The following is a 193,381-nucleotide window of genomic DNA, read 5'->3' on the forward strand; positions in this document are numbered from 1 at the left end:
AATAAGGCTCGGTAGCTCAGTCGGTAGAGCAGAGGACTGAAAATCCTCGTGTCGGCGGTTCGATTCCGTCCCGAGCCACCATTTTAATAAAATATGCCGGCTTAGCTCAATTGGTAGAGCAACTGACTTGTAATCAGTAGGTTGGGGGTTCAAGTCCTCTAGCCGGCACCATGTAAGTTTCGGAGGGGTAGCGAAGTGGCTAAACGCGGCGGACTGTAAATCCGCTCCTTTGGGTTCGGCAGTTCGAATCTGCCCCCCTCCACCATTTACACAGGGGCATAGTTTAAAGGTAGAACTGAGGTCTCCAAAACCTCCAGTGTGGGTTCAATTCCTACTGCCCCTGCCAAATATATAAACACAACATGGCGGTTGTGGCGAAGTGGTTAACGCACCGGATTGTGGCTCCGGCATTCGTGGGTTCAATTCCCATCAGTCGCCCCATTTTATTTTTTAAAATTACAAATAAATTAATGGATACTTACATATAATTAAGTAAAACTTCGGTGGGCTATAGCCAAGCGGTAAGGCAACGGACTTTGACTCCGTCATGCGCTGGTTCGAATCCAGCTAGCCCAGCCATTTTTGCGGAAGTAGTTCAGTGGTAGAATACAACCTTGCCAAGGTTGGGGTCGCGGGTTCGAATCCCGTCTTCCGCTCCATTTTAAATTCATATGGCGGCATAGCCAAGTGGTAAGGCAGAGGTCTGCAAAACCTTTACCACCGGTTCAAATCCGGTTGCCGCCTTTATTTTATGCCGATGTGGCGGAATTGGCAGACGCGCACGACTCAAAATCGTGTTCCTTCGGGAGTGTCGGTTCGACCCCGACCATCGGTATCGGTGAATTAAAAAAGACCCTAACAGAAATGTTAGGGTCTTTTTTGTTAAATTATGCTATGTGATTCTAAAATTCGTAATAAACTTAGGAATTCATGTATAATATAACTTGTCGAAAGAACAAAATGATAGTGATTTATATTATGTCTGTAATATGAATCAAAAATGAACTTTTTATATTTCTTTTAAAAATGTGTTGAATACACATTATATTTCATATTAATATTTTTATGTAGATTTAAAATGGGAAAGAGAGTGGAAAGTATGGGTCGTAAATGGAACAATATTAAAGAAAAAAAAGCATCAAAAGATGCAAATACAAGCCGTATATACGCGAAATTTGGACGTGAAATTTATGTGGCAGCAAAACAAGGCGAGCCAGATCCAGAATCAAACCAAACGTTAAGAGTTGTATTAGAACGTGCGAAAACATACAACGTGCCAAGAACAATTATTGACCGTGCGATTGAAAAGGCAAAAGGCGGTTCAGAAGAAAACTATGACGAGCTTCGTTATGAAGGCTTTGGACCAAACGGATCTATGGTAATTGTAGATACACTGACAAATAACGTAAACCGTACTGCAGCAGATGTACGAGCTGCATTTAGCAAAAACAGTGGTAACATGGGTGTAAACGGTTCTGTGGCTTACATGTTTGATGCGACAGCTGTTATCGGTCTTGAAGGTAAAACATCAGATGAAGTTCTTGAAATTTTAATGGAAGCAGATGTAGATGCACGTGACATTCTAGAAGAAGAAGATTCTGTTATCGTTTATGCTGAACCTGATCAGTTCCATTCAGTACAATCTGCACTTAAAGGTGCTGGTGTTGAAGAATTTACAGTTGCAGAATTAACAATGCTTGCACAAAGTGATGTAGAACTTCCTGAAGATGCTCAAGTACAATTTGAAAAAATGGTTGATGCATTAGAAGATTTAGAAGATGTACAGCAAGTTTACCACAACGTAGACTTAGGGGAATAATAAGGTGAAACTTTAATCAGTGGGGGGGTGTTCATCCCCCACTGATTATTACCCCTCACCAATCGGGCGTTTACTGCCCACAAATAGCGGGATATAAGACAGAAGACCCTTTCGTTTAACGAACTGGGTCTTTTTTTATTGAAATAGTTAAGGTGATAAAGTTTTAAAGGGGTTTTGTTGTAGTTATGGAATATGGTTATAGATAGTATTTTAAATAATCGTATTTCTAGGAGGTATTTCTGTGGAGCATAAAACACCAAAGCATATTGTTGCTGTAGCAGGTTACTTAACAAATGAAAAGAATGAGGTGCTTTTAACGAAAGTGCACTGGCGAGCTGATACGTGGGAAATGCCTGGAGGACAGGTAGAAGAAGGGGAAGCGCTCGATCAAGCTGTTTGCAGAGAAATAATGGAGGAAACAGGATTAACTGTGAAGCCTATCGGAGTTACAGGGATTTATTATAATGCTTCTATGCATATTGTAGCTGTTGTTTTTAAAGTAGCATATGTTAGTGGTGAAATAAAAATTCAACCTGAAGAAATACAAGAGGCTAAATTTGTTGCTTTAAACGAAGAGAACATTGATGAGTATATAACGCGTCCTCATATGAAATCAAGGACACTTGATGCGATGAAAGCAATGCATTTCATTCCATACGAAACATGGGAAGTTCAGCCATATAATCTTATAGGAAGATTGTAAAGTTTTGGTTAGTTATTTGAGGACAACTCAAATTGCTAACCTTTTCTTTATGTATACTGTTTCAAAAAAAGGTCACAATAATAAAGTGTAGGCTAATAATTAGTGGGAGAAGCAAGACTACCACCTAACTCCTTTGCTTTAGCCAAGTTTTATGGGAGAAGTCTTACTGCCCGCAAATAGCGAGATAATGCGAAAGCTAGTCTTGATTTTAAGAACGTTTGTTCTGTATAATAGTGATATATCGTATATAATTAGATTGCTAGATGTTTAAAAGTATAAAAGCATAAACTGATATAATAAAAGAATAAAGTGAAATGAAGGAGAGTCCTACTTCCTATAAATAGTATGATAAACAAATGTATATTCAATATTTCATATGAATAGTAGATAAAAAAGGACTGTGATACAATACATTTTTACACCTTACAATGTTGTAAGGTAGGTGTAAGAGAAATCGATGGGATATTCTTTTACAACAAGGTATTCTTAAATTAAGAGTTATATATGCTGTGTGGAAAAGAGGTGTTCGAGATGAAAGAACGAGTATTATCTAGAGTGAATTATCATCAAAAAGTTGCATTAAATCCATTAACTAAATTTCTTTATAAAGCCATTATATTATTATTATTGTTAAGTTTTGCATTATTATTCGTTGGAAATGTAATGATTGAGCGAAGTGATATTAGTAAATTACATGTACCCGCTAAGTTAGAGGTGCCAGAATCATTAACACACGCATTTATTGCGACGGAAGATAAAAGGTTTTATCATCATAACGGTTTAGACTATATAGCAATTATTCGAGCTTCTATTGAAAATATAAAAGCTGGTGGTGTTGTGCAAGGAGGAAGCACAATTACACAGCAGCTATCTAAAAATGCTTTTTTATCTAATGAACGTACATTTTCTCGTAAGTGGAAAGAAATTTTTTATACGAAAAAAATTGAACGTACATTCACAAAGGATGAGATTTTAAAATTATATGTGAGTAATATTTACTACGGAGAAGGAGCATGGGGAATTGAAAAAGCAGCAAACCTTTACTTCGGTAAAAAGGTGGATCAATTAACATTGGCAGAGAGTGCAATGATGGCTGCTGTAGTAAAAGCACCAGCTTATTACTCACCTGCACAAAATTATGATAAAGCAGTTGAGAGACGGAATGTAGTTTTAAGGCTAATGGAGAAAGAAGGGTATATAAATCATGATGAATATGTGCAAGCAGTTAGTGAGAAATTAGTAATTCGTCATGATATAAAAACAGAGCAATCCATGTTAAAAAATGCCCGTGAAAAAGCAGTAAGTTAAGAGAAGTTCCTATATAGGGACTTCTTTTTTTGAATAAATTGTGACAAATCGTGACACAATATCGTCACAAATGTTGTATTTTTGTAATTTATGTGAGCGTGTTCATTGCGTGACCTATGTAAGTATTGATATTATGTGTATTGTGTACAATGCTGTATACAGAATATGAATTTAAAGAGGAATGTATATGAAATCATCGAACAAACTCATGGTTCTTGGTGTAGTTTTTTCTATCGCAGTATTGATTGTAATCGGGACGATTGTGTATAGCATCATAAATGACAAGAAAGATAAAGGGAATGAGATGTTTGCTTATTCTACGCAACAATCTTTAGGGAAAGATGATGCTCCAGTTAAGGTAGTTGAATTTGGAGACTTTAAATGTCCTGCTTGTCGTACTTGGGATGTAACGGTATTACCACGATTAAAAGAAGAGTATATTGATAAAGGTAAAGTGCAGTTATATTTTATTAACTTCCCGTTTATCGGAAAAGACTCTGATTTAGGTGCAGCTGCCGGTGAAGCAATTTATAAACAAGATCAAGATTCATTCTGGATTTTCTATGATGAGATTTATCAAAATCAAAAGAAAGATACGGAAGAATGGATTACAGAAGAATTACTTCTTAATATTGTGAAAGAAAAGCTTCCGAAAATTAATGTAGAACAGTTTAAAAAAGATTTACACAGTAAAGAAATGAAAGACAAAGTACGTAAAGATTCAGATCGTGCTCAAAAATTAAAAGTTCAAGGTGCTCCTTCAGTATATATAAATGGGAATCTTGCAAACCCTGATTTCGATAGTATGAAGAAGGCGATTGATAAAGAATTGAAAAAGTGATGAGGTATCTCATCACTTTTTCGACTTTTTTCGATAAATTTCTTGCTTCGATTTTTTTTACATGCTATACTACTTTACATAAGTTATTTCAATATCTTATATTTATTCATATTTGCGGGTGTAGTTTAGTGGTAAAACAAGAGCCTTCCAAGCTCTGGTCGAGAGTTCGATTCTCTTCACCCGCTCCAAATTTTATTTAATGTTTTTCTGATAAATTGTGATCAACGCAGTGTTTCGTTTCTAAGATAAACGAAGCATTGCGTTTTTTTAATGTTTGAAAATCATAATTATATGCGAAAATAGAAGTAAAGAATATTATTCCAAAAGTGAATTGCTAACCAATATAGTCGTTACATAAGGGATGGATTCATCGGAGGAGGCGATAAAGAATGGATTTTGAACAATTAAAGCAAGATGTAATTGCGTATAGTAAAACGATTGGTATAGATAAAATAGGTTTTGCCAGTGCTTCACCATTTGAGGAGTTAAAGCAGCGTCTAATCGAGCAACAACAATTGAATTATCAGTCTGGATTCGAAGAACCTGATATAGAGAAGAGAACGAATCCACAGCTATTGTTACCTGGTGCGAAATCAATTATTGCGATTGCTTTAGCGTACCCTTCAAAATTAAAAAATGCACCATTAAGTAAGCGTGGGGAACGTCGCGGGATTTTTTGTCGTGCTTCTTGGGGCCAAGATTATCACCTTGTTTTACGAGATCGTTTGCAAAAGTTAGAGGCGTATTTAATCGAAAAGCTTCCGGATATAGAAGTGAAATCAATGGTTGATACAGGGGAGCTAAGTGATCGAGCTGTTTCAGAACGTGCCGGTATTGGATGGAGTGGTAAGAACTGCGCTATTATTACGCCGGAATTTGGTTCGTATGTATACTTAGGAGAAATGATTACGAATGTTCCATTCCCTCCTGATCGGCCAATAGAAGATCAATGTGGAAGTTGTACGAAATGTATTGATATTTGTCCTACAGGTGCTTTAGTACAAGGCGGCCAGTTGGACTCGAAGAAATGTATTGCATTTTTAACACAGACAAAAGGATTTCTGCCTGAAGAATATCGCGATAAAATAGGAAATCGTATATATGGATGTGATACGTGTCAGACTGTTTGTCCGAAAAATAAAGGAATGGATTTTCATAACCATCCTGAAATGGAGCCTGATCCTGAATTAGTTAAACCATTATTAACACCACTTTTAACAATTAGTAATCGTGATTTCAAGGAAAAATATGGGGTTATGTCTGGTTCATGGAGAGGTAAAAAGCCATTGCAACGAAATGCTATTTTAGCACTTGCACATTTTAAAGAAACAGCAGCAATTCCTGATTTAATCGGTGTTATGAAAGATGATCCAAGACCAGTACTTCGGGGAACAGCAGCATGGGCACTTGGGAAAATTGGTGGAGATGGAGTAGGAGAAGACATTGAGAAAGCGATGGAACGTGAGAAAGATGAAGAGGTTCTTCATGAAATGAATCGTGGACTTGAATTGTTAGCACAGAAAAAAGAGTAGATAATATCTCCCTTTTTCATATTGTAATATGGGAGGGAGACGAAATGGTTGTAAAAGCGAATATTGAAAAGCAAGTGCAACAGTTTTTAGCATATATAACAGAGAAACGAACAGATGTAGATGGTATTGCAATAGATTTGTTACAAATGGTACAGAGAAAGAAACAATTGTTTCAAAAGCGTAGTGCACATATAGTGAAAGCAACTGCAGATATTTCTTTCATTAGACAATTAAATAATAATGAGCATCAAGAAATTGATTATCAAATACACTTGAAATATTTAATTAAGCATAAAGAATTATTTTATATCGAAGAGGAACAATTAAAACGACGAGTTTGTTTGAGAAATAGTCGTATAATAGATGATTATGCTCTTGAAGTGTCAGAAGAAATAGAAATAGGTGAAACGTTAGAACGGGAAGTCACGAAAGAAAAATACGGTTCATATCAATATAATCGTTTAGAGGCAGTGAAATATGCAGAGCGTTGGTGGGATGATCGCAATCCTGCATACCGTAATTTTCCTGATAATTGTACAAATTTCATTTCACAATGTCTGCACACTGGAGAAGTGCCAATGAATGGACATCCTAATATTCGTAAAGGGTGGTGGCAAAGGGGAAACCAGTGGAGTTGGAGCTGGGCTGTAGCACACTCTTTTTATTGGTATTTGTCAGGTGCTACAGCTGGTCTTCGAGCAGAAGCAGTAGAAAAGCCAGAAGACCTTATTCTTGGCGATGTAATTGCGTATGATTTTGAGGATGATGGTAGGTGGAATCATACGACAATTGTAGTAGCAAAAGACGCAGATGGTATGCCGCTTGTAAATGCACATTCAGCGAATAGCCGCAGGCGTTATTGGAACTATGAAGACTCTAGTAAATATACACCACAAATGAAATATAAATTCTTTCATATTATTAATGGGTAGAGATTTTTCGTTCAAGTGGTATAATACGTAGTAGACAAAAAATAGAGGTGAATATCGCGTGGGAGTACATGTTGTTTTATATCAACCAGAAATTCCAGCAAATACAGGGAATATTGCACGTACTTGTGCAGCAACTGGAACAGAGTTACATTTGATTAGACCGCTTGGATTTTCAACGGATGACAAAATGTTAAAGCGTGCAGGACTAGATTATTGGCAGCACGTAAAAGTTACGTATTATGATTCAATCGAAGAATTTTATGAGAAAAATAAAGATGGTGAATTCTTCTATTTAACAAAGTATGGCGAGAAAGCTCATACAGCATTTGATTATAGCAAGCGTGAGAAGGATTACTATTTCGTATTTGGAAGAGAAACAAATGGATTACCAGCTAATGTAATTGAAGAAAACTTCGATCATTGTTTACGTATTCCAATGACGGATAAAGTACGTTCATTAAATTTATCTAATACAGCAGCAATTTTAATTTATGAAGCGTTCCGTCAACAAAATTATCCAGGATTAGATTTAGAAATCGTTTATTAAAAGTCGCCATTTGGCGACTTTTTTATTTTTTTAAAAAATATGTAATCATACATTTTAAAAAAGGTACATATTCATATAGAATGAGATATATGAATAAAAATAGATAAGACGGGTTGAGATAAATATGAAGGAACAATATAATAATCAAAATACCTTTTTAAGTATGATAGATATGGATTTAGTAAGACAGGGACTGTTACATGCTATTCAAGATTTAGTGTTTATTGTGAAAGTTATTGACGATGAAACTTTTAAATATATTTATGTGAATAAAATAGGAATGGATCACGCCAGGCTAGGGAAAGAATGTTATGGAAAAACTTTTGCAGAAGTATTACCAGAAGATACGGCAAGGTTATTGCAAGGACAATATGAAAAAGTAATGAGAGAAGCGAGAGCAAATACGTTTTGTGATGTAATTAGTTTGCCAACTGGTGATATACATTATGAATCTTCACTTAATCCAGTATGCGATGTAAATGGAACATGTCAGTTTATTATTTGTATTACTAGAGATATTACAGCACAGGTTAAGAAAAAAGCGGAAATAGAAGAAAAACAAATGTTATTTAAGTCATTACTAGAATATAATAATGATTCCATTGTATCTGTAGATTCTATTGGAAGAATTACATATGCAAATCCAGCAACTTATGAAATTTTTGGGTATCGATATGAAGAGTTAAAGGACCAATTTATTTTTCAGTTTATAAATAAAGAATATGAAAAAACTGTTCAAACTATATTTAAGAATGCTTTACAGGGAAAAGCAAAACAAATTGTTGCAAAGAAATATGTTCATAAAGAAGGATATGAACTTTATATTTCTGTGAGGACTATCCCCATTATTGTGAATAGTGAAATCGTCGGGGTGTACATTGTTACGAGGGATGTTACGAGGCAAGTATTAAATGAGATGAAAACAGAGTATTTGGCTTACTTCGATCAGTTAACGGGGTTAATGAATAGAATATCATGTACAAATAAACTAAATGAATTTTTAGATGATAATAAAGAATTTGCATTGGTTTTTATAGATTTGGATGAATTTCACCTTATTAATGATACATTTGGTCATAAAGAAGGGGATCAAGTATTAAAAAAAGTTACTGAATGCCTACGAGAACTAAAAATAGAAGATATGCATTTATTTAGAGAACATGATGATCAATTTGTTATGTTAATAGAAAATATAACGAAAGAATGCGTAGAGGAAGTGGCACAAACAATATTAAAAAGAATTAGTGAGCATTTTGTAATAGAAGAAGAGGATGTTTATTTGAGTGCATCAATTGGGATTGTAATGGCTCCAAAAGATGGAATGGATGAAAAAATGCTTTTCCAAAGAGTCGACACAGCTTTGGAAAAAGCAAAGGAAAAGGGAAAAGGATATTATTATTTTTATTGTAGTGGATTAGATTGTGAACGTGAACAAAGGTTTATAATAGAGAATCAGTTACATCGTGCTATAGAGAAAAATGAATTTTTCCTATATTATCAACCTCAAATTAATATTGAAACGGGAAAGATAGCCAGTATGGAAGCATTAATAAGGTGGGAGAATAAGGAGCTAGGATTTGTCTCGCCAAATCAATTTATCCCACTTGCTGAAAGAACAGGATTTATTATTAAACTTGATGAATGGGTAGTACATCAAGTTTGTGAACAGATACGTGAATGGTTAAATAAAGGGTATGAAGTTGTACCAATTGCAGTTAATATTTCAGCTAGACATTTTCGTTCTATTACACTAATAGAGATGATTACACGTGCTTTAAATAAGTACAACGTCCCCCCTCATTTATTAGCAATAGAAGTTACAGAAGGGGCTCTTATACATAAAGATTTATCGAAAAGAGTGTTAATGCAGTTAAAAGAACAAAATTTAAAGATTCATTTAGATGACTTTGGAACGGGATATTCATCTTTAAGTTATTTAAAAACATATCCGATTGATACGTTAAAAATTGATCGTTCTTTTATGGAAGGTATATATAGAGATGAAAGAGATACGAATATTACAGCTGCAATTATTCATTTAGCACATACTCTAGGGTTAAATGTAATTGCAGAAGGAGTAGAAAAAGCGGAACAAATACAATTTTTAAAGGAAAAGAATGTGAAACTCGTACAAGGTTATTTTTATAATCGTCCTTTATCGATATACGATGTGGAAAATATTTATTTTAAATAGTGTATAAAAAACAAGAAAAAAAGTGATGTGCTTTTCAGCACATCACTTTTTATGTGTACCTGGTTTATCGTTATAACCAGATGTGAAAATAGCTGTAAGAAATGTGAGTGATACACCTAAAATTAATAATAACTTCATCCTAATTTCCTCCTTACTTTTTCGGTTTACGAATCCTATTTGTGAATCGAAATGTATGTAAGGTTCCTAGAAGAAAAGAATTTATTTACAATGAATAGCAGCGTAAAAACTTTAATACCTTTATTATACAGAATTTTCTTTGAATTTTGGAGAGAATTTTATAGCGCTATTATATATTTCGTTTTGATTTAAAGAATGTTTAAGGACATCCTAGCATACCTTTTATAATAATCCGATTGAACAAGGAGATGGGGGAGGAGCTATAATGGATATTCTAAAGAAAATTGAACAATATCGGGAAGCAGAAGAACGTTTACAATGGGAAGGTACGTTTGCGGAGTATTTGGAGCTTGTGAAAGAAAGACCATGGGTGGCTCAAACAGCACACTCTCGCATTTACAATATGATAAAAGATGCTGGAATTGAAGAAGTTGATGGTAGAAGAAAATATAACTTCTTTAGTAATCAGCTATTTGGATTAGAGGATGCTTTAGAACGCCTTGTGGAAGAATATTTTCATCCATCTGCAAAACGATTAGATGTTAGAAAACGTATTTTGTTATTAATGGGGCCTGTTAGTGGGGGGAAATCAACATTAGTTACGATGTTGAAACGAGGATTAGAAACATATTCACGAACAGATCGTGGAGCGATTTTTGCATTAAAAGGCTGCCCAATGCATGAAGATCCACTTCATTTAATTCCGCAGCATTTACGGAATGATTTCTTTGATGAGTATGGAGTAAGAATTGAAGGGAATTTATCACCATTAAATGTTATGCGTCTAGAGCAAGAATACGGGTCAAGAATTGAGGATGTAGTTGTAGAGCGTATTTTCTTCTCTGAAGATCGCCGTACAGGAATTGGTACATTTAGTCCTTCTGATCCAAAATCACAAGATATTGCCGATTTAACAGGTAGTCTAGATTTTTCTACAATTGCAGAATACGGTTCGGAATCAGATCCTCGTGCATATCGATTTGATGGAGAATTAAATAAGGCGAACCGTGGAATGATGGAATTCCAAGAGATGCTAAAATGTGATGAGAAATTTTTATGGCATTTATTATCGCTTACACAAGAAGGAAATTTCAAGGCAGGCAGATTTGCGCTTATTTCAGCAGATGAATTAATTGTAGCGCATACAAATGAAACAGAGTATCGTTCCTTCATAGCAAATAAGAAAAATGAAGCATTGCATTCACGAATTATTGTAATGCCGGTTCCATATAATTTACGGGTTAGTGAAGAAGAACATATTTATGAAAAAATGATTCGTGAAAGTGATGTGTCCAATGTTCATATTGCACCGCATACACTTCGCGTTGCAGCAATGTTCACTATTTTAACTCGTCTAAAAGATCCGAAGCGTCCGGATATTGATTCAATTAAAAAGATGCGTTTATATGATGGAGAAACGGTAGAAGGGTATAATGCGATTGATGTAGAAGAATTGCAACGCGAATATCAAGATGAAGGTATGAAGGGGATTGATCCTCGTTATGTCATTAACCGAATTTCTTCTACAATTATTCGAAAAGAGGTACCATCTATTAATGCACTAGATGTACTGAGATCGTTAAAAGACGGATTGGATCAGCACCCGTCAATTAGTAGTGAAGACCGAGAGCGCTATATGAATTTCATCTCATTAGCGAGAAAAGAATACGATGAAATTGCTAAGAAAGAAGTACAAAAAGCGTTTGTTTATTCATACGAAGAATCAGCTAAGACACTTATGGATAATTACTTAGATAACGTCGAAGCGTACTGCAATAAATCAAAATTACGTGATCCTTTAACAGGTGAAGAAATGAGCCCAGATGAAAAACTTATGCGTTCGATTGAAGAGCAAATTGGAATTTCAGAAAATGCTAAAAAGGCATTCCGTGAAGAAATTTTAATTCGCATTTCTGCTTATGCACGTAAAGGGAAGCGCTTTGATTATAATTCACACGAACGTCTTCGTGAAGCGATTCAGAAAAAACTATTTGCTGATTTAAAAGATATAGTGAAAATTACAACATCAACGAAAACACCAGACGAAAATCAGCTTAAGAAAATCAATGATGTTGTTGCACGCTTAATTGATGAGCATGGCTATAATTCTTCATCCGCGAATGAATTGTTACGATATGTAGGTAGTTTGTTAAATCGATAGTTTGATAACAAAACGCTGTCTCTTATTCTTGGGACGGCGTTTTGTTATCTATTGATATTTGTAAAAAATGTCATAGCTTGTCCGAATATAATAAATTAAGATGCGATTTTATGAATTTATTGTCAATTATTTTTACAATATGCATATGATAGAGTAACCAACCATTCATACAAAAAAGCCAACACAATACAATATGTTGCAAAACGAAAATGTGTGCAACAATGCATTGTGTTTCTTTCTTATCAACGGCTGAATGTTTCTTTCTATTATGTGAGTGGCAAAATTTTGTTTAAGATGCTCGGAGTATTGTATGAAAAACGCTATATATGTTTATGGGATGATTTTCGATGAACAGTTATTTTTCAAATATTATAGTTACGCACACTAGAAAACAAAATTATAGATTGCTGTTCATAAGAGAAAACAAATACAGTAAGGGGGGAAAGGCATGGGCGAAGAAAATCAACCAAACTATACAATTTCACAGGAAAACTGGTCCCTCCATCGCAAAGGATATGACGACCAACAACGCCATCAAGAAAAAGTACAAGAGGCAATTAAAAATAATTTACCAGATCTTGTAACGGAAGAAAATATTGTTATGTCTAATGGTAGGGATGTTGTGAAAATACCGATTCGTTCTTTAGATGAATATAAGATTAGATACAATTATGATAAAAATAAACATGTTGGGCAAGGGAACGGTGACAGCAAAGTTGGCGATGTCGTTGCGAGAGATGGATCAGGTGGTCAAAAGCAGAAAGGACCAGGAAAAGGGCAAGGGGCAGGAGATGCAGCTGGAGAAGATTATTATGAAGCAGAAGTCTCAATTTTAGAATTGGAGCAAGCGTTTTTCAAAGAGTTAGAGTTGCCTAATTTAAAGAGAAAAGAACTGGATGAAAACCGGATTGAACACATTGAATTTAATGATATTAGAAAAACAGGATTATGGGGAAATATCGATAAGAAGCGAACGATGATATCTGCATATAAACGAAATGCAATGCGTGGTAAAGCATCTTTCCATCCAATTCACCAAGAAGATTTAAAGTTCCGTACTTGGAATGAAGTGTTAAAGCCAGATTCAAAAGCTGTTGTATTAGCGATGATGGATACGAGTGGATCGATGGGGATATGGGAGAAGTATATGGCACGTAGCTTCTTTTTCTGGATGACAAGATTTTTACGCACAAAGTATGAAACCGTAGACATTGAGTTTATTGCCCATCATACGGAAGCGAAGGTCGTTACAGAAGAAGAATTTTTCTCAAAAGGAGAAAGTGGTGGAACGATCTGTTCTTCCGTATACAAAAAAGCACTTGAGTTAATCGATAATAAATATTCACCAGACCGTTATAATATTTATCCATTCCATTTTTCAGACGGTGATAATTTAACTTCGGATAATGCTAGATGTGTAAAGCTTGTTGAAGAGTTGATGAAGAAGTGTAATATGTTTGGGTATGGGGAAGTGAATCAGTACAACCGCCATAGTACGCTCATGTCAGCCTATAAAAATATTAAAGATGAGAACTTCAGATATTATATTTTAAAACAAAAAGCAGATGTATTTCATGCGATGAAGAGCTTTTTTAAAGAAGAATCAGGAGAGAAAATGGCATAACCCCTTTTGAAGGGGTTTATTTTTTTGTAAACTTTTTATTTTTTTAGTTGACAATGATAATGAAAATCATTATCATTTATTCGAGGATGATTACATTTTGATTTATATATTTCGGAGGAGATGTAAAGTTGAAAAAAAACAAAAGAAAACATATAAATGCAATGTTAATAGCGGCGACGTTATCGTTACCGTTTGCTGTATATTCGACACCTGCTTTAGCGGCAGTAGCAATTGAGGCAAATAAAACTGGATATGCTTTAGAAAATGGTACATATGATGCTGTTATTAAAGCGTATAAAGATAAAACAAATGAAGAGTCCATGGCAGCTGTTTATATAAAGGATCCGAAATTAACAATCGAGAATGGAAAGAAAATCGTAACGGCAACGTTAAGTGATAGTGATTTCTTTCAATACTTGAAAACAGAGGATATTCATACTCCTGGTGTGTTTCATGATGTGAAAGTAATATCTGAGGATAAAAAGAAAAATGGGACGAAGGTTATTCAATTTGAAGTTGGAGAACTAGGAAAAAGGTATAATATGCAAATGCATATTTATATTCCAACAATGGGATATAATAATAAATATCAAGTACAGTTTGAAGTAAATACTTTAAATTTAGAAAATGATGTTCCAGAAAAGCAAAAGGAAAATAAAGAGGATAAAGTGGAAAAACAAGAAAAAGTTGCGAATGTAGTAGTTGATAAGAAATTACAACAGCATATTAATAAGTACAATTTAGATAGAAAAAATATAAATGAACCTATAACGAAGGAAGATTTATTAAAGATTAAAACATTAACCATATATTCAGGTGAAGGAATAAATGAAATAGCTGGTTTAGAATATATGACAAACTTAGAGAAGTTGACATTAAGAGAGTCTAATGTAACAGACATATCTGCTATCTCGGAATTGAGATATTTAAAGTTTTTAGATTTATCCTCTAATCCAATTGAAAGCATTCAACCCGTTTCTAAGCTAGAGAATCTTGACATGCTCTTTTTAAGAGATAACAAAATTGCGGATCTTACACCATTAAGTCAAATGAAAAAGATTAAAACATTAGATTTAATCGGTAATAATATAAAAGATCTTACACCATTATTTACAGTGTCATCTTTAAAAGAAGTATACTTAGCAAATAATCAAATTAGTAATCTTTCGGGTATTGAGAAGTTAAAGAATGTGAAACTACTATGGATAGGAAATAATAAAATTAGTGATGTTGAGCCTATTAGTAAAATGAGTAATCTTATTGAACTAGAAATTGCTGATAGTGAAATAAAAGATATATCACCATTATCTAAATTAGGAAAATTACAAGTACTGAATTTAGAAGAGAATTATATTTCTGATATATCAGCACTTGGCGAGCTAACAAATTTACACGAAGTAAATCTTGCAGCGAATGAGATTTTTGATATAAGGCCTGTTCAAGAACTAGGTAAGCGAATTTGGATTGACATTCAGAGACAAAAAATCTTTTTAGATGAAGCAAGCGTAGATGAAGCAATAAAAATTCCAATATATAATCTTAAAGGAGAACCACTTCAAAATATTAATTTAAAAAGTGAGGGAGCTACTCTGAATAACGGATTTATAAAATGGAATAGCCCTGGAGAAAAAATATATGAATTTAGATTAGATACGAATTCTGCTGAAAGTAAAATAAGGTTTAATGGGATGGTTATACAGAATATAGTTGAAAAACAAAAAGAAAGTGAAAATGTAATTCTTGATAAAACTTTACAACAACATATTAATAAAGAGAATTTAGGTAGAGAGAATCTCAATGCCCCTATAACAAAAGAGGATTTATTACAGATTAAAACATTAGAGATACTTAAAGAAAAAGGAAAAGAGATAAAGGATGTAACTGGTTTAGAGTCCATGGTGAATTTAGAAAACTTAACTTTAGAAGGAGTGGGCTTGAAAAATATTGAGTTCATCTCGAACTTGAAACAATTGAACGCTATGAATGTATCTCATAATCAAATTGAAGATATAACATCGTTATCTTCATTGAAAAATCTACAGTGGTTAAATCTTGCAGACAATCGTGTTAAAGATGTATCGGTTCTTGGCTCGATGTTAGACTTAATTAGTCTAAAATTAGCTGGAAATGAGATTCGTGATGTAAGGCCGTTAATACAGTTAGGCCAGTGGTTTACAATTGATGTCGGAAGACAAAAAATCGTTTTAAATGATGCAAAAGTAAATGAAGAAATTCAAGTTCCTGTATATGATTTAGAAGGAGAAACTATTGAGAATATTAAATTGACAAGTGAGGCGGGAACGCTTAATAACGGAGTAATAAAATGGAGTACTCCAGGCGAAAAGGTATATAAATTCGAGTTAGATTCTGATGAAATTAGTATAAGATTTAACGGAACAGTGATTCAAAATATAGTTGAAAAAGAAGAAGTAAAAGAGCCGGTAAAAGAAGTTGAAGAAACAAAAGGAGAAGTAAAAGAGCCGGTAAAAGAAGTTGAAGGTATAAAAGAAGAAGTGAAAGAACCAGCAAAAGAAGTTGAAGAAACAAAAGAAGAAGTAAAAGAAGTTGAAGGTACAAAAGAAGAGGTAAAAGAAGCGACAACTAGATTGGATCAAGAGCCAAAAGGGGATAATCAAGTTGGGTCAGTGAAAGTGGTAGAACAAGAGAGTACGAAAGAAAAAGATTCAAATAAACAACATGCTAAGAAGCAAGAGGAAAATCAGAAATCTTTAGCAGCAACTGGTGGTCAAGCTAACACATCGAGTTTACTTTCTGGATTAGCACTTGTTCTTTCAGCATTAAGTATGTTTGTATTTAGAAAGAGATTATTTAAGGAATAAATAACGTTTTATCTTATTATTACAAATAATATATTTTTTTTTGAGAAGACCTTATCATAGCAATTTCATGTTGAAATATGCTTATGATAAGGTCTTTTTGAATAGGGGAAGGATATTAATACGAGGATGTTTTGATCACTTAAATAATGGAGAAACTGTAGCGGAAATTGTGAGTACTTTTCGTTCACGATACGTTCAAAAGGTATGAAGAAATAATATGAAATATTGCATTTTATATCATTTTATCCAGATAATATGTTAATTTCGTGAATGGAATATATAAATAGGGGGCAATGATATGAACAAGAAATTAAAGATTAATAAAGTGATGCTTAGTATTAGTACAATGGCGCTATCGTTAGGAGCAATTCAAACGAATGTATTAGCAGAAGAAAAGGTCCCATATAATGTATTGCATTCGAAACCAGTTGGAATTGAAAAACCAGTAGATGAGATCGGACACGCTTCTAAAGCTGAGGAAACATTATCATTTCAAGAACGTTTAAAAGTAGGAGACTTTTCACAGCGACCAGCATCTATTATGAAGAGTTCAAAAGTAAAGCAGGTTAAAGAAAGTTATTCAATGGCGGATTTAAACAAAATGAGTCATCAAGAATTGATTGAAACGTTAGGAAGTATTAAGTGGAATCAAATTACAGACTTATTCCAGTTTAATGAAGATGCAAAAGTCTTTTATAAAGATAACGGAAAAATGCAAGTGATTATAGACGAATTAGCTCATAGAGGTAGTACATTTACGAAAGATGATTCAAAAGGAATTCAAACGTTTACTGAAGTGTTACGTTCGGCTTTTTATCTTGCATTTTATAATAATGAATTAAGCGCCTTAAATGAAAGAAGCTTCCAGGATAAATGTTTACCTGCTTTAAAAGCAATCGCAAAAAATCCAAACTTTAAGCTTGGAACAAATGAGCAAGATACAGTAGTATCTGCATACGGTAAATTAATTAGTAATGCATCAAGTGATGTTGAAACGGTGCAATACGCATCGAATATTTTAAAACAATATAATGATAATTTTAATGCATATGTAGACGATCGTATGAAAGGACAAGCTGTGTACGATATGATGCAAGGCATTGACTATGATATACAGTCTTACTTAATTGAGGCTCGTAAAGAAGCGAATGAAACGATGTGGTATGGAAAAGTAGATGGGTTTATTAATGAAATAAATCGTATTGCTCTTCTAAATGAAGTAACGCCAGAAAATAAATGGCTCGTTAATAATGGAATTTATTTTGCTAGCCGTTTAGGAAAGTTTCATAGCAATCCAAATAAAGGATTAGAGGTTGTTACACAAGCAATGCATATGTATCCACGTTTAAGTGAACCGTATTTTGTTGCGGTAGAACAAATTACAACAAACTATAACGGGAAAGATTATAGCGGGAATACGATAAATTTAGAAAAGATACGTGAAGAAGGGAAAGAGCAGTACTTACCAAAAACGTATACATTTGATGATGGATCTATTGTATTTAAAACTGGGGATAAAGTGTCAGAAGAAAAAATTAAGAGATTATATTGGGCCGCGAAGGAAGTAAAAGCGCAATATCACCGCGTAATTGGAAATGACAAAGCTTTAGAACAAGGCAATGCAGACGATGTATTAACGATAGTAATTTATAATACTCCGGATGAATATCAGTTAAATAGACAACTGTACGGATATGAGACGAATAACGGTGGAATTTATATTGAAGAGACAGGTACATTCTTTACATATGAGCGTACGCCAGAGCAAAGTATTTATAGTTTAGAAGAGCTATTCCGTCATGAGTTTACTCATTATCTTCAAGGGAGATATGAAGTTCCTGGTTTATTTGGAAGAGGAGATATGTATCAAAATGAAAGATTAACTTGGTTCCAAGAAGGGAATGCAGAATTTTTCGCAGGATCTACTCGTACAAATAATGTAGTACCGAGAAAGAGCATCATTAGCGGATTATCATCTGATCCTGCAAGCCGTTATACAGCAGAGCGTACACTATTTGCTAAATATGGTTCTTGGGATTTCTATAACTACTCGTTCGCATTGCAGTCGTACTTATATACTCATCAATTTGAAACGTTTGATAAAATTCAAGATTTAATTCGTGCGAATGACGTGAAAAATTATGATACATATCGTGAAACTTTAAGTAAAGATCCGAAGTTAAATAAAGAGTACCAAGCTTATATGCAGCAGTTAATTGATAATCAAGATAAGTATAATGTGCCGGAAGTAGCAGATGATTATTTAACTGAACATGCACCAAAATCGTTAACAGAAGTGAAGAAAGAAATTAGTGAGACGTTGTCTATGAAAGATACAAAAATGACAAAATATGAGTCTCAATTCTTTAATACATTTACATTAGAAGGTACGTTTACAGGTAGTGTAACAAAAGGTGAATCAGAAGACTGGAACGCAATGAGTAAAAGAGTAAATGAAGCTTTAGAACAATTACCGCAAAAAGAATGGAGCGGCTACAAAACGGTTACAGCATATTTCGTCAATTATCGTGTGAATAGTTCCAATCAATTTGAATATGATGTAGTCTTTCATGGTATCGCAAAAGATGACGGAGAAAATAAAGCTCCGACAGTTAATATAAACGGTCCTTATAATGGGCTTGTAAAAGAAGGAATTCAATTCAAAAGTGATGGATCAAACGACGAAGATGGAAAAATCGTTTCTTATTCATGGGAGTTTGGAGACGGAAGAACAAGTACAGAAGTTAATCCAGTACATGCATATGAAAGAGAAGGAACTTATAAAGTAGCGTTAAGAGTAAAAGATGATAAAGGAAAAGAGAGTAGAAGCGAAACAAATGTTACGATTAAAGATGGACGTTTAACAGAATCTGAACCAAATAATCGTCCAGAGGAAGCAAATCGTATCGGGCTAAACACTACTATAAAAGGTAGCCTTATCGGCGGGGATCACACCGATGTTTATACATTTAATGTAGCATCAGCGAAAGATATCGATATTTCTGTTTTAAATGAGCATGGAATCGGGATGACATGGGTACTTCACCATGAATCAAATATGCAAAATTATGCAGCTTACGGTCAAGCTAATGGAAATCATATAGAAGCAAAATTTAATGCAAAACCAGGTAAGTACTACTTGTATGTATATAAATATGATAATGGCGATGGAACATACGCATTATCAGTAAAATAAGTGCTTTTCCAATGTATGTTTAACTTTACTTTTTGTGGAAAATAGTATATTATATAGATATACAATATATCGGTTATTTACTAGGAGGAGCCTGTCACAATAGGTTTCTCCTGTTCTTTTTTAGAGGCCTGTCTTACAGGTTTTTCTTTAAAAGATAAATAACTGAAAATTAAGAACGATAATCTTTGAAAGAGGTGATTCATACAAATAAAAAGGGGGTTGTTTAAGAAAGGGGGATAAGAAATGGTCTTGTTTGGTTATCCACTTGAAACAATTTATTTATACGGATTTATAATTGCAACTATACTTACTATTATTTATATCTTTTTTGGAGATATTTTTGAATCAATATTTAGTTTTGGAGGCGGATCTGTATCCGTTGTAACGTTGCTACTTAGTTTTTTCGCAATGTTATGTGGACTTAGTTATATAGGAGAGTATTTATATTCCTATAATAGTCTCGTTATTTTCGGGGGCTCATTTGCTATATCTTTCATCGGTGTTTTCATAATGAAAATATTAATTTTAAAACCAATTGCAGAAGCAGAACAAAACACGGTGCAACGTATGGATGAATTCATTGGTTGCAAGGGAGAAGTCATTACGACAATTCCTACAGAAGGATTTGGTGAAGTATTAATCTCCTCTAAATTTGGAAGTAATGCAATCCCAGCTAAAACAATTGGAAAGAAAGATATTTCACAAGGAACTGAAGTTATTATCGAGGGAGTTCAAGATGGTGTTTTGCTTGTACAGAACATCGCTTATTCTTTAAAAAAACCAAAATTATAAGGGGGAATTTACATGACGATTCCATTAATTATCGGTGGAGTTTTACTCGCAATTTTAATTCTACTCATTTTAGTATTCATTACGAAGTATCGTACAGTTGGTCCAGATGAAGCATTAATTGTAACAGGGAACTGGCTTGGTGGTGGAAAGAATGTTGTTACCACTGATGATGGAAAGAAGATTAAGATTATCCGCGGTGGTGGTACTTTCGTTGTGCCAATTATGCAACGAGCAGAACTTCTTAGCTTATTAAACTACAAATTAGAAGTTGGAACACGTGATACGTATACGAAACAAGGTGTACCGATTACAGTAAACGGTGTTTCTATTATTAAAGTAGGATCGACAATTGAAGAAGTTTCTACAGCAGCTGAACAATATTTAGGAAAAGAAACGGAAGAGTTAAAAGTAGAAGCAAAAGAAGTTTTAGAAGGGCATCTACGTGCTATTTTATCTTCTATGACAGTAGAAGATGCTTATAGTAATAGAGAGCAATTCGCACAAAAGGTGCATGAAGTAGCTTCGACTGATTTGAAGAAGATGGGACTTCGCATCGTTTCCTTTACAATTAAAGAAATAATGGATAAAAACGGTTACTTAGATGCACTTGGTCAGCCGCAAATTGCAATGGTTAAGCGTGATGCAACAGTTGCAAATGCAGAGCGTGAAAAAGAGGCGAGAATTGAAAAAGCTCGTGCTGAGAAAGAAGCAAAAGAAGCAGAATATCAACGTGATGCGCAAATCGCTGAAGCTGAAAAACATAAAGAATTAAAAGTACAATCTTATAAGAGAGACCAAGAACAAGCTCGCGCAGATGCAGATCTTTCTTATGAATTACAACAAGCGAAAGCACAACAAGGTGTTACAGAAGAGCAAATGCGAGTTAAAATCATTGAGCGTGAAAAGCAAATTGAGTTAGAAGAAAAAGAGATTGCGCGTCGTGAAAAGCAATACGATGCAGAAGTAAAGAAAAAGGCAGATGCAGATCGCTATGCTGTTGAACAATCAGCTGAAGCGGAAAAAGTAAAACAAATGAAAAAAGCAGATGCGGATCAATATAAAATTGAAGCAGAAGCAAGAGCACGTGCAGAAGAAGTTCGTGTAGAAGGTTTAGCAAAAGCAGAAATTGAAAAAGCACAAGGTCAGGCAAAGGCAGAAGTACAAAAGGCACAAGGTACAGCGGAAGCAGATGTTATTAGGTTAAAAGGTTTAGCAGAAGCAGAAGCGAAACAAAAAATTGCAGAAGCATTTGAATTATATGGGCAAGCCGCGATTATGGATATGGTTCTTAAAATGCTTCCAAGTTATGCGAAAGAAATTGCGAGTCCACTTAGCAATATTGATAAAATTACAGTTGTCGATACAGGCGGCGGTGGAAAGAATAGCGGCGCCGGAAAAGTTGCAGGGTATGCGACTGATTTAATGGCAACAATGCAAGAAACGCTAAAAGCTTCTTCTGGTATTGATTTAAAAGAATTACTAGAAGGATTTGCTGGAAAAGGTGCAGTACAGCAACTATCAAACGATAAACCTGTCGTATCTGTAGTAGAAGATGAGAAAAAAGAAGTAGAGAAAGATAAGGAATAGTAAGGTGAAAAGCCCCTCTAGTAAATAGATACTAGAGGGGCTTTTGTGTGTTTATAGGACTCTCTGCTAACACTAAGGCAGAGTAGTGAATAATGATATAAAAGTAAAGAAATAAATGTGGTATGATTAAGTTGAAAAATCTGTATATTCTTTGAATTCTATCTTCAGTAATGTTAGGGGAATGATTTTGAAATTGAAGAAATTGAAACTACAACCGAGAATTACATTAACTATTAGTACACTTATTCTTGTTGTACTGCTGTTAACGAGTTATTTATTTTACTATATATTATCTGAAACAGTAGAAGAGCAAATTGGAAAAAGGGCGTTGCATGTTGCGAAAACAGTTGCTGCTATACCGGAAATCGGGGAAGCTTTTCAAAAAGAAAATCCAGCTTCTATTATTCAGTCAATTGCAGAAAAAATTCGAATCGAAACAGATGCGGACTTTATTGTAGTTGGAAATAAAGATGGTATTCGTTATGCACATCCTAAGCGAGAGAAAATAGGAGAAGCTATGGTGGGCGGAGATAATAAAGGGGTCCTATTAGAAGGGAAAGCTTACGTTTCGGAAGCAACAGGATCATTAGGACCTTCATTACGCGGAAAAGTCCCAATTCGTAATCAGGATAATGAAATTATTGGTGTAGTATCTGTTGGTTTTTCAATGGATGATATTCATGGAGCGATAGACGTGTATGGAAAGCGTGTGTTTTGGATTACAATAACAGGTCTGTTAATTGGGATAATTGGCTCTGTATATTTAGCAAAAAGTATTAAGCGGATGATGTTTGGAATGGAGCCAGAAGAAATTTCATCTTTATACGAGGAGCATAGTACAGTTATTCAATCTGTACGTGAAGGGATTGTAGTAATCGATAAAAATGGAATGGTTAGTTTAGTAAATCAAGCGGCATACGATATCCTTTCTTTAGATAAACAACAAAATATAATGGGAGAATTTATTTTAGATGTTATTCCTAATTCATCGATACTGGATGTACTTCAAACCGGAGAAGAACAATTTGATCGCCAATTAAATATAAAGGGACAGGATGTTATTGCCAATCGTCTACCTATTAAAGTTAATCATAAAGTAACTGGTGTAGTATCCAGCTTACGCCTGAAATCTGAAATGGATCAATTAATAGCAGAATTGTCTCAAACGCGGCAATATACAGAGGCATTGCGGGCACAAACGCATGAATATAATAATTTATTATATACGCTTTCAGGTCTTATCCAATTAGAGTCGTATGAAGATGCTTTAGAGCTTATTCATAAGGAAACAGCAGTATATCAAGAATTCGTTCAATTTATTATGAAACGAATTCAAAATCCGTGGTTAGGCGGGATTTTAATTGGATTTTATAATAGGGCGCGAGAGTTGAAGATTGATTTTATGTTAGATCGGGAAAGTAGTTTAGAAAAGTTAAGTCCGCATATTGAGAGTAATTACGTTGTTTCTATTTTAGGGAATTTGATCACGAATGCATTTGAAGCAATTGAAAGAAATCACGAGCATGATAAGAAAGTAAGAATGTTTGTAACAGACATTGGAGAAGAAATATTAATTGAAGTGGAAGATTCAGGACAAGGTGTTCATGATGAAATAATTACAAGCATATTCTATAAAGGGTTTTCGACGAAAGCGGGCGAAAAACGTGGATATGGGTTAGCAAAAGTGAAAGAGTTAGTGGAAGATTTAAATGGAAGTATTGCGATTGAAAAAGGGGATTTAGGTGGTGCTTTATTTATCATTGCATTACCGAAAGAGAGAGGCGAATTGTAATGAATGAGGGGATTGAAGTATTGATTGTAGAAGATGATATTCGGATTGCGGAAATTCATCGTCGTTTTACTGAAAAAATTGAGGGGTTTAAAGTAATTGGAACAGCAACGACTGGGGAACAGGCGAAAGAATGGTTAGAGTTTGTAAAGCCACAACTCGTTTTATTAGATGTATATTTACCTGACATGCAAGGGACTGAGCTCGTCACATATATTAGGCATAATTTGCATGATACAGATATTATTATGATTACAGCCGCATCAGAGACGGATGTAGTGCGGCATGCTTTACGAGGTGGAGTAACAGATTATATCGTAAAGCCACTTACATTTGATCGGTTTAAAACAAGTTTAGAAAGTTATCAAAAGAAGATTACGAAGTTAAAGAAAAATGCGCAATTATCTTCAGAACAGATTGAACATCTATGGTCCCAAAGAGGGGTGCAGGCAAATCCAATAGAATATGCGCCAAAAGGAATCGATCCTTTAACGTTAGCAAAAATAAAAAAGCATATGTTAACTGTTAATGAGGAGGGAATTACTGCAGAGATGCTAAGTTCAATGGTAGGTGTAAGCCGATCAACTGCGAGGCGCTATTTAGAGTATTTGATCTCTGGAAAGAAAGTGCATGCGGAGCTTATATATGGAAGTGTGGGGAGGCCAGAAAGAAGGTATTTCCGCGTTTCTTCATAGGGGACTCCCGCAACAATAAAAACAGTAGAGGATTACATTTCCTCTACTGTTTTTATTGTTTCATCTTATATTGGAATAATTCCAATTGCAATTCCAGTAATCAACATAACCATTGTCGTTCCAACAGCCCAAAGTAAAGTAAATCGTTGGTGTTCACCAAAATCAACCTTTGCCATACCGACTAATAAATAAGTGGAAGCAACGAGGGGACTCAGTAAGTGAACAGGTTGACCGAGTAACGAAGCACGTCCCATTTCTGCTGCACTAATTCCGTAAGCTGCAGCAGCTTTCGTTAAAATAGGTAATACACCGAAGTAAAAAGCATCATTAGACATGAAAAATGTGAACGGCATACTTAGTAAAGCTGTAATAATTGGAAGCTGGGGGCCAAGTGCATCTGGTATAAGAGTAACAACACTTTGAGCCATCGCATCTACCATTTTTGTTCCAGATAGAATACCTGTGAAAATTCCAGCAGCAAAGACGAGAGAAACAACCGCTAATACGTTTCCAGCGTGAGACGCAATACGCTCTTTTTGTTGTTCTAAGTTAGGGTAGTTAATCATAACAGCAATAGCAAAAGCGACTGTAAATAAAACAGGTAACGGCATAACTTCTAGTATGAGACAAACGAGGAGGGAAGCAGTTAATAAAAAGTTAATCCATAGCAGTTTCGGGCGTTTATGTATTTCAGCTTCAACTGTCGCAGCTTGCTCATCCATTGTTTGCATGTGTTTTAAGTATTGCACATCCATAATTCCTAAACGTTTTCTTTCTTTTTTTCCAAGATAGTAGGCAACGAAAACTACCCAAATTGCACCAGCAATCATTCCTGGTATAAGTGGTGTGAAGAGTTCTGATGCATCAAGTCCAAGAGCACTCATAACCCGAGCTGTTGGTCCACCCCAAGGTGTAAGATTTGTCACACCTGCTCCTAACATAACAACCCCAGCTAATATAAGTGGATTCATCCCAAGACGTTTATATAGTGGATACATTGCGGAAACTGTAATCATATATGTTGTTGTTCCGTCCCCATCTAATGAAACGATAATAGTAAGGATAGCCGTACCAACAACAATTTTTAAAGGATCACCTTTTACAAATTTCAAAATTTTACTAATGACAGGATCAAATAAACCGCTATCAATCATAATCCCAAAATATAAAATGGCGAACATAAGCATAATACCAGTAGGTGCTAACTTTTTAATACCGTCTAACATCATAGGACCCATATTTGCATAAAATCCACCAATTAATGCGAAAATAATTGGAATTAATATTAATGCTACTAATGCTGACATACGTTTAGTCATAATCAAAAACATAAAGACAAATACCATTGCAAATCCAAGTAATGCTACCATGTAATCTCCCCCTCAAAAAAATGATTGCGCTTTCAATATAAAACGAAAATTCAGATAAAAGGTTTTTTATTTATAATAAAAGGTTCAATTCGAATGGTAAATAATTAAAGAAATAACATCATTAGAAACATAATCTTTATTTTGATCATTTTGTTCACGAGGTAATTTTGAATTTTTAAAAAGATAAATACCTGTATGCAAGAATGGTAGAATAAGGTGAAAAAGAGAAGCGCGTGAAGTAGGGAGTAGATTTTGAATGGAAACAAGAATAGAAGAAATTTATAGTTCATGTACAGGAATAGTAGAAGAGATTTTTATTAATGAAACCTCTTACGTATATGAATGGGAGAAATTAATGATGATCCGAAAAAATGACGGCGAGATTGAAAAAATCGCAGTAGGGATCAGTGGAAATATAAGATTAGTAAATGTAGAAGTTGGACAGGAAATTAGTGCGGATACATTATTAGTTAAGATAGAAGATGATTTGTTAATTACTGGTTGTGAATGATGAGAGATGTGTAGAAATAACTGCACATCTCTTTTTTGTTCCATATATTACAAAAAGAACAATGTTTTTTCACAAATCTCACACAACTTTTTGATATTCTCCTAGTTGAGTACAATGAATAAATTTTTAGGAGTAATGTATTGTCATTAATGGGGAGGAAATAGGGATGAGAGTAAAGTATGCTGTGCTTGTTATATGTTTATGCTTCGTATTTACAATAGTAGGATGTGGGAAAAAGGACATAGAAGCTATTGCGGTTGATGAAAAAAATGATAAGTGTGATATTTGTCAAATAGGGGTAATGGATAATCAATTCGCAACAGAAATTATTTTAGATAATGGAAAAGCCTTAAAGTTTGATGATATTGGCTGTATGTATAAATGGATGGATAACAATAAAAATGAGAAGACGAAAGAAAAGTTTGTACGAGACTATAATACGAAAGATTGGGTTCCATTACAGGACGCAACTTACGTATATGATAAAACAATAACAACACCTATGGCTTATAACGTGATTTCGTTTAAAGATAAAAAAGATGCGGAAAGTTTTGTATCTAAATATAAGGGGAAGGTCCTTTCCGACAAAGAATTATCAGAGCATAAGTGGGAAATGAATAAAGAGATGATGGGGAAACCGAAAAATGGGAATAGCGGAGGACATTCTCATTAATACGAAAAAGTAGCTAGAGTAAGGACAACCACCCCAAGGTTGTCTTTTTCTATTGTTAGTGAGATGCAAATAGAAAGATAAAAGGTGTAAAATGGTTAGAAGAACAGTTACAATATAAAATAGTGACATCTTTAGGGGAATTAAGGGTAACAAAGATGTACAAGTATCGCTGAAACATGCTAAACTAATTGCTCCATAATATTAATGATGGAGCTGGGTGGCATATCATTCCAAACATGAATTATATGTTGAGAAAACATGAGCATAAGTATACTATGACAATTGAAGAAGGAATATAAGGTACTTATGGATAAATCTATTGAAGAAGAGTTATTGCATGTGATGGAGGAATGGTTAAGAAAACATTATCTTTCATAGGAGCTGTAGTTGTGAGAAAACAAAAAATTTTATTATGTACATTATTAGGACTTTTAATGATGGTAGTGGCTTGTGATAAGCAAGAAGAACCTGAATCGAAACCGGTTCACGTGAAAAACGAAAAAAAGCAAGAAAAGCATAAAGAAAAGGAAAAAGATAAAGAAGAGACTGGTATAAATTTAATGGATAAGCAATTATTGCTTTCTGCGACCCTAGGTGATACAGAAACGACTATGAAATTAATAAAGGACGGGGCAAATATAAACGTAGAGGGCGATAATGGAGAAACACCTATCTTGGCAGCGGTGTATCAAAATCATATAGAGACAGTTAAAGCGTTAATTGATGCAGGAGCCGATATTGAAATCCAAGATGAAAAACAAAGCAATCCATTTCTTTATGCTAGCAGAGAGGGCTATACAGACATCGTAAAACTACTAATTAATGCAGGTGCTAATACGAAAGAAACTACTAGGTCGGGTGGAACAGCATTAATTTCTGCATCAGAGCGTGGTCATGTAGAGGTCGTAAAAGAATTATTAGAACATACGGATATTGATGTGAATTATAAAAATAACCGTGGTGGGACAGCATTATTAGAAACGATTGTGTTAGGAAATGGTAGTGACAGCCATAAAAGGGTAATTCAAATGCTTATTGAGCATGGAGCGGATGTAAATATGGCTAACAATGAAGGGAATACGCCATTGCAACATGCTGAAAAAAGAGGTTTTAAAGATATTGCGAATATGTTGAGGGTAGCTGGAGCGAATGAAGTTATGCAACAGCAACCTATAGGGTAACTGTAAGTAAATGAGTATTAGATAAAGCAACAAATAGAGCGAGTAGTATTTCAGCTCGTACGAGTCAAAAATAAAAGAAAGCCGTATCCATAAGAGGGATGCGGCTTTCTTTTATTAAGGCAAAGTTAAGAAATGGACTTTATAATAAATCTTCAAAAGTATATCCAATCTAAACTATTAGATGTAAATAATTAAAAAAGCCAATGTATAATGTGACTGCTTTCTGTCGCTATTATGAGAAGTGATGTAATAATAAGAGAAAAAGAGAATTGAAATATATTGTGGAAGGTGAGAAAGGCCGATGCGCTTACTTGTAGTAGAAGATAATGCTTCTTTATTGGAGTCCATAGTACAAATTTTACGTGATGAATTTGAAGTGGATACGGCAATGAATGGGGAAGATGGTTTATTTTTAGCATTACAAAATATATATGATGCGATATTACTTGATGTCATGATGCCAGAAATGGATGGATTTGAAGTTATCCAAAAAATACGAGATGAAAAGATTGAAACGCCAGTTTTATTTTTAACAGCGAAAGATTCTTTGGAGGATCGAGTTAAAGGCTTAGATTTTGGCGGGGATGATTATCTCGTTAAGCCGTTTCAAGCACCGGAACTAAAAGCGAGAATTCGTGCTCTATTAAGACGAAGTGGTAGTTTAACAACAAAGCAGACAATTCGTTATAAAGGAATCGAATTGTTTGGGAAAGACAAAGGCGCGCAAGTCGATGGGCAAGCAATTAAGTTGACCTTAAAACAGTATGAACTTCTAGAGTACCTCATTCAAAATAGCGGTAAAATTTTAATGCGTGAACAAATTTTTGATCGTGTTTGGGGATTTGATTCAGATACAACAGTAGCTATCGTAGAAGTGTATGTTCATCACTTACGTAAAAAATTAGAGCCATTCGGTTATCAGAAAGATATTCAAACTGTTCGTGGTATTGGATATATATTAAAAGAACAATGAAAAAGGGAAGTATGTTTCAAAAAACACGTATTCGTCTGACTATAGTAAACTCATTAGTATTTATCCTATTAATAGGAGTATTAGGGAGTATTATTTATTCATACACATATAAGCGCATTTATAATGAAGTAGATACATCCATAGAAAAAATGGTTCAGCATAGAGAGATTTCAGATGATAAAAAACTACCTAAAAAAATAAGGGGATATTTCCCAATTGGGGATCCAAGGATAGTAGAGTTAACTTGGAGTGGAAACAGAGTGGAGATAGGTGGCGAAAACGGCAAACGTCGTTTTATCTTCGAAGACAATTTGGAAAAGTTTTCTCCAAAAAAATTAGGATCTTTGCAAGATATTGAAGTGCAAGGGCTATATTTTAGAACGTTCGCGTTTCAAAAAGATGGAAAAATAGTTCAAATCGTACGCGATATAACAGCTGAAGAAGAAATGCTAAATACTTTATTTTTAATTCTTGTTATAGGTTGTAGTGTAGGGAGTGTATGTGCAATAGGAATCGGCTTTTTCTTAGCTGGGAGGGCACTTGTACCCATTCAAAATTCATGGGAGAAACAGCAGCAGTTCGTTTCTGATGCATCACATGAATTAAGGACACCACTTGCGGTTATTCAATCAAAAACAGATATATTATTCCAGTCACCATCTGCGACGATAGAAGAAAAAGCGATGGATATTTCTACGATTTCAAAGGAGTGTAGACGGTTATCGAAGCTCGTAGCTAATTTATTATTGTTAGCACGTTCGGATTCTAATCAAATCGAGATGGATAAGAAAACATTTGAGATGGGTAAATTGTTAGAAGAAATAGTAGATCCATATAAAGAAATTGCTTCTTATCAAGAAAAAGCGATGATATTAAAAGTAGAACGTGACATATCGTTTATTGGCGATAGAGAGAGAATCCATCAATTGATGGTCATATTGCTAGATAATGCGATGAAGTATACGAATGCAGGTGGACATATTCAAATTAATTGTATGCAAACGAGTAGTTCAATTCGCATACAAGTGAAAGATAACGGGATAGGAGTTAAAGAAGGGGATATTCCAAAGTTATTTGATCGTTTTTATCAAGGAGATAAAGCGAGAAGTCCATCAGAAGGAGCGGGATTAGGTCTTTCAATCGCTAATTGGATTGTAGAAAAGCATTATGGGAAAATATCGGTAGAGAGCAAATGGGGAGAAGGAACTTGTTTTGAAGTGATTTTTCCAAAAAATCAAAGATTATAAGTGAGAAGACGACCTTGTTTTTACAAGGTCGTCTTTTTTAAGGGAAAGTTAAGGAATAACTTGTAGCATGTATTACATAATGGAAACTTGTGATAGAAAGAAAAGCTGTAAGGTTTTTTGAATGAACTGGATAAATCAAAAGGTTATTTCTAACAGAGAGGAAGTTTATGTATAGTATAAAAAAAATTATGGGAAAGCTGGAAAAAGAAAGCGTGCGAGGGAGGAAGAAGTCTTGAAAAAGAAAATGATGACGGTATTTACTATTGGAGTAATGAGTTTAAGTATATTAGGGGGTGCCTCTCCTTCTGGAATGACAAAAGGAAAGACAGATTACACGCAGCGTAGTAAAGAACAATTAAATGATGGAAAAATACATGCAATGCATACGGAAGAAAAAGCGGAAAAGTTAGGCATTGAAACGGATGGGAAAGAACAAATTACGTTAGAAAAAGAAATTCATGAGACGGAAGTAGGAAGAGAAGCTGATCAATTAGGTATCTCGGCAGAAGGAAAAGATGTTGGAATTCTTTCAGAAGAAATTTATGAAACAAAAGTGAGGCAAGAAGCGTTGAAACTAGGAATATCTATAGAGAATACGTCGATTGTAAGTTTAATTGATCAAATTAATAAGATTAAAATTAATAATGAAGCAGAAAAGCTTGGTGTTTCAACTGAAGGAAAAGAAATAGAAGAAATTGAGGAAGAAATCTACGGCACGAAAGTTAGAGAAGAAGCAGAAAAGCTAGGTATTGCTCAACAAGGAAAAGAGATGGAAGGGTTAGCGCAAGAAGTGTACGAACAAAAAGTACAGGAAGAAGCAAAAAAATATCATATTGATTTATATGGCAAAGATATATATCAAGTATTAAGAGAAATAAATGAGCAAAAGGTAATAGAGATAGCAGAGGAGCTTAATATGGATAGAACGAATATGGGCATTCAAGAGCTAGCGGAAAAAATAAAACGAGAACAACCTGAAAAAGGAAACGAACTAAAATTTATACCAATGATTCAAACAGATGCAGATGCGTTTTATTCGTATTTAACGAATTAAAAAGGGCGTGAGAGTGATACGAAAATGGAAGTGGTATATATGTATTACCGTACTATGTATAGGAATATGGTGGGCATATACAAATGGGATTACAACGTATGTGGAGAAAGTAAAGGGGTTACTATTATCAAGTATACAAAGTCAAAAACGAATAGAGTTTAGTAATAACGATGAAAAGGTCATCTTATCAAATGTGCCTTTAATTCAGCAATTACCAGAGCTAGATAGAGGCTGTGAAGTGACAAGCTTAGCGATGATATTACAATACGCAGGCGTTTCAGTAGATAAGATGAAATTAGCAAATGAAATAAAAAAAGTTGATTTTATGGCCGATGGTGTACGTGGGAATCCGAATGAAGGATTTGTAGGGAATATTTATACCTTTTCTGAATCCGGATACGGTGTATATCACGGACCACTTTTTCAGTTAGCGAAAAAATATTTACCTAATAAAGCTGTGGATTTAACAGGAAAGAGTATAGAGGAAATGTATAAGAGTGTAAAAGCAGGGCAACCGGTAGTCATGATTACGAATGCAACATATGCTCCTTTAGATGAAGATGAATTTACTACATGGGAAACAAATAGTGGGGATGTTTCTATTACTTATAATGAACATTGTGTCGTACTTGTTGGATACGATGAAGAATTTGTATATATTCGAGATCCTCTCGAGGATAGCTTAGATGTAAAAGTGCCAAGAGGAAACTTTGAACAGGCATGGGTGCAGATGGGGAGTCAGGCAATTAGCTATATAAATAACTCCAAATAAATTAGGAAGGAGAGCATGAACTATATAACTATAAGGTGAAGGATAAAGATTTAAGGAATTGTAAGAGAAGTTTTGCAGGTTTTTTTGAAGAGAAGCTGTTAAGAAATAAGAGAACTTTAGCTTATTATATATGCTAAAGTTCTCTTATTTTTTATGATTAAAATGTTTAGGAGAAGTGGATATGTAAAAATGCATAATTGAAGAAAAAAATACATGTTATCATTATATATTGTTTTATACATGTTGATTGTATAAAATTACACAAGTGTTCTATTACATAAAGGAGGCTTATTATGCAAAATATATTCAATTGGGTTAAAAGTATGAGTATCAAGAAAAAATTAATCATTTCATTTTTTATTATTTTAACTATACCGGGACTTATTATCGGTGGTGTTTCATATCAAACTGCCAAAACAAATTTTGAACAACAAATTACAGGTAAAGCCAAGGAAAACATTTCAGTTTTAAATACTGTTATTTCTCAAAATATAGAAGAGAAATTTGTTGATGCGACGTACTTTGCAGACATCTTAACAGAGGATACATATCCAAATGGACAAGAAGAGCTAGTAAGAACGAAGTTAGCGCAATATATAAAGCTTCATCCAGAAGTAGAAGGTATTTATATTGGAACGCAGACGGGAAAGTTTATAAGAGAACCATTTATTCAAATGTCTGATGGGTATAATCCAACAGATAGATCGTGGTATAAAGAAGCGCATGAAAATAAAGGAAAAGTAATTGTTACTGCACCGTATCAATCAGCATCTACAAAAAATATGGTAGTGACAATTGCTAAAGAAGTAAAAGATGGTAAAGGTGTTATAGGCATTAACTTGAATTTGGATAACATCCTAAAGGTTTCAAAAATGATTAACATTGGTGAAAAAGGCTATGCGGTTATTTTAGATCAAAATAAGCAAATTGTTAGTCATCCATCTAGAAAACCAGGTTCAAAGGTTACTGAGCCTTGGATTAAACCAATTTATGAAGACAAACAAGGAAATGTATCTTATACAGAACATGATGATAAAAAGAATTTAATCTTTGCAACAAATGAGAAAACGGGATGGAAAGTAGTTGGAGTTATGTTTGACGAAGAAATTATTCAAGCTGCGAATCCAGTTTTTTATAAGACTTTGGTTGTCATAGCCATCGCTATTGTATTTGGTAGTGTATTAATTTATTTCATTATAAATTCTATTACAAGACCATTACGAAAAATAGCTGACTCGGCATATAAGATTAGTAAGGGGGATTTAACAGAAAAAATTACTATTTATTCCAAGGATGACATAGGAAAATTAGGGAATTCATTTAATGAAATGTCTGCTTCTTTACAAGACGTGATTACCCAAATTAGCTTTTCAGCAGAACATGTCGCAGCATCGGCAGAAGAGTTAACAGCGAGCGTACAGCAAGCGAATGATGCGACAGATCAAATTACAATTGCAATGGAACAAGTATCAGGTGGGGCTGAATCACAAAGCCAAGGTGTTGAAGAAGGTGCGGCTACATTACAACAAGTAAATACAGCAATTCAAGATGTAACTGGAAGTGCGGAGGAAATTTCCATCTCCTCACTACATGCGAGAGGAAGAGCTGTAGAGGGAGAAGAATTGGTTGAACAAACCGCAAAACAAATGCAGTCTATTTCTAGGTCGGTATCCCAGTCAGACGCTATTATTAAACTTCTTGATGAGAAATCAAAGCAAGTAGGGGCTATTTCTGAAGCAATTCAAAACATTGCTACTCAAACGAACTTATTAGCTTTAAATGCAGCTATTGAAGCAGCAAGAGCAGGTGAACAGGGACGAGGATTTGCTATTGTAGCAGATGAAGTTAGAAAATTAGCAGAGCAATCAGGAGAATCATCTGGAGAGATTGCAAATTTAATTGCAGAAATTAAGGCTGATATTGAACATACTGTTAAGGCGATGGATAATGTGAGTGTGGAAGTTCAACAGGGCTTAGAAGTTGTAACCAAAACGAAAGTAAGTTTTGCAGAAATTTCAAGTTCTACTACTCATATTGTTTCTCAAGTTAATCAAATGGTAGAAACAACGAAGAAAATCGCTGGAGATGCAAATGAAGTGACAAATGCTATTGATGAAATTGCAGCGGCGGCAGAAGAAAATACAGCTAGTATGCAAAGTGTTGCGGCTTCAACAGAAGAACAAGTGAATTCGATGGAAGAAATTAGTTCGGCTTCGCAAAACTTAGCTGAGATGGCAGAAGAACTACAAGCAATGACTAGTAAATTTAAAGTATAATAACAGCAAATAAGTAAGGTGAAAATGATATCACCTTACTTATTTTTCTATTCAGCAATTAGGGGAGTCATTAACGGGATGAAAAAAAGAAAAAGACTATGGAATTTATGGAAAACGATTACATTATTAGTGTGTACTGTTGTCATTTTTTCTTTACTTGTGACAGATATTTTAATCAGCCATAATGTTGAACGAACGACAGAAGAAAGCCAAGCAGAGAAGGCAAAAACGATTGCACATATTGTAGCGAATGATTCGGTGGTAATCGATGGTTTAATTGGGAAAGCAGATACTTCCGCCATCCAAACGTATACAAATAGGATATTAAAAAATACAGGTGTTCAATTTATTGTCGTTATGGACATGGATGGAATAAGAAAATCTCATCCAAATCCCCAAAAAATAGGTCATCATTTCGTTGGAGGGGATGAAGGAACGGTATTGAAGGGAAAGGAACACGTATCTTTAGCAGAAGGAACTTTAGGGATTTCAATGCGAGTATTCGTTCCTGTTTTTGCTGACACAGGTGAACAGCTTGGTGCGGTTGCTGTTGGTATTTCAGCTGATAATGTAAAAGAGAGAGTTAAGGAAAGTAGACATATTATTTATATAGGTGTCGGAGTTGGATTGTTAATTGGCATTATAGGAGCGATATTGCTAGCTAGACATATAAAGAAGAGTCTGTTTGGTCTGGAACCGCATAGGATAGCGAAAATTCTTGAAGAAAGAAATACGATGTTGCTTTCGGTGAAGGAAGGTATTATTGCTGTAGATAAAGAAGCGAACGTAACTTTAATCAATAATGAGGCAAAACGGTTATTTAAGAAAAGTGGACTTGAAGAGGATTTTATTGGTAAAGACGTTGAATTGTATATGCCGAATTCACGTATAAAAGAAGTGTTACAAACTGGAGAGGTACAATTAAATGAAGAACAAAATATTTATGGAATTACGATTGTTACGAATCGTGTTCCTTTATATGTAAAAGGTGAAATAGTTGGTGCGATTGCAACATTTCGTGATAAAACAGAAATCAGAAAATTGGCAGAAGAACTAACTGGTATTAGGCTATATGCGGAAGCATTACGGGCTCAATCTCATGAATTTATGAATAAAATGCATGTCGTATTAGGGCTAACACATATGAAACAGTATGAAGAATTGCAGAAATATGTAAGTAGTATGGTATCAGAGCATCAATATGAAATTGGGGGGATTATGAAAAAAATTCAAAGCCCATTATTTGCTGGGTTTTTACTAGGTAAACTTAGTTATGCTAGAGAGAAAAATATAAAGTTAATTATAAAAGAAGATTCTTACTTACCAGAAATATATGATGAACGTATCATTCATGAACTGATCACCATTGTCGGAAATTTAATTAATAATGCATTAGACGCGGTGACGAATTGTGAGAAGAAGCAGGTTGAAGTTGGAATACAATATGGGGATACATTAATCATTACAGTACAAGATACGGGGAAAGGCATAAAAGAAGATGAAATTGATGCATTATTTATAAAAGGTTATTCCACAAAGGGTGATAATCGGGGGTATGGTTTGCATCTTGTAAAGGAAAGCATACAGCGAATAAATGGGAGAATTTATGTTCATTCATTGTTAGGAACGGGAACGACAATAACGATTGAAATACCTAAAAGTAGGGATGAGAGATAAGATGATCAAAGTTTTGATTGTAGAAGATGATCCGATGGTTGCGATGTTAAATACGCATTATTTAGAGCAAGTTGGAGGGTTTGAACTGGTCCATGCAGTTAACTCAGTTAAATCGGCGATAGAAGTGTTAGAGAAGTCACGAGTAGACTTCATATTACTTGATATTTTTATGCCTGAGGAGACTGGATTTGAGCTTTTAATGTATATTCGAAATCAAGAAAAAGAAATTGATATTATGATGATTTCAGCTGTACATGATATGGGAAGTATAAAAAAAGCATTACAATATGGAGTTGTAGACTATCTAATTAAACCATTTACATTTGAACGCTTTAAGGAAGCATTAACTGTGTATCGAGAAAAATTTACTTTCATGAAAGAACAACAAAAAATTAGTCAATCGGAATTAGATTCGCTAATTTTACAAAAAGAAAAAAGAGAGTCCTTTGACTATAAAGAGCTTCCGAAAGGATTAACAAAGCAAACATTGCAACTAATTTGGCAGCAAATCAAATCGCTTCACGGACAAGCATTTACAACAGATGAAATGGCGAAATTAGTAGGGGTTTCAAGAGTTTCTATTCGAAAGTATGTAATGTTTTTGACTGAAATTGGAGTTTTAGAGAATGAAATGGTGTATCAACATGTGGGAAGGCCGGTAAGTAAATTAAGGTGTATTGACCAAAAAAAAATAGACTTTTACGTATAAGCGACTTATTATAGGTCGCTTATACTTTTTTTAATTACAAAAGTAGTTACAAAACTTACAAAAACTATTTTTACTATTGAAAGCGTTTTAATATTGTTATTAAGAAAACAAGGGGGTGCCATATGGGAATTCAAAAGAATGTGGAAGCGGTATCATTTTCTGAGGGAAATGAGGTACAAAGAGAATCGTTCGCTTCTAAAATTATGAATGTAAAAATCGGTGTAATACCTTTACCGTTATATGTAGTATTGGCTGCTATTATTTATGGGGCATCTGTATATAATAAATTACCAGCAGACATGATTGGTGGATTTGCAGTTATTATGATTATGGGTATTTTCTTAGGTGACATTGGGATGAGAATTCCAATTCTAAAAAACATCGGTGGTCCAGCAATTCTTTCATTATTTATTCCATCGTTACTTGTATTTTTCAACTGGATGAATCCAGCTTCAATGGAAGCTGCGACTATGTTAATGAAAAAATCGAACTTTTTATATTTATATATTTCTTGTTTAGTAGTAGGAAGTATTTTGGGAATGAATCGTAAAGTGTTAGTACAAGGTTTCGTTCGCATGTTTATTCCTTTAGTAGTAGGAACGTTAGCTTCTATAGCAGTAGGCTTATTAGTAGGTTCACTATTTGGATTTGAAATGAAGCAGACATTCTTCTTTATCATCGTACCAATTGTGAGTGGTGGTATTGGGGAAGGGATTTTACCGCTATCACTAGCTTACGGTGATATTTTAAATGAATCATCAGCAACATTTGTATCACAGCTTATTCCAGCAGCTATTATCGGAAATATGTTTGCAATTGTGAGCGCAGGCTATATGAAGCGTTTAGGTGAGAAGAGACCTGAGCTTAGTGGGAATGGTGTATTAGTAAAAACAGATAATCAAGCAGAGTTATTAAAAGAGCAAAATACAGAAAAACCAATTGATTTCTCATTAATGGGAGCAGGGTTATTGATTGCATGTACATTCTTTATTTTCGGAGGATTCGCTTCTAAGTTTATCGGTATTCCTGGGGCAATCATTATGATTTTCTCAGCAGCACTTGTGAAATACTTTAAATTAATGCCAGCAAAAATGGAGCAAGGAGCATTCCATTTATATAAATTTATTTCAAAGAATTTAACTTGGCCGTTAATGGTCGGTTTAGGATTGCTATACATTCCGTTAAAAGACGTAGCAGCAGTTCTTTCTGTAGGATATGTTGTTGTTTGTGCATCAGTTGTTCTTACAATGGTAGCATCAGGTTTTCTTGTAGGGAAAGTGATGAAAATGTATCCAGTTGAATCAGCAATTGTAACTGGATGTCATAGTGGTTTAGGTGGAACTGGAGATGTTGCTATTCTATCAGCTTCAAATCGTATGGAATTAATGCCGTTTGCGCAAATTTCAACGCGTTTAGGCGGGGCTGCAGTGGTCGTAACAGCAACAATTTTATTGAAAATGTTTTCATGATCAAAACAAGCTAGCTATATTCGTATAGCTAGCTTGTCAAATTAAGGGGAGATTATAAGTATGTTAGAAAATCAAATTAATGAAAGATCATTGTTATTGCATAAAGAGTTAGTAGGTAAAATTGAAATTACAAGTAAAGTAGAAGTGAATACAGCGGACGATTTAAGTTTGACTTATACACCGGGGGTAGCAGAGTCTTGTAAAGCAATTGCAGCAGATGAGGAAACAGCGTATGACTATACAGCAAGAGGGAATATGGTTGCAGTTGTTTCAGATGGAACAGCAGTACTTGGTTTAGGGAATATTGGACCGAAAGCGGCTATGCCTGTTATGGAAGGGAAAAGTATTTTATTTAAGAAATTCGCGAATGTAGATGCTTTCCCGCTATGTTTAGGGACGACTGATGTGGATGAAATCGTTACCCTTGTGAAAAATCTAGAGCCTACATTTGCAGGTATTAATTTAGAGGATATTGCAGCACCACGCTGTTTTGAAATTGAAAAACGATTAAAAGAAGAAACGAATATTCCTGTATTTCATGATGATCAGCATGGGACGGCTATTGTCGTTTTAGCAGCTGTTATTAATGCATTAAAAGTTGTAAGTAAACAAATGGATGATGTGAAAATTGTTATTAACGGTGCGGGTTCGGCAGGAATTGCAATTGGAAAATTATTATTAAAAGCTGGCGCAAAACACATTACGTTAGTTAGTTTAGAAGGTATTGTTTGTGAAGGTGAAACATGGATGAACGAAGCGCAAATCGAAGTTTCACAGAAGACAAATCGAGAATATGTACGTGGAACATTAAAGGAAGCGATTCATCAAGCTGATATTTTCATCGGTGTATCTGCTCCAAACGTATTAACGAAAGAACTTATACAGACGATGAACGAGAAACCAATTGTGTTTGCAATGGCGAATCCAATTCCAGAAATATTCCCAGAGGACGCGTTAGAAGCTGGGGCAGCTGTAGTAGGAACTGGGCGTTCTGATTATTCGAATCAAGTAAATAATGTATTGGCGTTCCCTGGGATATTCCGCGGTGCGTTAGATGTACGTGCGACTGATATTACAGAAGAGATGAAATTAGCGGCAGCATATGGGATCGCTAACATAATTACAGACGAAGAGCGTAATGCGAATTATGTAATTCCAAATCCATTAGATAAAAGAGTTGTTCCAAGTGTTGCAGAAGTAGTAGCGAAAGCAGCCATTGATTCAGGGGTGGCGCAAATTACGAAAATGCCAAGTTATAGATAGTCAAAAGCAGTGCCTTAAAAAGGCACTGCTTTTTTTGAGATAAGAAATCAAAATAATGAAGAAGGGTAGAATTATTTATGTCCCTTCATTATTTATTTAATTCCATTGCAACTTGTTTACCATTTACTAAAACCTCAGTTACTGCTACGATCACTTCTATCATTTTTTTCATCTCTCATCTCTCCTCGCTTCATTTCTTACTTTAAGTATAAGAGAAGAGAGAGAATCCAACTATTGAAGTACGTGACGTAGAAATTACATTGTTGTAAGGAAGTGTTCCAGTTTGGTCACTTTATTCGGCAGTGATTACAAATTGATCATAATATCTTTCATTCACATATATGTTTAATACCCATAATCCAGATGAAGGTAGTGACATTACGAGAGGGAGTTCTTTTATTGTAGTATCGATTGTATTTGAAGTAGTCCAATTTGGTTCGGAAGTTTCCTTTGGAACGATTATTGGTGTTGGAAGGATAGAGCCTTGTTTTAAAGCAATAATAGATAGTTTTCCAGTTGGCATTTCAGGATCTAGGAAGAACCACATTATTTCATTTTGTTCATTTGCGATAATAGAGCTATCAGCCATGGCGATTTTTCCTTCGATGCCTTTTAACGGTATTTTTCCTTCTACGAATGATGGAGCTTCTTCCCAATTTACATCTTTTAAAACACTAAGATGAAAAAAAGAAGGTGCGTTAATTTGAGAAGATGACGTTTCTAGTACTTCTTTTTTAGGTACATTTGAATCTGGCTGCACTTGCGCGCAGCCAGTAATGAGGAAGGAGAAAAGTAGCATAGTTCCGATTTTTTTCATGGTGCCACACTCCTAATTTTTATTGTTAGTGTAATTGTATTTGCTAGCAGGCGGGACAATTCCTTTAAATCATAAAAAGAGGTCGTAAGTTTTGTACGACCTCTTTTGACATTTTCTATCCCGCATTAACGGGCAGTAAGACTCCCACCTCGAAATTCGGCGAATGCGAGGAAGTTAGGTGGGAGATCAACTGCCCGTAAAAGCCCGATTGGTTCAACTAATAATCAGTGGGGGATGGAACCTCCCCACTGATTAAAGTTTCACTTTATATTTGTTCAGTTGAAAAGGTTGGTTCTCTCTTTTTTTGAGGCATTGTTAAGAGAATAACAGAAAGAACGATACATACTCCGCCTAATAATTGATATGCTCCAAAGGATTCATTAAGCCAAGCGATTGAAACGATGGCAGCTACAAGTGGTTCAATGCTAGATAAAATACTTGTTTCTGTTGCTGCTAAATATTTAAGACTCCCGATATAAAGAAGGAAAGAAAGAGTGCCACTTATAATGATAAGAATAAGCATAGAAAAAGTTTGAAATGTGAAAGTTTGCGAAATCTGATTCCATCCAAAAGAACGATTACAAATAAGCAGTGCAATCCCTCCAATTAACATCCCCCAGCCAATTACTATAGTTGTTCCGCATTCTTTAATAAGAGAAGCCGGATGAAGGGTATAAAACGCAAAACCAATCGCTGTTAATAGGCCGAAAGTAATAGCTGCTTTAGATAAAACAATATTTTCAATTGAACCGTTTGTAATAATAAAGTATGTCCCTGTTAGAGCAGTTATAATTGCGAGTATTTGCATAGAAGCAGGGAATTTCTTTTGCTCAAACGCAACGTAAATGGTAATAAGAACAGGACCTAGAAATTGAAATAGTGTTGCCGTTACGGCATTACTAATATGAACTGTTTCGATAAAAGCGTACTGCGCACCAAGCATGCCAAGAATAGAGAAAATTATAAGTTGTATAAAGTGTTTAGGATGTTTCCAAATGTGAAATATGTTTTGTTTTTTAATAAGCAAGAAAGCCAAAATGAATATTCCTGCGAGTAACAGGCGAATTGTTAAAAAATCAATTGATGATACGTTCGTATGTTGAAATAGCCACTGAATCATGGGACCAGATAATCCCCATAGGGTAGCTCCTGTAATAATCATCATAAGTCCGATGCGTCTACCATTGTTCATTATCATGCATCTCCTCTCTAGTATTTGATTATTAATGTGTTACATGATAAAAGGAATTATATAGAATTTCTGGTACTGTAAAAAGTATCAGTTATGTATTTTTGGGAGGGGTCAGATGTTGTGTTAGAACTAACGCCTAATTTGAGTGCAAATAGTAAGACAGCATTGTATGTACAATTGTATGAGTATATAAAAAAAGAGATTAAAGATGGAACGATTCCGGCCTTTACGAAATTACCGGCTAAGAGGAAGCTGGCGACATATTTACAAGTGAGTAAAAATACAGTTGAAGCTGCTTATGAGCAACTTCTTGCCGAAGGATATATTGAGTCGATTTCTAGAAAAGGTTATTTTGTATGTGAAATCGAGCAAATGATTCATGTGGAAGGCAGCGAAGAGGTAATAGGAGAAGCGCCTTTTCAAGATAAGGAGTATAAATTTGATTTCACTCAAACGGGTGTGGATACTAATACTTTTCCGTTTCATGTATATCGAAAAATTACGAATGAGGTATGGCAATTTGAAAATAAAGATTTACTTTTTATTGGACATCCGCAAGGGGAGGTAAGTTTACGAGAAGCAATCGCGAGCTATTTGTATGAATCTAGAGGTGTACGATGCGTAGCTAGTCAAATTGTAATAGGAGCGGGTACGCAAATATTAGTAAAAACGTTATTTCAGTTGTTAAAGGGAAGTCGTTATGCGGTTGAGAACCCTGGGTACCATCGGAAAATGGTCGTTTTCGAGCAAGGGGAACAAAATGTACAAATGTTATCTTTAGATAGAGATGGAATTCGTATGTCACAGTTAGCGGATAGCCATGCAAATGTTGTATTTGTTACACCTTCGCATCAGTTTCCTTGCGGGATGATTATGCCAATTACGAGAAGAATACAGCTTTTACAATGGGCGAAAAAAGAAGAAGGAAGATATATTATTGAAGATGATTATGATAGTGAATTCCGCTATTCAGGAAAGCCAATTCCAGCGCTGCAAGGGTTAGATAGAGATGGGAAAGTAATTTATATGGGGACGCTGTCTAAAGCGCTATTGCCATCATTACGGATGAGTTATATGGTGTTGCCAAAACCCCTCATTAAGCAGTATCAGGAGCAATATTTATTTTACACACAAAGCGTTTCAAGAATGGATCAAGAGATCATTAGGAAATTTTTAAATGACGGGCATTGGGAAAAGCATATTCATAAAATGCGTGTTGTGTACCGAAAGAAGAGAGACCGTCTTGTTTCGGTAATAGAAAAATATTTTTCTAATCGCATTGAAGTAATAGGGGAAGATTCTGGCCTACATATTTTATTAAAAGTGCATAACGGGATGGAAGAGAAAGAATTAATGGAATCTGCAGCCGAAAGGAGTATTAAAGTGTATCCTGTTTCGATGTATTATAAGGAAGGGACTTCTCCCAAAAGTACAGTATTACTTGGATTTGCGACTTTATTAGAGGAAGAAATTGAAGAGGCCATTCAATTATTATATACAGCATGGTTTACAAGAAAGTAAAAAACATCCTCATAAATGGAGGATGTTTTTTTATTATTTTTCTTCATCTAGGAAAAGAACCATATGCTCTTCATCCCAATATTGTCCGTTATATTTTAATGAGCGTTCTTGCACACCAAATGTTTTAAATCCTAATGACTCATAAAGTTTTTTTGCACCATCGTTTCCGACAACAACATCAAGCATAACTTGCTCTACTTCTAAAGATTTAGCAAGCTCAAGACATTCTTTAATAAGTGCTTTTCCCGCTCCAAGTCCGCGTGCTTTTGGAGACACGTATACTGAACCAATTTTCGCTTTATGTTCTTGTTTTACATATGGTTTCGTTTCCAGTGTTGCAACTCCGATTAATTCTCCATCTTTAAATGCACCTAGTGTATAGTTTTCATCTTGTGCTAATTTTTGGGCTTTATATTCAATAGCACACTCTTTATTAATAATATCTTCATAAGAAGAGCTGAAAGCTTCCGGGTTTTGTTTTAACCCTTCTACTCGAAGTTCTAAGTAAATTTCTGCTTCGTCTTTTGTTAATACATGGATATCCAATTATATCACCCTCCAAATCTTTGACAGTTGTACCTATATTTTATATTGAAATAAGAATAATTTCAAAAGCTTAGCTTATATGAGCTGGTTTTATAAATAAAATAGCACCAGTAGTGTTGACTACTACTGGTGATTTCACACATATATTATTCAAATGGTAATTCAATTATAAATTCTGTTCCGACTTCTAATTCGCTTTTAACTTCGATAGAACCATCATGAAGTTCTACAATTTCCTTTGCAACAGCTAGTCCGATACCTTTTCCTCCCGTAGCTCGTGTTCTAGATTTATCGACACGGTAAAAGCGATCGAAAATGTGTGGGATATCTTCTTTTGGAATACCTTCACCTTCATCTTGTATACTTATTGTAAAGGTATTTGCACTGGTTAGTACACGTATTGTTATAGAAGTGTTTTCTGGCGAATGTTGATAAGCATTATGCAATAAATTTAACATCACTTGTTCCATACGCCTTTCATCTATACAAACTTCTAAATCATTTTTACAGTATACATGAATTTCTATTTGTTTGTTGGTTAATGTTGTTTTTGTTTTTTCAACCATGCGTTCTAAAAATGGTCTCAGGAGCATTTTTTGTTTTTTAATAACGAATTGATGTTGCTCTAATTGTACGAGCATAAATAAATCTTGTACGAGATCAGTTACACTATCGGTTTCATCCTCGATGATTTGTAAATACTCTTCACGTTCTTCCTTCGTTAAAGAATTCCTCTTTGCCACTTTCGCATAACCTTTCATATAAGTTAGTGGAGTTAGTAACTCGTGCGCTACACTGGCAAGAAATTCGTTTCGCTCTTTTTTCATATACGTCAGTTCACTAGACAGTTCCTCAATGGTTGTGGCTAAACTTCCAAGTTCGTCATTTCGTTTAATCCCTAATTGAATTGGTTTGTTTAATTTTGACATTTTTTCTGTTGCTCTCTTCATCTTTATAAGAGGATCTGTAATAACTCGAGAAAAAACAAAGACAGAAATAGTTGTTAAAATAAGTGTCAAAATACTCACGATAATGAATTGATTCATGAGTCTAAGTAGCATATCTTCTAAGAAGGATGTTTTTAAGAACATGTGTAATTTACCTTGAAAGTCTTTTGTGTCAATTGGTGTTACTGTTGAGATGAATTTTGATTCTTTCCAATTCTTTTCTACTATTAATCCCCCCTTTTTAACTGGGGGGATTTTACAATGAAGTTGTTTTTGCATATCTTTTGTTACTGTTTCTGAGGCCGAAGTGATTTTTCCATTACTGTCAGTTATAACAATGGCTATATCAGAATTAGTAAGTGCTTCTGTTTCCATTAAGTCTTCAGCGGCATCTTCAATAGAGAAGCCAGAAGAGGCAGGGCGGTTGAGATGTTCAGCATGTTTTTTTTGCTCAGCGTATTTGCCGTATTTGCTCCATTTTGCACGCCGTTCAATCGTATCACGATAGCGGTTTCCCTTCTCTAAAAGAGCAATGGTTTCCTCTTCAACACGCATTTTTGAAAGACTTTTATAAAAAGATACGAAAGCGATTGTCTCAATACATAAAGCTAATATTAAAAAGTATGTCCCAACTTTAAGGGAAAGTCTGCTCATTTTCTCACCATACCTTATTTCATATAAAGGGTCAGTGGTCTACTATTGTCCACTGATCAAATTAATTATTCGCTTTTCCATTTATATCCAACTTTATAGACAGTTTCTAAGTAATCTTCAACTGGAAATCCTTTTTTGCGTAACTTATCCCGTATATTACGAATATGTGAATCGATAGTTCTGTATTCGATATCTGTTTGATAGCCCCAAATCTTCTCGATTAAATCGTCTCGGCTGTAGGCACGGTTTGTATTTTGTAAAAATAGTCCGAGTAACGAAAATTCAATAGGAGTTAGTGAGATTTTTTCATTATAAACTGTAACAGTATGTTTCGTTTTATCCCACTCAATACCATTGAAGCTAACAAAGCTATCTTTCTTTGTACGACGTAATATAGCCTCGATTCGCGCGACTAATACATGTTCATCGAATGGTTTTGTAATATAGTCATCTGCTCCCATGGTCAGGCCTTTGACCATATCATAATTTTGGTTGCGAGCTGTTAGCATAATAATTGGAACGTTGGAAATTTGACGGATTTGATAGCAAGTATCCCACCCATCCATATTTGGCATCATAACATCTAATAAAATAATATCGAAGTCCTTTTGTTCGATTAATTCTAGCGCTTCAAGGCCAGAGGTAGCTTTCATACAAAAATAGCCACGAGGGCTTAAGAACAGATCTAATAATCGTAACATACGTTCTTCATCGTCTACTAATAAAATTTTCACCATAATCTTGTGCACCCCAAACTCTTCATTCTACTTGTATAGTTTACATGAAAATAATAAAAAACTCTTTTTATGTGATTGAATGGATGGCTGATTTTTTCAATCAGGGCAATTGACATAAAAAATGCACTAGTTTTGCACAACTATTTTTTATAATAGAAAACGTAGCGACACAAATACCCTATGTTGCGACATAACGTCATGTCATTTTATTTATAAAATGACAATTCCATTCTATTGTGTATGTGAGATAGAGAGGGTTTTCGTATTCACCTCGCATCGGATAAGAAAAATTTCCTATCTCACACTTTTTTTAATATAAAGGGGATTGTACACATGAGTAAAAAAGTAGAACATTTACAAAAAGAAAAGCAAGATCGTAATGCGATTGTAATGTGTGTTGCGGTATCTATGCTTATTATGATAAGTTGTGTAAATAAATTTTTCGGGATTTTATAATAGAAAAAAAGCTTATTGCTTCTTAAGAAGCAATAAGCTTTTTTAATGTTTTCTATATAATAAACCAAGGTAGAATTGCCAGTCCAGAAGTTACAATTGCTGTAGCAAATATTAAAAAGATAGCTTGTTTGTTTTGTTTCATGTTACATTCTCCTCTACATATCAATTGCATGCTATACGTTCATGAAATACTCAGCGGAAGATGGATCATCCCCACTGAGTAAAGTCACACTTTATATTTTTAGTATAACGAATGGAAAGGATTGGAACGATTGATAAAGGTGACATGAAGATTACATTGTTGTAATGAAAAAAGCATCTTAATTAATAAGAAGATGCTTTTGAAAAATTATATTAAAATGTTAATTATTTAAGAATAAAACCATATGCTCTTCGTCCCAATATTGGCCATTATGTTTTAAGGACCGTTCTTGCACACCGTAAGTTTGGAAGCCGAGGGACTCATATAATTTTTTTGCAGCAGTGTTATCAGCAACAACATCAAGCATGAGCTGTTCTACATGTAATTTATCGGCATTTTCAATAATCGCTTTAATTAAAGCTCGTCCTGCACCGAGACCACGCGCTTTTGGAGAAACAAAAACGGAGCCGATTTTTGCTTTATGCTCTTGCTTAATAAATGGCTTTGTTTCTAGAGTAGCAATACCGACTAAATCATTATCTTTGAAGACACCTGGAGTATACTTATCCGGATTGCTTAATCGCTTTGCCATAGCAGCGACAGGGTTTTCATGTTTAAGAACATCTTCATAAGAAGAGCTAAAAGCCTCAGGGTTTTTCGTTAAACCTTCCATACAAACTTTCAAATAAATTTCTGCGTCCTCTGTTGTTAATAAGCGAATTTCCATAGTTGTAACCTCCTAGATTGATTCAAATTTAATTCATTAACTTTGTAAGATTAAGTTTAGTTAAATGTATTCTGTGACTATTCTTTCTTAATTTGTAAAAGAATGAAGAGATTATGCTACTATGTTTTTATTTTATTTATGTAATGAAATTATATATTAACTTCATTAACTATTCAAGGATTTAATATATTACATTTTTATAACTAAAATTCCCGCTTTGTAAAGGAGTCATTTTTATCCCACTATTCGTGGGAGTCGGGTTGCCCGTAAAAGCCCGATTGGTTTGGGCTAATAATCAGTGGGAAGGGAAAAACCCTCCACTGATTAAATTTTCACTTTCTTTTACATAGTCAATCGTTTATTTTGTAGCCATCGATTCGTTCTGGATGTGTATAAATATTGCAAGATCCATTTCGAATAAATCCTACTACGGTAATACCTAAATCATGGGCGAGTTGCAGAGCTAGTTTAGTTGGAGCTGATTTAGATAGAACAATTTCGCAACCTATTTTTGAAACCTTTAACAAAATTTCAGATGAGATGCGTCCGCTAAATGCAATGATTTTCCCTTGAACGGATATATTGTTTCGTAAACAATGACCGTATATTTTATCTAGCGCATTATGTCTTCCGATATCCATTCGTGCTAAAAGAATGTTTTTTCGATCACATAGAGCGGTATTATGCACACCACCCGTTTGGCGAAATGTAGTTGAAGATTGTTGTAAGGAAGTCATTAGGTGAAAACATTCTTCCGGAGTAATAGTTATATGTATATCATGTAACTTCTTTGCTTTTGCTGCATCGTTGATGAAAACAAAACCTTGTCTACTTTTTCCGCAACAAGAAGTTACGTACCGTTTATTATATAAAGTTTGATAGAGCGGATTAATTTTTGATGATTTTACATGGACAATTCCGTTTTCTTTTTGGATCCATAATTCTTCAATATCTTTATAAGAAGAAATAATCCCTTCAGAAATTAAAAAACCGATTACCATATCTTCAATGTAATTAGGAGTGCATACAACCGTTACGTATTCTTCGCTATTTAATTTAATTGTAATAGGAGATTCTGTAACAACCTCATCGGTTTGTTTTGAAAATGTACCAGATTGATAGCGTACAATGGTATATGTTTCTTGAGTAGGCCCCATATTAAATTCCCCTTTATATATATTTTTCTCCATATTTATCATAAAACATCGAAAAAACAAAAGCATCTACTAGTAAGAAGATGGCAGATTATTTTGGTTATTATTGTATATGTACGATATAATAGATTTGTAGAATAGCGACATTTTCAAGCTTTCGTAGTTATACCTTATAACATCTAGAATCGACTTCAAAGGAAAGTATTTCAACAGGGCGTTTCAAAAATATGTACAGCAACGCATTTTTGAAAACGGATTCATAATTGTGTTGTACAGTTAGTTGTAAGGAGAGGGGAAACTATGACAGAACAGACAGTCCGTGTAACCGTTGATGGTAAAGAATTTTTTGCATCAGGTGAAAAGACGATACTCCAATTATTTAACGAAAGTAATTTAGAACATCCTCAAATTTGTGATGTACCAGAGGTAGATCCTATTCAAACTTGTGATACATGTATTGTAGAAGTAGATGGAAAGTTAATGCGTGCTTGTTCAACAAAGTTGGAAGATGGCATGCATATTGAGAGGCAATCGGAACGTGCGAAGGAAGCACAAACTGAAGCGATGGATCGAATATTAGAGAATCATTTATTGTACTGTACGGTATGTGATAATAATAATGGTAACTGTAAAGTCCACAATACAGTAGATATGATGGGAATTGAAGAACAGAAATATCCATATGAACCGAAAGTAAGTGCATGCGAAGTGGATACGTCGCATCCATTCTATCGATACGACCCAAATCAATGTATTGCTTGTGGGCAGTGTGTAGAAGTATGCCAAAATTTACAAGTGAATGAAACTTTATCGATTGATTGGAGTTTAGACCGCCCACGTGTTATTTGGGACAATGGTGTGAATATAAATGACTCGTCTTGTGTTAGCTGTGGGCAATGTGTAACAGTTTGTCCTTGTAATGCATTAATGGAAAAAACGATGCTAGGAGAAGCTGGATTTATGACTGGTTTAAAACCAGATGTGCTAAATCCAATGATTGATTTTGTAAAAGATGTAGAGCCTGGATATAGCAGTATTTTAGCAGTTTCAGAAGTAGAGTCCGCGATGCGTAAGACGAAAATTAATAAGACAAAAACAGTGTGTACATTTTGTGGTGTAGGTTGTTCATTTGAAGTCTGGACGAAAGATCGTCAAATTTTAAAAGTGCAACCTGTTTCAGATGCACCGGTTAATGGTATTTCCACATGTGTAAAAGGCAAATTCGGATGGGACTTTGTGAACAGTGAAGAGCGTATTACAAAGCCGTTAATTCGCCAAGGAGATATGTTTGTTGAGGCTTCATGGGAAGAGGCTCTTGAAGTTGTTGCATCTAATATGCAACATATTAAATCAGAATATGGTAGCGATGCGTTTGGGTTTATTTCTTCTTCGAAAGTAACAAATGAAGAAAACTATCTTATGCAAAAACTAGCTCGTCAAATATATGGAACAAATAATGTAGATAACTGTTCCCGTTATTGCCAATCTCCAGCAACAGACGGTTTATTTAAAACTGTCGGTATGGGCGGAGATGCTGGAACAGTGAAAGATATTGCTGAGGCAGGTCTTGTTATTATTGTTGGTGCAAATCCAACAGAAGGACATCCTGTACTTGCAACTAGAGTGAAACGTGCTCATAAATTACATGAACAAAAACTAATTGTCGCAGACCTTCGTAAACATGAAATGGCGGAGCGTGCTGATATATTTGTTCACCCGAGTCAAGGGACGGATTATGTATGGCTTGCTGGGATAACGAAATACATTATCGATCAAGATTGGCACGATAAAAAGTTCATAGCTGAAAATGTAAAGAATTTTGATGAATATAGCAAAATGCTAGAGAAATATACGCTTGATTATACTGAGAAAATTACAGGGATTTCTAAAGCTCAGTTAAAAGAAATGGCTCGTATGGTATATGAAGCAGATGGTACTTGTATACTTTGGGGAATGGGTGTAACTCAAAATACAGGAGGAAGTACAACGTCGGCAGCAATTTCAAATTTACTTCTCGTTACAGGTAACTACCGTCGTCCTGGTGCCGGTGCGTATCCGTTACGCGGGCATAATAACGTACAAGGTGCTTGTGATATGGCGACATTACCGAACTGGCTTCCGGGTTACCAAGCGGTTTCAGATGATGTGCATCGCGCGAAATTTGAAAAAGCATACGGTACTACCATTCCGAAAGAACCGGGATTAAATAATATCGCAATGTTACTTGCGGCCGAAGAAGGAAAACTGCGTGGTATGTATGTTATGGGAGAAGAAATGGCTTTAGTAGATTCAAATGCCAACCATGTACAACATATTTTAGCGAATTTAGACTTCCTTGTTGTTCAAGATATGTTCTTATCGAAAACAGCTCGTTTTGCCGATGTTATTTTACCGGCAGCACCAAGCTTAGAAAAGGAAGGAACATTTACAAATACAGAGCGCCGTATTCAAAGATTGTATGAAGTATTGAAGCCACTTGGTGATTCTAAGCCAGATTGGTGGATTTTACAAAAAGTAGCTCGTGCACTGGGCGGAGACTGGAATTATGGAAGTCCAAGTGAAATTATGGATGAAATTGCATCGCTTGCCCCGTTATACTCACAAGCAACGTATGACCGTTTAGAAGGCTGGAATAGTTTATGTTGGGGTAGCCATGATGGTAGTGACACACCATTATTATATGTAGATGGATTTAACTTCCCAGACAAACTAGCACGATTATCACTAGATGAATGGATTCCGCCAGTTGTAGCACCAGATGAGTACGATTTACTATTAAATAATGGCCGTATGCTAGAGCATTTCCATGAAGGGAATATGACGAATAAGTCGGCTGGTATTTTATCTAAAGTGTCTGAAGTATTTGTTGAAATTTCACCTGAACTTGCTAAAGAACGCAATGTGAAAGATGGTGGTCTTGTAGAGTTAGCATCACCATTTGGAAAGATCAAAGTACAAGCGCTTGTTACAGATCGTGTAACTGGAAATGAGTTATATTTGCCGATGCATGCGACAGTAAATGAAGAGGCAATCAATATTTTAACAGGAACAGCAACAGACATTTATACGTGTACACCAGCTTATAAACAAACAATGGTGAAACTGCGCGTATTACGTGAAAAAGGAAATCGTCCGTTACCATCTTCAAACCCGAGAGATAAAAAACGTCATCCGCAAAATGGTGTTGAAATCGAGAATAAGTGGCAAAGAAAACAATACGTATCACTTGTGGACCAGAATTAGGGGGCGGAGATCATGGCAAAAGAGATTACTTTAATTAAAAAGAAGATTGTAACAGAAGAAGAAAAAAAACAGCAAGTAACAGATGAACTGTTAAATGATCTAGCTGAAAATAGAGCAGCAGTAGAAGAGACGATGCAGCTATTAGCGCAGTTGCAAAAAGCTGGAATTTTAGATGCAGCAATTAGTTTACTTGCTGCAAAAGAAGATGTTTCCAAAATAGCTGTTGAACAATTGAATCGTGAACCAGTAAAAAACGCATTAAACAATATGATGGGGGCAGGAGAGGCATTATCTTCAGTGGACCCAGAAATAACGAAACAAATAACATCTAGTTTAGTCACTGGATTACAATTTGCAACGGATGAGCTGAAAAATGGAAAGAAAACAAAAGTGATGGATTTCTTTAAGGTATTAAAAGATCCAGATATCAACAGGGCGATTACATTCGGTTTTAGTTTCTTAAAAGCATTTGGACAAGGACTAGAGAAAAAATAGAGTGAGTGAAAAAAGTGATGGGATTAGCCATCACTTTTTTCATTATATGTATAAGAGTGTTCATGTTAAGCGGAATATATTATTATTAAAAAGATGGATTGGAACTGGAAATGTGGAATCCATCTCAAATACCGTTTTAGAATTTGGAGGAATATATGCAACACCGTAAAAAACTATCTATACCAGGAGTAATGGGACATTCCTTTCAAACAGTTAGATTTGCTTTTTGGAATGTATTAACCTTTCAACTTGTTTATAAATTATTAGCAGCGATTGTATTTGTCCCGCTATTTGGGATCATTTTTAATAAGTTATTGTATTTTGGTGGTTATGCAAATGCAACGAACGATGAATTATTAGCGTTTTTAAAGACACCATACGGCATCTTGGCAATCGTAATTTTGTCATTGTTAGCACTGTTTCTTATTTTTACGGAATTTGCGGTACTTATTATTATTTCGTATTTTGCTCATAAAAGACAAAAGGTGAAATTACGTCCGATTTTATATAAAACGGTAACGTATTTACCTACTCTTTTCACATATTGCTTACCAGGATTTATTTTATATGCTGTCGTATTATTACCTCTTTTAAATATGGGATATGAAACGGCATTAATTCCGCAAATTCAAATTCCTAACTTTATTACAGGAGAACTCTTAAAGACAACGATGGGACAAGTTGGTTATTACACGTTCTTTGCTGTAGTCGCGTATTTGAACCTTCGCTGGATTTTTGTTCTACCTATTGTCGTTTTAGAGCAAAAAACATTTCGCGTGGCAGCACGCAAAAGTGCAGCTTTAGTAAAAGAAAGCTTTTTTAAAGTACTATTCTTTTTAGTAGGTTTTTTCATTTCAATAGGGATTGTGTATATTGTATTTTGGGGAATATATTTATTGTGCCTATGGGGTGTGTATGAATTTACAAACCCTAAAGGAACATTCGCATTGTTAGCTGAATCAACAATGTCTGTATTCCTAACAAGTACATTGTATTTATTTAGCTTTATCGTGACACCATTTTATATTATGGCGATTACGCGATTGTATTTGCAAAAGGTTCCGGTTGAAGATGTTTTACTAGAAGAAGGATTAGACTATTCAAAATCGAAAGCAGATAAATGTTTCTTCCAAAAACATCGTTGGAAATTTATTGGTGTATATATTGTGGGAATTATTACTGCTGGAATGGTCGTTGCCTTCATTGTGACCTTTATTTCAAACACATATAAAGAACCAATTATTATGGCGCACCGTGGATATATATCAAAAGGTGTAGAGAATACGAAAGAAGCAGTGCAAGGTGCCATTGATGCAAAAGCAGACTATGCTGAAATAGATGTCTTGCAAACAAAAGATGGCGAACTAGCAGTCATACATGATTTGAAGTTGAAACGTCTTGCGAATGCGAATGTGCATGTATCAGATTTGACGATGGATGAGCTAAGGGAGCTTACTCTTAGTCAAGATGGGCTCACAGGAGAAATTAGTACATTAGATGAGATTATTAAGCTTTCAAAAAATAAAATAAAACTCAATATAGAAGTGAAGCTTCACGGTAATGAGAAGGACTTCGTAAATAAAGTATTAAAAGCAATTAAAGATAATGACTTTGAGAAACAATGCGTTATTCAAACATTACATTATCCCCTTATTAAAGAGTTTAAGCGTGCAAATCCAGATATAAAAGTAGGATATATACTGTATGCAAGTAGAGCTAACTTAAAGAATGTGAAGGCTGATTTTTATGTAGCAGAAGAATACATGTTAAATAAAAAATTAGTAAAAGAAGCAAGGAAGTTAAATAAGCCAATTTACGTATGGACAGTAAATGATATGGAAAGTTTAAAGGCATATTATAAGTTAAACGTAGATGGTATCATTACCGATTATCCTGAAGACGCACGTGAAACAATTAAGATGTTAAAAGAACAAGAAGCTGAAGAAAGCGATATATTTGATAAAATTACAGAAACGACAGAAGACTTGTTTTCAAAATTATTTATAAGTTACCCAGCTGCTGGCTAAATGCTAGTAGCTGTTTTTTTATGAAAAGAATATATTTCTAAAGTATTGTACAAAGTAATAAGTGTATATGTATACGTAATTACTTAGTTTTTTTACATTGTTACGTTATTGTCAAATAATAAATAATAACTATGCATTTTGAATGGATATAATAGAAATAGAGTGATAGATGATGAAGTGGTACGCAGAACTCAATAGAATCAATGTTTTATATATTTACACTATTCTAAATATATAAACTTTAAAAAAATAGTATGTTAGCGTTTTCATAACTTTTAAGTTATGCTAGAATAAGGACATAAGTTATTAATTATTTAAAAAAGAAAAAAGAATTCCTTTTTTCTGTTAATTATAAGGGGGCATTTCATTATGCGTATTGGGGTACCAGCAGAAATTAAAAACAACGAAAACCGTGTGGCAATGACACCAGCAGGTGTTGTACATTTAGTTCGTAACAATCACGAAGTATTCATTCAAAAGGATGCAGGTGTAGGATCTGGTTTCACAGATGCTCAGTATGTTGAAGCGGGAGCAAAAATTGTTGATACAGCTGAAGAAGCTTGGAACATGGAAATGGTTATGAAAGTTAAGGAACCAGTTGAAAGCGAATACAAACACTTCAGTGAAGGTTTAATCTTATTCACATACTTACACTTAGCTCCAGAACCAGAATTAACAAAAGCGTTAATTGAAAAGAAAGTTGTTGCTATCGCATATGAAACAGTACAATTAGAAAACCGTTCATTACCATTACTTGCACCTATGAGTGAAGTAGCTGGTCGTATGGCTGCACAAATCGGTGCGCAATTCCTTGAGAAAAACAAAGGCGGTAAAGGTATCTTACTTGCAGGTGTTCCAGGAGTTAAACGCGGTAAAGTAACAATTATCGGTGGTGGACAAGCTGGTACAAATGCTGCTAAAATTGCAGTTGGACTAGGTGCGGATGTAACAATCATCGACTTAAGTGCAGAACGTCTTCGTCAATTAGATGACATTTTCGGAAACCAAGTAAAAACTTTAATGTCTAATCCTTACAATATTGCAGAAGCTGTAAAAGAATCTGATCTTGTAATCGGTGCAGTATTAATCCCAGGTGCAAAAGCGCCAAAACTTGTAACAGAAGAAATGATTAAATCAATGGAACAAGGTTCTGTTGTTGTAGATATCGCGATTGACCAAGGTGGTATTTTCGAAACAACTGACCGTATTACAACTCATGATAACCCAACTTATGAAAAACACGGCGTTGTTCACTATGCAGTTGCAAATATGCCAGGTGCAGTTCCACGTACATCAACTCTTGCATTAACAAACGTAACAGTACCATATGCAGTACAAATTGCTAACAAAGGCTACAAAGAAGCTTGCCTAGGCAACTCTGCATTATTAAAAGGTATTAACACATTAGAAGGCTACGTAACATTCGAAGCAGTTGCAGAAGCTCACGGTGTAGAGTACAAAGGTGCTAAAGAATTATTAGAAGCAGAAACAGTATCTTGCTAATAGAAGCATTATACAAAACAAAATCGAACAATATATAAAACAACATGATAAGAGCTAAGAGATAATACCTCTTAGCTCTTCTTGGTAAAAGGGGGCATTCATCGTGGCCAACCTATTCAAAAAGAAATCCGTTACGCAATTGTTAGGGGAAAGTAAAAGTAAAACTTTGACGAAAACGCTAGGGGCATTTGACCTAACAATGCTAGGGATTGGTGCGATAATTGGTACAGGAGTTCTAGTATTAACGGGATTAGTAGCAGCAAGAGATGCTGGTCCAGCAGTTATTTTTTCATTCATGATTGCAGCAATTGTTTGTGGATTTGCAGCTTTATGTTATGCAGAGGTTGCATCTGCACTTCCTGTTTCAGGTAGTGTGTACACATATTCATATGCAACAATTGGTGAGTTTGTTGCCCATTTAATGGGGTGGACATTGCTATCCGTATATGTCGTAACGACTGCCGCAGTAGCTGGTGGATGGACGGGTTATTTCAATAACTTAGTGAGTGGATTAGGAATTGAAATTCCAAAAGCATTGTTAACGATTCCATCGCAAGGTGGTATGGTGAACTTACCAGCAGTTATCGTTACGTTGGTGATAACTTGGTTATTATCACGAGGTACAAAAGAAAGTAAGCGTGTGAATAACATAATGGTATTAATTAAAATTGGTATTGTTGTTTTATTCATTGCAGTTGGTGTATTCTACGTGAAACCAGAAAACTGGATACCATTTGCACCGTACGGCTTAAGTGGAGTCTTCGCCGGAGGAGCAGCAGTATTCTTCGCTTTCTTAGGATTTGATGCATTAGCAACTTCTGCTGAAGAAGTGAAAAATCCACAACGTGATTTGCCGATTGGTATTATTGCTTCATTAGTCATTTGTACAATCATTTATGTTGTAGTTTGTCTCGTTATGACAGGTATGGTTTCTTATAAGGAATTAGATGTACCTGAAGCGATGGCATATGTATTAGAAGTTGTAGGACAAGATAAAGTGGCTGGTGTAATTGCTATTGGAGCTGTAATTGGTATTATGGCTGTAATTTTCGCATACATCTACGCTACGACACGTGTATTCTTCGCGATGAGCCGTGACGGTTTATTGCCAAAATCTTTCGCGAAAATTAACAAGAAGACAGAAGCACCAACATTTTCAGTTTGGTTAACAGGAATTGGTAGTGCTTTAATTGCCGGATTTATCGATTTAAAAGAATTGTCGAATTTAGCGAATATTGGAGCGTTATTAACATTTGCGATGGTTGGTGTAACTGTCATCATTCTTCGTAAAACGCATCCGAAATTACAACGTGGATTTATGGTACCACTTGTACCAATCTTACCGATTATTTCAGTTGCAAGCTGTCTATTCTTAATGGTAAATCTACCGTTAAAAACATGGATATACTTCGGTGTTTGGTTAGCAATCGGAGTGGTTGTATACTTTGTTTATTCGAAAAAACATAGTCATTTAAAAGACGATGGAAGTTCGCAAGATAGTTTAGAAAAAGCTAATTAAAGGGATATAAAGTTAGTAAGCCTTGTGCGTCTAGGGAGCGCGCAAGGCTTTTTCTTTTGGGGAAATAAAGGAGACCAATGTTATGTTGTCGAATTTTTATGTCGGAATATAAGAAGGGGTGGAAAGATGGAGACGAAAGTTGTCGTTGGAGCAGAGGGATATAATAATAACCCAGGTTGGTTACATACGAATGAAGAAGAATTAAATTTATTAAAAAGAGAAACGTGGCTTAATAAATTTCAGCCTAATTCTTTATCAGTAATTTTGGCTGAACACGTATGGGAGCATTTATCGTATGAAGAAGGTATAGAAGCAGCTAAAATATGCTATGAATTTTTACAAGATGATGGTTACATTCGTTGTGCGGTACCAGATGCATTTTTTCCAAATGAAGAATATCAGCAAGGTGTGCAAGTAGGAGGGCCAGGTCCATTAGATCATCCGGCTGCAAGTCATAAAATTGTACATAACTATAAAACGATTGTATCTATGTTTGAAGTAGCGGGTTTTCAAGTAAAATTGCTAGAGTATTGCGATGAAAATGGAGAATTTCAGTATAATGATTGGAATGAGCAAGGAGGTTTTATTTATCGATCGAAACGTTTTGATTATAGAAATCAGGATGGTAAATTAGGATTCGCTTCGTTAATTGTGGATGCAGTGAAAGTTAATAAATAAGAAAAGGATGTGCGATAGCTTTCGTGCATCCTTTTTGTATGAAGAGCATGATAGATGCGGAGAATATTTATGGGTTTATTTTGAAATGTGAACGAAATTGTCAAAAAAATCTTACGGATTTTATTGACACATATGAATAGACGCTCATATAATAAAAGTATAAGATATATGAACGATTGTTCATATGTTCAATTAAAGAGGTGAGCTATAATGGCTGGAAATAAAATAGAAACGCAACAGGAAGCATGTTCTCAAACGGTAATTCACGAGGAAATCGTGGATCAAGTAAAACAAACAATTCCGACTGATGAAAGTTTAAGTAAAGTAGCAGAATTATTTAAAGTATTAGGTGACCGTACACGTACGAGAATATTACATGCATTATTTGAAGCTGAAATGTGTGTTTGTGATTTAGCTTATTTATTAGGAATGACGCAATCTTCAATCTCACATCAGCTTCGTGTATTAAAGCAAGCAAAGCTTGTAAAGAACCGTAAAGAAGGAAAGGTAGTTTATTATTCATTAGCTGATCAACACGTAATTCATATCTTCGAGCAAGCGTTTGAACACGTAAACGAGGAAGAATAAAAACGCGAGGAGGGAGAACGATGGCAGAAGCATTAGTGAAAAAGAAACTTATGCTAGAAGGTTTAGATTGTGCAAATTGTGCAATGAAAATTGAAAAAGGTGTTGGGAATATAGAAGGAGTAACGTCTTGTTCCGTAAACTTCGCAACAAAAACGATGCTTTTAGAAACACCGCAAAATAAAGAAAATCAAGTTGTTACGGAAGCGAAGCAACTTGTTACAAAATTAGAGCCGCATATTAAAGTGCAAGAAGAGCAAAAAACAAAATTAATAAAAGAAGTGTTTGTATTAGAAGGTTTAGACTGTGCAAATTGTGCAATGAAGATTGAAAATAAGGTAAAGGAAATGCCAACAGTTTCAGAAGCGACTGTTGATTTCGTATCAAAGAAATTACGAGTAGAAGTTACGAATAAAAGAGAACTTGAATCGACTGTGCAAAATATAAAAAATGTTGTTCAAAAGTTAGAGCCAGATGTAAAAGTTGTTCGTGAAGAGGAAAAGGGACACGACCACGGTCATAATCATGGTGATGGAAATGTGAAAAAGATGATAGGACGATTAGTATTCGGTGGAATTTTGACAGGAATTGCTGCATTAGCCGGATTACCGCAAATGATAACAATTCCATTATTCGTCCTTGCGTATTTATTAATAGGTGGAGATATCGTTTGGAGAGCGGTAAGAAACATAACTCGCGGCCAAGTGTTCGATGAAAACTTTTTAATGGCAATTGCAACTTTAGGAGCTTTCGCGATTCAACAATATCCAGAAGCGGTAGCAGTTATGCTATTTTATCAAGTAGGGGAACTGTTCCAAAGTATTGCAGTAAATCGTTCTCGAAAATCAATTACGTCATTAATGGATATTCGTCCTGACTATGCGAATGTGAAAGTTGGAAACGAAACGAAACAAGTATCACCAGAAGATGTGCAAATTGGTGAGTATATTATCGTAAAACCAGGTGAAAAAGTACCGTTAGACGGGAAAGTAATTGAGGGAACATCAATGATGGATACTTCAGCGTTAACAGGTGAGTCTGTACCGCGAGAAGTGGAAGTTGGTAATGACGTATTAAGTGGTTTTGTAAACCAAAATGGTGTATTAACTGTTGAAGTTACAAAAGAGTTCGGTGAATCGACTGTATCGAAAATTTTAGACTTAGTACAAAATGCAAGTAGCAAAAAAGCGCCAACAGAAAACTTTATTACGAAGTTTGCACGTTATTATACTCCTGTTGTAGTTATAACAGCGGCAATAATGGCATTTATTCCACCACTTATTTTAGAGGGTGCTACATTCTCCGATTGGATTTACAGAGCTTTAGTGTTCTTAGTAATCTCTTGTCCATGTGCGCTCGTTGTATCGATTCCTCTTGGATTCTTTGGCGGTATTGGTGGGGCATCTAAAAGTGGTATTTTAGTAAAAGGAAGTAACTATTTAGAAGCATTGAATGATGTGAAATATATCGTTTTTGATAAAACAGGAACATTAACAAAAGGTGTCTTTAAAGTTACGAAGATGGATCCTAGTGAAGGTACTACAGCTGAAGAACTATTAGAATATGCAGCATTTGCAGAAGTATATTCAAATCATCCAATTGCACAATCTATTCGAAAAGCATATGGAAAATCAATCGATGAAAATGCTATTGAAGACTATAGTGAAATTTCTGGTCATGGTACGGTTGTAAAAGTACAAGGAAAAGAAATTTTCGCAGGTAATGCAAAGTTAATGAAGAAAGAAAATATTACATTTAAGCAGCCAGAAACAGTAGGTACACTCGTTCATGTTGCTGTAGATGGTAAATATGCGGGTTACATCGTTATCTCTGATGAGGTAAAAGAGGATTCAAAACAAGCAATTCAAAAGTTAAAAGAACTAGGTATTAAGAAGACAGTCATGTTAACTGGTGATGCAAAATCAGTTGGTGCAGCTGTTGGTAAAGAATTAGGTTTAGATGAAGTTCATGCCGAATTATTACCACACCAAAAAGTAGAAGAAATCGAAAAAATTGATGCAGCAAAACGCGGTAAAGAAAAGATTGCATTTGTTGGTGATGGTATTAATGATACACCAGTATTAGCACGAGCAGACGTTGGTATTGCGATGGGCGGTTTAGGGTCAGATGCAGCAATTGAAGCTGCTGACATCGTTATTATGACTGATGAGCCTTCAAAAATTGTGACAGCAGTAAAAATTGCAAAACGTACACGTAGCATCGTATGGCAAAATATTATATTTGCATTAGGGGTAAAAGGGTTAGTGTTATTACTCGGCGCCTTTGGTATTGCAACAATGTGGGAAGCAGTCTTCTCAGATGTTGGTGTGACGCTACTTGCAGTTTTAAATGCAATGCGTGTACTGAGAGTGAAAGATTTATAAAAATAAGAGAGGGCGCGATTACGCCCTCTCTTATTTTTATTATTTTACTGTGTTATTGAGGATGACTGTTGGTAACGTAATATTGAAAAAAACAGAGAAGGAGAAACTTCTCTGTTTATTTTTGTATATTTTTCGCAACCTTTTCTCGAACAGTTTGAATATAATTCATTTTATGATCCCAACATTCTTGGCTTAAATCGACAGGGTACTCTTCAGGGTTTAAAGTTCGCATATACTCTTCCCAAAATAGTGAGAGGCTGCGTTCGTTATATTTTTGGATATCTAATATATTGGGTAATTCATACGTTCTTTTACCGTTAACGAAAATATCTTGATGCAGTTCGCGTGCTTCAAAGTTTGTTACGAATTTACTTATATATGTGTGAACAGGATGGAACATTTTTAAACGTTCTTCTTTTCCAGGTTCTTCTGACTCTAACGCAATATAATCGCCTTCTGCATGATCGTTAACACGGTTAATAATACGATAAATTCGTTTAAGTCCTGGAGTGGTAATTTTTTCAGGGTTAGATGAAATTTTAATTGTATCATTTAATTTTCCGTCAGTATCTTCAATAGCGACTAGTTTGTAAACAGCCCCTAATGCTGGTTGCTCAAAGGCTGTAATCAGCTTTGTGCCAACACCCCATACATCAATCTTTGCCCCTTGAGATTTCAAATGCATAATCGTATATTCATCTAAGTCGCTAGAAGCGATAATTTTTGTGTTTGTAAATCCAGCTTCATCAAGTTGTTTTCTTGCTTCCTTTGATAAATATGCCATATCACCACTGTCCAAGCGAATGCCATAAAAATTGATACGATCCCCGAATTCTTTTGCGACACGAATCGCATTTGGAACACCAGATTTCAAAGTGTCGTATGTATCGACGAGAAATACGCATTTTTTATGTGTTTCAGCATATTTTTTAAACGCAACATATTCATCACGATATGCTTGAACGAAAGAGTGGGCATGTGTGCCGGCTACAGGGATGCCAAAGCGTTTCCCTGCCCGAACGTTACTTGTAGAAGAGAAACCGCCAATGAAAGCAGCTCGTGTTCCCCAAAGGGCAGCATCAAACTCATGAGCACGTCTTGTACCGAACTCTAAAAGCTCATCGTTATTTGCAGCGTGCTTCATACGTGCAGCTTTTGTAGCAATTAATGTTTGGTAATTTACAATATTTAAGAGGGCGGTTTCAATTATTTGTGCCTCGCCAAGTGGTGCATCGACACGTAATAAAGGCTCATTATTAAAAACAACTTCGCCTTCTTGCATACTACGAATTATTCCAGTGAACTTCATATTTTGTAAATAATGAAGGAAGTCTTCTTCAAATTGCAGCTCGGCTAAATAAGCGAGATCACTTTCGGTAAAGCTGAAATTTTCTATGTACTCTACAATTTTTTCAAGCCCAGCAAAAACAGCATAGCCGTTTTCAAACGGAAGCTTTCGAAAGTATAGATCAAAAACAGAACGGCGAGTATGAATACCATCTTTCCAATATGTATAAGCCATGTTGATTTGATATAAATCTGTATGTAAGGCGTAACTATCGTCTTTATAATGATTCATTGCGAAAACACCTCCGTAATTTGGTTATAGTATACCAATTTTTCCCCTTTCGTAGCAAAGAAGTAATAGGGGATTGAAGTCAAGAGAGAAAAAAATGAAATAATGCATATTTTTTAGAAAATTTACATTTATCAATTTATATTTCTTTAGATTTTATGTATTATTAGAGTAATGGGGGTAATGAGAATGGAGGAGGACAATGCAACAAACATTAGAAAAAATAGGCAAGCAAGTCTTTTATAAACGGCTACAGCAAAAAATGACACAAGAAGAATTATGTCAGGGCATTTGTTCTGTCTCATACTTAAGTAAGATCGAAAATGGAAAGATTGAAGCATCAGAAGAAATTCTACAATTGCTCTGCACAAGACTAGAAATTGCTGTGACAGATTTGAGAGATGTAGAAGAAGATGTGAAGGTGAAGTTGGACGAGTGGTTGAATGCACTAATTCATTTGGACAAGCAACAGGTAGAACGCATATATGAAGAGTTACAAGGTGAAATAAAACATGTTGTAGATTTTGAAATTATAAATTATTATAAACTGCTTTATACACGTTATTTAATTATGAAAAGGGATTTTCCTGCTGTTGAAGAAGAGTTAGAGAGCTTAAAGAAGATGTACAAAAAGTATTCACCATTCCAGAAATTATTATATACGTATAGCAAAGGGTTATATTATTTTTTACAACATAAATATAAGAGGGCTTTGGAGTACTTGGCTCGAACAGAAGTAATGGCAAAGGAACAAGGTTATCACGAAAATGGAATATATTTTAATTTAGCTCTTGTTTATAATGAATTAGAAGTTGAACATATGACTTTACATTTTGCTAATGTAGCGATGGAAGGATTTAAGAATGAATATAAGTTCCGTTATGTGATAAATTGCCAATTACTTATTGCGCTGAGTTATATACAAAAAAAACAATATAATGAAGCGCTATCTATTTATAACAATATTTTGAGAGAAGCAAATTCTTTCGCTGATAAAGAAAGCATAACAGCTATTGCTTTAAATAACTTAGGATTCTTGTACTATAACTTAAAAGATTATGCAAAAGCTAAAGATTATTATTTGCAATGCTTACAGTATAAGAAGGAAGAGGATTTAAATTATATTGATGCAGTATATGAGATTGCTTTACAATGTATTGAATTAAAAGAATTTGAAGAAGCGAAAGATTGGATCGGTAAAGGGATAGATGTCGCGAAGAGGGATGAAAAGTATAAAAGTATGCTATATATACTTTTAATGCTTAAGTATAAATACTTTGAAACTAAAGATGTTTATAAAAAATTTTTAGAAGTTGAGGCAATCCCATTTTTTAGAGGTGAAGAGAATAAAAAGGAATTAAAAATGGTTTATTTAGAACTAGCAGGGTATCATGAAGAATTATTAGAGTTTCGAGAAAGTAATAACTATTATAAATTAGCAATTAATTTATTAGAAGAAAAGGGAGGAAAATAATATGAAGAAAATAATTATTAGTGCTTTGGCTTTGGTAGCTGTATTAGTGGTATTGGAACCGCAATATGCTTGGACATCGGATATCTATGGTCAAGGAGAGAAAGTAGTTGAAGTGATAAACTCTTAATAAAAACCCCTTTCCAAACGGAAAGGGGTTTCTCATTATTTGTTCCCTAAAATTCTACAAAACTTGAGAAAAAAGTTATTTGAATTTTTAGTATATTAATAGTGGAAACATAATGCTAATATGAAATTACTCTTTTTCAAAAATTTTTTATTAGGGGGAAGGTTATATGAAAAGGAAGAGTTTAGCATTAGTGTTAGCAACAGGAATGGCAGTTACAACGTTTGGAGGGACAGGCTCTGCGTTTGCGGATTCTAAAAATGTGCTCTCTACGAAGAAGTACAATGAGACAGTACAGTCACCTGAGTTTATTTCTGGTGATCTAACTGGAGCGACTGGCAAGAAAGCGGAATCAGTTGTGTTTGATTACTTAAACGCGGCAAAAGGTGATTATAAGTTAGGAGAAAAGAGTGCGCAAGATTCTTTCAAAGTGAAACAAGTGAAAAAAGACTATGTCACTGATTCAACAGTAGTACGTATGCAACAAGTTTACGAGGGAGTACCTGTATGGGGGTCTACTCAAGTAGCTCACGTAAGTAAAGATGGTTCTTTAAAAGTACTGTCTGGAACAGTTGCGCCTGATTTAGACAAGAAGGAAAAGTTGAAAAACAAAAATAAGATTGAAGGCGCAAAAGCAATTGAAATCGCGCAGCAAGATTTAGGGGTAACACCTAAATATGAGGTGGATCCAAAAGCGGACTTATATGTATATCAAAACGGTGAAGAAACAACATATGCATATGTTGTGAATTTAAACTTCTTAGAGCCAAATCCAGGAAACTATTACTATTTCATTGAAGCAGAAAGCGGTAAAGTGTTAAATAAATATAATAAACTTGATCATGTAACGAATGATGATAAGTCACCAGTTAAGCAAGATGCTCCTAAACAGGAAGCGAAAGCGGTTGTAAAGCCTGTAACAGGAACGAATAAAGTGGGAACTGGTAAAGGTGTATTAGGAGATACGAAATCGCTTAATACAACGTTATCTGGATCATCTTACTACTTGCAAGATAATACGCGCGGAGCAACAATTTTCACATATGATGCGAAAAACCGCTCAACATTACCAGGAACATTATGGGCAGATGCAGATAATGTTTTCAATGCAGCGTATGATGCAGCGGCAGTAGATGCTCATTACTATGCAGGTAAAACATATGATTACTATAAAGCTACATTTAACAGAAACTCTATTAATGATGCGGGAGCGCCATTAAAATCAACAGTTCATTACGGAAGTAAGTATAATAATGCATTCTGGAACGGCTCACAAATGGTCTACGGAGATGGTGATGGTGTAACATTTACTTCGTTATCTGGTGGCATTGATGTAATTGGCCATGAATTAACACATGCTGTTACGGAAAACAGTTCAGATTTAATTTATCAAAATGAATCAGGAGCGTTAAATGAAGCAGTTTCTGATATTTTTGGTACGTTAGTAGAGTATTATGATAACCGTAACCCAGATTGGGAGATTGGTGAAGATATTTATACACCTGGTAAAGCGGGAGATGCACTTCGTTCTATGAGTGATCCTGCAAAGTATGGTGACCCAGACCATTATTCTAAGCGTTACACTGGTTCAAGTGATAACGGTGGAGTTCATACAAACAGTGGAATTATTAACAAACAAGCTTATTTATTAGCAAATGGCGGTACGCATTCTGGTGTAACTGTAAATGGTATCGGCAAAGATAAATTAGGTGCAATTTACTACCGTGCAAATACACAGTATTTCACGCAATCTACTACATTTAGCCAAGCGCGTGCTGGCTTAGTGCAAGCAGCAGCTGATTTATATGGTGCTAGCTCTGCAGAAGTAGCAGCAGTTAAGCAATCATTTAGTGCTGTTGGTGTAAACTAAGATATTTCTATTCGTAAGATATATATTAATAGAATATACTTCAAAAAATAAAGAAGGAGCCTATGCTCCTTCTTTATTTTTTTCTCCATTTTTTCCACAAATAAAATAATCCAACACAACCTGCGATTGTAATAATCCATTTCGCTTCATTTGTTCCGTTAATGACATGATATGCAGAATATACTTCAATCAATAAGGCTGGTACTTTCCCTATTGTACTGGCAATACTGAAAGAGAGTAATGACATTTTGCCGAGAGCTGCAAATAAAGTAACGATACTGGACGGAATGAAAGGAATAAAACGAAAAGATAGGACGAGTAGAAATGCCTCTCTGCCTTCTACGTAAAGAAGACGTTCTACCTTTGGATACTTATTTACTTTATCGTGAGTGAACTTTTGAAGGCCTATGCGATAAATATAAAACGAGATAATAGCCCCTAATGCCTCACCTGAGATCGAAATGATTGTGCCATTTGTTACACCGAAGAGCTGTATATTAATGGCGGTCAAAAAAATACTAGGGATAAAACCTAAAAGACTGATGATGATGTTTATTAAGATACTAAGTGGAATTGCGATTGAATAATAGTCTGTTAAGAAGTTTTGAATTGTTTCAGCCATTTTATAAAATCCTTTATCTTTTTTTGCATTACACCATATTTCCATTGTATAGGCAAGTGCAAATTTACATAATGTAGAAAATAGTTGATAGAAAGGGGTTTGTATACCTTATATAGGTATTGGGTATACAAAAGTAGGGGTATATTTATTATATTTAAAAAACACTCCATAAACCCTATATTTAAAGGGTTTATGGAGTGTTGTGATTGGTATTTTTATCTGGGAAATAATAAGAAAAACATGGGGGTATATTTTAAGGAGGACGAAAAACAGTGATTTGATGAAAGGGGGGTGGAAAATATAGTGAAATGAATGAGTGATTTTAAAATTGTATATACTTTTCTTTGTGAAATTGACTTTTAGTGGAGTTACGATAATAATCATGGAAGAGGTGATACGATGAAACGACTAAGTAGTCTTTTCCTAAGTAGTTTATTAGCACTAATGCTGATTTTAAGTGGATGTGCAGGAAAAGAACAAAAAACAGAAAAACCAAAAGAGGATCATTCTACATCAGTAGAAAAAATTAGTGATAATATTTTAGATGAAATGGAAGGGCCACCTAAAAATGGTCATACGATTGAAAGGCATGTAGGAAAATCAGAAGAGGATTTGAAGAATCGTTTGAAGACAGATAAAGTTTCAGCGGCAAGTACATACTATGATAAGGAAACAGCGACAAAGGCTGTGAAAGATAGTTTAAAACAACATGATAAAGAAATTCAGGATTGGTTGAAAAACTCTAAAGAGGCTCGCCTTGTATTGAATACAACTCATTCATTCCCAGTTGGAAAAACAGTAATAAAGAAAAATATGAATGTAAAAGACAAACTAGTAAAGACTGTCACTGTTTTAGCGAGAGATAAATCAGGAGATCTAGGATTTAAGATTATTACTTCTTATCCATCAGATAAATAAAGGGGGGAGTATATATGTATCCAACATTACAATACTTTCTTAAATCGTACTGTACGTTAAGTATTCATGAGGATGAAATAGTAAGCGTGATGGAAGAGTTCATAGAGCAAGAAGACGAAGAAATTGTTTTGAAATTACGCGATGAATTAGTAAATATGAAGAAAAAGAACGCGTGGGAAGAAGCGTGCGTATTAGCTGCGAAGCAAGGGAATCGTATGTGGTCTTTAGAAGAAACGAAAGACCATCTTGAAACTTTTTTACTATTATTGCAAAAGAAAAAGGCGTGAGTAGATCACGCCTTTTTCTTTTGCTTTTTGAAATTTGTCCGTTTGATATTATCTTATTGTTTTGGGGCACTTTTATATACGCTTTTTGAAATTTGTCCATTTGATATTACTTCACCGTTTTGTGTTACTTTTTTGTACGTAACCGCTGTTATTTTATCACCAGTATTACTAATTACTTGAGAAGAAACTTCAACATTTTTACCAGTATTTGTACCGAAAATACGTGTAGTAATACTGCCGCCATTTGAAAATGCTTGAATGTAAATATGCTTACCTGTATTGTTTTTAAATTTTAAATCCGGACCATAATCTGCCACTGCTGCATCTTGCCCAAGTGGTAAATAATTTACGGGCATAGAATGATTGCTTCGAGAAACAATTCCTAAATCTGCCCTTAAAGCTGCACTATATAAAGTACTACTTACTTGGCAAACACCTCCGCCTGCACTTTGTATAACTTTACCTTGTGAATATACTGCTGCGGATTTATAGCCATTTGCAGCATCAGTTACGCCAACACGGCCATTAAAACTAAACGTGTCATCAGGTGCAACAATAACTCCACTTAAAGTATTAGCTGACTTGTTTACGTTATAGGACTGATTTCCATTACGGCCAGCCATTGGGGTAGAGTATTCAGCAATCACTTCTTTAATCCCCATCTGTTGTATATCTTCTGTAGAACGTTCAGGTTTTATTAGAGTAACTGGTAATGCAACATCGGATGTGCCAGAAGTAATAGCTGCGCTTGTTAAATCGGTTAATTTTCCTTTATTAATTTTTTCCCCATTTTGACTTTGGCTAATATTTACTGTAGAGCCTTCAACACTTAATTCGGCGTTGACAGGATTTTTTAATGTTTCATTATATTTATCCTTTATAAAGGTTTCATAAGTTGTTGTATTTAATTGTGGTGTTAATTTATAGTCACGTTTTACTTCACCGTTTTCAGCTTGCTTACGCATGTTGTAACGATTCATTACGTTCCCTTCTTGCTCTTTAAAGATATTGTCGACAATATCCTTCTCTTTATAATCTACTCCTAAATCTTTCCATGTGTAATTTTGTTTATCATTTTGGAATACGTAGTTAAGAGATTTTTGATTTAATTCATTCACCTTTTGATTAACAATAGCTTGAATATCTGCTTTATTTTTTCCATCAAGAGAAATACCTTCAAATGTAGTGTTTGGTAGTGCAGTTGTATTTAGTTGAGTATTTAATTTGGATACATATTGATATCCACCAACACCACCAACACAAAGTAATATGCCACCAGCAATAGCGGAACCAATCAGTATTTTGCTTAGCTTCATTTATTTCCCCCCAGAAAAATTTGTATAAATATATGTATTACATTTTTTGTATAAAAATGATGAAAATAACATTATGTACGTACTAGTATACTATTATTTTCACTATGTGTGTAATGTTTTCATAAAAAACGTTACACTGCTGTAATAATTGTCTCTTTTTGTCACAATATGCATGAGAAATATGTTGAAAATTATAATAAAAAGGCTGCTTAGAAAGATCTAGCAGCCTTTTTATTATAATTTTTTATGCTCATTTTTATTCGTAACACCGAGATGTTCTTGAAGTGTTGTCGATATATTATTAACACTCTTTTCGTTTGGAACGTAATAATAAATACCACCTATATATTTATCAGTACCTTCCACTTGCAATTTATCCATTTTTAAATTTGAACCCATTGAATTTTTTGCAATAGTCATCATATCATCAAAAGTTAAATTTGTTTTTAAGTCTGTATCGACAGCATCTAATAGGCTTCCGATTTTATTAATGGAATTGAGAGATAGGGCTTTTTCAGCAATAGCCTCTAAAACAAGTTGTTGTCGTTGACCGCGCATATAATCACTATCAATATGACGAGTTCTAGCTAGTGCAAGTGCTTCTTCTCCATTTAAATGTTGACGCCCTTTTTTTAGGTGAATTGCATCTGCTTCGTCGCTACTGTTTTGTTCTGTGAACTCAACTGGAACGTCGACAGTTATACCACCTAGAGAATCAACGATCTTGATAAAGGATTTGAAATTAAATTTTACATAGTAATCAACTGGGACATCTAAAAAATTTTCTACTGTATCAATTGTGCTGTCTACACCACCAAATACGTGTGCATGTGTAATTTTATCATATTTATCACGTGATTTAATGTAGACGCGTGAATCACGTGGAATGCTGACTAATTTAACCGATTTATCATTTTTATTAATTGTTGCAAGTAATAATGCATCTGTACGAGTCGCTTTTCCGTAACCTTTTTCCCTGATATCACTTTCATCAACACCCATAATCAGGACAGAAATATTGTCAGTCATAGGTTTAACTGCTTTTTCACGTTTGCTGGATTTATCTCCTCGGCCGAGTTCAGAATAGGCGTTGCTTAAGACGGATTTTGCTTTACTGTATATATGGAAGGAATAGCCTCCTGCTCCCATTGCTACAATAAGTAAGGGAATAAGAAGGAACCAAAGTAGGCGCTTTTTCTTGGAACGTCCTTTTTTGGCTCGAGTTTCGTTGTTAATGTCGGATTTCATCATTTTTTCTCCTTTAAAACAATCAAAGTGTATACATCTAGAAGCGTATTAAAACACATAAAAAATATTGTACGCTAAATAAAAGGTATTGTACATGTATAAAAAATAGATGTCTTGATTATTTATCCCGCATTAACGGGCAGTAAAACTCCCACCTCAAAGTCCAGCGAATGCAAGGAAGTTAGGTGGGAGATAACTGCCCGATTGGTTCAACTAATAATCAGTGGGGGATAGCCCCCTCTGATTAAAGTTTCACTTTATAAGACATCTATTCGTTATTGTATACAAAAGACAGGGATAAGAAAATGATAAAATTTTACCTAATTAAAGCATAATACTTACAATAATCGCAGATAAAATACTAACAAGAGTAGCGCCGTATAGTAATTTTAGGCCGAAGCGGGCAACAACATTTCCTTGTTCTTCGTTTAACCCTTTTACCGCACCGGAAATAATTCCAATGGAAGAAAAGTTGGCAAAAGAAACGAGGAAGACAGAAATAATACCAACTGTACGGATAGAGAGAGTGCTGGAAATTTTACTAAGATCCATCATTGCTACAAATTCATTTGTTACAAGCTTTGTTGCCATAATGCTACCCGCTGTGACAATTTCAGAACTTGGTACGCCAATAAGAAATGCAATAGGGGCGAATACATAGCCTATTAGTTGTTGGAAAGTAATGCCGAATATAATGAGGAATAGGTCATTAATGCAACTCATTAATGCGACGAATCCAATGAGCATAGCGCCGACGACAATAGCTACGCGAAAACCATCAAGAATGTATTCTCCAAGCATTTCAAAGAAACTTTGTTTTTCCCCTTTTATTACCAAAATGTCTTCCTCATCGTTAACGTCGTAAGGGTTAATAATGAGTACGATAATAAAACCACTAAATAAATTGAGAACGAGTGCGGTTACTACATATTTTGGTTCAATCATTGTCATATAGGCACCGACAATGGACATAGATACTGTTGACATAGCAGAGGCGCAAAGTGTATATAGTCGATGTTTTGGAATTTGGGCTAATTGTTTTTTAACCGTAATAAAAACTTCTGATTGGCCGACAATAGCGGAAGCGATGGCGTTGTAAGATTCTAATTTCCCAAGACCGTTTATTTTACTAAGAAAGAAACCAATCCAATGAATAAAGAATGGTAGTATTTTGAAATGTTGTAATATACCAATTAAGACGGAGATAAAGACAATCGGTAATAATACGTTAAGGAAAAATGGCATTTCCCCTTTATTTGCAAGGCCACCAAATACAAAGTTTATACCACTGGCAGCATACTCAAGTAGCCTCGTAAACAGGCTGGAAATTATCGTAATAAGTATGAGACCAATTTCTGTATTTAATAATAAATAGGTTAAAATTACCTGTATAATAAGCATGATGAAAATTGGTTTAAATTTAATATGCTTTTTATTGTTGCTAGCAATGTAGGCAAGGAAAAAAACAACGATAAGTCCAACGAAAAAAGTGATAAATTTCATAATAAGCCCCCTAAAAGAGATATTCTGATATATATGTTTTTCATTTAAAGTGAGAATATGCATGTTTGGTAAAGAGAGGAATAGAGGAATCATGAATATATGTAGAGTACATCACGTTGCAATTATTTGTTCAAATTATGAAGTGTCAAAGGATTTTTATACACGAATATTAGGTTTCAAAGTGAAGAATGAAGTATATAGAAAGGAACGAAATTCGTATAAGTTAGATTTATGTGTAGGAGGAGAGTATCAAATTGAATTATTTTCATTTCCAAGTCCGCCTGACCGCGCAAGCTTTCCAGAGGCTGTTGGACTTAGACATTTAGCTTTTGCGGTTACTGATATAGAAGATGCTGTTAAACATTTAAACCGATGCGATGTTGAGACGGAATTGATACGTGTTGATGAGATAACGAGAAAAAAATTCGTCTTTTTCCAAGATCCTGACGGTTTGCCATTAGAATTGTATGAAGGCTGAAAATTGGTGAATTTTATATAGGGTTGCTTTCAAGTAAATGAAGAAACTAAAGTGAAACTTCTTTATTTAAAGGAGGTGTAACTTTAGCTAAGAAAAGCTAAAGGACATATGTGGATATTTTAAAATTATTGATGGTAGCTGTTCTTATTGCGCTGACAGGTTTCTTTGTAGCTGTAGAGTTTGCAATTATAAAGGTGCGTAGCAGTCGTATCGATCAACTCGTTAGTGAAAAAAGACGAGGCGCATTGGCAGCTAAAAAAGTAACTTCAAATTTAGATGAGTATTTATCGGCATGTCAGTTAGGAATTACGATTACTGCTTTAGGGCTCGGGTGGTTAGGAGAACCGACGATTAAACATTTACTCGAACCGCTGTTTTTAAAATTGGATTTATCTCCTGCAATTGCAAGTACAGTTTCATTTATTATTGCATTTGCAGTTATTACGTTTTTACATGTTGTAATTGGTGAACTTGCTCCAAAGACTTTTGCAATCCAAAAAGCAGAGCAAGTTAGCTTATTATTATCAAAGCCCATTATTTATTTTTACCGAGTTATGTATCCATTTATTTGGGCTTTAAATGGCTCTGCGCGATTTGTGACAGGCTTATTTGGTTTACATCCGGCTTCTGAACATGAAGTTGCGCATTCTGAGGAGGAACTAAGATTAATCTTGTCTGAGAGTTATGAAAGTGGCGAGATTAATCAAACTGAATTTAAATATGTAAATAACATCTTTGAATTTGATAACAGGGTAGCAAAGGAAATCATGGTACCTCGTACTGAAGTTGTTGGTTTATATGAAGATGAGCCTTTTGAGACACATATTAAAGTAATCGCACAAGAAAAATATACGAGATATCCAGTATTTGGTGAAGATAAAGATGAAATTATTGGGATGGTTAATGTAAAGGACTTATTTATTCGTTATATGGATGGTAATCGAGATGAAGAGTGTTCGATTACACCATATACACGTCCAGTTATTGAAGTGTTAGAAAATATCCCAATCCATGATTTATTATTGCAAATGCAAAGAAGGCGCATTCCATTAGCTGTATTATATGATGAATATGGTGGCACAGCAGGGATTGTTACATTGGAAGATATTTTAGAAGAAATTGTTGGAGAAATCCGAGATGAATACGATGAAGATGAGCATCCACCTATAGAACATATAAGTGAAGTGTGTAAAATTGTAGAGGGGAAAGTGCTTATTAGCGAAGTAAATGATTTATTTGGCATACATTTGGTCGCTGATGATGTTGATACAATTGGTGGTTGGATTATGGTACAAAAGCAAATCGTTGCTGAGGGGGATATTATTGAGAAACACGGCTTTTCTTTTAAAGTTCTTGAAAAGGATATGCATCAAATTAAGCGAGTTGAAATAAAGAAAGTAGAAGAATGAATGGATTTTCTATTATATAAACTTTAATAAAAAGTATATATAGAAAAATAAATGTTTGCGCTTTCAAAAAGGGTGCTATATAGTGAAGGTGGATACTGAAGAATTCTTTTAATGATACTCGTATTTTATAGGGCGAATTCTTTAGATAAGGATTTAGAATGAAAAGTATAGGTGATGAAAAATGATAGCAACGAAGGATATACGTATAGAAAAAGATTTTTTAGGTGAAAAGGAAGTACCGAGTTTAGCTTATTATGGTGTACAAACATTACGTGCCGTAGAAAACTTTCCTATTACAGGATACCGCATTCATCCGTCACTCATTACGGCAATGGCAATTGTAAAGAAAGCGGCAGCGCTTGCGAATATAGATACAGGTTACTTAGCTAAAGATATCGGGCAAGAAATTGCAGAAGCTGCACAAGAGATTATGGATGGAAAATTCCATGATCAATTTATTGTAGACCCAATTCAGGGCGGAGCAGGTACTTCAATTAATATGAATACTAATGAAGTAATTGCTAATAGAGCGTTAGAACGTATGGGATACGAAAAAGGTGAATATGCGAAAATTAGCCCAAATACTCATGTGAACATGGCCCAATCAACAAATGATGCGTTCCCAACTGGGATTCATATTGCAACTCTTATGATGCTAGAAGAACTTCTTGTTACAATGGAAGAACTTCACTCTGCTTTTCATGATAAAGCAAAAGAGTTTGATCACGTCATTAAAATGGGGCGTACACATTTGCAAGATGCAGTTCCAATTCGCCTTGGGCAAGAATTCGAAGCATATAGCAGAGTGCTAGAGCGTGATATAAAAAGAATTAAACAGTCTCGTCAACATTTATACGAAGTTAATATGGGTGCGACAGCTGTCGGTACGGGATTAAATGCAAACCCTACTTATATAGAACAAGTTGTGAAGCATTTACGAACTTTTAGTGGTTTCCCTCTTGTTGGTGCAGAGCACTTAGTTGATGCGACGCAAAACACAGATGCGTATACAGAAGTATCTGCATCACTAAAAGTATGTATGATGAATATGTCTAAAATTGCAAATGACCTTCGTATTATGGCGTCTGGTCCACGTGTTGGATTGGCGGAAATTCAATTACCAGCTCGTCAACCAGGTTCATCTATTATGCCGGGTAAAGTAAATCCAGTTATGGCAGAAGTAATTAACCAAGTTGCTTTCCAAGTAATTGGAAATGACCATACCATTTGCTTAGCGTCAGAAGCTGGACAATTAGAGTTAAATGTAATGGAGCCGGTATTAGTATTTAATTTAATTCAATCCATCAGTATTATGAACAATGGATTCCGTGTATTCCGTGAATATTGTATTAAAGGAATTACAGCGAATGAAGAGTTGCTTAAGCAATATGTTGAAAAAAGTGTTGGAGTTATTACAGCAGTGAACCCTCATATTGGTTATGAAGCAGCTTCTCGCATTGCACGTGAAGCAATTGCGACAGGAAAATCTGTTAGGGAGCTATGTTTAGAACATGGTGTACTTACAGCAGAAGAGCTTGATATTATTTTGGATCCATACGAAATGACGCATCCTGAAATTGCTGGTGCTTCTTTATTAAAGAATAAAAAAATGTAATGTAAAAAGCACCGATCCATTTGGATCGGTGCTTTTTTTTAGAAGATATTAAATACAGCGTTTAATTGAAGTAAGCTAATAACAGCTAAGAAGATTAAACTGTATTTCATTGCTGTTTTAAATAAGGCAGATTCTTGACCAACTAGTCCAACTGCTGCACAAGCAACTGCTACAGATTGTGGTGAAACCATTTTTGCCATTGTACCACCTACTACGTTTAATGCAACGAGTGTAGAAGGAACGATGTTTAATTGATCTGCAGTTACTGCTTGAAGTGGTGCGAATAATGAACCACTTGATACTACTGATCCTGTAATGAATACGCCAATCCATCCTAAGATTGGAGAAAGAACTGGGAATGCATTACCAGTAGAAGAGAATGCAAGTCCAAGTGTAGATGACATACCAGAGTAGTTCTCTACGTAAGCTAAAGCGATAACGCTACAAATTGTATATACTGGAGCTTTTAGTTCTTTCATTGTTTCAATCATTAGTTCTTTAACCATTTTACCTTTTACGCGGTAAACGATAAGTGAAACGATAATTGCTAGTACGATCGCAGTAGTTGTAGAAGAGAATACATCGAATTTGAAAATCGCTGCGAAAGGTGTATCAGCTTTTGTAATTGGTGCAGTTTTCATAACCGCATTATGAAGACCAGGGAACTGAATGTTAAATACTAAGTTTGCCAATGGACCATCCGGAGCAAATAAAGCTTTAATCGGTTTTAAATTAAAGATTGTTACGAATGCAGTTAAGAATACGAATGGAGACCAAGCATATAAAATTTGATTGAATGTATGAGATTCTTTTTCTTCTTGTTTTTCTTCTTTAGCGGAAGATTTTGGCTGCCAAACACGTAAGAATAATGCAAGAGAGACCATACTTACAACGGCTGCGAAAATATTAGTAAGTTCTGCACCTAAGAAGTAAGTTACAAGGAACTGAGTAATGGCGAAAGAGACACCACTTACAAGAATACCTTGCCAAGTTTCTTTAATACCTTTAATTCCATCGACCATTGAAACAAGTAAGAAAGGTAAAATAATGCTAATGAATGGTAAAATATGAACAGTTTGACGACCTATAGTTAATGCGTCTAATTGAGTTAATTGTGCAGGTACTGTAACTGGGATACCCATGGCACCCATAGCACCACCAGCGATGTTAGCTACTAAACAAATACCGGCTGCTTTTAATGGATTAAAGCCCATACCTACAAGTAATGCAGCTGTAATAGCAACTGGAACCCCTAGACCAGCTGCGCCTTCTAAGAAAGCACCGAAAGAATAAGCGATTAATAATACTTGTAAACGTTGATCATTTGTAATGCTTGAAATACTATCGCGAATTATGTTGAATTGCTCTGTTTTAACAGTTAATTTGTAAAGGAAAATGGCTGCGATAACGATAGTACAAATTGGATAAAATCCAGATAAAACACCGAATCCGGCAGATGCTAGAGCTACAGTTGCGGGCATTTTATAAACAAATATAGCAAGAATAATAGCGACGATCACACTATAAAGCCCAGCGATGTAACTTTTCATTTTGAGTCCCATTAAACAAATGATGAAACAGAAGATTGGAAGTGCTGCGATTAGTGCAGATAACCAAATATTGTTTAATGGGTCATAAATTTGTGTCCAAGTACTCATAATAATGACAACTCCTATCTATTATATGTGAAGAAATTCACATTATTTGTGAAACTATTCACAATCAACTTACATGCTTAGTATATTCTCCTTCAACACTATTGTCAACGTGAAAAAGTATAATTATTCCATAATAGTGTTAAAAGTAACATTTTGTTCATAAAGTGGACAAAAAGCGTAATCAAATTGATTTGAATACGCTTCTATAAATTATTTACATATTCTTTCATTTTTTCATATGTCATTGGTCCTACATGCTTATATTGAATGACACCGTTTGTATCGATGACAAAAGATGTTGGAATGCTGATGATTTGATATGCGGCACTTGCCTGTCCTTTCTGATCTAATAGGACGGGGAAGGTATATTTGTTTTCTTCAAGAAATTGTTTTACATTGTTCGGGTCTTTTTCAGTAGCTGTCGCATTTACAGCGACAATTTCAATCCCCATATCTTTAGTATCATGATAAAACTTTTCCATATCAGGCATTTCTATTTTGCATGGACCACACCAGCTTGCCCAAAAATTCAATATTACTTTTTTTCCTTTATAGTCTGTAAGGCGAACTTCTTGACCAGTGGTTGTTTCCAGAAGGAAATTGAGGGCAACATTGCCAACTTCAGTTCCAACTGGGGTGTTTGATTTTGAAGCTATATCTTCTTTGTTGTCTAATAGGAAGTGATCGATAATAGTCCAGCTAACCGCAATGCTAATTAACGCAATAATAAACCATTTTTTAATATTACATCATCCTCCTTACTTAAATTTCCTTTTTATCGTAACAAAGTGGTTAAATATGGTCAAATTACTTTACGATAGGTTATCAATTATAGACGATATTTTACAATATCATTACTGTACATTTCAGTGAGGTGAAAATATAACAAAAAGCCTGATAAAACAACGTTTGTAAGCAAAGTATTGCGATCCCTTTGTTTTGCTTTTTTATTGTATCATATAGTATAATATTCAAAATCAGGTGGGATTTTTTCTTGAACTGTGTGCTGATAAAAGTCGGAAAATTTTCTCAGCATTATAGGTTGATAAAGTTATGTCGTAACAGGAAATATAAGAACAGATATATAAATAAATAATAAAGAAAATAAAAAACGAAAATGAGGGGAATTTTATGAACCAAAACCAATTTGACTGTCGTATTTCAGAAGAAGACGTACAGATGTTAAGAGCATTAGCTCATCCATTGCGTCTACGTTTAGTAATGGAACTAATGCAGCGTGGAACATGTAATGTAACACAATTACAAGAGGTATTAGAAATTCCGCAATCAACTGTTTCGCAGCATTTAACGAAATTAAAACAAAATAAAGTAGTACGCTTTGAGAGACGCGGGTTAGAAGTGTACTATCAAATTCATAACGATAAAGTAAGTGAAGTAGTAAAAACATTATTTTCTTAATTTTTGAATATTATGGAAAAAAGACGTGTGAAATATACGTCTTTTTTTATTTGGAAAGGATGTAATAATAGGAAGATTTGAGAGCGTATATATTAGCGCGTGAGAAACAAACAAACTATCGGTTGAAGTACTAAATTGACGGAATATATTCTGAAGGGATATGAAAAGATAGAAAGGAGTGTTGTAAGCCAAAGGAGGAACAATATAATGGATGTAAAACGTGTGAAACAGATATTATCTTCTTCAAGTAGAATTGATGTTACATATGAGGGAGTCCCCGTATGGATTGAGAGCTGTGATGAGCAGAAGGGGAGTGCTCAAGTGTATGACGTATCCAATCCAGGAGAGAGCGTTCACGTGGATGTGACGGCTTTAGAAGAGATGTAATAGAAAAGACGCTTCTAATTGTAGAAGCGTCTTTTCTATTTGCTATTCCATCATATGTGCAATTTTCTTAGAGAACATAAGAAGTACTAATCCTAGCACGATTACGATAACACCGATGCTTGCGAATACTTCTAAATATCCTAAAGATTGAGTGAAAGCAGCTAATTGTCCTGCTAATAAGTTTGCGCAGCCAGTACCAGCTAACCATACACCCATTAATAAAGATGCTAATTTAAGAGGAGCGATGGCACTTACCATAGATAATCCGATTGGTGATAAGAATAATTCACCAATTGTATGGAACATGTAAGTGAACACAATGAACAGTAAGTTTGCTTTCATTGTAATGTTACCTTCATCGCTACCAGTTTTTAAAACAGCTAAAGTTAGAACTAAATATCCAACTCCTAGTAAAATCATACCTAATGCCATTTTTGTTGGGATTTTTAAATCACCATTTTTTGTTTTTGAAAGTTTAATCCATAATGCAGAAACAGGTAATGCCAATAAGATAATGAACAATGGGTTTACAGATTGGAACCAAGGTGTTGGAATTGTAAATCCACCAATTGTACGATCCACGAATTTATCTGTATAAAGTGTTAAAGAACTACCAGCTTGTTCAAATCCTGCCCAGAAGAATACAACGAAACAAGTTAAAATTAAAATTGCAGCTGTACGTTTTTTCTCTTGTGCTGTTAAAGGTTTTTTCTCACTTACTTTTGCATTGTTTTCTTTAGATTTTTTGCCGACAACAGTTGTTCCAATAGATCCTAAGTAACGAGGTGCTAATGAATTAAATGCAATCTGACCAATGATCATACCGATACAAGCTGTTAAGAATCCGTATTTATAATCTGTGAAATAACCGCAAATGAATGGAGCGATAAAAGCTCCTAAGTTAATCCCCATGTAGAAGATAGTGAAGGCACTATCACGACGAGAATCATTTGCGCTATATAATTGACCTAATAAAGTCGAAATATTTGGTTTGAAGAATCCATTACCAATAACTAATAATCCTAATCCTAAGAAAAGTCCAGTTTTAGTGTTCATTGAAAATAGTACAAAGTTACCAAGTGCCATAATGATACCGCCGATGGTAATGGCGTGTCGTTTCGTAATGAAATGGTCAGTTAACCAACCACCAATAATCGGTGTGAAATATACAAACATTGTGAAAAGACCGTAAATCTGTACAGCAACTGCTTTATCAAAGCCTAAACCGCCGCTTACTAAGCTCGTTGTTAAATAAAGAACTAATAAGCCACGCATTCCGTAATAACTAAATCTTTCCCATGCCTCTGTAAAGAACAACAAATATAATCCTGGTGGATGTTTTTTTGGTGATTGTTGCTCTCCAGCTTTTTCTAATTTTAAAGCTGCATCCATGTTTGTTTCCCCCTAATCCTATATAACGGATATTTATGTAATTATTTTAATTCACAAAATATTTAGAAGTCAATAGAATTATATGGAAATAGAAAGAAAATTTCTAAAAAAATCTATTTTTCTTCAACCGTTACTGTATTTTTCCCTGAAAACTAGATAATAAGCGTTTTCAAATGTAATAATTGAATTCTAAAAGAAAATAAAATAGTGATTAATCAGAAAATTTAGATTAAAATATTTATTCTGATATAGAGAAAAGATATTCTATTTACTTTTATAATATAACATATTGGGAATAAAAATACAAAATGAAATAATGTGAAATTTAAATAAAATGAAAAATAACCAGCTCCATAAAAGGGGAGCTGGTTAGACAAATATTATTTAACAAAGCGTTTTTCGATATCATCTAATAGTAGGTTAGCAGCCATTACACCACCAGCTGTATTCCAAATAACGTCGTCAACTTTGTATGCTTTACCATTCTTCACTGCATTTAAATTTTTAAATAGAGGATCATTTATATATTCTTTTTCTAGTTCAGAGCCTTTTTTCTCGTTACCCTTATCGAATGTGAAGTAGAATAATACATCGCCATCCATTGCAGAAATACGTTCTTTAGATACGTTACGTTCTGCGAAATCATTTTTATTTTGATCACCAGGACGCTTAAATCCAAGTTCTTTTAAAATAACACCAGAGAATGTATCACCGTGATAAATACGAACATCACCAGGCATAAAACGTACCATAGAAATTTCTTGATTTACTTTATCGCCAAGTTTGCCTTTTAAATCTTTCATACGTGATTCGTAATCAGCTAAAACCTTTTGACCTTCTTTTTCTTTATTTAATGCTTTCGCATAAAATTTGAAGTTATCTTTCCATTCACCGCGTAATGTTTCAGAGAACACAGTAGGTGCGATTGCTTTTAGTTGCTCATATACTTTTTCGTGACGCATTTTGTTACCGATAATTAAATCTGGTTTTAAAGAAGCAATTGTTTCAACGTTAACTTGTCCTTCGTCGCCAACAACTTTTACATCTTCCATTTTATCCTTAATATGTGGATACCATGGGTCACCTGTCCAAGACTTTACAGCCCCAACTGGTTTTACACCTAATTCAAGTAAAGCTTCAGTTCCTTCATTAGTTAAAATAACTACACGTTTTGGATTGGCAGGAACTTCTGTTTTACCCATTGCGTGCTCAACTGTAATCATTTCTTTTTTATTATCTTCTTTTGTTGATTCTTCTTTGTTATTTGATTTTCCACAAGCACTTAAAAGAAGTGAAAAAGCTAGTAGAAATACAAATGCTGTAAACGATTTCTTTTGCATGAAATTCATTATGTACCCCCTACATGTTGAGAATATTTTTCAATAGCAAGCATGATATTAAAACTTTTTGGTTCGATTGTCAATGAAAATAATTCTCATTATCGTTGACAATGCGAATTAAGTTGAAATAAACTAACAACGTATCATTATACATTGAAGGGGAAACGCTGCATGTTATTAAAAACAAATCAAGCAAAATGGATTGGATTATTTGTTGGGATCATTGCAGTCGTTATTTGTATTTGGGGAAGTATTATTTTCGGATATACAAATACGAGTTGGAAATTAGCTTTAGATGCTTTTTTCCATTTTAATGGTTCAAATGAACATATTATTATTCAAAATGTGCGTCTACCAAGGGCGTTAATTGCAGCAAGTGTTGGTGCTAGTTTAGCCATTGCCGGTTGTTTGATGCAAACTTTAACAAAGAATCCGCTTGCTTCTCCAGATTTTATTGGATTAAATTCAGGCGCTGCGTTCTTCATAGTTGTAGCAATTGTGATTTTTTCCGTTACATCATTATCAGCTTTCACTTGGATTGCCTTTTTAGGAACGGCAGTTGCAGCAGTACTAGTATTCGCTTCTAGTTCTTTAGGAAAAGAAGGGACAACCCCGCTCAAGTTAACATTAGCGGGTGTAGCGATAAGTGCTTTGTTTTCATCATTAACACAAGGGTTACTTGTATTAAATGAAAAGGCGCTTGAAGAAGTTTTATTTTGGCTTGCTGGATCTGTACAAGGGAGAAAGTTAGAAATTTTACAATCTGTATTCCCGTATTTATTAGTAGGTTGGATTGCATCTCTTATGATGGCAGGGAAAGTAAATACATTGATGATGGGAGAAGACGTCGCGAAAGGACTTGGACAACGAACAATTTTAATGAAATCATTCGTACTACTTATTATTGTACTGTTGTCTGGTGGTTCAGTTGCGGTTGCTGGCCCAATAGGATTTATTGGAATTGTTACTCCGCATTTTGCTAGATCTCTTGTTGGAGTTGATCACAGATGGAGAGTACCCTATAGCGGCTTGTTAGGTGCAATACTACTAATCTTGGCTGATATAGCAGCAAGATATGTCATTATGCCACAAGAAGTACCAGTAGGGGTTATGACAGCATTTATCGGAGCCCCATTCTTTATTTATATTGCACGTAAGAGAGGGCTTAGCAAATGAAGAAGTATATTCCGTTTCGTATAGGAAAAGATGGGTTCTCGTTTTTAATGTATAAACGAGCTATTCTAGTCTTATTAAGTTTACTAGCTATTTTAATAGGATTATTTTTTGCCAGTGCAGGGATGGGCGATATGAAAATTGCTCCTTATGATGTATGGCAAGCGATTACCGGAAATGGCGATGCGATGTCAAATATGGTTGTAAATAAATTTCGTATGCCGCGTATTTTAATTGCTATTCTCGTAGGAATCGCACTTGCTGTAGCAGGATGTATTTTACAAGGGCTCGTTCGAAATCCACTTGCTTCTCCTGATATCATTGGAATCACAGGTGGTGCAAGTGTTGCAGTTGTACTCTTTTTAGCGATATTTAGTGATAAAAATAATGCGCTAACAGTAAGCATTCATTATATGCCGCTCGCAGCTTTTGCTGGTGCGACGATTGTTGCGTTTTTTGTATATTTATTTGCATGGAGAAATGATGGATTATCACCGATTAGTCTCGTTTTAATTGGTGTTGGATTTTGGGCATTAACGAAAGCAGCAACAACTTTATTTATGTTGTTAGCACCAATTTATCAAGCAAGTCAAGCGAATGTATGGATCACAGGTACTGTTTACGGTTCTTCATGGCAAAATGTTATGGTACTTGCGCCGTGGGTTCTCATTTTAACGACAATATCATTTATCGCTGCGAGACATTTAAATGCACAAGAGCTAGGGGATGATATAGCAGTGGGACTTGGTGTTCCTTTAACGAAGTCGCGTGTATTTATGTTGTTACTTAGTACAGCTTTAATTGGCGGGGCAGTTGCCTTTGCAGGAGGAATTGGATTTGTTGGTTTAATGGCACCTCATATTTCACGAAGGTTAGTTGGCTCTTTCTACGGTGCATTGCTCCCAGTTGCGGCGATTATCGGTGCAATTTTAGTACTTGCTGCAGATTTAATTGGGCGTACAGTTTTCACACCACTTGAAATTCCAGCAGGGGTATTTACATCAGCAATTGGTGCACCTTATTTTATTTATTTACTTTATAAAAGTCGGAATTCATAAAGGGAGATGAATATGCAAAAAGCATTGGAGACGAAACGCTTGACGCTGTCGTATGGTGAAACAATTATTATTGATGAGCTGAATTTAGAAATTCCAAAAGGGGAAATTACAATCTTCATCGGTTCTAACGGTTGTGGGAAATCAACTTTATTACGTTCACTAGCTAGATTATTAAAGCCAACAACCGGTGACATTTTGTTAGATAATCAAGCAATTCAAAGTATGCAAACGAAGCAAATTGCTCGTCAAATGGCGATTTTACCGCAAGGTCCACAAGCGCCAGAAGGACTTACAGTATTGCAACTTGTTAAGCAAGGACGTTATCCATATCAAACATGGCTGAAGCAGTGGTCAGAAAAAGATGAGGAAATGGTACAAAAAGCGCTTGCGGCAACGGGTATGACAGAATTTGCTGAGCGTGATGTTCATGCTCTTTCAGGTGGACAACGTCAACGTGCTTGGATTGCAATGACCCTTGCACAAGATACCGATATTATTTTACTGGATGAGCCAACTACATATTTAGATATGACTCACCAAATTGAAGTGTTAGATTTATTATTCGAATTAAATGAAACAGAGAAAAGAACGATTGTTATGGTATTGCATGATTTGAACTTGGCATGCCGTTATGCAGACAATATTGTAGCTATTCAGGATAAACAAATATATGCGCAAGGTAAACCAGAAGAAGTTGTTGATCAAAAGTTAGTTCGTGATGTATTCCGTATGGAGTGTCAAATAAGCGCTGATCCGTTATTTGGAACACCGCTCTGTATTCCACATGGAAGAGGAAGAAGTGTACGTAAAGAAGCTGTTCAGGCGATGAGATAATAAAAAAAACGATGAATAATTCATCGTTTTTTTTATTTTTTGCAAGAAAATAGTAGGAAAAGGGGAATACGTAAGCGACGTTCATATTCTTCTTTACCCTGAAAATATTTTTGATTTGGTGTGGCTTCTTTTAAGTTTGTAATGGTAAATCCGGCTTGTTGTAATAATGTAAAATATTCTTCCGTTGTCCGATGATATTTAATAACCTCTTGATCAATCCACGGCTCAACTCGTTTTCCTGTTTTGAAATAATCATCGACGAGCCAGCTAGTTCTTTTAACACTTGTTTGTAAGCTTTCAAACGAAGAGGTAATAACGGGATGTTGAGCGCTAAAGGTAAAGGTCCCGTTTGTTTTTAAAGTTTGAAACACATTTTGAAAAATGATATCAAGATGTTCAATATAATGTAAGGCGAGTCTAGATGTTACTAAATCAAAAGTAGAAGGAGGTTAGGTATAGTCTTTGAGGTTTATAAAATGAACAGATCCATTTTTATTTTCTAGGTGCTTACTAGCTTTTTCATACATAAGCTCGGAGCCTTCAATGCCAGTGTAAGAGAGGCATCCATTTTCTAATAATTCTTCGCCGAATTTAGCATCACCACAGCCTAAATCGAGAATTTGTTTTCCTTGTACATTACCAATGAGCTGAAAGAATGCTGGTTTTTCAAGTACTTCGTTTGGGCTATTTTCTCGATATCTTCGCTTCATATATTGTTCTAAAAACGATTCGTTATTATATATATCAGATTCAGTAAATGCCATGTTTGAAGCCTCCTTAAATATTTTTTTAATTCTATCAAATTCGAAAAGTAAATAATAGATTTCTTTTACTCAATAATATATAATCTAAAACTGTAAGCGTTTTCTTTAAACTATTTTTCTATAACAAATTTCGAAAACGTGTTAAGCTAGTAGAGGGATTATTGGAATTATTGAGATATTAATCCGCTTACATGAACGATGGGAGGCTTCACGATGTCTAGTAAAACACTTGCAAACTTTTTAGAAGAAAATTTAGAGGATTTAAAATCAAAGGGGCTTTATAACGTAATTGATCCGCTTGAAAGTCCAAATGGACCGATTATTACAATTAGTGGAAAAGAATATATTAACTTATCTTCAAACAACTATCTTGGATTAGCAACTGATAATCGCTTACAAGAAGCAGCAATTGGTGCAATTCATAAGTACGGCGTTGGAGCAGGAGCTGTTCGTACAATTAATGGTACTTTAGATTTGCATATCAAATTAGAAGAAACAATTGCAAAATTTAAGCATACAGAAGCAGCAATTGCTTATCAATCAGGATTTAACTGTAATATGGCAGCGATTTCAGCTGTTATGGATAAAAATGATGCGATTCTTTCAGATGAATTAAACCATGCATCTATTATTGATGGTAGTCGTCTATCAAGAGCGAAAATCATCGTTTATAAGCATTCTGATATGGAAGATTTACGCAAAAAAGCAATCGAGGCAAAAGAATCAGGTCTTTATAATAAATTAATGGTTATTACAGACGGTGTTTTCTCAATGGATGGAGATATTGCAAAATTACCAGAGATTGTTGAAATTGCAGAAGAGCTGGATTTAATGACATATGTAGATGATGCACACGGTTCAGGTGTACTTGGCAAAGGTGCAGGTACTGTAAAACATTTCGGTCTTTCTGATAAAGTTGATTTCCAAATTGGTACATTATCAAAAGCAATTGGGGTAATTGGTGGATATGTAGCTGGAAAACAAAACTTAATCGATTGGTTAAAAGTGCGTTCACGTCCATTCTTATTCTCAACAGCTTTAACACCAGCTGATGCAGCTGCTTGTATGAGATCAATTGAAATTTTAATGGAAAGCACAGAGTTACACGATCGTTTATGGGAAAATGGTCGCTATTTAAAACAAGGGTTAAAAGAACTTGGCTTTAACATTGGAGAAAGTGAAACACCAATTACACCTTGTATTATTGGTGATGAAGTATTAACACAAGAATTTAGTAAACGTCTAAATGAAGAAGGTGTATACGCAAAATCTATCGTATTCCCAACCGTAGCAAAAGGAATGGGACGCGTTCGAAATATGCCTACAGCAGCTCATACGAAAGAAATGTTAGATGAAGCAATTCGTAAGTATGAAAAAGTAGGGAAAGAAATGGGTATCATTTAATTAACGACATCTTGTGAATAGCTTGCAAATGAGGAGTGGGAAAAATGAAAAAAATTCTAGTAACCGGTTCTTTAGGGCAAATTGGTTCTGAACTAGTAATGAAACTTCGTGATGTATACGGCGCATCAAATGTTATTGCAACAGATATTCGTGAAACAGATAGTGAAGTGGTAACGTCTGGTCCATTTGAAACGTTAGATGTAACAGATGGACAAAAATTACATGATATTGCAAAGCGTAATGAAGTAGATACAATTATTCATTTAGCGGCTTTACTTTCAGCAACTGCAGAAAAAAATCCGTTATTTGCTTGGAATTTAAATATGGGCGGACTTGTAAATGCATTAGAAGCAGCACGTGAATTAAACTGTAAGTTTTTCACGCCAAGTTCTATCGGTGCATTTGGTCCATCAACGCCAAAAGATAATACACCACAAGATACAATTCAACGTCCTACTACAATGTATGGGGTAAACAAAGTAGCAGGAGAATTACTATGTGATTATTATCATCAAAAGTTCGGCGTTGATACGCGCGGCGTACGTTTCCCAGGCTTAATTTCTTACGTAGCTCCTCCAGGAGGCGGAACAACTGATTATGCAGTTGAAATTTATTATGAGGCGATTAAAAAAGGTACATACACCTCATACATTGCAGAAGGAACATACATGGACATGATGTATATGCCAGATGCTTTACAAGCGATCATTTCATTAATGGAAGCTGATCCAAGTAAACTCGTGCATAGAAATGCATTTAACATTACAGCAATGAGCTTTGAGCCGGAGCAAATCGCAGCGTCAATTCGTAAACACATTCCGAACTTTACAATGGATTATGCTGTAGATCCAGCTCGTCAAACAATCGCTGATAGCTGGCCGAACTCTATTGATGCAACAGCAGCAATGAAAGAGTGGGGCTTTAAAGCAGAATATGATTTAGACAAAATGACAACTGACATGCTTGCTAAGTTAAAAAAAAAGCTTGCAGATGAGTTAGTGATGAATTAATAGGAAGAGCTGATTCTTAGGAATCGGCTCTTTTATTTGTATTTTTATGAATATACAAATAATTACAAACGTGATAAAATGAGTTAATTTGTGCATAAAGTGAAACTTTAATCAGTGGGGGTTTTGTTCATTCCCCACTGATTATTAGTTGAACCAATCGGGCGTTTACGGGCAGTTAATCTCTCACCTAACTTCTTTGCTCCGCTGAATTTTGAGGTGGGAGTTTTACTAGCCCGGCGAATAGCGGGATAAAGGGGAGAGATTAAATGGAGAAATGGGAGTTAGCAAAGGAGATTTATAATACGTCGCGTTTAACGGGCACATTTAAGCTTCGATCAGGACAAGTATCAAATCAATACTTTGATAAGTACTTATTTGAATCTAATCCAGTACTGTTATTAGAAATTGCCAAACAATTGAAAGAGCTCATTCCTCCTGAAACAGAAGTACTAGCAGGTTTAGAAATGGGAGGTATTCCAGTAGCAACAGCATTGTCTTTACAAACAGGGATTCCAGTTGTATTTGTAAGAAAAGAAGCGAAGAAATATGGAACATGTAAGTTAGCAGAGGGTATTGATATTGTTGGGAAAAATGTTTGTGTCGTAGAAGATGTCATTACGACAGGCGGTCAAATATTATTAAGCACGAAAGATTTGAGAGAATTAGGTGCGAATGTGAACCATGTGCTAGGTGTTATTGAGCGTACAAAAGAAGGAAGAGATAACTTATTAGAAGATGGATTGCAGTTACATTCCTTATTTACAATGGCCGAGTTAATTGAAGGAGAAAAGCAACATGCAAAGAGTTGATGTTGTATATGCACTAATACATGATAGCAAAAAAGATAAAATATTAATGGTACATAATGTAGAACAAAACGTTTGGTCACTGCCGGGCGGGGCTGTTGAAAAAGGTGAAACGTTAGAGGAAGCTTTAGTAAGGGAAGTAAAAGAGGAGACAGGCTTAACTACCGTAACAGGTGGACTTGTCGCAATAAATGAGAAGTTTTTTGAGAAGCAAGGCAATCATGCGCTATTGTTTACATTCCAAGCAAATGTAGTAACAGGTGAACTTAGTGCAGAAGATGAAGGAGAAATTTCCGCAATCGAGTGGGTAGATAGGAAAATTGCAAATGAGCGATTCCCATTCTATGACGGAGGATTCGAATCATTGTTAGAAGTATCCATTCCATACAAGTTTCAACCAGAAACAAAGTAAGTTAACGAAGAAAAACAGGAGCCTCGTGGCTCCTGTTTTTCTATTCAATCGTCTTCAGTAATAGTTTCTTCAACAATGGTTTAATCTTCAGACGTAAATCTTCAGCGTGATTTGCAACTAAGAAGTGATGGTTATAAATGTTCTTCATTAATTGATAAGTTGCTTCTTTCGCTTCGCCTTCTTCGATGAAGATTCCGATTACTTCCATACCACTCTTACGAGCGAGCTTGACAGCTTCATGCGTATCTAAAATACCGTCTTGTTGATAGTCTAGCGCAGAAGGTTCACCGTCTGTAAAGACAAGTAAGAATTTATGTTTTTCTGGTCTTTTCGCAAGCTTTTCAGAAACGATGCGAATAATATACCCGTCGCGGTTATCTTCTTCTTCGCGAAGTTGCATAATTTCTGGACCGACATTTGGTAACGTTGAGTTTTTATACGTAACAACTTCATGAATAACATTCGGTTTATCTTCAGGTTTAGCACTAGAAGCATCTTCCCAAAATCCGCTAATAGCGTGCGGGATTTTTAAAGATTTTAAAGCTTCATGGAATAGGACCACACTCTTCTTCGTTTCTTCCATTTTGTTATACATAGAACCAGAGCAGTCCACTAATAGTTGGAATGCAACGTCGAGCTCTTGTGATTCTTGGCCTTTTTTATAAAACATCCGCGGCTGCTTTTCTGTATAAATACGAAGGAATTTTTTACGAAGTCTTCCGTAATATTTATCACTATTTGCATTCGTTTTGTTTTCAATTGTTTTTTCGATGATTTTCTTTAATTCTTTTACATCTTTATTAACGACTGATTTGATAGCTTGGTAATCTTTTTTCTCATCAGGATTTGATTTGCGAGCTTCTTTAAATGTATGAGAAGCTCCCACATTATACTTGCCGTATGCACCGTCGTTTTGGCTAGAAGCATGAGACGCTCTTGCTTCCTCTGTATCAGCACCATCAAAGTTAGATTGTGTACTTTTTTGGGAAGTACCTTGTACAGAACCAAGTGCTTGGTCACCATCTTCTGATTCACGAGCAGTATCACCCATCATATTTGTTTTTGTTCCGCTTTCTAATTCAAAGCGTAAAAAGTTCTCGTTTTCATTGTTTTTATTTTCACGGTGCCATGTCGAGAAGCTTTCATCCATTTTGTTTTTGTTATCATCGTCATCTAAGAGTTGCGTATCATCATTTGCTAATTTTTCAGCGCGACTGTCTTTCTCATCTGCAATAACAGATAAATAAAGCGGGGCATGTCCGAAATAATTATTAAGCATATCACTTTCAAGAAGTCCTTCTAAGCGATAGCGAATTTTCTCAACGATATACATAATATCTTCCGTATTACGAGCTTGGAATGTTTCATGCAAAATTGATTCAATTTGCTCGAAATATTCATTATTAAACATTTCATATTTATCACTCGTTAATGAAAGATAGCATAGACAAAATAGACGGTCACCGTGATAGTTACGAACACGATTTATTTCATTTTGTGAGCCAAAGTAATTGCGATACATTTCTTTTCGGCGTTTAAAAATGTGTTTTGTGCCAGGACGTAAATTTTTGACGATTTCCTCAACACGTAAATCTTCTAATAGAACAAATAATTGTGTTAAAAACTTTTTTAGAGGCGATTCTTGTAATTCAATCGCATAAGAACGAATTAAAGTCATGTCCGAGTAATGTTTATTACCAAGTGCCTTTAAGAACACTTCGCTTTTTAATCCGATTACTGTATCCTCTTCTTTTCGATCATCCCAAAAATGACTAATGACAACCTTTTTTTCAATTTCGTCGTAGTATGCTTTATAGCCATACTCAAGATAGGCATCGTCTTCTTTTAGAAGAGCATACATTAAGTTTTCCATTTGTAGAAACAGCGACGCATCAATTTTTTTGTCACTAAAAATTTGTCTCATGAATTATTCCTCAAAGAAATAACTTTCTGCTAATTCACGGACAGTCATTTGTTCTGTTTCATCGTTTAATTTTGCGATAATACTACGTTCAATTGCACGCATAACAGGAATATATACACCTAAATCACATGCATCGATAATGCCACGAATACTAGCTGCTTCTTCACTTACGCGTCCATCACGAGCTAAAGGCATAAGATCGCTTGCGAATGCAACGAACTTTTCAATTGTTGCAACATCATTTAATTTTGATTCAGATAGTAATAGTTCTTTTAATGTATCACCTTGAATGTAAGGAACTTCAATAATAACGAAACGGTTTTTTAACGCTTCGTTTAGTTCACTTGTCCCAACATAACCTTCGTTAATCGCAGCGATTACGCGATATTCGTCATCACCGTATACAACTTCTTGTGTAAATGGGTTTGTAATCATTTTACGATAATCTAACGCACCATGAAGAAGTGGTAATGTTTCAGGTTTTGCCATATTGATTTCATCAATATATAAGAAATGACCGTTCTTCATTGCCTTCATAAGAGGACCATTAACGAATGTAACTTCAGATGCACCCTCTTTTGTTTGTAATGTGTTGTATCCTAAAATACCTTCTACATCTAAGTCGACAGAACAGTTAATGCTATGCATTGGTTTTTGGAATAAAGAAGAAAGAGTTTCCGCTAGTACTGTTTTACCACTACCAGTTGGTCCTTTTAATAGAATGTTTTTACCAAGTAAAAGTGCTGTAATGGCATCTTCAATAATGCTGTTATCAGATGCTTTATATATTTTCTTTCCAATTAAATGTGCATTTTCGCCAGCTTCTTGTTTGTTTTTTTCGTGAAGGGCTGAGAGCTGTTGTTTTAAATCAGCGTGTATATGAAATTGTTCTAACATGTATTTCCCACCTAACATTATTTTCATAAAGTAATACATCTTATGATAACTTGTTTTAATATGGTATGCAAAGAAAAGGAGAGAGGGGAAATGTAAAAGAAAAAGCAATCAATATTATATTGATTGCTTATAGCAAAGGAGAAATGAGTCGCATGAAAGACTCTAATATTCGTTTTTTGATACTTCTTTTTTGGAACGAGTTCCATTTAATTTCAGTGGAATGCTTAAAGTCTTCTTCAAAATCATGTTTAATATCATGAACGGTTGCTGATTCATAAAGTACACTAATAATTTCATAATTTAACTCAAAGCTACGTACATCCATATTTGCTGTTCCAATTGTTGCGATCTTATCATCGACGAGTACAATTTTCGCATGCATAAAACCATCTTTATAACTGTAAATGGAAGCACCAGCTTTTAAAAGTGGAGTGAAATAGGATTGAGATGCTTGATCACTAATAATACTATCACTTTTACCTGGATATAAAATGCGTACATCTATGCCAGATATTGCACTTAAGCGTAATAATGTTAAAGTTTCTTGATCGGGAATAAAGTATGGTGTAGCAATCCAAATAGATTTTTTGGCAGAGCCCATAACAGCTAGTAATGTATTACGAATACTTTTATCATCTGAGCTTGGTCCACTTGCTACAATTTGAACAGCACCTTCTGCATTCGAAATTTCTTTACCAGGGAAGTATTGTACATTCATAAATTGATCCCAAGAATAGTTACTTAAACCACTAGAGGCATAGAGCCAATCTTCTAGAAAGATTGCTTGTAATTTATATAATGCTTTTCCTTCTATTTTTAAATGACTATCACGCCAAACGGGAAATTTCTTTGAACGGCCGAGATATTCGTCACCGACGTTGAGTCCTCCAGTAAATCCAATTTCTCCATCTACAATAACAATTTTACGATGGTTACGATAATTGACTGTCTCAAGTAACCAAGCTGAAAAAATAGGATCAAATTCTACAATTTCAATACCAGCTTCTTTCATAGGATGTAAAAACCGTCTTCTTAACGTGTTACTTCCGAGTCCATCATAAAGGAAGCGTACAATAACCCCGGATTTTGCCTTCTTTATTAAAGCATCCCGAACTTTTGTACCAATCTCATCGGCTTTATAAATATAGTATTGAATATGTATATGGTGTTTTGCATGCTCAATAGCGTGCAGAATTTCTGAAAATGTTTGATCTCCGTTTGTTAAAAGTTTTGTAGTCGTTCTATCTGCGGCAGGACCGCCTCCGAATTTTTGTACTACTTCTGTTAAATGTATAGAACGCTCATGTAATGGAACTGTAAGAGAAAGTTCTAGTCGTCTTCCTTCTAATATTTCACGGAATAATTTTCTTTGTTCTTCTGAACGATGAAGATGTTTTTTTCTTCTCCAACGGCTACGACCGAAGAGGGAGTATAAAAGCACACCTACAACAGGAAGAAGTGCTAATACTAAAAACCACGCTAAGGTACTTTGAGGAGACCTGTTTTCGATAAAAATAACGAATGAAATTCCTACGATTGTGATGGACCATAGAGCACCAACAAACGTATATAACGAAATAACCGATGTATTTAATAGGAAAAGAACGATAGATACGATTGTAAATATTAATAATAATTGAACGATAGGCTTCTTCATTTCTATAAAATTCCTCTAATCTTTCTTAAATATAGACTTCTTATATAAAAGGTGTAATCTGACATTCTTATTATAAAGTGTTTTGTTTTTTTTACAAAATATAGACATTTTCCCCATGCTTTCCGCATTTGTCCTACATACAGTATATTATTACATTTTTATATAGAAAAGGGGATGAATAAAATGTATGGTCGTCCAGTTGGAGGGTTCGGACATGGCGGATTTCATGGGAGTTTTGGACATTCTCCATTTTTGGGCGGAGGATTCTTTCCTGGATTTGTAGCAGGGGCTTTACTTAGTCCTGCGTTTGGTTATGGCGGATATGGTTATCCATATTATTCAGATACTCCATACTATACGGATTATGAACAGTATCCTTACTATTCATACAACACATATTAAAGTAGGGAAATTGAAAAGGAGAGGAAGAGAAATGAACTATATACTAAATCACGGAGGATATTATCGTAATCATCATGGTGGGGGAGGACATCATCACCATGGTGGACACAATCATTATGATCATCATCACCACCATCACGGCGGCGGCTGGGGTGGCGGCTCGTGGGGCGGAGGATTCTTTCCAGGAAGTTTTGCTGGTGGAGTATTAGGAGGACTTACAGCTGGAGCGTTAACAGGTGCAGCTAGTGGTGGGGGATATTACCCAGCGCCGTATCCAGTAACTTACCCAATGCCATATCCAGCATCATACCCAGGTTATCAGCAAATACCGTATCCAAATTATTAAACTAAAAAAGAGGATATCCTCTTTTTTTAGTTTAATAATTTATTTATAAAATACTTCCAAAATTAAGGTGAAAATATGTTAATATTTTGTTATTGTAATTCAGTATATTAAATGCAAATTTTGATTTTATCCTGCTATTTGTGGGCAGTAAAACTCCCACCTCAAAATTCAGGTGGAACAAAGAAGTTAGGTGGAAGCCCTGCTACCTGTAAACCCCCACTGATTAAAGTTTCACTTTATATTATTATTCGTGAATCGTTGCATTTTGTATTTTAATCTCTATTTCATTATGTATCGGCAGTTAGATTTATATCTTAACATTTCATGAAATAAAAGAGATTAGGTGTGAGGCCACATTAGTAGGGAGCAGAGGCTAATAGTGATGAAATTGTCACTTAAAAAATTCAAAGAGTGTAAGAGAATACTGTATAATAAGCTTAGATAAGCAGAGAGATGAGAAGCTTCTACTATAATTAAAACAGCACTATATTGCTTTTTTTTATAAATGATATTATGTTATTTTAATCTGCCTATTTAGAAAAAATTTGTGATTTATCCCGCATTAACGGGCAGTAAGACTCCCACCTCAAAATTCGGTGAATACGAGGAAGTTAGGTGGGAGATAACTGCCCGTAAAAGCCCGATTGGTGAAGGCTAATAATCAGTGGGGGATGGACAAAACCCCCACTGATTAAAGTTTCACTTTATGTAAAGGCATATTGTTAGAAAATGAAATATCTCTATTTCTATGAAGAGAAACGAATTGTGTTTTAGTCAGATAGGAAGCAAGGAGAGGTGCGCATGCTAGAACAAAGAGGTCATGCATTATATGACTCTTCATTGCAAGATTTAAAATTAGCATTAGATGAGTCTTCAATTGTTGCTATTACAGACCGAAATGGTCTTATTACATATGTGAATGATAAATTTTGTAAAATCTCAAAATATAAAAGAGAAGAGTTAATAGGAAAAGATCACCGTATTTTAAATTCCAGATATCATCCGAAAGCATTTTTTCAAATCCTATGGAAGCGTATTTTGAGTGGAAAAGTCTGGACGGGAGAAATTCGAAATCAAGCAAAAGATGGTACGTATTATTGGGTTAAAACAACAATTGTTCCATTTTTAAATGAAAAGGGAGAACCCTATCAATTTATTGCAATTCGAAATGATATAAGTAGTAGGAAAGAAGCAGAGCAAAGATTACGATTAAGCGAAAGTCGTTATAGGGAACTTGCTTATCATGATGCGTTAACAAGTTTACCAAACCGTTTACAGTTAATTACGACTGTAAATAAGATGATCGCAGAGAAAATAGAGTTTGGCATGATTTACTTTGATTTAGATCGCTTTAAATTAGTGAATGATACGTTAGGTCATATGATAGGAGATTTACTTTTAAGTGAAGTCGCTTCCCGATTGCATTATGTACTAGGAGATAAAGATGTTCTGGCTAGGCTTGGTGGAGATGAATTTGTACTATTAACAAAAAAACATACACAAGATGAGATGAGGCAGTTAGCGACATCTGTGTTGTCATGCTTTCAAGCCCCATTTATGCTGGAAGGTCATGAAGTATATATTTCAGCCAGTCTAGGACTTTGTTCCTATCCGCAAGATGGAAAAGACGTTGAAACATTATTGAAAAATTCAGATTTAGCCATGTATAGTGTGAAAGAGCAAGGAAGAAATGGGGCGTGCTTCTTTACAGATGAATTACGTGCGAAAATAAATCGTAGAATGAAAATAGAGTTTGCTTTGCAAAAAGCAATTCATGACGAAGAATTAAAAGTGGCATTACAGCCCATTATTGATTTAAAAACAAAGAAATGTACTGGTATTGAGGCTTTAGTACGCTGTAAGACAGAAGAAGGTCCTATTTCACCAAGTGAATTTATACCTGTAGCTGAAGAGTGTGGACTTATTATAAAACTAGGAGACTGGGTACTAGAAAAGTCATGTCGATTGTTTAAAACTTTGCCAGAGTATCAAGAGGGACTGAAGTTATCTGTTAATTTATCAATACAACAATTGATGCAAAAACGATTTATTTTATCTGTTCGTAGTATATTGAAGCGAACAGGATTTCCACCAAATCGTTTAATATTAGAAATAACAGAAAGTATAGCTGTACGTCATTTTGATTATATTATTGCTACATTACAAGAATTAAGAAGTATGGGGATTTTAATCGCTTTAGACGATTTCGGAACAGGATATTCCTCATTATATTATTTGAAAAAACTACCACTTGATATTGTGAAAATTGATCGTAATTTTATTCGTGAGTTTCATTATGATCACGCACAGCCAGAGCGAACGATTGTAAAATCAGTTATTGAAATTGCCCATAGTTTAAATTTATTAGTGGTTGCTGAAGGGGTAGAAACGGTAGAACAAGAAAGTTTATTAAAATCAATGGGTTGCGACTTTGTACAAGGTTTTTATTATGCGAGACCGTTAGATGTAGGTGAACTAAAAGAAAAGTTATTAACTGACTTTTAATAAAAAAAAGAGAAGCGGAAAGCTTCTCTTTTTTATTATTTTTTTTGTGAATTTTTCATTAAAATTGGATAAAGAATAAGGCCTAATACAAACAACCCAATTCCTAAGAAGAACGTTTTTAAATCAGCAGTTCCTGTTTTAATAACCCAAATGGAATATAAAAATGCTAGTGCAGTAATGATCCCATCTTTTATTCGAGATCCAGGCATTATATCATACGTTTCTCCCGTAATAACTAATTTTAACTGGTACAAGGTAGAAACAAGGTACGGGATTAAATATGCTAATGTCGCTACAACAATAGCGAAATTATATGCTTCGGAAACAGTACCAGAAATCGTTGAAAATAAGAAAATTTGTGTCATCACATTTGTAATAAATAATGATTTTGAAGGACTTCCTTTTTTATTTGTTTTTCCGAAAAACTTAGGGAAAACCCCATTTTTTGCTGCTTGGTAAGGTACTTCTGAGCTAACAACGATCCATCCTACAGTAGAGCCGAATAAAGATACGAGTGCAAGTAAGGCCATTATATAAGCACCCTTAGTACCAATTGCTAAATTTAATGCATCTACTAATGGCTTTTGAGACTCTTTTAAAACGTCTTGTGGAAGAGCACCCATTGTTAGTAGAGTAATTGCCATGTAAATAAGAAGAGCGATGATTAATCCGAAAATCGTAGCTTTCTTAACATCGTGCTGAGATTTTGCGCGGTTAGAGAGCATAACTGCTGACTCAATACCGATAAACGCCCAAAGTGTTGCAATAGCAGCTGAATTTATTTGTCCACCCAACGAAATAGGTTGTCCAGCTTCATTCATAAATGTTTGACCGTCCCCGAAATTAGAGGCATTGAAAATGAATAATGTGATTACAATAAACATTGTAAATCCGATGATTTTTGCGATTGTTGCAAGAAGGTTCATATTTCCTGCTCTATCAATATTTTGAGAAAGAATATATTGAATTCCCCATAGCATCATACTACATACTATGAAGGTTAAAGCTTTTCCAAGTTCTAATGAAAATCCGTTTGTTGAAAAGAGAATTTGCTTACTTTGTAAAACTGGGAAGAATGTTGATAAATATCCTGCAAAGGAAATAATTACAGATGCTGTAGCAGCCCAGTTAGCAGCCCAGTACCCCCAAGCCATACTATATCCTGCAACTTTACCTGCCTTTTGGGAGGTAAACATTGCTTGGGCGTAACTTTGTGGTCCTGCTTTTAATTCTGGTTTACGAATTGCTAAATTTCCAAATACGAGTGCAATCATAAATACACCAAGTCCTGTAATACTCCATGCAAGTGTAGATCCCATTGGACCCGATACGTGTGCTAAATTTGCTGGGAGCATAAATACGCCACCGCCAACCATATTCCCGATAACAAAAGCTGTTAAAATCCATAATCCCCATTTTTTCGTTTCCATTTTTGTTAACTCCTTTGTAGTAAGTTTTGCTTAAACATCATTTTTTACTAGCATTTTTTGCAATAAAAAAAGAGCCATGTAGATAAAAAATACCTACATGGCTCTTTGCCAAAGCGTAGGTACAATGGGAATAACCCTTGTACCTACGCGTAATTTTTCCGCTAGGTTTCAAGGGTTAAGTATGATGATGATGTTTTTGTGCAAATGTAACTACAGTTGTATAAGTAAGCATAGTTTTTTGCTCCCTTTCTCCTCTGATTTTGAAGTTAGTATACTACATGTTTTTTTGAATGAAAAGAGAAATATAAAAAAATTTATAAAAATACGTTTTAGAGACTAAATATTTACCTATAGTTTTCTTGTACTGGAAAATAAGTGAGAGATTGGCAGAAGAGTATAGCGTGGTATAATACATATAGAACTAGAAGGTGACAAGGGGCTATTGTAGATGATGAGTAAGTATGAACAAATTTATACAGAAATCAGCAAGTCTATTGATAATAAACAATTAAAAGAAGGATGCAAAATTCCATCAGAAACGGAATTAATGAAGCAGTATGAGGCAAGCCGGGGTACTGTAAGAAAAGCTGTAGATTTATTGCAAGAGCGTGGATATGTTCAAAAAATACACGGAAAAGGTGTTTTTGTATTAAAGCGCAAAAACATTGAATTTAACTTTGGTGGTATTGTAAGTTTTCAAGAAGAAAATGAACGTTTAGGACGTTACTGTATTACGGAAGTCGTGGAAATAGAGAAAATGACAGCTACGAAAGATGTAGCAAAGTTATTAAACGTGAAAGAAAAAACGGAAATAGATCATATTAAACGTGTACGAAATATTGATGGAGAAAAAGTAATTTTAGATATAAACCATTTTGTATCGGAGTATATTCCAGGATTAACGAGAGAAATTGCAACTGCATCGATTTATAAATACATTGAGAAAGAATTAGGGCTACATATTAGCTATTCACAGCGGGTAATTGAAGTACAACCATGTACAGATGATGACCGAAAGTATTTAGATTTAAATGGAACAGACTATGTTGTCGTTGTAAAAAACTTTACTCATTTATACGATGGGAGTCAGTTCGAATATACGGAATCACGTCACCGTTTAGATATTTTTCACTTTTCGGATGTGGCGCGAAGAAAATAAAGAGATGGGGCGAAATAATCGTTCCATCTCTTTATTTATAAAAAAATCACCAACTTATATATACGAGTGTTGACTAACTTATATATACGAGTTAATATATAAGTGTAAACGGTATCAAAAAAAGAAAAGAGGGACGGGAATATGGGGAAAGACTATCGTAAAACAGCAGAAGAAGTGTTGCAGTATATTGGTGGGAAAGACAATATTGAACAAGCTGCGCACTGTGTAACGAGGCTCCGTATCGCTGTAAAAGATGAAAGTAAAATAGATAATGATAAATTACAGTCTGTTTCATTAGTAAAGGGAGCGTTTCATAACGCTGGGGTATTTCAAATTGTAATTGGTCCAGGCGATGTCGATCGAGTATACGCTGAATTGATAACGCTTGCAGGTATGGAAGAATCGACAGTAGCTGACGTAAAAGATTCTGGAAACCAAAAGTTAAATCCAGTTCAAAAGTTTGTAAAAGTATTTTCAGATGTATTTATGCCGATATTACCAGCGATTGTAACAGCTGGTTTACTGATGGGGATTAACAATTTATTAGGGGCAAAGGACTTATTTTTTGATGGTAAAAATTTATTAGATGTTTATCCGAACTTAGGCGGGCTTTGGGACTTAATTAATATGATGGCCAATACAGCATTCGTATTCTTACCGGCACTTGTTGGTTGGTCAGCGACGAAGCGTTTTGGTGGTAGTCCAATACTAGGTATTGTTATGGGATTAATGCTTGTGCATCCGGCCTTATTAAACGCGTGGGATTATGGAAAAGCAGCGACTGGTTTAGAGGGACAAAAGATTGAGTACTTCGATATTTTAGGGTTATTCCAAATTGAAAAGGTAGGGTATCAAGGTCAAATCCTGCCGGTTTTAGTAGCGGCATTCGTATTAAGTAAAGTGGAAATCTTTTTAAAGAAACATGTGCCAAACGCAATTCAATTATTAGTTGTGCCAATTACAACAATCGTTGTAACGGGTGTATTAGCATTAGGGATTATCGGTCCAGTTACACGTCATATTGGAGATTTATTAACAGCCGGATTAGTAGGAGTATATGAAACGGTACCAGCACTTGGGGCAATATTATTTGGAGCATTATATGCACCGCTTGTAATTACAGGAATGCATCATATGTTTATTGCAATCGACTTACAATTAATCGCGCAGCACGGCGGTACATTTATTTGGCCAATGATTGCTCTTTCTAACATTGCACAAGGTAGTGCGGCACTAGCGATGTTCTGGATTTCTAAAAATCAAAATGATAAAAGTATGGCATCAACATCAGCAATTTCAGCGTACTTCGGTATTACGGAGCCAGCGATGTTCGGTGTAAACTTACGAAATAAATTCCCGTTCTATGCAGCTATTATTGGATCTGCTATTGCGGCGATATTCATTACTTTAAATGGTGTATTAGCACCTGCTATCGGGATTGGCGGATTACCAGCATTTATTTCTATCATTCCGAAATCGATTCCAATATTTATTGTCGGGATGATTATCGCGGTTGTAATTCCATTTACGTTAACATGGTTATTTGCAAAACGAGTAAAACAGAAGTAGGAGGAAGTTAAACATGAAGGACTGGCATAAAAGTGTAGTCTATCAAATTTATCCGAAGAGCTTTAATAGTTATTACAATAAAGAAACTGGTGATATAAAAGGAGTTACAGAGAAACTAGATTATTTAAAAGAACTCGGAGTAGATTATATTTGGTTAACACCGATATACGAATCACCACAAAACGATAATGGATACGATGTAAGTGATTATTACAGTATTGATCCATCTTACGGAACGATGGAAGAGTTTGAAGAGCTTTTAGAAAAAGCGAAAGCACGTAACATTGAAATCATGCTTGATATCGTTGTAAATCATAGTTCGACGGAGCATAAGTGGTTTAAGGAAGCGAAGGAAGATAAAAATAGCCCATATCGTAATTACTATATTTGGCGTGATGAAAAAAATAATTGGCAGTCTAAGTTTGGTGGATCTGCTTGGAAATATGATGAGAAGACAGAGCAATATTTTTTACATCTATTTGATGAGACACAAGCTGATTTAAACTGGGAAAACGAAAACCTTCGTGAAGAAGTGTATGATATGATGCGCTTTTGGCTGGAGAAAGGTGTAAAAGGATTCCGCCTTGATGTTATTAATTTAATTTCAAAAGATCAAAGATTTTTAAGTGATGAAGGCACCACGGCTACAAGTGATGGGCGTAAATATTATACGGATGGTCCACGCGTCCATGAATATTTACAAGAGATGAACCGAAATGTTTTTGAAGGGAAAGATGTAATTACAGTTGGAGAAATGTCATCTACGACAATTGATAATTGTATTAAATATTCAAACCCAGAGCGTAATGAACTAAGTATGACGTTTAGTTTCCATCATTTAAAAGTAGATTATTCGAATGGTGATAAGTGGACGAAAGCTGATTTTGATTTCATTAAATTAAAAGAAATTATGTCTGATTGGCAAAGTGAAATGCAAAAGGGCGGAGGATGGAATGCGTTATTTTGGTGTAATCATGACCAGCCTCGTATTGTTTCACGGTTTGGTGATGATGAGAAGTACCGAAATGAATCTGCTAAAATGTTAGCGACAGCTATGCATATGCTGCAAGGAACACCGTACATTTATCAAGGGGAAGAAATCGGTATGACGAATCCTAACTTCCATTCTATCGAGCAATATCGTGATGTAGAATCGTTAAATATATATGATATAAAACAAGAAGAAGGATTATCCAAAGAAGAGATTATAGAGATTTTAAAACAAAAATCTCGTGACAATTCACGTACTCCGATGCAGTGGAATGAAGAGGTGAATAGTGGTTTTACAACAAGTACACCTTGGATTTCAGTGGCTGAAAACTTTAAAGAAATAAACGTAGGGAAGGCATTAGAAGATAAAGAGTCTGTATTTTATCATTATAAAAAGTTAATTGAACTTAGAAAAAAATACGATGTAATTACAGAAGGAAAATATGATGTTTTAGATGGGAATCATCCTAAGATTTGGGCATATACACGTACTTTAAATAATGAAGTATTGCTTGTTATCAATAACTTCTACGGAGAAGAAATAACGTATTCTGCACAAGTGAATGTTCAATTAGATGGAATGAAACAAGAAGTATTATTATCAAATTACAAAGATTCAAGTAAGGATATTACGAAACTTAACTTAAGACCGTATGAGTCAATTGTATATCGATATACGAAATAAAAAGGTTGTATGCCCGCTTGGCATACAACCTTTTTATTTTAAGACGCCGCTATATAAAATCTTTACTTCTACTTCCGGCTTAAATTTTACTTTCGCATAATCTTTATTCCAATTCTTTTTCTTCCATAGACAGATCAGATCGAGTTAATAGTGGTTCAAGAGCTAATTGGTGAATTAAATTGGGATCTGTTAAAGATTCGATATATAAGATTGTTCCTTTTCCATTTTGAAAAGGAACATCTAATTTTTTTATATCATCGGAATGAGAGAGCTTGTTTTTAATGTAATTAATATTTTCCGCAAGTGATGGAAACATAGGCTTCGTTTTATTCGTCTGTTGGTTATTGTTTTGTTCTGTCACATTGTCCACCCCTTTTAGGATTAAATCATCACTGTTAATTTTTGTTTTTTATGAAAAATTTATGCTTGGATTATTTGAAAAAAATTAACTTGAAAGTTACGTTACGTCATCTTCTATACTAAAGAAAATGAGAAGTAGGGGATGGTATATATGACTTTAAAATCTATGTGGGGATGGAAAGAAATTTTATATTTATTTGTTTTTGTATTTATTATTGTTCCAGTAACAATTGAATCCATTTTTTATAAATATGCTTTAAATCTATTAGGGAATTCATTATATGCTGGGGTTTTAATGGGATTTATTATGGCAGTTGTATTTACTTTTTTAGTTTATGTGTTTTGCATAAAAAGATATAACTTGTCGTGGGCAGATATTGGGATTCGGAAGCTTTCATGGAAAGATTACTTGTGGACATTTGTAGCGGTTATTTCTTTGATTGTAGTTAGTATTGGTGTATTAATGATAATGGAGAAAATGGGTATTTCCTTTGAAAATAGTAAAACGGATACGGTCCAAAATGATAAATCAATATATTCATTTTGTATCGCGGTAATTGGAGCGGCGGTTATATCACCAATATATGAAGAGATTTTATATCGGGGTGTTTTTTATACGTTTTTTCGAGATAGATATGGCATATGGGGCGGTGTGCTTATAAGTTCAATAATATTTACAGTTGTTCATATTCCCACATATAACACATTACCGGTGAATTTTTTAAGCGGAGTAGTATTTGCGTGGTTATATGAGAAAACAAATTCTATTTTATCGGCTATGATTGCCCACGCATCATTCAATTTCATAGCAGTACTTCTCACATTCATGTCGAATTAATTAGAGGATACATATAGGAGGGAATAAATATGGAAATAGCTGTGGAACGAGTTTTTACAAATGAGATTTTAGCAGAAGCTGCAAAGATATTTAATGTAACAGTGGAAGAAAAACCACTTGGTGATTTTGAGAATTATATTTTTAAGGCGAAGGGTAAAAATAATGATGATTACGTATTACGCTTAACTCATTCTTCTCATCGTTCTAAAAAAGAGGTAGAGGCCGAACTAGATTTTTTACGGTATGTTGCGGAGCATGGGGCGAAAGTGGCGGGACCTCTTAATTCAATATCTCAAAATCTTGTAGAAGAAATCGGAGCGGAAGATGGCACTTTCTTTTTTGCGTCTTTATTTACATATGCAAAAGGTGAACAAGTAAAAGGAGAGGAATCGCCTTATTGGGGAGATGCTTACTTTGAAGCGTGGGGAAAAGCGATTGGACAACTGCACCGCCTTACAATGAATTACCCTATAACTGACTACCGTGATACGTGGGAAGAGGACGAGAGTGCAATTGTTGATGAAATAGAAGATGAGAAAGTGAAAGAGATTGCTGCTATATTAATAGATGAAATAAAGGCTCTTCCAATCGAAAGAGAAACGTTCGGCCTTATGCATGGCGATATTCATCCAGGCAATTTTCATTATGATGGAAAAGAGCTAACAATCTTTGATTTTGATGACGCTGCCTATAATTACTTCATTCATGATTTGGCAATGGTTCTTTATTACTCTGTTCTTTTTACACCGTGGACATTGGAGAAAAAGACGGAATTTGCTCGTAAACAGTTACAATTATTACGAAAAGGTTATGAATATGAGCACAGATTGGCGGATAGTTGGTATGAATCGTTACCGTTATTTTTACGTCTACGTGATATTGGTTTATACGGTACGCTTCAAAAGAAGTTTAAAGGGAAAGATATGCCAGATCATTTCCGAGAATTAGCAGAACAACTCTATGAAAGAATTATAAAGAAGGAAGCAATTGTGAATATATAATACATTTATCTCAAAACAAAGTATGTAAAATAAATATATACTTTGTTTTTTTATACAAAAATATGTTTGTTTTATTAAAATAATATTGTCATAGATTCGGTTTGCATTATATAATTTTATTTATATTCTGAATATTCTTTACAAAAAGGAGGAGGAATGTTGGAAGCTATCGTAAGTTGGATAAATAATATTGTTTGGAGTCCCGCACTTGTCTATTTATGTTTAGGAGTAGGCTTATATTTTTCCATTCGAACGAGGTTTTTACAAGTAAGACATGTAGGAGAAATGGTGAAGCTTACATTTCAAGGGGAAAAGTCTGATGCGGGTGTTTCTTCATTCCAAGCGTTAGCACTTTCGTTATCAGGGCGCGTTGGAACGGGAAATATTGCCGGTGTTGCCACGGCTGTTGCATTTGGTGGTCCAGGAGCTGTCTTTTGGATGTGGGCGGTAGCTTTTCTAGGAGCAGGTTCTGCTTATGTAGAATCGACACTTGCACAAATATATAAGACGAAGCATCAAGGACAATTCCGTGGTGGTCCGGCTTATTACATTGAAAAAGGACTAGGGGTTAAATGGTACGCATTAGTGTTTGTTGCAGCGACAATTCTTGCAACAGGGATGCTGCTTCCAGGTGTTCAAGCGAATAGTATTGCTGTAAGTCTAGAAACAGCTTTTGGTATTAATACTTCTGTATCCGGAGCAGTATTAGTAGCGGCATTAGCACTTATTATATTTGGTGGAGTTAAGCGAATTGTTAACGTAGCGCAAGTTGTAGTGCCGTTTATGGCGCTTGGTTATATTTTAGTAGCTTGTGTAATTGTAGCTATGAATATTGAAAAATTACCAGACGCTTTCATGTTAATTTTAAAAAGTGCATTTGCATTAGAAGCAGCTTTTGGCGGGATTATTGGTTTAGCTATTTCTTGGGGTGTAAAACGTGGTATTTATTCAAATGAAGCAGGGCAAGGAACTGGGGCCCATGCGGCGGCAGCTGCTGAAGTATCGCATCCAGCTAAACAAGGGTTAGTACAAGCATTTTCCGTTTACATTGATACATTATTTGTTTGTTCAGCAACAGCATTTATGATGATTATTACAGGCATGTATAACGTATTTGATGCAAGCGGAAAAAACTTTATCGTCAATAAATTAAATGGTGCACAGCCAGGTCCTGGTTATACACAGGCAGCGGTAGAATCTGTTTTCCCTGGATTTGGAAACGGTTTCGTCGCAATCTCTCTACTATTCTTCGCATTTACAACAATTATGGCTTATTACTACATTGCAGAAACGAATATAGCTTACTTAAATCGTGATAAAGACCGCCCTTGGATGTCTATCGTACTAAAGTTTGTATTCTTAGGAGTTGTATTCTACGGTTGTGTAAAAACAGCAGAAACAGCATGGGCTTTAGGAGATATTGGTGTAGGAATTATGGCATGGGTTAACATTATTGCGATTTTATTATTACAAAAACCGGCATTGATCGCATTAAAGGATTATGAAAAGCAGAAAAAAGAAGGAAAAGATCCAGTATTCGATCCACAGTCATTAGGAATTAAAAATGCTGATTTCTGGGAGCATGAATATGGGAAAGATAAAAAAGAAGAAGTATCTTAATAGAATAGGAATGAGAGAGCAAAGGGAAATCCCTTTGCTCTTTTTATGGACAAAATGAAGCTGAAAGTTATTTTTTTGCCTATTTTTGAATATAAAAAGAATGTACATGCTTTGTTAGGGGAAGGGGGGAGTATGTTGATTGAGTTTCGTAAAGTTAATAAATATTACGGTAACTTTCAAGTTTTGAAAAATATTAATGTACAAGTGAAAAAAGGTGAAGTGGTAGTAGTTGTTGGCCCTTCGGGATCAGGAAAAAGCACGTTACTGCGGTGTATAAATCAATTGGAGGCAATTACCGATGGAGAATTAATTGTACAAAATACGGAAGTACACAATGCGAAAACAAATATGAATGAATTGCGCCGAAATATTGGGATGGTCTTTCAACACTTTTATTTATACCCGCATAAAACAGTTCTTCAAAATATTACACTAGCACCGATTAAAGTAAATAAAGTTTCCAAAGAAAAGGCGGAGCAAACAGCGATGTTTTATTTAGAGAAAGTGGGAATCCCGGAGAAAGCAGGTGTATATCCACATCAATTATCTGGTGGACAACAGCAAAGGGTGGCGATTGCTAGAGGGCTCGCGATGCAACCGGAAATTATGCTATTTGATGAGCCTACGTCTGCTCTTGATCCAGAGATGATTGGGGAAGTGCTTGATGTTATGAAAGCGCTGGCTAAAGAAGGAATGACGATGGTTGTCGTCACACACGAGATGGGATTTGCACGTGAGGTAGCAGATAGGATTTTATTTATGGATGACGGTCAAATTATCGAAGATACAACACCAGCACAATTTTTTGCAAATCCTGAACAAGAAAGAGCTCGTCTATTTTTAAGCCGAGTGTTAAATCATTAAAGGAGGAATTTCATGCTTAAAATGAAAAAGCTGTTTACCCTAATCGTATTCTCATGTTTATTCGTGCTTATTGTTGCTGGATGCGGGGGTAAAAAAGACGAGGCGAAAGAAACAAATACGAAACAAGGCGGAGTTATTGAACAAATTAAGAAGCGCGGGAAATTAGTAGTTGGGGTAAAGAACGATACGAATTTATTTGGATTAAAAAATCCTTCAACAGGGCAGGTAGAAGGATTCGATATTGATATCGCGAAGGCTCTTGCGAAAAAAATTCTTGGTGATGAAAAGAAACTAGAGCTGAAAGAAGTAACGTCTAAAACACGTATTCCAATGCTGAAAAATGGAGATATTGATGCCATTATTGCGACAATGACAATTACAGAAGAGCGTAAAAAAGAAGTAGATTTTTCAGATGTATATTTTAAAGCGGGGCAATCGTTACTTGTGAAAAAAGGAAGCAATATTAAAAGTATTGATGATGTGAAACAAGGGGTTAAAGTATTGGCTGTAAAAGGCTCAACGTCTACAAATAACATCCGTCAAAAATCATCAGAAGCAACAGTATTAGAATTTGAAAATTATAGTGAGGCATTTACAGCGTTAAAAGCAGGTAAAGGCGATGTTTTAACGACAGATAATGCGATTCTTTATGGAATGGCAAAACAAGATTCTAATTATGAAGTTGTAGGGAAAAAATTTACGGATGAACCGTATGGAATTGCAGTGCAAAAAGGTGCAGACGATTTAACGAAAGAGATTAATAGTTTACTAAAAGATATGAATGCGAATGGGGAATACGATAAATTGTATGAAAAATGGATCGGTCAAAAGCAAGAGAAATAAAGTGAAACGTTAATAAGTGGGGAAGGGTTATCACCTACTGATGATTAGCAGCCTATACCAATTGGGATAAATAGTAAGAGTGAGAGGATGAGAGATGCTCATCCTCTTCTTATAAAGAAAGAGGGGAGAATATGTGCCTGATTTTTCTATTTTGACGAATAATATTGATATGTATTTAGAAGGATTTAAATATACGGTAATGTCTAGTGTAGTTGCGCTAATAGGAAGTTTTGTTTTAGGAATTGTTATGGCAGTGATGCGAATTTCACCTATTCGTATTTTGAATTGGATTGGCTCTGCCTATGTAGAGTTTGTTCGAAATATTCCACTCGTATTAATTGCATTCATTTTCTATTTTGCTTTGCCTGTAATAGGAATTACTTTCAACGGTTTTGTAGCAGGGACAGTTGCGCTTACAGTTTATACAGCGGCTTTTATTGCGGAAGTAATTCGTGCTGGTATTTTATCAGTCGCGAAAGGTCAAATGGAAGCAGCACGTTCTTCAGGATTAACTTATACGCAAGCGATGTATCATGTCGTCTTACCTCAAGCGATGAAAATCGTCATTCCTCCTCTAGGAAATCAATTTCTCAATTTAGTAAAAAACTCTTCAATACTCGGAATTATTGCTGGAACGGATTTAATGTATCAAGGAGACTTAATTTCAACGAAGACATTCGTTACGTTTGATGTATATATATTTGTCGGGATGTTTTATTTAGTATTAACAATTCCGCTAAGTATGCTAGTGCGTTATTTAGAAAGACGCTTGGCAAAGGAGGGGGTGTAGATGGATTTTCAAGGTGCTATTACAGGAGATCATATACTCTTTTTATTAAAAGGATTGCTTATCACGCTAGAAGTCGCTCTTGTAGCGATTGTACTTAGTTTTATTATCGGTAGTGTAATAGGAACGTTGCGCTATGCAAAAATACCCGTCATCTCACAAATACTAGGCTTTATCGTTGAAGTTATTCGGAATTTACCACTTCTTTTAATTATATTTTTTACGTATTTTGCACTTCCAGAGGCAGGTTTGAAGTTAGAAATTATAACAGCCACAATTGTTGCTTTAACGATATTTGAAGCAGCGATGATATCTGAAATTGTTAGAAGTGGCTTATTATCTATCGAAAGAGGACAAATTGAAGCGGCGCGCTCTTCAGGATTAACATATGTCCAAACACTTTGGCACATTATTTTACCGCAAGCACTTAGAAGAATGGTTCCGCCGCTTGTTAGTCAATTTATTTCATTGTTAAAAGATACGTCATTAGCGGTTGTTATATCATTGCCAGAGCTTATGCATAATGCTCAAATTATTAGCGGGCAGAATTTAAATTATATGATTCCGACATTTATACTAGCAGCCTGTATGTATTTTGTTGTAAACTACGGTTTATCAATTTTATCTAGAAGATTAGAAATACGTTAACTCTTACAAAAAATGTAAGAGTTTTTTCCTTATAAATCCTTTTTTACCTCAAATTAGTATTGTAAGCTCTTAATAGTTGAATTTTTATATTGTTTTATCAGAAAAGTTTTAATTTTATATGGAAATTGTAACCGCTTTCGTGTATATTTTTATTATCAGAAAATTTTAACAAGATATAGGGGTACTTGTAGGGGAGGATTAAGATGCAGCAAACAACGAATGAGCAATTACATCGTACGATGAAGAGTAGACATTTATTTATGATCGCACTAGGTGGTGTAATCGGAACTGGTTTTTTTCTAGGTTCAGGTTACACCATTAATCAGGCTGGACCAGGGGGAGCCATCCTTTCATATTTAGTGGGCGGAGTTATTATGTATTTAACAATGCTTTGTCTTGGAGAGCTAACGGTAGCAATGCCAGTTTCAGGATCTTTCCAAAAGTATGCGACGAAGTTTATTGGACCAGGAACTGGATTTATGATCGGTTGGCTATACTGGATTGGATGGGCAGTAACAGTAGGATTAGAATTAACATCGATCGGTTTAATGATGAAAAGATGGTTTCCGAATGTTGATGTTTGGGTATGGTGTCTCGTATTCGGAGTTATTTTATATGCTTCAAATGCAATATCAGCGAAGAGTTATGCTGAATTAGAGTTTTGGTTCTCTAGTATTAAAGTAGTTACAATTATTGCATTCATTCTACTTGGTGGTAGCGCATTACTAGGATTCTTACCATACGATGGAAAAGAAGCAGCGCCTCTTTTCTCTAACTTTGTAAGTGATGGTGGGCTATTCCCAAATGGACTAGCTGCAGTGCTTCTTACGATGATTACAGTTAACTTTTCCTTCCAAGGAACAGAGTTAATCGGGATTGCAGCAGGAGAGAGTCAGAATCCTGAAAAAACAATTCCACGTGCGATTCGTAATACAGTATGGCGCATTATGTTATTCTTCATTTTAACAATGACAATTTTAGTAGGGTTAATTTCTTGGAAAGAAGCAGGGATAATTGAAAGCCCATTCGTAGTTGTATTTGATAAAATCGGTATTCCATATGCAGCTGATATTATGAACTTCGTTATTATTACAGCTTTATTATCTGTAGCGAACTCAGGATTATATGCAGCAACGCGTATACTATGGTCACTTGCAAATGAAGGAATGGCACCAACTTCTTTCAAGAAGGTAAATAAACGTGGTATTCCAATTACAGCGCTAGTCGTAACGATTGCTGTTGCGGCGTTATCTTTATTAACAAGTTTCCTTGCAGAAGATACAGTATATATGTACTTATTATCTATAGCTGGTTTATCTGCTGTTTCAAGTTGGATCATTATTGCTTTATCGCAACTTCGCTTTAGAAGTCAGTATTTAAAAGGCGGAGGAAAATTAGAGGACTTAAAGTATAGAACACCACTATACCCGCTTGTTCCAATTCTAGCTTTAATTACAAATAGTATCGTTGTTATTAGTTTAGCGTTTATTCCAGAACAAAGAATGGCGTTATATTGTGGTATTCCATTTATCATTTTCTGCTACATATATTATTATATGAGTAAGAAACGGAAGAAACCGATGAAAGTGGAGATGGAAGCAAAGTATGAAAATAAAAATTAAGCATGATGATATAGAGGCAGATCTATCGTATGGTTCATTGACGATAGGGAAAGAAAACGGGTATTCACCGTTACAATTACTCGTTTCTTCTATTGCAGGGTGTAGTGCAATTGTTTTTCGAACGATTTTAGAAAAGAAACGTATTACATACGATACGTTTACAATTGAAACTGAAATTGGTAGAAGTGAAGCTCTATCAAAACCAGTTGAAAGTGTTCATTTGCACTATAAAATTAAAGCGCAAAACATTACAGAAGAGCAATTAGACAAGGCACTGCAACTTGCGGTGAAAAATTGCACAATTGTTCAATCTGTAAAGGATAGTATAAAAGTTACGGAGACAATTGAATTAATGAAGTGAAATGTAAAAACGTGAGAATAGGGCGCTCACGTTTTTATGTTTTTGACAGAGGGGGAAGCATGATGGAATGTTTAGGGTGTAAATTAGCAAATGAAGAAGAAATTATATATAAAGTGTATGAAGATGAGTATGTAACGTGTTTTTTAGATCATGTGCCCTTCTACCCAGGACATACTTTAATCGTTCCAAAGCAGCACGTTTTAGAAGTAGACGAATTAGATGATGTTGTAGCAAAATCAATTATGGATGCTTCTAAGCTTATTGCAAAAGCGATTAAGGCATTATATAAACCAGATGGAATTACGATTTGTCAAAATGGTGGGGTTTTTAATGAGTTAACACATTACCATATGCATGTCGTACCAAGATATAAAGAGCGCTCGTTTGCTGAATTTTATACGGTACAAGCAGAAGAAAAGCAGAATCATAACTTTGAAGAGACACAGAATTTGTTAAAAGAAGCGATAGAACAAATATTGCTTACTGAAAAGGTGTAAGAGGGATGTTCTTAAGGGAACAGTTAGGAAAACTCTAATATTAAAAAGCACAATTTCTCAGTTAAAATAGAGAAATTGTGCTTTTGTTTATTCTATTATTATATTATTAGATTTTTTTATTGAAGAATTACTCATTCGTGTTTTCAGTGTCACAAAGTATATCGTCCATTCGTTATATAGAGTGAGAGGAGGAATTATATGAAATTTACAAACAAAGATTATGAAAAGATGGAAGAGCTATACGAGTTATATGAACAAAAGATTTATTATGTAGCTTATTCTATTTTAAATAATATTCAGCAGGCTGAAGATGCAGTTCAAGAGACGTTTATTACTCTTTATAAGAATTTGGAAAAGCTCCATAGCTTGAATACTCAAGAGCTTAAACGCTATATTTTGAGAATCGCGAAAAATAAAGCGATTGATAGCTACCGGAAAAATAAAAGGCATGAAGTATTCTTAGAAGAATATCAACGAGAATCAACAGAAATAGTACATGAAAATATTGAAGAGTGGGAAAAACGTGTAATGTCCGAGGTTCAGATTGATACATTGTTAGAAGAGTTAAATGAGTCTAACAGACAGGTGTTTAAGTACAAAGTCTTCTATAACTTAACGTATCAAGAAATTTCAAATGTCATGGGGATAACGGAGGCCAATGTCCGCAAGCAGTTTGAACGCGCTCGAAAACGAGTCCAAAATATTATAGGAGGGATACAAAATGACGAATTTAAAGAACTCCAAAGAAATGTATGACCTTGCTGAAAAGATTGCTTTAGATGATTTTGATAAAATCGAAGAACAACATGAATTTTCACATACATATACGCGTAAAAAGAAAGTGTTTATGGAGGAAATGAAGCTGAAAGGCGAGCAACCGCAGAAAAAGCGTAAAAGACATCGTATGTTAATCGCTGCTGCCTGCTTATTGATTGGCATGCCGACAACCGTTTTTGGTGCAGTAAAAGTCTACAATATGATTGTCCAAAAACAAAATTACGAAGTAAATGTTTCAGTAACAAATAAGGACTCGAAAAAAATTGATAAGTGGTATAAGTTGAAAATTGGTAAATTACCAGAAAATATGGAAGCAATTGATGACTCTGCTATGAAATATTCATTTAAAGATAACGACGCAAATGGAGGCTTTTCATTTAGTCTTTGGAGAGTAGGGGAAAATGCGGATTTTCAAACGCTGTACTCGAAAAGTTACGAAGAAAAAGAGGTAAATGGTAGGAAAGCAGTAATTGTCCATAAAGAAACTGGAAACAACAATTTAATGTTTGACAGGAAGGTCTTTCTCTTTTTTGAGAAAGAAGGGATTATGTTAGAAAGTTATATTGGATCCGATGTAAATGAAGAACAAATGATGGATGTGTTAGGGAACATCTCACTTGAGCCTACGTCAAAAGAAAAGGCATCACATATAGTAGATTATGATGAAAATCGTTCTAGCAAAGCAGATGAACCTAAAGAAACTAAGGTTATTCCTTTGAAAAAAGATAGTAAACGACTATTTAGTGTAGGTCAAAAGATTCCAGTAACGATAGAGCAAATTACAGATAACAACAAACTTGAATACGTTATAGAAAAAGTTGAAGTCTTTGATTCAATCAAAGATTTTAAACAAGATAACTTTTATGAACTTGGCTTAGGAATACTAAGCAGGAATCAAGCTTTGGATCAAGCGGGACAATTGATACCATATAGACGAGATAAATATAAGATTGGAAATGGTAAAGATGCAATTGATAAATTAGTAGAATCAAAATTAGTTCATCCTAAATTTGTCTACCTAACAACAACAGTGAAAAATATAGGTAAACAGGCGACAGAAGAAATCTATATGCATCCATCTATAAAACTGCTTAAATCTGAAGGTAATGCATGGAACTACGCTAAAGAAGATGGAATTGCCGAAAAAAATATTATGACGGGCGAGGTTGATTATCTAGAACCCCACGGAGACGGAAAAAGCTTTTATAATATTGGCAGTATCCGACCAGGACAAGTGATGAAAGTTAACTTAGGTTATTTTGTAGATGAGGATAAACTAGATTCAATCTTCCTTGATGCTTTCCATTACAGAGGATTTAGTGGCACTGAGAATATGAATGCGGAATATCGTTGGTGGATTGATATTCGTCAATAGTAAAAACAATAGGAACAACTAGACTAAAAAGCTGCTTATATTTAGCAGCTTTTTTCGTCTCCATACATATGTAAAACTTCTTTCGCACGTATACGTAAACCATCTATTAATTCTTTCGGTTCTAAAACTTTTGCATCTTTTCCAAGTCTATAAAATAAAGGGGTAACAAAGTTGATTTCTCCTTTATCAATTGTTGTATTTATATATCCTGTCCCATCTTCGTTTACTATAACGAACTCTTCAAGGTAGGGAACACTTTTACATTGGCGCACGCCTTCTGTCGTTAATAAAACATGTAACTGAGTAGGAATGTTTATTACGTTAGAGTTAGAGTTAGAGTTAGAGGCAAACCATTCTTCTAAATTTATGAATGTATCTTCATTTTCTTCCGTTGATAATATAGAAAGAATACGATCGACGCGATACAGTAATACCTTTTTTCTACTAAAGTCATAGGACGGCAAATACCATAAACCGTCGTGAGCATATACACCGATAGGATGAACATGTTTTGTTTTTATTCCAGATTTAGATTCGTATTGAAAGTGTAAATTTTTGTTTTCAATAGCCGCTGTTAACACTTCGTTTAAAAAAGGTGTCTCAATATCTCTCTTCGGATTCCAAAAAGAGATATAAGAACGTATTTTATCAACTTTCGCTTTCGCATCATTTTGTAGAGAGCCATACAGTTTGTGTGTAACGGAATTAATTTCTGTATTAAAAGGCAAGTCACGATAGTAGCTTAAAGATTGAAAAGCAAAAAAGATGGAGACTGCTTCTTCTTCGGTAAATAAAATAGGGGGAAGCATGTTGTTTGTTAATACTTTATATCCTCCGTTACGACCTTGTTCTGCATAAATGGGTAATCCCATATCACTTAAATCTAAAATGTATCTATGGACAGTACGAACGGAAATATTAAATTCATCAGCTATTTCCTGAGCTGTAAATGTTTTTTTTGCAGAAGCAAATATAAGAATATCTAATAAGCGTTTAGCTTTTGACAAATGTATCACCTTTTTCTTTTTTAACATGACATAAATTGTCATGTTTTACTGTTAGTATATTGTTTACATCATAATTTTATCAAGATGAGACGCAAGGAGGAAAAGAAATGTCACGTAAAATTGTTTTATTTATTGCAGCGAGCTTAGATGGATTTATCGCGAAAGAAGACGATGATTTAGAGTGGTTAATCGAAACGGAAGGAGAGGGAGACAACGGTTATACGGAAATGTATGAAACAATTGATACAATAATCATGGGAAAGAGAACGTACGATTATGTAGTAGAGCATATGGAACCATTCCCGTACCTAGATAAGAAATGTTATGTTTTTTCTAATTCTGAAAAAGGTTCAAATGGACATGTGGAATTTGTAAATGGAGATGTAGTAGAGTTCACCAAAAGGTTGAAAGAGCAGGAAGGATCTAAAATATGGATGGTCGGTGGAGGGAGTCTACTGAGAGAATTTTTTAGGAATAATCTAATTGATGAATATGTTGTTACGATTACACCTCACATATTAGGTTCTGGTATTCCGCTATTTAAAGAAAAGAACCCGGAAATTAATTTAACTTTAACGGATACAAAACGTTTTGGTCAGTTTGTAAATCTATATTATAAAGTAAAATCTTAAAGGATAAAGAAACACGACTACTGATAGTAGTCGTGTTTTTATATAGATGGCAATGAAATTATAAAGCAAGACCCGTGGTCAACTTCACTTGTGGCAGTAATATTCCCGCCGTGTAGTTCTACGATTTCCTTCACGATAGAAAGTCCTAAACCGGTTCCACCTGTAGCTCGTGTTCTTGCTTTATCAACACGATAAAAGCGGTCGAAAATGTGAGGGAGGTCTTCAGGGGGAATACCTTCTCCCTTGTCCTCAATTTTGATGGAAATATGTTTATGTTCTTCTGTAACAGAAATATTAATATGAGAATGTTCTTTTGAATGTCTATACGCGTTATTTAAAATGTTAGCCATAACTTGTTCAAAGCGCTGCTCATCTAGCTTTACTAAGAGTGAGAGAGGACATGTGAAAACAACTTTAATTTGTTTTTCTCCATACATCACATTTATTTTTTCAGTGATGCGAATAAGGAAAGTGTGTAAATGCACTTCTTTTACTTGAATGAAAAAGTTATGCTTTTCCATTTGAGCGAGTGAAAATAAATCTTGAACTAAGTTTGTAATATAATCAGATTCGTCTTTTATAATGGATAAGTATTGTAAACGTTGCTCAGGAGGTGTATTTTCTTTTAATGCAATGTCAGCATAACCTCTTACGTACGTTAAAGGTGTTCGTAATTCATGAGCAACACTCGCTAGAAATTCACTTCTTTCTGTTTTCATATAATGTAAATCATTTGCTAGAGTTTGGATAGATTCTGCTAGTTCACCAATTTCGTCATTTCGAGTAGTCGTTAATGAAACTGATAAATCGCCCTTACTCATTTTTTCAGTCGCTTGTTTCATGTGTAACAATGGTTTTGTTAATAAACGTGATAATAGAAAAATGGTGATGGCTGTTAATAGAAAAGTAATGACTCCAGCAATAATGAATTGTCTTGTTAGTCCGTTAACCATGTCTTCGATTGATTCCGTTCCGAGAAACATATATACATAGCCTTCCGTTTTTCCTGCCACTACAATTGGGCTAACTGTACATATATAATTAGATGTTTTCCAATGATTCTCTATAATCGCTCCATCATGATCTGTTCGTGTTTGCATTCCTTCAATATGTTTTTTTATAGTAGTATTTATTTCATTGGATTTAGCTAGTACTTCTTTATTTGCATTTGTAATAATAACAGTTGTTTCAGCTTCGGATTCCATTAAAGCAACATGGGAGATTGTTTGCTTATCAAAATACTTTTCAAGGACATCTCGGTGACTATTTCCACGCTTTAATAAAGCAGTCATTTCTTCATTTACTCTAGTGTTCACAAGGCTATAATAGAGCAAGACAAATAGAACACTTTCGATTAAAAGTGTAACAATTAGAAAATAAAATCCGAGTTGAATAGAAATTCGCTTCATCGCTTTGCTCCTTAATCTAGGGTATCAATCCATCGATACCCTACTCCATATACAGTTTTTAAATGGTGATCAATAGGGAAATTTACTTTTCGTAATTTATCACGCAAATTACGAATATGTGAATCGACTGTTCTATCTTCTGTATTTGTATTCAATCCCCAAATTCGTTCAATGAGCTGATCACGGCTTAATACATAGTTCACATGACGTAAAAATAATCCGAGTAAAGAGAATTCGATTGGTGTGAGAAGAAGTTCTTCATTATAGACAGAAATGAAATGTTTGGCCTCATCCCATAAAATGCCGTGATATTGGATTTGCGCGTGTTGATTTGTTCGCCTTAAAACAGCTTCAATTCTTGCGAAAAGCTCCTCTTCGTGGAATGGTTTCGTCACGTAATCATCCGCTCCAAGTTTTAACCCTTGGATGACATCTACCGTTTGATCACGAGCAGTTACCATAATGATTGGAACGTTACTAAATGATCGAATTCTTTTGCACGTTTTCCACCCGTCCATCTTTGGCATCATAATATCGAGTAAAACAAATTTGAAGTTTCGATTTTCTATATGTGAAATAGCTTCTTCTCCGGACACTGCACATACGCAGTTGTATCCGATTGGAGTAAGATAAAGTGATAATAATTCAAGCATTCTCGGTTCATCATCTACAAGTAGTATATCGATCATAGAGTACCTCCGCATTTGTAGTTATTACTTAAATTGTAAGTCAAAATCATGAAGAAATGGTGCAGATTATAATGCATCTGCATAATTTCTTCAGAATTGCTTGTTATTGTAAAGTTGAAATTCCATTTTAGGTAATAAGATTGGTTCGAAAACAATTACGGGGGCGATATAGTGAAAAAGATGACCCGAATTTTTGGGATAACAATAATCGCGGCAGTCGGTCTTGCGGCATGCGGACAAACGAATACAGATCATAAAAATCATGAATCTACAAAAGAGAAGAAAACAGAGCAAAAGGAAATGAAAATGAATCAGGAGATAACTGCGCCGAAAGAAATGAATGCCGGGGCATCAGAGGATTTATTAACGACAAGTTTAAAAAATGTAACGAGATTAAATACAAATAATCCTCTGCAAATGGCAGTGTTAACTTCGCAAACGATATGGCCAGCAACGCATAAAGAGAATCGGCCAGGTGCTGTTATTTTAGTGCCAGTGAACGAGTGGCAATTGGGTATTGCAAGTGCGGATCTTATTCATCATCCGAATAACGGACCGATTTTATTTATAGAAAAAGAAGTGGTACCCGAAATGACGTTAAAAGAAATAAAACGATTAAATCCGCTCGGAACGAAAGATGGAACGCAAATTATGGTGATGGGGGATGTAGGGGCATCTGCGCTTGAGCAATTAAAAGAGTATAAAGTGAAGCAAATAAAAGAAACGGATTCAGCTAAATTTGCTAAAGATGTTGATAAAGAATATGCCGATATAACAGGGAATTATCCAAATAGCGTTATTATCGGTTCGTCTGAAGAAGAAGGACGTTTATATACAACACCAGCTGTAAATTGGATTTCTCATATGCCAGAGCCACTTTTATATACAGAAAAAGATAAGGTGCCAGAAGCGACAGTAGAGGCATTAAAAATGAGAAAAGATAAAGCAAGTATATATGTGTTAGGACCAGAAAAAATCATTTCAAAAGAAGTAGAAAAAGAGTTAAGTAAATACGGTAAAGTAACACGTATTAGTGGGGAGACTCCAACAGAAAATTCGGTTGCATTTGCGAAATTTAAAGATAAAAAAACGAAATTTGGCTGGGGGTTCACAAAACCTGGTCACGGTTTGTCGTTTGTTTCGAGTAAAACACCAGACTTAGCAATTGCGGGAGCACCGTTTTCACATATGGGTAAACATGCCCCTGTTGTTTTGCTTGAGGAAGGAAGAGCTTCACAACCAGTTTATGACTTCCTTGCTACTATTCAGCCGAAGTTTAAAGATGATCCAACACTTGGACCGTATAACCATGGTTTCCTATTAGGAAGTAATAGTGATATTTCATTTGAAACACAAGGGATATTAGATGGGAGGTTAGAAATTGTTCAGGAAAGTGGTCAAGGTCACGGTGGACATTAATGAAATGAGAAAAGACGCTGTTAAGGTAGCGTCTTTTCTTTAGGAAACTTTTACATAGCACAACATCCTTTGCTCGTTATATAATAGCCTTCGTGCAGTCGGCCTAGATTTTCTTACGGAGAGAATCAAATGATAAAAGAGTAGAGGGTGGTAGCTTGTTTCAAAAGATAAAAAATGAATGGTTTTCTAATGTGAAAGGGGACGTACTATCAGGAATTGTCGTTGCTTTAGCATTAATTCCTGAAGCGATAGCTTTTTCTGTTATTGCAGGTGTAGATCCGACGGTTGGATTGTACGCGGCCTTTTGTATTGCGGTTACAATCTCATTTGTTGGCGGAAGACCTGGGATGATCTCGGCGGCAACAGGTGCAATGGCATTATTAATGGTGACGCTCGTTAAAGATCATGGTTTGCAATATTTATTTGCTGTGACAATAGTAACAGGTATTGTTCAAATTATTTTTGGAGTGTTCAAGCTGAGCTCATTTATGAAGTTTGTTCCTAAATCCGTTATGAGTGGTTTTTTAAATTCACTTGGAATTTTAGTTTTTACAGCGCAATTGCCGCATTTTAAAAATGCAACTTGGCAAATGTATGCACTTGTCGCATTAGGACTTGCAATTATATATGTATTTCCACGTATTACGACGGCTGTACCGTCTACACTTATTTCAATTATTATTGTGACAAGTATTGCACTTATGAGTGGATTACAGTTGAAAACAGTAGGGGATATGGGAAGCTTACCGAAAGAATTACCGTTCTTCAGCGTTCCTGATGTGCCGTTTACACTTGAGACATTAGGTATTATTTTACCGTACTCAGTTATGCTTGCAATTATCGGCTTACTAGAGTCATTATTAACAGCTTCGGTTTTAGACGATATGACACATACGGAAAGCAATAAACATAAGGAAGCACGTGGGCAAGGTATTGCAAACATTGTCGCTGGTTTCTTCGGAGGAATGGCAGGATGTGCAATGATTGGACAATCTGTTATTAACATTAAATCAGGTGGTCGCGGGAGATTATCGACGTTTGTAGCCGGTGGATTTTTAATCGTATTGCTATTTATTTTAGGTGATTATGTTGTTCATATTCCGATGGCTGCTTTAGTTGCTGTTATGATTATGGTTTCGATTGGGACGTTTGATTGGAACTCTGTAGCAACGATTCATAAAGTACCAAAAGGAAATGCATTTGTTATGATCGTAACAGTTGTGATTGTCCTAATTACACATAATTTGGGATTAGGTGTAATTATCGGAACGATAATTAGTGCAGTTTTATTTGCATTCAATATGGCAAAGATTCACGTGAAACATTTGTATATTGAAAATAAGAAAATATATGAAATTCACGGCCAACTATTCTTCGCATCTACGGCAGATTTTATAAATGCTTTTTCATATAATGAAGATGTGAAAGAAATTGAGATGAATTTTACTAACGCACACGTATGGGATGATTCAGCAGTAGCGGCAATTGATAAAGTTATCATGAAGTATGAACAGAACGGTGTGAAAGTAAGGATCACAGGGTTAAATGAACGAAGCTCGAAGATTGTTTCAAATCTAGCTACTTATAATAAGAGAATTGCTAGTTAGAAGCCTCCTTTTTAGGGGGCTTTATTATATAATACGAGTAGGATAACGAAAAGGGGATTCAGCATATGTACAAACAAATTTTATTAGCATGTGATGGTTCTGAACATGCACTTCGAGCAGCCGAGCATGCAACATATATTGCGAAATTTAACGAAGAAACACATGTTGAAGTTGTGTACGTAGTAGATAATAGAACGGCAAAATCAGATATTATACAAGGACAAACGGATTTAGAAACAATATCAGCTAGTCGAAAAGATAAATTAAAAGAGATTGAGGGTTTATTAAAGAAAGAGAACATTTCCTACAAAATTACGATTCTACATGGCGATCCAGGGGATACGATTGTTCAATATGTAAATACAGGAGATATAGATCTTGTTATTGCTGGGAGTAGAGGGCTAAATACACTGCAAGAGATGGTGCTTGGTAGTGTAAGTCATAAAATAGCAAAGCGTGTGAAATGCCCGGTTATGATTATAAAGTGAAGCTTTAATCAGTGGGGGTTTTGTTCATCCCCCACCTAACTTCTTTGCTTTCGCTGAATTTTGAGGTGTGGGTCTTACTGCCCGGCGAATAGCGGGATAAAATAAATTGAGTGAGATAGTCTGTAGTGTAAGCGAGACCTTGATATAATTCGAGGTCTTTTTTGATGTATAGAGGGGGAGATTATGGCCATACTAGATATAAGTTTAGAGGGGAATTGTTAACTTACAAATTTGTAAGTTAGTTGTCAGTGAAATCGATGTTATGAAATTTTTTCCATTGATACAATAAGAATATCAAAGGGGATATAGGGAGGATGGAAGGTATGAAATCATTTCAAAATTTGTCTTATAGCCAAGGGATAAGCTTAATTTGTTTAGGTGGATTTGCTGGATCTGTTATGTTAGCTGTTTTAATAAAGATGATTCATCAAATCTTTTAATTTTAGAGTAGGGAAGGAATTGGTTGTTATTAATAGCAAGAGAAGTATTATAAATAAAAAATAGCTCCTAGCATGTATCTTAGTGCTAGGAGCTATTTTCTTATTTCTCTGTTTCTGCTTTATCGCTTGTTACGCTAACTTTACCCCACTTGTATTGATCTTCTGGTGTATATTTATAATCTTTTACGCGATTATTTACACCTTTTAAGTCAAATTTATAATGAAGTGGAATTAATGGTACTTCGTCATGAACTAATTTTTGCCATTTATCGTAGACATCTTTACGGTACTTTTCATCAGCAGCTTCTGGAGAAATACCTTGTTTTAATAATTCTGTGTTTTTGTCAGTAGCCCAACGTGGGTAATTGAACGCTGCATCTTTAGCCCAAATACCAGAAGGATCTGGGTCAGATCCAGTTCCCCAAGCTGCCGCGAAAAGATCAACTTTTGGATCATCTTTTTTAATCATATCGTAGAATGAGTTAAATTCATGTAAGCGACCATCAAGAAGCTCTACTTTTAGGCCGATGTCTTTCCAAGATTGAATAAAGAATTTTGCAAGTGGTTCACTTACATCGCTACCACTCATTGATAAGAAATTAGCTTTAAATTCTTTACCATTGGGATCTTCACGGAATCCATCTCCGTTCGTATCTTTATAGCCAGCTTCATCTAATAATTTTTTAGCTTTCTCTATATCTTTATCATAGGCACCAGCTTTATTGTTATGATATTTTGGTAGAGATGGTGGGATTGGTGAGTTAGCCGGATAACGTAGGCCGTGATATAATTTTTCACCAATTTCTTTTCGATCGATAGCATACGCCATTGCTTGACGTACACGAACATCTTTAAATTTCTCCTTATCCATTACTACTTCTTCTTTTTCTTTATCCATATGGCCTAATTTAAAACCGATATAGCTATAGTATAAATCAGTTTTACCGACTAATTGTGCATTTTTTAATGTACTTACATTTGGATACTGATCTGCACTTACTTCAGCAATGTCAATATCACCATTTTTTAAGGACGCGTTAACAACGGAAGGGTTAACAACTTTTAAAACCATACTTTTTAGTTTTGGTTTTCCGCCATAATAATCATCAAAACGTTCAAATTCAACAGCTTCACCTGGCGTAATTTTCTTCACTTTAAAAGGTCCGAAACCAATTGGGTTTTTACGGATTTTATCAGATTCTGCTAATTTATCGATTGGTACATCTCCTAAGTATTTCTTATGAAGAGGGTATGTCCAAAGCCCAGTTTTCACTGAAGGATTCGGTTCTTTAAACGTAATCGAAATTGTTTTTGGATCCGTTACCTTTATACCTGAAATTTTTTCGGCTTTTCCATTATGGTAATCTTCCATACCTTCAATCATTTGCATTTGAGTGTCATAGCGAGAACCGGCATATTGTTTGTTACCAATCACTAGATAAGAGTATTCTAAATCCTCAGCAGTAACAGGGTTTCCATCATGCCATTTTACATTATCTTTAATTTTAAGTGTAATTGTCTTTTTATCTTTAGAAATTTCATATGTAGCAGCACCATCATTCGTGTATTCCCAGTTTTCGTCATTTGATAATAAAGATTCATCGAAAATTGTAATGACCTGGTTATCAGGATCTCCTTCATATACAGCGAAGTTCAAAAGTCCTTCAAATGGTGTGTTAGAAACAAGACCATATGTTAATGAACCATCTTTAATTTCCTTTTTATCATTTTTAACAGATGCACTAAATTTATTTGTATCTACTTTTTTTGTGCTGCTCGTTTTTTCACTACCACCACTGCCCCCACATGCTGAAAGTAGTAATGTTGAAACCGCAAGTGTACTTAATACTTTGAAAAATTTTGGCTTATTTGTCATTTCTTCCACCCCTTATCCTTTTCTTTGTCTTGCGTCGGCCGAACGACGTAGCGCTTGACCAATAAAATTTATACACAGCATCAATGCTAAAATCATGATTGATGCGGGTAACCAAATCCACCATTTCTCTTGTAATACATCTGGATTTCTAGCATAACTAACAAGTGTACCAAGGCTTGGTGTACTTTCTGGTAGACCAAATCCTAAGAAAGTTAGACCAGATTCAATACCGATGTTTCCAGCAAGATTTAATGTAACACTAACAATGATAATTGAGCTTAAGTTAGGTAGTACTTGGAAAAGAATGATTTTCCAGTTTGGTGTTCCTAAAGTTTTAGATGCAGAGACATAATCTAGTTCTTTTTCAGTTAATACTTTTGAGCGAATTAATCTGGCCTTGCCTGTCCATAAGAACACGCTCATAATTAAAATGAAAGTAAAGATATTGAATGTAGGAACAAGTGTAATAAATACAATTACAAGCATTAAAAATGGTAAAACCATAACAAAGTCGATAATGCGCATAATGATATTATCAATAGCTCCTCCAAAATACCCGGCAATTAATCCAATTGAAAGACCAATTAAACAAGAAAGAATAGTAATTGCTAATCCAATTGTAAAGGAGTTACGTGTACCAATAATAAGTTGGCCGAAAATGTCGCGTCCTCCGTAATCTGTTCCTAACCAATGTTCAGCAGAGGGAGGAGCATAAATAGCGAATAAATCAACTCGTACAATATCTTCTTGTTTCATAATAAAAGATGTTGCGTAGACTGCTACTAATAAGATTGCTAGGAAAATAAGTGAAAACATTGCTAATTTATCTTTACGAAGTTCTCGCCACATAATAGAGAAACCAGAAGGGCTTTTTTCGTAATGAATAACTTCAGTTTGTTTTTCAGGGTTTGCTAACATAACGTCATCTCCTTTCTTTAATCAATACGAATACGTGGATCGACGATGCTTAGAATAATATCTGAAAGGAGAGTTCCAAGTAACGTTGCAAATCCAGTAAACATAACGAGTGTAGTTATTACACTAAAATCACGTTGAGAGATAGATTGTATAAATAGTTGTCCAATTCCTGGATAGCTAAAAATACTTTCTAAAAAGATGGCACCGCCAACTAATCCTGTAATTTCATAGCCTAAGAAGGCTGCAATTGGTAAGAATGAATTTCGTAAAATATGTCTAGAATAGATTTTTGATTCTGGAACACCTTTTGCTCTTACTGTACGAACAAAATCTTTATGTTTCGTATCAATAATTTCGCTTCGTAAATATTGAACAGTACCAACTGTTGCGATTAATGCCCCGGATAAAGCTGGTAGTAGCATGTGATTCAATTTGCTTAAATAGTAAGCAAATGTACCTGTTGCAACTTGAGGATCTACGCTACCGCCGGTTGGGAATATTGCAAACTTAAATCCGAATAGGAAGAGCATAACTAGTGCAAATATAAATAGTGGTGTAGCAAAACCTAGATAGTTGTAAAGGGTAATGAGTCGATCAGCCCAGGTATCATTCCAACGCCCACTTATAACTCCGAGTGGTATGGCAATTAAATAAGTAAGAATAAGAATGACAAGTGCTAAAGATACTGTGTTTCCAAGTCGTTCTCCAATTAAATCGGTTACTTTCATTTTATGTGCATAGGAAATACCAAAGTCACCTTGGGCTGCATTTTTAATCCAGCGAACATATTGTGTTGTAACTGGGTCATTTAATCCAAGCTTTTCTCGCTGTTCTTCAATCACTTTTGGATCCGCTTTTGGATTCATTGCTTTGCCAGTTAAGGCATCGCCTGGCATTGCCTTAGCTAGTAGAAAGACAAGTACACTTAACACGAATAATTGCGGGATCATCACTAAAAATCTTCGTAATATAAACTTCCACATGTTTTATCACTCCCCTATGGTAATGCCACCCGGTGCGTTGGCGAGATTGCTTTTAAGTCATAAGCCCGACCGTTCTCATTGAAATAATTTTCGTATGATTTCTCGTATTCAGAGCTTACTTGTTGACGGAGCTTACGCTGTCTCTCTCTGTTTTCAGGACGAATATCAGGAATTGCAGATATTAGGCGCTTCGTATAAATATGTTGCGGATTACTATAAATTTCTGCACTAGTTGCTTCTTCGACAATGCGTCCGCGATACATAACACCGATACGATCACACATATGACGAATTACACCTAAATCATGACTAATGAATAAGTATGTTAGTCCGAGCTCAGCTTGTAAATCTTGCAAGAAGTTTAATACTTGTGCTTGTACAGAGACGTCGAGCGCAGATACTGGCTCATCAGCAATAATAAGCTTCGGTTTTAATGTAAGAGCGCGTGCAATACCAATTCGCTGCCTTTGCCCACCGGAAAATTCATGTGGGTATTTATAAATTGACTCTGGATTTAGACCAACTTTATCAAGATATTCTTGAACTGCTCTACGTTCTTCATCAGGTGAGAGCTTCTCAAAATTTCGAAGAGGCTCAGCAATAATGTCGAGAACACGTTTCTTCGGATTTAATGATGAATACGGATCTTGGAAAATCATTTGAATATCTTTTCGTTGTTCACGTAGCTCCGAGCGACTTAATTTTGTTAAATCTCTATTATTAAAATGAATGCTACCCTCTGTTGCTTTCGTTAAATGCATAATTGCTTTACCCGTTGTTGATTTGCCGCTTCCGGATTCACCAACGATCCCATATGTTTCACCCGGTTGTAATTCAAAACTTACACCATCGACAGCACGCACGTAATCTAATGTACGTCCGAAGAAACCACCTTTAATTGGAAAGTGTACTTTTAAATCTTCTACTTTAAGCAGTGCCATGAGTTACGTCATCTCCTTTCTTATGTTGGAAGTTGAAGTGCTTATAGCAAGTACAACGTACCCAATGGTCTGGTTTTACTTCATGTAAAACAGGATTTTCCTCATGCTGATCTGGTCTAACCCACGGGATTCGGGCTTGGAATCGGCATCCAGTGCGAGGAAGCTTCGCTAACGAAGGAACCACGCCTTGAATTACATGCAATTTTTCTTTTTCAGCATATGCAGATGGAATTGAGTTTAATAGAGAACGAGTATATGGGTGAAGCGGGTTATTAAAAATCTCTTCTACTGTTCCTGTTTCTACAACTTGTCCTGCATACATAACGACAATACGATCAGCTGTTTCGGCAACAACGCTTAAATCATGTGTAATTAAAATGATGCCCATTTTCGTTTGTTCTTGAATAGATTTTAGTAAGTCTAAAATTTGTGCTTGGATGGTTACGTCAAGAGCCGTTGTTGGCTCATCCGCAATAATGAGTGCTGGGTTACAAGCAATCGCAATAGCGATAACAATTCTTTGTCTCATTCCGCCAGATAATTCGTGAGGGTATTGTTTATATGTAAGTTCTGGTTTTGGAATACCAACTTGATGGAGTAGTTCTAAGGTGCGTTCTTTCTTTTCTGCTTTCGAAAGGTTTGTGTGGTAGTCTAAGTTTTCTTCGATTTGTTTTCCAACTGTCATAAGAGGATCGAGTGCTGTAAGAGGTTCCTGGAAAATCATACCGATGTTTGATCCGCGTACTTTATTCATTTCTGCGGTCGACATAGTAAGTAAATCCTTATCCCTATAGTAAAGTTGCCCTTGTAATTTTGTATTTGCTTCATTATGCAGTCGCATAATGGAAAGGGCAAGTGCACTTTTTCCGCAACCTGATTCACCAACTATCGCGACAATTTCATTTTCATGGACAGTTAACGAAATGTTATCAACTGCTGCATGATATTGATCTTGTATACGAAAGGAAGTCTGTAAGTTTTCAATGCGAAGAAGTGGATTCTTCATGGCTATCCCTCCATCTTTTCTGAAAAAACTAAATATTTAGTATGTTGTTGCTATTTTAATATAAAATGACAATGTTTGACAAGAGTAAATATTCAAAAATCTTTTTATATAGAGATGAGACGCAGTAATATAAGGATAAAAACCTTTTTAAAACGCTAACAATTATGGATTGGATTGATAAATTATTTGTAATAAAAAAGTACTATATGTAGAAAAAAGAGAGGTGTTCTGGAAAGAACTGTCTCTCTTTTTTTTGTAAGTATAATATTAGTGTTTAAGCTTGTTTTTGTTTTGCAGATCCTGTATTTAAAGTAAGAGCAAGGAAGAACATTGCAAGCACACAAGAAGCAAGGAGCAAAATGAATCCGCCGTCCCATCCGAATCCATCTACAATAAAGCCCATGGCTGCGCTAGCAAAAGTAGCTCCACCTAGGTAACCGAAGAACCCAGTTAAACCAGCGGCAGTTCCAGCAGCTTTTTTTGGTGCTAAGTCTAGTGCGTGTAGACCGATTAACATAACAGGTCCGTAAATTAAAAATCCAATGGAAACAAGTGCGATACTATCAATGATTGGGTGACCAGCAGGATTTAGCCAGTAAACAAGAACGGCAATGAATACACCGACCATAAATAAAATACCAGCAGGTGCGCGGCGCCCTTTAAATAGTTTATCACTCATCCATCCGCAAAGAAGTGTACCTGGAATACCAGCCCATTCGTATAGAGCATAAGCTGTACGTGAGCTACTATGAGTAAAGCTTTTTTCTTCTACTAAATAAGTAGGAGCCCAGTCTACAACGCCGTAACGAACGAAATAAACAAAAACGTTAGCGATAGCGATGTACCATAAAAACTTATTGTTTAATATGTATGTAAATAAAATTTCCTTTACCGAAAGCTCGCGTTCACGGTCCGCTACTTTTTCATCTGATGGATATTCCCCAGTGTGTTCTTCAATAGAAGGTAATCCGCAAGATTGAGGTGTATCTCTCATCGTAATTAATACATAAATACCCACTAAAATTGAAAGAATACCTGGGAAGTAAAATATACTTTTCCAGTCATTTGCAAAGAAATATAAGCCTAATGTAACGAGAGAAGGCATAAGCGCGCCGCCGACATTATGAGCGACGTTCCAAATAGACATTTTTGTACCACGTTCACTAACGGAGAACCAGTGAACCATCGTACGGCCACAAGGAGGCCATCCCATACCTTGTACCCATCCATTTAAAAACTGAAGTACAAACATAAGTATAATGCTCGTTGTAATGAAAGAAAATGAGCCGAAAATAATATTAATGATACCGGATAAAAATAGCCCAGCTGCTAAAAAGTAGCGAGGATTACAACGATCGGATACGATACCCATAAGAAATTTACTTAATCCGTAAGCGATAGATACTGCTGAAAGGATAACCCCAAGTTCCCCTTTACTAAAGCCTTGTTCGATTAAGTATGGCATTGCGAGTGAAAAGTTTTTTCGAACAAAGTAGTAACCCGCATAACCGATGAAGATACCTAAGAATACTTGTAAACGCAATTTACGGTATTCGCTATCAGTGCGATCAGTAGGTAAGCGTTCTGCGTGGGGCGCAGGTTTAAATAATTGTGTGAAAAACATAAAATGAAAATCCTCCCCTAATTAATTCGAAGCGTTTTAAGACAGAGAGAACACAAAAAGGCTATGAAATATAAAAAAGTTCCCTTTTTTATGATTCATAGCCGTATACTCCGATTCTCCGTGACTGTCAATATTAACTTCGACGAAAATTATACAACTTTGTGACAGAAATGTAAACGTTTTTATAAAGAAAGTTGTTGACGTATTTTGTTTGTGGGATTAATATTTAAATACGTTAAATATTTTATTGCTTAAATAAGAGGTGGATAACATGCCAAATGATATGACTCATATTGATAAGATTCAAGCTCTTACATTCGCTATAGGAAAGAAAATGCAAACAGAGCTATTAGAACAAATGCAAGCATCAGGACTTACACCACCGCAGTTTTATATTTTAAAGATTTTAGATCATTACGGAGCTTCAAGAGCGACACAATTGGCGGAGAAAATGTACGTGAAACCGAGCGCGATTACAGTAATGATTGATCGTTTAATTGATCATGGGTTAGTAGAGCGCTATCACGACGATAATGATCGCCGCGTTGTTATCATTGAGCTAACGAAAAAGGGGAAAGCTACAGTAGAAGAAGCGATGGCGGCTCGTAATGAGCATATTGCAAAATACTTCTCACACTTAGAATTACAAGAGAGGGAAGATTTGTTACGCCTCTTTGAAAAGCTAGAAACAATTATTTGCGGGACACAAGAGACACAAGAGAAAAAAGAGAAAAACTAAGAGGAATTGAGGAGATTACATGGAGCAACAAGAAAATCAGAATAGAAAGTTGTTGTTAATCGGTTTAGTAATCGCGATGCTATTTGCTGCATTGGACGGAACAATCGTTGGCACAGCAATGCCGCGTATCGTCGGTGAACTAGGTGGATTAAGTTTAATGACATGGTTAACAACAGCTTATATGTTAACATCAACAACGGTTGTACCGATTGCAGGTAAATTAGCGGATTTACTTGGGCGTCGTAACGTATATATAGCAGGATTAATTATCTTTATGGCTGGTTCAGCGTTATGTGGTATGGCAAACGGTATGACAGAATTAATTATTTTCCGTGGTATTCAAGGTCTTGGTGGCGGTATTATGATGCCAATGGCTATGATTATTATCGGAGATATGTTCACGGGAAAAGAACGTGCTAAATGGCAAGGTATTTTTGGAGCTCTATATGGTCTTGCCTCTGTAATTGGACCACAAGTTGGTGGTTGGATTGTAGACGCAGTGGACTGGAGATGGGTATTCTATATTAACTTACCAGTTGGTATTTTAGCGACAATCTTTATTGCAATGGGATTAAAAGCACATAAACAAACAGGACCAATTAAAATTGATATCGCTGGAATCTTCACGATGATTCTCGGTGTTGTAAGTTTATTACTTGCGTTAACGTTTGGTGGAAAAGATTATGCATGGGGTTCTTGGCAAATTATCGGGTTATTTGCACTAGCTGCCATTGGTATTGTTAGCTTTGTTATTGTTGAAACGAAGGCTGAAGAACCAATTTTACCGATGCACTTCTTTAAAAACCGCACATTTACACTACTGAATGCGATCGGTTTCTTTATGAGTATCGGAATGTTTGGAGCAATTATGTTCGTACCGTTCTTTATGCAAGGAATTGTAGGCGTAAGTGCTGCTGAATCAGGAACGATTATGACACCGATGATGATCACAATGATCGTTATGAGTATTATCGGTGGTCAACTTGTATTAAAAGTTGGTGTGAAACCACAAATTATTACAGGGATGCTTATTATGGCTAGTGGTTTCTGGTTATTAACAACGATGGATATGCACACAACTAAGCTTACCGCTACTTCTTATATGATGATTATCGGTTTAGGAATGGGTCTTGTTATGCCGATATTAACATTAGCATTACAAGAAAGCTTCCCGAAAAAAGATCTTGGTGTTGTAACATCATCAAGTCAATTCTTCCGTCAAATCGGTGGAACGTTTGGGATTACAATTTTAGGATCAATTATGAATAACACTTCAGGTACAACGTTAACAAATAAATTAGTACCTGTATTAGATACATTCCCAAAAGAAGCGGGACAAATGGTAACAAAATTGAAAGATATGATTCATACAGATCCACAGAGTTTATATTCTATGCTCTTTAGTCCAGAGGCATTAAAACAAATGCCAGAAGCATTTTCTAACAGTATCGTACCGGTTTTGAAAAGTTCTTTGGTGGATTCGCTTCATACTGTATTTTTAACAGGATTAGTATTTATCGTAGTAGGTGCAATCTTTACGATTTTCTTACAGAAGATTAAACTATCTGATCGTAAAAAAGCTGCAGAAGAGCCTGCTGTAGAAGAGAAAGAACAAACTGTATCATATTCATAATGAAAAAGCATCGCCTTATGGCGATGCTTTTTTGAGTATAACCTTAAAAGCTTTTTAGTGAGAAAGGATTGACGTATTTTCATAAATGCGTTATATTATTTTCTGTAAACGGTTACATGAAATGAGGAGAAAAGAGAATGAGTACGATTAAAGACGTTGCAAAATTAGCAGGGGTATCTGTTGCGACCGTTTCCAGAGTGTTAAATAAAAATGGATATGTTCATGAGGATACATTAAAAAAAGTAGAGCGAGCAATTGAAATGCTAGATTATAAACCTAGTACAGTAGCACGTTCTTTATATAATAAAAAATCTCGTTTAATTGGCTTAGTTGTTCCAAATATCGTGAATCCATTCTTTCCAGAAGTTGCACGTGCCGTAGAAGATGTAGCACATAAGCAAGGTTACACAGTTGTCCTTTGTAACTCTGATGAAAATTTAGAAAAAGAGAAACAATACATTGATGTGCTTAGACAAAATAATGTGGATGGGTTTATTGTGGCAACGAATCCACAAAATAGTGTTAATTACATGAATTTGTCTATTCCAGTTGTTGCGATTGACCGTATGTTTAATGAGCGCATTCCTACTGTATATGCAGATAACTATGCAGGGAGTCAGGCGGCGACAAAGTTATTAATAGACAAAGGGTGTAAACATATTGCACATATTCGTGGACCTCGTGATGTGAGTACAGCCAATGAACGTTTTGAAGGTTTTGTAGACGTTATTAGGCAAAATAATCTTTCTTATATGATTGCAGAGAGTACATTCGATCCAGCTAATAGTGAACAGGTCGCGGTGGAATTATTAGAAGAATATCCGCATATTGATGGAATTGTTGCTGGGAATGATTTAATTGCAATCGGCGTTGTAAAGGCTGCACTTCAAAAGGGAATTTCTATTCCAGACGATTTACAAATTATCGGATTCGATGGAATTTCTTTAACAGAAATGATGTATCCATCTATTACAACTGTTGCACAGCCAATTTATGAAATGGGGAAAATTGCAACAGAGTTGTTGTTAGAGCAGATGGAAGGAAATCCATTAGAAGAGAAACACTATCGTTTACCGATTGAAATTATAGAACGAAATACAACGAAGTAAGGAGATGAGACAGATGCCAAATATTGCAGTAGTAGGTAGTATTTCAATGGACTTAGTGGCTGTTTCAAAAATACGGCCGAAAGCAGGAGAAACAGTAATTGGTGAAGCGTTTCATACGATCCCAGGAGGGAAAGGGGCCAACCAAGCAGTAGCTGCAGCTAGATTAGGAGCAAATGTAGCGATGGTTGGTGCAGTAGGAAATGATGATTACGGAACAGTAGTTAGAAAAAATTTAGAGAACGAACGCGTTTTTATCGACTATGTGGTACCGGTTACAGATAGAACGACAGGAATCGCTCATATCGTTTTAGCAGAAGAGGATAACAGCATTGTTGTCGTACAAGGAGCAAATGCTCTTGTAAATGAGTCGATTGTAGATCGTTCAAAAGACCTTCTTGTAAAAGCAGATATGGTTGTTCTTCAACTAGAGATTCCGCTTGAAACAGTAAAATACGTTCTGGCTATTTGTGAGGAGCACAAAATTCCAGTTATGTTGAATCCGGCTCCAGCACAATTTTTATCAGAAGATATTTTAGAAAAAGCGACTTATATTACGCCGAATGAACATGAATGTCGCATTGTATTAGATGATTTTACATCACCAATTGAAGAGTTACTGTCTAAGTATCCAAACAAACTACTGATGACAGAAGGCTCTAATGGTGTTCGTTTCCATAACGGAACGGAAGTTGTTCAAGTTCCAAGTATTGCCGTAGATGTAGTAGATACGACTGGAGCAGGTGATACATTTAATGGCGCGTTAGCAGTTGCGCTTTCTGAAGGAGAAACACTTCAAAAGGCTATTCGTTTCGCGAATATTGCTGGTGGTCTTTCTGTAACAAGACTTGGGGCACAGGGCGGTATGCCAACGAGAGATAGAGTACGTGAAGTGCAGGTGATTGTTGGATGAAAAAGCACGGTGTATTAAATAGTGAAATTGCGGCAGTCCTTGCTTCACTTGGACATACAGATACGATTGTAATTGCTGATTGCGGGTTACCTATTCCTGATGGAGTAAAACGAATTGATTTAGCAGTTGAAATTGGAAAGCCTAGCTTTTTAGACGTATTACAAGTAGTTGCTGATGATATGGCAATTGAGAAAGTGACGTTAGCAGAAGAAGTCATTATGAATAATGCGGTGGTAAATAAAGAAGTTGAGATGTGTTTAATAGAGTCAGCATTTGAATATGTGTCTCATAAGGAATTTAAAGAGCATACAAAGAGAGCGAAGGCGATTATTCGTACAGGAGAAGCAACGCCTTATGCGAATGTTATTTTACATGCAGGCGTGATTTTTTAATAAAGGGATGTGATGAGAATGCATATTGAAATGAAGAACATTTCAAAAGCGTTCAGTGGTAATCCTGTTCTAAAAAACGCACAGTTTATGATTGAAACAGGAGAAGTCCATGCATTGATGGGGGAAAACGGAGCGGGGAAATCGACGCTCATGAAGATTCTAACAGGTGTATATAAAAAAGACAGTGGAGCAGTCACAATTGATGGACAAGAACGAACTTTTAAAAATGCGAAAGAAGCGGAAGAGTACGGTATTGCATTTATCCATCAAGAGTTGAACATATTACCGAATTTAACGGTAGCTGAAAATATGTTTCTTGGAAAAGAGTTAATGTATGGAAAAACGGGCATTTTACGTACGCGTCAAATGAATGCGATTGCCCAGCAGCAATTGGCAGATCTTGGTCTACATGTGAGAGGCGCTATGCTAGCAGGTGAATTATCAGTTGGACAACAGCAAATTATTGAAATTGCTAAAGCATTAATGACAAATGCGAGCGTTATTATTATGGATGAACCTACAGCGGCATTAACAGATCGCGAAATTGAAACTCTGTTTATTGTTATTAATAAATTACGTAAAAAGGGCGTTTCATTCGTTTATATTTCACACCGGATGGAAGAAATTTTTTCAATATGTGATGCTATTACGATTTTGCGTGATGGAGAATATGTAGGGAAAAGATTAATTCCGGAGACATCATTTGATGAAGTAGTTAGCATGATGGTGGGCCGCAGTATTGGTGAACGTTATCCAGAACGAAATAGTCAAATTGGCGAAGTGATTTTTGAAATGCGTAACGGAACGAAAAAGGGGAAATTTGAAAATGTTTCGTTTCAAGTTAGAAAAGGTGAAATCCTTGGTGTTGCGGGCTTGATGGGAGCTGGTCGCACGGATATTATGAAAGCAATATTTGGATATGAACCACTTGATTCAGGACAAATTTTTATGAATGGACAAGAAGTGAAAATTGATAGTCCAATTGATGCGATTAGACAACGAATTGCCTTTATTACAGAGGATAGAAAATCTGAAGGGCTTGTGTTAGATTTTTCGATTCGTGAAAATTTAGCTTTACCAAATTTAGAAAGTCTTTCAAAGGGAAGCGTTGTTAATAAAGGTTTAGAACAGCAATTTACAGAGGATATGATGAAGCTTCTTAATGTGAAAGCAGCAAACGGAGAGCAAGCTATAAAATCTCTTTCTGGTGGAAATCAGCAAAAGATTGTAATTGCAAAATGGTTAGGTATTCATCCGCAGTTACTCATTTTAGATGAACCAACGAGAGGTGTAGATGTTGGGGCTAAAAAAGAAATTTACTCTATTATGAATAAGCTTACCGAGCAAGGAGATTCCGTTATTATGGTATCGTCTGAGCTTCCAGAAGTTTTAGGAATGAGTGATCGTGTTCTCGTCATTCATGAGGGGAAAATCGGTGGTATTTTAGAGAAGGATCAGGCATCGCAAGAGTCTATTATGGCACTAGCTACAGGGGGAGAGTAAGATATGGCTAAGAAGGGGAATGTATTACAACAGCTTGGTTCTTTAATTGGATTAGTATTAATTATCGTAGTAATTACAGCTTTAAATCCAGCATTTATTGAAATTCCAAATTTATTTAATATACTGCGCCAAGTATCGATTAATGCACTCATTGCATTTGGAATGACCTTCGTTATTTTAACAGGGGGTATTGACTTATCGGTAGGTTCTATTTTAGCATTATCAAGTGCACTTGTTGCCGGAATGATGGCAAGTGGCATGGATCCGTTCCTTGCAATGGTAGTTGGATTATTAGCAGGTCTTGCAATGGGAATTATAAACGGTATCATTATTGCGAAGGGAAAAGTAGCTCCGTTTATTGCAACTTTAGCAACAATGACTATTTTTCGCGGGTTGACGCTTGTTTATATGGACGGACGTCCGATCACTGGTCTTGGTGATCATTTAATGTTCCAAATGTTTGGCCGTGGTTATTTCCTTGGTATTCCTGTGCCAGCCGTTACAATGATGATCGCTTTTGCAGTACTGTACTTTATTTTAAAGAAAACAACGTTTGGTCGCCGTACGTTTGCGATTGGTGGAAATGAAGAAGCGGCAGCTTTATCTGGTATTAATGTTACGAGAATTAAAGTAATGATTTACGGTCTTTCCGGAATTTTGGCAGCGCTTGCAGGTATTGTCTTAACATCAAGATTAGATTCTGCACAGCCGACTGCTGGTACTTCTTACGAATTAGATGCAATTGCTGCAGTTGTGTTAGGAGGAACGAGTCTTTCAGGTGGAAGAGGATGGATTGTTGGTACATTCATCGGTGTGCTTATTATTGGTGTACTAAATAACGGTTTAAATTTATTAGGTGTATCTTCTTTCTTCCAACAAGTTGTAAAAGGACTTGTAATCTTACTAGCTGTACTAATTGATCGTCGAAAAGAAGCGTAATGGAGGGGCAATTCATGAAAAAATGGTTACTGATACTCGTTGCATGCATCATGGTAGTTACTGCTGGTTGTTCAATGGAACCACCAGATTGGGCAAAGGATTCTAGCGATAAAGGTCGAAATAAAACTATTAAAGTTGGATTTTCTGTTTCCACTTTAAATAATCCATTTTTCGTCACGTTGAAAAAAGGTGCAGAAAAGAAAGCAAAAGATAGTGGCATTGAACTAATTGCTGTTGATGCACAAAATGATGCAGCGAAGCAAACAAACGATGTTGAAGATTTAATTCAAAAAGGTGTCGATGTAGTTGTTATTAATCCAACTGACTCAGATGCCGTTGCTTCAGCGGTAAGTGCAGCTAATGCAGCCAATGTTCCTGTTATTACAGTAGACCGAGTTGCGAATTCAGGTAAAGTTGTTTCTCACATTGCTTCTAACAATGTCGAAGGTGGTCAAATGGCTAGTGATTACATTCGGGAATTAGTTGGTGAAGGAACAAATGTTGCTGTGTTAGAAGGAATCCCTGGATCGTCTGCTGCTCGTGAGCGTGGGAAAGGATTCCATAACGTAGCTGATAAGTCTTTAAAAGTAGTAGCAAAACAAGCAGCTGATTTCGATCGTGCAAAAGGGTTATCCGTTATGGAAAATATTTTGCAAGCAAATAGCGATATAAAAGCAGTGTTTGCTCATAACGATGAAATGGCATTAGGCGCACTTGAGGCGTTGAAATCTGCTGGCAAAACGGACGTAGTCGTTGTTGGATTTGATGCAACGGACGATGCTGTAAAAGCGGTTAAAGATGGGCGCATGGCAGCAACAGTCGCTCAAAAACCGGAATTAATCGGAGAGAAGGCGATGGAAACAGCGAAAGAAATAACACAAGGTAAAAAAGTGGACAAATTTGTTCCGATTGAATTAGAGCTTATTAAGAAAAAATAAATAAATATAAAATGAAAATTAGGAAGGAAGAATAACAAATGAAATTTTTTATTGATACAGCAAACATTAACGAAATTAAAGAGGCAAATGCATTAGGTGTAGTAGCTGGAGTAACGACAAATCCATCACTTGTAGCAAAAGAAGGCGTAGATTTCCATGAGCGTATTCGTGAAATTTGCAGCTTTATTGAAGGACCTGTAAGCGCAGAAGTAATTAGCTTAGAAGCTGATAAAATGATTGAAGAAGGAAAAGAGTTAGCAAAAATCGCTCCAAACGTTGTTGTAAAAGTTCCAATGACAACAGAAGGCTTAAAAGCAGTAAAAGCATTCTCAGATTTAGGAATTCGTACAAACGTTACATTAGTATTCTCAGCAGTGCAAGCATTACTTGCAGCTCGCGCTGGTGCGACATACGTTTCACCGTTCTTAGGTCGCTTAGATGATATCGGTCATAACGGTATGGACTTAATTCGCCAAATCGCAGAAATCTTTGCAATTCACGGCATTGAAACAGAAATCATTGCAGCATCTGTACGTCACAGTGTTCACGTAACAGAAGCAGCATTAAACGGTTCACATATTGCAACAATCCCAGCAAACGTAATCGCTTCATTAGTGAAGCACCCATTAACAGATCAAGGAATTGAGAAATTCTTAGCTGATTGGGAAAAAACACAAGAGAAATAATACGAAATAGAGAACCCGAGTTTAATTAACTTGGGTTCTTTTTTTTGTTTGAAAGAATTTTCATGCAATTGTGCATATTGTCTTTTAAATTTTTAATATAAGCTATTTAATATATAACAAATCACTCTTTATTTTTCACATTTCGACATAAAAAGATAGAGGGTCTGACCAGAAAACTGGAGGGCATGATTCTATAACAGAAAGCTTATTGCTTATAGAATCATGTCTTTTATTATACAAGGGAGGATAGATTACGTGTTTTTATCTGAAGTTTAAGATTGATACAAGGGGATGATTAAAATGAGAAAAAAAGCGCCATTTAAAGTGTTGTCATCATTAACGATCGCGACATTCATCGGATGCTCAGCTGTAATGAGTGCTCCGTTAGCATACGCAGAAACGCCAGCAAAAGAAAGTGTGTCTACAACGCCAATTGATCATAACTTAATTCAAGAAGATCGTTTAGCGGAAGCGCTGAAAGAAAGAGGAACAATTAATCCAGCATCATCAAAAGAAGAGACAAAAAAGGCTGTAGAGCAATATATTGAAAAGAAACAAGGGGATCAGGCAAATAAAGAAATTCTTCCAGATGATGCTGCTCAAGAAGCATCTGATTTCGTGAAAAAGGTAAAAGAGAAAAAGATGGAAGAAAAGGAAAAAGTAAAGAAAGCTGAAAAAAATGTTAGCCCTGAGCAAAAGCCAGAGCCAAATAAAAAGCAATTAGATGGGAAAGTTCCAACTTCTAAGGCGAAACAAGCTCCATATAGTGGATCTGTTCGCAATGATAAAGTGTTAGTGTTACTCGTTGAATTTAGTGATTATAAACATAATAATATTGAACAAATACCAGGTTATATGTATTCGAAAGATTTTAGTAGAGACCATTATCAAAAAATGTTATTTGGTAATGAACCTTACACATTATTTGATGGTTCGAAAGTAAAAACATTTAAACAATATTATGAAGAGCAGTCTGGCGGTAGTTATACGACAGACGGATATGTAACGGAGTGGCTAACTGTCCCAGGCAAAGCATCTGATTACGGAGCTGATGGTAGCAGTGGACATGATAATAAAGGACCAAAAGGTGCACGTGATTTAGTGAAGGAAGCTTTACAAGCAGCTGCTGAGAAAGGGTTAGATTTATCTCAATTTGATCAATTCGATAGATATGATACAAATGGTGATGGGAATCAAAATGAATCTGACGGTGTAATTGATCATTTAATGGTAATCCATGCTGGTGTTGGTCAAGAAGCTGGTGGCGGTAAATTAGGTGATGATGCGATTTGGTCACATCGTTCAAAATTAGCAAGAGATCCAGTAGCGATTGAAGGTACAAAATCAAAGGTAGATTATTGGGATGGAAAAGTAGCAGCGCATGATTACACAATTGAACCAGAAGACGGTGCAGTAGGTGTGTTTGCACATGAATTTGGACATGACCTTGGTTTACCGGATGAATATGATACGAAGTATACTGGAACTGGATCACCAGTCGAAGCTTGGTCATTGATGAGTGGAGGTAGCTGGACAGGGAAGATCGCAGGAACAGAGCCAACTAGTTTTTCTCCACAAAATAAAGACTTTTTACAAAAGAATATGGGCGGCAACTGGGCGAAAATTTTAGAAGTAGATTACGATAAAATTAAGCGTGGTGTAGGAGTTCCTACATATATTGATCAAAGTGTTACAAAATCAAATCGTCCAGGTATAGTACGTGTCAATTTACCAGATAAGAGTATCGAAACAATTAAGCCTGGGTTTGGAAAACAGGCATACTATAGTACAAGAGGCGATGATATTCATACGAAATTAGAAACACCGTTCTTTGATTTAACGAAGGGAACAAATGCAAAGTTTGATTATAAGGCGAATTATGAATTAGAAGCTGAGTGTGATTTCATCGAAGTACATGTTGTAACTGAAGATGGAACAAAAACATTGATTGATAGATTAGGAGAAAAGATAGTACAAGATGATAAAGATACAACAGATGGGAAATGGATTGATAAATCATACGATTTAAGTCAGTTCAAAGGGAAGAAAGTTAAACTACAATTCGACTATATTACAGATCCAGCTTTAACATATAAAGGTTTTGCAATGGATAATGTAAATGTAACAGTTGATGGACAAGTAGTATTTTCAGATGATGCAGAAGGACAATCTAAAATGAAGTTAAATGGATTCGTTGTTTCTGATGGGACAGAAAAGAAGCCCCATTATTATTATCTAGAGTGGAGAAACTATGCTGGGTCAGATAATGGATTAAAAGCGGGAAGAGGTCCGGTGTATAATACAGGTCTTGTCGTTTGGTATGCAGATGATAGCTTCAAAGATAACTGGGTTGGGGTGCATCCAGGTGAAGGATTCCTTGGTGTTGTTGACTCCCATCCAGAAGCGTTAGTTGGCAATCTAAACGGGAAACCAGCGTACGGTAATACTGGAATGCAAATTGCAGATGCTGCATTTTCATTTGATCAAACGCCAACATGGAGTGCAAATTCATTAACACGTGGACAATTTAATTATACTGCATTACAAGGTGTTACAACATTTGATGATTCAAAAGTATACAGCAACAAACAAATTGCTGACGCAGGACGCAAAGTTCCAAACCTTGGTCTTAAATTCCAAGTTGTTGGACAAGCAGATGATAAGTCTGCAGGTGCTGTTTGGATTAGACGTTAATAAAATAAAAGCACATTCTTCATATGAAGAGTGTGCTTTTATATTTGTACAGTAAGTTATTATTTTAGCTTGTGTAATACAACTGTTTATCTATATGTAGTGTATCAAATTATGTGGGGAAAGGAAATATTTCCGAGGAAATTGTCGAAGTATCGTTGGTATTTATAAACTTTCTTTTTAAAAGAAGAGATGTAGCATTGCTTTTACAGTGCAATTTATTTACATTGTTATTTGGCTATACACAAAAGTAATATATTAGGCGAAAAAAGAGCTCTATTGGATAGAGCTCCTTTTTAATGACAGAAAGGAGTGAGTTATAAATGAAAGAAACAATTGCATGTCCACAATGTGAAGAGATTATTACTGCACAACATATTATCGATATCCCACATCCTTTTTCATTAAGGTGTCCGCATTGTAAGGTAAAGCTGAAAGAAATGAGGATAACACCATGTTTAATATTAGCGGCAATTTGTATTATCCCACTGTTTATTATTATTGGAGAGAGTATTAAAGAATTGCTAGGAAAACATTTTTCTATTGTAGATCATGTACCAACCGTACTTATTTTCTTCTTATTTTGTTATCCGTTGTATTATTTCTATGAAAAATATAATGCCATATTATTCATTAAATATGGTTTGTTGAAAGTTAAAAGTTGAATTGAATAGGAGATTATCATTATGTTGTGGAAAATTTATTTAGTAATTGTAGCGATATTAGCTATTACTTCGTTAGTAAGAGGGATGTTTCAAACACTGATTCAAAAGTTTGATTTTGTAGTGTCTATTATTACATGGATAGGACTATTTGGATTTGTTTTTGATGTACAAATATTGACGCCGATCGTTTGGCAATGCATCTTTGTGTTTAGCATCATTTGGACTTTAACTGCAGTTTTTGTTTTACGATTATATGAAGAGAAAGATGAGCCATTACCTTTTATATTTAAATTAATTGGCATTATCCCAACTTTTCCGTTATATTACGGATTATATCAATATGCATTTTAAAAAAAAGACAATGACGGAATTAACCCATCATTGTCTTTTTTACTTTGCTTCTTACATAAATCATTCCGGCAAATGTTAATAAGAATGCTGTTCCGATAACAAAGCTAGCGCTAGGAGATGCTCCGATGGCTCCGACTGTAAAGGAGCCAGCAACAACTCCTAACGAGAAGAATGCATAAAACAATCCGAATGCTTTCCCTCGGTTACCATCTGTTGTATTTTCAACAAGTAAAGCATTAATTGCTGGGAAGAGGATAGCGAATCCAATTCCATAAATCATCATAACGATAAAGAGCATGCCTTTTGTTGCAAATAATCCGAGTAAAGATAACGCTAGTGCCATTACTGCAATCCCGATTAGCATTAGTTTTGAACGATTAAATCGATCGTAAATGCGATTTGTTGGCAGTAAGAAGAAGAGGATAGCGGTAATTCCGAATACACTTAACATCATGCCTGTTGTAGATGCTTTAAGTGCTAACGCCTCAACTTTTACTGGTAACATATAAGTGACAATCCCTTGTGAAAACATGAGTGTGAAAGCACCAATATATGCTTGTAATAACGGTTCAGATCTCAATAGTTCAATCATATCTTCTTTGTTCATCATTTGTGTTCTTGATGTATCTTTCCTTGATACGTTATTTGGTAAGAAGAATAGAGATACGATTGTACCAAGGACCATTAAAATCGAAATGGTAATGAACACCCACTCTATACCAGCTGTTGCTTTCATAATGCCGCTGAAAGCAGGTCCTACGATTGCCGCTGTTCCAACAGCAGCACCAGATAGAGCCATTGCCTTACCTTGCCTTGCTGAATTTGTTTGTTTTGATAAAAACGTAAAGGCAGCAGGAATTAAAAATCCGTCACTAAAACCGTGCATAAAGCGCACAACTAATAGTTGTTCACCACTTTGAACAACGGTGTATAACAAGACTATGAAACTCGTAATTCCCATGCTTATATAAAGGATTTTTTTTGCACCAAATTTATCAACAGCGGCTCCAGCAATAATATTACCGATCATATTAGCGAATGAGTACATACCGACAACTAGCCCGATAACAAGAGGGGTTCCTCCAAGGCTTTGAGCGAAAGTACTCATAATAGGTAATTGTGAAAATGTATCTAAAAACGCTACGATAACAATAAAGTAAATAAAATATTTCAAGCGATATTCACCTCTCCTATGCTATTATGGCATAATGCTAATTTCAACCGCAATGAAATTGAATTAACAGATGTGGAAAAAAGTACAAAGTGACAAAATATTGAACGTTATTTGTTAAAAATTAGTGAAAACGAGATTGTTTTTTGAAATATATGGATAAAAGTATTATAATAGATTTGTAAACTTCACCAGGTTAAGTATATACATAGAGAGGGATGTATAAAATGAAAGCATTACTTTGGCATAATCAACATGATGTACGAGTAGAAGAAGTACCAGAACCAACTGTAAGACCAGGAGCAGTGAAAATTAAAGTTAAATGGTGTGGTATCTGCGGGACAGACCTGCATGAATATTTAGCAGGTCCTATTTTTATTCCAACAGAAGAACATCCATTAACACACGTAAAAGCACCGGTTATTTTAGGTCATGAGTTTAGTGGTGAGGTAGTAGAAATTGGTGAAGGAGTTACATCTCATAAAGTGGGAGACCGCGTTGTTGTAGAACCAATTTATTCTTGTGGTAAATGTGAAGCTTGTAAACATGGACATTACAATGTTTGTGAACAACTTGTTTTCCACGGTCTTGGTGGAGACGGCGGTGGTTTCTCTGAATATACAGTAGTACCAGAAGATATGGTTCATCATATTCCAGATGAAATGACGTATGAACAAGGTGCGCTTGTAGAACCAGCAGCAGTAGCAGTTCATGCAGTACGTCAAAGTAAATTAAAAGAAGGGGAAGCTGTAGCAGTATTTGGTTGTGGTCCAATTGGACTTCTTGTTATCCAAGCAGCTAAAGCAGCAGGAGCAACTCCTGTTATCGCAGTGGAACTTTCTAAAGAACGTCAAGAGCTAGCTAAATTAGCAGGTGCTGATTACGTATTAAATCCAGCAACTCAAGATGTACTAGCAGAAATTCGTAACTTAACAAATGGTTTAGGTGTAAATGTTAGCTTTGAAGTAACAGGTGTTGAAGTTGTACTTCGTCAAGCAATTGAAAGTACAAGCTTTGAAGGCCAAACTGTAATTGTTAGTGTGTGGGAAAAAGATGCGACAATTACTCCGAACAACCTTGTATTAAAAGAAAAAGAAGTTATCGGTATTCTTGGATATCGTCATATATTCCCAGCTGTTATTAAATTAATTAGCTCTGGCCAAATTCAAGCAGAGAAATTAATTACGAAAAAAATTACAGTGGACCAAGTTGTTGAAGAAGGCTTTGAAGCACTTGTAAAAGATAAAAAACAAGTGAAAATTCTTGTTTCACCTAAATAATATACAATAGAAGAAAGTAGCCCTTTTCTAGAAATAGAAAAGGGCTACTTTTTTTCTATACTGAAAGGTGATAGACTTTCCTTTAACTAAAGGTATTTTTGTTTGGAAGGGGAAGTCCAATGCTTTCATTTATGTTGACATTGAAACGGATGTTGAGAGCCTGTTTACGAGCATGGAAAGATAAAGAGTTTCAAGTGTTATTCGTATTAACAATGTTGACATTAACATCGGGGACGATTTTTTATAGTACAGTTGAAGGATTACGTCCTCTTGACGCTTTATATTTTAGTGTGGTCACGTTGACGACTGTCGGTGATGGGAATTTTAGTCCGCAAACTGATTTTGGAAAGGTATTTACGATCTTATACATATTTATTGGGATTGGATTAGTGTTTGGATTTATTCATAAATTGGCAATTAATGTGCAACTGCCAAGTATATTATCGAAAAGAAAAAAAGAGTAAAGCAGTTAATCGCTTTACTCTTTTTTTACATTAGTTTAGACAAGTATTTGCAGTAGCTTAACAATACTTTATTACAATATAAGTGTATTCATTACGTTCACTATGTATAAAGTTATATCGATATGAACATTTGCATATTTCAATTTAATAATAGAAATTCGGTGAAAGGTGGGATATTCTAATCATAGGTTAACCGAAAGACATCGTAGGATCCAAACAAAATATTTACAATAACTCAACTATAAAATGGAGGATTTCATATGAAAAAGAAAGTGCTTGCTTTAGCAGCAGCTATTACGTTAGCAGCTCCGTTACAAAATGTAGCTTTTGCACATGAAAATGATGGAGGGAATAGAGTACAGATTATTCAATATTGGTCCGCTGAAGATAAACATTCAGAAGGTGTAAATTCTCATTTATGGATCGTGAATCGTGCAATTGATATTATGTCCCGTAATACGACAATTGTAAAACAAGATCAAGTTGCACTATTAAATGAATGGCGCACAGATTTAGAAAATGGCATTTATTCTGCTGATTATGAAAATCCTTATTATGACAATAGTACATTTGCGTCGCATTTCTATGATCCAGACGATGGAAGTACATACATTCCACTTGCAAAGCAAGCGAAGGAAACTGGAGCTAAGTATTTTAAATTAGCTGGTGAATCTTATAAAAATAAAGATATGAAACAAGCATTCTTCTATTTAGGGTTATCTCTTCATTATTTAGGAGATGTAAATCAACCGATGCATGCGGCAAACTTTACAAATGTTTCGTATCCACAAGGATTCCATTCTAAATATGAAAACTTTGTAGATACGATAAAAGATAATTACAAAGTAGCGGACGGAAATGGGTATTGGAACTGGAAAGGTACGAACCCTGAAGATTGGATTCATGGGGCGGCAGTGGCTGCGAAGCAAGATTACCCTGGCATTGTAAATAGTAATACGAAAAGTTGGTTTGTAAAAGCTGCAGTATCACAAAGTTATGCGGACAAATGGCGTGCTGAAGTTACACCAATGACTGGTAAGCGATTAATTGAAGCGCAACGTGTAACGGCTGGGTATATTCAGCTTTGGTTTGATACGTACGGAAATCGTTAAATATTTGAAAAAGGTCAAATCTCAGAATAGAGTATTTGGCCTTTTTATCACTACACAGTACATGGAGGTATGAAACGTGAAAGGTAAATTGCTAAAAGGTGTACTTAGCTTTGGTATTGGTTTAGGAGCTTTATATAGTGCATCTTCAGCTCAAGCAGAAATGTCTACAAATCAAAATGATACGTTAAAAGTAATGACCCATAATGTATATATGTTATCAACGAATTTATATCCAAACTGGGGACAAAATGAGCGTGCGGATTTAATTGGGGCAGCGGATTATATGAAAAATCAAGATGTTGTTATATTAAATGAAGTATTTGATAATAACGCTTCGAATCATTTGTTAGGGAATTTAAAGAAAGAATATCCAAACCAAACAGCGGTATTAGGCCGTAGTAACGGAAACGAATGGGATAAAACGTTAGGTAACTATTCATCTTCGACCCCTGAAGATGGAGGTGTAGCGATTGTAAGTAAATGGCCAATTGTTGAAAAGATTCAATATGTATTCGAAAAAGGCTGTGGACCAGATAACTTATCAAATAAAGGATTTGTATACACAAAAGTTAAGAAAAATAATCGTTTTGTGCATGTAATTGGGACTCATTTACAAGCTGAAGATAGTGTGTGTGGAAAAACTTCGCCGGCATCTGTACGTACAAAACAGCTACAAGAAATTCAAGAGTTTATTAAAAATAAAAATATACCAAATAACGATTATGTGTTAATTGGTGGTGATATGAATGTGAATAAAATAAATGCTGAGAACAATAGTGACTCAGAGTACGCATCCATGTTCAAAACATTGCACGCTTCTATTCCATCTTATACTGGACATACTGCAACTTGGGATGCGACGACAAACAGTATTGCGAAATATAACTTCCCCGATAGCCCTGCCGAGTATTTAGATTATATTACTACAGCTTTTCCCGAACAAGAAAGCCCATTGCCTTTAGGCATGGGATGAAAGTGAGGTTGGATACGGAGTACCACTAAAAATCGCAAGGTTCGTGGTACTTTAAGTATCCAAAGTATAGGTAGTTTCTTCGGATATTTTTGTTGGAATCTTTCGAAATTAAATGATACATTGTAACTAGAATCAATGATGATAGAAGAATGTTTCAAAGTGTTTGAGAGGAAAACCTCCTCGTTTCATGCAGTTGTAAAGTTTATAAACACGTTCTGATTTTGTTAGGATTGCTAGAAATGTATCAAATGAACACGATGTTGAAAATCAAAAAACAAGGGGATGAAACGTATGTCACAGACCCTAACAGTGAAAGCGAAATTGATTCCAACAAAAGGACAAATCCGTTTATTGGAACAAAGCAGTCACGAATATATCAAAGTTATAAATAGACTTGTATCGGAAATGGTGGAAGCAAAGAAAGTACGAAAAAAAGTACAAAAGATATTGAAGCAAATATCCCAAGTGCAGTGAAGAATCAAGCGATTAAAGACGCGAAAAGTTTGTTTGCTACAAAAGTAAAGAAAAGCCATTATAAAATCATCCCGATTCTAAAGAGACCTGTTTGTGTATGGAACAATCAAAATTATTCATTTGATCCTACTTATATTTCAATCCCATTGAAGGTAAATGGAAAGTCGACTCGTGTAAAAATCCGAGCTTCATTAAGCGATAAAAACAATCGTAATTTGAATCTGTTAAAACATAAATTAGGTACACTTCGCATCATAAAGAAATCGAATAAGTGGATAGCCCAAATATCTGTCACACTTGCTATCAATAAAAGGACAGGAACGAAAATTTTAGGAGTAGACTTAGGTCTCAAGGTCCCCGCGGTAGCAATCACAGATGATGATAAGGTTCGTTTCTTTGGGAATGGTAGGCACAATAAATATAAGACTCGTAAGTTTCGTAGTGTTCGTAAGAAGTTAGGAAAAGACAAAAAAGTGAAAGCCATTCGGCGAATGGATGATAAAGAGCAAAGATGGATGCAAGATAAAGATCACAAAATAAGTCGTGCAATTATTAATTTTGCGATTGCAAATCATATTTCTGTCATTCGATTAGAACAACTAACGAATATAAGACAGACGGCAAGAACAAGCCGTAAAAACGAAAAAAATCTACACACTTGGTCATTCTATCGTTTGGCACAATTTATTGCCTATAAAGCAACGATAGCTGGTATTCAGATTGAATATGTGAATCCAGCTTATACAAGTCAAAGTTGTCCGAAATGTGCTGAAAAGAATAAGGCTCGAGATAGAAAATACAAGTGTCCATGTGGGTTTAAGAAACATCGTGATATCGTTGGAGCGATGAATATTCGCTACGCAACTGTGATTGATGGTAACAGTCAATCAGCCTAAGCACCTTTATGGTCTGGTTTAGGAGGGGCAATGAGATGCCCTTATCTTGAAGGCTGTTCAAAACAGAAATGGCTTGCGAACGCTTAGTCATTCAAGAATCCCACCCGTAAATCCGTAAGGATTCGTGCTTGCGACTTTAGTCGTGGGAGTCTCAATCGGATCATTATCCAGTAGAGGCGACTATTTCTATGAAGTAGAGTAGCCTAAAAAAGTTTCTTCGTAAAGAAGAAACTTTTTTTATTTGAAAACAGGAAAATCATTCTTTCTTTCCAATATGTATAAGACATATATAGAAGAGGAGAGAAAAATGTGGATAGAGGAATTTTTAAGGAAGTTCCATTACCGTGTGCATTTTTAGATGAAGTGGCTTTAGAGAGGAATATTCAATCGATTATAGAGTTAAGTGGAGATAAGAAGATTCGCATAGCGAGTAAATCATTACGCTCTGTTCCAATTATGAAAAAGATTTTAGCTGCAAATAATCGCTTTCAAGGTATTATGTGTTTTTCCCCTAGAGAAGCTTTGTTTTTAATTGAACAAGGATTTAATGATTTATTGCTCGGATATCCTGCTTATGATGAAAGAGCTTTATATGAAATTAGTTTGCTAACAAAGCAAGGGCACATTATAACTTGTATGGTGGATTGTGAAGACCATATTGTTTATTTAGAAAAAATTGCTGAGAAGTCTAAAGGGTGTTTTCGCGTTTGTTTGGATATTGATATGAGTAGCCGTTTTTTTCAATTTCATTTTGGTGTAAAAAGATCCCCAGTAAAAGATGTGCAGAGCGCTTTGAAAATAGTAGAAAAGGTGAAGGGCTCATCATATTTAATACTAGATGGTGTAATGGGATATGAAGCTCAAATTGCCGGGGTGGGGGATCATATACCGAATCAATGGATGAAAAGTAAAGTGGTTTCGTATTTAAAGAAGAAATCAGTGTTAGAGGTTAAAGAAAGAAGAGGACGTATCGTAAAAGAACTACAAAACCTTGGTATTGAACTAAGATTTGTAAATGGGGGAGGAACAGGAAGTATAAAAACAACTGAGCAAGATAACTCAGTTACGGAGATTACTGTAGGATCCGCCTTTTACTCTCCTAAACTGTTTGATTATTATAAAGAAGTAAAATTTCAGCCAGCCGTTGGATTTGCTTTACCAGTTGTACGTAAACCGGCTCCGTTTATTTATACTTGCCTAGGCGGCGGATATATTGCCTCAGGTGCAGTTGGTAAAGATAAAGAGCCTGTGGTTTGGCGACCGGGTGGTGCAAAACTATTAGCTTTAGAAGGTGCTGGTGAAGTGCAAACGCCAATTTTTTATAACGGTGAGGAACGAGTGGATATAGGAGATTCTATCTTGTTTCGTCATAGTAAAGCTGGAGAGTTATGTGAGCGTTTTCCTGTTTTGTATCGCATTAAACAAGGGGAAATTGTTGGAGAGTATTCAACATATCGGGGGGATGGACAATGCTTTCTATAAAGGGACAAAAATGGAGAAATTGGACAGGGAATGTAGAAGGAACACCGCATTATACGATGTATCCAAAAAGTATACAAGATGTAGTAGAAGTTGTGGGGCTTGCACGAAAAAAAGGAAAGAAAATTCGTGTTGTCGGTTCAGGGCATTCTTTTACACCTCTCGTGCAAACGGAAGAAATTTTAGTTTCTTTAGATGAATTGAAGGGTATTGGGAATATTGATGCAGAGAAGATGACTGTTGAAGTGTGGGCGGGAACAAAGTTACATGATTTAGGGAAGTTACTTCAGGAAAAAGGTTGTGCGCAAGAAAATTTAGGGGATATTGATTCACAATCTATTGCGGGAGCGATTAGTACGGGAACTCATGGGACGGGTGTTACATTTGGGAGTTTATCAACACAAGTTATAGAGATCACTGCAGTTTTATCAACAGGTGAGAGTATAGTTTGTTCAGAAACCGAAAACGCCGAATATTGGAAAGCATTTCAGTTGTCGCTTGGAATGCTAGGTATTATTGTAAAGATAAAATTGAAGGTTATCCCAGCGTATTCTCTCGTTTATGAAAGCGAAAAACAGTCATTAACTACTGTAATGAACAAGCTAGAAGAATATAAGAAGAATCGTCATTTTGAATTTTTCGTTTTTCCTTATTCAGATGAAGTGCAAGTGAAATTTACAAACGAAACAAGGAGTAAAGAAAGTGATTTGAAATGGCATAAACTAAAGGTGGAGTTACTTGAAAATAGGATGTTCTCTTTGTTATCTAAAGGGTGTAAATGGTTTCCTTCTATAAGTAAAGGAGTAAGTCGATTATCAGCTAAGGCTGTACCAAACACAAAAATAATTGGACCAAGCTATGAAGTGTTCGCTACATCACGTACAGTTCCATTTTATGAAATGGAGTACAGTGTCCCTTCAAAGTATATGAGGACTGTTGTAGAAGAGATTTCAAATCTTATTGAAAAGAAAAAGTATAAGGTACACTTCCCGATTGAATGCCGCTACGTGAGAGAGGATGATATATGGCTCAGTCCAGCGTACGGAAGAGATTCAGCGTATATTGCTGTTCATATGTATAAAGGTATGAAATATGCCGCTTATTTTGGTGAAGTGGAGAAAATTTTTCTAAAGTATGAAGGGCGCCCACATTGGGGGAAAATGCATACGTTAACGTACGAAAAATTACAAAATATATATCCAGAATTGCATTCGTTTCTAAAAATGAGGAAGTCACTAGATGAAACAGGAATGTTTTTAAGCCCTTATACAGAAAAGTTATTTACGAGTATGAAAAAAAGCTGACAAATTATTATTTGTCAGCCTTTTTAAGTGTAATTGCATTTCTTGTATGACTAATACGCTCGTAAAATAGTAATTTATCACTGCTAAATACATGTAATAAAACATGAATAATAAATAGCCCGTTAATTACGAATTGGAATAACAATATAACCAGTAATACTAAAGGCTCTGTATGATTTAAAATAGAGCTACTAGAAAGAATGTAATTGATTCCACCTAAAATAAAGTAGAATATACCGTAACGAATGAATAATTCCTTCATTGTAATATGTTCGGATTTTCCTTTAACGTAAATACGAAGCAATGCTTTCCCAATTGTTTTTCCGTTCGTAAAGTATGGAATGATAATAAAGTAAATTAAGATTGAACATGCAATGAAAAGGAGTTCGTATACATTTGTATAAGATTGGATGTTAGAAATAAATAGTGAGTTCCCTTTGTTTTTAATAAAAGGTACAACGATAGATAAGAAAATCCAATCAATTTGCATAGCAATGAGACGACGAACGAATCCAACTGGTTTCGTTTCTAAATCAATATGACTATCTAACTCGCTCGCTTTCGGAAGGAAGTACGTAAATATTGGTGCGATAATAAAACCAATGATTCCTCCTAATGTATTTAAAAACAAATCGTCTATATCGAATAGGCGATAGGCACAATTATATATACCATATAATCCAGTCACCTGTGTTAGCTCGAAAAATAGTGAAAGACAAAAAGAAATACAAATAGTCTGTAAGAAACTACGTCGGAAATAATAACGTAAGTAAATACCGAATGGAACGGTTAATAGAACGTTAAAAGCAACTTGTAAAAATGCAGATTCTTTTAATAACAAGAAATAAGTAGTTGGTTTCGTTAAAATTGCCGATGTATGGTTACTAATCTCTTGTATGAAATAAAATGGTGAGAGTTGCATATGCTGTGTATTAGCGGGTTGTAGGCTACAAGTATCATACGTTTGTGGTAACGGCAAAATAACAAGAAAATAGGCATTTAATAAGTAAAGTAATAATGAGTATAAAATAAATGAGCGCCATTTATTTAAATAACCGTATTTTCGATAATTAAATATTAAAAAAGGAATTAATAGAAACATTGCTAAAATAGGAAATAAAATAAAAGCTGTTTTTACTGGAAATAAATATGCAGTCAAAATGAAGCTCCTTTCAATGAAATTTCGTTTATCATTATAGCGCTTAAAAGAATTTAAAACAAAGTTGAAATAGCTCGAAATAGAAAAAATTACAAATTTTAAATAGATTAAGTTATAATAAGTTTAATATAAAGATATTATGATTATGCAAGTTGAAAGAGGGTACATGATATGCAATATGAGCTTTTTTCGGTAAGCGGGGATCATATTACAACTTTTGAAAGCACATGGCGTTTTCAGGAGGGGGAACAGATTTTTGTTCATGATGATAATACAAAACGAAATTTTATTATTATTCGCTTAACACATGATTTATTTCAAAAAAATACACATGTTATTCGCTTGTATTGTCAGGAAAAGAAAGTTTATGCATAAGGAAAAACCCCTTACTGTATGAGGGCAGTAAGAGGTTTTTTATCCCGCTATTTGTGGGCAGTAAAACTCCCACCTCAAAATTTCAGTTGGAGCAAAGAAGTTAGGTGGGAGCCCTGCTGCCCGTAAACGCCCGATTGGTGCGGGCTAATAATCAGTGGGGGATGAACAAAACCCCCACTGATTAAAGTTTCACTTTATAAGAAAATGATAGTTAGCACACCTACGATAATACAGTAGAAAGAGAAATATTTTAAATTTCCTTTTGCCATAATGTTCATAAACCATTTTAATGAAATATATGTCATGACAAATGTTGCGATGAAAGCAACGATATAAGGTACAAATAATGTATCTAAATTTGGATCGTTTGCAATGTCTGTAATACTTAACAATAAACCACCTAAGCTAACAGGAATGTATAGTAAGAATGAGAAGCGAAGAGCTGTTTCTTGCTTCATACCAAGTAACATTGCTGCTACGATTGTAGCACCTGATCGGCTTATACCAGGAATTAGTGCGCAAGCTTGTGCTAGACCAATAATGATTGCATCTTTCATAGAAAGGTCGCCATCATTTTTACGTCCACGTAAGTTTCGAATAATCCAAAGGCCGATAGCAGTAATAAGAAGGGAAATCCCAACCATTTTCACACCTTTTAAATAGTGGTCGATATAATCTTTAAATAAAACTCCAATTACACCTGCTGGAATAGTTGCAATAACAAGGTAAATAATAAAGAAGAAATCTGATTTTGCATCTTCTGCTCTTGTAAATATATAAGATAGACCATTCTTCGTTAGACGAATTAAATCATTTCTATAAATAAGTAATACAGCTAATAATGAAGCTGAATTAACAAGTAGTTCGAAGCTAAACCCTTCTATTTTTAGTCCTAGCAAATGCTGTGCTAAAACGAGGTGACCGCTTGAAGAAATCGGAATTGGCTCTGTTAGCCCTTGGAACAGACCAAGAATTAAATATTTTAAAATGTAGTAAAATTGTTCCATAATAACCTCCTTGTTTATTAGTCGAAAGAAACAACTTTTCCATTATAGCAAAAGAGAGGATGAATATTGAGAAGAAATAAATATTCGAAATATAATAAAAATCCCTTATACCGGTATAAGGGATTTTTATTATTAATGAGAAGCTACTGTTTCTTGAAGACTTTTAGTTAATTGAACATCGACTTTTTCAGCATCATAAATGTGATTCATAATAGTAGTATTTAATTTTTGGAACATTTGCTGTGTATTTGCAAATTCTCGTAATATATCATCATTACAAGATTTTTGGTTTTCGATAGCTTTAATAACATTTGTAGCGCCACTTTGTAATGTTTGAATCATTATTAAAATATTTTCAATTCTAGCGTTAGTATCGGCGCTCATTTCTACACCTTCATCAACTAAATGTAAATTATCTTTTGTATTTTCGTACGCTTTTTCAATTTCCTCTTGGATTTTTTTCGTTAAATTGCCAATGTTTTTTGTACTCTCCGCTGTGCTTTCTGCTAGTTTTCTTACTTCATTGGCAACAACAGCGAATCCTTTTCCATGCTCTCCAGCACGTGCAGCTTCAATACTTGCATTTAACGCTAATAAATTTGTTTGCGCAGCAATGTTTTGAATTACTTCTACAATTTGCTCGATTTCTTTTGAGCGTTCACTTAAATGATTCATACTATTAGACGTGCGCTGAGATTGTTCACCTAATTTATTAATTACAATGAGTAAACGGTGAACAGATTCTTTTCCTTCATTAGAGCAATCGATAATTTCTTCAATAGACTGAATTAAGCTTTGTTCTTTTTGTAACATTTCACTATTTAATTCATTGGAATGTGTCGTACGTGTTGAAACATTTTCAAAACATGAGTTTAATTGTTGAATTAAATTTTGGAGTGTATGGTGCTGGTTATTTACAAGTTGATGCTCTTGAACAACGCTTTGTACACGGTCGTGGATAGAAGAAATAGTCTCTTGGTTTTCAATATCTTTTTGTTTTAATTCTGTTTCTAGCTCTTGTATACGATTTTCTAATTGATCAATTTTATGTTGGAGTGCTTTCTTTTGAGTAAACATGTATTTATCTCAACCGCCTTTAGAAGTTATATTTTCTCTATATTTGGATTTTAGCATCTTTTATAATTTTTAAATATAGGAATTGTTAAATATTTAAGAATCTATTACATTTTATTCATAATTCCCTTTTTTTTGTCATGAAAAATAAACTGTATTTAATGGTTCTGTAAACAAACTGTAAAATAAATCATGTATAACTGTATAAGAAGGGAGTCGGATTATGAACTATTTTAAGCGAATCAGTAGTCTAGTAGTAGCAGGAATTATCGTTCTTTCTAGTACAGTCGCTGTAAAAGCAGAGTCAAACGACGAGAAACTTAACAACATGCAACAGCAATTGCAGCAAAACGATGCAGATATGCAGAAGAAAGAGCAAGAGAAGCAAGCTGTTAGTAAAGAAATTCAAGGTATCGAAAATGAACTACATAATTTAAATAATACAATTGCAAAAAATAAAGAGGATCAAGCTGCTATTCAACATAAAATCGATGAAACACATAAGCAGATTGAACAAAAAAAAGCAGATATTATCGTTTTAGAAGATAAAGTCCTTGCTCGTAAGGATATTATGAAAAAACGTATGGTTTCTGTTCAAAATAGCTCAAATACGAGTTTAGTAGTAGAAGTTGTTGTAGAATCAAAAAACTTTGCAGATTTCATACAACGTATGAACGCAGTTACTACTATTCTAGAAGCAGATAAAGAAATTTTACGTCTACAAGAACAAGATCTTCGTCAAATTGAAGAAGATAAAAAAGCAATTGACGAAAAAGAAGCATCTTTAGTAGTAGATAAGCAAAAATTAGCAAAAGCACAAGCAGATTTGCAAGATAACTTGAAAAAACGTCAAGATAACTTACAAACGGTTCAAACTAAATATAATCAGATTGCAAGCCAACTTAATTTAGCAGCGGAAGAGAAAGCAAAAGTTGAGGCAAATATGAAAGCAGTACAAGAAACAATTGCTCGTGAACAAGAAGCAGCAAGAATTGCAGCAGAAGAGCGCGCAAAAGCTGAAGCAGCTGCAAAGGCTGAGCAAGAAGAGTTGGCAAAAGCGAAGGCAGCAGCAGCTAAGCAAAAAGAAGAACAGGCAGCTAAGCCGGCAGAGCCTGTAGCTAAAGATACAACACCAGCTAAGCCGGATCCAAAACCAGCTCAAGGTGGAAAAGAATTTTATGTAACAGCAACTGCTTATACAGCTGATCCATCTGAAAATGGCTATAAACCGGGTGAAATTGTAAAGTCTAAGTTAGGACATAATTTGACTGCAAATCCAAACATGAAACTAATTGCTGTAGATCCAGCTGTGATTCCATTAGGTTCTACTGTATATGTGGAAAATTACGGTACGGCGATTGCTGGAGATACTGGTAGTGCGATTAAAGGTCATATAATTGATTTATTAATGCCAGATTCAGCTACAGCTAATAATTGGGGCAGAAGAAGTGTTAAAGTTACAATTTTAAACTAAAACGTAATCCAACTTTACAATACGTAAAGTTGGATTTTTTTGTAAAAATAATGTTAAGTTGAGTTTACATTTTGTTAAGAGTAGCATACAATAATGGTAAGAGGTGGTAAAAATGACCATTTTAAACAGGGTGAAGGAATTAAGAGCTCGCTTTAATTTTTCGCAAAGTGTATTAGCAGAAAAGGTTGGGGTGACGAGACAAACGATCGCTGCAATTGAAAAAGGGGATTACGTTCCTTCATTGTTACTAGCATTGACGATTTGTGATGTATTCGAGTTAAAGATGGAAGATGTGTTTGTTTTAAATAAGGAGGGGGAAGAGGATGAATAGAATTGGGGTTTCTTATATCGTAAATGTGCTGAGATTTGTGATAGCTTTTTGGGCGTTTATTGAGCTCTATTATGCTTCGATAGAGCTAGCAAATATTATTGAAACTGAGAAATTACCGTTTGAAGTAACAATCAATATGATACCATTAGGATTGTTAATAATTGTAGCTATTATAACGACGTTTTTTTATAAAGTTCAAAAGAAGAAACATAAAGCTCTTTCTTATTGGATGTACCCGTTATTATTTCCACAAGAAGACGAGCGGGAAAAAGCAATTACACAAAAGGCATGCCGGACAACATTTGTTTCATTCTGGTATGGAATAGTTATTGCTATTGGATTTTTAACACTTTCTCCTGTAGCTAATTTATATATTCCTGGATATCCATTATATATTTTATTTTTCATGCTTTTTATTCAAATGACAGTCTTTTACGTAGCCCTGTACAGAAATAAATTAGTCTAAAAAAGAAACCTTCTTGCTGATGCAAGAAGGTTTCTTTTTTAGCTTACACTTGTACATATAGCAATATTGTCTTATCATTTTATATAGAGTAAGATTTTGTAACGGAAAGGAATTGTATATGAATAAGCAAAGAATTTATAGTATAATAGCAATCCTTCTATTTGTTGTAGGTGGGTTTTTAATTGGAAAGCCATTTTATGATGGATATAAGGCTGAAAAGAAACAGACTGAAAATGTGCAAGCTGTTCAAAAGATGGATTATGAAAAGCATGAGACAGAATTTGTAGATGCTTCAAAAATTAATCAACCAGACTTGGCAGAAGTAGCGAATGCATCGTTAGATAAAAAACAAGTAATCGGTCGTATTTCGATTCCAAGTGTTTCATTAGAAATTCCTGTTTTAAAATCTTCTACTGAGAAAAACCTGTTATCAGGTGCAGCGACAGTAAAAGAAAATCAAGTAATGGGAAAAGGGAATTACGCACTAGCAGGGCATAACATGTCTAAAAAAGGTGTTTTATTTAGTGATATAGCATCTTTGAAAAAAGGCGATAAAATTTATTTGTATGACAATGCAAATGAGTATGAGTATACTGTTACTGGTGTATCTGAAGTGACTCCTGATAAATGGGAAGTTGTAGAGGATCATGGGAAAGATGAGATAACACTTATTACATGTGTATCTGTTAAGGATAATTCTAAGCGTTTTGTTATTACGGGTGATCTAGTAGGAACAAAGGCTAAGAAATAAAGAAAAAAGAAGGTTCACTCTTTAAAGAGTGAACCTTCTTTTTTTATCCAACATTGAGAAATAAAAGAATATTTTAGTTGGTATTTAAGTATTTTTCTATTTTTGTATAATAAAGTAATGATTCTAGATTTTGGGAGGAACAAAAGTGAAACAGCAAGTAAAAAAACTTCTCTTAACAACAAGTGTAGCGTTATTGGTAGCGCCAATTTCTGCTTATGCACATCCAGGACGTACAGATGCTAATGGTGGACATACGTGCCGTACAAATTGTGAGAAATGGGGATTGCAGTACGGGGAATATCATTATCACAATAAACCAGCTTCTAGTAGTGGTGCAACGAGTCCAGCTCCTAGCCAAAATAATAATGGTGCTGTAGAAGCTGAAAGACAAGCAGAAGCGCAGCGCAATGCGGAGGCAGAAAAACAACGTGCTGCAGAAGCACAGCGTAAAGCAGAGGAAGAGAGACAGCGCGCTGCAGAAGCACAGCGTAAAGTAGAGGAAGAGAGACAGCGTGTTGCAGAAGAACAACGCAAAGCAGAAGAAGCACGTAAGGCAGAGGAAGCGAAGCGTAAAGCTGAGGCTGAAAAGGGACAAGCTGAAGGGCAAAAAAACGGAGAGACAGATTTTAAAGCAGGAAAGAATAATGCAGAAGGACATGTAGCTGGAAAACCAGATGCATATAAACAAGCGTTTACAACTGCTTATGCTGTAGCATGGTCTTTAGAAGAACAGAAAAAAGCGCATTTTGAAAAAGGTAAAGAGCAAGGGTTAGCACAAGAAGCAATGGACGATAGTCAAATTACTCCTGAGTTTAAGGTGAACTTTGCAGAAGGTTTCCAAGTAGGTAATAAAGAGAGAACCGAAAAGATTGAAAAAGAACAAGCGGAACTTGGTGAAAAGGCTGGTAAAGAATTAGCTGAAAAGAAACCTGGAAATACTGAAAAGGATACATATGTGAAAGCATATGAAACCGCGTATGAAACAGGATATAAGTTTGCTCAAAAAATGGCGAAAAAAGCTGGATATACATATGCATTTGAAAATTATGATTTGAAAGTTCCTGCTAAGTATGAAAAACACGAATCATTAAAGAAATGGTTTACGGAAGGATTTAAATCAAATAAAAAGGCAGCAGAAATCCGAGAAGAAGGATATAAAAAAGGAGATAGCTGGCTTTCATTTTTCTATAAAAACTTCGTGCCAAGTGAATATAAAGAGCACAAAAATCTGTATGAACAAGCAATAGAAAAAGGTAAAAAAGCATAAAAAAAAGATGAGGAATTTTTCCTCATCTTTTTTAATCCATCCATTTCACTAATTTCTTAGAAATTAATAATAAAACACAACCTAAAATAATTGCTGCAGCTCCGATTACTGTAAATACTTCAGCATATCCAAGTGAAGTTGTGAAGCTTGCAAGCTGTCCGCCTATAATGTTGGCGATTCCTGAGCTTGCTAGCCATACTCCCATTAATAAAGAAGCAAGTTTTACTGGAGCAAGTGCGCTAACCATTGATAGTCCAACAGGTGATAAGAATAACTCACCTAACGTATGGAAAAGATACGTAAAGACGATAAATAGTAAGTTTGCTTTTTCTGTAATGTTATGTTCATCACTACCTGTTTTTAATGTAGCGATAACAAGAATGATATAACCGATACCGAGTAGGATCATACCAAGTCCCATTTTTGTTGGGATTTTCATGTCACCATTTTTTCTAGTTGCCAGTTTCGCCCATAATGCTGAAATGGCTGGTGCAAGTAAAATAATAAATAACGGATTGACCGATTGGAACCAAGACGTTGGTACTTCCCATCCGAATACGGAGCGGTCAACGAATTTATTTGTATATAATGTTAACGAACTACCAGCTTGTTCAAAACCAGCCCAGAAGAAGACAACGAAGCACGTTAAAATGACGATAACTGCTGTATGTTGTTTTTCTTTTTTTGTTAATGGTGTATTTCCTACTGTTGGTTGTCCATCTGTTGTTTGTAAATCGCGGGTTGGTTTTTTACCAATATCACCAAGGAAGCGATTAGATAGTGTTGTAAATAAAATTTGTCCAATGATCATTCCGATTGAAGCGGCTAAGAAGCCGTAACGGAATCCGAAATGAACAACGCCATCTACTGTTGTTTTGAATAAATTTTCTGATAAAAATCCGCAAACGAGTGGAGCTAAAAACGAGCCAACGTTAATACCCATATAGAAAATTGTAAATGCACTATCACGCTTTGGATCATTTTCTTCGTATAATTCTCCAACAAGTGTAGAGATATTCGGTTTAAAGAATCCGTTACCGATAATAATAAGCGCTAATCCGAGGTATAGACCGACTTGGTTTTGCAAGGCAAATAGTGTAAGGTTACCAATTGCCATCGTTATACCACCAATTGTGATGGCTTTCCTTTTACCTAGGAAACGGTCTGTTAAGTATCCACCAATTAATGGGGTGAAGTAACAGGCTCCAGTATAAAATCCGTAAATGGAAAGTGCCCATGCGGGACTAAACCCAAGACCACCGCTTACTAAAGCTGTTGTTAAATATAATGTTAATAATCCTCGTAATCCATAGTAACTAAATCTTTCCCACATCTCTGTAAAGAAGAGTAAGTACAAACCTGGAGGATGTTTCTTTTTTCTTTGTTGTTCTCTTTCAAGTTGTATCGTTGATTCCATGTGATTTTTCCTCCTGACACAAACAAAAAACAAAGTTAATAGTTTTGTATATTTAATATTTTACTTTATTAACTATTGGAAGTCAATAAAGGTTGATTTTTCAGAAGAAATTGGAAAAGGGAAGTAGATATAGAATGGGTGTTTCTTTTGTGGTAGACTATGGACTATGTTTTCTTTGTAAGGAAGCGGATTATCGCGTTTTTCCTACGTGTGGAATAGATCTCATGCGAGATGAAATTGAAGAAGGAGAAAGAAATGAAATTGTTACAGAAAAAAGAAATTTTGCTTATTAGTCTTATGTTATTCTCTATGTTCTTTGGAGCGGGAAATCTTATATTCCCACCTTTCCTTGGATACGAAGCGGGAGAGCATGTGTGGATTGCATTGCTAGGTTTTATTATGTCAGCAACAGGGCTTCCGATATTAGGTGTTATCGCTATTGCGAAAGCAGGGAGCTTTCAAACGTTAGCGGGCAGGGTTCATTCTTCATTTGCAATTATTTTTCCATGTATTGTGTACTTATTTATTGGACCTGGTCTTGGTATACCACGTGCAGGAAGTTTAGCTTTTGAAATGGGACCAGGTCAGTTGTTCCCAGAAGCGGGTAGCGTAGTTTTGTTATTGTACACGGCTATTTTCTTTAGCATTGTTTACTGGTTAAGTTTATCACCGTCTAAATTAATGGGCTTGTTTGGAAAGGTGTTAACGCCTTTATTATTATGTATGATTGCCATTATATTTATAAAAAGTATGTTTACATCAGTAGGCAGTGTGAAAGAGCCTACAGGAAATTATGGACAAGCTCCTATGTTTCAAGGATTTTTAGATGGTTATTTAACGATGGATGCATTAGCGGCTTTAATCTTTGGGATTGTTATTGCAAATGCTCTGCGTGCAAAGGGTGTAGAGGATGATAAAGGTTTAGCGAAATATATGAGTATTGCTGGTATTGGAGCAGGGCTTTTATTATCTATTATTTATGTCATTCTTGGATATGTTGGTTCAATTAGTGGTTCATTGGGTACATTTGATAACGGTGCGAAAGTGTTAGCACAAGTTATGACTACATTATTTGGACAAGGTGGGTTAGTTTTATTAGGCCTTATTTTTACTGTCGCTTGTCTATGCGTTTCAATCGGACTTGTTACGTCGTGTAGTCAATTTTTCGCAAGTGTATTTCCAAAAGTATCTTATAAAGCTTGGGCATTTATATTAAGTTTTGTTAGTATGGTTTTAGCTAATTTAGGATTAACGCAAATTTTAAAAGTATCGGTACCGATTCTTGGATTTATTTATCCAGTTGCACTAACGCTTATTATTTTAGGGTTATTCCATAAGTATATTGGGAAGTATGTATACGTATATTCGGTAACGATTGGGCTCGTAGCGGCATTTAGTGCGATTGATGTTTTAAACAAAAGTGTACTGATGAATAAATGGACACCACTACTAAAAATGCTTCCGTTTTATTCAGAAGGTGTAGGTTGGATTGTTCCGGCATTTGTAGGTGTCTGCCTCGGTGTAATTGTTAGTATTGCTATAAATAAGAAGAAATAAGTAAGAGGTGTTTTCCTATTTGGGAAAACACCTTTCTTTTTTGGGAAAAATAGTATTGAAAATGAATAGACTAAGAGTATGATAAAGGTAATTGGTAATATATAGGTCAAGTGAAAAATCGATGATGAGGGGGGATTGTATGAAGGAGGATTTAAATAAGAAAATAGAAGCGCTCGAAACGGCAATTGAAACGATGCAAGAGACACTTTATGAATTGAAAGCGAAACAAAGAAAAATAGAAGTAGATAAAGTTCAACAAAATGTTAATAAGGAAAAGAAAGAATATATTGAAGCAGTAAGTAATGAAAAGTTACAAGAAGATGTTGTTAAGAAGAGGGAGTCCATGCAAGAGCCAGAGGTGAAACAAGTAGATATATCTGCATTTAAACCAGAACCATTTAATATTATAAAGTTTTGTCAAACATGGTTACCACGCATATTTGTCGGTATTATGCTACTTGGCGTTATTTGGTTATTTAAAGCAGGTGTAAATGCCGGATTGTTAACACCAGCGATACGGGTTGTGTTTGGTATCGTACTATCTGCCGGTTTGTATTATGTAGGAGATATACAAATTAAAAGAGAGCGGCAAGCGTTAGGGTTAGTATTAGCAGGAGGAAGTATTACGGGAATTGTTTTAACAACGTTTGCGGCACATTATTTATATGAATTTATTCCTGCAAGTATTGCGTTTATTTGCAACATTATATGGGTTGTTTTAGGGATTTATTTAGCGAAAAGATATAAATCGGAATACCTCGCTATTTTCGTGGCGGTGGGAGCATTTTTTGTTCCTTTCTTGTTAAATAGTACGACTCCTAATACGTATATTTTCTTTAGTTATGAGACGATATTAACAATTAGTCTATTATGGTATGCATTGAGAAACCGTTATAAGTACTTGTATATGATTTCTTATGTTGTGGCGGCAATTGTCCTATTTGTCTTCTTTGCTGTTATGTCAATATTAGTAGAGAATGTGCAAGTACAGTTAACAGTTGTATACGGCGCAATTCATTTACTATTATTTTGGCATATGTTTTCGGAGAGAAGTTTTATACAAGAAGCAAGATTGGCGATATTTAGTGCGAATGCAGTTTTCTTTATTTTAGCCATTTCTCAAATTCCTGAATTTACAACGTGGGGATTAGTTATAAGTGCATTCGTGCATGTTGTTATGTTCGCACTTGAATATAGGAAGAATAAACATTCTGTATTTACAAATCTAATATTTGGCTTTGCAATGGGGTCATTTAGTTTAGCGATTTTATACGAGTACAGTTTGGTGAATGCAGCAATCGTATTATTGTTACAAGGTTTCCTTGGTATGGTTACTGCTATTAAAGTAAAGCAAAATATTAAATTATATGTAAGTGCAACGATTTATGCGATTGGAATGGTGCAGACGATTTTTAGCCCGTTTGATCATTTCATTTCGGCAGGATTTGTCGCTCATATTATTTTGATAGGAACGTTCTATTATTGCATGAGACAAGCGAAAGAAGTGTTAGCGAGTTTTGGTAAATATGTTTATTCGATAGCGCTCTACTCGTTAATGGTCATTGTATTTATTACAATTACTAGAATCGGTGAAGTTCTTTCTACAGATGGAAGTATAATTAGCGTATCTGTATCGTTATTATGGATGGTATATGCGTTATTTGCAGTTTGGTTTGGCCGTTATAGACAGATGAACGAAATATTATATGCTGGCTTAGTCGTATTAGTAGTAACAGTAGGGAAGTTATTCCTTCTCGATCTACCAGAGGTGTCGATGATGATCAGGGCGGTGTTATTCTTAATCGTTGGTAGTATAGGTATCGTTATTTCAAGAATGTTTTTCTCAAAAGAAGAGAAGTGAAAAGAAGGCAATCCATATCCGGATTGCCTTTTTCATTATTTTTTATTAATCGTTACAGTTTCACTATATTTCGCTGTCGTATTTTGACGTAGACGAAGTGTTGCTTGTCCAGTTGTATTTGGATCAAGTTGTACATTCACAATTTTTTCAGCAGATCCTTGGCTATTTGTGATGAAAGAGAATGCACTGCTATATCCGAAAGAAGATGGCCAAGTGCCATTTGTATTTTGAACTTTTGCCACCTGTGTTCCGCCAGTTGTGAAGATACCTAAAGAATAATTATTGTACGTTGTATTTGGTAATAAGTTATTTACTTGAATCTTCATTTGGAACACTTCATTGTTTGGTAGAATGCTAGGGTGCGTAATTACGTAATCACTCGTTGTCACTGCACCGTTATAGCCGTATGAACCTGGTTTGAAAGTATTTGTATTGAACCACTGGTAACCTTGACTTGGTGCGCTCCAAGGTTCTGGTTGTGGTTCTGTTGATAAACTTGGTTGTTCAAATGTTTGTAGAGCTGTAGGTGCATCAAGCTGTAAACCACTCACTTGATCTAAGCTTGTAAATGTTTCTTGCTTCGCTAACCAATTCACGATGTTTTCTAATAGAACAGCATCGTTTTCTTCTTTATAACCATCATAAGTTTTCTTTGATTGACCTGAATCTTCACGAACATATTTTGGCGTAGCATCTTCAACAGGAGAAGAATCACCAATAAAGGCTGCTTTTCCAAGGCCAACTTTCGAAATGGCAGCATAAGGACCCTCTGCAACGCCACCACCGTTATAAACGCCGCTATCAACAGCGTTATTCCATTTTGATGGATTTTCTGGAAGATATACAAGGCCTTTCGCTAGTTTTGGATTTGTAATCGCAAGAGTAGAGCCGGCATGCATTGCTACAGATGAAACGCCAGTTGTAATTCCGAATGATTGCGCAGGTGAGACAATATTTTTAGCTGAAACATCACCAAGTGCATTGTAACGGAAGCGAATACCGAAATTATCGGATAGCCAATCAGAGCTTTCGACTCCTTGCATAGCCTGTGAATTTACTTCGTCACTAGACATGCCTTTTGCTGGATTATCCCATGCACCGCGTCTATATCCATTGAATACTTCTGAAGAGTCCCAACGGTTTTTATTACGATCTGCATTATAATGATCGGCAATGAAGAAGATACTTCCGCCATTTTTTACGTATTGTAACATTGCATCTTGTTCAGATTTTTTGTAAGGAATATTTGCTTCGGGAACGATAAATACATTGTAATTTTTTAAATCGTCGTATGTAATAGATGTTGATTTACGAAGTTCTTTTACATGATATCCGTTTTGGGCAATGCCGTTTCCGAAATCAGAAAAACCGCCATCAATAACCCAATCAGCTGTCCCGGCCGTTTGACCGTGTGTATTATCGAATAATACTTTCTTACCATTGTTTTGATTTATAACTTTTGCAGCAATTTCAGGAGCTGGGTCTACGGAGCTTTCGGCGTAAGTAGACGGAATGTAAGAACTCCCTATACTAAGTGTGATTGCTGTTGCTAAAGAAAATTGAATCCATTTTTTATTCTTCATAGAAGAATCCCCCTAATAATAAATATATGTGCTTTAATAATGTAATTTATTTTTCTGTAAAAATAAAGATAGAAAATATGAAATAGTGTAAAGATAACGTTAATTTGATTGAGAAATATTTGCGCGAATAATGAAAAAATCTCTCCCTAGTAAAGTAGGAAGAGATCGTGGACTTAACTAATTTTTGAATTAGATGATTCATCAAGTTTATGGAACCCTTTCATGTAATACACGATAGCCAAGCCAATAAGCCAAATTGGACCGACGATTAATGCGATTCGTGTATCTTCTGAATAAGCCATTATACCTAGTACAAGTACAAGGAAGCCGAGTGAGAAATATGAACTTAATGGGTGTAAAGGCATTTTATATGTTAGTTTTTCCTTTTTATTAGATTGTAATCCTTTACGGAATTTAATTTGAGCGACTAATATTATACCCCAAGTCCAAATTGCGCCGAAAGTTGAAATACTAGTTAACCATGTAAACACTTTTGCAGGAACAAGATAGTTTAATATAACGCCAACGAGTAAAACGATTGCTGTTGCGATAATTCCTTGACTCGGAATACCGTTTTTATTTAAACGACCGAATCGTTCGGGTGCTTTCTTTTGTTGTGCTAATGTAAATAGCATACGGCCTGTACTAAACAAACCACCGTTACAAGAAGAAAGAGCTGCTGTTAAAACAACAAAGTTAATAATGCCCGCTGCCTTCGCGATACCAATTTGCTGGAATGTTAGCACGAAGGGACTTCCTTTTTCGCCAAGTTCGTTCCAAGGGTAAATTGCCATCATAACGAATAGAGCTCCAACGTAGAATATTAAAATTCTCCAAAATACATTATCAATTGCTTTTGCGAGTGTCTTTTTCGGATTTTGAGCCTCACCAGCTGTAACTCCGATAAGTTCGACTCCTAAATAAGCGAATAATACCATTTGTAAGGAAAGTAATAATCCAGAGAAGCCATTTGGGAACCAGCCCCCATGTTCCCAAAGATTTGAAATACCAGTTGCAACGCCGCCATTTCCAAATCCGAATAGAATAATACCAAAGCCAATCACTATCATACAGATAATTGTGACAATTTTGATGAGAGCAAACCAAAACTCAAGTTCTCCAAATACTTTCACAGATAAGAAGTTGAAAGCACTCATTAATAAAAGAGCTAGTAATGCCCAAGTCCAGCGCGGGATATCAGGGAACCAGTACTGCATGTAAATGCCTGCTGCTGTAATTTCCGCCATACAAGTAACAACCCATAAAAACCAGTAATTCCAGCCTGTAATATACCCAGCTAGTGGGCTGATGTAATCATTTGCATATTTACTAAAAGAGCCAGCAACCGGTTGTTCAATTGCCATTTCTCCGAGTGCGCGCATAATGAAGAAAATAACGAGTCCGGCAATCATATAGCCTAGTAAAATAGATGGGCCAGCTAGTTTAATAGCGGAAGCTGATCCTAAAAATAGTCCAACGCCAATAGCTGAACCGAGAGACATTAAAGTAATATGCCTTTGTTTTAAGCCACGGTTTAAATTTTCAGATTTGTTTGTTTGCTGCATAAGAAGAATACCCCCTGTAGAGTGAACAATATTTGAATGAATCCACTAAATATTTAACTATTTCAAATTATAAAACATTTCTATCTGTTATGCTACAAAAATAATCATAATACACTGTACTACATCTGTATTTGTCAGACTTAAACTTAAAATTCTAACTATTAGAGAATATATTGACTCTTCTTTTTATTGATTGTTAAGATTAAGTATTACATTTTCTCACATACTAATAAGAAAAGAATGTGTGATAATAATTCAAGTGTAGGAAGGGTACATAAGTATGTTTCAATTACAAAAGTATAACACTTCTGTGAAGCAAGAAATTTTAGCTGGCATCACAACTTTTTTTACATTTGCGTATATTCTTGTCATCAATCCGAAAATATTATCTGATGCAGGTGTACCATTTGATCAAGCATTTACAGCAACTATTATTGCGACAGTTGTTGGAACGCTATGTATGGCGTTTTTAGCTAACTATCCAATTGTTATTGCTCCAGCTATGGGAATGAATGCATATTTTGCTTATTCTGTTGTTCAACAGGCAGAGGGGATTACATATGTCATTGCGTTTTCGGCAGTATTTGTAACAGGTATTATTTTTCTTTTATTATCTTTCACCTCGTTTAGGCAAAAGCTAATTGTCGCAATTCCTGACAGTTTAAAACATGCAATTGCAGGTGGAATCGGATTATTTATTGCTTTTATTGGATTGCGACTTTCGGGTATTATCGTTGACCATCCATCTAACTTAGTTACAATCGGAGACTTTCATTCACCGGCTGTTATTTTAACAATAGTTGGTTTAGTGTTAGCGGCGGTATTAATGGTATTACGTGTTAGTGGTGCATTGTTTATTAGTATGATTGTGACAGGGATTATTGCTTTCTTTACAGGGCAATTAAAGTTTGAAAATAACATTGTCGCAATGCCACATTTACCAGAAGGAATTATTGTTTCAAACCCTATCAATGCATTTTCAGATGTAATTCAATACGGTTTATATGGGGTTATTTTTTCATTCTTACTTGTACTTTTATTTGATACAACAGGTGCGTTACTTGGTTTAATTAAACAAGCAGGTTTAAATACAGATAACACTGAAAAGCGCTTTGGTAAGGCGTTCATTGCAGATGCAATTGGTGGGACGACAGGTTCTATCTTTGGGACAAGCCCGACAGCAGCGACAATTGAATCGTCAGCTGGAATTGCGGCAGGTGGTAAAACTGGATTGACAGGTATTGTAGTAGTTTGTTTAACGATTATAACGGCATTCTTTAGCCCTGTTATTGCTTCTTTATCAAATGTAGCTGCTATTACAGCCCCATCACTAATTATAGTAGGGAGTTTAATGGCACAAAGCATTCGTGATATTAATTGGGATGAGTTTGAAGATGCATTACCAGCATTTTTAATTTTCGTTGGTATTCCGTTAACATCTAGTATTGCGAATGGAATTGCAATCGGATTTTTAGTGTATCCAATCTTAAAGATTGTGAAGGGAAAAGGGATGGAAGTACATCCGTTACTATACTTATTTACAATTTTATTTGGATGTCATTTATTCTTATAATATAGATATAGAAAGAGGGCTTCTTATGAGAGGCTCTTTTTTTGTGTATAATAAAGTGAAACTATAAGCAGTGGGGCTTTTGTTTATCCCCACTGCTTATTAGCCTTCACCAATCGGGCGTTTACGGGCAGCAGGGCTCCCACCTAACTTCTTTGCTCCAGCCGAATTTTGAGGTGGGAGTTTTACTGCCCACAAATAGCGGGATAAGGTGAAAATTAAACCAAATTTGTAAGGTATAAATTACTTAATGACATATATATGTTACAATAAAGATAGAGGAGGAACATGAATGGCTGTAAGTAAAATAAAAGTCGCGCGTGTTCAGTTAGATTTAACACAGCAACAATTAGCAGAAAAAGTAGGCGTTACAAGGCAAACGATTAGTTTAATTGAGAAGGGGAAATACAATCCATCTTTAGATTTATGTTTGAAAATTTGTTATGCGGTAGATAAAACATTGAATGATTTGTTTTGGGAGGAAAAGGAGTGATAGGGTGAAAATCGTGAAAGATGAACGTTTAATGATCGAGGGGTTAAAGCATATTAGACTAGCTTTCATCTTACAAAATATTGTCATACTAAGTATCGTGTTTTACCGTTATGTTTTGCAAGGGGCAGGATATGAAAGTGTTTCGGATTTATTAATGGTATTTATGGGCGGGATAATAGTTATTAACTTTTTAAACTTAAAAAATTCGGTGGAAGTGTATGAGCATACAGGGGGAGTATCTCGTAGTTATTTCATGAAGCTATTATTCATTCCAGTAGGTATTGTTATTGGTATTTTAGCTATTTGTATCATTGTAACACCAGATATTTCGATAAAGGAAATTAGTATAACAGGACTTATTATGTTTGCTTGCTTTTTAATTCCTAGTTTGTTTATATACATATATATGAAAAAAATAAAAAGTGAAAATGAAATATAAGAAAAGCTTTCTGCGATATGCAGAAAGCTTTTCTTATATTTCTTTATACATTACTTTATGGAGTCCTATTGGATCAATCTCGAAGATTTCACCATGCTCATGGAAACCTAATCGTTTGTAATAATCGGCTACGGTAATTCGGGCATTACACCATAGAATATTTGCTTCGCGTTCTTGGAGGACTTGTTCAGCTTTACGAATTAAGGAGCTGCCAGCATGCTGGTTTCGGAAATTAGGTAATGTTGCCATTCCTCGTAGACGATAGTGGGTACCAGCTTGTAAATCAGGATGTATTTCTTTAGAGAAGGAGGCGATGCTAACAAGTTCATCATGTAGAAATGCACCTAAATGAAAGGCGTCTGTTTCGTAATCTGAATCGTATTTACAATCTGCTAATGATTGATTGGGACGCAAAACCTTTTGGCGTAATAAGTATGTTTCAGATGCATCAATATGTTTCACTGTAATCATAATATCATCCTTTCTTATAAGCCTTTTTCTATAAGTTGTAAGAAGAAATATGCGGGTGCAACGAGAAGTCCTAGTATGCTAGCGGTTCCGAGAAGGAGTGAAAATAAGAGACAAAAGTACTTAATTCCATTTGATTTTTTCCATCCGTAGCTACAAATTTCAATGCTAATACCGATGAGAATAATGGCGACGAGTATTTCTGCTAATAATAAGAGAGCTAAAGTTGAAATAGACATAATGTTATTCATCCCCATAATACGTGATAGTAACATTTTACCATATGAAAATGAAAAAATGCCCCTCATTTATGTGAGGGGCATTTTCTACTCTAATATATTTTTCATTGTATCAATATGTTCTTTTGAACCCGTTACAAGTAAAGTATCGCCATACTGTAACTTCGTATCACCATGTGGTATTAATGCTTTATTACCACGGTAAATTTGAATGACAAGTACATCACCTAAAAACGGAAGGCGACGAAGTGCTAAGCCGTTATATTTATTACTTCGTAGTGCAACCTCACGCACCGTTTCATTTGCTGTTGTAATTAAGCGAACGAGACTTGGTTTATCAATAAGTGCACGTAATAAAATACGTGTAGAGTTAATAGTCGAGAATACAGCGATATGTTCTTGAGTCGCCTTTTCTTGTAGAAGGGGATCTTCTACACTTGCGATGACGTGTTCAACACCTAATTCTTTTGCGTGTTCTGCTAATAATAAGTTTTGTTCATCATCACTTGTCGCAACAACAACACGGTCTGCTTCGAAAGCTTTTTGTTCCATTAAAGATTGAATAGTAATCTCATCTAATTTTACAATAGGGAAGTCATGAGATTTCGCTTCCTCATCATTTATTTTATTTTGACGTATCATATATAGTGTTACGTCATACTCTTCACGTTTTAAATCAAGTGATAGCGGAAGGGTAATTCTGCTTGCACCAATAATAGATACTTTCGGTTTTGGTGTTTCCACTTTTGGAAACATCTTGTTAAATAATATAGGTGCAAAAATACAAGTAATAACTGCGCTTAAAATAAGAGATGCTGATAAACTTGGGCTAATGATGCCTAGCTTTTCACCGATTTGTGCAGCCGCAATAACTAAAGAAAGTGTTGATGTTAACAAAATGGCACTTCCGAGTACGATATTGCGTGGGTACCATTTTCGTAAGACGAGTGATGGCAACAGTTTTGAAATAAAGAGTCCCACAATTAGAATTGGGATCATTAGCATACTAGAAGGCTCTTTAAAAATAGACCATACTTCTAGATTTACACCAACCATTACGAAGAAAATAGGGATGAAGAAACCATATCCGATGGAATCAAGTTTTTCAACCATATCTTCATTTGGTGATAATAAAGATACGAGTACACCTGCTAAAAAGGCTCCCAAAATATTTTCTGCCCCAACAGATTCAGATAATCCAACTAATATTAAGATGAGTGCAAAAACAGCTCGTGTATCAATTTGTACACTACCGGCTTTTAGGCTTTCTAGGTATGGAATATTTTTAAAACGTCTTGCGACAAAGTAAATTACAATACCAGCACCGAATAGAAGAAGTAGAAGCCACATACTTTGGCCACTTTCGGAATTTAATCCGACGAATACAGCGAGTAAAATCATTGTAACTAAGTCTGCAATAACAGCGACTAATAAAATGATTTGCCCGATTGCGGTTTTTCCTAAGTTATTTTCTTTTAATGTGGGCACAACGACACCTAAAGAAATAGTTGAAATAATTAAAGTCATGAACATTGCATTGTCTACGAATCCTAGCCATACGAATAGTAATGATAGGGCATAAGATAAAATGAAAATAAATAAGAAGATAATGCTTGCTGCTTGGAATGTGTTTGGTTCGTTTGTCGTATTCTTTTTCCCTTTTTGCTTAAAGATCGAAAAGTCAATTTCTAAACCACTTAAAAACATTAGGAAGATAAACCCTAGTGTTGATAAGACTTGAAGCCACATATCTGGCTCAATGATGTTAAATCCACTTTTACCTACAAAGATTCCTGCGATAATTTCTGCAACAACGACAGGAAGTGCTTTTAATTTAAAGCGCTGTAACAAAAGGGGAACGAAAAACGTGATTGCGACAACAACCATCAGTGATAGAACAGAAGAAGGATGTTCCACTGCGTTCTCTCCCTTCAAATAAATATAGTACCTATTTAGCCATATAATAGGTAGAAAAGCAACGCATATGGATTCGATTTCATAAAGAAAGAGTTTTCTTAACATTTGTCATAATAAGTATATTTTTCATGATTTTGTTGTTAATTCCGTAATGTGGATGTAATAGGGGGAGAGAATAAAAAAAGACTGCCGAGGAATCTCAGCAGTCTTTTTCATGCAAATTACATTGAGAAGAAAATCCATACAGTAAGACCAACTGTTGCAATTGCAACGAAGAAACTGTATATCATTGTAAGGATTTGAATGCTTCCTTCTCCTTCTTTTAAGTGCATGAACATAATTAATTGTAATAACGCTTGCGCAACTGCCATGATGATGATAGTTGTTAATATCGTTGAAAGTGGCAGGTTTGTGTAAAGTGCCACGTATAACGCTAGAAACGTTAGTGCAAGCGATAAAATAAATCCGAAAACGTGTGACCATGGGAATCCGCTATGCGCATTTGCTTGATTGTTATTTTGATCCATTTACGCCACCATCCCGTTCAAGTAAACTAGTGTGTAAATAAAGACCCAAACAAGATCAAGGAAATGCCAGTATAAGCTGATAATAAATACTTTACGAGCTGTAACTGGTGTTAAACCTCGTTTTAAAATTTGGATAATAACACAAGTTGCCCAAATGATACCACCTGTTACGTGGGCACCATGCGTTCCAAGAAGAACGAAGAATGCAGATAAGAAAGCACTTGTTTGAATAGTTGCGCCTTCACCAACGTACAAAATGAATTCTTCAATTTCAAAGAATAGGAAGCCTGCACCTAAAAGTAAAGTCAGGATAAACCAAGCTAACATTCCTTTTTGATTGTGTTTACGCATTTCGTGAATTGCGATACCACATGTAAAACTACTTGTTAAAAGTAACAGTGTTTGAATTAAAAGTGTTTTAACTTCAAACAATTGCGCTGGTGTTGGGCCATCAGCCGTACGACCAGCAAGGACTAGATAAGAGGCGAAAAGTGTTGCGAACAGCATAATTTCAGCCCCAAGAAAAATCCAGAATCCTAGGATATTCAATCTGCTTTGTTCAGATTGATATTCCAAAGGTAAGCTTTTATCTAAAGCCGCCATGTCATTTCACCTCTCATGCTATATGTTCTGTTTCTTTAATTTCTTCAATGCTTACGTAGTAGCCATCATCATAATCGAATGAACGATAGATTAAGCAACCTAAAATACCAATACCACCGATTGCTGCAATCCAGAACCAGCTAAATACTAATGCAAAACCTGCAAGACCGAAGAATGCAGACATAATAATAGGCACACCAGAATTACTTGGCATGTGAATTGGTTTTAATTCATCTGCTGTTGGTGTAATTGTTTCTCCACGTTTTTTCATGAACCAGAAAGCATCAGCTTCTTTAATTTCAGGAAGTTTCGCGAAGTTGTAATGTTGTACAGGAGAGTGAGTTGCCCATTCAAGTGTACGGCCATCCCATGGATCTCCAGTTGTGTCACGTTCACCGTGACGTGCACTCCAAATTACGTTGTAACAAAGAATTACGAATCCGATACCCATCATTACTGCGCCGACAGATGCGATTTGGTTCAACCAACCCCATCCAAGGCTTTCAGAGTAAGTGTACATACGACGAGTCATACCATCTAAACCTAGGAAGTACATTGGGAAGAAACAGATGTTAAATCCGCTCATAAAGATCCAGAATGTCCATTTACCAAGGCGTTCATTTAGCATATGACCTGTCATTTTTGGATACCAGAATGTGAATCCAGCAAGCATAGCGAATACTGTACCTGCGATTAATACGTAGTGGAAATGAGCGACTAGGAAGTAGCTGTTATGGTATTGATAATCAGCTGCTGCCATTCCAAGCATAACCCCTGTAACTCCACCAACTACGAAGTTTGGAATAAATGCCAATGACCAAAGCATTGGAACTGTAAAACGAATACGTCCTTTATACAGCGTAAACAACCAGTTAAATATTTTAACACCGGTTGGAATCGAAATCGCCATTGTCGAAATCGAGAAGAACGAGTTAACCGCTGGACCTGCACCCATCGTGAAGAAGTGATGAAGCCATACGACGAAACTTAGTAAAGAAATTGCAACCATTGAGTATACCATCGCACTGTAACCGAATAGACGTTTACGTGAGAATGTACTAATGATTTCAGAGAAAATACCGAATGCCGGTAAAATAACGATATATACTTCAGGGTGACCCCATACCCAGAACAAGTTGGCCCAGAGCATTGGCATACCGCCGCTCGCCATCGTAAAGAAGTGAGCATCAAATAGACGGTCAAATGTCATTAATGCAAGAGCTACTGTTAATACTGGGAAAGCGAAAATAATGATTACACATGTAATTAAAATAGACCATGTAAACATTGGCATTTTCATTAATTTCATTCCAGGTGTACGCATTTTTAAAATAGTAACTAGGAAGTTAATACCTGTCATTAACGTACCAAGACCTGAAATCTGTAAGGCGATTGCGTAGAAGTTATTTCCTACACCAGGAGTAAACTCTGTACCCGCCATTGGGAAGTAAGAAGTCCACCCAGCGTCTGGAGAACCACCGATTACGAAAGCGATGTTGAATAACATTGCTCCAATAAAGAATAACCAGAAACTTAAAGCATTTAAGAACGGATATGCAACGTCACGAGCACCAATTTGTAATGGTACAACGACGTTCATTAATCCTAGAACGAATGGCATCGCCATGAAAAGAATCATAACTGTACCATGTGTTGTAAAGATTCCGTTATAGTGTTCAGCGTTTAAATATGTTGTATCTGGGAATGTTAACTGGGCACGAATCATTAAACCGTCCATACCACCACGGAATAACATTATAACGGCAGAGATAATATACATGGTTCCTATTTTTTTATGGTCAACAGTTGTTAACCATTCATCCCAAAGCCATCTCCATTTTTTGTACTTTGTTAGTACGAAAAGAATCGCTAATGTCACAAGAACGATAGATGCGTCAGCTCCGTAAATAATCGGGTCACCTGTGACAAAAAATTCATCAAGCTTCACTGTGTTCACTCCAATCTGTTGGAATAATAGCTATTATTTTTTGTTTTTGTAGTAGTTGTAATCACAATATTCAAGTGATTTTGGATCTACATAACTTAAGTGATGACTAGAGAATGTCATACGACCAACTACACCAGGTTTAACAATATCGTTGTACTTATCTTCTGTTAGTTTAGGAGCAGTTTCTTGTACTTCTTTTACCCACTTGTCATACTTTTCTTTTGTTTTTGCTTCAACTTCGAACTCCATGTGAGTGAATCCTTCACCAGAGAAGTTCGAGCTACGACCTAGGTAAGAACCTGGTTTGTCAGCTTGTAAATATAAGTCCATGATCATGCCATCCATTGTATACTTCATACCACCAAGTTCTGGTACCCAGAAAGCATTCATTGGACCTACAGAAGTCAGTTTAAATTGAATTGGTACACCAGCTGGGATGTTTAAATAGTTAACGGTTTCAATTTTTTCCTCCGGGTAACTAAATAACCATTTCCAGTTTGCAGATGTAACATAAATTTCAACTGGTTTAATATGTTTGGACTCTTGCGGAACCTCTTCCGAAGCATAAGTTGCTTTAACTGTTGGAATCGATAATGCGATAACGATAATAACAGGAATAATCGTCCAAATGATTTCTAATAATGTGTTACCGTGTTGATCAGGTGGCTCATAGTCCATATTCTCTGGTTTTTCACGATAACGAATCAAGATGACTGTAAACAAGATGAATACAATTGCGATAATTAATGACATAAGCAAGAATGACCAAACAATTAAATCATACTGTGCCTTTGCAACAGGTCCTTGCGGGTTTAATACTGCTAGTTTTTTATCACAGCCACCGAGGAACAGAACTAATGATAACGGAAGAAGCGAAGCCAACTTCCAAAATGCTTTCTTTAGTTGCACGATTGAAAATCTCCTTTCTCCTTGGATTGAAACTATGCCAATAAAACAATATAAACCTATTAATTTATAGTTGGCAATAGTTTTTATTATATTGTTAAAAAATAGACACAAATGCACGCTTTTTAAGGTGAATATCATTTGTAACTTGATAACATTGTAAACTATTTTCCAGATAAAAACGTTATTGTGAGAATTTTAAGATAAATAAAGTTATACCAACATATCCAATAAATAGAAAAAAATTATCTTATCATAAGAAAGATTACTGAATTTTTAGTATATTCAACTTGTTACCTAGGTTATATTTCTTTTTTGTTCAAATGTGACAACTTTCCGAATGTTTAATTTGGTATAAAATGTAGCAAATGATTATAAATGGAATCCCGCAAGACAGAGAAATTCTCTGATCTGGAATAAAGGCTAAACTAACAAATGTAAGGAAATTGAATGAGAAAGCTACGATTGGAACTATTGGATAAAGTGGTGTACGGTATTTTAAATCTGCTTGTTCTACTTGTTGATTCATATGCCCCTCCCCCCATATTTTTTTTGTATGTGTTAATTAGATTTCATTCGGTACTTTTAATCATGAGCGGAGTGAAAAACATACTCGGTTTATTTTGTTGTGAACTGAGTATGTAAAGGAAAAACTAACTATGACTAAATACCTTAGAATGTTTATTAACATAGTGAAGGAAACGCGATTCTTTCACTATGTTAATAATTTTGTTGTTAGTAAAACGTTCTGAAAAAGCATATCATTTTTTCTTTTTGTCGAAAAAATTAGAATTTTACGATGATATTTGTGAATAATAATTTACAGAATCTTTCTAGCAAACTAGTAAGAAGAAAGGTACAATGATAGAAGTTGCGCCTTTAAATAATTGATATAATGGAGTTTGGTTTATGATGAAAAAGTTAAAATATATTTTTATTTTCGGTATTATATTTGCTGTCGTGTTTTTTTTCGAGAAAGATAAAATTATGAGAAAGGCACAAGAATTACGGTTAGACCTTTTCTCTGAGATGAAAGAAAGTGCAATGATTACAGAGGTTCCGTTTATTAGACAGTTACCTGAATTACCTAGAGGTTGTGAAGTGACAAGTTTAGCTATGCTACTACAAAATAAAGGTGTACAAGTAGATAAGATGCAACTTGCTAGTGAGATTCATCGCGTCCCATTTGAACAAAATGGTTTGCATGGAAATCCTTATGAGGGATTCGTTGGAAATATTTATACGAAAGCTGAGCGAGGATACGGTGTATATAATCAACCAATTTTTAATTTAGCAGAAAAGTATGTTCCTGAAAAAGTAATTAATTTAACGGGCAGAGACGTGCAAGATCTATATAAAGTAATTAGTTCTGGTTCTCCGGTATGGGTAATTATTAATACAACGTTTAAACCATTAGCTGAAAGTAGTTTTGAAACATGGAATACAAGTTCAGGTGAAGTGAAAATTACATATTATGAGCATAGTGTTGTAGTAATTGGATATGATCAAAACTTTGTATACGTAAATGATCCTCTTGCAAACAATCCACGAAAAGCTGTTCCGCGTGCTGAATTTGAAAAGGCGTGGGAGCAAATGGGGAAACAAGCGATTACTATTTTATAAAGTGAAAAGTCATCTTGAGATGGCTTTTTATTTTTGAATATTTATTATAGAAAATTCTGAAGATTCTTTTAAAAGTTAACAGTTCACGCTATACTAACATTTAACTTGGTGAAGAAGGGGAGAAGAGAAATGGATGTCGCAAAGGAACTTGTTTTATCAAAGAATCAGTTGATTGAGTGGAGAAGGCATTTTCATAAGTATCCAGAGTTATCTTTTCAAGAGGAAAAAACATCTCAATTTGTATTCGACATACTTCGGAAAATCCCGTATTTAGAAGTCTCAAGGCCTACTAAATATAGTGTAATGGCAAGGCTATTTGGTAAGCATCCTGGTAAAACCATCGCGGTTCGTGCTGATATGGATGCTCTTCCTATTCATGAAGAAAATAAGTTTGATTTTATTTCTACATATCCAGGTGTGATGCATGCGTGTGGTCACGATGGTCACATGGCAATATTGCTTGGTGTAGTACATAAGTTGGTAGAGGAAAGAGAGAAAGTTAAAGGAGAGATTCGCTTTTTATTTCAACATGCAGAAGAAAACTTTCCGGGCGGTGCAGAGGAAATGGTCACAGCGGGAGTGATGGAAGGTGTGGATTACATTATTGGTGCTCATCTTTGGGCGTCATTAGAGGTTGGAAAAGTAGGGGTAATTTATGGTCCGGCGATGGCGGCACCGGACGTTTTTAAAATTACGATAGAGGGAAAAGGTGGGCATGCTGGAATTCCGCACGAAACAGTTGATAGTATCGCTATTGGTGCACAAGTTGTTTCGCAAATCCAGCAAATTGTATCTCGCCTCACGAATCCGTTAGATTCTCTCGTAGTATCTGTTACACGATTTCATTCTGGGACAACTCATAATGTTATCCCGGAACAAGCGGAGATTGAAGGGACAGTGAGAAGTTTAAGGCATGAATTAAGAGAAGAAACAAAGAAGAAGCTTGAAAGGATTGTAAAACATATTACAGAATCCTACGGTGCTAAGTATACATTTTCTTATGAGTATGGATATCGACCAGTTGTGAACGATTATGAAGTTACAGAGCTTATTGAACATACGGCATTACAGCTGTATGGAAGAGAGAGAGTTGTTCGTTTACAACCAACGATGGCAGGAGAAGACTTTTCGGCATTTTTACAAAAGGCACCAGGAACCTTCTTTTTTATTGGGGCAGGCAATGAAGAGAAGGGAATTATATATCCGCATCACCATCCTCGTTTTACAATTGACGAAGACGCATTACCAATTGGAGTGGAAGTCTTTGTATCATCCATTATGAATTTTATAAGTAAAGGAGAATGAGATGAAGAAAATACACGTGCTAGCACGTGTATGTAGTTTGTTTCCTCGTCAAATTATTACGAAGCAAGGTGCGATTGCGGGGATTGGGTTGTTGGTTGTCGCGTATATCAATTTAGCTGGTTCTACTATAGCTACGATGTTTCCGGGTGTCCCGCAGTGTATAAAAGATGTGAATATAGGTATAGCCGCATTGTTAGTTAATATTATTGTGATGTTTGTAGTTAGTGGATTCACAAAAAATGTATCTGTAAAGACAGACAATATAATAGTAGAAAAGTGATTCATGTGTTAGAGCTATCTTTGAAAAGAGATAGCTCTTTTTTGTATATATTTTCTTCTATTAGCGGAATCTAACTAAAAACTTGTTAAAAAGGAAGTTAGGTGGGGAAATTGTTAGAGCTAAAAGGTAACTTGTTTGAAGTTATGAAGGAAATTAGAGATGAGTTAGGTTCACCTAATGATTTAACAATTAGAGAAGTTGCTCTTGCTGGTAGCATTACACGTTGTGCGGTTGTTTTTTTATGTGGATTGACAGATAAGGATAATGTTTATAAATACGTAGTTCGTACACTTCAATATGAAGAAATACCAAATGAAGCAGCTGTGGTTCAGACATTGTTGGATCGTTTTATTTCTATTGCAGAAGTCGGTATGAAGACAACTTTTCCAGACATTATAAATGCGGTTTTAGCAGGAGATACAGTCATATTAATTGATAATATTCAAACGGCTATTGTTGTTAACAGTAGGGCTTGGGAGAAAAGAAGTCTAGAACCGCCAGTGACAGAAGATTTAATACGTGGACCGAGAGTTGGATTAAATGAAGATATTAATGTGAATAAAATGTTAATTCGCCGTGGTTTACGTGATCCGAAGTTACGGTTTCAATCTTATATTATGGGGAAGCGATCGCAGAAAGAAGTAACCCTAATATATATAGAAGATATTATTAACCCTTACATCGTAAAAGAGCTAGATCGGCGTCTTCAATCAATAGTGACAGATGTCATTTTTGAGACAGGAACGATTGAGCAATTAATTCAAGATAATAATTTGTCTCCATTTCCGCAGTTTTTAAATACAGAAAGACCAGATAATATAGTGGCTGCATTGGCGAAAGGGAAAGCGGCCATTTTAGTAGATGGATCACCGTTTGCTCTTATAGCTCCACTAGTGTTTGTTGATATTTTTCAATCTGTAGAAGATCATTATGAGCGTTGGGTAATTGGAACGTTATTAAGAATTTTACGTATGGGGTCAGGTATCGCTGCTGTTTTATTACCTGCCATGTACGTAGCGCTTGTATCGTATCATCAAGGGCTTATCCCATCTAAACTAGCTTATTCTATTGCGGGAGCGAGAGAAGGGGTGCCATTTCCGGCATATATAGAAACGTTAATGATGGCATTAACGATGGAGTTAATACGAGAAGCAGGAATTAGATTGCCAAAACCGATGGGACAAACAATTGGAATTGTAGGCGGTCTTGTAATTGGAGAAGCGGCGGTGAATGCAGGGATTGTAAATCCGTTCTTAGTTATTATTATTGCAGTTACTGCAATTGCTACATTTTCACTGCCTGTATATAGCATTACAATTACGTTTCGGATTTTACTTTTTGTCTTTGTGTTAGCGGCGACTGCTTTTGGATTGTACGGAATCATTTTAGCTCTTATTGCACTTGCGGTTCATATTACAAATTTAAAGAGTGTTGGGGTTCCGTATACAACACCTATTGCTCCTGCTTTTTATAAAGATTGGGAAGAAGAAATGATCCGCTTGCCAAAATCAATGTTGAAAGAACGACCGGAATATTTACAAACGAAAGACCCTACATTACGTCCAAAGGAGCGAAAATAATTGAAACCATTTGAGTATGGCGATGAAGAGATTGGATCTCGGGAAATTGGCTTTGCGGTATCGTCAACCATTATTGGTATAGGGGCATTGTCTATGCCGAGAGATATTGCCGATCAAACTTTATTTTCGGACGGTTGGATTATTTTACTTTTGGGTGGATTGATATGTGCGGTTTTAGGTTGGTTTGTAACGAGGGTAGCTATTTTATTCCCAAAACAAAACTTTGTTCAATATACAAGTGCGCATTTGACGAAACCTGTTGCGTACACAATTAGTAGTATTTTAGTATTAACGTTTGCAGCTTTGACAGCATATGAATCGCGAATGATTGCGGTTATTTCACAAACATATTTATTTAGTGATACACCAATACAGCTATTGTCTTTCTTCTTCTTATTAGTTGTTATTTATGGAGTAGCAGGATCGAGAGCGGCTTTATTAAGGTTAAATGTTCTATTCTTACCAATTGTTTTAATTGCGATAGTGCTTCTTTCTTTATTGAATGTGAACTTAATGGAAATAGATAATTTACTACCGGCTTTTCAAACGAATGTCAGTCAGTATGCTGTAGGAGTTAAGAATTCTATTTTTACATTCATCGGATTTGAGGTAGCTCTGTTTTATGCTGTGTTGTTGAACGATAAGACAGCGAAAAAAGCGCCAATGGCAGTTGCAAAAGCGGTGATAGTAAATGTGTTGTCATACATTTTAATTTATGTAACTTGTATTAGTGTTTTTACGTATATGACAACACGTGGATTGATATATCCAACAATTGAATTAGGGAAAGAAATTGAAATTGGTGGAGGGTTTTTAGAAAGATTTGATGCGATTTTTTTTACTACTTGGATTATTACTATTTATAACACTACAGCAATGTATTATGACGTCGCATCTTTATTATTTTGTGCTATGTTTCCGAAAGTGAAGAAACATATTTTCATTTTTGTAAGTGCCCCGATTATTTTTATGGTGAATATGATACCTAGTAATTCGAAAGAATTGTCAAATTATGGGACTTATTTAGCTTGGATAGATATGGGGTTTGTCGTGCTAGCGCCTTTGTTAGTTTTTATTGTATATAAAATAAAAAGAAGGAATGGTAGAAATGAAACACCTTCTTAAAATTATAATGGTTATGGTTTTAGCTGGATCTATAAGTGGGTGCTCTGAGTTAGAAGAAATAGAAGAAAGAGGATTTGTAGTAGGTGCAGCTTACGATATTGTAAAGGTAAAGAAAGCAAATCCAATTATGAAAGGGACGTATCAGATGGTACTTCCCAGTAAGTTAGCGCAGCAAGGTGGACAAGGTGATGGAGATGGCGAAAATTATATTAATGTTAGTGCGAAAGCAGATAGTGTGTTTGAACAAATAAGAATTATTGCTAAAAAGATTAGTCGTACATTATTTTTTCCGCATATACAAGTAATTATTTTCTCTGAAGAATTACTATCGAAACCGTATATTTTACAAAATACATTGGATGTATATATTCGCGATCATGAGATGAGAAGAAATATTCGTTTGTTTGTTTCTAAGAAAAATGCAGAAGCTATTTTAAAACAAAGTGCAAAGCCTGAAAATTTACCAGCGCAATACATTGATATGTTAGCTGAGCATCCTCCGAAAAATGCTCAAATGATCGAGGCTGCAAGAATTGGTGAGGTACAGCAAAAAATGATTGCTAACCAAAGTTTCGTATTACCTATTCTCGAACTAACAAAACAAGGGGTACAAATGAATGGGGCAGCGCTGTTTCGTGGGAAGGATAATAAGTGTGTAGGCAGTTTAAGTGGAGAACAAACATTAGGAATGAATTATATAATAGGTAAAAAAATTGGAGGTTTTTTTACTATCCGCAAAAAAGACCAGCTTATTACATATGAAATTCATAAGATGCACCGAAAGATTAAAGTATCTACGGAAAATGCTACAAAACCAAAGTTTAATATTCACTTATCTCTGGAAGGTACATTGGCTGAGTTGCACTTTAGTGATCATAAAAAGGTTTTGAATGAAAAGCGTTTAGAGAAGGATATTTCAGAGGAAATGGAGAAACGCATCCAAAAATCGATTAAGCTTGTTCAAAAAAAATATAAGGTAGATGTATTAGCATTAGGGGAAGTATATAAGCGACATAATTATAAAGAGTGGAAAAAGATAAGTAAGAATTGGGATCAAGGCGAAAATTACTTTAGTAATGCTGAAATTACTGTTCATGTTCATCCAACAATTGCACATTCAGGCTCAGCTTTACCGAAGAGAGTGAAATAAGGTGATGGAAGTTGTTTACTGGATTGGGAATTAGTTGCACTATATTAATGGCGGTTCTTCCAGGGACTATATATTTTATTCATAAAAAACTTACAACGTATGGTGCCCAGCCGTGGAAAAAGGATGCGCAAAAAAAGAAACCTGAATAAGTTTCAGGTTTCTTTTTTGCACAAAGCATATGTTGAAGGGGGATACCTTCTATGTATACTTTGCTTATACAAGCCCTAACCAATGTACCAATTGTGTAGAGAGGAGTGTAACAACAATGGCAATAACAGTAGGGATTGCAAACGATAAAAATGTCCATTTTGCACTTTTTGTTTCTTTATATATGTTAACCAGTGTTGTTCCACATGGGAAATGAAGAAGGGAGAACAACATTGTGTTTAACGCAGTTAACCAAGTCCAACCGTGTTCTAAGAATAGATTTTTAATTTGATTAAAATCATCTATTTCAGTTAAAGCACCAGTTGATAAGTAAGACATTAATAAAATTGGAATAACAATTTCATTAGCTGGTAGCCCAAGGATAAATGCCGCTAGAATAAAACCATCAAGTCCTAGTAATTTAGCGAATGGATCTAGGAAGTTTACGAAATGCATAAGTAAGCTTGTGTCACCGACGAAAATATTAGCAAGTATCCAAGTTAATACAGCGGCAGGTGCAGCTACAATTACAGCTCGCTTTAAAACATATATTGATTTATCGAGCGTTGAACGCACAATTGTATTCCAAATTTTTGGTTTACGGTATGGTGGTAACTCTAACGTATAGTGAGTTGGAACGCCTTTTAGAGCAGTTTTTGATAAAACCCAAGAAACAGTTAAAGTTACAATAACGCCAATTACAACCATTCCAACGACAACGCCGGCAGTAACAAGTGTTTGCATGCTGCCTGTATATCCAGCAGCCATAAATAATGAAGCCATTAAGATTAATGTAGGCCAGCGTCCATTACATGGGACGAAGTTGTTTGTTAAAATGGCAAGCATACGCTCACGTGGTGATTCGATAATACGTGTTGACATAATAGCGGCAGCGTTACATCCAAACCCCATTGCCATAGTTAAAGATTGTTTCCCATGCGCGCCAGAGCGTTTAAATAAACGATCCATGTTAAACGCAACGCGTGGTAGATATCCATAGTTTTCTAAGAGGGCAAACATAGGGAAGAAGATTGCCATAGGTGGTAACATAACGCTAATAACGGCTCCGGTACCACGGAATAAACCAAGTATTAAAACACCATGTAGCCATTCTGGTGCATGCATTGCTTGGAACCAAGATGTTAAATATCCTTCGACCCAGCCAAAAAATTCAGCAATCATCTCGGATGGCACGTTAGCACCGGCGATTGTAAGATAAAAAATAATAGATAAAATACCGAGCATAATTGGAAATCCCCAAATAGGAGAAGTGAAAATCTTATCTAATCTTTCTGAACGATATAATTTGTCAGTATTCGTATATTGGACAGCTTCTTTACATATACTTGCGGAGGTTCGATAAATATCTCCGACAATATCATCTCGTATGTCCTCTTTTGAAAGCGTTTGTGCATGTTGAACAATATAGTCCAGCGGAAGAGCTTTACTGGCTGAGTGAGATTCCATTTATTACGACCTCCCTTACAAGTGGTTCGTTATGATGTTTTTGAAGTGCAGTTAAGAAATTCTTATCGCCATCTAAAATACGTAACGCAATCCAACGTGCTGGATACGTATTGCCGAACACTTTATAAATTTGTGGTTCTAATTCTTGAATCATATTTTCAATTTTTTCATTATAAGTAATTTTAATTGGTGTTGGAATGAGTTTTTTAGTTGCTACTTTAGCAATGACGCTTAGTAAATGTCCGATACCAACTCGGTTTCGGGCTGAAATTTTAACTACCGGTACACCGAGTGATTTTGCTAATTTCTTTTCGTCAATAATGATTCCTTTTTTCTCCGCTTCATCAATTAAGTTAATACAAATGACCACATCGTTTGTCATTTCCATCACTTGGAGTGCTAAATTTAAATTTCTTTCCATTGCAGTTGCGTCTATAACAACTACAGTTACTTCTGGTTTTTCAAATATAATATAATCTCGTGCGACTTCTTCATCTGCCGAATTTGAATACAGTGAGTAAGTTCCAGGTAAATCTATTATTGTATATATATTTCCGCCATGCTTATATTCCCCTTCAGCCTTTAAAACAGTTTTCCCCGTCCAGTTTCCAGTATGTTGTTTTAAGCCTGTTAAAGTATTAAATAATGTACTTTTCCCGGTATTCGGGTTACCAGCTAACGCAATGCGATGGTTACTCATCTGAAATCATCTCCTATTAATACCCCGAAAATAAGGGAGCTTTCTTCACTACGCAGTGCAATAGTTGTGTTGCTTACTTGATAAGCGACTGGGTCTCCAAGTGGGCTGCGTTGTAATACTTTAATTGTCGCTCCAGGAAAAAAGCCTAAATCTAATAAACGTCGTTTCATAGTTCCTTCTAATTGTATCTTCTCAATTTGTACAAATTCCCCTGTTCTGAATTCGGAAAGGGGTTTAGTATTAGCCGATACCATAAAAGTTACCTCATCTCTATATTTTTAGTTTTAGTTTAAAAAGTTTCCTTAGGTAAACTTTTTGATACTAATATAGTAGACTACATTTAATGATGCTGTCAATTAGTACTTTAAAAATATTCAAATATTTTTAGAATTGTTCCAATTTATTGAGTTGTACCGAAAAATATTACTGAAATTCTTCTTAATGTAAATAAAGTAAGAGTGTAAACTTTTAAAAATATAGTGGATTTGTAAATATAGTTTTAACTTAAAGGGCAAAATAAAGAAAAATATTTACATTGGATTTACATTGTTAAGAATAAATTTACAATACTGCGTGTTTAGTGTGGGTTTTGTTGGCTTTTTTAACTGTAAATGTTGGAATGCCTAGCTTTTATGGGATGTTATCTCTATTTACTTAAACTTAAAAATTGCTTAACACTCACATAATATTGTTGTCCTACAATGAATTTGTGTTCGAAAGAAGATGAATTCGAAAAGTGATAATCCAAATGGGGGTACAAGACATGATTATGAAAAAGGGTATTAAATTTTCTTTAGCGGCTTTAGTTGTTGCAGGTGCATTAGTTGGATGTGGAAAAGCAGAAAGTACGGATAATAAGGAAGCTGCTAAAGGTAGCGATGCAAAACAAGAATTATCAGGTACGATTGCAGCGGCTGGCTCTACAGCTCTTCAACCTCTTGCGGAGGAAGCTGGAAAGAAATTCATGGAGAAAAATTCAAAAGTTTCTATTCAAGTTCAAGGTGGCGGTAGTGGAACTGGGATTAACCAAGTAGCATCTGGTGCAGTACAAATTGGTAATTCGGATGTTCCGGCTTCAGATAAAATAAAAGATGCTGAAAAAGCGAAAGAATTAGTAGATAACAAGGTAGCGGGTATCGCATTCGCGCTTGTCGTAAATAAAGATGTAAAAGTTGATAACTTAACAGCAAAACAAGTACAAGATATCTTCACTGGAAAAGTGACGAACTGGAAAGAGTTAGGCGGAAAAGATGAGAAAATCAATGTAATTAATCGTCCAGCTTCATCTGGTACACGTGCTACATTTGAAAAAACAGTTATGAAAGAAGCTAAAATTAATGATGGAACTGGTACAACACAAGATTCTAACGGTGCAGTAGAGCAAGCAATTAACTCTACTCCAGGTTCAATCAGCTATTTAGCAATGTCTTACATGGTTGGCGATAAAAAAGGTGCATTGCAAACTGTGAAAATTGATGGTGCTGAACCGAAAGTTGAAAACATTTCTGCTGGTAAATATCCATTCTGGTCTTACGAGTACATGGTAACTAAAGGTGAGGCAAAAGAAGCGACAAAAGCTTACATTGACTATGTAAAAGGTAAAGATTTCGAAAAACAAGTAGAAGATATGGGTTACATCCCAATGTCTAAATTAAATAAGTAATAAAATTTTATGGGGCTGGCTGCAAGGCCAGTCCTGTTCATTTCAATCTATGAAGTGGGGTCTGTCCTGTGATGAAGGGGAAAAAACAAATTAATTACGTAAAGAGTGAATATATAGGTAGATCACTTGTTACGTTTTGCGGTATCTTTATTGTTTTTATTACATTAGCTATTATTGCGTTTATTTGCGGCAAAGGAATTCAATCTTTCACGCAAAGTGGGATCTCATTTTCTGAGGTGTTAACTTCGACAAAATGGAATCCAAATGCTGATCAAGGTACGTATGGTGCTGTAATCTTTATTGTCGGTTCGACGCTTGTGTCGCTAGGTGCTGTTGTCATTAGTGCACCAATTGCTATAGCTCTTGCTATATTCATGAATTTAATTTCGCCGAAGTTTGGGAATAAAGTATTAAAGCCTGTTTTAGAATTATTAGTTGGTATTCCATCAGTTGTATACGGATTATTAGGGGTTACGATCTTGGTTCCTCTATTACGTGATTCGTTTGGTGGAGTGGGCTTTAGTTTAATTGCGGGTATTATTGTCCTAAGTATTATGATTTTACCTACTATTGCTAGTATTGCCTCTGATGCAATACGCTCTGTTCCGTTTGATTACTTGGAAGCTTCTTACGGTCTAGGATCGACGAAATGGCAAGCGATTAGCCGAGTTATTGTTCCTGCTGCAAAACAAGGGATTTTAACAGGTATAGTTTTAGGGTTAGCGCGTGCTTTTGGTGAAGCGTTAGCGGTTCAAATGGTAATCGGGAACACGATTAAATTACCGGAAGGAATATATAGTCCAACAGCAACGTTAACTGGTATTCTGACAATGGATATGACGAATACATTGAACGGAACAGCTTGGAACAATGCGCTATGGACGTTAGCAATGATTTTACTTGTTATTTCATTCCTGTTTATTTTAGTAATTCGAGCGATTGGTCAAAGAGGTGAGCGATAATAATGAATGCAAGAACGGTAAATAAAGTTTGGACAGGTATCTTTTATGCGGTTGCAGCTTTAGTTGTAGCTTTGCTGGCTTTTTTAATGTACGAAATTCTGCAAAAGGGATGGGGATTTTGGGATCCTAGTTTCTTATTCGGAGAACCAAGCAATACAAGAGCTGGTGGGGGAATTGGTCCACAGTTATTCAATTCTTTCTACATGCTTGTTATAACACTTATTATATCTATTCCTCTTGGATTAGGGGCTGGAATATATTTAGCGGAGTATGCAAAACAAGGTCGTTTTTTAAGTTTTGTTCGTTTATGTATTGAAACAATGGCGTCTTTACCTTCTATTGTTGTTGGACTATTTGGCTTATTAGTATTTGTTACAATGACAGGCTGGGGATATACAGTAATGGGTGGAGCTCTTGCTTTAACTATTTTGAATTTACCTGGTTTAACACGTGTTTGTGAAAATGCGATTTCTGAAGTTCCTCATAATGTAAAAGAGGCGAGTCTTGGACTAGGTGCAACGAAATGGCAAACAATTGCCCGTATCATTATTCCGTCGTCGTTACCACAAATCATTACAGGTATTATTTTAGCGGCAGGCCGTATATTCGGTGAAGCTGCGGCGTTAATTTATACAGCGGGTTTAACATCACCTATTTTAAATTCAGCAGCGGACTTCTCGAGCCCCTCGCATCCTTTAAATCCATTTAGACCAGCTGAAACGTTAGCTGTTCACATTTGGAAATTAAACTCTGAAGGGATTATCCCAGATGCGAAGTTAATTGCAACAAAATCTGCAGCTGTATTAATTATTATGGTATTACTCTTTAATATCATTTCTCGTTTCGTAGCATCTGTATTACACAAGCGTTTTACAGGAACGAAAAGAAAAAGTAAAAGTAAAACGACAAAGAAGGTAAAAGCGGCATAAATTGAAGGTAAGAACTCTCTGTTTATAAACAGGGAGTTTTTTTACGGCCATTTTGATGTTAGCAGGAAAAGAAGGAGAGTTGGTGAATAGGCAACTTGATATACGGATGTTGGGATGAAAGTGTTCTTTCTGCAAATGTCGGGATTTTCTGGATCAGGTAAATCGACACTTTCTAAGTATAGCGCTAAGTTAACAGGTGCAGTTATTGTAGGTCATGATCTCGTGAAATCAGCATTATTAAAATCATTAACGGCAAAAGGAAGTGAATCAACAGTTGTTGTGGGGAGTCTCCTATTATATTGAGTGGGAACTGATAGGTTTTTTGTTAGAACAAGAACATAGTGTTATATTAGATAGTCCATGTCTCTATGATGGGATGGTTGAAAAGGGAATAGGTTTATATCGGAAGTATGGTGCTACATATAAATATATTGAATGTTATCTTAATAATATAGAAGAAATTAATCGTAGGTTACAAACACGTGAATATAAGATAAGTCAGTAGAATCAGAAGTAGCGTTTGAAAAAAGTGGCTAGATGGCAGTAAGAGACCCTCGAATGATGAATATCTTCTTGTAGATTCTGGTAAGCTACTAGAGCAATATGCCCCGAAAATAATGAGTTATATCGGTAGATAAATAAAAAGGCGTTATCTTCATTCGAGAAGATAACGCCTTTTAGTTTAAATATCAGGTGTTTCTGTAGAAGTACTTATTTTTCTGCGGGAGCGTCTTTTTCGCCCGATTTTATCTAATAGTTCATACATAACGGGAACGACTACTAATGTAAGAACGGTTGAGACTGCCAAACCACCGATTACAACGACGGCCAGACTTTTGGATACCATACTTCCTGCTTGAGATTGACCGAATAGGAGTGGTAGCATAGCGACGATTGTTGTTATAGCTGTCATAATAATTGGGCGTAATCTAGTAGATCCTGCTTCTAGTAAGGCTTCTCTTGTTTCCATACCGTTTTCCCGATTTTGTTGTACTCTTTCTATTAATACAATAGCATTTGTAACGACAATCCCGATTAACATTAATGCGCCGATTAATGAATTTACGTCAACAGGTGTTCTTGAAATGATTAATCCTAAAATACCGCCGACAGCAGCTAATGGTAAAGAGAATAAAATCGCGAAAGGAGCACGTGCTTGCCCGAAGGTGATAACCATAATTAAATATACAATCCCAATTGCAATCCCCATAATTTTGAATAAATCTGTGAAGTTCTCTTGCATAGACTCGGTAGCGCCTGCGATATTTACTTTTGCTCCGTTAGGTAAATCTAAGTCGGTTATAGCCTTATTTACTTCTGCGCTTACTTTACTTAAATCTTCACTTGAAGCTTCTGCAGTAATTTGTATCGTTTCTTTCCCATCTTTATGAAAGATTTCTGTTTGAAGTTGCTTTTCTGAAATAGTTGCAATGTCTTTTAAAGGAATAGGTCCGTTAATAGGTGAGAGTATATTTGTGTTTAAAATATCTTCTTGTTTGTTAATGGATGCCTTTTTATGTTCTATCATAATAGTTATTTTTTCATTATTGATTGAAATTTCCCCAATAGGAGATTTCTTCATAAGGAATGATACTTGTTGTGCTACTAATTCTGGTGTTAAACCGAGTTGTTCCGCCTTTGTTTGATCGATATGAATTTGCCATTCTTTTTTAGAGTCTTCTATATTTGTTTTTACTTTAGAGAGAGCGTCCATACTTTTTAGTTTTGTTTCGACGATGTTAGCGGCCTTTTTTAAATTTGTCTCGTTAGTAGCGGTTACGTTAAATTGTAAGTTGTTTCCGCCTCCGGAGTCAGAGTAACTAGTTTTTATATAATCAAGTTCAGCTGGTTCAAAAGCATTATGCTCTTTTTTTAATTCTTTAATATATTGGTCGATATCAGATCCCTTTTTAAAGACTACAAATATAGTTGCAAGATTGTTTTTAGTTGTCTGTCCCCATTGTGCATCTTCTGCGCTAGATCCCATTCGCAAAATAACATCTGTTACATCAGAATTAGAGAGTAGTTTCTTTTCGAAATCAAAGGCTTTTTGTTTTTTAGCTTCAGAATCATAATCGGTTGGAAATGTCATGTTAACGGATAGCATTGTATCGTCCTCAGACTTTATGTTCGCTTTCGGTAGTAATATGTAGGCTGCAATGGATCCTGCAAACAATAAAAAAGAAGTGAGTAGAATGATAAACTTATGAGAAAGAGCCCACTTTAATGTAGCGACATATCGCGGTGAAGAATGAGAATTGCGACGTTTTGTTTTTTTGAGTAGTAAAAAAGCCATAAGTGGAACAACTGTTAACGCAACGATTAAAGAAGAAAGGATAGAATATACAACTGCTAATACCATAGGTAACATTAGTTTTCCAATTACTCCCGATACGAGACCGATAGGTAAAAAAACGGCGACTGTTGTTAAAGTAGAAGAGGTAATTGCGACTGCGACCTCTTTCGTTGCTTCAAGAATAATATTTTTAGAGAAGGTTTCTTTTTGTAAACGCCGGAAAATGTTCTCGATGACAACGATACTATCATCGACGAGACGTCCCACAGCAACGGCTAAGCCACCAAGAGTTAGAATGTTAAGTGTGATGTTGGATTGATGGAGTAAAAATAGTGTTAATAAAATAGATAGCGGAATACTAACGACAGCGATGAGTGTTGTTCGGAAGCTGCGTAAAAAGATTAAGATAATGAGAGTTGCAGCAATTGCCCCAAGGATTACTTCTTTTCCCATACTAGTAACAGCATTTTCAACTTGTTCATGAGTTGAAGCTAGAAGTTTAATAGAAAACTGATCTTTATATTGCTTGCTTATATCTTTAATCTTTTTATCAATCTCTTTTCCAATTGCAACCGCGTTTTTACTCGGCTCTTTCATGATGACTAATCCTGTTCCTTCTTCTCCGTTTATGTGCGAGATTGTATCATGATGTTGTTTTAGTTCAATTTGAGCGACATCTTGTAACTTTACTTGAGGTGTAACGGTAATATTTTTAATGTCATTTACATTTTTTATATCTCCGATGACCCGAAGGTTGTATTCTTCCTTATTAACGGTAATTGCTCCGGCCGGAGTGGAAGTTTCTTTTCCTTGTAAAACTTTTAATACTTGCTCTGATGTTACGTTTTTATCTTTTAGTTGGTTAGGGTCAAGTACGATGGATAATTCGGAAGTTGATTTTCCGAAAAACATAACATTGGCAACACCATCAATGCTTTCGAGTTGTGGTACGATTTCTTTCTCGATTTGTTTTTCGTCAGCTTTTGAAAATCCGTTCTGTTTTTGGATGGTAATTTGAGCGAGTGGAATCATAGAAGTATTTAATTGGCTAACTACAGGCTTAGTTACATCTTTAGGTAATTTAATTGTATTAATTGTTTTTTCGACTTCGCGTGCCGCGTCTTTCATATTTGCCTTTGATGTATATGCAATGTCGATGCGTGATAATCCCTCGTTTGTGGAAGAAGTGATGCCATCGATATGTTCTAAACTACGAAATTGTTTTTCAAGGGGATCAGTTACGTCCTTGGTCATCGTTTCAGCATCGAGCCCTTGAGATAATGTCGTGACAGTTATTGCGGGGTTATCGATGCTTGGTAAAAATTCCATAGGTAATTTAGAGCCGGAATAAACGCCAAGTATGGAAATGAGAAAAACCATGATAATAATAGCGGCTCGGTTTTTTAATGAAAATTTTGTTAACCTATCCATAAGATAATTCCTCCATTAGTTTATTTATAGTTTTGTGGGCACTTTCTTACTATATAACAAAAATTGGATATCTTTCATTAATTAAATGTAAAAAAATTCTAACAATAATCTTAAGTTAATATTTCGAGGGGAAGTTCGTTTTTTGTTACTCTACATTTAAATGGTTATTTGTCCTTCTTAAGTAGAACTGTGGTAATTGTAAAATTTAAAAATGAGAGGACTAAAGGTTAGGAACTTATTGTGAAATACCGCCTGGTTGATGATAGTGTATAGTAACTTGTATACAATCAAAATGAATGTTTTCAGTAGAAAGGATAATGGTTCTTTCTATAGAAGAAAGTAGGATAGATAACTTTTTGTATTTTTTTATAAAAAATACTTGTTATTTAAAAACCATGATGGTATATTAATAAACGTCGCTGATGCGGAAACGCAGAAAACGACAAAAAAGAAATTAAAAAACATAGTTGACATCGAAAAATGAAGATGTTAATATGATGAAGTCGCTTCTGAAGCGGCGGACA

The 193,381-nt window shown here is 35.3% G+C and carries 163 protein-coding genes, 10 tRNA genes and 9 pseudogenes; 131 read left to right on the plus strand and 51 right to left on the minus strand.

Annotation, left to right across the window (positions count from 1 at the left end):
* The first annotated feature begins 5 nt into the window (after positions 1–5).
* The 26 genes from JTF23_RS10530 to JTF23_RS10655 all read left to right on the plus strand — a co-directional run bounded on the left by JTF23_RS10530 (position 6) and on the right by JTF23_RS10655 (position 24,698).
* Positions 6–81, plus strand: a tRNA-Phe gene (locus tag JTF23_RS10530).
* A gap of 14 nt (positions 82–95) precedes the next feature.
* Positions 96–171, plus strand: a tRNA-Thr gene (locus JTF23_RS10535).
* 10 nt (positions 172–181) lie between these two features.
* A tRNA-Tyr gene (locus JTF23_RS10540) sits at positions 182–265 on the plus strand.
* Between the two features lie 7 nt (positions 266–272).
* Positions 273–346 (plus strand) — tRNA-Trp (locus JTF23_RS10545).
* A 19-nt stretch (positions 347–365) separates the two neighbouring features.
* Positions 366–441 (plus strand) — tRNA-His (locus JTF23_RS10550).
* A 63-nt stretch (positions 442–504) separates the two neighbouring features.
* Positions 505–579 (plus strand) — tRNA-Gln (locus JTF23_RS10555).
* A gap of 5 nt (positions 580–584) precedes the next feature.
* Positions 585–659: transfer RNA gene (locus tag JTF23_RS10560), tRNA-Gly, on the plus strand.
* Between the two features lie 14 nt (positions 660–673).
* A tRNA-Cys gene (locus tag JTF23_RS10565) sits at positions 674–744 on the plus strand.
* Positions 745–753: 9 nt separating this feature from the next.
* A tRNA-Leu gene (locus JTF23_RS10570) sits at positions 754–835 on the plus strand.
* Between the two features lie 264 nt (positions 836–1,099).
* The gene (locus JTF23_RS10575) at positions 1,100–1,819 is read left to right on the plus strand and encodes a YebC/PmpR family DNA-binding transcriptional regulator (protein ID WP_002113875.1); all 720 of its coding nucleotides are present in this window, start codon (positions 1,100–1,102) and stop codon (positions 1,817–1,819) included.
* Positions 1,820–2,060: 241 nt separating this feature from the next.
* A complete protein-coding gene (locus tag JTF23_RS10580) occupies positions 2,061–2,522 on the plus strand; it encodes an NUDIX hydrolase (RefSeq protein WP_002063701.1) in 462 nt (153 codons plus the stop codon).
* Positions 2,523–3,053: 531 nt separating this feature from the next.
* Positions 3,054–3,830: a transglycosylase domain-containing protein gene (locus JTF23_RS10585; RefSeq protein WP_002113878.1), complete on the plus strand. Its 777-nt coding sequence runs from the start codon at positions 3,054–3,056 to the stop codon at positions 3,828–3,830.
* Between the two features lie 187 nt (positions 3,831–4,017).
* Positions 4,018–4,671, plus strand: a complete 654-nt coding sequence (locus tag JTF23_RS10590; protein WP_002113880.1) for a DsbA family protein — start codon at positions 4,018–4,020, stop codon at positions 4,669–4,671.
* A gap of 114 nt (positions 4,672–4,785) precedes the next feature.
* Positions 4,786–4,859 (plus strand) — tRNA-Gly (locus JTF23_RS10595).
* A gap of 201 nt (positions 4,860–5,060) precedes the next feature.
* Positions 5,061–6,203: a tRNA epoxyqueuosine(34) reductase QueG gene (gene queG, locus JTF23_RS10600; RefSeq protein WP_204208706.1), complete on the plus strand. Its 1,143-nt coding sequence runs from the start codon at positions 5,061–5,063 to the stop codon at positions 6,201–6,203.
* A 44-nt stretch (positions 6,204–6,247) separates the two neighbouring features.
* On the plus strand, positions 6,248–7,135 hold the full coding sequence (locus tag JTF23_RS10605; RefSeq protein ID WP_204208707.1) for an amidase domain-containing protein: 888 nt from the start codon (positions 6,248–6,250) through the stop codon (positions 7,133–7,135).
* Between the two features lie 58 nt (positions 7,136–7,193).
* Positions 7,194–7,682: a tRNA (uridine(34)/cytosine(34)/5-carboxymethylaminomethyluridine(34)-2'-O)-methyltransferase TrmL gene (gene trmL / locus JTF23_RS10610; RefSeq protein ID WP_000538149.1), complete on the plus strand. Its 489-nt coding sequence runs from the start codon at positions 7,194–7,196 to the stop codon at positions 7,680–7,682.
* Between the two features lie 124 nt (positions 7,683–7,806).
* Positions 7,807–9,876 (plus strand): sensor domain-containing protein, encoded by a 2,070-nt coding sequence (locus JTF23_RS10615; protein ID WP_016103476.1) that lies wholly within the window; start codon positions 7,807–7,809, stop codon positions 9,874–9,876.
* A 403-nt stretch (positions 9,877–10,279) separates the two neighbouring features.
* Positions 10,280–12,175 carry a PrkA family serine protein kinase gene (locus tag JTF23_RS10620; RefSeq protein ID WP_002159367.1) on the plus strand — a complete coding sequence of 632 codons (1,896 nt, stop codon included), beginning with the start codon at positions 10,280–10,282 and terminating at the stop codon, positions 12,173–12,175.
* A gap of 448 nt (positions 12,176–12,623) precedes the next feature.
* Positions 12,624–13,799 (plus strand): sporulation protein YhbH, encoded by a 1,176-nt coding sequence (gene yhbH, locus JTF23_RS10625; protein ID WP_002113900.1) that lies wholly within the window; start codon positions 12,624–12,626, stop codon positions 13,797–13,799.
* A 128-nt stretch (positions 13,800–13,927) separates the two neighbouring features.
* Positions 13,928–16,639, plus strand: a complete 2,712-nt coding sequence (locus tag JTF23_RS10630) for a leucine-rich repeat domain-containing protein (RefSeq protein ID WP_204208708.1) — start codon at positions 13,928–13,930, stop codon at positions 16,637–16,639.
* 298 nt (positions 16,640–16,937) lie between these two features.
* Positions 16,938–19,835, plus strand: coding sequence for a collagenase (colA, locus tag JTF23_RS10635; RefSeq protein WP_204208709.1), 2,898 nt, complete (start codon positions 16,938–16,940; stop codon positions 19,833–19,835).
* Positions 19,836–20,078: 243 nt separating this feature from the next.
* Entirely contained in the window at positions 20,079–20,627 is a 549-nt protein-coding gene (locus JTF23_RS10640; RefSeq protein WP_204208710.1) for an NfeD family protein, read from the plus strand.
* A 12-nt stretch (positions 20,628–20,639) separates the two neighbouring features.
* On the plus strand, positions 20,640–22,214 hold the full coding sequence (locus JTF23_RS10645; protein ID WP_204208711.1) for a flotillin lipid rafts scaffold protein FloT: 1,575 nt from the start codon (positions 20,640–20,642) through the stop codon (positions 22,212–22,214).
* Positions 22,215–22,395: 181 nt separating this feature from the next.
* Positions 22,396–24,006 carry an ATP-binding protein gene (locus tag JTF23_RS10650; RefSeq protein ID WP_204208712.1) on the plus strand — a complete coding sequence of 537 codons (1,611 nt, stop codon included), beginning with the start codon at positions 22,396–22,398 and terminating at the stop codon, positions 24,004–24,006.
* Entirely contained in the window at positions 24,006–24,698 is a 693-nt protein-coding gene (locus JTF23_RS10655; RefSeq protein WP_199674495.1) for a response regulator, read from the plus strand. The genes JTF23_RS10650 and JTF23_RS10655 overlap by 1 nt, the downstream gene beginning before the upstream one ends.
* A 65-nt stretch (positions 24,699–24,763) precedes the next feature.
* On the opposite strand, the gene JTF23_RS10660 is transcribed toward JTF23_RS10655, so the two are convergent.
* The gene (locus JTF23_RS10660) at positions 24,764–26,068 is read right to left on the minus strand and encodes a CitMHS family transporter (protein ID WP_002113923.1); all 1,305 of its coding nucleotides are present in this window, start codon (positions 26,066–26,068) and stop codon (positions 24,764–24,766) included.
* Between the two features lie 256 nt (positions 26,069–26,324).
* On the opposite strand from JTF23_RS10660, the gene JTF23_RS10665 reads away from it, so the two are divergent.
* From JTF23_RS10665 to JTF23_RS10720, 13 genes and pseudogenes are all read left to right on the plus strand, one after another.
* Positions 26,325–26,579: a hypothetical protein gene (locus tag JTF23_RS10665; RefSeq protein WP_204208713.1), complete on the plus strand. Its 255-nt coding sequence runs from the start codon at positions 26,325–26,327 to the stop codon at positions 26,577–26,579.
* 166 nt (positions 26,580–26,745) lie between these two features.
* Positions 26,746–27,252 (plus strand): nitrous oxide reductase accessory protein NosL, encoded by a 507-nt coding sequence (locus JTF23_RS10670; protein ID WP_002159357.1) that lies wholly within the window; start codon positions 26,746–26,748, stop codon positions 27,250–27,252.
* Between the two features lie 350 nt (positions 27,253–27,602).
* Complete coding sequence (locus JTF23_RS10675) at positions 27,603–28,433, plus strand: ankyrin repeat domain-containing protein (RefSeq protein ID WP_106408170.1); 831 nt, start codon at positions 27,603–27,605, stop codon at positions 28,431–28,433.
* A 301-nt stretch (positions 28,434–28,734) separates the two neighbouring features.
* Positions 28,735–29,406 (plus strand): response regulator transcription factor, encoded by a 672-nt coding sequence (locus JTF23_RS10680; protein ID WP_070146177.1) that lies wholly within the window; start codon positions 28,735–28,737, stop codon positions 29,404–29,406.
* A gap of 11 nt (positions 29,407–29,417) precedes the next feature.
* Positions 29,418–30,653, plus strand: a complete 1,236-nt coding sequence (locus tag JTF23_RS10685) for a sensor histidine kinase (RefSeq protein ID WP_204208714.1) — start codon at positions 29,418–29,420, stop codon at positions 30,651–30,653.
* Between the two features lie 232 nt (positions 30,654–30,885).
* Complete coding sequence (locus JTF23_RS10690; protein ID WP_016103488.1) at positions 30,886–31,707, plus strand: hypothetical protein; 822 nt, start codon at positions 30,886–30,888, stop codon at positions 31,705–31,707.
* A 43-nt stretch (positions 31,708–31,750) separates the two neighbouring features.
* Complete coding sequence (locus JTF23_RS10695; RefSeq protein ID WP_204208784.1) at positions 31,751–32,479, plus strand: C39 family peptidase; 729 nt, start codon at positions 31,751–31,753, stop codon at positions 32,477–32,479.
* A gap of 323 nt (positions 32,480–32,802) precedes the next feature.
* Positions 32,803–33,816: pseudogene (locus JTF23_RS28455) on the plus strand (HAMP domain-containing protein); the annotation flags it as partial.
* 120 nt (positions 33,817–33,936) lie between these two features.
* The gene (locus tag JTF23_RS28460; RefSeq protein ID WP_445286269.1) at positions 33,937–34,755 is read left to right on the plus strand and encodes a methyl-accepting chemotaxis protein; all 819 of its coding nucleotides are present in this window, start codon (positions 33,937–33,939) and stop codon (positions 34,753–34,755) included.
* Positions 34,756–34,833: 78 nt separating this feature from the next.
* The gene (locus JTF23_RS10705; protein WP_252188006.1) at positions 34,834–36,432 is read left to right on the plus strand and encodes a sensor histidine kinase; all 1,599 of its coding nucleotides are present in this window, start codon (positions 34,834–34,836) and stop codon (positions 36,430–36,432) included.
* Position 36,433: 1 nt separating this feature from the next.
* Complete coding sequence (locus JTF23_RS10710; RefSeq protein ID WP_204208717.1) at positions 36,434–37,141, plus strand: response regulator; 708 nt, start codon at positions 36,434–36,436, stop codon at positions 37,139–37,141.
* A 122-nt stretch (positions 37,142–37,263) separates the two neighbouring features.
* Positions 37,264–38,610, plus strand: a complete 1,347-nt coding sequence (locus JTF23_RS10715) for a 2-hydroxycarboxylate transporter family protein (protein ID WP_002113946.1) — start codon at positions 37,264–37,266, stop codon at positions 38,608–38,610.
* A 60-nt stretch (positions 38,611–38,670) separates the two neighbouring features.
* Positions 38,671–39,873: an NAD(P)-dependent malic enzyme gene (locus JTF23_RS10720; protein WP_016103493.1), complete on the plus strand. Its 1,203-nt coding sequence runs from the start codon at positions 38,671–38,673 to the stop codon at positions 39,871–39,873.
* Between the two features lie 292 nt (positions 39,874–40,165).
* Here the strand turns inward: JTF23_RS10720 and JTF23_RS10725 are convergent, their stop codons facing one another.
* The gene (locus JTF23_RS10725) at positions 40,166–40,690 is read right to left on the minus strand and encodes a DUF4871 domain-containing protein (RefSeq protein WP_002159347.1); all 525 of its coding nucleotides are present in this window, start codon (positions 40,688–40,690) and stop codon (positions 40,166–40,168) included.
* 265 nt (positions 40,691–40,955) lie between these two features.
* The gene (locus tag JTF23_RS10730; protein ID WP_204208718.1) at positions 40,956–41,882 is read right to left on the minus strand and encodes a DMT family transporter; all 927 of its coding nucleotides are present in this window, start codon (positions 41,880–41,882) and stop codon (positions 40,956–40,958) included.
* Between the two features lie 120 nt (positions 41,883–42,002).
* On the opposite strand from JTF23_RS10730, the gene pdxR reads away from it, so the two are divergent.
* Positions 42,003–43,403 (plus strand): MocR-like pyridoxine biosynthesis transcription factor PdxR, encoded by a 1,401-nt coding sequence (pdxR, locus tag JTF23_RS10735; protein ID WP_204208719.1) that lies wholly within the window; start codon positions 42,003–42,005, stop codon positions 43,401–43,403.
* 33 nt (positions 43,404–43,436) lie between these two features.
* Here the strand turns inward: pdxR and JTF23_RS10740 are convergent, their stop codons facing one another.
* The 3 genes from JTF23_RS10740 to JTF23_RS10750 all read right to left on the minus strand — a co-directional run bounded on the left by JTF23_RS10740 (position 43,437) and on the right by JTF23_RS10750 (position 46,287).
* Positions 43,437–43,949 carry a GNAT family N-acetyltransferase gene (locus JTF23_RS10740; RefSeq protein ID WP_000351210.1) on the minus strand — a complete coding sequence of 171 codons (513 nt, stop codon included), beginning with the start codon at positions 43,947–43,949 and terminating at the stop codon, positions 43,437–43,439.
* A 146-nt stretch (positions 43,950–44,095) separates the two neighbouring features.
* The gene (locus JTF23_RS10745) at positions 44,096–45,550 is read right to left on the minus strand and encodes a sensor histidine kinase (RefSeq protein WP_204208720.1); all 1,455 of its coding nucleotides are present in this window, start codon (positions 45,548–45,550) and stop codon (positions 44,096–44,098) included.
* Between the two features lie 65 nt (positions 45,551–45,615).
* Positions 45,616–46,287: a response regulator transcription factor gene (locus JTF23_RS10750; protein ID WP_033710483.1), complete on the minus strand. Its 672-nt coding sequence runs from the start codon at positions 46,285–46,287 to the stop codon at positions 45,616–45,618.
* A 333-nt stretch (positions 46,288–46,620) separates the two neighbouring features.
* Here JTF23_RS10750 and JTF23_RS28115 point away from each other — a divergent pair, with 333 nt between their 5' ends.
* On the plus strand, positions 46,621–46,743 hold the full coding sequence (locus tag JTF23_RS28115; protein ID WP_002113959.1) for a hypothetical protein: 123 nt from the start codon (positions 46,621–46,623) through the stop codon (positions 46,741–46,743).
* A 362-nt stretch (positions 46,744–47,105) separates the two neighbouring features.
* On the opposite strand, the gene JTF23_RS10755 is transcribed toward JTF23_RS28115, so the two are convergent.
* Together JTF23_RS10755 and fdhD are read right to left on the minus strand one after the other, a co-directional pair.
* Positions 47,106–47,612, minus strand: coding sequence for a GNAT family N-acetyltransferase (locus JTF23_RS10755; RefSeq protein ID WP_204208721.1), 507 nt, complete (start codon positions 47,610–47,612; stop codon positions 47,106–47,108).
* A gap of 350 nt (positions 47,613–47,962) precedes the next feature.
* A complete protein-coding gene (gene fdhD, locus JTF23_RS10760) occupies positions 47,963–48,769 on the minus strand; it encodes a formate dehydrogenase accessory sulfurtransferase FdhD (protein ID WP_002159342.1) in 807 nt (268 codons plus the stop codon).
* Between the two features lie 297 nt (positions 48,770–49,066).
* Here fdhD and fdhF point away from each other — a divergent pair, with 297 nt between their 5' ends.
* The 9 genes from fdhF to JTF23_RS10805 all read left to right on the plus strand — a co-directional run bounded on the left by fdhF (position 49,067) and on the right by JTF23_RS10805 (position 61,200).
* Positions 49,067–52,009 carry a formate dehydrogenase subunit alpha gene (fdhF, locus tag JTF23_RS10765; RefSeq protein ID WP_204208722.1) on the plus strand — a complete coding sequence of 981 codons (2,943 nt, stop codon included), beginning with the start codon at positions 49,067–49,069 and terminating at the stop codon, positions 52,007–52,009.
* A 12-nt stretch (positions 52,010–52,021) separates the two neighbouring features.
* Positions 52,022–52,504, plus strand: a complete 483-nt coding sequence (locus JTF23_RS10770) for a helical membrane plugin domain-containing protein (protein WP_016103500.1) — start codon at positions 52,022–52,024, stop codon at positions 52,502–52,504.
* A 1-nt stretch (position 52,505) separates the two neighbouring features.
* On the plus strand, positions 52,506–52,673 hold the full coding sequence (locus JTF23_RS10775; RefSeq protein ID WP_204208785.1) for a hypothetical protein: 168 nt from the start codon (positions 52,506–52,508) through the stop codon (positions 52,671–52,673).
* Positions 52,660–54,531, plus strand: a complete 1,872-nt coding sequence (locus JTF23_RS10780) for a glycerophosphoryl diester phosphodiesterase membrane domain-containing protein (RefSeq protein WP_204208723.1) — start codon at positions 52,660–52,662, stop codon at positions 54,529–54,531. The genes JTF23_RS10775 and JTF23_RS10780 overlap by 14 nt, the downstream gene beginning before the upstream one ends.
* Before the next feature lie 369 nt (positions 54,532–54,900).
* Positions 54,901–56,034 carry an alanine dehydrogenase gene (gene ald, locus JTF23_RS10785; protein ID WP_002140333.1) on the plus strand — a complete coding sequence of 378 codons (1,134 nt, stop codon included), beginning with the start codon at positions 54,901–54,903 and terminating at the stop codon, positions 56,032–56,034.
* Between the two features lie 103 nt (positions 56,035–56,137).
* A complete protein-coding gene (locus JTF23_RS10790; protein WP_204208724.1) occupies positions 56,138–57,553 on the plus strand; it encodes an amino acid permease in 1,416 nt (471 codons plus the stop codon).
* Between the two features lie 126 nt (positions 57,554–57,679).
* A complete protein-coding gene (locus JTF23_RS10795) occupies positions 57,680–58,231 on the plus strand; it encodes a class I SAM-dependent methyltransferase (protein ID WP_002159337.1) in 552 nt (183 codons plus the stop codon).
* Between the two features lie 210 nt (positions 58,232–58,441).
* Complete coding sequence (locus JTF23_RS10800; protein WP_002113975.1) at positions 58,442–58,819, plus strand: ArsR/SmtB family transcription factor; 378 nt, start codon at positions 58,442–58,444, stop codon at positions 58,817–58,819.
* 20 nt (positions 58,820–58,839) lie between these two features.
* On the plus strand, positions 58,840–61,200 hold the full coding sequence (locus tag JTF23_RS10805; RefSeq protein ID WP_204208725.1) for a heavy metal translocating P-type ATPase: 2,361 nt from the start codon (positions 58,840–58,842) through the stop codon (positions 61,198–61,200).
* Positions 61,201–61,315: 115 nt separating this feature from the next.
* On the opposite strand, the gene JTF23_RS10810 is transcribed toward JTF23_RS10805, so the two are convergent.
* On the minus strand, positions 61,316–62,779 hold the full coding sequence (locus JTF23_RS10810) for a nicotinate phosphoribosyltransferase (RefSeq protein WP_002159335.1): 1,464 nt from the start codon (positions 62,777–62,779) through the stop codon (positions 61,316–61,318).
* A gap of 199 nt (positions 62,780–62,978) precedes the next feature.
* Between JTF23_RS10810 and JTF23_RS10815 the strand changes: the two genes are divergently transcribed.
* The 3 genes from JTF23_RS10815 (at position 62,979) to JTF23_RS10825 (ending at position 66,244) form a co-directional block, all read left to right on the plus strand.
* Positions 62,979–64,250 carry a tetratricopeptide repeat protein gene (locus JTF23_RS10815; RefSeq protein WP_002113979.1) on the plus strand — a complete coding sequence of 424 codons (1,272 nt, stop codon included), beginning with the start codon at positions 62,979–62,981 and terminating at the stop codon, positions 64,248–64,250.
* A 1-nt stretch (position 64,251) separates the two neighbouring features.
* A complete protein-coding gene (locus JTF23_RS10820) occupies positions 64,252–64,377 on the plus strand; it encodes an NprX family peptide pheromone (protein ID WP_204208726.1) in 126 nt (41 codons plus the stop codon).
* A gap of 166 nt (positions 64,378–64,543) precedes the next feature.
* On the plus strand, positions 64,544–66,244 hold the full coding sequence (locus JTF23_RS10825) for a M4 family metallopeptidase (protein WP_204208727.1): 1,701 nt from the start codon (positions 64,544–64,546) through the stop codon (positions 66,242–66,244).
* A gap of 73 nt (positions 66,245–66,317) precedes the next feature.
* On the opposite strand, the gene JTF23_RS10830 is transcribed toward JTF23_RS10825, so the two are convergent.
* A complete protein-coding gene (locus JTF23_RS10830; RefSeq protein WP_002159331.1) occupies positions 66,318–66,866 on the minus strand; it encodes a TVP38/TMEM64 family protein in 549 nt (182 codons plus the stop codon).
* A gap of 399 nt (positions 66,867–67,265) precedes the next feature.
* Between JTF23_RS10830 and JTF23_RS10835 the strand changes: the two genes are divergently transcribed.
* Entirely contained in the window at positions 67,266–67,784 is a 519-nt protein-coding gene (locus JTF23_RS10835; protein ID WP_002204496.1) for an RNase A-like domain-containing lipoprotein, read from the plus strand.
* A gap of 14 nt (positions 67,785–67,798) precedes the next feature.
* Complete coding sequence (locus JTF23_RS10840) at positions 67,799–68,071, plus strand: hypothetical protein (RefSeq protein WP_002113995.1); 273 nt, start codon at positions 67,799–67,801, stop codon at positions 68,069–68,071.
* Between the two features lie 53 nt (positions 68,072–68,124).
* Here the strand turns inward: JTF23_RS10840 and JTF23_RS10845 are convergent, their stop codons facing one another.
* The 3 genes from JTF23_RS10845 to JTF23_RS10855 form a co-directional block, all read right to left on the minus strand.
* Positions 68,125–69,387 (minus strand): VanW family protein, encoded by a 1,263-nt coding sequence (locus JTF23_RS10845; RefSeq protein ID WP_078173858.1) that lies wholly within the window; start codon positions 69,385–69,387, stop codon positions 68,125–68,127.
* Between the two features lie 234 nt (positions 69,388–69,621).
* A complete protein-coding gene (locus JTF23_RS10850) occupies positions 69,622–70,638 on the minus strand; it encodes an LCP family protein (RefSeq protein ID WP_204208728.1) in 1,017 nt (338 codons plus the stop codon).
* Between the two features lie 321 nt (positions 70,639–70,959).
* Entirely contained in the window at positions 70,960–72,138 is a 1,179-nt protein-coding gene (locus JTF23_RS10855; protein WP_204208729.1) for a NupC/NupG family nucleoside CNT transporter, read from the minus strand.
* 91 nt (positions 72,139–72,229) lie between these two features.
* Between JTF23_RS10855 and gloA2 the strand changes: the two genes are divergently transcribed.
* The 3 genes from gloA2 (at position 72,230) to aspA (ending at position 75,640) form a co-directional block, all read left to right on the plus strand.
* Positions 72,230–72,616 carry an SMU1112c/YaeR family gloxylase I-like metalloprotein gene (gloA2, locus tag JTF23_RS10860; RefSeq protein WP_204208730.1) on the plus strand — a complete coding sequence of 129 codons (387 nt, stop codon included), beginning with the start codon at positions 72,230–72,232 and terminating at the stop codon, positions 72,614–72,616.
* Between the two features lie 110 nt (positions 72,617–72,726).
* The gene (locus JTF23_RS10865) at positions 72,727–74,025 is read left to right on the plus strand and encodes a hemolysin family protein (protein ID WP_002159325.1); all 1,299 of its coding nucleotides are present in this window, start codon (positions 72,727–72,729) and stop codon (positions 74,023–74,025) included.
* A 181-nt stretch (positions 74,026–74,206) separates the two neighbouring features.
* Positions 74,207–75,640, plus strand: a complete 1,434-nt coding sequence (gene aspA, locus JTF23_RS10870) for an aspartate ammonia-lyase (protein ID WP_204208731.1) — start codon at positions 74,207–74,209, stop codon at positions 75,638–75,640.
* Positions 75,641–75,678: 38 nt separating this feature from the next.
* Here aspA and JTF23_RS10875 read toward each other — a convergent pair whose 3' ends face one another.
* Positions 75,679–77,298, minus strand: coding sequence for a lactate permease LctP family transporter (locus JTF23_RS10875; RefSeq protein WP_016103509.1), 1,620 nt, complete (start codon positions 77,296–77,298; stop codon positions 75,679–75,681).
* A gap of 203 nt (positions 77,299–77,501) precedes the next feature.
* Complete coding sequence (locus JTF23_RS10880) at positions 77,502–78,041, minus strand: redoxin domain-containing protein (RefSeq protein ID WP_307839164.1); 540 nt, start codon at positions 78,039–78,041, stop codon at positions 77,502–77,504.
* A 388-nt stretch (positions 78,042–78,429) separates the two neighbouring features.
* Between JTF23_RS10880 and JTF23_RS10885 the strand changes: the two genes are divergently transcribed.
* Positions 78,430–78,717 (plus strand): ArsR/SmtB family transcription factor, encoded by a 288-nt coding sequence (locus JTF23_RS10885; RefSeq protein WP_001075217.1) that lies wholly within the window; start codon positions 78,430–78,432, stop codon positions 78,715–78,717.
* A 207-nt stretch (positions 78,718–78,924) separates the two neighbouring features.
* Entirely contained in the window at positions 78,925–79,104 is a 180-nt protein-coding gene (locus JTF23_RS10890; protein ID WP_002010492.1) for an acid-soluble spore protein H, read from the plus strand.
* A 42-nt stretch (positions 79,105–79,146) separates the two neighbouring features.
* On the opposite strand, the gene JTF23_RS10895 is transcribed toward JTF23_RS10890, so the two are convergent.
* Together JTF23_RS10895 and JTF23_RS10900 are read right to left on the minus strand one after the other, a co-directional pair.
* On the minus strand, positions 79,147–80,496 hold the full coding sequence (locus JTF23_RS10895; RefSeq protein WP_204208732.1) for a peptide MFS transporter: 1,350 nt from the start codon (positions 80,494–80,496) through the stop codon (positions 79,147–79,149).
* Between the two features lie 380 nt (positions 80,497–80,876).
* Complete coding sequence (locus JTF23_RS10900) at positions 80,877–81,845, minus strand: ABC transporter substrate-binding protein (RefSeq protein WP_204208733.1); 969 nt, start codon at positions 81,843–81,845, stop codon at positions 80,877–80,879.
* Between the two features lie 162 nt (positions 81,846–82,007).
* Between JTF23_RS10900 and JTF23_RS10905 the strand changes: the two genes are divergently transcribed.
* Genes JTF23_RS10905 through JTF23_RS10915 form a run of 3 tightly spaced genes read left to right on the plus strand, consistent with a single transcriptional unit; the run spans position 82,008 to position 84,901 of the window.
* Positions 82,008–83,012: a FecCD family ABC transporter permease gene (locus JTF23_RS10905; protein WP_002159320.1), complete on the plus strand. Its 1,005-nt coding sequence runs from the start codon at positions 82,008–82,010 to the stop codon at positions 83,010–83,012.
* The gene (locus JTF23_RS10910) at positions 83,009–84,067 is read left to right on the plus strand and encodes a FecCD family ABC transporter permease (protein ID WP_204208734.1); all 1,059 of its coding nucleotides are present in this window, start codon (positions 83,009–83,011) and stop codon (positions 84,065–84,067) included. The genes JTF23_RS10905 and JTF23_RS10910 overlap by 4 nt, the downstream gene beginning before the upstream one ends.
* 12 nt (positions 84,068–84,079) lie before the next feature.
* Positions 84,080–84,901 carry an ABC transporter ATP-binding protein gene (locus JTF23_RS10915; protein WP_002114020.1) on the plus strand — a complete coding sequence of 274 codons (822 nt, stop codon included), beginning with the start codon at positions 84,080–84,082 and terminating at the stop codon, positions 84,899–84,901.
* 32 nt (positions 84,902–84,933) lie between these two features.
* Here JTF23_RS10915 and JTF23_RS10920 read toward each other — a convergent pair.
* Positions 84,934–85,665, minus strand: a pseudogene (locus JTF23_RS10920) (class I SAM-dependent methyltransferase).
* 213 nt (positions 85,666–85,878) lie between these two features.
* On the opposite strand from JTF23_RS10920, the gene JTF23_RS10925 reads away from it, so the two are divergent.
* The 4 genes from JTF23_RS10925 (at position 85,879) to JTF23_RS10940 (ending at position 89,297) form a co-directional block, all read left to right on the plus strand.
* On the plus strand, positions 85,879–87,069 hold the full coding sequence (locus tag JTF23_RS10925) for a glycine C-acetyltransferase (protein WP_078180279.1): 1,191 nt from the start codon (positions 85,879–85,881) through the stop codon (positions 87,067–87,069).
* A gap of 44 nt (positions 87,070–87,113) precedes the next feature.
* The gene (locus JTF23_RS10930) at positions 87,114–88,079 is read left to right on the plus strand and encodes an L-threonine 3-dehydrogenase (protein WP_204208735.1); all 966 of its coding nucleotides are present in this window, start codon (positions 87,114–87,116) and stop codon (positions 88,077–88,079) included.
* Between the two features lie 266 nt (positions 88,080–88,345).
* Entirely contained in the window at positions 88,346–88,888 is a 543-nt protein-coding gene (gene pyrE / locus JTF23_RS10935) for an orotate phosphoribosyltransferase (RefSeq protein WP_002114028.1), read from the plus strand.
* The gene (locus JTF23_RS10940; protein ID WP_204208736.1) at positions 88,875–89,297 is read left to right on the plus strand and encodes an NUDIX hydrolase; all 423 of its coding nucleotides are present in this window, start codon (positions 88,875–88,877) and stop codon (positions 89,295–89,297) included. The genes pyrE and JTF23_RS10940 overlap by 14 nt, the downstream gene beginning before the upstream one ends.
* A 40-nt stretch (positions 89,298–89,337) precedes the next feature.
* Here the strand turns inward: JTF23_RS10940 and JTF23_RS10945 are convergent, their stop codons facing one another.
* From JTF23_RS10945 to JTF23_RS10955, 3 genes are all read right to left on the minus strand, one after another.
* On the minus strand, positions 89,338–91,221 hold the full coding sequence (locus JTF23_RS10945; RefSeq protein WP_002114034.1) for a vWA domain-containing protein: 1,884 nt from the start codon (positions 91,219–91,221) through the stop codon (positions 89,338–89,340).
* A gap of 3 nt (positions 91,222–91,224) precedes the next feature.
* Positions 91,225–92,118, minus strand: a complete 894-nt coding sequence (locus JTF23_RS10950; protein ID WP_002201800.1) for an ATP-binding protein — start codon at positions 92,116–92,118, stop codon at positions 91,225–91,227.
* A 127-nt stretch (positions 92,119–92,245) separates the two neighbouring features.
* Positions 92,246–93,775, minus strand: coding sequence for a cardiolipin synthase (locus JTF23_RS10955; protein ID WP_204208737.1), 1,530 nt, complete (start codon positions 93,773–93,775; stop codon positions 92,246–92,248).
* 183 nt (positions 93,776–93,958) lie between these two features.
* Here JTF23_RS10955 and JTF23_RS10960 point away from each other — a divergent pair, with 183 nt between their 5' ends.
* The 3 genes from JTF23_RS10960 (at position 93,959) to JTF23_RS10970 (ending at position 97,028) form a co-directional block, all read left to right on the plus strand.
* Complete coding sequence (locus tag JTF23_RS10960; RefSeq protein ID WP_204208738.1) at positions 93,959–94,177, plus strand: hypothetical protein; 219 nt, start codon at positions 93,959–93,961, stop codon at positions 94,175–94,177.
* Between the two features lie 31 nt (positions 94,178–94,208).
* Positions 94,209–94,523, plus strand: coding sequence for a hypothetical protein (locus tag JTF23_RS10965; RefSeq protein ID WP_204208739.1), 315 nt, complete (start codon positions 94,209–94,211; stop codon positions 94,521–94,523).
* An 801-nt stretch (positions 94,524–95,324) separates the two neighbouring features.
* Entirely contained in the window at positions 95,325–97,028 is a 1,704-nt protein-coding gene (locus JTF23_RS10970; protein WP_204208740.1) for a putative bifunctional diguanylate cyclase/phosphodiesterase, read from the plus strand.
* 35 nt (positions 97,029–97,063) lie between these two features.
* Here JTF23_RS10970 and JTF23_RS10975 read toward each other — a convergent pair whose 3' ends face one another.
* A complete protein-coding gene (locus JTF23_RS10975) occupies positions 97,064–98,458 on the minus strand; it encodes an amino acid permease (protein WP_204208741.1) in 1,395 nt (464 codons plus the stop codon).
* Positions 98,459–98,906: 448 nt separating this feature from the next.
* Between JTF23_RS10975 and treR the strand changes: the two genes are divergently transcribed.
* The 3 genes from treR (at position 98,907) to treC (ending at position 102,861) form a co-directional block, all read left to right on the plus strand.
* Positions 98,907–99,617: a trehalose operon repressor gene (gene treR / locus JTF23_RS10980; protein WP_002114059.1), complete on the plus strand. Its 711-nt coding sequence runs from the start codon at positions 98,907–98,909 to the stop codon at positions 99,615–99,617.
* Between the two features lie 141 nt (positions 99,618–99,758).
* Complete coding sequence (gene treP / locus JTF23_RS10985; RefSeq protein WP_002114061.1) at positions 99,759–101,186, plus strand: PTS system trehalose-specific EIIBC component; 1,428 nt, start codon at positions 99,759–99,761, stop codon at positions 101,184–101,186.
* Positions 101,187–101,199: 13 nt separating this feature from the next.
* The gene (gene treC, locus JTF23_RS10990; protein WP_204208742.1) at positions 101,200–102,861 is read left to right on the plus strand and encodes an alpha,alpha-phosphotrehalase; all 1,662 of its coding nucleotides are present in this window, start codon (positions 101,200–101,202) and stop codon (positions 102,859–102,861) included.
* A gap of 118 nt (positions 102,862–102,979) precedes the next feature.
* On the opposite strand, the pseudogene JTF23_RS11000 reads toward treC, so the two are convergent.
* Positions 102,980–103,177 (minus strand): annotated as a pseudogene (locus tag JTF23_RS11000) (hypothetical protein); the annotation flags it as partial.
* Positions 103,178–103,372: 195 nt separating this feature from the next.
* On the opposite strand from JTF23_RS11000, the gene JTF23_RS11005 reads away from it, so the two are divergent.
* The 12 genes from JTF23_RS11005 (at position 103,373) to JTF23_RS11060 (ending at position 114,454) form a co-directional block, all read left to right on the plus strand.
* Positions 103,373–104,059, plus strand: a complete 687-nt coding sequence (locus JTF23_RS11005; RefSeq protein WP_204208744.1) for a CPBP family intramembrane glutamic endopeptidase — start codon at positions 103,373–103,375, stop codon at positions 104,057–104,059.
* A gap of 29 nt (positions 104,060–104,088) precedes the next feature.
* Positions 104,089–105,060, plus strand: a complete 972-nt coding sequence (locus tag JTF23_RS11010) for a phosphotransferase enzyme family protein (protein WP_204208745.1) — start codon at positions 104,089–104,091, stop codon at positions 105,058–105,060.
* A gap of 159 nt (positions 105,061–105,219) precedes the next feature.
* Entirely contained in the window at positions 105,220–106,680 is a 1,461-nt protein-coding gene (locus JTF23_RS11015) for an alanine/glycine:cation symporter family protein (protein WP_033714297.1), read from the plus strand.
* 45 nt (positions 106,681–106,725) lie between these two features.
* Positions 106,726–107,544: an amino acid ABC transporter ATP-binding protein gene (locus tag JTF23_RS11020; RefSeq protein WP_033714299.1), complete on the plus strand. Its 819-nt coding sequence runs from the start codon at positions 106,726–106,728 to the stop codon at positions 107,542–107,544.
* A 12-nt stretch (positions 107,545–107,556) separates the two neighbouring features.
* Positions 107,557–108,387 carry a glutamate ABC transporter substrate-binding protein gene (glnH, locus tag JTF23_RS11025; RefSeq protein WP_204208746.1) on the plus strand — a complete coding sequence of 277 codons (831 nt, stop codon included), beginning with the start codon at positions 107,557–107,559 and terminating at the stop codon, positions 108,385–108,387.
* Between the two features lie 133 nt (positions 108,388–108,520).
* Positions 108,521–109,177: an amino acid ABC transporter permease gene (locus JTF23_RS11030; protein ID WP_078180787.1), complete on the plus strand. Its 657-nt coding sequence runs from the start codon at positions 108,521–108,523 to the stop codon at positions 109,175–109,177.
* Positions 109,178–109,822, plus strand: coding sequence for an amino acid ABC transporter permease (locus JTF23_RS11035; RefSeq protein WP_204208747.1), 645 nt, complete (start codon positions 109,178–109,180; stop codon positions 109,820–109,822).
* A gap of 203 nt (positions 109,823–110,025) precedes the next feature.
* Positions 110,026–111,444 carry an amino acid permease gene (locus tag JTF23_RS11040; protein WP_002159301.1) on the plus strand — a complete coding sequence of 473 codons (1,419 nt, stop codon included), beginning with the start codon at positions 110,026–110,028 and terminating at the stop codon, positions 111,442–111,444.
* Positions 111,428–111,805 carry an OsmC family protein gene (locus JTF23_RS11045; RefSeq protein ID WP_204208748.1) on the plus strand — a complete coding sequence of 126 codons (378 nt, stop codon included), beginning with the start codon at positions 111,428–111,430 and terminating at the stop codon, positions 111,803–111,805. Before JTF23_RS11040 ends, JTF23_RS11045 begins: the two co-directional genes overlap by 17 nt.
* Positions 111,806–111,816: 11 nt before the next feature.
* Positions 111,817–112,302 carry an HIT family protein gene (locus JTF23_RS11050; RefSeq protein ID WP_204208749.1) on the plus strand — a complete coding sequence of 162 codons (486 nt, stop codon included), beginning with the start codon at positions 111,817–111,819 and terminating at the stop codon, positions 112,300–112,302.
* Positions 112,303–112,500: 198 nt separating this feature from the next.
* Positions 112,501–113,058 (plus strand): RNA polymerase sigma factor, encoded by a 558-nt coding sequence (locus JTF23_RS11055; protein WP_204208750.1) that lies wholly within the window; start codon positions 112,501–112,503, stop codon positions 113,056–113,058.
* Positions 113,024–114,454, plus strand: a complete 1,431-nt coding sequence (locus JTF23_RS11060) for a DUF4367 domain-containing protein (RefSeq protein WP_204208751.1) — start codon at positions 113,024–113,026, stop codon at positions 114,452–114,454. Before JTF23_RS11055 ends, JTF23_RS11060 begins: the two co-directional genes overlap by 35 nt.
* A 41-nt stretch (positions 114,455–114,495) precedes the next feature.
* On the opposite strand, the gene JTF23_RS11065 is transcribed toward JTF23_RS11060, so the two are convergent.
* On the minus strand, positions 114,496–115,503 hold the full coding sequence (locus JTF23_RS11065; RefSeq protein WP_204208752.1) for a helix-turn-helix transcriptional regulator: 1,008 nt from the start codon (positions 115,501–115,503) through the stop codon (positions 114,496–114,498).
* A 65-nt stretch (positions 115,504–115,568) separates the two neighbouring features.
* On the opposite strand from JTF23_RS11065, the gene JTF23_RS11070 reads away from it, so the two are divergent.
* Complete coding sequence (locus JTF23_RS11070) at positions 115,569–116,093, plus strand: dihydrofolate reductase family protein (RefSeq protein ID WP_078173832.1); 525 nt, start codon at positions 115,569–115,571, stop codon at positions 116,091–116,093.
* Between the two features lie 38 nt (positions 116,094–116,131).
* On the opposite strand, the gene JTF23_RS11075 is transcribed toward JTF23_RS11070, so the two are convergent.
* Both JTF23_RS11075 and JTF23_RS11080 read right to left on the minus strand, forming a co-directional pair.
* The gene (locus JTF23_RS11075; RefSeq protein ID WP_204208753.1) at positions 116,132–117,502 is read right to left on the minus strand and encodes a sensor histidine kinase; all 1,371 of its coding nucleotides are present in this window, start codon (positions 117,500–117,502) and stop codon (positions 116,132–116,134) included.
* A gap of 11 nt (positions 117,503–117,513) precedes the next feature.
* Positions 117,514–118,191: a response regulator transcription factor gene (locus JTF23_RS11080; protein ID WP_204208754.1), complete on the minus strand. Its 678-nt coding sequence runs from the start codon at positions 118,189–118,191 to the stop codon at positions 117,514–117,516.
* 171 nt (positions 118,192–118,362) lie between these two features.
* On the opposite strand from JTF23_RS11080, the gene JTF23_RS11085 reads away from it, so the two are divergent.
* The 4 genes from JTF23_RS11085 (at position 118,363) to JTF23_RS11100 (ending at position 122,145) form a co-directional block, all read left to right on the plus strand.
* Positions 118,363–119,610, plus strand: coding sequence for a cell wall-binding repeat-containing protein (locus tag JTF23_RS11085; protein WP_204208755.1), 1,248 nt, complete (start codon positions 118,363–118,365; stop codon positions 119,608–119,610).
* Positions 119,611–119,765: 155 nt separating this feature from the next.
* The gene (locus JTF23_RS11090; RefSeq protein ID WP_204208756.1) at positions 119,766–121,217 is read left to right on the plus strand and encodes a SulP family inorganic anion transporter; all 1,452 of its coding nucleotides are present in this window, start codon (positions 119,766–119,768) and stop codon (positions 121,215–121,217) included.
* A gap of 65 nt (positions 121,218–121,282) precedes the next feature.
* Complete coding sequence (locus JTF23_RS11095; RefSeq protein ID WP_002159291.1) at positions 121,283–121,705, plus strand: universal stress protein; 423 nt, start codon at positions 121,283–121,285, stop codon at positions 121,703–121,705.
* Positions 121,706–122,028: 323 nt separating this feature from the next.
* A complete protein-coding gene (locus JTF23_RS11100; RefSeq protein ID WP_204208757.1) occupies positions 122,029–122,145 on the plus strand; it encodes a DUF4027 family protein in 117 nt (38 codons plus the stop codon).
* Between the two features lie 100 nt (positions 122,146–122,245).
* On the opposite strand, the gene opp4A is transcribed toward JTF23_RS11100, so the two are convergent.
* The 6 genes from opp4A to glpT all read right to left on the minus strand — a co-directional run bounded on the left by opp4A (position 122,246) and on the right by glpT (position 129,493).
* A complete protein-coding gene (gene opp4A, locus JTF23_RS11105) occupies positions 122,246–124,021 on the minus strand; it encodes an oligopeptide ABC transporter substrate-binding protein (RefSeq protein WP_033708792.1) in 1,776 nt (591 codons plus the stop codon).
* Positions 124,022–124,033: 12 nt separating this feature from the next.
* Positions 124,034–124,939, minus strand: coding sequence for an ABC transporter permease (locus tag JTF23_RS11110; protein ID WP_078176720.1), 906 nt, complete (start codon positions 124,937–124,939; stop codon positions 124,034–124,036).
* A 17-nt stretch (positions 124,940–124,956) separates the two neighbouring features.
* Positions 124,957–125,922, minus strand: coding sequence for an oligopeptide ABC transporter permease (gene opp4B / locus JTF23_RS11115; protein WP_033655978.1), 966 nt, complete (start codon positions 125,920–125,922; stop codon positions 124,957–124,959).
* A gap of 14 nt (positions 125,923–125,936) precedes the next feature.
* On the minus strand, positions 125,937–126,863 hold the full coding sequence (locus JTF23_RS11120) for an ABC transporter ATP-binding protein (RefSeq protein ID WP_001196372.1): 927 nt from the start codon (positions 126,861–126,863) through the stop codon (positions 125,937–125,939).
* Positions 126,850–127,869, minus strand: a complete 1,020-nt coding sequence (locus JTF23_RS11125) for an ABC transporter ATP-binding protein (RefSeq protein WP_088077497.1) — start codon at positions 127,867–127,869, stop codon at positions 126,850–126,852. Before JTF23_RS11125 ends, JTF23_RS11120 begins: the two co-directional genes overlap by 14 nt.
* Positions 127,870–128,143: 274 nt before the next feature.
* Positions 128,144–129,493, minus strand: a complete 1,350-nt coding sequence (gene glpT, locus JTF23_RS11130; RefSeq protein WP_204208758.1) for a glycerol-3-phosphate transporter — start codon at positions 129,491–129,493, stop codon at positions 128,144–128,146.
* Positions 129,494–129,764: 271 nt separating this feature from the next.
* Here glpT and JTF23_RS11135 point away from each other — a divergent pair, with 271 nt between their 5' ends.
* The 12 genes from JTF23_RS11135 to JTF23_RS11190 all read left to right on the plus strand — a co-directional run bounded on the left by JTF23_RS11135 (position 129,765) and on the right by JTF23_RS11190 (position 142,049).
* Positions 129,765–130,232 (plus strand): MarR family winged helix-turn-helix transcriptional regulator, encoded by a 468-nt coding sequence (locus tag JTF23_RS11135; RefSeq protein ID WP_078180771.1) that lies wholly within the window; start codon positions 129,765–129,767, stop codon positions 130,230–130,232.
* 19 nt (positions 130,233–130,251) lie between these two features.
* Positions 130,252–131,865: an MDR family MFS transporter gene (locus tag JTF23_RS11140; RefSeq protein ID WP_002114116.1), complete on the plus strand. Its 1,614-nt coding sequence runs from the start codon at positions 130,252–130,254 to the stop codon at positions 131,863–131,865.
* A gap of 137 nt (positions 131,866–132,002) precedes the next feature.
* Positions 132,003–132,974 carry a LacI family DNA-binding transcriptional regulator gene (rbsR, locus tag JTF23_RS11145; RefSeq protein ID WP_204208759.1) on the plus strand — a complete coding sequence of 324 codons (972 nt, stop codon included), beginning with the start codon at positions 132,003–132,005 and terminating at the stop codon, positions 132,972–132,974.
* 13 nt (positions 132,975–132,987) lie between these two features.
* Entirely contained in the window at positions 132,988–133,884 is an 897-nt protein-coding gene (gene rbsK / locus JTF23_RS11150) for a ribokinase (protein ID WP_204208760.1), read from the plus strand.
* Entirely contained in the window at positions 133,881–134,276 is a 396-nt protein-coding gene (rbsD, locus tag JTF23_RS11155; protein ID WP_204208761.1) for a D-ribose pyranase, read from the plus strand. The genes rbsK and rbsD overlap by 4 nt, the downstream gene beginning before the upstream one ends.
* Before the next feature lie 18 nt (positions 134,277–134,294).
* Positions 134,295–135,779 carry a sugar ABC transporter ATP-binding protein gene (gene rbsA / locus JTF23_RS11160; RefSeq protein WP_204208762.1) on the plus strand — a complete coding sequence of 495 codons (1,485 nt, stop codon included), beginning with the start codon at positions 134,295–134,297 and terminating at the stop codon, positions 135,777–135,779.
* Between the two features lie 3 nt (positions 135,780–135,782).
* On the plus strand, positions 135,783–136,718 hold the full coding sequence (locus JTF23_RS11165; RefSeq protein ID WP_002114125.1) for an ABC transporter permease subunit: 936 nt from the start codon (positions 135,783–135,785) through the stop codon (positions 136,716–136,718).
* Between the two features lie 14 nt (positions 136,719–136,732).
* Entirely contained in the window at positions 136,733–137,656 is a 924-nt protein-coding gene (rbsB, locus tag JTF23_RS11170) for a ribose ABC transporter substrate-binding protein RbsB (protein ID WP_204208763.1), read from the plus strand.
* A 38-nt stretch (positions 137,657–137,694) separates the two neighbouring features.
* Complete coding sequence (gene fsa / locus JTF23_RS11175) at positions 137,695–138,342, plus strand: fructose-6-phosphate aldolase (RefSeq protein WP_000667669.1); 648 nt, start codon at positions 137,695–137,697, stop codon at positions 138,340–138,342.
* A 300-nt stretch (positions 138,343–138,642) separates the two neighbouring features.
* Positions 138,643–141,036, plus strand: coding sequence for an immune inhibitor A (inhA2, locus tag JTF23_RS11180; protein WP_204208764.1), 2,394 nt, complete (start codon positions 138,643–138,645; stop codon positions 141,034–141,036).
* A 320-nt stretch (positions 141,037–141,356) separates the two neighbouring features.
* Complete coding sequence (locus JTF23_RS11185) at positions 141,357–141,698, plus strand: hypothetical protein (protein ID WP_002201770.1); 342 nt, start codon at positions 141,357–141,359, stop codon at positions 141,696–141,698.
* Between the two features lie 21 nt (positions 141,699–141,719).
* Entirely contained in the window at positions 141,720–142,049 is a 330-nt protein-coding gene (locus JTF23_RS11190) for a hypothetical protein (RefSeq protein WP_204208765.1), read from the plus strand.
* Positions 142,050–142,068: 19 nt separating this feature from the next.
* Here the strand turns inward: JTF23_RS11190 and JTF23_RS11195 are convergent, their stop codons facing one another.
* The gene (locus tag JTF23_RS11195) at positions 142,069–143,223 is read right to left on the minus strand and encodes an MFS transporter (RefSeq protein WP_002114139.1); all 1,155 of its coding nucleotides are present in this window, start codon (positions 143,221–143,223) and stop codon (positions 142,069–142,071) included.
* Positions 143,224–143,447: 224 nt separating this feature from the next.
* Here JTF23_RS11195 and bdhA point away from each other — a divergent pair, with 224 nt between their 5' ends.
* From bdhA to JTF23_RS11230, 7 genes and pseudogenes are all read left to right on the plus strand, one after another.
* Positions 143,448–144,500: a (R,R)-butanediol dehydrogenase gene (gene bdhA, locus JTF23_RS11200; RefSeq protein WP_002114142.1), complete on the plus strand. Its 1,053-nt coding sequence runs from the start codon at positions 143,448–143,450 to the stop codon at positions 144,498–144,500.
* A gap of 119 nt (positions 144,501–144,619) precedes the next feature.
* A complete protein-coding gene (locus JTF23_RS11205; protein WP_016103546.1) occupies positions 144,620–144,964 on the plus strand; it encodes a potassium channel family protein in 345 nt (114 codons plus the stop codon).
* Positions 144,965–145,224: 260 nt separating this feature from the next.
* Positions 145,225–146,076 (plus strand): phospholipase C, encoded by an 852-nt coding sequence (gene cerA / locus JTF23_RS11210; RefSeq protein WP_204208766.1) that lies wholly within the window; start codon positions 145,225–145,227, stop codon positions 146,074–146,076.
* Positions 146,077–146,152: 76 nt separating this feature from the next.
* A pseudogene (gene sph, locus JTF23_RS11215) lies at positions 146,153–146,998 on the plus strand (sphingomyelin phosphodiesterase); the annotation flags it as partial.
* 342 nt (positions 146,999–147,340) lie between these two features.
* Positions 147,341–148,419, plus strand: a pseudogene (locus JTF23_RS11220) (RNA-guided endonuclease TnpB family protein).
* A gap of 309 nt (positions 148,420–148,728) precedes the next feature.
* A complete protein-coding gene (locus JTF23_RS11225) occupies positions 148,729–149,901 on the plus strand; it encodes an amino acid deaminase/aldolase (protein ID WP_204208767.1) in 1,173 nt (390 codons plus the stop codon).
* Positions 149,889–151,202, plus strand: a complete 1,314-nt coding sequence (locus tag JTF23_RS11230) for a D-arabinono-1,4-lactone oxidase (RefSeq protein ID WP_204208768.1) — start codon at positions 149,889–149,891, stop codon at positions 151,200–151,202. Before JTF23_RS11225 ends, JTF23_RS11230 begins: the two co-directional genes overlap by 13 nt.
* Positions 151,203–151,209: 7 nt before the next feature.
* Here the strand turns inward: JTF23_RS11230 and JTF23_RS11235 are convergent, their stop codons facing one another.
* Positions 151,210–152,361 carry a VanZ family protein gene (locus tag JTF23_RS11235; protein ID WP_078173817.1) on the minus strand — a complete coding sequence of 384 codons (1,152 nt, stop codon included), beginning with the start codon at positions 152,359–152,361 and terminating at the stop codon, positions 151,210–151,212.
* A gap of 171 nt (positions 152,362–152,532) precedes the next feature.
* On the opposite strand from JTF23_RS11235, the gene JTF23_RS11240 reads away from it, so the two are divergent.
* Complete coding sequence (locus JTF23_RS11240; protein WP_002010557.1) at positions 152,533–152,736, plus strand: hypothetical protein; 204 nt, start codon at positions 152,533–152,535, stop codon at positions 152,734–152,736.
* Between the two features lie 194 nt (positions 152,737–152,930).
* Here the strand turns inward: JTF23_RS11240 and JTF23_RS11245 are convergent, their stop codons facing one another.
* The gene (locus JTF23_RS11245; protein WP_002010553.1) at positions 152,931–153,743 is read right to left on the minus strand and encodes an undecaprenyl-diphosphate phosphatase; all 813 of its coding nucleotides are present in this window, start codon (positions 153,741–153,743) and stop codon (positions 152,931–152,933) included.
* A 132-nt stretch (positions 153,744–153,875) separates the two neighbouring features.
* Positions 153,876–154,394, minus strand: a pseudogene (locus JTF23_RS28315) (methyl-accepting chemotaxis protein); the annotation flags it as partial.
* Between the two features lie 646 nt (positions 154,395–155,040).
* Between JTF23_RS28315 and JTF23_RS11255 the strand changes: the two are divergent.
* The 5 genes from JTF23_RS11255 to JTF23_RS11275 all read left to right on the plus strand — a co-directional run bounded on the left by JTF23_RS11255 (position 155,041) and on the right by JTF23_RS11275 (position 159,106).
* Positions 155,041–156,291, plus strand: a complete 1,251-nt coding sequence (locus JTF23_RS11255) for a 3D domain-containing protein (protein ID WP_204208770.1) — start codon at positions 155,041–155,043, stop codon at positions 156,289–156,291.
* A 112-nt stretch (positions 156,292–156,403) separates the two neighbouring features.
* Entirely contained in the window at positions 156,404–156,622 is a 219-nt protein-coding gene (locus JTF23_RS11260; protein ID WP_000154009.1) for a helix-turn-helix transcriptional regulator, read from the plus strand.
* Positions 156,615–157,088, plus strand: coding sequence for a DUF2178 domain-containing protein (locus JTF23_RS11265; protein WP_204208771.1), 474 nt, complete (start codon positions 156,615–156,617; stop codon positions 157,086–157,088). The genes JTF23_RS11260 and JTF23_RS11265 overlap by 8 nt, the downstream gene beginning before the upstream one ends.
* 118 nt (positions 157,089–157,206) lie before the next feature.
* Positions 157,207–157,839 (plus strand): class A sortase, encoded by a 633-nt coding sequence (locus JTF23_RS11270; protein ID WP_204208772.1) that lies wholly within the window; start codon positions 157,207–157,209, stop codon positions 157,837–157,839.
* Between the two features lie 145 nt (positions 157,840–157,984).
* On the plus strand, positions 157,985–159,106 hold the full coding sequence (locus JTF23_RS11275) for a YHYH domain-containing protein (RefSeq protein ID WP_204208773.1): 1,122 nt from the start codon (positions 157,985–157,987) through the stop codon (positions 159,104–159,106).
* A 31-nt stretch (positions 159,107–159,137) separates the two neighbouring features.
* Here JTF23_RS11275 and JTF23_RS11280 read toward each other — a convergent pair whose 3' ends face one another.
* Positions 159,138–160,523 carry a peptide MFS transporter gene (locus tag JTF23_RS11280; protein ID WP_204208774.1) on the minus strand — a complete coding sequence of 462 codons (1,386 nt, stop codon included), beginning with the start codon at positions 160,521–160,523 and terminating at the stop codon, positions 159,138–159,140.
* Positions 160,524–160,778: 255 nt separating this feature from the next.
* On the opposite strand from JTF23_RS11280, the gene brnQ1 reads away from it, so the two are divergent.
* The gene (gene brnQ1, locus JTF23_RS11285; RefSeq protein ID WP_234813895.1) at positions 160,779–162,080 is read left to right on the plus strand and encodes a branched-chain amino acid transport system II carrier protein BrnQ1; all 1,302 of its coding nucleotides are present in this window, start codon (positions 160,779–160,781) and stop codon (positions 162,078–162,080) included.
* A 139-nt stretch (positions 162,081–162,219) separates the two neighbouring features.
* On the plus strand, positions 162,220–163,941 hold the full coding sequence (locus JTF23_RS11290; protein ID WP_131231997.1) for a DUF2339 domain-containing protein: 1,722 nt from the start codon (positions 162,220–162,222) through the stop codon (positions 163,939–163,941).
* 35 nt (positions 163,942–163,976) lie between these two features.
* On the opposite strand, the gene JTF23_RS11295 is transcribed toward JTF23_RS11290, so the two are convergent.
* Together JTF23_RS11295 and JTF23_RS11300 are read right to left on the minus strand one after the other, a co-directional pair.
* Positions 163,977–165,524: a DNA-binding protein gene (locus JTF23_RS11295; RefSeq protein ID WP_204208775.1), complete on the minus strand. Its 1,548-nt coding sequence runs from the start codon at positions 165,522–165,524 to the stop codon at positions 163,977–163,979.
* A 173-nt stretch (positions 165,525–165,697) separates the two neighbouring features.
* A complete protein-coding gene (locus JTF23_RS11300) occupies positions 165,698–167,089 on the minus strand; it encodes an amino acid permease (protein ID WP_078173807.1) in 1,392 nt (463 codons plus the stop codon).
* Between the two features lie 280 nt (positions 167,090–167,369).
* Between JTF23_RS11300 and JTF23_RS11305 the strand changes: the two genes are divergently transcribed.
* The 3 genes from JTF23_RS11305 to JTF23_RS11315 all read left to right on the plus strand — a co-directional run bounded on the left by JTF23_RS11305 (position 167,370) and on the right by JTF23_RS11315 (position 169,591).
* Positions 167,370–168,662: an NCS2 family permease gene (locus JTF23_RS11305; RefSeq protein WP_002159265.1), complete on the plus strand. Its 1,293-nt coding sequence runs from the start codon at positions 167,370–167,372 to the stop codon at positions 168,660–168,662.
* A 289-nt stretch (positions 168,663–168,951) separates the two neighbouring features.
* Complete coding sequence (locus tag JTF23_RS11310) at positions 168,952–169,152, plus strand: helix-turn-helix transcriptional regulator (RefSeq protein WP_000301182.1); 201 nt, start codon at positions 168,952–168,954, stop codon at positions 169,150–169,152.
* A gap of 4 nt (positions 169,153–169,156) precedes the next feature.
* The gene (locus tag JTF23_RS11315; protein ID WP_078173805.1) at positions 169,157–169,591 is read left to right on the plus strand and encodes a hypothetical protein; all 435 of its coding nucleotides are present in this window, start codon (positions 169,157–169,159) and stop codon (positions 169,589–169,591) included.
* Between the two features lie 33 nt (positions 169,592–169,624).
* Here the strand turns inward: JTF23_RS11315 and JTF23_RS11320 are convergent, their stop codons facing one another.
* The 8 genes and pseudogenes from JTF23_RS11320 to JTF23_RS11355 form a co-directional block, all read right to left on the minus strand.
* Positions 169,625–170,062, minus strand: coding sequence for a GNAT family N-acetyltransferase (locus JTF23_RS11320; RefSeq protein WP_204208776.1), 438 nt, complete (start codon positions 170,060–170,062; stop codon positions 169,625–169,627).
* A 14-nt stretch (positions 170,063–170,076) separates the two neighbouring features.
* Positions 170,077–170,367, minus strand: coding sequence for a DUF4022 family protein (locus JTF23_RS11325; RefSeq protein ID WP_204208777.1), 291 nt, complete (start codon positions 170,365–170,367; stop codon positions 170,077–170,079).
* Positions 170,368–170,385: 18 nt separating this feature from the next.
* A complete protein-coding gene (locus JTF23_RS11330) occupies positions 170,386–172,215 on the minus strand; it encodes a monovalent cation:proton antiporter family protein (RefSeq protein ID WP_204208778.1) in 1,830 nt (609 codons plus the stop codon).
* A 221-nt stretch (positions 172,216–172,436) separates the two neighbouring features.
* On the minus strand, positions 172,437–172,742 hold the full coding sequence (gene qoxD, locus JTF23_RS11335) for a cytochrome aa3 quinol oxidase subunit IV (RefSeq protein ID WP_002159260.1): 306 nt from the start codon (positions 172,740–172,742) through the stop codon (positions 172,437–172,439).
* Positions 172,743–173,345: a cytochrome aa3 quinol oxidase subunit III gene (gene qoxC, locus JTF23_RS11340; protein ID WP_002029841.1), complete on the minus strand. Its 603-nt coding sequence runs from the start codon at positions 173,343–173,345 to the stop codon at positions 172,743–172,745.
* A 13-nt stretch (positions 173,346–173,358) separates the two neighbouring features.
* Positions 173,359–175,293 (minus strand): cytochrome aa3 quinol oxidase subunit I, encoded by a 1,935-nt coding sequence (qoxB, locus tag JTF23_RS11345; protein WP_002159259.1) that lies wholly within the window; start codon positions 175,291–175,293, stop codon positions 173,359–173,361.
* Positions 175,294–175,326: 33 nt separating this feature from the next.
* Positions 175,327–176,202: a cytochrome aa3 quinol oxidase subunit II gene (locus tag JTF23_RS11350; RefSeq protein WP_002159258.1), complete on the minus strand. Its 876-nt coding sequence runs from the start codon at positions 176,200–176,202 to the stop codon at positions 175,327–175,329.
* A 294-nt stretch (positions 176,203–176,496) separates the two neighbouring features.
* A pseudogene (locus JTF23_RS11355) lies at positions 176,497–176,704 on the minus strand (amino acid permease); the annotation flags it as partial.
* A 407-nt stretch (positions 176,705–177,111) separates the two neighbouring features.
* Here JTF23_RS11355 and JTF23_RS11360 point away from each other — a divergent pair.
* The 7 genes and pseudogenes from JTF23_RS11360 (at position 177,112) to JTF23_RS11390 (ending at position 183,411) form a co-directional block, all read left to right on the plus strand.
* On the plus strand, positions 177,112–177,822 hold the full coding sequence (locus JTF23_RS11360) for a C39 family peptidase (RefSeq protein WP_088077545.1): 711 nt from the start codon (positions 177,112–177,114) through the stop codon (positions 177,820–177,822).
* A 129-nt stretch (positions 177,823–177,951) separates the two neighbouring features.
* Positions 177,952–179,127, plus strand: coding sequence for an amidohydrolase (locus JTF23_RS11365; RefSeq protein ID WP_204208779.1), 1,176 nt, complete (start codon positions 177,952–177,954; stop codon positions 179,125–179,127).
* 22 nt (positions 179,128–179,149) lie between these two features.
* Positions 179,150–179,407, plus strand: a pseudogene (locus JTF23_RS11370) (sodium:solute symporter family protein); the annotation flags it as partial.
* Positions 179,408–179,508: 101 nt separating this feature from the next.
* A complete protein-coding gene (gene gerLA, locus JTF23_RS11375) occupies positions 179,509–180,987 on the plus strand; it encodes a spore germination protein GerLA (protein WP_204208780.1) in 1,479 nt (492 codons plus the stop codon).
* A complete protein-coding gene (gerLB, locus tag JTF23_RS11380; protein WP_002114234.1) occupies positions 180,988–182,112 on the plus strand; it encodes a spore germination protein GerLB in 1,125 nt (374 codons plus the stop codon). It abuts the gene before it with no gap.
* Complete coding sequence (locus JTF23_RS11385) at positions 182,096–183,262, plus strand: Ger(x)C family spore germination protein (RefSeq protein ID WP_002114237.1); 1,167 nt, start codon at positions 182,096–182,098, stop codon at positions 183,260–183,262. Before gerLB ends, JTF23_RS11385 begins: the two co-directional genes overlap by 17 nt.
* Before the next feature lie 11 nt (positions 183,263–183,273).
* Positions 183,274–183,411, plus strand: a complete 138-nt coding sequence (locus JTF23_RS11390) for a hypothetical protein (protein ID WP_087945977.1) — start codon at positions 183,274–183,276, stop codon at positions 183,409–183,411.
* A gap of 64 nt (positions 183,412–183,475) precedes the next feature.
* Here the strand turns inward: JTF23_RS11390 and JTF23_RS11395 are convergent, their stop codons facing one another.
* From JTF23_RS11395 to JTF23_RS11405, 3 genes are read right to left on the minus strand one after another with little or no spacing between them, the layout of a single operon-like run.
* Positions 183,476–184,876, minus strand: a complete 1,401-nt coding sequence (locus JTF23_RS11395) for a nucleoside recognition domain-containing protein (protein WP_204208781.1) — start codon at positions 184,874–184,876, stop codon at positions 183,476–183,478.
* Positions 184,854–185,576: a FeoB small GTPase domain-containing protein gene (locus tag JTF23_RS11400; protein WP_070127922.1), complete on the minus strand. Its 723-nt coding sequence runs from the start codon at positions 185,574–185,576 to the stop codon at positions 184,854–184,856. The genes JTF23_RS11395 and JTF23_RS11400 overlap by 23 nt, the downstream gene beginning before the upstream one ends.
* Entirely contained in the window at positions 185,573–185,830 is a 258-nt protein-coding gene (locus tag JTF23_RS11405) for a FeoA family protein (protein WP_002090873.1), read from the minus strand. Before JTF23_RS11405 ends, JTF23_RS11400 begins: the two co-directional genes overlap by 4 nt.
* A 509-nt stretch (positions 185,831–186,339) precedes the next feature.
* Here JTF23_RS11405 and JTF23_RS11410 point away from each other — a divergent pair.
* From JTF23_RS11410 to JTF23_RS11425, 4 genes and pseudogenes are all read left to right on the plus strand, one after another.
* On the plus strand, positions 186,340–187,239 hold the full coding sequence (locus tag JTF23_RS11410) for a phosphate ABC transporter substrate-binding protein PstS family protein (protein WP_002114243.1): 900 nt from the start codon (positions 186,340–186,342) through the stop codon (positions 187,237–187,239).
* Between the two features lie 71 nt (positions 187,240–187,310).
* Positions 187,311–188,201, plus strand: coding sequence for a phosphate ABC transporter permease subunit PstC (pstC, locus tag JTF23_RS11415; protein ID WP_002090872.1), 891 nt, complete (start codon positions 187,311–187,313; stop codon positions 188,199–188,201).
* 2 nt (positions 188,202–188,203) lie between these two features.
* The gene (pstA, locus tag JTF23_RS11420) at positions 188,204–189,130 is read left to right on the plus strand and encodes a phosphate ABC transporter permease PstA (protein ID WP_204208782.1); all 927 of its coding nucleotides are present in this window, start codon (positions 188,204–188,206) and stop codon (positions 189,128–189,130) included.
* Positions 189,131–189,250: 120 nt separating this feature from the next.
* Positions 189,251–189,768: pseudogene (locus JTF23_RS11425) on the plus strand (P-loop nucleotide/nucleoside kinase family protein).
* Positions 189,769–189,812: 44 nt separating this feature from the next.
* Here the strand turns inward: JTF23_RS11425 and JTF23_RS11430 are convergent.
* Entirely contained in the window at positions 189,813–192,857 is a 3,045-nt protein-coding gene (locus JTF23_RS11430) for an efflux RND transporter permease subunit (RefSeq protein WP_204208783.1), read from the minus strand.
* Between the last annotated feature and the right edge of the window lie 524 nt (positions 192,858–193,381).

It is taken from the genome of Bacillus sp. RIT 809, from assembly GCF_016892495.1.
GTDB lineage: Bacteria > Bacillota > Bacilli > Bacillales > Bacillaceae_G > Bacillus_A > Bacillus_A cereus_U.

Bases quoted from the DNA above. Each gene is read 5' to 3' on its own strand.
- JTF23_RS10710 (WP_204208717.1), top strand. From the start codon at position 36,434: ATGATCAAAGTTTTGATTGTAGAAGATGATCCGATGGTTGCGATGTTA.
- pstA (WP_204208782.1), top strand. From the start codon at position 188,204: ATGAATGCAAGAACGGTAAATAAAGTTTGGACAGGTATCTTTTATGCG.
- JTF23_RS11300 (WP_078173807.1), bottom strand. From the start codon at position 167,089: ATGCAGCAAACAAACAAATCTGAAAATTTAAACCGTGGCTTAAAACAA.
- JTF23_RS10615 (WP_016103476.1), top strand. From the start codon at position 7,807: ATGAAGGAACAATATAATAATCAAAATACCTTTTTAAGTATGATAGAT.
- treR (WP_002114059.1), top strand. From the start codon at position 98,907: ATGATGAGTAAGTATGAACAAATTTATACAGAAATCAGCAAGTCTATT.
- JTF23_RS10900 (WP_204208733.1), bottom strand. From the start codon at position 81,845: ATGAATTTCATGCAAAAGAAATCGTTTACAGCATTTGTATTTCTACTA.
- JTF23_RS10590 (WP_002113880.1), top strand. From the start codon at position 4,018: ATGAAATCATCGAACAAACTCATGGTTCTTGGTGTAGTTTTTTCTATC.
- JTF23_RS10660 (WP_002113923.1), bottom strand. From the start codon at position 26,068: ATGGTAGCATTACTTGGATTTGCAATGGTATTTGTCTTTATGTTTTTG.
- JTF23_RS10770 (WP_016103500.1), top strand. From the start codon at position 52,022: ATGGCAAAAGAGATTACTTTAATTAAAAAGAAGATTGTAACAGAAGAA.
- JTF23_RS10620 (WP_002159367.1), top strand. From the start codon at position 10,280: ATGGATATTCTAAAGAAAATTGAACAATATCGGGAAGCAGAAGAACGT.
- JTF23_RS11405 (WP_002090873.1), bottom strand. From the start codon at position 185,830: ATGGTATCGGCTAATACTAAACCCCTTTCCGAATTCAGAACAGGGGAA.
- JTF23_RS10960 (WP_204208738.1), top strand. From the start codon at position 93,959: ATGTATGGTCGTCCAGTTGGAGGGTTCGGACATGGCGGATTTCATGGG.
- JTF23_RS11320 (WP_204208776.1), bottom strand. From the start codon at position 170,062: ATGATTACAGTGAAACATATTGATGCATCTGAAACATACTTATTACGC.
- JTF23_RS10685 (WP_204208714.1), top strand. From the start codon at position 29,418: ATGTTTCAAAAAACACGTATTCGTCTGACTATAGTAAACTCATTAGTA.
- JTF23_RS10940 (WP_204208736.1), top strand. From the start codon at position 88,875: ATGCAAAGAGTTGATGTTGTATATGCACTAATACATGATAGCAAAAAA.
- fsa (WP_000667669.1), top strand. From the start codon at position 137,695: ATGAAATTTTTTATTGATACAGCAAACATTAACGAAATTAAAGAGGCA.
- JTF23_RS10780 (WP_204208723.1), top strand. From the start codon at position 52,660: ATGCAACACCGTAAAAAACTATCTATACCAGGAGTAATGGGACATTCC.
- JTF23_RS11035 (WP_204208747.1), top strand. From the start codon at position 109,178: ATGGATTTTCAAGGTGCTATTACAGGAGATCATATACTCTTTTTATTA.
- JTF23_RS10890 (WP_002010492.1), top strand. From the start codon at position 78,925: ATGGATGTAAAACGTGTGAAACAGATATTATCTTCTTCAAGTAGAATT.
- JTF23_RS11280 (WP_204208774.1), bottom strand. From the start codon at position 160,523: ATGGAATCAACGATACAACTTGAAAGAGAACAACAAAGAAAAAAGAAA.
- rbsB (WP_204208763.1), top strand. From the start codon at position 136,733: ATGAAAAAATGGTTACTGATACTCGTTGCATGCATCATGGTAGTTACT.
- JTF23_RS11010 (WP_204208745.1), top strand. From the start codon at position 104,089: ATGGAAATAGCTGTGGAACGAGTTTTTACAAATGAGATTTTAGCAGAA.
- JTF23_RS10665 (WP_204208713.1), top strand. From the start codon at position 26,325: ATGGAAACAAGAATAGAAGAAATTTATAGTTCATGTACAGGAATAGTA.
- JTF23_RS10915 (WP_002114020.1), top strand. From the start codon at position 84,080: ATGCAAAAAGCATTGGAGACGAAACGCTTGACGCTGTCGTATGGTGAA.
- JTF23_RS10820 (WP_204208726.1), top strand. From the start codon at position 64,252: ATGAAGAAAATAATTATTAGTGCTTTGGCTTTGGTAGCTGTATTAGTG.
- JTF23_RS11100 (WP_204208757.1), top strand. From the start codon at position 122,029: ATGAAATCATTTCAAAATTTGTCTTATAGCCAAGGGATAAGCTTAATT.
- JTF23_RS10805 (WP_204208725.1), top strand. From the start codon at position 58,840: ATGGCAGAAGCATTAGTGAAAAAGAAACTTATGCTAGAAGGTTTAGAT.
- JTF23_RS11230 (WP_204208768.1), top strand. From the start codon at position 149,889: ATGCTTTCTATAAAGGGACAAAAATGGAGAAATTGGACAGGGAATGTA.
- JTF23_RS11135 (WP_078180771.1), top strand. From the start codon at position 129,765: ATGCCAAATGATATGACTCATATTGATAAGATTCAAGCTCTTACATTC.
- JTF23_RS10750 (WP_033710483.1), bottom strand. From the start codon at position 46,287: ATGGTGAAAATTTTATTAGTAGACGATGAAGAACGTATGTTACGATTA.
- JTF23_RS10835 (WP_002204496.1), top strand. From the start codon at position 67,266: ATGAAACGACTAAGTAGTCTTTTCCTAAGTAGTTTATTAGCACTAATG.
- JTF23_RS11005 (WP_204208744.1), top strand. From the start codon at position 103,373: ATGACTTTAAAATCTATGTGGGGATGGAAAGAAATTTTATATTTATTT.
- JTF23_RS11045 (WP_204208748.1), top strand. From the start codon at position 111,428: ATGAAAATAAAAATTAAGCATGATGATATAGAGGCAGATCTATCGTAT.
- JTF23_RS10945 (WP_002114034.1), bottom strand. From the start codon at position 91,221: ATGAGACAAATTTTTAGTGACAAAAAAATTGATGCGTCGCTGTTTCTA.
- JTF23_RS28460 (WP_445286269.1), top strand. From the start codon at position 33,937: ATGGAACAAGTATCAGGTGGGGCTGAATCACAAAGCCAAGGTGTTGAA.
- JTF23_RS11385 (WP_002114237.1), top strand. From the start codon at position 182,096: ATGAAACACCTTCTTAAAATTATAATGGTTATGGTTTTAGCTGGATCT.
- JTF23_RS10975 (WP_204208741.1), bottom strand. From the start codon at position 98,458: ATGGAAACGAAAAAATGGGGATTATGGATTTTAACAGCTTTTGTTATC.
- yhbH (WP_002113900.1), top strand. From the start codon at position 12,624: ATGGGCGAAGAAAATCAACCAAACTATACAATTTCACAGGAAAACTGG.
- JTF23_RS10745 (WP_204208720.1), bottom strand. From the start codon at position 45,550: ATGAGCAGACTTTCCCTTAAAGTTGGGACATACTTTTTAATATTAGCT.
- JTF23_RS11080 (WP_204208754.1), bottom strand. From the start codon at position 118,191: ATGATCGATATACTACTTGTAGATGATGAACCGAGAATGCTTGAATTA.
- rbsD (WP_204208761.1), top strand. From the start codon at position 133,881: ATGAAAAAGCACGGTGTATTAAATAGTGAAATTGCGGCAGTCCTTGCT.
- ald (WP_002140333.1), top strand. From the start codon at position 54,901: ATGCGTATTGGGGTACCAGCAGAAATTAAAAACAACGAAAACCGTGTG.
- JTF23_RS11400 (WP_070127922.1), bottom strand. From the start codon at position 185,576: ATGAGTAACCATCGCATTGCGTTAGCTGGTAACCCGAATACCGGGAAA.
- JTF23_RS11140 (WP_002114116.1), top strand. From the start codon at position 130,252: ATGGAGCAACAAGAAAATCAGAATAGAAAGTTGTTGTTAATCGGTTTA.
- JTF23_RS10825 (WP_204208727.1), top strand. From the start codon at position 64,544: ATGAAAAGGAAGAGTTTAGCATTAGTGTTAGCAACAGGAATGGCAGTT.
- fdhF (WP_204208722.1), top strand. From the start codon at position 49,067: ATGACAGAACAGACAGTCCGTGTAACCGTTGATGGTAAAGAATTTTTT.
- JTF23_RS10875 (WP_016103509.1), bottom strand. From the start codon at position 77,298: ATGAGTACTTGGACACAAATTTATGACCCATTAAACAATATTTGGTTA.
- qoxC (WP_002029841.1), bottom strand. From the start codon at position 173,345: ATGGCGGCTTTAGATAAAAGCTTACCTTTGGAATATCAATCTGAACAA.
- treP (WP_002114061.1), top strand. From the start codon at position 99,759: ATGGGGAAAGACTATCGTAAAACAGCAGAAGAAGTGTTGCAGTATATT.
- JTF23_RS10800 (WP_002113975.1), top strand. From the start codon at position 58,442: ATGGCTGGAAATAAAATAGAAACGCAACAGGAAGCATGTTCTCAAACG.
- pstC (WP_002090872.1), top strand. From the start codon at position 187,311: ATGAAGGGGAAAAAACAAATTAATTACGTAAAGAGTGAATATATAGGT.
- JTF23_RS11240 (WP_002010557.1), top strand. From the start codon at position 152,533: ATGCAATATGAGCTTTTTTCGGTAAGCGGGGATCATATTACAACTTTT.
- opp4B (WP_033655978.1), bottom strand. From the start codon at position 125,922: ATGTGGAAGTTTATATTACGAAGATTTTTAGTGATGATCCCGCAATTA.
- JTF23_RS11360 (WP_088077545.1), top strand. From the start codon at position 177,112: ATGAAAAAGTTAAAATATATTTTTATTTTCGGTATTATATTTGCTGTC.
- fdhD (WP_002159342.1), bottom strand. From the start codon at position 48,769: ATGGGGCCTACTCAAGAAACATATACCATTGTACGCTATCAATCTGGT.
- JTF23_RS10645 (WP_204208711.1), top strand. From the start codon at position 20,640: ATGACGATTCCATTAATTATCGGTGGAGTTTTACTCGCAATTTTAATT.
- JTF23_RS10755 (WP_204208721.1), bottom strand. From the start codon at position 47,612: ATGGAAATTCGCTTATTAACAACAGAGGACGCAGAAATTTATTTGAAA.
- JTF23_RS10905 (WP_002159320.1), top strand. From the start codon at position 82,008: ATGTTATTAAAAACAAATCAAGCAAAATGGATTGGATTATTTGTTGGG.
- JTF23_RS11120 (WP_001196372.1), bottom strand. From the start codon at position 126,863: ATGGCACTGCTTAAAGTAGAAGATTTAAAAGTACACTTTCCAATTAAA.
- JTF23_RS10930 (WP_204208735.1), top strand. From the start codon at position 87,114: ATGAAAAAAATTCTAGTAACCGGTTCTTTAGGGCAAATTGGTTCTGAA.
- pyrE (WP_002114028.1), top strand. From the start codon at position 88,346: ATGGAGAAATGGGAGTTAGCAAAGGAGATTTATAATACGTCGCGTTTA.
- JTF23_RS11075 (WP_204208753.1), bottom strand. From the start codon at position 117,502: ATGAAGCGAATTTCTATTCAACTCGGATTTTATTTTCTAATTGTTACA.
- JTF23_RS10715 (WP_002113946.1), top strand. From the start codon at position 37,264: ATGGGAATTCAAAAGAATGTGGAAGCGGTATCATTTTCTGAGGGAAAT.
- rbsR (WP_204208759.1), top strand. From the start codon at position 132,003: ATGAGTACGATTAAAGACGTTGCAAAATTAGCAGGGGTATCTGTTGCG.
- qoxD (WP_002159260.1), bottom strand. From the start codon at position 172,742: ATGGATCAAAATAACAATCAAGCAAATGCGCATAGCGGATTCCCATGG.
- JTF23_RS11185 (WP_002201770.1), top strand. From the start codon at position 141,357: ATGAAAGAAACAATTGCATGTCCACAATGTGAAGAGATTATTACTGCA.
- JTF23_RS11365 (WP_204208779.1), top strand. From the start codon at position 177,952: ATGGATGTCGCAAAGGAACTTGTTTTATCAAAGAATCAGTTGATTGAG.
- JTF23_RS10845 (WP_078173858.1), bottom strand. From the start codon at position 69,387: ATGAAGCTAAGCAAAATACTGATTGGTTCCGCTATTGCTGGTGGCATA.
- JTF23_RS11070 (WP_078173832.1), top strand. From the start codon at position 115,569: ATGTCACGTAAAATTGTTTTATTTATTGCAGCGAGCTTAGATGGATTT.
- JTF23_RS10925 (WP_078180279.1), top strand. From the start codon at position 85,879: ATGTCTAGTAAAACACTTGCAAACTTTTTAGAAGAAAATTTAGAGGAT.
- JTF23_RS11245 (WP_002010553.1), bottom strand. From the start codon at position 153,743: ATGGAACAATTTTACTACATTTTAAAATATTTAATTCTTGGTCTGTTC.
- JTF23_RS10670 (WP_002159357.1), top strand. From the start codon at position 26,746: ATGAGAGTAAAGTATGCTGTGCTTGTTATATGTTTATGCTTCGTATTT.
- JTF23_RS11265 (WP_204208771.1), top strand. From the start codon at position 156,615: ATGAATAGAATTGGGGTTTCTTATATCGTAAATGTGCTGAGATTTGTG.
- JTF23_RS10885 (WP_001075217.1), top strand. From the start codon at position 78,430: ATGAACCAAAACCAATTTGACTGTCGTATTTCAGAAGAAGACGTACAG.
- rbsA (WP_204208762.1), top strand. From the start codon at position 134,295: ATGCATATTGAAATGAAGAACATTTCAAAAGCGTTCAGTGGTAATCCT.
- JTF23_RS11290 (WP_131231997.1), top strand. From the start codon at position 162,220: ATGAAGGAGGATTTAAATAAGAAAATAGAAGCGCTCGAAACGGCAATT.
- JTF23_RS28115 (WP_002113959.1), top strand. From the start codon at position 46,621: ATGAGTAAAAAAGTAGAACATTTACAAAAAGAAAAGCAAGATCGTAAT.
- JTF23_RS10950 (WP_002201800.1), bottom strand. From the start codon at position 92,118: ATGTTAGAACAATTTCATATACACGCTGATTTAAAACAACAGCTCTCA.
- gloA2 (WP_204208730.1), top strand. From the start codon at position 72,230: ATGAATATATGTAGAGTACATCACGTTGCAATTATTTGTTCAAATTAT.
- JTF23_RS11270 (WP_204208772.1), top strand. From the start codon at position 157,207: ATGAATAAGCAAAGAATTTATAGTATAATAGCAATCCTTCTATTTGTT.
- JTF23_RS11310 (WP_000301182.1), top strand. From the start codon at position 168,952: ATGGCTGTAAGTAAAATAAAAGTCGCGCGTGTTCAGTTAGATTTAACA.
- JTF23_RS10895 (WP_204208732.1), bottom strand. From the start codon at position 80,496: ATGGATGCAGCTTTAAAATTAGAAAAAGCTGGAGAGCAACAATCACCA.
- JTF23_RS10855 (WP_204208729.1), bottom strand. From the start codon at position 72,138: ATGAAATTTATCACTTTTTTCGTTGGACTTATCGTTGTTTTTTTCCTT.
- opp4A (WP_033708792.1), bottom strand. From the start codon at position 124,021: ATGACAAATAAGCCAAAATTTTTCAAAGTATTAAGTACACTTGCGGTT.
- JTF23_RS10605 (WP_204208707.1), top strand. From the start codon at position 6,248: ATGGTTGTAAAAGCGAATATTGAAAAGCAAGTGCAACAGTTTTTAGCA.
- JTF23_RS11020 (WP_033714299.1), top strand. From the start codon at position 106,726: ATGGACAAAATGAAGCTGAAAGTTATTTTTTTGCCTATTTTTGAATAT.
- JTF23_RS11190 (WP_204208765.1), top strand. From the start codon at position 141,720: ATGTTGTGGAAAATTTATTTAGTAATTGTAGCGATATTAGCTATTACT.
- JTF23_RS10575 (WP_002113875.1), top strand. From the start codon at position 1,100: ATGGGTCGTAAATGGAACAATATTAAAGAAAAAAAAGCATCAAAAGAT.
- JTF23_RS11040 (WP_002159301.1), top strand. From the start codon at position 110,026: ATGCAGCAAACAACGAATGAGCAATTACATCGTACGATGAAGAGTAGA.
- JTF23_RS10830 (WP_002159331.1), bottom strand. From the start codon at position 66,866: ATGGCTGAAACAATTCAAAACTTCTTAACAGACTATTATTCAATCGCA.
- JTF23_RS10680 (WP_070146177.1), top strand. From the start codon at position 28,735: ATGCGCTTACTTGTAGTAGAAGATAATGCTTCTTTATTGGAGTCCATA.
- JTF23_RS10815 (WP_002113979.1), top strand. From the start codon at position 62,979: ATGCAACAAACATTAGAAAAAATAGGCAAGCAAGTCTTTTATAAACGG.
- JTF23_RS10795 (WP_002159337.1), top strand. From the start codon at position 57,680: ATGGAGACGAAAGTTGTCGTTGGAGCAGAGGGATATAATAATAACCCA.
- brnQ1 (WP_234813895.1), top strand. From the start codon at position 160,779: ATGAAATTGTTACAGAAAAAAGAAATTTTGCTTATTAGTCTTATGTTA.
- JTF23_RS10720 (WP_016103493.1), top strand. From the start codon at position 38,671: ATGTTAGAAAATCAAATTAATGAAAGATCATTGTTATTGCATAAAGAG.
- JTF23_RS11110 (WP_078176720.1), bottom strand. From the start codon at position 124,939: ATGTTAGCAAACCCTGAAAAACAAACTGAAGTTATTCATTACGAAAAA.
- queG (WP_204208706.1), top strand. From the start codon at position 5,061: ATGGATTTTGAACAATTAAAGCAAGATGTAATTGCGTATAGTAAAACG.
- JTF23_RS10955 (WP_204208737.1), bottom strand. From the start codon at position 93,775: ATGAAGAAGCCTATCGTTCAATTATTATTAATATTTACAATCGTATCT.
- JTF23_RS10970 (WP_204208740.1), top strand. From the start codon at position 95,325: ATGCTAGAACAAAGAGGTCATGCATTATATGACTCTTCATTGCAAGAT.
- JTF23_RS11095 (WP_002159291.1), top strand. From the start codon at position 121,283: ATGTACAAACAAATTTTATTAGCATGTGATGGTTCTGAACATGCACTT.
- JTF23_RS10850 (WP_204208728.1), bottom strand. From the start codon at position 70,638: ATGATGAAATCCGACATTAACAACGAAACTCGAGCCAAAAAAGGACGT.
- glpT (WP_204208758.1), bottom strand. From the start codon at position 129,493: ATGTTTTTCACACAATTATTTAAACCTGCGCCCCACGCAGAACGCTTA.
- JTF23_RS10725 (WP_002159347.1), bottom strand. From the start codon at position 40,690: ATGAAAAAAATCGGAACTATGCTACTTTTCTCCTTCCTCATTACTGGC.
- JTF23_RS11295 (WP_204208775.1), bottom strand. From the start codon at position 165,524: ATGAAGAATAAAAAATGGATTCAATTTTCTTTAGCAACAGCAATCACA.
- JTF23_RS11325 (WP_204208777.1), bottom strand. From the start codon at position 170,367: ATGAGGGGCATTTTTTCATTTTCATATGGTAAAATGTTACTATCACGT.
- inhA2 (WP_204208764.1), top strand. From the start codon at position 138,643: ATGAGAAAAAAAGCGCCATTTAAAGTGTTGTCATCATTAACGATCGCG.
- JTF23_RS11055 (WP_204208750.1), top strand. From the start codon at position 112,501: ATGAAATTTACAAACAAAGATTATGAAAAGATGGAAGAGCTATACGAG.
- JTF23_RS10840 (WP_002113995.1), top strand. From the start codon at position 67,799: ATGTATCCAACATTACAATACTTTCTTAAATCGTACTGTACGTTAAGT.
- JTF23_RS11430 (WP_204208783.1), bottom strand. From the start codon at position 192,857: ATGGATAGGTTAACAAAATTTTCATTAAAAAACCGAGCCGCTATTATT.
- JTF23_RS10910 (WP_204208734.1), top strand. From the start codon at position 83,009: ATGAAGAAGTATATTCCGTTTCGTATAGGAAAAGATGGGTTCTCGTTT.
- JTF23_RS11165 (WP_002114125.1), top strand. From the start codon at position 135,783: ATGGCTAAGAAGGGGAATGTATTACAACAGCTTGGTTCTTTAATTGGA.
- JTF23_RS10655 (WP_199674495.1), top strand. From the start codon at position 24,006: ATGAATGAGGGGATTGAAGTATTGATTGTAGAAGATGATATTCGGATT.
- JTF23_RS11125 (WP_088077497.1), bottom strand. From the start codon at position 127,869: ATGAAGAATCCACTTCTTCGCATTGAAAACTTACAGACTTCCTTTCGT.
- JTF23_RS11410 (WP_002114243.1), top strand. From the start codon at position 186,340: ATGATTATGAAAAAGGGTATTAAATTTTCTTTAGCGGCTTTAGTTGTT.
- cerA (WP_204208766.1), top strand. From the start codon at position 145,225: ATGAAAAAGAAAGTGCTTGCTTTAGCAGCAGCTATTACGTTAGCAGCT.
- JTF23_RS10810 (WP_002159335.1), bottom strand. From the start codon at position 62,779: ATGAATCATTATAAAGACGATAGTTACGCCTTACATACAGATTTATAT.
- JTF23_RS11205 (WP_016103546.1), top strand. From the start codon at position 144,620: ATGCTTTCATTTATGTTGACATTGAAACGGATGTTGAGAGCCTGTTTA.
- treC (WP_204208742.1), top strand. From the start codon at position 101,200: ATGAAGGACTGGCATAAAAGTGTAGTCTATCAAATTTATCCGAAGAGC.
- JTF23_RS10705 (WP_252188006.1), top strand. From the start codon at position 34,834: ATGAAAAAAAGAAAAAGACTATGGAATTTATGGAAAACGATTACATTA.
- JTF23_RS11065 (WP_204208752.1), bottom strand. From the start codon at position 115,503: ATGACAATTTATGTCATGTTAAAAAAGAAAAAGGTGATACATTTGTCA.
- JTF23_RS10730 (WP_204208718.1), bottom strand. From the start codon at position 41,882: ATGAACAATGGTAGACGCATCGGACTTATGATGATTATTACAGGAGCT.
- JTF23_RS11305 (WP_002159265.1), top strand. From the start codon at position 167,370: ATGTTTCAATTACAAAAGTATAACACTTCTGTGAAGCAAGAAATTTTA.
- bdhA (WP_002114142.1), top strand. From the start codon at position 143,448: ATGAAAGCATTACTTTGGCATAATCAACATGATGTACGAGTAGAAGAA.
- aspA (WP_204208731.1), top strand. From the start codon at position 74,207: ATGATAGCAACGAAGGATATACGTATAGAAAAAGATTTTTTAGGTGAA.
- JTF23_RS11395 (WP_204208781.1), bottom strand. From the start codon at position 184,876: ATGGAATCTCACTCAGCCAGTAAAGCTCTTCCGCTGGACTATATTGTT.
- JTF23_RS11060 (WP_204208751.1), top strand. From the start codon at position 113,024: ATGACGAATTTAAAGAACTCCAAAGAAATGTATGACCTTGCTGAAAAG.
- colA (WP_204208709.1), top strand. From the start codon at position 16,938: ATGAACAAGAAATTAAAGATTAATAAAGTGATGCTTAGTATTAGTACA.
- glnH (WP_204208746.1), top strand. From the start codon at position 107,557: ATGCTTAAAATGAAAAAGCTGTTTACCCTAATCGTATTCTCATGTTTA.
- JTF23_RS11260 (WP_000154009.1), top strand. From the start codon at position 156,404: ATGACCATTTTAAACAGGGTGAAGGAATTAAGAGCTCGCTTTAATTTT.
- JTF23_RS10650 (WP_204208712.1), top strand. From the start codon at position 22,396: ATGATTTTGAAATTGAAGAAATTGAAACTACAACCGAGAATTACATTA.
- JTF23_RS10640 (WP_204208710.1), top strand. From the start codon at position 20,079: ATGGTCTTGTTTGGTTATCCACTTGAAACAATTTATTTATACGGATTT.
- rbsK (WP_204208760.1), top strand. From the start codon at position 132,988: ATGCCAAATATTGCAGTAGTAGGTAGTATTTCAATGGACTTAGTGGCT.
- JTF23_RS10675 (WP_106408170.1), top strand. From the start codon at position 27,603: ATGGTTAAGAAAACATTATCTTTCATAGGAGCTGTAGTTGTGAGAAAA.
- JTF23_RS10965 (WP_204208739.1), top strand. From the start codon at position 94,209: ATGAACTATATACTAAATCACGGAGGATATTATCGTAATCATCATGGT.
- JTF23_RS11255 (WP_204208770.1), top strand. From the start codon at position 155,041: ATGAACTATTTTAAGCGAATCAGTAGTCTAGTAGTAGCAGGAATTATC.
- JTF23_RS10585 (WP_002113878.1), top strand. From the start codon at position 3,054: ATGAAAGAACGAGTATTATCTAGAGTGAATTATCATCAAAAAGTTGCA.